Raw genomic sequence first — 229,402 nt, 5'->3', positions numbered from 1 at the left:
ATGCCCCCGTGGGTTGGCAACTATGGGACGGACAGGCTCGGTTCCGTCGTTCGCTGGAACAGGTTGCCAACGATGTGCTCGACGCCGCCGGGGTGGACATCGATCCGCGGGCGTTCGTCGTGGCACTCCCCCTCAACGCTGAGGACGACGTGCTCGTGGAGCCGCAGCGCGGCCATTTCGACCGCGCCATCCTCAAGCAGGCCAGCACACTGGCCACGCGCCGCTTCAACAGGATCCTGCGGGAGAACGACCTCGACGACGACAGCGAGGCGCACCTCGCCGCCCTCGAATCACGCACCCGTCGCCGCGCCGTGGCCGACAAACTCGACTCCGCAGCCCGGGCCACCGGGCGGGTGCACTTCGTGGGGGTCGGCGTGAAGATCCTGGAGCACATGGTGTTCCCCGTCCTCGCTCTGCAGGCAGACCCGTGGCGTGAACTGCCCCAGCTCGCGGATGACGCAGCCGATGCGTTCCTCACCGCGCGGTCCTTCCAGGAGGCCGTCGTCACCATGGTGCTGGACGTGGCTTCACGCGAACTCGACCGCCAGTCGCCCGGGCTCGTGGTGCGCGCGGACACCGAGGCGGTCCTGCGCGCCGCGGCGGATTCCTTCGTGTCCGCGGTGGTGGCACGGACCGGCCAGGACCACGCGTTCGGCGCCATGCAGGCCTTCGACGCGGTGGCCGCCACCCGCTATGAGGGCCGCGCCGGCAAGGGCACCCTCGTCCTCGTGCCGGCGGACGACGAGACGGTCACCCGCATCATCACGCTGGAGCATCCGGTACCGATCGGCCGCACCAGGGGGCTGCGCAAGATCCTCGAACTGTCCGGCCCCGGGCTGCACCTGCTCTGCGACGGCCGGGAGGTCTACGGGCTGGGCACCGTCGACACCACAGAGCGCGACCACACGTTCGAGGTGCGCATCTCCGGCGACGGTTCCTGGGAACTCTGGGACAACGACGTGCCGTTCCTCCGCGTCGACAACGGCATCCCCGCCATGCCGCGCGACCTGCTGGACGAGGACGAGTTCGCCATCACCGTCGAGCGTGTCTTCCCCAACGTCTCCGCCCGCAACGCGCGGTTCCTCTGGCACGTGGCGGTCGCCTGTTCGCAGCAGGCCCACGGCACCATGCTCGTCGTGCACCCCGAGGCGGACAGGGAGGCGGCGCGCCTCCTCCCGCAGGCCTACGCCATCACGCCCACCCGCCTGTCGGAGCGGGCGCTGGAGGCCGCCACCAGCATCGACGGCGCCGTGTTGGTGTCGCCGGATGGGCGCTGTCACGCCGTCGGTGTCATCCTCGACGGTCTCGCCACCGGCACCGGAGACCCGGCGCGCGGGGCGCGGTTCAGCTCCGCCATCCGATACCTCGCCGGTGCTGGCAAGGGATCCATGGTGATCATCGTCTCCGAGGACGGCCGCATCGACCTGCTGCCCAAATCGAAGCGGCGGATGCGCAGGGCGACGGTGCAGCGCGCGGTGGACCGGCTCATCGCCGCCTCCGCCGAAGGAGAGGATCCCGAGGCGTTCACGCGGGCCGACCGTGCCGTCGAGAACATCGAGTTCTACCTCAGCCAGGAGCAGTGCGACGCGGTGAACGAGGCGCGCGAAACGGTGGAGTCGCGCGAATGGGGCGAGGCCAGGGTGCGGCGCCAGTACATCCCGATCGCGCCGGACCCGGCGATGGACGACTCGTACTTCGTGGACAGGGTGACCTCCGACGACAGCGAGTAGTGGACCTGCTCCCACGGGTGCCTACACTGTGCGGGTGAGGAAATGGTCGGTCGGTGCGCTCGGAGCTGCCATCGTCCTCGCCGGATGCACGCCGTTGTCGCCCGGCTTGATGCCCACCTCGGCGGCATCGCCGCACAGCTCATTGTCGCCGTCGGGCGCAAGCACTGAGCCGAGCCTCCCGCCCGTTCCCGAGCCTGAACTCCCCCAGCGGTTCCCCATCGACGGCCCGCTGGTGGACAGTGCCGAGCTCGTCGTCGACGAACTGCATGCGGTGGCCGCCGGCCTGCCCGTGCTGAAGCTCGACATCACGCGGGACCAGGCCACCCTTACCGCGCTGCGCCCGGACGGCTCGGTGGTCAGTTACCGCTGGACCGAGGACGAGATCACCGCGGTCGATTCCGACATCCAGTACCTCGAACAGGCGACGTTCGACCCTGCGGATTTCCCCCTGCAGTCGGCGGCGCGCATGTTCGACATCGCCGACCTCCGCGGCGTGCGCGGCGAACTCGTCCTGCAGATCGTGGAGTACCGCGAGGGGCAGGTGCTGATGACCATCACGTCGCGGCCCGAATCGACGACGGTGTTCTTCAGGGCCGACGGCACCGCCGTCGCCGAGCTGGGATACACCAGTGTCGCGGATCTGACCGCCGGCCTGGGCGAGGTCATCGGCGACGCGAGCGGGGCCTTCGCGGTCGGCTTCAACGACACGCGCGGCTACTGGGCTGACCTGCCGGATGAGCCCGGCGTCGTCCTGAACAGGAGCCGGTTGGCGGGGTTGCCCGTCTTCGAGACGCGGCGCGGGGAGACACCCGCCGTGGGCACGTTCGACCCGCAGCAGATCGACCCGGCCACGTTGGCGAAGGTGATCGCCCAGTTCCAGGCAGACCCGGCCCAGCAGTGCGACGTGCGCATCGACCGCAGCACTGAGCGCAGCGGCGCCGTCGTCCGGGTGGACTGCGGCGGCGAGATCCACTACACGGATCTCGAGGGTCGCGACATGACCAGGCTGATCGAGGGCTGAGGCTTTCCGGCCTGCGTTACTCGCCGAGGTCGTCGGTGCTGAAGGTGTCGCAGGTTGCCGGATCCCCGCTCTCGAAGCCCTTCGCCACCCAGTACTGGCGCATCTTCGAGGAACCGTGTGTCCAGCTCTCGGGTACCACCCGGCCGCCCTGCTGCTGCTGGATGTGGTCGTCACCGACGGCGCGGGCCGCGTCGACGATGCGGTTCAGGTCGTCCTGGGTCACGGCCTCGATTGGCGACTCCGGGTCCTGCGTCGTGTTCTTGAAGAAGACGCCGGCGTAGCAGTCTGCCTGCAACTCCAGGCGCACCGCACCGGAACGCGGGCCGGTGTCGTTGCCGCCCGCGCGGGCCTTCTCCATGTCCCCGGTGAGGTTCGAGATGTGGTGCCCGTATTCGTGGCCGACGATGTACAGCTCAGCGGCGTCGCTGCGGGTGGTGCCCAACTGCTCGAGCAGGCTGCCCATGAACTCGTCGTCGATGTAGATGGCCTTGTCGCCGGGGCAGTAGAAGGGCCCCATCTGCGACGAGCCGGTGCCGCACGCCGTGGCGATCTGGCCGCTGTAGAGGTTGAGCGCCGAGATGGGCTCGAAGCCGGATTCGAATGCGCTGGACCAGTGCCGCTCCAACGCGACGTCGTAGGCGTCCCAGCGGCAGTCGCGGTCCTGTTCGATGTCTGCCGCGGTGCGGCATTGGCTCTGTTCCTGGCCCTCGCCCTGCGGCGCGACCCCGCCGCCACCGCCGAGGACGTCGCCGATGTTCCCGCCGAAGAGCAGCGTCAGCACCAGGAGGATGAGGCCGCCGATGCCGCCCACCGCGATGGGCCCACCGCGGCGTCCGCCGCCCACGCCGCCGCCGCCGCGCCTCCGCACACGGGAGCCACTGATGTCGGTGCCAGAGCGATAATCCATGACCAGCCTCCGTCGGAACTGCTTCCCGGCCGCCCCGGAAATGCTAGCCAAAACAATAACCCCATTCCAGCTCAGCGGGGCTGCGGTGGCAAAGGCCGGCGGATGGGCGGCCGACTAGACTGTCGCAATGCGCGTCATCGGTGTCACCAGTCCCCTGCGGGCGCCCGTGGCCGACTTCCCGGTGGAGCACGGTGCGCATCCCCGTGTGACGATGTTCGATCACGGCTATGTACCCCTGCGGCCGCTCGCCGCCGCCATCCAGGACGGCGACATCGTCTTCACCTGGCTGGTTCGCGAAGTGCACGAGTCGGACCACCGCCCGGTTGAGCGGCACACCGTCTACGTCAATTCGCCGACGGAGACCCCTGCCCGGTACCAGCGCATCGGCGCCTACGCCCTGGTGCTGTCGGACCGCGGCATCCTCGGCACGGTGAATTCCCCGGCCACCCCCGCGCCCGGTACGTGGTCGCTCCCTGGGGGCGGCGTCGACCCGGGAGAGTCGCCGTCGGAGGCCGTGCTGCGCGAGGTGTTCGAGGAGACCGGCCAGGAGATCGTCATCGACCGGGTCCTGACGCTCGAATCAGAGCACTGGGTGGGCCGCTCCATGAGCGGGCGGCTCGAGGACTTCCACGCCCTGAGGGTCGTCTACGGGGCGACATGCAAAGCACCCAGCGAGCCGGTCGTCCACGACATCGGTGGATCGACCCTGAAGGCCGGCTGGGTGCCTACGCGCGCGTGGCGCTCGCTGCACTGGACGAACAGCTCGCGGACGCTACTGAGTCAGTACGCCCGCAAGCTGTCCTCCGTCAGTCCCTGAAGTAGCTCATGATGCGCAGGAGCTCGACGTACAGCCACACCATGGTGACCGTGATGCCGAGAGCCGCGCGCCACGATTCCTGAGCGGGCGCCTGGGCAGCGATACCGCGTTCGACGGAGTCGAAGTCCGTCACGAGGTTCAGCACGGCCAGCACGACGGCCAGGATCGAGATCCCGATCGCCAGCCAGCCGGCGCCGGAACCGATGCCGCGGATGGCGGTGTCGACGCCGAACAGCGCGAGGCCGAAGTTGACGAGCAGGACACCCAGCAGGGCGACCGTGCCGATGGAGACCATCTTGCGGAACTTCGGGGTGACGCGGATGTTGAAGAACTTGTACGCCGCCAGAGTGGCGGCCGCGGTGACGAAGGTGGCCAGCACGGCCTGCACCACGATGCCCGGATACAGGTACTCGAAGAACTTCGAGAACGCACCCACGAAGATGCCCTCGACCGCGGCGTAGAACAGCACACCGCCGACGGGGAGCTTGCGGCGGCCGGCCACGAACAGGATGGTGACCAGGCCCACGATCCCCGAGCCGATGACGGCGGGCAGCATCAGGCTCATGGGCAGCAGGATGAACGTAGCGACGGCGACGATGGCCACGGTGCCGAGCGTGATGGCGGTCTTGGCGAGCACGTCGTCCAGCGTCATCACGCCGCCGAGGCGCGGATCGGTCTGCTGGGGCTGGTTGAACTGGTTCTGCTCGAACTGCTGCTGCGGTGGCAGGTAGCCCTGCCACTGGCCCTGGGGCTGGCTCTGCGGCTGCGCATATCCCTGGGGCTGGCCGTAGCCGGTGTAGCCGCGCTGCTGCGTGCCCAGATTCTTCGTGAACGAGTCGGGCCTGCCGATGATCGGGTTAGCCATGTGCTTCTCTTTCTTGTCGTGGTCCCCTACGGGATCGTCGCTCTCCATGGTACGTGGTCTTCCCACCCGCCCCGTGGGTTTCCACGCCGGACGCCCGGGTGCACCCGATACCTGCCACGATCGGATCATGAGCACCCCGCAGAAGGCGACCCTGACGTTCCTCGGCGCGGCCGGCACCGTGACCGGCTCCAAGTACCTCATCACGCTCGATGACCGGCGCATCCTCGTGGACGCAGGCATGTTCCAGGGCGACAAGAAGTGGCGGCTGAAGAACCGCGACGAGTTCCCGGTGGACCCGGCCTCCCTCTCCGATGTGCTGCTGACGCACGCCCACACCGACCATGTCGCCTACCTGCCCGCTCTGGTCAAGCACGGTTTCCGCGGGCCGATCTGGGCCACCGAGGCCACGATCCGCCTAGCCGAGATCGTGCTGCGTGATTCCGGGAAGCACCAGGAGCAGTCGGTCACCGACGCGGTGCGCGGCGGTTGGTCCAAGCACGAGAATCCCGAGGCGATCTACACGACCGAGGACGTGGAGAGGGCCCTCCCGCTGTTCCGGTCGGTCGAGTTCGACACGAACGTCGACATCGACGGCGTCTGGGTGCGTTGGACCAGGGCCGGGCACATCCTCGGTTCCGCCTCGGTCCACGTGGAGCTCGGCAACCGCTCGGTGCTGTTCTCCGGCGACCTCGGCCGCCACGACCACCCCATCCTCAAGGACCGCGACACTCCCCCCGGCGCCGACATCGTGGTGGTGGAATCCACCTACGGCGACCGTGAGCACCCAGAACCCGACGTCCCGCACGAGGACTTCGCTGCCGCCATCCGCCGCACCATTGAGCGGGGCGGTCAGGTGGTGGTCCCCGCCTTCGCGATCGACCGGACGGAGACGGTGCTGCACGCGCTGGTGCAGATGCGCCGCGAGGGCCGCATCCCCGAGGTGCCTGTCGTCGTCGACGGCCCCATGTCGTTGCGCGCACTCGCTGTCTACAGCGACACGTCGCTGGACGAACTGCGCGAGGACGTGACGGTCGCCGATTTCACGGACCTGGACCTCACCGCCACCCGCGGCTCGCGCGATTCGAAGGCGCTGAACAAGCGCACCGACCCCATGATCATCATCTCGAGCTCGGGTATGGCCGAGGGCGGCCGAGTGCTGTACCACCTGCAGCGGTTGCTGCCGGACGCCCGCAACACGGTCGTGCTCACGGGCTTCCAGGCCGAGGGCACCCGCGGCCGTGCACTCGAGGACGGCGCCCGTCAGGTGAAGATCAACGGCAGGTACGTCCGGGTGAACGCCGAGATCGTGCGCGACCGCGAGTTCTCCGTGCACGGCGACGCGTCGGACCTGCTCGACTGGCTGAAGGCCCTGGACAAGGAACCGGAAGAGGTTTTCGTCACGCACGGTGAGCCCCAGGTGGCCGCACAGTTCGCGGACCGGATCTCCGACGAGCTCGGCTGGGTCGCCGTCGCCCCGAAGTTCGGCGAGGTCGTCGCGCTCCTGGGCGACGAAGCCGCCGACTAGTGCCCCCGACGGGACTCGAACCCGTACTGAAGCGGGTTTAAGCCGCCTGCCTCTGCCAATTGGGCTACGAGGGCCACGCCAAAGTCTAGCGACGATGAGCCAGAGACCCACGGCACCCGACGGAGACCTGCGCGCCCGATAGACTGGGGGTTCGCACAAGGGGAGGGGCCCGCTTTGACCGCGTTTCTGATCATCGGAGGCGTCGGTATCGCATTGGTCCTGCTTTCCCTGCTCGTCGGTGACGTGATCGACGGCCTGTTCGACCTCGACGTCCTCGGCGGGGACCTCTTCTCCGTCTCCTCCATCTCCGCCTTCATCGGCGCGTTCGGGTTCGGCGGTGCGCTGGGCCTGGGCCTCGTCGACAACGTGGTGTTCGCCGTCGTCACCGGCCTGGTGATCGGCGCGCTGGCCGCCTGGGGCGCCATGCGGCTGACCCGTGCGCTGAAGAGCGGCGAGGATGCGGCCAGCTTCCGGTCTGACTCGATGATCGGCTACTCAGGCCGCGTCATCACGGCCATCCCCCAGGGCGGTTACGGCGAGATCCACATCAGCGTGGGCGGGCAGGTGCGCAAGATCGCCGCGAAGTCAGAGCTCCCCGTCGCCGCCGGCGATGAAGTGTGGGTCTCGGCCATCCTCTCCCCCACCGCCGTGGAGGTCACGCCCACCTCCGCCCCCGGCGAACTCACTCCCTAGCCTGCAGCCAAAGACCGAACGAAAGGCATCCATGCCCGGCTTAAGTCCCGTAGTCACCGCAATCCTCGGCCTCATCATCCTTCTCGTGCTGATCGGCCTGCTGATCGCCAGCAGGTACAAGGTGGCCAAGCCGAACGAAGCCTTCATCATCACCGGCCGCAAGGGCAGGGAGGTCCGCAATCCCGAGACCGGTCTCGTGTCGACGGACCTGAGCGGCCAGAAGGTCGTCATGGGCGGTGGCGTGTTCGTCGTCCCGTTCATCCAGCGCCTGCACACGCTCGACCTGTCGTCGCGCCGCATCATGATCACCATCCGCAACGCCGTCTCCGGCCAGGGCATCAAGCTCAACGTCGACGGTGTGGCGATCGTCAAGGTGGGCGGCAACGAGGACTCGATCCGGGCCTCCGCGCAGCGTTTCCTCGGGCAGCAGGACGAGATCGAGACCTTCACCCAGGAGACCCTCGCGGGCTCGCTCCGTTCGATCGTCGGCTCGCTGACGGTGGAGCAGATCATCCGTGACCGCGCTGCGTTCGCGCAGCGGGTCACAGACGAGTCCGAGTCGTCGCTGACGGGGCAGGGCCTCGTGCTCGACACCTTCCAGATCCAGGACATCTCCGACGACGGCACCTACCTGTCGGACCTCGGACGCCCGGAGTCGGCCAAGCTGGGCCGGCTCGCCGCCGTCGCCGAGGCCGAGGCCCGACGTGAGGCCGAGCAGGCGCAGATCGCCGCGGAGCAGGAGATCGCCATCTCCCAGCGGGCACTCGTGCTGAAGAAAGCCGAGATCCAGTCGGAGACCGACGCCGCCAGGGCCACCGCCGCGTCCGCCGGCCCCCTCGCCCAGGCAGACCGTGACCAGGCGGTCCTCCTCGAGCAGGAGAAGGTCGCCGTCGCGCAGGCCGCGCTGAAGGAACGCCAACTGGACACCGAGGTGCGTCGCCCGGCAGATGCCGAGCGGTACCGCGTCGAGACCGCTGCAGAGGCACAGCGCAACGCCGCCATTTTCCAGGCCGAGGCCCAGAAGGCCGCGGCCATCGCCCAGGCAGAGGCCGAAGCGGAGCGCCAGCGCCTCACCGGTGTCGGCGAGAAGTCCCGCCGAGTGGCCGAGGCCGACGCCGTCCGCGCTGAAGGCGAGGCGAAGGCCGCCGCGGTGCTGGCCGTCGGCCAGGCTGAGGCCGAGGCGATGGACAAGCGTGCCGAGGCGTTCGCGCACTACAACGAGGCCGCCGTCCTGCAGATGCTGATCGAGGTGCTGCCCCAGATGGCCGAGAAGGTGGCCGCCCCGCTGGGCAACATCGACAAGCTCACGGTTGTGTCCACCGACGGCGCTTCGGTGCTGCCCCGCCAGGTCACGGAGAACGTCATGCAGACCATGCAGATGGTCAAGGACACCACCGGCTACGACCTGACGGCCGTGCTCGACCGGATGGCCGGCAAGGCCAACGGCGCGCTCCAGGGCACCGCCACCCCGGCCGAGTAACGCCCAACGCACGAGAGCCGGTGTGCGGAGACTTCCGCACACCGGCTCTCTGTGTGCCGTCAGCCGAGCAGCGACTCGACGATCGCCGCGGCCGGCGCAGCGCGCACGCCGTCGGTGTTCATCCCGCACCACAGGGGCGTGAAGTCCGTGCGGCCCTGAGCCTCTGCTGCTGCGCGCAGCGGGGCCAGGGGCCCGGCCGCCAGCGGGAACGGAGGAACCGCCTCGGGGAATTCGCCCAACTCCAGCACGAGCCGGTTGGGGATCCCCCGCGCAGGCCGGCCGGTGAGCGCCGTGGTGATCACGGTGTCATGCGGACGCAGGATGGCGTCGCGGTGCATCGGCGACGCGGTGGTCTCATCGGCCAGCAGGAACGCGGTCCCTGCCTGGACCGACACCGCCCCAGCGGCGAGCGCCGCCTGCACGTCGGCGGCCGTCGTGATGCCGCCGGCCGCGATGACCGGGCAGGTGACCGAGCCACGAACCGCGCGCACCAGCTCCAGGGTGGGGAGGTGCAGCGACAGGTCGTCCGACAGGAAGTTGCCCCGGTGCCCGCCTGCCTCGATGCCCTGGGCGATCACCGCGTCCGCCCCGTGTTCCACGAGCCAGCGCGCCTCATCGACGGTGGTCGCGGTGCTCACGACCACCGCGCCCCAGGCCTTCACCCGGCGCAGCAGGCCCTCGTGGGGCAGGCCGAAGTGGAAACTCACGATGGGCGGCGCGAAGGGCTCGATGGCGTCGCAGATGTGTGCGTTGAACGGCCGGCGGGGGGCCCCGCCGCCGCTCTCGGCCACCCCGTACTCCTCGCGGTAGGGGGCGAGTGCAGCGAGCCAGGCGTCCTCCCTGACCGGATCCGGCTGGGGCGCGTGGTGAGCGAAGAAGTTGACGCTGTAGGGCACGTCGGCGCCCTCCAGCACGGTCAGTTCGGCGGCCAGCTCGTCGTCGCTCAGCATGGCCGCAGGCAATGAGCCCAGCGCACCGGTGCGTCCGACCGCCAACGCCAGGGCACTCCCCTGCACACCCGCCATGGGCGCCTGCACGATGGGGAGGGTGGGCAGCATCACTGCTCCAACAGACCCAGCGCGATGCCGTCGAGGATGTCGGTCTCGCTCACCAACACGCTCCCGCCGGGGACGCGGCTGGAGATTTCGTCGAGGATCAGGCCGCCCGCGCCGATCACCGCTGCGCGCAGCGGATGCATGCAGGGTTCTTCGGCCGTCACCGCAGCCGGCTGAGTGAGCCAGTGGTTGAGGATGGCTTCGATGTCGCCCCGGGCCAGGACCGTTTCGTGCACCGACTCGCGGTGATAGGTCTCCAGCCCGAGCTTGGCCGCCGCGAAACTGGTGACCGTACCGGCGACACCCACGGCAGCAGCGAGCGACCCGAAATCCACGCCCGCTCCGTCGAGTTGCTCCGCGATGAACGTCCGCGCCGCCCGGCTCTCCGCCGCCGAAGGCGGGTCGCCGGGCAGGAAACGCTCCTTCAGGCGCACCGCACCCATGTTGACGCTGACGGCGGACAGGATGGCCGGCCCCTCCCCCACCACGATCAGTTCCGTGGAGCCGCCGCCGATGTCGAACACCAACGACGGTGTCTGCACGTTCACGCCGCTGAGCACGCCCAACGTGGAGAGCTGTGCCTCCTCGGATCCCGAGATGACGTCCACCCCCACGCCCAGCCTGTCGCGCACGTTCGCCTCGAACACCGCACGGTTGCTCACGTCACGCGCGGCCGAGGTGGCCACGAACCGGACGCGGTCCGCGCCGGCGCCGGCGATGATCGCGGCGAACTCCTCGAATATCCGGTTGGCGCGTTGGAGCGCATCCGGGTGGAACTCCCCCGTGGCGTCGACGCCCTGGCCGAGCCTCGCGAGCCGAACCTCGCGGGCTAGTTCGGTGAGCGCGCCGTCGGCTCCCCTCCGGAGGATCAGCAGCCGGATGGAGTTGGTGCCGCAGTCCACCGCGGCGACGGTCGTCACTCGCCCTCCAGGCAGGGGGCGCGCCAGAAGTCGCCGAGCGCCGCCACGGCCTCGTCGCCGAGGGGGTTGACGCCGGGACCCTTGGCCAACGAGTGCCCGACGAGCACGTGCAGGCACTTCACGCGGGTGGGCATGCCGCCGGCGCTGATCCCCTCGATCTCCTCGACGTGGCCCAGCGTCTCGCGGTCTGCCAGGTAGGACTCATGCGCGCGCTGGTAGGCGAGGGCGAGTTCCTCGTCGGACGCCAGCCGCTCAGTCATCTCCGCCATCAGCCCCGAGGCCTCGAGAGTGGAGGTGGCCGACGTGGCCCGCGGGCAGGTCAGGTAATAGGTGGTGGGGAACGGCGTGCCGTTGGGCAGCCGCGGTTCGGTCTTGACGACGCCCGGCTTGCCGCAGGGGCAGCGCCACGCCACCTCGGCGACACCGCGGGGCTCGCGTCCGAGTTGCGCCTCCACGATGGCGAGGTCTTCCTGCGTCGGCCCGCTCATGCCTACTCCTCCTCCGCCGGGGTGTCCGTGAGCTTCACGGACGTCCACATCTTCTCGTACCACTCGCCCTGCAACTCGGGCTCCTGCTCCGTCATGGTGGCCCCTTCGAGCGGGTTGCCGTCGGCGTCGATGACGCGGTAGCCCACCTCGCCCGGCATCACCCAGCCCAGCCGGACCCGGGCGATGGAGCGAACGTATTCGGGATCTTCCCAGCGCTCCAGCTGGTCCTCCATGTCCGCGATCCTGTCGCGTTCCGCGGCGATCTCCGCCCGGACTGCGGCCAGTTCCTGCGCCTGCGCGAAGTAGACGCGCAGCGAATGGGCGAGCACCAGGCCGATCCCGGCGATGACGACGAGGAGGACGGCGAGCCGCCAGGTGGCGGTCATGGCCCGGCTGGCGCGCGGTTGCGCCGCGGGCCGTGCGCTCATCGCCCTCGACACCTCCTGCTCGGGAAGCGGCTCGACGTGGGGCTTGCGGCTGCGTTCACCCGGGCGCGCCGACGTGCGCGACCTCGGGGTGCCGCGGCCGGGGCCGGGATTGGCCTGCCTGGAACGGGGTGATTGAGCCACCCGCCCAGTCTGCCGTATGTCCTTGCGGGCACCGGAATCGACTCGCGTGTGCCCCAAAGACAAACGGCCCCGGAGTAGCAGCGCTACTCCGGGGCCCTTGTGTCACTTCAGGTGATCAGCCCTGGAAACGGGGGAACGCCGAGCGACCGGCGTAGACAGCGGCCTCGTCGAGGTCCTCCTCGATGCGCAGCAGCTGGTTGTACTTGGCGACGCGGTCCGTACGAGCCGGGGCGCCGGACTTGATCTGGCCACAGCCCAGCGCAACGGCGAGGTCTGCGATGGTGGTGTCCTCGGTCTCACCGGAACGGTGCGACATCATGGTGCGGAAGCCGTTGCGATGGGCCAGGTCCACAGCGTCGATGGTCTCCGACAGCGAGCCGATCTGGTTGACCTTCACCAGCAGCGCGTTGGCGGTGTCGGTGTCGATGCCGCGCTGGAGGCGGGTGACGTTGGTGACGAACAGGTCGTCGCCGACGAGCTGGACCTTGCTGCCCAGACGCTCGGTCATGAGCTTCCAGCCGTCCCAGTCCTCTTCGTTCAGCGGATCCTCGATGGAGACCATCGGGTAGGCGTCGACGAGTTCGGCGTAGTAGTCCACCATCTGCTCGGCGGTCTTCTTCTCACCCTCGAAGACGTACGAACCGTCCTCGAAGAACTCCGAGGCGGCCACGTCGAGCGCGAGCGCGATGTCGGAACCGGGCTCGAAGCCGGCCTTGCGGATGGCGTCGACGATCAGGTCGAGCGCGGCGCGGTTGGAATCGAGGTTGGGAGCGAAGCCACCCTCGTCGCCGAGGCCGGTGTTGAGCCCGCGCTCCTTGAGGACAGCCTTGAGCGAGTGGTAGACGGCGGCGCCCATTTCGACGGCCTCCGCGAACGACTCTGCGCCGATGGGGGCGATCATGAACTCCTGGATGTCGACGTTGGAGTCTGCGTGCGACCCACCGTTGAGGATGTTCATCATGGGAACGGGGAGGATGTGGGCGTTGGGGCCACCGACGTACTTGTACAGCGGCAGGCCGGACTCCTCAGCGGCGGCGTGTGCCACGGCGAGAGAGACGCCGAGGATGGCGTTGGCACCCAGCTTGGCCTTGTTGTCCGTGCCGTCGAGCTCCAGCATCGCCATGTCGACGATGCGCTGCTCCGTGGCGTCGAGGCCGAGGATCTCCTCGCCGATGACCTCGGTGGCGTTCTTCACGGCCGTGAGGACGCCCTTGCCGCCGTAGCGGCCCTTGTCGCCGTCGCGAAGCTCAACGGCTTCGAAGGCGCCGGTGGAGGCACCCGACGGGACAGCGGCGCGACCCTGCGCGCCCGACTCGAGCTCGACCTCGACCTCGATCGTCGGGTTGCCGCGGGAGTCGAGAATCTCGCGTGCCTGGATGAATTCGATGGATGCCATTTAAGGTCCCTTTCAAAAAGTCGTCTCTCGGGCCCAAGCCTAGCTGTAACTGGTTCGGTCTCCCGCGCCGGGGCAGCCGGGATTCAGGCCCTATTGATGGGTGGTGGGTTCAGTGGCCCGGATCTGGGCTTCGAGGCTGCGGAGCGCCTGCCGGGCAGCGGCGTCCGCGTCGATCCCGTTGGCCTGGGCTCGCGCGATGAGCGCGAGGATCTCCCGCCCTACGGTGGCCTCGTCGATGGGTTCGGAAGGCAGTTCGATATCCACTGCGTGCGAACGTGTCCGCGAGACCACTTTGTGGGCCCGGCCGATCACGCTCAGCGATTCGGCGATGCCGTCGAGGGCGGAGGTGCGGCCCTTCTCGGCACGCTTGCGTTCCTCCCAGTTCTGCCACATGTCCTGCGGGATCTCCGCATCGCCGAACACGTGGGGGTGGCGGCTGATGAGCTTGTCCGAGATGCCCCGGGCCACGTCGTCGAGCGTGAAGCGGCCCTCGTCCGTGGCGATCTGGGCGTGGAAGTACACCTGCAGGAGGAGGTCGCCGAGTTCCTCCACCAGTTCGGTGTCTGACCCGGCCTCAACCGCGTCCACCACCTCACAGGCCTCTTCGATGAGGTGGTTGAGCAGCGAGCGGTGGGTCTGTTCGGCGTCCCACGGGCATTTCACCCGTAGTTCCGCCATCACCTGGCGCAGTCGCTCCAGCTCTGAGGTCACTGGATCGCGACGACCGGTTCCGACAGCGAGCCCGACGTGTTGAGCAGCTGCTGCGTCCAGGGCTCCCACTTGCCGTAGCGGGGGTTGAGCTGCACGTCGAGGTTGTTGGCGGCCTCCTCGACGAACTGCGGCTCGAGCTGGCCGAGCATGGTGGTCTTGACGTTGGCGAGGGCCAGGGGCTTGCAGTCCTCCACCGAGAAGAGCTGCTCCGAACCCTGCGCGCTCTGCGCACCTGCGGCGCGGAGGTCCTCCTCGGAGATCTCAGCACCGAAGGAGTCGAACAGGCCGCCCAGCAGCAGCGTGCCGACGACACCCTGGCGACGCAGCTGGTCCGGCGCCACCTGCAGGGCCTCGGCGCAACCGTCGACGATCTGGGTGACTTCGCTCTCCGTGTACCGGTTGCCGTCCACGACCAGCGCGGTGCCGGCGGTGGGGCTGCAACCAGCCAGGAGACCGACGGCGGCGACAGCGGCGACGGCGGGCGCGAGACGCGTGAACTTCATCTGGGTCCTCTCGAACTACGGGGGTGCACAGGCACCTCGCTCAGCCTACCGCAGGCCCACCCGCGGTCCCGAAGCCGACCGGCCCTGGGCCTCGAGGCTCAGGCGAACAGTTGGGTCAGCAACGTGGTGACCCAGGTGAGGTGGTCGCCATCCGGTTTCGGCACGAGGATCTGTTCGTTGGACGACTTGATCACCGAGCCCGGGTACAGGCGGTTGAGGCGCAGCTGCTTCGATTCCGGCAGCGACAACGGCGAGAGGCGGATCACCTTGCCCTGCGGCACGATCTCCTGGATCCCGTGCTCCCGGGCGAGGTTGCGCAGCGCCGCCACCCCGAGCAACTGCTCGACGGGGGACGGCAGTTCGCCGTAGCGGTCGAGCAGTTCGGCGCGCACGGCATCGATGTCTGCCGCCGTGCGGATCTCGGCGATCTGCTTGTACATCTCCAGCCGCAGCCGCTCCGAGGTGATGTAGTCGTCCGGGAGGTGCGCGTCGACGGGGATCTCCACCCGCATCGTCGGCTCCGGCTCCGTGTCGACGCCGCGCCAGTTGGCCACGGCCTCGCCGACCATGCGCAGGTACATGTCGAACCCGACGCCTTCGATGTGGCCGGACTGGTCCTCGCCCAGGAGGTTGCCGGCACCGCGGAGTTCGAGGTCGCGCATGGCGATGGCCATGCCGGAGCCCAACTCGGTGTTGGCGGCCATGGTGGCGAGCCGTTCGTGGGAGGCCTCCGTGAGCGTCTTGTCCGCCGGGTAGAGGAAGTAGGCGTACCCGCGTTCCCTGGAGCGCCCGACGCGGCCGCGCAGCTGATGCAGCTGCGACAGGCCCATCTTGTCGGCGCTGTCGATGATGAGGGTGTTGGCGCTCTGGATGTTCAGGCCCGATTCGACGATCGTGGTGCAGACCAGCACATCCGCGCGCCGCTCCCAGAAGTCCTGCATCACCGCTTCGAGCCGGTGCTCGTTCATCTGACCGTGCGCCGTCGCGATCCGCGCCTCGGGGATCAGTTCCCGCAGGTGCGCGGCGGTCTTCTCGATGGTGCCGACGCGGTTGTGCACGAAGAACACCTGACCCTCGCGCGCCAGCTCGCGGCGGATGGCAGCCTTGACCTGCCCGTCGTCGTACGGGCCGGCGAACGTGAGCACCGGGTGGCGCTCCTCCGGCGGGGTGGCGATGACGCTCATCTCCCGGATGCCGGTGATGGCGATCTCGAGCGTGCGCGGGATGGGCGTGGCCGACATGGACAACACGTCGACGTTGACCCGCATGGACTTGAGGCGCTCCTTGTGTTCGACGCCGAAGCGCTGCTCCTCGTCGATCACCACCAGGCCGAGGTCCTTGAACTGGATCTCCTTGCCGAGGAGCCGGTGCGTGCCGATCACCACGTCGATGCGGCCGGCGGCCAGGCCGTCGACGACCTTCTTGGCCTCCGCGTCGCTCTGGAAGCGTGACAGCTGGGCCAGCTGCACGGGGAAACCGGCGAAGCGGGACGCGAACGTCTGGTAGTGCTGGGTGACCAGCAGCGTGGTGGGCACCAGGACGGCCACCTGCTTGCCGTCCTGGACAGCCTTGAATGCGGCGCGCACGGCGATCTCCGTCTTGCCGAAGCCGACGTCGCCACAGATGAGGCGGTCCATGGGCACGAGCTGCTCCATGTCGTGCTTGACCTCGGTGATGGCGGAGAGTTGATCGTGGGTCTCGACGTAGCTGAAGGCATCCTCCAACTCGCGCTGCCAGGTGGTGTCGGGGCCGAACGCGTGGCCCTTGGTGGCCTGGCGGGCGGCGTAGAGCTTGATGAGCTCGGCGGAGATCTCGCGCACCGCCTTGCGGGCCTTGGCCTTGCGCTTGGTCCAATCGGCGCCGCCCATCTTGTCGAGCGTGGGGGCCTCGGCGCCGACGTAGCGGCTCAGCTGGTCGAGCTGGTCCATCGGCACGAACAGCCGGTCTCCCGGGTGGCCGCGCTTGCTGGCGGCGTATTCGATGACGAGGTAGTCGCGGGTGTTGCCCTGCACGGTGCGCTGCAGCAGTTCCACGAACCGGCCGACGCCGTGCTGCTCGTGCACGACGGGGTCGCCGGCCTTGAGTTCGAGCGGCTGGATGGTGGGCTTGCGGCGCTGGGGAAGCTTGCGTTCCGACCTGTCCAGCTCGACCTGGCCGGTCAGTTCGCCGGCGGTGATGACCTCCAGCTTCGGCCCCTCGGCGCGCCAGCCGTGCCGCTGCGGCGAGAGCACGATGGTGACCCGGCCGGCCGCCGGAGCCTCAGCCAGGTCGTCGATCGAGGCGGCGATCCCCGCATCGCCCAACAGCTCAACCAGGCGGGTGGCCAGGCCCTGGCCCTCCACGGTGAGCACGACCTTCCAACCGTCGGCCAGGCGTGTCCTGATGTGGGTGACGGCGGCGTCGGTGTCGCCGCGGAAACCCTCGCCGGCGGTGATGTCGAGCGAACGGGAGTGCACCGAGGCGGCTTCGGGGACGGCGGGGCCGTCCTCTTCGGCGCCGGGGGCGGCCATGAAGGGCGACAGCGACCACCAGCGGTGGCCGGACTCCAGCGCATGCTGGCGGACGTCGCCCAGTGCCCAGTAGGCGGAGGCACCGAGGTCGATGGGCGAGCTGCCCCCGCCGGCGGCGGCCGCCCAGGAGGCCTCGAGGAACTCCTGGCTGGTGGCGACGAGTTCGGCGGCGCGGGTGCGGATCAGCTCCGGCGACGCGGCCAGGATCAGCGAGCCCTTCGGCAGCACGTCGACGAGCAGTTCCAGACCTTCGACGAGCACCGGGATGAGCGCCTCCATGCCCTCCGCGGCCTGGCCCTCGCCGATGCGGGTGAGCATGTCGGCCAGTTCAGGGTGTGCGGCGGCGAGCCTCTTGGCGCGGTTGCGCACCGTCGTCGTCAGGAGCAGTTCACGGCAGGGCGGCGCGACGACGACGGTGGCGGTGTCGCCGGTGGAGCGCTGGTCCGCGACGGTGAAGTAGCGGATCTCGTCGACCTCGTCGCCGAAGAAGTCGACGCGCACAGGGTGGTCAGCAGTGGGCGGGAAGATGTCGACGATGCCGCCGCGGACGGCGAACTCGCCACGTCGCTCCACCATGTCGACGCGGTTGTAGGCCGCACCGGCGAGATCGGCCAGCAGCGTGCCCAGTTCGTAGGTCTCCCCCACGGCGATCCGCACCGGCGCCATGTCCGCCAAGCCCTGAACCTGCGGCTGCAGGACGGAACGCACCGGGGCGACGACGACCTTGGGTGCGGGTTCCTCGTCGTGCCCGGCGAGGCGGCGGAGCACTGCGAGCCGGCGGCCGACAGTGTCTGCACGGGGCGACAGCCGCTCGTGCGGCAGCGTCTCCCAGGCGGGGTAGTACTCGACGGCATCTTCACCCAGGTGGCCCGCGAGCTCGCTGGTGAGCTGCTCGGCCTCGCGATAGGTGGAGGTGATGAGCAGCACGGTCCGGCCACTCTCCTCCGCGATGGCGGAGGTCAGGAACGGGAAGAACGATCCGACGGTGGTGACGTCGAGCGTGGTCACTCCGGAGCGTCGGGCGTCGGCGAGCGTGTACTGGAATCCCTCGGATGCCTCGAGAGCCTGGAGGAGGCCTGGATACTTCACGGTGTCAATCCTTCCACGCCACCCGGCCCCGGCCGACGACGGTAGGCCTGCGTTACGAGTTGAACTTGTTCTGGGTGACGACGAGGCCCTCGCGCACGAGCGACTCCACGACGTCGGCGGCCACCGCCGCATCGACCAGCATCTCGTCGAGTTCCTTCGGCTTCAGCTTGGCCAGCACGTAATCCGCGGCGGACTGGCGGCCGGGCGGACGCCCGATCCCCACCCGCACCCGGTAGAAGTCGCCGGTGCCGAGGTGCTGACGCATCGACTTGAGGCCGTTGTGGCCGTTGTCGCCGCCGCCCAGCTTCACGCGCAGACGGCCGGCGTCCAGGTCGAGCTCGTCGTGGATCGCGATGATGTGACCCGGCTCGATCTTGTGGAACGTGGCGATGGACCTGACGGCCACGCCGGACAGGTTCATGTACGTGGTGGGGCGGACCAGGACCAGCCTGACCGGTTCCGGACCGCGCAGGCTCACCGTCGCGATCTCGGCCTTCTGGCGCGAATTCAGCGAAAAGGATGAGCCGTAGCGGTCTGCGAGATCCGCTACGGCCCAGAAACCGACGTTGTGCCGGGTGATCTCGTAGGCCGGGCCCGGGTTCCCGAGCCCGACCACGAGAAAGGTGGAACTGGTCACTCCGCGGAGTCGTCGCCCTCAGCGGCCTCTTCGCCGGCGGCCTCTTCAGACTCGGACTCGACGGACGGCGCGTTGACGGACAGGACGAGCGCGTCGGGATCGCCGGTCGCTTCGACGCCCTCAGGCAGCTTCACGTCGGAGACCAGGATCTGGTCCCCGATGACGAGGCCGTCCAGCGACACCTCGAGCTCCGTGGGGATGTCGGTGGCCGGGGCGAGGACGGTCAGCGTGGTGAGGTCCTGGTTGATCAGCGTGCCGCGCTCCGCGTCGCCGACGAGGACCAGCAGCACCTCGACCTCGACCTTCTCGCCGGCCTTCACCAGCAGGAGGTCCACGTGGTCGATCAGGGGACGGATCGGGTCGCGCTGGATCTGCTTGACTAGCGCGAGCGAGGGCTTCTTGTCGCCGTCGATCGAGATCTCGAGCAGTGCGTTGGAGGTACGCAGCGCGAGGAAGGTCTCCTGCGCGGGCAGCGCCAGGTGGACGGGATCCATGCCGTGGCCGTAGAGGACGGCGGGGGTGCCACCCTCGCGGCGGAGGCGGCGGGCAGCGCCCTTGCCGAACTCGGTGCGGGTGGTGGCGGACAGTTGGGCGTCAGCAGCCATGGGGTGAACTCCTCAAGCTCTCAGGTGAATGGTGCGCATGCAGGCGCCGAGCGAGAAGCGAGCTAGTCGATGACGGACCCGCATGAGTCCCTCGCCAGGCAACCCGGCAAGCCTACCTCACCCCTGGAGTCCTCAAGAAATCATCTGGCTCAGGCGCGAGTGTGAACCGATTCACGCGCAACCATTGACCTCCGACAAGGACTTTTGATAAGGTTGTGTGTAGATCGATCTACACCGTGCTCGACGACGAGTACGGATCCCTTGCACACTGCATAGGAGCAACCAGATGCAAGTCAATCGACGCGGCGTGGGCGCCCTCACGGCAACCCTCGCCCTTCTCTCCTTCTCCCTCGCCCCCGCGGGCCAGTGGGCCGCCTCCGCCGATGAGGCCTCCCCAGCCGACTGCGCGTGGATGGACACCTCGCTGTCCGCCGAAGAGCGCGCCCAGTTGCTGCTCGACGCGAGCACCCAACGTCAGAAGTACCGCTGGCTCAACGAGCATGCGGCCAATTCGCCAGAACAGACCACGTTCAGCGGCGGAGTGACCTACCCCGCCCAAGTGCCGTGCACGCCACGGGTGGTCTATGCCAACGGCGCCGAAGGTGTGCACTCCAAGGCTGGCACCACGGCATGGCCTGCCCCCATCGCCATCGCGGCCACCTTCAACGAGGCCCTCAATGAGACGAAGGCCGCGATGCAGGGCAGCGAGGCCTTCGACAGCGGCAACGCGGTGATCCTCGGGCCCGGCGTCGCGAGCGGGCGCACCCCACTCTCGGGACGCACCCCCGAGTACTTCGGCGAGGACCCGGTACTCAGCGGCGTGATGGGAGCAGCGGCCGTGCGCGGCCTCGAGGACGGCAATCCCGGCAAGGGCGTGATCTCCAACCCGAAGCACTTCGTGGCCAACGAACAGGAGCTCGACCGGCAGTCCAGTTCCTCCAACGTCGACGAGCGCACACTCCAGGAGCTCTACGTACTCCCCTACGAGATCGCGGTGCGCGAGAGCGACCCCGACAGCGCGATGTGCTCGTACAACCAGATCAACGGCGTCTGGGCCTGCGAAAACCCGATCATGAACGAGGACCTCAAGGACCGCATCGGGTTCAAGGGCTACGTCATGAGCGACTTCGGCGCCGTCCACTCCACCGCTGACGCGCTCAACGCCGGCCTGGACCAGGAACTCAACCGCCCGATCTGGTTCACGCCGGCACGCCTCGACGAGGCGCTGGCTGCCGGTGACATCGACCAGGAGGCCATCGACGCGGCCGCCTTCCGGGTGGTGCGGGCGTACCTCAACGTCGGCCTGTTCGACAACCCCGTACCCCAGCCGCCCATCATGGGCGTCTCCACGGCCGAGCACAAGGCCGTGGCACGGGAACTGGCCGAGCAGAGCACGGTGCTGCTCAGGAACGAGGGCGGCACGCTGCCCCTCAACGGTGCGCCGACCGTCGCCATCATCGGCCCCACGGCGTCCATCACCCCCACCGGTGGCATCAGCGCCAAGACCGCCTGCGCGGCCAACGGCTTCCGCGGCAACGCGGTGCTGAACTGTGACGCACTCGTGGACCCGCTCACCGCGATCACCGAGCGCGTGACGGCCGACGGCGGCACGGTCGTGTTCGACAACGGTGCCGACCTCACCCAGGCGGCCGAAGCAGCAGCCTCAGCCGACGTCGCCGTCGTCTTCGGGCACCTCGGCATGGGCGAGTTCGCCGATATCACCGACCTCAACCTGGACCATGGCGGCGACGCCCTCATCCAGGCGGTGGCCGGCGCAGCCGACCGCACGGTCGTGGTGCTGAACTCGGGAACCGCAGTGGTCATGCCGTGGCTCGAGGACGTCGACGCGGTGCTGCAGGCCTGGTACGGCGGCGAGCAGTTCGGGCCCGCTCTGGCCGGCATCCTGTTCGGCGACGTGAATCCCTCAGGCAAGCTCCCGATGAGCTTCCCCAGGTCGCTGGCCGACATCCCCACCTCGACGCCCGAGCAGTACCCCGGCATCTTCGCCGACGGAACGACGGAGCGCACCGTGACCGGCGAGATCCGTCAGGTCAACTACACCGAGGGGCTCAAAGTGGGCTACCGCTGGTATGAATCCGAGGGCATCGATCCGCTCTTCGCATTCGGGCACGGCCTCTCCTACACGTCGTTCGAGTACTCGAAGGTGAACGTGACACCGAAGAACAGCGATGGCTCCAAGGCCCTCCGTGTGAGCTTCCGGTTGACCAACACCGGCGACGTGGCGGGAACCGAGGTGGCTCAGGTCTACGTCGAACTGCCTTCGGCGGCCGACCTACCGTCCAAGCGGCTGGTGGGCTGGGAGCGGGTCACCCTGCAGCCCGGCGAGCACCGCAACGTGACCGTGGAGCTCACACCCGAGCAACTGCGCGAGCGCCACCTGCTCGATGTGTGGGACACCGCCACAGGCGGGTGGGTCACGCCGAAGGGCACGGTTTCGTTCGTCGTCGGTGGGGCTTCGGACTCGGTGTCGGCGGCAGCGTCGCTGACTCTGCGCTGACCGTTTCTGAATCGTTATAAAGAAAGTCCACGAGAGCGGTGGACAGCGTTCGTGGATCGGTCTACAGTTCTTAGTAGACCGATCCACGAACTCGACGAAGAGGCAGGGACACAGTGGCTCTCAACTCAGTGACCATCGCAGACGTTGCGAAACACGCCGGCGTTTCCCGCGCCGCCGTGTCCAAGGTCATCCGCGAGGCCTATGGCGTCAGCGACGGGATGCGCACCAAGGTCCAGGCCGCAATCGACGAGTTGGGCTACCGCCCGAGCGTCACCGCGCGGGCCATGCGTGGGCGCAGCTACACCATCGGCATCGAGGTGCCCACCACGGTCAACGCCTTCCTCGACGACGTGATCGAGGGCGCCAGCTCGGCGCTCTCGGGCACGCCCTACAAGATCGTCATCGCCCCCGCCGGCCCGGATTACAGCTTCGGGCCGGAGGCCATCCAGGTACTGGCCGACCGACAGGTCGACGGCATCCTGGCGGTCTCCCCCGCCGTTGACCCCGAATGGCTCGAGAACCTCGGGAGCCACATCCCGCTGATCCTCCTGGGCCGGCACGACGAGTCGGTGAACTACGACACGATCGTCGACGACGACGTGCTGGGCACCCGGCTGGTCATGGAACACCTCCACGCGCTCGGGCACCGCGACATCGCGCACCTGACGATCGAACCGGCCGCCGAGAAGCACATGCTCCACGCGCCGCACGCGATCCGGGCCGCGACCTACCGCGAGTGGATGACCGGGGCCGGGCTCGCCGAGCACGCCCGCGTCATCCACATCGCACCCACCGAAGGGGCGGCACACGACCGCACCCTGGAACTGCTCGACGACCGGCCACGCCCCACCGCCATCTACGCCGGCCACGACGAGTTGGCGATGGGCGTACTGAGCGCCGCCGCCGAACGGGGGCTGGGCCCGGCGGATCTCTCCGTCGTCGGCTACGACGACACCCGGATCGCCGCCCACCCGCTCATCTCCCTGACCAGCGTCTACCAGGCGGGCGCCGACATCGGCGCGCTCGCCATGCGCCTGATCCTCGAGCGGCTCGAGGGCCGCACCGACGCCAGGCACGAAGTCATCATTCCCGAACTGCGGACCCGCGGATCCTCCACGGCACCCGTCAGCCCCTGACCACCCCACCATGAGGTCCCCCGCCCCGGGGGACCGCGACCGGAAGGAACAACGAAGTGTCCTCATCCCTGAAAGGCCACAAGGCCCTCGTCGCCGGCATCGTCGGCGCCCTGTCTCTGACCGCCTGCTCTGCCGGCTCGCTCGGCAGCAGCGACTCCACCACGTCCACAGAGGCGGGCGCCGAGGCAGTCGAGATCACCATGCTGATCGACAACTCCGAGCACACCACCGCAACCGGCCAGGCCATGGCGGACGCCTTCAATGAGTCACAGGACGAAGTCGTCGTGACCGTCGAGACCCGCCCCGAGGGCGCGGAGGCCGACAACCTGGTGAAGACCCGCCTCGCCACCGGCGAGATGACCGACATCTTCCAATACAACTCGGGCTCGCTCCTGGCCGCCCTGGACCCGGCGAGCAACATGGTGCCGCTGACCGGTGAGTCCTTCTTGGACAACGTTGATGAAACGTTCAAAACGGCCGTGACGTTCGACGACGAGACCTACGGTGTCCCCTTCGGCCAGGCCATGGCCGGCGGCATCCTCTACAACAAGAAGGTCTACGCCGACCTCGGCCTCGAGATCCCGAAGACCTGGGACGATTTCATGGCCAACAACGCCGCGATCAAGGAAGCCGGCATCGATCCGGTCCTCCAGTCCTACGGCGAAACCTGGACCTCCCAGCTCTTCGTCCTCGCTGATTTCCACAACGTGAGCGCCGAGCAGCCCGACTGGGCCGAGAAGTACACGGCCAATGAAGCCAAGTACACGCAGGAGCCCGCCCTGAAGAGCTTCCAGCGCCTCCAGGAGGTCTTCGAGGCCGGCTACTTCAACAAGGACTTCGCTTCCATCCAGATGCCCCAGGCCCTGCAGTACCTCGTGGACGGCAAGGGCGCCCACTACCCGATGCTCACGTTCGCCGTGCCCGGCTACGTGGAACTGGCCGAAGATGCCGCCGACAACATCGGCTTCTTCGCCCAGCCCGGCGACGACGAGGAGAACTACGGCCTGACCGTCTGGACCCCGGCCGCGCTGGTCATCCCCACCACCACCGAGGGCGAGAAGCTCGAGGCAGCCAAGAAGTTCCTCGCCTACGTGGCCACCCCTGAGGCCTCCGAGGCGCAGAGCGCCGCCGTCGACCCGACCGGCCCGTACATGGTCAAGGGCAGCGAACTCCCCGACGGGCTCCCGGCCGCCGTCCAGGACCTCCAGTCCTACTTCGACGAGGGCAACACCAGCCCGGCACTGGAGTTCCTGTCGCCCATCAAGGGTCCGAACCTGGAGAAGATCACCGTTGAGGTGGGCTCCGGTATCGCCACCGCCGAAGAGGGCGCAGCCCGCTACGACGAGGACGTGAAGAAGCAGGCCCAGCAGCTCGGCCTCGAAGGCTGGTGACCTGAGGCGTGGTGGGGGCTCAGGCCCCCACCACCCTTCACGGCGCAGCGGCGGCGCCCCACCTCGATCTCTCACAAGGAATCCCCGATGACTTCCACCACCAGCGCGCCAACCGTGCCTCCGATCCCCGACGAAACAACAGCCTCGCGACCGGGTCGTCGAGTGCGACACATGGACAAGACGTATCCCATGTGGTTCTACCTGCCCGGCGGCCTCATCTTTTTCGTGCTGTTCATCATTCCCACGGTCGTGTCGTTCTACTTCGCGTTCACGCGGTGGACGCTGTTCGACTCCTTCTTCGTGGGGTTCGAGAACTTCGTGATGTTCTTCCAGGAGCCGGGCCTCATCGGCTCGCTCTGGAACACCCTCACCTACGGTTTCGTCACTTCAGTCGCCAAGGTCGTGCTCGGCATGGGGCTGGCCGTGTTGTTGTCGGCCCCCATCATCGCCCGCGGCTATCTACGCTCCGTGACGTTCTTCCCTGTGCTGCTCAGCTCCGTCGGAGTCGGCCTCACCTTCCAGATCCTCCTGGACCCGTTCAACGGCCTGCTGAACTCCGTGATCAGCGGGGTCACCGGTGCCGACGGCCCCGGCTGGCTGACCAACCCGGATCTGGCGCTGCTCAGCGTAGCCGGCATCGACGTGTGGAAGGGCCTCGGCCTGGCCACCCTGATCTACATCGCCGGTATCGCCGCCATCCCCACCGAGTACTTCGAGGCCGCCCGCGTCGACGGCGCCAGCTCCTGGCAGGTGTTCCGCAGGATCATCCTGCCGCTGTCCTTCCCAGCCACGTCCACCGTCATCCTGCTGTCACTCATCGGTGGGCTGCGCTCGTTCGACCTCATCTGGACGACGACACAGGGCGGACCGGGCTTCGCCTCCGACGTCATCGCGTCGGTCATCTACAAGCAGTACCAGGCGGGCTTCTACGGGCTGTCCACCGCCGGCAACGTGATCCTCTTCATCGTCGTCACCGCCATCATCTATCCCCTGTCCCGCTGGATGAACTCGAAGGAGACAGACCTGTGAACGCCATGCGCTCATCCACCAGGTGGATCATCGGCATCGTCGGCATCGTCGTCACCACCGTGGTGTTCCTCGTCCCGCTCGCCTTCGTTTTCACGACTGCCTCGAAGTCGCCCCAGGAGGCCGCACGCCTCCAGTTCTCGTGGCCGGAGCAGTTCCAGCTGTGGAGCAACATCGTCGAGGTCTTCCAGGCCCGCGACTACATGCTCATCATCGCCTTCATCAACTCGGCGATCCTCACCGTGGCCAGCGTCACACTGATGGTGCTCTTCGGCTCGATGATCGCCTACGTGCTGTCGCGCCGCGCCAGCAGGTGGAACGGCCTCATCAACGGCCTGGTGCTCTCCGGACTCATCATCCCGCCTGCCGTCGTACCCACCATCTGGGTGATGCAGAGCCTCGGCATCTTCAAGACGCTGCACGGGCTCATCCTGATCGAGGTGGCCTTCGGCCTGTCCTTCACAGTGCTGATGATGCGCGCCTTCGTCTCCACCATCCCCAAGGAGATCGACGAAGCCGCCGTGGTGGACGGCGCCGGTCCGGTGCGGCTGTTCTTCCGCGTCATCCTGCCGCTGCTCAAGCCCGTGATCGTCACGATCATCGTCGTCCAGTCGATCTTCGTGTTCAACGACTTCCAGAACCCGCTCTACTTCCTCCCGGGTGATGCCAACGCGACAGTGCAGCTCACACTGTTCAACTTCCGCAGCCAGTTCGTCACCAGCTACAACCTGCTGTTCACCAACATCCTCGTGATCACCATCCCCATGCTCATCCTCTATGTCCTCTTCCAGCGCCAGATCGTGGCCGGCATGACCGCCGGCGCCGTCAAGGGCTGAGACTCACACGCCTGAAAGGTGCACCATGTCGCACACGGCTGACGCCCCCCGTCTCGACTACGGACTCGACGGCGGCGCGGTCCCCATGCCCCGTCCGCGGGTGTCGTGGATCTCCCGCAGTGACCAGCCGGCCTGGCGACAACTGCGCGCCGAACTGGCGCTGACGCTGGCAGGGGCCGACGAGCAGGTGGCCCCCATCGAGGGGGACCGGTCCGTCTTCGTGGACTGGCCGTTCGCGGATCTCCACCCCCGGGGGCGGGGCGAGCTCCGGGTCCGCACCGAGGGCCCCGACGGTTGGTCCGGCTGGAGCGATCCGGCCACGTTCACTGCCTCCTTCCTGGGCGACGGGGAATGGCGGGCCGATTTCGTGGGTCTGGCTGACCCCACCGTCGAGTCCCAGGTCGCGCACTTCAGGCGAGAATTCGAGGTCCGACCTGGCCTGAGACGGGCCACGTGGTACGCCACGGCACACGGCGTCTACCAGACGTGGGTCAACGGTGCCGCGGTCGACGACCAGCACATGAAGCCGGGCTGGACTCCCTACCAGTACCGGCTGGTGCACGAGACCACGGACGTCACGAACCAACTGAATGAGGGTCCCAACGCGATCGGGGTTGTCCTGGCAGGCGGCTGGTACACCGAGCATTACGGCTTCCAGGGGCAGGCCCGGCCGTTCTACGGCACCCAGCCGTCCGTCGCGGGCCAACTGCTCCTCGAATACGCCGATGGCACCCGGGAGTGGGTCGCCACCGATGCCGATTGGCGAGCGACCGGCAATGGGCCATGGACCGGGGCCGGGCTTTACAAGGGCGAGACCTTTGATGCGCGCCGGCTCCAGGACGGCTGGGACAGAGCGCACTTCGACGACGCCGCCTGGGCCCCCGTCAAGATCCGCCCTGCCGGACCTGTGCCCGGACCCCGCACCTCGCCGTCGGTCCGCGTGACCCAGACGGTACCGGTGCAGCAGGTCCTCATCTCGCCGTCGGGCCGGACGCTGCTGGACTTCGGGCAGAACCTCGTGGGTCGGCTTCGGATCCGGGTGTCCGGCACCTCGGGCGACACCGTCACCCTGCGGCACGCCGAGGTACTGGAGGACGGCGAACTGGGCACCCGCCCACTGCGAGTGGCCACGGCCACCGACACCTTCACGCTCCGCGGCGACGGCGAGGAGAGGTGGGCTCCCCTGTTCACCTTCCATGGCTTCCGGTACGCCGAGGTGGATGGCTGGCCGGGGGCCTTCGACCCCAGTGACGTGGTGGCCGAGGTGATCGGTTCAGACATGCGCCGCACCGGCTGGTTCGAGTCTTCTGACGAGCTCGTCAACCGCCTCCACGAGAACGTGGTGTGGAGCATGCGCGGGAACTTCCTCTACCTGCCCACGGACTGCCCCCAGCGCGACGAACGATTGGGCTGGACCGGCGACATCCAGATCTTCGGGCCCACCGCGAGCTTCCTCTACGACTCCGACGCATTCCTGGCCTCCTGGCTCGTGGACCTCGCACTGGAGCAGGAGCACGCCGACGGCAGCGTCGCCTTCACCGTCCCGGACGTACTTGACTCGGGCAGCGTCCCGACCGCTGCGTGGGGCGACGCCGCCACCGTCCTGCCCTGGCTGCTGCACGAGCGCTTCGGCGACACCGCCACGTTGGAGCGCCAGTACCCCTCCATGAAGGGCTGGACCGACCACATCCTCGCCCTGGCCGGTGAGCGCCATCTGTGGGAGGGCATGTACCAGTGGGGCGACTGGGTGGACCCGGACGCCCCGGCCGATGACCCGGCCAAGGCCAAGACGGACCCCGATCTCGTGGCCAGCGCCTTCCTCTTCCGCTCCTCCACGCTGACGGCGCGGGCCGCCGAGCAGCTCGGTTTCGAGAAGGAGGCAGCCCACTACCGCGCCGCCGCCGGACGCGTCCGCGAGGCGTGGCTGCGCGAATACGTCACCCCGGCAGGTCGCATCGTCTCCGACGCCCAGACGGCCTACGCACTTGCCCTCGAGTTCGGGCTGGCCACGCCCCCACTGGTCGATGGCTTCGGCAGGCGGCTCGCCGAACTCGTGCGCCGCGACGGCTACCGGATCAGCACCGGCTTCGTCGGGACCCCGCTGGTCACCCACGCGCTGACCAGCACCGGCCACACTGCGGCCGCCGCCCGGATGCTCCTGCAGACAGAGTGCCCCTCGTGGCTCTACTCGGTCACCATGGGAGCCACGACGGTGTGGGAGCGCTGGGACTCGATGCTGGAGGACGGCTCCATCAACCCGGGCGAGATGACCTCGTTCAACCATTACGCGCTGGGATCCGTGGCCGATTGGCTGCACCGCGTGGTGGCCGGGCTCAGCCCCGGGGAACCGGCGTACCGGACGGTCCGGGTGGCACCCGTGCCCATCCCCGGTCTCGACCACGCTGCGGCCCGCTTCGACGGTCCCTACGGCGAGATCAAGGTGGGCTGGCGCCGGCAGGAGGGAAAGGTTGTCGTCGAGGCCGTCATTCCCGCGAACTCACGCGCCAGCGTGGAACTTCCGGGCCGTGCCGCGTTCACGGTGGGTTCGGGCACCCACACCTGGACGATCGAGGATCCCGAGGTCACGCCCGGGGCGCAGTGCGTCACCATGGACACACCGCTGTCCGCCGTCATCGACGACCGCCCTGCCTATGACGCCGTGGTGGCGGCGTTCGACGCCGTCGACCCCGCGGTCGGCAAAGACTTCCGCCGACGCACCCGCTGGGTGGCCAACCAGCCCCTGGCCAGCACCACCCGGTTGGTGTCCACGAAGGTGATCACAGCCCTCGAATCCAAGCTGGACGAGCTCAACGCCACACGGCAAGGGCGCTGACGATGACAGGTTCACCGTGGCTCAGTCCCGATCTCGCGCTCGAGGACCGCGTCTCCGCGTTGCTCGCTGATCTTGCGCCCGCCGACTTCGAGGCGGTCGCCCTCGGCGACTTCACTGCCCTGACGTCCCGCGGCATCCCAGAGCCCCACTACGTCGACGCGGGCACAGGGTTGCGCGGCGTCGACTCCGCCACCGCCTTCCCCGCCGGCATCGCCCTCGCCGCGAGCTTCGACGAGGAGCTTGCGGAGGAGTACGGCGCGGCGGTCGGCGAAGAGGCCCGGCGGGCCGGGTTCACCGTCCTCCTCGGCCCGACGGTGGACCTGGCCCGCGACCCGGTCGGCGGTCGCATCGGCGAGGCGCTCGGCGAGGATCCCCACCTCACCGGGGTCCTGGGCGCCGCCCACGTCCGGGGCGTGCAGAGCCGCCACGTCGTGGCACAGGTGAAGCACTATGTCGCCTACAACGGCGAGAAGCGCCGCACCGGCCACGGGCTGGAGCCGGAGCGGGGCGATTCGGTGAACGTCAAGGTCTCCCGGGCGGAACTCCACGATGTCTATCTGAGGCCGTTCGAGGCCGCCATCCGCGCGGGCGCCTGGTCGATGATGGGCTCCTACAACCGTCTGGGCGGCGAATACGTCTGCGAGTCGAGGGAGTTGCTCGACCTCCCGAGGGAGATGTGGGGCTGGAAGGGGTTCTACTGCCCGGACTTCATCTTCGCGGTCAGGGACCCACAGAAGGCTCTCGAGGCGGGACTCGATCTGGGTGCCCTGGGTGGCGGCGGCGGCCGCACCCCCGAGATGGTCGCCGCAGCGGACCCGGGATTGCTCAGCCGCGCCGTGGCCAACGTCGTTCGCGCCATGATCGGGGTGGGGCTGGTCGACCATCCGCTTCCCCCGGCGGGAGAGCCCTCATCTGAAGACCACCGTGACCTCGCCTTCCGCGCGGCGGTGGGGGGCTCGGTGCTGCTGCGCAACGATGGCCTGTTGCCCCTGGCCGCCGAACAGTCGGTCGCCCTCATCGGGCCCTGCCACGACGACGCAGTTCACGTGGTCGGTGGTGCGGCGTCCGTCTCGCTGACCCGGTCCCGGATCACTTCGCCTCGAGACGCCATCGCTTCCCGTGCCGCGCGGGTGTCGCTGGCCACGGGCTCGGTGGGCGATGTGCCCCTGCCCCCGGTACCCGCCTCCGCGTTCACCCTTCCCGACGGTTCTCGCCCGGGTGTCGAGGTGGAGTTCACCGACGGCAGCGCCACGTGGACGGACGTACTCCCCCAGATCGACCACACGCTCGACCCCGCCGATCCCGGGCGAGCATGGCCACGCGCCTGGCGGACCCTCCTGACACCCTCGACCTCAGGTGCCCACCGGTTGAGCCTCACCCTCGGCGGGGCCGCGCGCGTCCGGCTGGACGGCGTCGAGATCATGGCCGGTGGTCGCGAGGTGGAGCAGTTCATCAGCGGCCCGCACTACCCCATGCAGACTGTGGTTGATCTCCGGGCAGGAGTCCCCGTCGTGCTGGAGATCGACTTCACACCGGGCCCGGCCATCACCATCCCGCCCATGGGCCTCGGCCCCACTCTGCGGCTCGGATGGCAAGAACCCGGGGACAGGTTGGACGAGGCCGCCCGAATCGCGGCGGAGGCCGATGTCGCCGTCGTGTTCGTGACCATGGCCACGGGCGAAGGCATGGACCGCGACTCCCTCGCCATCCCCGGCGACCAGAATGAACTCGTGCGCCGGGTGGCCGCCGCCAACCCACGCACGGTGGTGGTCCTCAACACTCCGGGCGCCGTCGAGGTCGACTGGGCCGACGAAGTGGCCGCCATCCTCCAGGTCTGGTACCCGGGAGAACGCTATGGCGAGGCGCTGGCCGCGATGCTCTTCGGCGACGCAGAGCCGGGCGGAAGACTCCCGCTCACGTTCCCTTGGCGCAGGGCGGACCTGCCGGGCCACACGCCGCCGGGGCTCATGCCCGAGACCGTGGACTACGACGAGGACGGTGGTATCGGCTACCGCTCCCCCGGCATCCTGAGCCGCGGGGCACGCTTCCCGTTCGGCTTCGGGCTGGGCTACGCCGCGACGGAAGCCCGGGTCAGCTCGGGCCAACTCCCCGACGGCTCAGTGCACCTCGACATCACCGTGACCAACCTCGGCACACGGGACACCGCCCACGTCGCCCAGGTGTACGCCCGGTTCGACGGCGAGGCCGCGAGGGAGCTCGTGGCCTTCCGGCGCATCCCGGTGCACGCGGGGTCGACGGCGCAGGCCCGCATCACTGTGCACCCCACGGACCTCGCGCGCTGGAGTGACGGCGCTGGCCGCCGGATCCCGGTGCCGGGCTCCCACACGCTCCATGTCGCGGCGCATTCCGCGGACGAGGGAATCCCTGTCACCGTCACGCTCCCGTCAGCCAGCTGCTGACCCCCCCCCCACTCCCGGCGCAGCCGGGAATCGTGTCCCCGAGCCGTTGACGGGCGGGCACGGCGTTGGACCCCCTACAGTGGGAGTTCCACGTCTCGGAAGGATGTTGTGAGCAAGCAGCGCCGACTCAGCATGCGGGACGTCGCCGACTTGGCGAAGGTCTCGCTGGGCACGGTGTCCAATGTGGTCAACAACCCCGACAAGGTGTTGCCGGACACAAGGCGACGCGTCGAGGACGCCATCCGCGAACTCGGCTGGATACCCAACCAGATGGCGCGGGAACTTCGTGCCGGGCGCAGTCAGACCATCGGATTAGCCGTGATGGACGTCACCAACCCGTTCTTCGCAGACCTGTTGCGCGCGGCTCAGTCCCGCTTGGAGAGCGAGGGGTACTACTCCACCATCGGCGACGCCGACAACCGCACGGACCGCGAGAAGGCACTGCTGCGCTCCTTCCGTGACCAGCGGGTGGGCGGAGTGATCCTCGGCCCGATCGAGAGTATCCCCACCGAGGTCGCCGAACTGCGCCGCGCAGGGATCCCCACCGTGCTGGTGGACCGGGTCAACGGCGGTGAACACTGCACAGCCGGCGTCGACGATGTCGAGGGAGGGGCGATCGCGGGCCGACATCTCATCGGGCAGGGGCACCGCAGGCTGGCCTTCGTGGGCGGGCCGGGCATGCTCACCCAGGTGCGACGCCGGCACGAGGGCATCAGCGGGGCCGCCGCCGACGCCGGGGCCGAACTCCTGGTCATCCCGACGCCCGAGTTCAGCTTCGCAGCGGGCCGCGACGCGGCGGACAATCTCGCCGACATTCCTGCGGAGCGACGACCCACCGGCGTGTTCTGCGCCAACGACGTGCTCGCCGTCGGCCTCCTCCAGGGCCTCGTGGCACGCCAACTTCGGGTGCCGGACGACGTGGCGATCATCGGATACGACGACATCGAGTTCGCAGCGGCAGCAGCCGTACCACTGTCCTCAGTGGCCCAACCGAGGCGTGAACTCGGCCGGGCCGCGGCAGACCTGCTGCTGGAAGAGATCGGCGACCGCAAAGCCGGCCGCAGCCACGAGCACCGCGAGATGGTCTTCACACCCACGCTCGTGGTCCGCGCGTCGAGCGCCGTTCCGCGCTGAGCCCGCTCTTCACAGAATTTCTTGACCTTGTCCCGCGCAGATCGTATCCTGTGAGTACATTCGTTGAAACGATTCAACACACCGCAAGGAGGCGGCTATGTTCGAAGAAGGCATCAGCGCGCAATTGGCAGCGCAGGCCATCGAGGTTCCGTCGTGGGCCTACGGTAACTCAGGCACCCGGTTCCGGGTGTTCGGCACCCCCGGGACCCCGCGCAACGTCCACGAGAAGCTGGCCGACGCGGCGCAGGTACAGAAGTACACCGGCCTCGCGCCCAAGGTCTCCCTCCACTACCCCTGGGACAAGGTCGACGACTGGAAGGGCCTGCTGGAGTACGCCGAGGACCTCGGTGTCGGCATCGGCACCATCAACTCCAACACCTTCCAGGACGACGAGTACAAGTTCGGCAGCCTCGCGCACCACGACGCGGGCGTCCGTCGTCGCGCCATCGAGCACCACCTCGACTGCATCGAGGTGATGAACCAGACCGGCTCCCAGGACCTCAAGATCTGGCTGGCCGACGGGACCAACTACCCAGGCCAGGGCGACCTGCGCCGCCGCCAGGACTGGCTGGCCGATTCCCTCGCGGAGATCTACCGGCACATCGGCGAGAACCAGCGCCTCGTGCTGGAGTACAAGTTCTTCGAGCCGTCGTTCTACCACACCGACGTGCCGGACTGGGGCACCTCGTACGCCCACGTCTCCGCCCTCGGTGAGCGCGCCTTCGTTTGCCTCGACACCGGCCACCACGCCCCGGGCACCAATATCGAGTTCATCGTCGCCCAGTTGTTGCGCCTCGGGAAGCTGGGGTCGTTCGACTTCAACTCACGCTTCTACGCCGACGACGACCTCATCGTCGGAGCCGCGGACCCGTTCCAGCTCTTCCGCATCCTGTGGGAGGTCAAGCGGGGCGGCGGATTCGACGCCGAGAACGGCGTGGTCTTCATGCTCGACCAGTGCCACAACATCGAGGACAAGGTGCCGGGACAGATCCGCTCCGTGCTCAACGTGCAGGAGATGACCGCCCGCACCCTGCTGGTCGACACCGACGCTCTCGAGGCGGCCCAGGAGGCGGGCGACGTGCTGGGCGCGAACGCCGTGCTCATGGACGCGTTCTACACCGACGTGCGGCCTGCGCTGGCGCAATGGCGGGAGAGCCGGGACCTCCCGGCCGACCCCATGAAGGCGTTCGCCGACAGCGGCTACCTCGCCAAGATCGCCGAGGAGCGCGTCGGCGGTGCCCAGTCGAGCTGGGGAGCCTGACCCCATGAATGCGGTCATCTCGGTCGACCTGGGCGCCACCAGTGGACGGGTCGTACTGACACGTTTCGACGGCGCGCGCGCCGAACTGACCGAGGTGCACCGCTTCTCCACTGCCGCCCACAGCATCGACTCCGGGCTCCGGCTCGACGTCGTGGCCCTGTTCGATGAGATCCAGACCGGCATCGGCCTGGCGATGGCGGCGGCCCACGGGGACGTGGCCGCCGTCGGCATCGACTGTTGGGCCGTCGACTACGGCCTCTTGAATGAGGAGGGGCTGCTCGACCTCCCGTACAACTACCGCGACGAGCGCACCGCTGAAGGCCGCGCCGTGGTGGAGGCGGTCATTCCGCACCGGGAGTTGTACTCCCGCACCGGGCTGCAGGACGTGGTGTTCAACACCATCAACCAGTTCGGGCACGACCTCTCAACTGGCCGGCTCGAGCGGGCCACCGGCTTCCTGATGCTGCCCGATCTGCTGGGCTTCTGGCTGACCGGGCGGGCGGTCGCCGAGCGAACCAACGCTTCCAGCACCGCGCTGCTCGATCCGCGCACCGGCCGGTGGGACTGGGCGGTGATCGACCGGCTGGGACTGCCGCGCCGCATCTTCCCGGAGCTGGTCGAGCCCGGCACCGTGCTTGGTGACATCATCACAGGTCCCGCCGCCGGCATCCCGCTCGTCGCGGTGGGTTCGCACGACACTGCCTCCGCCGTCGTGGGCGCCCCGCTAGAGGACGACGGCGACGTGTTCATCTCGTCCGGCACCTGGTCCCTGGTCGGCATGGAATTGTCGGCGCCGGTGTTGACCGAGGAGTCACGGCTGGCGAACTTCACCAACGAGGGCGGGGTCGACGGCACCGTCAGATACCTCAAGAACGTGATGGGCCTCTGGGTCATCTCCGAGGCGATCCGCCACTGGGACTCGCAGGGGCACCGCCACTCCCCCGCCGCCCTGGCGCAGGCCGCCCGCCGCGTCACGGACGCGCCCGTGTTCGACGTCAACCACCCCTCACTTCTCCCGCCTGGCAACATGCCGGCCCGGGTCAAGGCGCTCCTGGGAGGCGACGAACGTCTCGACGACCCCGCCTTCTTCACCCGCTCCGTCCTCGAATCGCTGGCCGCCGCCTACGCCGACACGATCGCGGAACTGGCGCACCTGACCGGCCGCCGGCCGCGCCGCGTCGTCATCGTCGGCGGTGGCTCTGCAAACACCCTCCTGAACCAACTGACCGCGGACCGCACGGGGCTGCCCGTACTTGCCGGGCCCGTCGAGGCGACCGCCATCGGCAACTCGCTCATCCAGGCCCGCGCCGTCGGCCTGCTCCACGGCTCCCTCTCCGAACTGCGAAAGATCTCGATGATGTCCACCGACCTGACCTCCTACCAACCCTCCCCCGAGCGGCCCGTCGGCCTGTTGCGTGAGATCGTGACGCTGTCCAACGAGTTCGGCGCCGACCCGGCCTTCACCCGGGCGGGCGGCGGCAACTCGTCGGTGAAGTCCGGCGGCGTGCTCTGGATCAAGCCCAGCGGTGTCTCCATGGCCACGCTCAGCACCGACGACCTGGTGCCGCTCGCCGTCGACGTCCTCAACAGCGCCCTCGCAAGCCCGGATCCGGACCCCGCGCTCGGCGACCCGGTCAACCACCTGGCCACCCTGGCGAGGCTCGACGACGGGCCCCGCCGGCCGTCGGTGGAGATCCTCTTCCACGCCCTCATCGACGACACGTTCGTGCTGCACACCCACCCGCTGCTCATCAACGCGGTGACCTGCAACGCCGACGGCGAGGAGCTGACCCGCCGGCTGTTCGGCGATCAGGTCCTCTGGGTGCCCTACGTCGACCCCGGCCTGCCGCTGGCCAGGGAGATCGCCGCACGCCGCGCCGCCTACACGGAGCGCACCGGCCGGCCCGCCCCCACCACCACGTTCCTCATGAACCACGGCCTCATCGTCTCCGGCGACGACCCGGACCAGGTGCGCAGCGAGAGTCACCGCGTCATGCGACGGGTGCAGCAGGCCGTCGACGCCGCCACCGGCGGCCTGCCGGCGGTCGCCGAGGCGTTCCGCACCGCTCTGGGCGTCGAGTTCACGGCTCTGGACAGCGGCGAGGTTGCCGTCGGCTTCCCGTCCACCGAAGCCGGGGCGAGGTTCCTGCACGAGGGCCCGCTGATCCCGGACCAGATCGTGTACTCCGGCTCCTTCCCCCTGGTGTTGGCCGAGGGCGACGACGCCGAGGCCGCCGTGCGCCGGCACCGCGAGCAGCATGGTGTCGCCCCGGTCATCGCGGTGGTCCCCGGCCTGGGCGTGATCGCCGTCGGTGCCGACCAGAAGCAGGCGCAGACAGCGTTGGAGGTGTACGTCGACGCGTTGACTGTCGGACGGGCGGCCACCGCCCTGGGCCGGGTGCGGGCCCTCGACGAGCGTGAACGCCGGTTCATCGAGAACTGGGAGGCAGAGGCCTACCGCAAGCAGGTCGCCACCGAGTAGCTACATCCGCCACTCTGTGGAGGTTCGTCAGTCGGCGGCCAGTAGATGGTCCATGGAGCCAAGTGCACCAGAGGTGGCAGCCAGAGCCAGCGCCGAAAGACTGATGCCATCGCGCAGGTGACCACTGACGACCAGTGCGGGCAGGCCAGCGACGGGAAACCAGCGCGCCTCCAGAACTTCACCATCGGGTGTCGACCAGGGCCCATTGCTCAGAGTGACCGCCACTACCGCCACCTCGTTGGCCAACAGCCCAGAATCCGGGTAGACGGATCCCAGCGAACGACCCGACTCCGTCGGAAGACCGGTCTCCTCGGTGAACTCGCGACGAGCGGCCGCCACCATGTCTTCATCAGTCCTTTCGGCGATGCCGCGAGGTAACTCCCAGAGCGTGACGCCCGGTATGGGCCTGATATGCCGCACCAGCAGCACCTCCGTGGCTGCTGCCCGCCGGATCGCCAAGGCGACCGCTCCAGCGGCCTCCTGCTGCCCCTGGATGACCCGATACAGACGGTAGCGGTGCCCTGCATCTTCCCGCAGCTGGGAGTCGACTCTCAGATCCCGATCAATGGCAGACCACTCGTTGTGCCATAGCAGCGGGTGTTCGTCCGTCATGTGTGGATCCTGTCGATGAGCGTGATGTTGAGAGTTGCCGTCAGCGCGCTGGGACGCAGCCGGATGATGTTGCCGATCTCGTCCCACGGCAGGCCCGCCAGAGCCCCGACCATGGCGCTCCCGACAAGCACCGCAACTTGTTCCGTTCGACTGAGGTCCACCACACCGGGCACCACCGCGAGGAAGGCAACCAGCAGCGCGACCAGGGTGAGGGCGCCGACGCGCACGGCGTTGCGGACGATACGGGGCCGGCGGCGCGGAACGCTCGAGACCGCCTCCCTGGTAGCTAGGGCAAGATCCATCATTGCTGAGGAGTCTCGTGCCCGGATGCGGGAAAGCACCCCCGAAGAGGTTCGAGTCAGTTGCCTGTAGACACCCGGGTCGATCTGGCGAAGGTGGTCCAGGATCTCCCCGTCGATGCGCATTGCGCCGCTGAGCTCAGCGCCAGCCGACCGCGCAGGAATGGCGTCACGGATTCGCTGCCACAGGTCCCGGTCAGGCTTTTCGAGGCCGTAAGCACGGCGCAGCGGGTCCGCGCCCTTACCTCCTGCATCAGCTGCTTCCGCGAAGGCCACCAGCATGGCACCGTCACGTCTAGCGATCGCCCGGTAATAGCCTCTCGACCACAGCTCCAATGCAAACCGCATCTCGCGGGCTTCCGAATGGGTGAAGTCGCGGGGTCGACCCCCACCGCCCTCTCCCGATCCACCCCACCTCTCCAGCGCACGGGAGGCCAGCTCATCGAGCGCCACCTTGCGCACCTGCGTCTCCAGACCTGAGACGTCGCGCGCAAGGGGAACAAGATCTTCTTCGGGGAAGCCCAGCGACCTCAGCTCCTCGCGGTGCCCCTCCAGGATGGGGATGCCACCCCGCCACACTCCAACGGTCAGTCTGTCTCGCAGAAGAGCGTCCGCCCATTCATCCTGGGCCTTGGCGATGAGATGCATCATCTCTCTGAGAACTTCGGTCATGGGATGCAGTCGGTCCCGGAAGCCAGTGCCCGGAAACCAGTGGGGACCAGCCGGTGGGAGCAGCCACGCATTGCCCTCCTTCGACCCGCATACGGCCATCATCGCTGAGGATGATGCCTGAAACTCGGCGGAGCGGACATGCCCGAGCTGAATATCCAAGAAGGCCTCGACTGCCCTACGTACCCGCGCAGCTTGTGCGGCACCGATGGCCATCCCGGAGTTGAGCAGGTCGAGCGCTGAGAGGTCGAAACCCTCGGGTGCGCTACCCGTCAGTCTTATGGGAAGTGACGCGCCCTGTTGAAGACCGAGTTCAGCTCCGATGCGGTCCGGCCCGAGGGCCAGGAAGAAGATGCCGTCGAAAAGTTGGTTCCGGTCGAGTTGAAGATCCTCACCGAGCAGCACTGCAGTGCGAAGCATGGCCAACAGCTGATCGGTTGCCTCCGCAGAGCCACGCTCGCGCCAGAGACGCGCTTGGGCGACCGAGTCGAAGTTTGTCACTATGACCTTGCCGCGACCCTGATTCGCACCATCCCCCATGCCGCAATGCTACTGCCCAGAGGCACCTCAGTCGGCGGCCAGCGCCTCCGTCGGGGACGCGCCGGCCGCCTTCTGACCGGGCAGCAGCGAGGCCAGGACGGCCGCCACCAGACAGACGGCGATGAGCCCGGCGGTGTACAGCGCGTCGATCGAGAAGTGCAGCTGGACGTTCTCGCCCGGCATCATCAGGAGCGTCGACGACACCCCCAACCAGCCGAAGAACATGCCGGCCACGAGCCCGATGAGCACCCCCACCCCGACGAGGGCGAGGGCCTCCACCAGCAGCATCCAGCGCAGGCCGGAGCGCTGCATGCCGAGGGCGCGGAGCAGCGCGGACTCGCGCTGCCGCTCGATCACCGACAGGCCCAGCGTGTTGCTGACGCCCACCAGGGCGATGATCATCGCCACGCCCAACAGGCCCGTCAGCACGATCAGCATGACGTCGAGCACCTGGTTGAGCACCAGGATCGCGCCAGCTCCGGACGCGCCGAAGAAGGCGTCGGGCACCGTCTCCAGGACCTTGATCACCTGGTTGATGGCCTGCAGGTCGCCGCGGTCCTTCAAGGTGATCCAGATCTCGCGCTCCACGGGGTCGCCGGCCAGTTGCTCCAGCGTGGCCGTGCTCACCGAGGCCTGGTAATACTCGAGGCCGGCGCCCGTAACCACCTTCAGCGTCACGTCGCCGTTGGCACCGGGCAGGGTCACCGTGTCCTGGCCCTGGGCGAGCAGGCTCCCCTCCGAGACGACCACCTCGCCGTCCTGCGGATGGGCGTCCTCGGCGATGCGCTTGCCGAGTTCCCGCAGCAGGCCGTTGCGATCGAAGGCCACCACGTCGTTGTCCAACTGTTTCGCCGGCAGGGTCCGCACACCCGCGACACCCTCCATGCCCTCGAGCCGTTCGATGAGGTCGGCCGGCACCTCATCGTCGGCGAACGAGACGGTGAAGTCGACGGGGTACGTGGCGTGGATGGATTCCGTGCCGGAGGTGCGGGCCGTCGCCAGCGCCACCTGCAGCGTCACGATGAGCCCGACGGCGAGCATCAGCGCGGTGGCCGTCGCCGCGGCGCGCTTGGGGTTGCGGGCGGCGTTGGTGAAGGCGAGTCTGGCCGTCGGACCCGTCCTGCCGAAGACGGCGCCCAGCAGCTTCAGCAGCGGCGGGACGAAGAACGGGGCCGCCGCGAGCACCGCGACCGTCAGGAACGCGCCTGCACCCACGGCCCACAACACGCTCCATTCGGTGTTGATGCGGCTCATCACGACGAGGAAGACGCCGATGGCCGCGGTGAGGGCCACGAGGATGGTCCGGATGAGGCCGGCCCGCCGTGCCTGGGCTTCGGTCGGCACAGCCTGCAGCGCCTCGAGCGGTTTCACCCTCGACGCCACGATGGCGGGCGCGATGGCCGAGATCATGGTGGCGGCGACGCCTGCGAGCAGCGCGATGAGCAACTCGCCCCAGCGCACGTCGAGGCCCCAGTAGAGCGAACCCGTGATGGAGCCGCCGATCAGGGCCACGCCGAAGCCGAGCGCGATGCCCAGGACCGAGCCGACGACACCCAGCAGCAACGACTCCACGACGATGCGTCCCATCACCTGACCCGGCGAGGCGCCCACGGCCCGCAGCAGGCCTACCTGCCGACGGCGCTGCGCCACGAGGATGGCGAAGGTGTTGGCGATGGTGATCATGCCCACGAGCAGCGCGACGACGCCGAAGGTCTGCAGCAGGTACGTGAAGATGTCGAACTGGTTCGTGAGGTCGTCGAGCTGCGTCTGCCGCTCGGCGTCCGCCGTCCGCACGGTGATGTCGGGGTCCAGGGAGGCCGCGGCCTCGGAGACGCCGTCGAAGGCGTCGGCGGCGGAGGCCCGGTCGTCGAGGACCAGTGCGTAATCGGTGCTCACGTACTCCGGGCCGAACTGCAGGTAGCCGACGGTGGACCACAGGGAGGCGGGGTCGTCGGTCGCGCCGACGATGGTGAAGGCGGTGGCGGAATCGTGGTCCGGCGAGACCGAGTCACCGATGTCGGCGCCCAGCGAATCGAGGCCGGCGCGCGACAGCACGATCTCCTGCTCAGAGGTGGGCCACCTGCCGTCGACCAGTTCAGACCACTGGAGGTCTGCCGGCGGCACGCTGTACAGCATGCTCACCTCTGACCTGTCGCCGAAGTTGAGGATGGTGGACTGGCCGAACGGCACCTCGTGGACGGCGCGCACCTCGTCGACCCCCTCGAGGGTGTCGACGAGCTCGGGCAGTTCGAGGCCCAGCGTCGTGACGAAGAGGTCCGCGTTGGCCAGCGGCATGGTGGTGGACTTACCCAGCGCCGTCTGCTCGGAGTTGACGAAGACGGAGATGGCCGCGATGAAGCCCACGCTGATGGCGATGGCGATGAGGGTGGCCACGAACCGGCCGGGATGAAGCCTCAGTTCAGAGACGGCTTGACGCCACATCAGGCCACCGCCTGCTGCAGGAAGGAGCTGACGCCCTCGGCGGTGGGCTGGGCGATGTCGGCGACGATGCGGCCGTCGAGCAGCATCAGCGCCCGGTCGGCGTACGAGGCGGCGCGCGCATCATGGGTGACCATGATGATGGTCTGCCCGTGCTCCTGCGAGCAGAGCTGCAGGTATTCGAGCAGCGCGGTACCGGTCTTCAGGTCCAGTGCGCCGGTGGGTTCATCGGCGAAGATCACCTCGGGGCGGGTCACCATGGCGCGCGCGATGGCGACGCGCTGCTGCTGGCCGCCGGAGAGCTGCGATGGGCGGTGGGTGAGGCGGTCGCCGAGGCCCAACGACGCGACGACCTGCTGGAAGAACGGGCGGTCCACCCTCTTGCCGGCCAGTTCGAGCGGCAGCAGGATGTTCTGCTCGGCGGTGAGGGTGGGCAGGAGGTTGAAGCTCTGGAAGACGAAGCCCACCTTGTCGCGACGGATGCGCGTCACGCTCTTCTCCGGCAGCCGCGCCAGGTCGTCGGTGCCGACGAACACCGAGCCGGACGTCGGACGGTCGAGGCCCGCCATGCAGTGCATGAGGGTGGACTTGCCGGAGCCGGACGGACCCATGATGGCGGTGAAGGAACCGGGCTCGATGCTCACCGAGACGTCGTTGACCGCGACGACTTGCCGGTCGTCGGAACCGTAGACCTTCGTGAGGTGGTGGGCGCCGCACGCAGGATGCGAGGCGCGCTGGGATTGCGTCATGGGGTGTCCTTCCAGAGGTTTCGCCGACCAACCTATTGAGGCCGCCGCACCCGGGGAATCCACCCCGTCCCGCCTCGCACGTCGCAGGTATGAGGCCCCGGTCAGACCAGGGTCGTGGAAGACCCCGAGGCAGCCGAGGGTGCGCGGTGGGCGTGTAACAATCTTTCGTGTTTTCGTGAGAGATGGAGTCTATTTCGTCCCGTCCGGGCCCATAGTGCTAACTCAAGGACGGTTCACCCGGCCTGGATGAAAACGGGATAGGGTCAATCAACGGCCGAAAGGACAGGTAATGCCAGAAAGAAACACGCAGCGATCCTGCGTTGGCTCGCCTCCAGTGGCGCGACAGACATCAGCCTGAGCTGCCAGGAGTCGTCGTTATCCGGCTCCGTGGTTCTGGACCGCTGCCTGACGGAAGTTCCTTTCGCCTGGCTGGTGGAGTTGGCCGTTCACTGTCGCCTCCACCTCGCAGTCGATCACTGTGACCATTCAGCGGAGGCCGCCAAGCGGTTCGCCAACCTGGCCGTGCTCACCCACCGCATCCGGCTCGACGGAGGCCCCGGCGCCGGCGCGCAGGTCTTCTACACCGCGCCCCCCGTCACGGACCCCGATGACCTGACCGGCAGGCGCCCCAGCCGTCCTGGCACCTCGCGGCACCTACGCCGAGCGGCTCGCCGTGGCGCTGGCGTCACTCCCGGAGCCGTCGCCCCTCACTCTGAGCCGCTGAACCGGGACGTACCCTTCACAACGCAACGGGAGGACCTCAGGCCTGGCCACCGAAGAGCGATGTGACGGAGCCGTCGAGGAACACCGCGTCGATCGCCTTGGCGATCAGCGGGGCGATGGACAACACGGTGAGGTTCGCGATGGGCTCCGGGGTGCGGAGGGGCAGCGTGTTGGTCACGATGATCTCGTCGATGCCGGAGGCGTTGAGGCGCTGGGCGGCGGGGCCGGAGAACACGGCGTGCGTGGCCGCCGCGATGACCTGCTTGGCACCGCGTTCCTTCAGCGCCTGGGCAGCTTGTGCGATGGTGCCGGCGGTGTCGATCATGTCGTCCACGAGGAGGCAGATCTTGCCTTCCACGTCGCCGACGACCTCGTGCACGGCGACGGTGTTGGCCTTGTTGGGGTCGCGGCGCTTGTGGATGATAGCCAGCGAGCAACCGAGGTAGTCGGTCCACAGGTCAGCCAGGCGGACGCGGCCGGCGTCGGGAGACACGATGGCCATCTCGGAGGTGTCGTACTTCTCCTGGACGTACTCGCTGAGCACGGGCAGACCCCAGAGGTGGTCCACCGGGCCGTCGAAGAAGCCCTGGATCTGGGCGGCGTGCAGGTCCACCGACATGATGCGGTCCGCGCCGGCGGCCTTGTACAGGTCTGCCACGAGGCGCGCGGAGATGGGCTCGCGGCCCAGGTGCTTCTTGTCCTGGCGGGCGTAGGGGTAGAACGGGGCCACCACGGTGATGCGCTTGGCCGAGGCCCGCTTGAGCGCGTCCACCATGATGAGCTGCTCCATGATCCACTCGTTGACCGGAGCGGTGTGCGACTGGATGACGAACGCGTCGCAGCCACGGACGGACTCTTCGAACCGGACGTAGATCTCGGAGTTGGCGTAGGTCAGAGCGCGGGTTGGCACCAGCGGGCAGCCCATCAGGTTCGCCACCTCCTCAGCGAGCTCGGGGTAGGCGCGCCCGCTGAACAGCATCAGGTGCTTGTCGTTCTTGGCGATCTGGTGGGACATGTGGCTCAGGCCTTCTTTTCTCGGGACTCGATCACTGCCGGATGGATGGTGCCGTCGCTTTCAGCCGCTGCTGCGGCCTGCTTGGAATCCGGACGACCGCGGGTCATCCAGCCCTCGACGTTGCGTTGCCTCCCCCGGGCCACGCCCAACGCGCCCGCAGGCACGTCGTCCGTGATCGTAGACCCAGCGGCCACCAGCGCGCCAGCGCCGACGTCGACGGGTGCCACCAGGACGGAGTTCGATCCGACGAAGGCGGCCTTGCCGACGTGGGTGGTGGACTTGTGGACGCCGTCGTAGTTGGCGAAGATCGTGCCGGCCCCGATGTTGGCCCCTTCGTCGACGATGGCGTCGCCCACGTAGGACAGGTGCGGGATCTTGGTCCCGGCCCCGATCTGCGCGTTCTTGGTCTCGACGAAGCTGCCGATCTTGCCGTCGTCGCCCAGGATCGTGCCGGGCCGGAGGTAGGCGAAGGGCCCCACGGTGGCGCCCTCACCGATCACGGCGAACGATCCGTGCGTGCGGATCACTTCCGCGCCGGGGCCCACCTCGACGTCCATCAGGCTGCTGTCGGGGCCGATGATGGCGCCCTCGCCGATGGTGGTGGCACCCATCAGGATGACGCCGGGGTGGAGCAGCACGTCGGGCGCGAGGTCCACGTCGACGTCGATGAAGGTGGACGCCGGGTCGATCATGGTGACGCCCTTGAGCATCCACGAGTCCCGGATGCGGCGCTGCATCTCCTGGTTGATGCGGGCCAGCTGGATGCGGTCGTTGACGCCCTCGGTCTGCCAGACGTCGTCGACGAGGTGGGCGCCGACCCGCTGCGACCGCTCGTGACAGAACTTCACGACGTCCGTGAGGTAGCGCTCGCCCTGGTTGTTGTCGGTCTTGAGCGATGCCAGGCCCTCGCGGAGGCTGGCCGCGTCGAAGACGTAGATACCGGAGTTGATCTCCGTGATGGCGCGCTGTTCCTCCGTGGCGTCGCGGTCCTCGACGATGCCGGTGACCTCGTCGTCCTCGCGGATGATGCGTCCGTAGCCCGTGGGATCCTCGACGCGCGAGGTCATGACGGTGACGGCGTTGCGGCGGCCACGGTGGACAGCGACGAGTTGCCGCAGCGTGTCGCCGGCCAGCATCGGCACGTCAGCGTAGGTGACGACGACGTCGCCCTTGATGTCGCCGAGGCCGGCGAGCCCGCACTCCACGGCATGCCCGGTGCCGAGCTGTTCCTCCTGAACGGCGGTGGTGAGCTGCTCGGACAGCTGCTCCAGATGGGCCACCACCTCTTCGCGCTGATGCCCGACGACCACGACGAGTCGCTCCGGGTCCAGCGCGGCCGCGGCCGACACCGCGAAGCTCAGCATGGGTTTGCCGGCCACTTCGTGGAGGAGTTTGGAGGTCTTGGACTTCATCCGCGTCCCGCCACCCGCGGCGAGCACGATGACCGCCGCGACCTGCGCGAGCTCGTTGTCAGTGTTGGACACCAGAATTTCCCTTCGACGACGGCCAGGGGGCTCACCCCAGAAACTACCAGCCCGGACGCATGGCACGACACGAAACGACGGGCGCTCCGCGGTGATCTACAGAGCCCTCGATCGGGTATGGACGCTCAGGACGCCACGATGGCGGCTGCCGTCGTCGTGCCGTTGACCGTCCAGTCACTCGCCACTCCGGAATCGCGAGATCGCCCACATTGTGAGGCTGCAGAGAGGAAAAAGGGACGGGGTGACAGGGGTGGGCCGGGATGATGATGGGGTGACAGCCACCGTTCCAGCCAGACCTGACACTGCGAGGAGCAGTGGCCTCACCGCCGCCCACGTCAGGGAACAGCAACATCTCATCGCCACGCACTTCAGCGTCATCGAGGGTTGGCTCGAACTGCTGGCTGACAGAGAGATCGACGCCGCCCTGCGGCAACGTGCGGCCCAGGTGGTGAGAGGCCGCACGGTCCAGCTGAGGCTCGAATTGGAGGCGCTGCTGCACCGACTGGATGGCGGCTGCTAGCGCTGAGCCTCCATCGCCGCGGGAAGCGCGACGACGAACTGGGCGCCGGCCCCGTCGGTGCGGTTGCCGCCGGTCACCCGGCCGCCCATGGCCTCCACCAACGTGGACACGACGTGCAGCCCCAGTCCGTTGCCACCCGAGCTCCTACCCTTCGCAAACGCCGCGAACAGTTCGACCCCCTCCGGGATGGGGGCGCCGTCGTTGCGCACCACGATCTCCACAGTGCGGCCGGGAAGCGACCGCGTGAGGACCTCCACTGAGCCGCCTTCTCCTGCGTGGTGGACCGAGTTCTCCACTAGGTGCCGCACGATGGTGTCGAGGCCCTCGGCCGAGGCGGTCGCCACCACCCCCGACGTGGGCGACACCTCCAGGCGGCGGCCCTCCGCCAGGCCACGGTAGTCGGCAGCCACTGCGGCGGCGACGATGGCCACGTCCACCGGGCCCACTTCCATGACGTCGGCCTGAGCGAGGAAGGCCGATTCGTTCATCAGGCCCTTGACTTGGGCCACCAGAGACGTGGCGTTGCGGCGGATCGCCCCGATCGCCTCGTCGCGGACAGTCGGCGGCAGGTCGTCGAACGTCTTCTCGAGGATGCCGGACCACCCCTCCACCACGGACAGATGGGTGCGCAGGGTGTGTTCCACCCGGGCCAGGTAGTCGGCATGGCGTGCGGTGCGGCGCACGCGGGCCTCTGCGGCCCGGTGGGCTCCCGTGATGTCGACGGCGCTGCCGCGTACCCGCAGGCTGCCATCCCGAGGGTCGGTCGCCGTGGCGACCCGCCCGCGGAGACGCTTGAGTTCACCGTCGGCGCAGCGGAGGTCGAACTCCACGTCCGCCTCCACGCCGCCGGCGAGCGCGGATTCGATGGCGGTGATCACCCGTTGCCGTTGGGCCTCGACGATCGGGTCGGTCAACTCCTCCATCGTGGTGGTTTGGCCCGTGACCGGCAGCCGGTAGATGCGACGCAGCTCGTCGGACCATTCGAAGCGGCCGATCCGAGGGTGGTAGGTCCAACTGCCGGCGTTGGCGAGCCGCTGGGCCTCGGCCAGCTCTTGGCGGCTGTACTCGAGGTTGTCCAGGACAGTCTGCTGGCGCGTGACGTCACGGAGAATCACGGTGACGTGGCGGGCGTCCCCTCGGCTCCACACCGCCATGGAGTATTCGCCTGGGAACGTCGTGCCGTCGCGGTGAAGCAGGCGCACCCGGTGGGTGCGGGACGCCGCCTCTCGCAGTTCCCTGCCGTCGACGTCCCCGAGCCAGCGCTCGACGACGGCCCAATACATCTCCGGCATGAACAGCCGGTAGCTCTGGCCGAGCGCCTCGTGCTCCCCATAGCCGAACATGTCCACGGCGGCCCCGTTCCAGGCGATCACGGTCCCGAAGCGGTCAACGGTGGCGAAGGCGTCAGTAACAGACTCTTTGATCGCCTCGAACATCGCGCGTTCGTCACGCAGGTGGGCACGAACCGCCACCTCGGCATCGATGTCGCGGCAGGACACCGCCCACAGTGCCTGTCCCGAGGCCTGCGAACCGGCCAGGTTGAAACGCACATCCATCCAACGGTAGCTGCCATCGGCGCATCGGACGCGGGCTTCCGTGCGTTGCGGACCCGCCGCGCGCGGGGCTCTCGCCGACCACACCATGGCTGCGTCGTCGGGGTGCATCAGGTACTGCGGACTCGACCCGAGCAGTTGCTCCGACCGCCAGCCCAGGATCGCTTCGACCGAGGGCGAGACCCATTCCAACGCCCATTCCGTGGTGCACAACACCACGTCGGAGGCATTCTCGGCGAGCAGCCGGTAGCGTTCCCTGGCTTCGTCCGCGGCGACAGAGGCGAGGTGCCGTGCGGTGACATCCGCCCAGCTGATGCTGACGAGGTCGCCCGAGGCCCTGGTGGCACGCACGTCGAAGTAGGCGACGCTGCCCAGCATCTCGCTGGCGTATTCCTGCTCCACCAACACGGTTGGCTCGCCCGTCCGCGAGGTTGTGACGAGATGCCCGAAGATGCCGGCGTCCCGGAGACCGGGGAGAATCTCGAGCAGGCCGACGCCGAGCACGTCCTCGCGCGCCACCCCCCAGGCGTCGAGAGCTGTCTGGTTGACCAGGAGCACCACGAAGTCGGCGATGCTGTCGTCTGCGTCACGCACGGGTTCGGCGAGCACATGCAGGTCGATGAGCCCGTCGAGGGCGGCGGTGAGGAGGCTCTCGGTGGTGCTCACCTCCGGCTACTCCTCGTCCGGATGCTGGCCGCGGGCAGCCAGGGCCGAGGACAAGGCCGCGGACAGGGTCATGGGGTCGAACGGTTTCGCGATCCTGACCGCATACCCGGTTTCCGGAACTCTATTGGCCGATGGGCCGTCGGCCCACGCGCTCAGGAGCACCACCGGGCGCGGAGCGGCAGCCGCCCGCACGGTCTCGGACGTGCCGTCGCCCAACTGGCCGTCGGTCAGCACGATGTCTATCTCCCCGTCCGATTCCAGGACCGCCAAAGCGGCTGCAACTGAGTCCGCCGTCAGCACACGCCAGGATTCGTCGAGCCCGAGGGCGAACGCGATCAATGATCGAACGTCTGCGTCGTCCTCGACGACAAGGACGGTTGGCGACATCGCTTCTCCTCAGCTGGTCAGGCGGTAGCCCACCCCTCTGACCGCGTGGGCTACGCGTGGTCCGCCGGCGTCGATGATGCGCTGGCGCAGCCGGGACAGATGAACGTCGAGGTGGTGGTCGGTACCGTACCACTCGCCCCACACGCGCCCGACGAGTTGGTCGCGTGTCACCACGCGTCGAGGATCCTCCACCAGCGGCACCAGCAGGTCGAACTGGATACGCGTCAGATCCACGAGGGTGCCGTTGACCATGACGGTGCGTGCGACCAAGTCCAGGGCGATGCCGTTGGCGACCAGCTCGGTGGGGTCCGACGAGCGGGACGCGCCGTGGACGCGGCGCAGGATCGCCGCGATGCGTGCCAGCAGCAGCCGGTGATTGACGGGCTTGGTGACGTAGTCGTCGGCACCTGACGAGAAGCCGACGATCTGGTCGACAGCGTCGCTGTGCGTGGTGAGGAAGACCACCGGTACGTCGCTGTCCCGACGGATCCGGCGACATACCTCGAGTCCGTCGATGGAGTGCGGGCCGAGCGCGATGTCGAGCAGCACCAGATCCGGCGCCGAGGCGTGGAACCGCTCGAGGGCGCGGTCACCGTCCGACGCGGCAACAGTGCGGTAGCCGGAGTTGGTGAGACTCACCATCATGAGCTCCCGCAGATCCGGGTCGTCCTCAACGACGAGAATGAGCGGCTGGGTCACGAAGCCACCTCACAGCTGAGCAGAGCTGCGATCCGGTGTGCCCGGCGGCTCAGTTCAGAGGCCTCGCCCGGTAAGTCGCCGAGGAGCTCCCGCACTGCCTCGCCGGCTGTCGGAAGTCCGAAGGAATCGAGTTTCCCGGCGAGCCGGTGCAGCAGCGCGGGAAGTTCGTCCGCTTTGGCGGCGCGCAGTTCACTGATCGCTGTGGTGGCGACGCGCTCACGACGCTCCGCGACGAATTGATCGATGTCGGCGGTCTCACCGCCACTGAACGACGCCCTCACGGTCGCTCCCCCTCTCCCCACCGCGATTATGGCAGTAGTGGGAGGCGATTGACACTCGGGCTACGGGTGAGCGGGGTCTCCTCCGGAGCGGGCGCTGCGGTCGGTGCGGCCGGGTAGGAGAAGGAGGAGAGACAGCGCGGCCAGCCCCAGTGCGAGGAGCACCTGCGAGGTGGCTGCGGGCAGCGTCGGCAACGGCAGGCCGTGGGTGGGGAGGGCCGCCACGAACACCGGAACGGTGGGCGAGGTCACGCGCAGCGTCCACGCATCGGGGGCCGGATTGTTGTCGCCCTGCGTGGTGACGATGGGTCCCTCTCCGCCGTGCTCAACGGTGAGGATCCGGTGGATGAACAGGTTGCTGCTGCCCGGCTGCGGCAACACGATGATCTGACCCGCGGCCAGTTCGGCGGCCGGACGGTCCTGGACGATGACATGGTCGCCAACAGAGAAGGCGGGCGCCATGCTGTTCGAGAGCACCCGGGTGAGGTGGTAGTTGCCCATGTTCGTGACGACGGCCAGCGCCACGCAGCAGAGGACCACTGCCGTGACCATGGACCAGCCAACGACGGCTCGGAGCCGACGGCACCGGCCGGCACGGACGGCAGCAGGTTGGGCGACTGCGTGATCGGTCATCTGTCGAGCGCCTTTCGGTCAGCTGTTGGTGGTGGTGGCGTCGCGAACCTGGCCTCGCGAGACGGCCACCTGCAGGGTGGACCGGAACTGGTTCGGGTTGGCCGAGTGCAGAACGCGGAGACTGATCCGCGCTCCTGCGGCCATGACAACCCTCGCGTCGATGATCCCTCCCGCGCTCATCCCGAGGTGCACCACCTCACCGGAGCAGGTGACGGTGGCCGGGTTCCAGTCCGCGCCTACGCAGGCGTCGAAGGTGAGCTGTGGGCTCGGGTTGTTTCCGCCGGACAGCGCCACCGAGTCGAGCAGCAGGCTCGCTCCGGACACCTCGACGGTGCCGACGTTGACCAGGTCGACGAACGAGTAGCGGAAGCCTTTGAGATTGGTCCAGATGAGGATCAGGGGGGAGCCCGTGGGCGCAGCGCCCCGCCCCACCGCCGCTACGCCCCAAGCCGCAGCGGTGGTGGTCGTCCCCACCCGGGCCTCCGCGCGGCTGGACGCGGAGGCTGCGGGCAGGACGGCGACGAGGATGGCCAGAACGAGCGTGGCCGCAGCCAGACTGCGCCTCATGGCTTACTCCTCATCCTCTTCCGGTGAGTGGTCAGCGGTGGGTGGTGCCAGCGGTGGCCTGGGTCTCGCTGAAGGTGTAGGTCAGTGCCACCTCGCCGCCCTGGACACTGCCCGCTGGCAGCTGCCCGTTGACCGTGGTCTCGCTCTGTTCCGGCAGGGTGACTCCAACCTGGAGATGCGCGACGCCTCCCACTGCCAGCCCGGTGGTCCCAACGAAGGAGTTGGCCGCGGTCAGAGCGGACAGCGGCGCGGCGGCCACCTCGGTCTTCGTCGTCCCGGCGCAGGTACCGTCGGTGGCGTTCCAGGCGACCGAGCACGACGTGATGGAGACGCGCACGGCCTTGCTGGTGGTTCCGTCCGAGATGAGCGACGCGGTGCCGGTGGCGGTGACCCCAAGGCTCAGGCCCGTGGACGCGAGCGAGCCGTCATTGGTCAGGTCGACGTAGCGGTTGGCCACGTCGCCGGGAGCCAGGTTCTCGATGTTGGCGGCGAAGCCGACCGAATCCGCACCCGCGCCCAGCCTGAGGCTGAGGGTGCCCGACGCGGCTTCCTGGGGCACGACGTTTTCGGCAGTGGCGTTCAGGGTGGCGTAGATACCGTTGGCGCCGACGGCGAGCGCGGAGGCGCCGATCAGGACGGCGGCGGTGATCCGGAGAGAGGTCTTGAGCTTCTTGCGTTCCACGGTGGTCTCCTCGAGCTGTTATGCGAAAGCTGTCTGCCCGAAGTGGCGGGCACATGCCCAGCTAACGGCTCGAAGATTGCTGCGATGACTACCGCGCATTGCCGCACCGGCTCAGGTTCCTCACGTTTTCGTGAGGCAGGAGGTCATCTCTCCTGATGCGCGGGGCCGCGGTACTCCCTGACCAGCTCGTGCACCCCGTCGAGTACCTCGACGGGACGGAAGGGCCGGATCTTCAGGCTCTCCCGGGTCTCGATTCCCGTCAGCACCAGCACCGTGTGCAGCCCGGCTTCCATGCCGGCGACGATGTCGGTGTCCATCCGGTCGCCGATCATGCCCGTCTCCTCCGAGTGGGCGCCGATCTTGTTCAGCGCCGACCGGAACATCATGGGGTTCGGCTTGCCGACGACATAAGGTTTCAGGCCGGTGGCCTCGGTCATCAGGGCCGCGATGGCGCCGGTGGCCGGAATGATGCCATCCGGGCTCGGGCCCGTGGCGTCGGGATTGGTGACGACGAACCGGGCACCTGCCGCGATCAGCCGGATGGCGGTGGTCACCTGCTCGAACGAGTAGGTGCGCGTCTCCCCCACGATCACGAAATCCGGGTTTCGGTCCGTCATGATGAAGCCGCGCTCGTGCAGTGCCGTGATGATGCCTGCTTCGCCGATGACGTAGGCGGAGCCGCCGGGCTTCTGCTGGGACACGAAATCGGCCGTAGCCAGCGCCGACGTCCACAGCCGCTCCTCCGGAACGTCCAGGCCGGAGGCACGGAGGCGGGCCGCGAGGTCGCGGGGCGTGAAGATCGAGTTGTTGGTGAGGACGAGGAACTCGGTGCCGTCGGCCTTCCACTGCTCGATGAGTTCGATGGCTCCGGGCAGCGCGACGTTCTCGTGCACCAGCACGCCGTCCATGTCCGTCAGCCAGCTCTTGATGTCTTTACGCCCTCGCATATCTGAACCCTAGCGAAGCGCGACGACTGGCCGCGTGGATCATGGTCAGCGCAGTTTCCCAGGCATGAAAACTATTGACATGGCTCACGCCTCAGATGAGGCTGGCCCTTATGCGACCGGCCACGTCGGCCGGCTCTGCGTCCAAAGGGGATCTCATGAAGTTCCGCAGCGTCGCTCTAGCCTCAGCCACCCTCCTCGCACTGGTACCCGCCGGCATGTCCCAGGCGGCACCGCCCGACCCAGGCCCCACTGTCCTGCAGGACGGGCTCATCACACCACTCCACCTCGCCGTGGGCCCAGGCGGCACTGTGGCCATCTCACAGTCGTTCGCCGGGATGCTGACAACTGTCCGCAAGGGTGAGTCCACCACCGTGTACTCCTCCCCCGGATGGGAGGTGGGCGGTGCGGACTATCGCGGCAGCACCTTGTACTTCCTGGAGAGCGTGGGCGCAGGCCCATTCGACCCGAGCCCCATGGTGGGCACCCTGAAGGCCATCGACGCGGCGGGCAATGTGACCACCATCACGGACCAGATCGCGCAGTATGAGATGGACAACAACCTCGATGCGGACGTTCAATACGGCTTGTCCCCTGCCGACGCTGTGGCAAGTCCCGACTGTGTCGCCGAGCTGGGAGAAGTCGGATTCCCCGCCAGCTACACCGGCGCCGACGTCGAAGTGGACTCCCACGCCTACTCGCTCGCAGTGCGCGGCAACACCGCCTACGTGGCAGACGCCGGCGCGAATGCCGTCCTGGCCATCAACCTGAAGACCGGCAGCATCAGCACCGTGGCAGTCCTTCCCCCACAACCCGCGGAGATCACGGCCGAAGCGGCGGAGACGCTGGGAGTGCCGTCCTGCGCCGGCCTCGAGTACGCCTTCGAAGCGGTGCCGACCGATCTTGAGTTCGGGCCCGACGGCATGCTGTACGTCGGCCTGCTTCCCGGTGGACCTGAAGACCCGAGCCTCGGCGCCCGCGGCTCGGTGCATCGCATTGACGTCGCCAGTGGCCACCACGAGCTCTACGTCGACGGCCTCATGACCCCCACAGGTCTGGCTTTCGACGGCGACGGCAACCTGTACATCGCGTCCCTGTTCGGCGAGGGCATCTACCAGGTCGATGCCGATACCCGGGCGGTGAGCCTCTACGAGGCGCTCCCGATGGCGGTTGACGTTGAAGTCAAGGGATCGACGCTCTACGCCACCACCAAGGCCCTCTTCGACCCTCCGCAGGGCGAACTGATTTCGATGCGTTTGCGTTGATCGGCGGTTGCGTTGGTCACCGTCATCGTCGACGGAAGGAGAGGCCGGTTCCCACTGGGGGCCGGCCTCTCGGCCGGGCGGCGACTCGTACTGGCGCGGTGCCGCTTGGCGCGGAACCATTCCCGCCGTCCGCGTGCCAGATAGTCGCGCTGCGTTCGAGGAGTTCATCCAGACTGTAGTTGTTTCCGTCTGCCTCGGGTGTGCAGGGTGATGCCTTGGCGGAGGCCACGAGTTCGCGCAGCAGGTGTCTTCGGTGTTGCCTGGGTTTTCGGGCCGGGTCGACATGCCGGGGTGGGGCGAACCATGGCATCCCGGTGACCGGATCCAGGTGGACCTGCCACTGCGATTCGGCTGACTGTTGCGGATCTGGCTCCACCAGCCGGTGGTGGTGCGGACACAACAGCACCGCGTTGTTGATCGACGACTCGCCGCCTGCCCACCAGGGGACGATGTGGTGCGCCTCACACGAAGCTGGGCTGGCGGTGCAGTGGGGGAACGCGCAGCCCCCGTCACGGAGAACAAGGGCGGCGCGGATGGCGGGGGTGAACAGCCGATGCTCGCGGCCGACGTCGAGGGGCTGGGAGCTGGTGCCGAGCACCATCGGGATCACGCCCGCGTCGCACGCCATCCTGCGGGCCTCGCCAGCCGTGATGCTGTCGACGTCGAGGCCGGGCAACCCGACCGTCCCGAGGCCGGAGGCCAGGGTGTCGAGGTGCATGGTGATGTGGACCCGCGGCCGGTCTCCGCCATGGGCCGGAAGCTCGCCGGACGCGGCCGCGGCCTGGACCAGCAGCACCAGGGCGTCGGCGCGGCGTACATCCGGCCCGGGCGTCTCGCCCGCATCCGCGTAGGAGGAGGCCGACGGCAGCAACGCCTCCAGCTGCGCCGCCAGCAAGGCGGCATCCGCCACGGGCAGCAGGCCGGTGATCCGGATCGAGCCGTGGTAGTCCGGCGAAAGGCGCAGGAACCTTCCCCTGCGAGCGGCCCGCTCTTCGGCCGCCAGGCGTTTCGCTTCGTCGGCGTCCGCCAGGTCAGGATCGATCACCTCGGCCAGCCGCGACGCCAACTCCCGCAACTCGGCGGGCCCCAGGGTGTCGACGTGTTCAAGGACCGACTTCTGGCACTCCACCAGGTCTGCGCGGGTCAGCCTGCCGGGCAACTTCCGCAGCCCCGAGACGATCGCCTCGGCCTGCGCCAGCGAAATGACCCCGTCGTTCAACGCCGCCGCGATCAGGGGAAAGCGTTCCCCCAGATCCATGGCCAGTTTCAGCGACGCGGTGGACTGCGCCGTGGTGGTGCGCACCGACTGCCTCGCCCCGTCCACCGTCGCGTCGTCGGCGGCGAGCCGGGCCTCATGGAGCAGGTGCAGTTCCAGGCCGGCCAACTGCGCCTTCGCCTGTGCCACCTGATCGACCAGGCTCAACCGCCTGGTTGAAGACACCGCGGGGTCAGCACTCAGGGCGGCAGCGGCGTGCCAGAGCGCTGCGATGCCCTGCTGCACCAGATCCCCCACGTCGCTCATGTGAGCTATTATATACGAGCATAGGGTCAATATTGGACGTTTAGTCAGGAGCTCTCGCACTATCCACGCCGGTCCGGCCGCCGCCGAACCGCCGTGGGCCGCACGTCCACAGCCGTGAGCCATTGCTCCCGGCATGCCGGGATGCCTACGATGCGCGCATGAGCGCCATGGCGGAGTCCTTCAACAGGTCGAGGTTCGGCAGGTGGGTCAACAGCCCCAGCGGCCGCGCTTTCAGGGTGGTCGCCGGCGCTGCCTCCCTGGCCGCCGGCCTCGCGGGCCGCGGAAGTGCGCTCGGCCTGGCTTCGATCGCCTGGAGCGCCCTCCCTCTCACCGCCGGGCTCTTGGACATCTGCTACATCAGCGCCGCCGTCGGCGGGCCCCTGCGCGGCAGCCAGTGCCGCGCAGCCTCGGCACCCGCAAGGTGAGACTCTCAGGCAGCTGATTCGGCAGACGTCGCCGCGGCAGGCGCGAGCGTCCGGCGACGGAGCACCGACCCGGCCAGGGACACGGACATCGGCCGGGCCACCATGGTGAAGAGGAAGGCGATGGGCCACGCGATAACGAAATCAGTCGGCCATGTGGCCAGCCATTCAAGCGAAGGGCCCATGAAGATGAGGCTCATGACGCCGGACATCGCGGCGGCCATTGTGAAGGTCATGAAGATCTGGGTGAGAAGTGCGTGTTTCTTGGTCATGGTGGTTCCTTGGCTGGGGCGGCGACGCACGGCTGCAGACAGCGGTTCCGCGGACTGTCACGTCGGGTGGGCGCCATGGGTTCGCGCTTGTCCGGCGCGACTGCATCTCAAGGATCCTGAGAGCTGGAATAACCACACCAGCTTGAAATCTTCTTGGCCTGCGGGAGCTTAGCGGACGTTCGCACACGTTCGTGAGCCGAACGCTGTGGTCGAGTCCCATGGCGTGGTGTTTTTCTAGGCGGCAAGGGGTAGGTGGCTCAGCGTCTTGTAGGCCGGCTCGGGATCTGGCGAGGCCGCGCTGGCGTGCCCGGCATCAGCGGCCGGCCCCGCCCCATGGGGAACACTGGAACCATGTCGATCCACAGTGACCATCCGTTCCTGCCACCGCGAGACCGGCGCGACCCGGTTCGCAGGCTCCGCGGCCTGATGCCCTCCCCGGTCACGATCTGGACCAGCGCCGAAGGCACCACCCGCGACGGATGGACCATCTCGTCGGTACTGGTGGCCGACGGGGAGCCCGCTGAACTGGTGGCGCTCGTGGACGAGGACAGCGACTGGTGGGATCTGTTCCGAACGACTGAGCTGGCCACTGTCAACGTGCTGCGCCAGGGGCAGGGCTGGCTCTCCGACGTGTTCGCCCGGGTGGCACCGTCACCTGGCGGGCCCTTCCGCACCGGAGAGTGGAGCGACGACGCCCACGGCCCCCGCCTGGTCCACGCTGCGGCCTGGGCCGGCGTGCGACTCGTCGACGCGGACCCGGGGCATGCCGGGTGGGGGCTGCTCGTGCGGGCTGTGGTGGAATCCCTCGAGCTGCCTGAGTCCGAGTTGGAGGCCCTCGAGCATCGCCGGGGCCGCTACCTGTGAGAACGCTCGGACCCGCCTCGTCGGAGCCAGCGGGGATTTTGCCTTGTCAAGCTCCTTTGCGGCTCCCCGGGCAGGAGTCGAACCTGCTTCGCTAATCCTGATTCAAAGTCAGGCGGGCCCTACCGAAAGACCAACCGGGGATCAACCTCGTCTGAGGCTCCCGAGAGTCTATCAAGGCGACAGCCCCGTTATCCACAGGAGCCAAAGCCATCGAAAATCGGCTGGCGCACCGGCCACAGTGGAGGGGAGACTTGTTCCTGCCACGAAGGAGAATCCAGATGGACAAGGTGCGTTGCTTCGGCGCCGATGACCCGTTGTATCAGGCCTACCACGACGACGAGTGGGGCCGCCCTCTCGAACATTCCGACGACGAACGCGAGCTGCTCGAACGGGTCTGCCTCGAAGGCTTCCAGGCCGGCCTGAGCTGGCTGACGGTCCTGCGCAAGCGGGACACCTTCCGTGAGGCGTTCGCGGGCTTCGATCCCGCCGTCGTCGCTGAATTCACCGAGGACGACGTGGAGGAGCTCATGGCCAACCCGGGCATCATCCGTAACCGTCTGAAGATCCTCGCCACCATCGGCAACGCCCGGGCGCTCAACAAGATGCACGAGGACGGCGAACGCCTGGCGGACCTGATCGCGGAGTACGCGCCGGAGCCGCGGGAGCGGGCACCCCTGACGGGGTTCGACGTGCCGGCCAGCACCGACGAGTCGGTGGCGCTGAGCAAGGAATTGCGCCGGCGCGGATTCCGCTTCGTCGGCCCCACCACGATGTACGCACTCATGCAGGCGATCGGGCACGTGGATGACCACATCAAGGGGTGCTGGCTCGCCCGGGCGTGATCCATCCCGCGACTCCGGCGCCCGCTCGGACGCAGCGCGTTGTCGCCCGCAGATATCTGATGGTTGGCGCCCGTCTGAGCGATGGGCCAGACTGGAGGGGTGACCACTCCCGCTGCGCCCAACCGTGCCCGCCGCTCGCGGACGCGCATGACGGCGGTCCAACGCAGGGAGCAGTTGATCGAGATCTCCCGCGAACTGTTCGCCGAACGCGGCTACGAGGGAACCGCGGTCGAGGAGATCGCGGCCAGGGCCGGTGTGTCCAAGCCGGTGGTCTATGAACACTTCGGCGGCAAGGAAGGCGCCTACGCCGTCGTCGTGGACCGCGAGACCCAGACGCTCCACAACGCCATCCGCAACGCCCTCACCACCCCCGGCGCAAGGTCACGCGAGTTGCTCGAGCGAGGCGCGATGGCACTGCTGGACTACATCGAGAACCGGCCCGACGGTTTCCGCATCCTGTCGCGCGACCCGTCGTCGGTCCACACCGCCGGCCAGACCGGCGGCTCGTTCGCGTCGATCCTCAGCGACATCGCGGTGCAGGTGGAAGACATCCTCGCGTCGGAGTTCAGCCGCACCGGCCACGACCCCCAGTTCGCCGGCCTCTACGCACAGGCCCTCGTCGGGCTGGTGGCGCAGACGGGTCAACAGTGGCTGGACAGCCGTGAGCCGTCCCGCGAGATCGTGGCCCGGCATCTGATCAACCTGGCCTGGAACGGGATGGCGCACCTCAAACCGGACCCGAAGCTGATCATGGAGACCATCGACAAGCGACGCGACAAGATTGCAGTGGAGGACGGGCCTCAGGAAGAACCCAGGAGCAGGCGCCGCAAGTAGTTGGCCAGCCGGTCCTGGTCGGCCTGGTTCCACTGCTCCAGCAGGTCCGCCTCGAGTTCGATCAGCGTGGCCATCGCCGCGTCCACCAGCGTCAGCCCGTACTCCGTCAGCGACACCAGCACGCCCCGGCCGTCGTGGGGATCAGGCTCGCGGGTCACCGCTCCCCTACTCACCAGCCGGTCCACGCGGTTGGTCATCGTGCCCGACGTGACGTGGGTCTCCTTGAGGAGTTGCCCCGGCGTCATCTGGTAGGGGCTGCCGGCGCGGCGGAGCGCCGCGAGCACGTCGAACTCCCAGCCCTCGATCTCGTGGCGGGCGAACGCCGCCTTGCGCTGGACCGCCAAGGTGCCGGCGAGGCGGTCGATCCGGGACCACACCTGCAGCGGAGCGAGTTGCAGATCCGGGCGCACCCGTTCCCAGGCGGCGACGACGCCGTCGACCTCGTCACTCACGGCATCACCTGCGCTCCGGAGACCGGGCCGTAGGCACGCCGGACGGCACGGACGCCGCTGAACACGGCCAACGCCTCGGCGATCTCGTGGCTGTGGGCCTCCGACCCTGCCAGGAAGGCGCACGTGGGGCCCGAACCGCTGACGATCGCGCCGAGCGCGCCCGCGTCGCGGCCCAACCGCAGCGTGTGGGCGAGGGTGGGCTGCAGCGCGATGGCAGCCTCCTCCAGGTCATTGGACAGCGCGGCCCCCACCGCGGGGAGGTCGCCGGCGCGGAGCGCCTCCACCAGGTCGTGCGGGATGTCTGTTGCGTTCGGCGTGCTGACCCGGTCGAACTCCCTGAACACGGCGGGGGTCGACAGGCCGGTGTGCGACAGCGCGAACGTCCAGTGATAGGTGCCCTCGGTCATCAGGGGGGCCAGCTGTTCGCCGCGGCCGGTGCCGATCGCGGTGCCTCCAAGCAGCAGGAACGGCACGTCGGAACCCAGTTCCGCGGCCAGCGCGTGGAGCTCCTCTCGGGAGAGCCCCAACTCCCACAACGCGGAACACGCCACGAGCACAGCGGCGGCGTCGGCTGAACCGCCGGCCATGCCCCCCGCGACAGGGATCCGCTTGCGGATGATCAACGAGACGCCCACGTCGTCACGCCCGACGTGCCGGGCCAGCAGCTTCGCGGCCCGGATGGCGAGGTTCGTGTCGTCCACGGGCAGGAATGCGGCGCCTTCACCGTGGAAGGCGAGGCTGAACTGACCGGCTCCGGCTTCTTCAGCCGCGACCTCGTCGCCCAGCGACACGGCCTGAAAAACGGTTGCCAACCGGTGATAGCCCTGGGCGTCGGTCCCACCGACCCTCAGAGCGAGATTCACCTTCGCAGGCACGCGCACCCGCACCGTGTTACTCACGGCATGAACCTACCCCAGAAGTCGCTCGGCGATGCGCGCAAATGCCTCGATGTCAAGCATTTCCCCGCGCAGCTGCGGGTCGAGCCCGGCGGCCTCGATCGCGGCGGACGCCGCCGACGAGGAGCCGGCCATCCCGGAGAGCGCGGCCCGCAACATCTTGCGACGCTGGGCGAAGGCCGCGTCGACCACCTCGAACACCTGCGCGCGGGTCGCCGTCGTCTCCGGAGCGGGGCGGCGCCTGATCCGCACCAGCCCCGAGTCGACATTGGGCACCGGCCAGAAGACCTTCGGCGGCACCGTGCCCACCCGCGCGGTCTCGGCGTACCAGGCAGCCTTGGCGCTGGGCACGCCGTAGACCTTGGAGCCGGGTGGCGCCACCAGCCGGTCCGCCACCTCCAACTGCACCATGACCAGGCCACGCGTCCAGTCCGGGAACAACTCGAACATCCGCAGCAACACGGGCACCGACACGTTGTAGGGCAGGTTCGCCACCAGCGCGGTGGGCGCCAGCGGCAACTGCTCCACCTGGAGGGCGTCGGCCTCGACGACATGCAGCCGCCCGGCCGCGTCACCGCCCATCCGCTCGCGAACGGTCTGCTCCAGCCGCCGCGCGAGCCGCTGCTCGATCTCCACGGCGACGACGGCGGCGCCGCGCTCCAGGAGGCCCAACGTCAGCGAACCCAGGCCGGGCCCGATCTCCAGCACCACGTCGTCGGCCTGCACCTCGGCGATGTCGACGATGCGGCGCACCGTGTTGGGGTCGATCACGAAGTTCTGGCCGCGCTGCTTGGTGGGGCGCAGGTCCAGTTCCGCAGCGATCTTGCGGACCGACGACGGGTCCAGCAGCCCGGTCTCAGGCATCTCCCCACCTCCCGCCGTATGCGGCGAACGTGTTGGCGGTCAACTGGTCACAGAACTCCGCGAGGTCCACCTCGAGCAGCTCGGCCAGGAACCGGACGGTGTGCGGCAGCAGGTAGGGCGCGTTGGCCTTGCCACGCTGCGGCTTGGGTGTGAGGTAGGGGGCATCGGTCTCCACCAGGATCCGGTCGGCCGGCGTGGCGAGCGCGGCTTCGCGCAGCGACTCCGCCGAGCCGAACGTGACCACACCGGGGAAGGACAGCCAGGCGCCCCTCTCCAGGCACCGGGCAGCGAAATCTGCGTCACCGGAGAAGCAGTGCATCACGAACCGCTCCGGCACGCCCTCGTCGTCCAGCACCCGCAGGATGTCGTCGTGGGCGTCACGGTCGTGGATCATCAGCGTCTTGCCCAGACGCTCGGCCCACTGGATGTGGCGCCGAAAGGCGACTTCCTGCACCCGGCGACCCTCAGCCTCCCGCGTGCGGAAGTAGTCCAGCCCCGTCTCCCCCACGGCCACGACACCCGGATGCGCACACAACTCCTCGATGACCGCCAGGTCTCCGTCCAGCCGCGACTCCCCGTGCTTCAGGAACGTACGGGCAGCGTCGTTGGGGTGCAGCGCCACCGCGGCGCGCACCTGCGGGTCTGCCTCCACCAGGGCGACGGCGGCCCGGGCACTCGGCACGTCGCAGCCGACCTCGATCACCCTCGTCACCCCGACCCCGGCGGCCAGACGAAGGTTGTCCGCAACCTTCAGGCCTGAGTACTCATCCGTCGAGGTGAGGTGCGTGTGGTTGTCGATCACCGCGCGCGGCAACGACTCCGGCAGCGGGGGCAGCCCCAGTTCGTCGATGACGCTCATCACTTCTCCTTGTCGGCCAGAGCGGCCGCGTACAACGCCTTGCGGCTGGTGCCGGTGATCTTGGCGACATCGGCCACCGCCGCAGACAGTTTCGCACCACCGGCCATGGCCTGCCGAACCAGCGCCAGCGCATCGTCGGCCGAGGTCTCCTGCGGCACGGCGCCACCGATGACGACGGTGACCTCACCGCGCACCTCACCGGCGGCCCATTGCGCCAGCTCCGAGAGCGGCCCCCTGATGATCTCCTCGTACGGCTTGGTGAGTTCGCGGCAGATCGCACCGCGCCGCCCCTCGCCCAACTCAGTGGCGGCGTCGGTCAGGAACTCCTGGAGCCGGTGCGGGGCCTCGAAGAAGACCATCGTCCGTTCCTCCGTGGCGAGGGCGGCCAACCGCCGCCGGCGCTCACCCGCCTTGCGCGGTAGGAACCCCTCGAAACAGAACCGGTCCACCTTCAGCCCGGAGACCGCCAGCGCGGTCAGCACCGCCGACGGACCGGGCACTGCCGTCACGCGCAGGCCCTCGTCGATGCAGGCGGTCACGACGCGGTACCCCGGGTCGCTCACCGAGGGCATGCCCGCGTCGGTCACGAGCACCACGCGCTGCCCGGAGCCCACCGCCTCCACCAGTTCGCGCGTGCGGCTGGCCTCGTTGCCCTCGAAGTAGCTCACCACCCGCGCCTTCGGCGTGATGCCGAGGCGCCTGGCCAACGTCAGGAAACGGCGGGTGTCCTCCGCGGCGATGAGATCTGCCGCGGTCAGAGCGTCGCGCAACTTCTGACTGGCGTCGTCGGACGAACCGATCGGTGTGGCTGCCAGGATCAGTGTTCCATCGCTCGGGTCATGCATGGGTAGAGCCTATGATGCCTGTGTGCAAACGACCTTGACGGCGCTCGACGACGGCAAACTCCGTGACCGGACCGTCGGCTGGATCGTGACGATCTCCATCACCCTCATGGCCTTCGCGCTGCGGTTCTACAACATCGGCTTCCCCCACAAGGTGCTGTTCGACGAGACCTACTACGCCAAGGACGGCTGGGCCATCATGCAGTCCGGCTACGAGCGCAACTGGGCCGACGGCGCCAACGACCTCCTCCTCAAGGGCGACCTCAGCGGCATGGAGGACACGGCCGCGTTCGTCGTCCACCCTCCGCTGGGCAAGATCCTGATCGGCCTCGGCGAGACCATGTTCGGGATGAACCCGTTCGGCTGGCGGTTCATGGCGCTCATCTTCGGCACGCTGCTGGTGTTCCTCACCATCCGGCTCGCCCGCCGGGTGTCGCGCTCCACGCTCATCGGCGCGGTCGCCGGCCTGCTGCTGACGTTCGACGGCCTCGCCTTTGTGATGAGCCGGCTGGCGCTGCTGGATATCTTCCAGGCCACCCTCGCCGTCGCGGCCATCGCCGCCCTGGTGGCGGACCGCGACTGGTTCCGACACCGCCTCGCGCACCACCTGAGGAAGAACAACCTCGACGACCTGGGCGGCCAGTTCGGTCCGCTCATGCTCCTTCGCCCCTGGCGCATCGCCGCGGGCGTCCTGTTCGGCCTCTCCTGCGCGGTGAAGTGGAACTCCATCTACGTGCTCGCCGTCTTCGGGATCGTGACCGTGGTCTGGGATCTCGGGGCCAGGCAGCTGGCCGGCGCCCGTCACCGGAAGTGGCTCTCACTCGTGATCGACGCCCCCGCCGCGTTCGTTCAGCTCGTCGTCGTGGCGGTGCCCGTGTACATCGCGACCTGGTGGGGCTGGCTCAGCACCTCTGGGGGCTACAGCCGTGACTGGGGAGAGGGCAATCCGGACCACCCCCTCGTGAAACTCTTCGGCAAGGCCCTCGGCTCGCTCATGTGGTACCACCACCAGGCCTACGAGTTCCACACCAGCGACAAGATGATGACGGAGACGACGCACACGTACCAGTCGCATCCGGCCAGCTGGATCCTCATGCTGCGCCCCATCGGCATCGAGGCCGAGAACGACATCCAGCCCGGCACCCAGGGCTGCGAGGCGGTGGGCGACACGTGCATGCGGATCATCTCCGGCATGGGCACCCCGGTCCTGTGGTGGGCCGCGGCCCTCGCACTGCTGGCGGGTCTCTACTGGTGGATCATCAAGCGCGACTGGCGCTTCGCGGTGCCGGTGCTCGCGCTGGGCGCGGCCTGGCTGCCCTGGTTCCAGTACGCGGACCGGCCCATCTTCTTCTTCTACGCGATCATGATGATCCCGTTCAGCTCCATCGCCCTGGCGATGGCGATCGGCAAGATCCTCGGGCCACCGGAGCATCCGAAGAGGCGGGTGCGGGCCATCGTCGCGGGGCTGATCGTCGCGCTGGTGATCGTCAACTTCGCCTACCTCTATCCGGTGCTCACTGCCGAACTGGTCAGCAGGAGCAGTTGGTGGGCGCGGATGTGGCTGGGCAACACCTGGGTCTGACCGACCGGTCACAAGCCCCGCACCAGCCTGAGCACTGACCGATCTTGTTCCCGTCGCACGGGACCCCGATGAATAATCGCGCCGCGGCCGTGGGCTCGACCACGAACGGGCTGTGTTCACCTCGGCCGGGCGCCAGTGGAAGACCGAGTGCGACACCGCGGCCACCGGCCGCGGGGCGTGCCGGTCTTACACCTGGACGACGGTCTACGCCGCAACGGCGAAGCCCGCCGGCGGCTACACCTTCAGCCAGAGCAACGACTGGGTCTTCAACAACATCGTGATGTTCAAGACCTCCTAGTCAGCACTGCTGGAAGCCCCGGACTCGCCTAGTCCGAGGCTTCTTCACGTCGGTCAGAGGCTGCGCAGCATCCGCGACCCGAGGGCGCGGATCTTGCTGATGGGTGGCAGCGCGTTGTCGCTGCGCTGGTGCCCGGCCAGCAACCTGGCCAGGTAGTGGCCGCTCGCCGTCCCGTTCATCAGTTCGCCGCGACCGTTGCCGCGCGCATAGAACCCGCCCGGGATGGCGGAGGCTCCGACGACGGGGCGACCGTGGTCGCTGGGGTCGATCGCCAAGCGGCTGTGCTCGATCTCAGTGGCGTCGAGGTGTTCGACGGCCCACGCCCCGAGCGCCTCCGCGGCCTGCTCCACCCCGCCGAGGGCTGTCTTCTGGCCCAGCAGCAGCGCGGTGTCGCCAGTGGGGCGCACCATCCACACCTCGGGGCGGGCGTACAGCGACACCTCGGTGAGCGGCGCGGCCGGGCGGCACCGCACGACGGGCACCCACTCGGCGGGGCCGATCCGCGCCACCCTGCCCCACGGGCTGACGCCGAGGGTGTCGATCACGGCCATGCCGGTGACGTGCCCCACGTCGTGCAGCCACGCCATGTTGTTGCGGAAGTAGATCCGCGTGGCGCCCTCGCGCCGCGTCAGGTGCGTCACGGTGACGCCGTGGACGACGTTGGCGCCCGCCCGCACGGCTGCCGCGCGGAGTTCGGCCGCATAAGCGAAGGGGTCGACGACCAGCGCCTGCGTCATGAGGCTGATCGAGTCCGGCGCGACCAGCACCTCGGCCTCGCCGCCCTCCCTGCGATACAGCTCTGCGAGCTGCAGCGTCTCCGCCTCGTCGCCGCCAGGCAGCGACCGGTCGCGGAGCATCATGGGTTGCGCGTCCGGGTAGACCTCCCTGATCTGCGCGAGGCCTGCGATGTTGCGGCGGGTGTGTTCACGCGCGGCCGCCAGGCCGTAGAAGTGGGCCATGGTGGCGACGGTGGAGGCGTGGCCGATGGCGGCGACACCGTGGCCGGTGGCTGCGCTGACCCCCTCGCCGTTCGGGTCGAGCACCACCACGCCGAAGCCCTCGGACGCGAGTAGCCGTGCGACGGTGAGACCTGCCACCGTCGCGCCGAGGACCACCACGTCATGCGCCATGACCCCACAGTATCCATCGCCGCGCGCGGCACCGGGACGCACACGCAACATGGCCGCCCATTAGGACACCCGGAGATGCCACCCGAGGGGCGCTCCGAGTAACATCACGCCGACGAAAGGAAGCGACCGCATGTGGAAGCTGCACAATAACGGAGTCCTCCTCCCCGACGCGGTGGTCAAGCCCACCGAACGCCTGGGCTGGGGACGCACCATCGGGCTGGGCGCCCAGCACGTCGTGGCCATGTTCGGCGCCACCTTCGTATTCCCCCTGTTGATGGGCCTCAACCCGCAGCTCGCGGTGATGATGTCGGGCATCGCCACCCTGCTGTTCCTGTTCGTGGTCAAGCACCGCGTGCCGAGCTACCTCGGCTCGTCGGCCTCCTTCGTCGGGGTCGCCACGGCCATCTACGCGGCGGGCGGCAACCCCGCGACGCTGACCGGCGCGCTGTTCGTCGTCGGCCTCCTGCTGTTCATGGCTGGCCTCATCATCCACTTCGCCGGCGCCCGCGTGATCCACAAGGCGCTGCCGCCCGTGGTGACCGGCGCCGTCGTCATGCTGATCGGCTTCAACCTCGCACCGGTGGTCGCCGGCGTGTACTGGCCCGTCGACCCCTGGCTGGCCTTCGTGGTCATGCTCATCGTCGTGGGGCTGTCCATCGGCCTGCGTGGCTTCTGGGGCCGCATCGCCATCTTCCTGTCGCTGGTCATCGGCTATGTGGTCAGCTGGCTGGCCGACCTCGCGTTCGGTCCGCTGCAGAAGGAGGGCGCCGACGGCACGGTCGCCGAACAGCTCCGCGTCGACTGGAGCGCCGTCAAGGAGGCCGACTGGTTCGGTCTGCCCCCGGTGACGGACCTGGCCCACTGGGAGTTCGGCTCCACCGCCAACGTGGTGGGCCTGCACCTGCCGCAGTTCTCGCTGGGCGCGATCATCATCGCCATCCCCGTCGTCATCGCCCTGATCGCGGAGAACACCGGCCACGTGAAGGCCGTCGCGGAGATGACCAAGGAGGATCTCGATCCGCTCATGGGCCGGGCCATCGCGGCCGACGGCGCCGCGTCGATGCTCGCCACCGCCGTGGGCGCGGGCCCCACCACCACCTACGCGGAGAACATCGGCGTCATGGCCGCCTCGCGCGTCTATTCGACGGCGGCCTACGTCGTCGCCGCCATCGTGGCCATCCTGTTCGGCTTCTCCCCCATCTTCGGGGCCGTGATCTCCGCCACGCCGTCGGCCGTCCTCGGCGGCATCACCGTCGTGCTGTACGGCATGATCGGCCTGCTCGGCGCGAAGATCTGGAAAGAGAACAACGTCGACTTCGGCAACCCCCTCAACCTGATCCCCGCCGCGGCCGGCATCATCATCGGCGTGGGCGACGTGAAGGTGCCCCTCGGAGGCGACTTCGAGCTGGGCGGCATCGCGCTGGGCACCATCGTGACCATCGGCATCTACCACCTGACCCGCGCCATCGCGCCGCGCAAGATGCGCGACGAGGCCGACGGCGCCACGCTGCAGTACGACACCCCCGGGATGTACACCGCTGACGAGCACTGAGCACTCCTGAGGCGTCCCCGGGTCGAGGCAACGGTCAGTCGGCGCGGAGCGACTACCGTGGTGCGCGTGAGAGAACTTGAGGTGAGCTTCCGCGAGGCCATGGCTCGCGTTCCGGCCCCGGTGACCGTCATCACCACCACCGTCGACGGCACCCCCACCGGCACCACGGTCTCGGCGTTCGCCTCCCTCTCCGTGGATCCGCCCATGGTCTTCTTCGCCCTGGACAACAGGGGCGGGATGATCGAACGCATCCGCGCCGCCGGGCGGGTGGGTGTCAACGTGCTGGCCGGGGACCAGGCCGACGTGGGCGTGCGCTTCGCGCGCAGGGGAGCCGCCGACCGGTTCGCCGACCTCAGCTGGCGCGAGGACCATGGCCTCCCCTGCCTCGACGGGGCGGTGTCGTGGCTGCGCTGCGACCACCTGCAGTTCGTGCCGGGCGGTGACCACACCGTCGTGCTGGCGTCCGTGACTCACGCCGAGACGTTCGGTGATTCGAGTCTCGGCTACCACCTGCGCGAGTTCAAGGACGTGCGACCGCGCCAAGCCGGCGGGTCGCACTGATCAGACGGGGAAAGCAATGCTAAAGAACTCTTGCTAAAGCCTTCTTTAGCATCTACTCTCGTGGCATGACCTGCGACGAGCATGACAGCACCACGGACCCGACGCGCATCCGCGCGCTCGCCCACCCCATCCGGTTGGCGTTGCTGGACTACCTCAGCGGAGTCGTCTCCGCCACCGCCACGCAGTGCGCCGAGGTGATCGGCGAGTCCGTGGCGAGCTGCTCCTTCCACCTGCGGACCCTGGCCAAGCACGGCTACATCACGCGGGCCGAATCAGGCGACGCCAAGAGCCGCCCCTGGCAGGTCGCCGCCCGCCGCCAGCGCCAGATGTTCTCGGCCGAGGAGCCCGAGTCGCTGCCGGCGGTCCTCGCGCTCGGCACCGCCGTCGTCACGCAGGAGGCCAGGCGCCTCACCGCCTTCCTGGAGGCTGCGCCGGGCCTGCCGACGGAGGCGATCGACCGGACGCTGGTCTCGCACACCTCGCTCTGGGTCACCCACGACGAGCACGAGGAGCTCATGGACGCCGTCCTCGCCCTCTTCGAGCGGTACCGGGACCGCAACGCCGACGAGTCGCTGCGGCCCGAGGGCGCGCTCCGGAACACGGTGTTCATGGCGAGCACCCCGGAACTGTCCAACTTCGACACCGACAGGCAGGGGGCCGCGCAATGAGCATCGGCACAGAAGAGTTCGGCACCACCCGCGAGGCGCTGCGGATTCCCGCCTACCGCAAGCTGGTGGCGGCCTGGTCCATCGGCAACCTCGGCGACTCCGCGCTCTTCCTCACCATCGGCATCTGGGTCAAGGTGCTGACCGGCTCAGATGTCTTTGCGGCGACGGTGTTCATCGTCCTCGGCGTGCCCGCGCTGTTCGCCCCCGCCCTGGGACTGCTGGCCGACACGTTCTCGCGCAAACGGATCCTGGTGATCAGCAACATCGTGATCGCGCTGGCCGTGCTCAGCCTGCTGCCCGTCACCGACGCGACGCACCTGTGGTTGATCTACGCGGTCACCTTCGTCTACTCGCTGGCCACCTACGTCAATGCCGCGGCGCAGGGCGGGCTGCTGCGGGACACCCTCCCGGATCACCTGCTGGCGGCCGCCAACGGGCTGTTCGGGAGCATCGACCAGGGACTGCGGATCATCGCGCCCCTGGCCGCCGCCGGCGCCTTCGCGCTGTGGGGCATCAGGCCCGTGCTCGTGGTCACCGCCGTGGCCTTCCTGACCTACGCGCTGCTGCTGGCCAACCTCCGGATCACGGAGACCCGCAATGAGATCTCCAGTGAGAAGCACTGGTTCCACACGTCTCTCGAGGGGTTCGGGGCGCTGCACTCCCGCCCCCGGCTCTGGCGCTTCACCCTCGCCCTGGCGATGGCGGTCTTCGCGGCCGGCGCCATCAACGCCTTGATCTTCCCCATCCTCGACACCGGTCTGGGGCTGCGGGCGGAGATGTTGTCGGTGTTCATCTCGGTGCAGGGTGTGTTCGCTGTCGTCTCCGGGCTCAACGCCGCCCGGCTGTTGAAGAAGTGGGGCTACGACCGGCTGATGATGGTCGGCCTGACCCTGTTCGTGGCGTCCTTCGCGGCGCTGACGGTGCAGCATGTCGTGGTGCTGGTGTTCGCGATCGCGCTGCTCGGGATGTCCATGCCGTTGATGATCGTGGCCACCGTCACGCTCCGGCAGCTCGAACTGCCGCTCAACCTGCAGGGCCGCAGCGGCGCGGCGATGAACATGATGTTCAATGTGCCCCAGGTGCTCACGTCCGCCGTCGTTGCCGCCCTGATCGGCGTCGTGGCGTACCCATGGCTGATCGGGGCGGCGACGGTGGTCGCGACGTTGGGCTTCATCCCCTTGGCGCAGCAGGCCAGGTTGTCGCGGCGGGCGGCCGCAGAACTGCCCACGGCAGCCGCCCCGACAGCGGTTGGACGCCAGCCTGCTGACTACCCCAGTGCGTAGACATCCGGGACGCCACCGCTCGCGCTGACACGCAGCTCCGCTCCCTGCGGCTCGACGGCGATCGCGAAGACCCCGGCCTCTGAGGAGACCTCGAGCACAGGGCCGTCGACGATGATCCGTAGCGGTCCCCTCACCGGGAAGGTGTCGCTCGACGACGGGGTCGTCGCCGTGGCCTCATGCGCGGAACGGCTCAGGGAGGCGACCTCGCGCCCCCCCGAGCTGATCGTGAGGGTGCCCGCTTCCCCAGCCCATTCGACGTCAGCGGCCAGCGCCGGAACAACGCCGTCCTCCGCCAACCGCGTCCGGTGGGCTGCGACGTCAGGGTGGGGCAGCGCGACAAGGCGACCCTCCGATGTGGACAGGCGATAGGGCACGCTGTGCGCCCCCTGCCACCCATCACCGCCGACGCCGCGCAGCCAGAAGGTCAGCCCGGGCCGACCGTCGGCGTCGGTGAACAGGGACGGTGCGTACAGGCTGGGCCCCCAGGTGAGGCGGTCCCACGCGTGGACCTCGAAGCGGCCGTCGGCGAAAGTCCCGCTGGCATAGGCGGCGTAGTGCAGCACGTCCGCATCCCAGATGGACGACACCATAAACGAGCGGCCGTCGAGGTCGAAGACCTGCGGGCACTCCCACAGCGACCCCATCCAGACGGGTTCCACTTCGGAGGTGTGTCGCTGCAGGGCGATCCCGTCGTAGCGCCAGGAGCTCAGGTCCGGAGAGGTGTAGGTCAACGCCATCGCCGTGCCGTCGCGGCCGGCTGCTCCGACGAACATGCGCCAGCCGTCTCCCTCCGGCCGGATGAACGGGTCGCGGTAGGCGATGAGGTCGAGCTCGTCGGGCGCCTGCACAACCACGCGCCCCTTGTTCCAGTTCGCCCAGTTGCCGTCGCTGGGATGGGCCACGCGGATCCGGCCGATGCCGAAGTCGGGGGTGGAGACGGCGGTGAAGAACGCGTGGGCGGACTCCCCCGCCTCAACGATGGTCCCGGTCCAGATGCCGTCGTCACCGTCGCCCGGCGCGATGGCGACCTGGTGCTCGCGCAGCGTCAACAGGTCAGGGCCTGACGCGTGGCCCCAATGGCAGTTCGGGCCCCAGACCGTCTGGCCGGGCACGTACTGGAAGAACGTGTCATAGCCTCCGTTGCGCGCCGTGATGCCGTGGGGGTCGTTCATCCAGCCAGAGGCAGGGGTGAAGTGGAAGCTGGGTCGCATGATCTCTCTTCTGGAATAGGAGCGAGGAGGTCCGGCCGCGAGTCTGCGGGTACGGCCGGGCCTCCTCGCGGTCAATGGGTCTGGCCGTTGGGCCGTGCGACCGAGGCGCGGTGGATCACTGGTCCACGCAGCAACGCGCTCGAGGTGCCGCCGGTCACACCGTCGACCAGGTTGAACAGTTGTTCCGCCGCCCACACGCCCATGTCATAGTGCGGCAACTCGATGGTGGTCAGGCCGGGGTAGATCCCGTCAGCGACGTACTCCTGATTGTCGAAACCGACGATGGAAACGTCGCCAGGGATGGTGAGCCCCAGCTCGGCGGCCGCGCGGTAGGCGCCCATGGCGAGCCGGTCGTTGAAGCAGAAGATTCCCGTCGGGCGATCGTCACCGGAGAGCAGTTCCATGGCTGCGGCGTAACCACCGGCAGGGTCGGTCTCCGCCGTGACGACGGTGAGCTGGTCGTCGGAGAGCCCTTCCTCGGCCATCCGGGCCCGGAAGCCGGCGAGCCGGCCGGAGGACGCGGGGATGTCGTCGATGTTGTTGATGAAGCCCAGCCGACGGTGTCCGGCCTCAATGAGGATGCCCGCCCCATCGCGCCCACCGGACACCTCATCGGGAGCCACCCAGGGCACGCCGGGCGTGGTGCATTCGGCGTTCAGGAGAACGGTCGGCACGGCAGCCAGTTGCGGTGGCAGTTCCAACTCGCGGTGGAACATCGACGCGTAGAGGATGCCGTCCACCTGGCGGCGCAGGAGCTCCTCGATCTCGCGGTCCTCGACGTCGCGCTGGTAGCCGGTGGAGACTACGAACAGCACCGCGTCGCGCGACAGCGCCACCTCCTGGGCGCCGAGCACGAGCTTCCCCGCGAACGGGGTGGTGACGATCTCGTCGCCGATCAGACCGATCGTGTTGGACCGTTGGGTACGCAACGACTGGGCCAGCCCGTTCGGGACGTACCCCAGCCTGGCTGAGACCTCCAGGATCCGCTGGCGGGTCACCGGGTTCACCCGCAGGCCCGGCACGTCGTTCAGGACGTGGGAGACCGTCGTGATCGACACCCCGGCCTCAGCTGCGACCTGCTTGATGGTGACTCTCTTCTGCCTCAACGTGAAGACCTTTCATCGGGCGTGACCGGCGAGGGCGACGGCGCGAGGGTCGGCGTCGGCCGGAAGGCGTTGGCTGTGAGGTCGATAAGCACCTCGGAGTCCGAGCCGGAATCGAGGACCGTGTTGCGCGAGGAGTCGCCGTCGACCCGCACCGTCGTCACCTTGAGCCTAGAGGTGGCGCCGGTGCCGAGCAGCGCCCCGACCTGCGCTTCGAAGCAGGAGTCGCTGGAGGTGGCATCCACGTTCCGGGCGATGCAGTGGTTGGTGGCGACGAAGTTGTCGCTGCCAGTTGCCAGCCGGATGATGACGGGGGCCGCACCGCTCGGGCGCACCTGCCGGGCATCGACCACCTCGGAGAAGTGGTTGCCCGTGACCGTGTTGCCGGATCCCTCGATGCGCACCAACCCGTAGGTATCCTCCAGGCCGTTGTCCACGTCCAGGAACGGGGTCCACGGTTCGTGGTCGCGGAGAAGGTGGTTCGCGGCCACGAGGTTCTCCGAGCTGTCGCCGAGCAGGCGGACCATCCCGGGGTAGAAGGAGTGCAGCCGGTTGCCCGTCAGGCTGGAACGCGTGACGCCCTGGAAGTGGACGCTGCTCGCTCCCCGGGGGAACACATTGTTGGTGGCAACCAGGAGCCCACCGTGGTTCTCGGCGTAGATCGAATGGCCCTGGGGTCCGGCGCCGACGAGGTTGTCGGTGATCTTCGACGCCTGTCCCCAGCCGCACAACTCGATGCCGTTGCCGCACTCGGCGACGAAGTTGTCGTGCACGCTGAGGGCGTCCGCCCTGCAGATCGTCAGGCCGTGCTCGAGATAGACCAGACCCATACCGGTGACGCGGAACGAGTCGTTGGCGTCCTCCACGTAGATGCCCGTCTTTCCGTTCACATAAGAGTTCTCCTGCTGACCGTCGGGCCCCTCCCCCGTGAAATGCAAACCGTCGATGCAGAACCCCACGAACTCGACGGAGCTGATCCTGGGGCTGCCGCTCCGCGCTACATAGAACGCCGCGCCCCGCGATTGCTCCGCACCGGGTTCGACGTCGATGTCGTTGATGACACGACTGCCACCGGGCCACAGTTCGTGGAGGTTCGGCCACTCCGCGGAGGGCACGTTGAACCGGATGCTCGACGAGGAGAAGCCGTGCCCGGAGCCCTCGACGCGGAGGAAGCTGACGTCGATGACGACCTGGGTGCGCAGCCGGTAGTCGCCCGGCGGGATGTAGATGACGGCTCCGGGCTTTCCACCGAAGTCGGCGGCTCCTGACTGTCGGGCCTTGACGTCGGCGAGGATGCTGTTGATCACCTCGCCGATGTCTTCGCGCGGGTCGCCATGGTGCCAGGCCGTGACGTCGTATCTGTTCATGTTGCTGCTCTCCATTCAGATCCGGGTCAGCCCTTGACGGCACCGAGCGTGAGGCCGGCGACGATGTGGCGCTGGAGGAAGAGGGTCAGGATGATCACGGGTACGGAGTAGACCGCCGCGAGAGCGGTCATCCCGCCCCAGTCGAGCCCGAATTGGCTCTGGAAGTTCGCGATGACCACCGGAGTGGTCTGGGCACGGACCGACGTCAGGAGGAGCGAGAAGAGGAACTCGTTCCACGAGGCGAGGAAGGCGAAGATCGCAGTGACCGCGAGGCCGCCGGAGACCACCGGCAGCACCACACTGATCATGGCCTGGAGCCTGTTGCACCCGTCCATCTGCGCGGCCTCGCTCAGGTCGTCGGGCACCGCCTCGAAGAAGCTCGCCATCAGCCAGATCGACAGTGGCAACGAGATGGTGGTGTGGGCGAGCGCGAGGCCGAACGACGTGTCGGTCAGCCCGATGGTGCGCATCACCTGGACGAGCGGGGCGCCGACTGCGATCGTCGGCACCATGCGGGTGACCAGCGCGGCGAGGATGAAGACGCGCCCGGAGGGGGTACGGAAGCGGGTGATGGCGTACGCCGCCGGGACCGCGAGCACCAGGCTCAGTGCGGTGGAGACGAGCGCGGTGACGACGCTGTTGGTGAGGGCCGCCGCCACCCCCTGCCTGGTGAGGGCAGAGACGTAGTTCTCGAGCGTCCACATCGACGGCATCACCCTCGGGGGGACGGCGATGGCCTCGAGCGGCCTCTTGAACGACGTGAGCAGCAGGTACAAGAACGGGAAGCCGTACAGCACCAGCGTCAGGGCGAGACCCGCCCAGAGGAGGATCCGGCTGCGGCCTCGGGTTTCGAGCGGATTCATCGGGCACCTGCTCCCGGTCGCCAGATGAGGAGGACCGCCACGATGGACACGGCGAGCATGCCCAGCAGGTAGACAGTGCCCATGGCGCTCGCCAGCCCAGGGTCGCCGAACCTGGTCATGGTGCGGTAGATGAGCAGGCTCAAGGTGGTGGTGCTCCCCTGTGGGCCGCCGTCGGTCTGGATGAGGATCACGTCGAACGCGCGGGCGGCGTCGATGCCACGCACGATCAGCGCCACCGCGATCACCGGCCGCAGCAGCGGGATGATGATGCTGAACAGCAGACGCAGGTAGCGGGCACCGTCCAGGCGGGCAGCTTCAATGACCTCGCCAGAGATGTTCTGCAGCCCGGCGAAGAGCACGAGCGTGATGAACGATGTCGTCAGCCAGATGTCGGGGATGGCGACGGAGAACAGCGCGAGGTTCGGGTTGCTCAGCCACTGCACCTGGTCGGGCGTCGACAGGATGCCGGCCTGAAACAGGAGTTCGTTGATGATGCCGAAGTTGTCGATGAGCAGGAAGCGCCAGAGGAGGCCGGCGACCACAGGGGCGATCATCAACGGGTACATGAAGAAGGTGCGAAACACCGTGGAGCGGCTCCCCAGTGCGGAGAACAGCAGTGCGACGGCGAGGCCGAAGACGAACTCCAGCGTCACGACGAACAGGGTGTAGAGCACGGTCCGGACGGACGCCGCGATGAAGGCGTCGGAGGCGAACGCGGCGACGTAGTTGTCGAAGCCGACAAAAGTTCGGGCCGCACCGGCGAACGGCGAGATCTCGAAGAAGCTGTCATAGACGAAACGGACGAGCGGCCAGAGGACGAAAGCGGCGAGGAAGGCCGCCGCAGGGAGCATGAGCAACATGGCGAACCTACGGTCGCCCCGTTCGCGCCGCCCGATTCTGGGGCGCATTCCGGGCGACGCCGGGGCGGCTGTGGCCACCCCGGCGACGCTCTGGGGGGTTGTGGAGTGCACGGAACCGGCCTCTACTTGATGATGGATTCGATCTGCGACTTGGCGTCCGAGAGCAGCTGAGCTGTGTCGGCGCCGGGTTCAACGGCCTTCTGGAGCGTGGGGATGAGGACGGAGTCCACGATCTCCTGCCAGTTCTCCGTCTTCGGCCGAGGGAGCGTCTGCGGCGCCTCGAGCGTGGTCACCAGAGCGGGATAGTTCTCGAAACCCTCTTCGCCGGCCTTGCTCTCGAACGCTGCCTTGCTGGCCACCAGCCCGAGCGACGTGTCGGCGGCGAGTTCGTTGTGCTCGAAGGCGAAGGCGATGAAGTCCTTGGCCGCGTCCTGGTTCTTCCCGCTGGCCGGGACCGACAGGTACCACGCGCCGGGGACACCAGCCACCCCGCCCGGGCCGCCGATCATGGGGGCGACACCGATGGAGTCCTTGATGGGCGAGTCGTCGGGCGTCTGCCGGTAGGCGTGGCCCCAGAACCGCATCATGGCGAGGTTGCCCTGGTAGAAGAGGTTCTGCGCGCCGGCCCAGTCGAGCTGCGCCGCACCCGATGGGGCGAACGGCAGCAGACTGACGTAGAAGTCCAGCGCCTCCTTGTGGGTGGCGTTGTCGATGGTGATCTCGCCGGATTCGGGATCGAGGACCATGTGCTCTTCCCCCGCCTGCGAAACGGTCGCCAGCCATTCGGTCTCGACTGCGCCCTTCACGTCCGTACCGTAGAGGTCGACGGCGCCGTCGCCGTCGGTGTCACGCGTGAAGAATTCCGCCACATCGCGGTACTCCTCCCATGTGGTGGGTGCCGCGAGCTCGTAGCCGTACTTCTCTTCGAACTGCGCCTTGTTGTCGGCGTCCTCGAAGAGGTCGGTGCGGTAGAAGAGCACCTCGGAGTTGGTCCACACCGGCATGCCGACGAAGTGGTCGCCCACCTTGGCTTCGCTGACGAGTCCGTCGAACAGGTCGCCCTGGACCTCGTCGGTGAAGAGGTCGTCCAGCGGGGCGAGGCCTGGCCCGAATGAGGTGAGCCAGATCGCGTCGAGCGCGGCGACGTCGAACGAGGTGGCACCGGACTGCAACTCCGAGGAGATGCGGTCGTAGAGACCTGCGTAAGGCAGTTCGACGAGCGTGACCTCGGTGCCCGTTTCAGAGGTGTACAGATCTGCGATGGGCTCCAGCTCCGCCTTGCCGCCGCCTTCGACGACGACGGTGAGCGTGGTGCCCTCGGCACCCTCGGCGCCGTCAGCGCCGTCGCTGGGGGCGGGGGTTCCGCCGGCACCGCATCCGCTGAGGACCAGTGCTGTGGCAGTGACTGCTGCAACTGCGACTCCGACGCGCTTGGTACGCCTCGTCGCTCGGGGGTGAAGCGTCTTCACTTCGACTCCATTTCGGTTGTGGTGGGGGTGCAGACCCTTGTGCCAAGACGTTTTGCCAAAACGTCTTGGCATGACAGTAGATGGCGTCCCAACCCACGTCAAGCCCTTTCGAGAAAGTCAGAGATAACGATTTGGCAGCGGTCCGGAAGATGCACCTGTCGCAGGGCTGAGACCCGCGAGGGGGCCGCGTCGATCACCGCGCCTGCTTCCGCCCCGCTGAAGGTTCAGTGACTGGTCGCTACCGTCCGGAAGCCCGCGTTGCCCATGGACGAGTCCGGGGTGTTCTGGGAGCGTGCCGATTTACGGTACCTGTTGCAGTAGCTGTCGTGACATAGGTAACTGCCACCGCGCATGACTCGCTGCGTGCCCTGCGGTGGCCCATGCGGGTCGCGACGACGGTCGTGTTGGTAGGTCTCCGGATGGAACCAGTCCGCGCACCACTCCCACACGTTGCCGATCATCTGGTGGAGCCCGAACCCGTTGGGTTCGAAGTGCCCTGCCGGTGCGGTGGTGAGGAAGCCGTCCTCGCACGTGTTGTCGACGGGGAACGCACCCTGGAAGATGTTGGCCCGCCAGCCCCTGTCGTCGACCGCGGCATCACCCCAGGGGTACTTCCGGCGGGCAAGACCTCCGCGTGCGGCGTACTCCCACTCGGCCTCCGTCGGGAGCCGTCGGCCGGCCCAGGTGCAGTACGCCATGGAGTCGTGCCAGCTGACATGCACGACCGGGTGGTCGAGAAGGTCCGCGATGTCCGTCAGGGCACCGCCGGGGTGGCGCCAGTCGGCGCCGCGGACCCCCCGCCACCACGGCAGGCCGGCCGGTGAACCCATCAGGTCTGCCTCCGGGGCCTGGACCGCGAGGTGGAAGACAGCGGAGAAGCCGAAACGCTCGGCATCCGTGACGTACCCGGTGTCGGCCACGAAGGCGGCGAACGCCTCGTTGGTCACCGTCGTCACGTCCATGCTGAAGCCCTGAACCTCGACATCGCGGAGGGGCACCTCACCGTCGTGCGGGTTGCGGTCCCCCAACGAGTCGCCCATGTGAAGGGGGTGCAAGGCGAGAACCGCTACTCCGCGATCCGCAGCACAGTTGTGGTGGACATGTCGGAGATCGACACCGAGAAGCAGACGGCGCTGGTGGAGCGTGCGGTGAAGGCAGTCGACCGACTGTGCTCCGTCGGCCGCACGATCAAGCAGAGCGCCACGGCGGAAGTCGAACTACTCGCCGACCAGAGTTGAGTCTCCAGAAATAGGAGGGAGATTTCTACCACATCGGCGCTACAGAGGGCGATGTGGCAGATAGCTCCCTGCGAATTTCGAGCATCGTCCCGGAGAAGCAGAATGCCCCGCCGGAGCGGGGCATGTGTCTGGTGGAGCTAGGGGGATTCGAACCCCCGGCCTTCTCATTGCGAACGAGACGCGCTACCAACTGCGCCATAGCCCCAGAGCATCGACAACTTTAGCACCGCGTCGGGAATCGCTCCAAGTTGGGGTGCCCACGGGGCTCTCGCCCGTGACCAGCGTCACTCGCCGACCGCGCGGGGGCGGAACTCGGCGATGCTCGCCGCGCCGCCCGACGCCGTGATGGTGGCCTCGCCCTCCTCGACCGGGGCCGCGGGGTTGTCCGCCGTCGGCACCAGGGGCGAGGTGGCCGCAACGGGCGCGGACAGGTCGATGGTTCGCACGGTGCGCGGAAGCAGCGGCTGCGACACGTAGGTGGCCGGCGTCACGGGAATGGGATCCCACAACGCACCCATCGTGGTGGGCATGGTGAGCTCGATGGAGATCTCGGTGCTCTCCGATTCCGGCTGGCCGATGTCGATGGTGGTGGTGTCCTCGTGCTCGTCGAAGCCGCCGTTGACGGCCGCTGCCCGACGGTCGAGGCTGCGGTGCATCGCGACGACGGTGAGCCGGGCCACGCACAGGAACGCGACCAACAGTCCCCCGGGCACTGAGAGCGTCCACCACGCGACGATGTTCGACGCGGCCAGCACTGTGAGGATGACCAGTGCGCCGAGGAGCACGACGACGACGGTGAGGCGTCGCCGGGCGGCCTGGCGCGCGATGAGGCGGAGTTCGTTCAACTCGGCCCGCCGGGTGAAGGGGGTGGACACCGAGGCGAGGTTCTCGTCCTCGACGAAATCCTCCACGTCCCGGCGCAGGATACGCATGGAGTCTGCGAATCGCTCAGTGGGGTCGCCCTCGAGCTCGAGGTCAGAGGGCCGCTGCGCGCTCACCCAGGGAAGAGCGAACGCAAGGCCGGCGCAGACGACAACAGCGATGATGATCCCGGCGAGCATGCCCATACGTTAACAACATCCCCGTAATTCGACCGCTCGGCCGCGGCGCGTCGCGATATTGATTCTAACGAGATTGCGCGGCTCCAGCGTGCTCGTCAAGAACGGGCAGTTCGCCCGCGAGTCCGGTTGGGCGTTCAACAACCTGACGGACCTGGCGTACATCACGCGCCAGGCGTGGAAGGGTGTCTCTTCATGTTCGCGCCTGTACGCGGCGCAGGCTGCAGACGACCGCCGGGGCTCAGTCCTCTTCGTCGAACAACCACACCTTGACGGCCTGGCCGGCCTTCACCGACTCGAGCGACTCGTCGAGCAGGATCAGGGCGTTCGACTCCGTCAGCTCCCCCAGTGCGTGGGGCAGCGAGACCTGTTCGACGTAGCGGATGCTGCCGTCGAGCTGCACCCGGCCCCGCAGGAGGTGCATGGTGCCGTGCATGGACCGCAGCATGGTGCGGGTGATGGCGCGGAAGGCCCGGTGTTCGGTGCGCGCGCCCATCAGGCGGCGGATCAGCGGCCGCGCGAAGACGTGGAACGACACATAGGCGCTCACCGGGTTGCCAGGCAGCATCAGCATGGGCACCCGCTCGTTGTCCTCGCCGATCAGGCCGAACGTCTGGGTGCGGCCCGGCGACATGGCCACGTCGACGGAATCCACCAGGCCGAGATCGTTCATGACATCGACGACGGCCTCGTAGTCCTCGCGGCGCCCACCGGTCGTCGAGATGACCAGATCTGCCCGGATGAGCTGGTCCGTGATGGCGTTGCGGAGCGCTTCGGGGTCATTGGAGTGCACGGCCACGCGGAACACCGTGGCTCCGGCGGCGCGGGCCGCGGCGGAGATCATGTAGGAGTTGGCGTCCGTCGCGTCACCGTGCGACATGGTGGCGCCTGGGTCCACGAGATGCTCGCCAGAGCTGACGACCACGACGCGCGGCCGGGGCCGCACCATCACCTTGTCGATGCCGGCCCCCGCCAGGAGGCCCATGGCGCGGTCGTCGAGGACCTCGCCCTCGCTGAGGAGGCGGGTGCCGACGCTCAGATGCTCGCCGGCGGCGCGTACGTACTCACCCTCCGTGACCTTCTCGATGAGGTGCGCACGGTTGTCCTCCAGCGTGGCGAAGGTCGCGGGCAGCACAGCGTTGGCGCCGCGCGGCAGCACGTCACCGGCGGCCACCACAACAGCCGCGCCCTCGGGCAACCGCTCGACGGTGGCCTCGGCGATCTGCAGGGGCTCGGCCAGGTGTCCCTGGTCGTCGACGAGATCCGCCGCGCGCACCGCGTACCCGGCCACCTTGGCGGTGGAGTTGGGCGGCACGTTGATCATCGAGTCGATGTCCTCGCACATCACCTGATCCCAGGCTTCCAGCAACGGGGTACCGAACGGCTCGAGCGGCTCCACGAGGCCGAGCAGATAGGCGGTGTGGTCTGCGACGCTGCGCAGCCCTGAGGCGTTCAGGGCAGGGGCCTCCGGGAGCCGCGGCTCTTCGGGGATCTCCTCGACGACGGGGTCCTCTTTCTTGCGTCCAAACCAGGCCATGGCCCTTACGATATGCCAATGCCCGAACAGCTCCGGAAGGACGCGCTGCGCCAGGACGTGTCGGCCGCCCGGAGGGCTGTCCCGGAGGCGGGCTGGCGCCGCGCGGACGCGGAGCTGGCCCGGCACGTGCTCGCCGCCGTCGCGGAGTTGCCGGTGGGGACGGCGGCTGTCTACGTGTCGCGGCCCGGTGAACCTGGCACACGAGCGATCATCGACGGGCTGCTGGCGCTGGGCTGGAGCGTGCTGGTGCCGCGGCTCACCCACTCACCCGACTGGGCGGTCTTCCCCGGCTGGGACGCGCTGGTTCCCGGCTGGGGAGCCATCCCGCACCCGCCAGGCCCGGGGCTGGGCGCGGAGGCCATCGCTGAGGCTGACCTCGTGCTCCTCCCCTGCCTCGCCGTCGGGCGCGACGGATCGCGGCTCGGGACGGGCGGGGGCTGGTACGACCGGGCGCTGAGCCGACGACGCCCGAACGTCCTGCTGGTGGCGCTCGCGAGGTCCGAGGAGGTCGTCGACAGCGTGCCAGTGCTCCCCCACGACGTGTCCATGGATGGCTACGCCACTGAGCTCGGTTGGGTCATCGTTGACCGCTGAACTATCATGGCGGGCGGTTGTCTCTACGGAGGAAGTCAATGCCCACCTATCAGTACCGCTGCACCAACTGTGGCACCGACCTCGAGGTCGTGCAGAAGTTCACCGACGACGCGCTCTCCGTATGCCCCGAGTGCGAAGGCAGCCTGCGCAAGGTGTTCAGCGCCGTCGGCGTCGTGTTCAAGGGCTCCGGCTTCTACAAGACGGACAACCGCAGCTCCTCGAAGCCTGCAGCCAAGGCGGCGGAGCCCGCGAAGACCGAGGCCAAGCCGGCCGCCAAGGTCGAGGCCAAGTCCGCCTGACGCGCACTCACACCTGTGGATAACGGTGGATCGATGGTCCAACCGGCCACAGTGGAGGCATGAAGCGCCTCCTCGATCTCATCGCCCAACGGGTGTCCTGGCACCGCCGCGCGGTGGGCGCAGTACTCGCCGCGGCGGCCGTCCTGATGTTGGGCAATTCCCTCGCGCCTGCGGAGGGGCCCACTGAGCCCGCCGTCGTGATCTCGGCGGACCTGCCGGCGGGCCACGTGCTGACGGCCTCGGACGTGAGCCTCGCCCATCTGCCATCGCATTCCGTGCCCGACGGCGCCCTCACTGAGGCCGACGCCCTGGTGGGCCGCAGCACCGCAGTCTCCCTGGGCGGGGGCACCGTCCTCCAGCCCGGCATGTTGGCCGCCAGCCACAACACCGAGCCTGGTCGGGCCCTGGTCCCCATCGTCCTGCGCGACGACAACCTCCGCTCACTGCTGAACCCCGGTGACCGGATCTCCCTGATCGCCACGGGCTACGACGAGGTGGAGATCCTCACCACCGACGCACGGGTGGCCGTGTTGGCCACCCCGCCCTCCGGAGGCTCACCGTTGGCCACTGCCACAGCCGCTTCCGGGCCGATGATTCTCGTGGACGTACCCACGTCCGAGGCCCCCATGGTGGCCGCGCTGGGGCAGGACGGCGGCCTGCGCATCGTGCTGGGTGGCGCGCCCGGGTGAGGCCATCGCTGTTGTGGGTGCACCGGTACCTCGCTAGAGTCATCCCGGACCACGGTCCGACGACGCGACAGTCGCGCGTCGTGACAGACCCCGCTCCGGCGGTAATACAGAAAGTCTGAAGAGCTATGAAGGGCTTCAAAGAATTCCTGATGCGTGGCAACCTCATCGAGTTGGCCATCGCCTTTGTCATCGGCGCCGCGTTCGCCACCGTCGTCGAGTCGTTCACCGCGATGTTCATGGACGTGCTGGGCCTCCTGGGCGGCACGCCCGATTTCTCGAACTTCAAGCCGGGCGGCGTGTCCGTCGGCGCCTTCCTGACCGCCCTGCTGGCGTTCGTCATCATCGCCGCGGTGGTCTACTTCGGCGTGGTGCTGCCCTACACGAAGGCCAAGGAGCGCTTCGACCGCTCGTCCGCAGAGGCGCCCACCCTCACCAAGTCCGAGGAACTGCTGGAGGAGATCCGCGACGCCATCCGCGCCCGCACCCTCTGATCTCGAGGAACACGAAGGGGCACCTCCCACGGGAGGCGCCCCTTTTCATGTCCCGTCAAGCTCACCAGTGCGGCGGACGGTCCTGGACGAGGCGTTGTTCGTCGCGGTTCAGGGGCCGCTCCGCAGGCCGGCTCGCGACCAGACCGGTGAGACCCAACTGCTGGCGGGCGGTGGCCAGCGCCGCGTCGAAGCGAGAGAAGCCCACCTCGCGGCGCACGTCCAGCGGCACCGGGAACGGCCAGACGCGCTCCGCCGCCTGGGCCTCGTGACGAAGCTCGGACAGCCGCTCAGGGGTGAAACCGAGCCCGGTCAACTCGTCGGCCAGCGTACCGACGGACCCGACGGGGAGTTCCTCCCCCGTCAGCGCCAGGGCGAGGGCACGCGCGAGCGGGTCAGCCGTCAAGCCGGGCACCGTCCGCGACCGTGCGGCTGTCGCCCGGATCCGCCAGGGTGACGTCGCCCGTGACGACGACGCCGGAGCCGAAGGTGTAGTCGCCCTCCACCCGGAACGACCTCGCTTTGCGCAGCGACGGCGCCGACGGGATGCGCTCGGCGAACTTCTGCACCGTCTTGTAGTAGCGCGAGTCCAGGTTGATCTCCGGCGAGGCATCCGTGCAGGCGATGAGCTTGCCCTCGTCGGTCAGGTTGTAGACGTCCGAGCGGAGCAACAGCAGTTCGTTGGTGGTCTTGACCGGGAGGAAGCGGTCGCGGCCGACGCAGATGGCGGTGGCGCCCTCGAACACCTCGATCGCGGCGCCCATGGCGGACTCCACCTGGATGACCGGTGTGGACGACGAATCCGTCGGGTCCACCGTCTTCTCGTTGCGGATGAGGGGCAGCCCGAGCACCGATCCGCGCTCGACGAGGGTGTTCTTCAGGACCTGCAGGTCGAACCAGAGGTTGTTGGTGTGGAAGAACGGATGACGGTGCTCGTCGGTGAAGAAGTCCATCTCCTCCGGCGCGGTCTGCGCGGTGTCGCGCAGGATCAGCTGCCCGTCGGCCTTGCGGACGGCGAGGTGGCCGCCCTTCTTGTCGTTGATGGTTCGGCGGCACAGCTCTGCGGCGTAGGGGGCGCCGGACTTGGCGAACCAGCCGGCGATGGTGGCGTTCGGGGCCGCGCCCAGGTTGTCGCCGTTGGAGACGCAGGCGTAGCGGAAGCCGGCCGCGAGCAGCGCGTCGAGCACGCCGGAGCCCTCCAGCGCCGGGTACAGGTCGCCGTGGCCGGGCGGGCACCATTCGAGCGACGGGTCTGCGGGCCATGACACCGGCGTGAGGTCCTCGGCGCGGAGCTTCGGCTCCTGGTTCTGCACGAAGCTCAGCGGCAGTTCCTCGACGGGGAGTTCGGGGTAGCGGCTCAGGTGCATCAGCGTGTCGTCGTCGGTGCGGAACGAGTTCATCAGGAGCAGCGGGAGGCGCGCGTCGTAGCGCTCGCGAGCGGCGAGCACCTGGCGGACGATGAGGTCCAGGAAGTTGAGCCCGTCGCGCACGGGGAGGAGGGTCTTGGCCTTGTCGAGGCCCATGGAGGTGCCGAGGCCACCGTTGAGCTTGATGATGACCGTCTTGCCGATGGCGTCGCGGGCCTCGGCGTCGGTGATGTCCACGTCCGCCAGCATCGGCGGGTCGAGCAGTGGCTCGATCGTGTCCTCTCGGATGACACCGGTCTCACCGGATTCGAGCAGATGGTAGAAGCGCGTGAACACCTCAATGGCCGGAGTGGGTACCCCGGCATCCATCATCTTCTGGCGTGCTGCCTGCAGGCCGGCTTCGGACACGACGATTCCCTTCCTAGGTAACGCATCGATCCTAACCGGCGACCTCGGATTGCTCACCTTCAGGTGCCCCCCGTGGGGCCAGATCGCGCAGTGGAACCGGTCACACCGACCTGCCAGACGCCTCACAGGATGTGCACAGAAAGCTCCGGTTTGGTTGTATACACCGACGAACAGAACGGACACCACCATGTCGCTGCTCCCCTACGAGGCCACCTTCCCCGCCTTGGGCACCCGCGCCACCCTGCTGACCTCGAACCCCGAGACGCTCCTGCCGGCCGTTGAGGTGGTGCGTGCGGAACTCGACGTCTTCGGCGACATGGACGCGCTCGGCGGCCATCCCATCCTTGACGATCACCTGGGCGCGATGCTGCACGGCACGGACCCGCTGGAGCCGGTGTCGGCCGACGCCGAACGCGACGCCCGCTCACGCACCGCGCGCCGGTTGGCTGATCTGTTGTCGGAGGAGTTCCCGGGTGGCTTCCTCGTGGACCTGGGCGGCGTCCCCGCTGTCGCCGGCGAGTCGCTGGCCGACGACACCGAGCTCTCGGCAGCCTGAAAGCGTGGAGTTCGGATGCGTCTTCAGTCCGTGACCTCGACGATGCCGTGGGCGCCGCGCTCCGCGTCGACCATGATGTGGCTGACCACCGGGTAGTGCCCCGCCTCGTTGAAGGTGATCTCCACGAAACCGCCCTCGGCCGGCTGGAGCGCCAACGCCTGGGCCCCGCCTCCGGTGTTGCCGAAGGCGTCCTCGCCGTCGCGCAGCAGGTAGCCACCCTCGCGGTAGACGGTGTCGAACTGGCCGCCCACGATGTGGAAGCTCGACGCCCGGTTGGGCCCGGCGTCGACCACGAAGAAGCGCACCTTCTCCCCCACCTTCGCCTCGAACTGCCGCTGGTCGTACTGGTTGGCGATGCCGTTGAACACCACCCGGTCCGGCTGCTCGGCGAGCACGCGGTCCGGGTTGATCTCGGTGGCCTCGTCTGCGGTGGCGGCGTCGTCGGCGAAGACCTCCGACTGGACCACCACGTACTCACGGTCCACCGCGGGCCAGCCCTCCTCCGGCTCGATGATCACGGCGCCGTGCATGCCGGCGGCGATGTGCGCGCTCATGGGCATGGTGGAGCAGTGGTAGAGCCAGGCTCCCGCCCGCTCCGCCGTGAAGCGGTACACGAGGCTCTCGCCGGGCGCGATGGTCCGCATCGGCGCATCGGGCGCGACCGCGCCGGCGTGGAAATCGATCGAGTGGCCCATCGTGCCGTCGTTGATGAGGGTGATCTCGAAGGTGTCGCCCACCGTGCCCCGCAGGGTGGGGCCGACGCTCTGCCCGTTGAATGTCCACCTGCGCTGCCACAGCCCGGGGGCCACCTCGAGGGGTTCCTCCGTGACGCGGAACTCGTAGCGGCGGACGGTTTCGTCTGTCAGCTCTGGTGCGACGGGGTCGACGATGTGGCCCAACTCGGCCTCGGGATTGCCCGCGGCGGGTTGGTGAACGGCGTGCCCGCCTCCGGAAGTGGAGGCCGGCTCGGGTGCAGTGTCGCCGACGACGACGTCGAACGTCATCCCCATCTGCCGGTGGCCGACGACGGTGCACCAACCTTCGATGCTCTGCCCGACCACGCCCAGGTCCAGCTCCGCCCTCTCCCCGGCGGCGAGCCTTGGGCTGCGGACGTCGCCCACCATGAGGTCGTGCACGTTGGTGTCGTCCAGGTTGGTGAGCTCGATGATGACCCGGTCGCCCGGGTCCACCTGGATGCTGGCGGGTTCGAAGCGCATGTCGTGCGCGGTGACCGCCACGCGGACGGTCTCGCCGGTGGGCGCCACCGCCTGCGTCGTGGTGCCCGGGGTGACGATGCCGGCCGCTCCGGGGTCCATTCCGAACCCGAGCGAGACCACGACGGCCAGCGCGGCGACGCCGGCCACCAGGCCGCTGCCGGTCAGCGCGTTGGGCCGCTCTGCGGGCAGCGAGGGTTCGAGGCCGGCCATGGCGGCCCTCTTCTCCTTCACCGACGCCCGGATGCCCAGCACCATCAGCGGGATGAACAGCGCCAACGCCACCAGCACGGCGCTGGAGACCGTCACCTTCACCCAGCTGGGCAGCGGCATCAGGAACAGCAGCAGGCCGCCGTTGATGACGACCAGCCGGGCGGTGGCCCAGCGGTCGAAGTAGGCAGCGCCCGCCCGCACCACGCGCGGGCCGCCGCCGAGCACCGACGGCAGGAGGTAGCTCAGCGCACCGGTGACCAGTTGCAGGAGGAAGCCCACCACCCAGATGCCGGCGAGCAGCGGGTAGTCCGTGGCGAGCGCGATGTCGTCGGCGCGCCAGACGTGCACGGCCGTGGCGACCAGCGCGACGCACGCCCAGACGCAGGCAGCCAGGATCGACGCGGAGGCGAACTCGCGCGGGGGCCGCTTCCTGGTGGGGGCCACGAGGCAGCGACCGAACCACAGGAGCCCCACGGCGTATCCCGCGATGCCGACGGCGGCGACGGGCCGCAGCCCCGTCAGCGAGCCGGCGATGATCACAGCCAGACCGCCCAGCAGGATGGGCAGCGTCTGACGGGCGAGGCGCTCCGCGCGGTCGTCCATCCGGGTGCGCAGCACCGTCGGCCAGAAGGTGACGAGGGTGCCCACCAGCGTCAAACCCACCCAGCCCAGGATCATCGTCATGGTGTGGGCGACGAGGAGGTTGGCGTGCCAGCGGTCGCCCAGGCCCCAGGCGAGCGCAGCGCCGAAGCCGGCTCCTACCGGCACGCAGAGCGCGGCCACCACGTAGTAGCGGATGCTGATGCGGAAGCGCCCGGGAAGCGCGCGCTTCAGGTCGCGGATGAGGGTCCAGGCGTGCCACAGCACCGCCGTCGACACGGCCACCGCGCCGATGAGCACCAGCCACCACTGCGTGGTCGGCACCCCGACGAACACCGCCAGCGCGCCCACGGCCAGGAGGCCCAACCGAACGTCGGCGACCTTCCTGGCTTTGTCGTCCGGCCGGGTCTTGAGCAGGGCTGCGGTGAAGTGGGCGCTCCACACCATGACCGAGTGGGTGATGGCGCCGAGCCCGACGAGGTGCACCATCAGCCAGGTGGATTCGGGCACCCAGCGATGCACCAGCGCGATGACGACGGCGCCGACCAGCCAGACCAGCAGGGTGAAGTCGCGCAGCGACCGGCGCCCCCTCATGAACGCACCACCGACACCACGACGGTCACGGCGAAGATCAGGAGTGCCAGCACGGTGAGGATGCCTCCGGTTCGGTAGAGGGGTTGGATGCCCGCCAGCCCCCCGCTGAGGCGCAGGACCATGCCCACGTTGAGCACGACGAGCGGGGCCCACATGGACGAACGATACGGGAGCGGCCGCCCGATGACGGCCGGGAAGATGATGGGGGCGTGCGCCATGATCATGGCCAGCCCGAAGCCCAGGAAGACCCCGTGGATGACGGCGTCGTAGGTGCCGCTGGAGGTGGGCTGGCCGACGACGAGCCACACGACGCCGGCGACGGCGAGCCACAGGTTGCCGGCCAGCAGCGAGGCGGCGTTGAACCGCCGGAGCCCGGTGCTGCGCACGAAGCGGCGGCCCACGTCGTCGCGGAACAGCCACAGCGCGGTGAGCAGGCAGCCGAGGCCGACGATCCGGGCACCGGTGTCGGGGAAGACCAGGCTGAGGGCGGCGCCACCGCCGATCAGCGTGCCGAGGGCGAGCAGGGTGGGGATGGCGCGGCGGCCCATGGTGAGCTGGGCAAGTTCGGCGCGCTCTGAAGCGATGGTGATGATGAGGAAGGCGGCGAGCAGCGGCAGCAACGGGGCGATCTCCGCCACCAGCCACAGGCCTGTGAAGAGCGCGACGAACAGCGCGCCGAAGGCCTGTGCGGCCACCAGCGAGAGCGGGGCGCGCAGCCACAGCGCGATGGTGAGCGCGAGGAAGGCCAGGCCGCCGTCGAAGAGGAGGAGTTTGCCCAACCCGATGGGGGCGCCGACGAGCAGGGTGACCGACCCCAGGCCGAAGAGCGCGGGGGCGAGATAGGCCCACGCCTGCCGCAGCGCCTGCGCCCGCTCCAGGGAGATGAGGGTCCCCATGAAGCCGAGCACCATGACCGGGCCGTGGAGGTCTGCCAGCCGGTCTGAATCAACGGGCGCCCAGACGCCGAGCCGCAACAGCCCGGCGTTGAGCCCCGCCAACAGCGAAAAACCGGCGAGGGCGACCATCGCCACCCGCCAGTTCTTCGTGCGCTGACCGATGTCCCGTGTGGCCCGGGACGTCCGGTCAGCTGTACCCGAGGTTGTCACGATCAGGAGCGCGCGAGCTTGAGCTTCCAGGCGTCGGGGCCCTGCTGCACGTAGCTGACGGCGACGTCCTGCCCGTGACGCTGCTGGATCTGGGCGATGAGCGGGATCGGATCGTGCGGTGCGACGAGCACGAAAGCGGTGCCGGGCTGCAACGAGTCGACGACGCCGTGGATGGCGGCGTGGCGGATGGCGTGCGGGATGGTGCGGGCGTCGAGCTCCGGGAGGGCTTGGTCGTGGCCGCCGCAACCGCAGCTGGACTTGGGGCTGAGCGAGATATCTTGCATGCCGGAGATATTACTACCAAGGTTTGGGATTAATCTCCGGGGTGCCCCTCCATGGGCAGCGATCAGACCAACCTTAAAAAAACATTGAACAAGGTGCATCCACGGACCGGTCCCAGGCGGACTAAGGGGGCAGTAGCGCGAAAGCCGCGCTGCGCCGGCCTCAGGGCCCGGACCGAAAGGACCCATCATGCGAGCACGAATCTTCGCCGCGGCGCTGCCGCTGGCACTGGCCTGCGCGGTTGCCCCGAACATGGCAGCCGCAGACGAGCACGAAGCAACCGTCCACATCCTCCACGGCGTGCCCGGCCTCACGGTGGACGTCTACGCCAACGGCAACTCCCTCCTGACCAACTTCGCGCCCGGCACCCTCACCGACGCCGTGCAGTTGCCGGCCGGTTCCTACGACCTCAAGGTCACCGCCGCCGGTGCCGGTGCCGACGGGGAGGCCGCCATCGAGGCCAACGACGTCACCGTTCCCGGGGGCGCCAACATCACCGTCGTAGCCCACCTCGACGCCGACGGCAAGCCCATCCTCACGCCCTTCGTCAACGACGTCTCCGCCACCGCCGCCGGAGAAGGACGCCTCACCGTCCGCCACACCGCAGCGGCACCTGCCGTCGACGTGCGCGCCAACGGCACCGTGGCCTTCAGCAACCTCGCCAACCCTGACGAGATGAAGGCCGACCTCGCGGCCGGCACCGTGTCTGCCGACGTGGTGCTCACCGGCACCGACACCGTGGCGATCGGCCCGGCGGATGTGAACATCGCTGAGGGCGCCAACACCATCGTCTACGCCTGGGGCAGTGCGGCCGACGCCAACCTGGGGCTCGCCGTCCAGGTGATCGACGGTCTCCACAGCGCCCCCGGCGGCGTTCCCGGCGGCACCGGTGGACAGGCCGCCGCTGCGGACGCCGCCAACTCCGCCGCCCTCCTCGCCGTGGCAGCACTCCTGGCGGCGGGCACCGGTGTGGTGCTGGTGCGCAGGCGCGCCCTGGTCAACTGACCGTCATGAGCCCTGACCGACGGCGCCCCGCCTTCGGAGTCGCAGCGGTGATCGCCCTCACGGCGATCACCGCCTGCGGCGGGCCGGTCGCCCAGGAGGCACCGCCCTCCACCGCGCCGGCCCTCGCGACCTCGTCCCCGGCCCCGGCCCCGACCCCAGCCGTTTCACGGGAAGCGCCCAACACGTCTCCCCCGCAGTCCCCCGCCCCGCCGACCTCAGCCCCCACGCCTGCCTCCACGCCGGCTGATCAGGTCGGCACAAGTTCGGCAGGACTCGCGGCTGCCACCACCCGGCCGTCACCCACCCGGATGATGATCCCCTCCCTGAAGATCGACATGCCGCTCTCACCTCAGGGCGTCGACGACATCGGCCTGATGGCCCTGCCGCCCGATCCCGCAGAGGCCGGCTGGTACCGCTTCGGTCCGGCCCCCGGCGACGCTCAGGGCGCCACCGTGATCGCGGCCCACGTCGACTCGAAGGAACTGGGCATCGGACCACTGGCGGACCTTCGCAGGCTGGCCCCCGGTGAGGTCATCGTCGTGCTCGACGCAGCAGGCGTTGAGCATGCCTACCGCGTGGAGTCGGTTGACTCCGTGCCGCGCGCCGAACTCGACCTTGCGCAACTGTTCGCCCGCACCGGGGCGCACCACCTCAACCTGGTCACGTGCGGAGGCCCCTATCTCCGTGACCGTGGCGGGTACCAGAACAACGTGATCGCCCGCGCCGTTCCCGTTTCTTGACCTAGGCTCTCTGTGTGGACTCCGATGACGTTGCGATGCTCAGCCGGGATGTCGCCGCGGGCTCACGAGAGGCCTTCGCGGCGATGTACGACCGGTGGGCGCCGCTGATCCACGGCTTCGTCCGGCGGAAGGTGGCACCCCCGGATGCAGATGCCGAAGACGTCACCCAGCAGGTCTTCGCCTCCGCCTGGTCGAGCAGGTCAGCGCTGGTTCCCGGTGAGACGGCATTGCCCGCCTGGTTGCTGGTGATCGCCCGACGGCGGGTGGCGGACCATTGGGAATCCCGCGCCCGCCACAACCGCCGGGTGGACGAGGCCCGCCGCTACAGCAGCACGGAGGACACCACAGAGCAGCCCGCCGACGACCGCCTCCTCGTCACCGCAGTACTGGACGCCATGGGCGATCCGAAGCGGAAAGTGTTGCAGTTGGCCTTCTACGATGGCCTGACGCACGCGGAGATCGCCGACAGGTTGCAGATGCCCGTCGGCACCGTGAAGAGCCACATCCGACGGGGCTTGTTGATCGTGAAGGACGCCTGGAAGGAGAGCCAATCGTGACGACCCACCTCGAGAACGACCAGTTGCTCTCCCTGGCGCTAGCCGAGGATGCAACAAGGGATCAGTACGCGGCCCACCTTGCGTCGTGCCCCCGCTGCACCTCGGCCGTGGCGGATCTCCGTCTGGGCGCGCAGCTGGTCAGGGACGCGCAGGGTTCGCCCAGCTTGGCAGCGACACCGCCCCCACGGCTGCGGGCGCGCGTCCTCGAGGCCTCCGACGCACCGGCTTCCGCCGGCACCACCACGTCCGGCCTGCGTTCCCGGTCATGGCCCTGGGTACTGGCGGCTGCCGCCTGCCTCCTGGTCGGCGTCGGCCTCGGCACACTGCTCGAGCTCCCGTCACGGGACGCGGCCCCGGTGACCGTGGCCTCCGCAGAACTCGCCCCCCTCGCCGACGACGCCACGCCTGCCGCCGCCCGCCTGGTCGACGGCGGCGACGGTCTGGTCCTTGTGGTGGAGGCACCGGTGTTCGACGCGAAGAAAGCCGACTACTTCGAGGTCTGGCTGATCAACGAAGACCTCCAGCGCATGGTGTCGGTGGGCATCCTGGAGCCCGACGGAGAGCAGCGCTTCCCTGTGACGCAGCGACTGTTGGACGAGGGCTACACCATCGTCGACATCTCCCGCGAGCTGTTCGACGACGCCCCCACGCACTCCGGCGACTCCCTGGTGCGCGGCGAACTGACCGACTGATCTTCCTTCGGTCCCCATTTTTGTCAGACCCCCTCTCTAGCGTCAATGACGTACACATCAATCGTCATTGGGGGAACCAACATGACACAGCAGCATCCAGCCGGCTGGTACACCCAGCCGGACGGCTCGTCCCGGTACTGGGACGGGACGCAGTGGGCAGACCCGGCGGCGCAGGCCACCCAGACCACGGCCGCAGCGCGGCGGCCCTGGTACACGAAGAAGCGCATCATCATCCCGGTGGTCGCGCTCATCGGCCTCATCGCCATCCTGCCCAAGGGCGGCGACGACACCGAGCAGGCCGCGCCCCTGGCCAGCGCCAGCGCCACGGCGGAGGCCACGTCTGCCGCACCGGCGGAGGAGACCACCGCGGAGCCGCTCCAGGAAACCACCCCGGTGGCAGCCACCACGGAGGCAGCAGCACCTGAGACCACAGCGGAAGCCGCCCCGGAGACGACGGCGGCGGTGCCCGTGGCAGAAGAGCCCGTGGTGGAGGAACCGGCGGATCCGGGCCTCAGCGTCACTCAGGGCCAGGCGGTCGTCAGCGCCGAGAACTACATCAGCTTCGCCCCGTTCTCGCGCACCGGGTTGATCGGCCAGCTCGAGTACGAGGGCTTCTCCACTGCGGACGCGGAGTTCGCCGCTGACGCGATCGGCGCGGACTGGATGGAGCAGGCGGCGCTGAAGGCCGAGTCGTACCTCGAGTTCACCGCCTTCTCGGAGTCGGGTCTGGTGGACCAGCTCGAGTACGAGGGCTTCTCGTCCGAGGAGGCCCTCTACGGGGTGGCCAACGTCACCGTCGACTGGATGGAGCAGGCGGCGCTGAAGGCGAAGTCGTACCTGGAGATGGGCGGATTCTCGCGCTCCGGCCTGGTGGACCAGTTGCTCTACGAGGGATTCTCGCAGGCACAGGCCGAGCACGGGGCGGATTCAGTCGGGCTCTGAGCCCGCTGCGCTGGGGGGAAGACCGGCCGGGACTGCGCTGGGGGGAGCGCAGTTCCGGCCTCCGCTGCTACTAGTGGATGCCACTCCCCGGTGACACAGTGGTCTGGTGACCACTTCATGGGTTCCGGTGCCCGAGGGAAGGCTCGCCGTGACTGCCGAGGGATCGGGAGAGGCGGTCCTCGTCGTGCAGACCGCGCTGTCCGTGGACGAGACGACATCGTTCTCGCGCCACGAACTGCTCCGTGAGCATTTCCGGGTGATCACCTTCAACCGACGTGACTACGGGTCGAGCACCACCACCGCTACAGCCCCCGCCATGATTGAATCCGACGCGCTGGACTGCCTCGCCGTCCTCGAAGACCTGGACGCGGTGCCCGCCCACGTCATCGGCGTGAGCTACTCGGCGGCAGTGGCGTTGCACCTCGCTTCGCTGGCGCCGGCGGCCGTCCGCTCGGTCGTGGCCATCGAGCCGCCACCCCGGCATGCACCATCCGCCACGGACTTCGTCACGGCGAGCCGCAGGCTGATGGACGTGTACGAGCACGAGGGTGCCGCCGCCGCGCTGGAGGCGTTCATGGTCATGCTCGTCGGGCCGGAGTGGCGACGCCGCCAGGAGGCACTGGCGCCGGGGTCGGTTGAACGGATCGAGCGCGACGCCGCGGCGTTCTTCGGCCGCGACATCCCGGCCCTCCTGACCTGGCGCTACGGGCCGGACGAGGCCGTTTCCCTGGGTGCCCCGGTGTTGTACGTCGGCGGGACCGACAGCGGGCCGATGTTCCGCCACACCAAGGCCTGGGTCCGGGAACTCTTCCCTGACGTGCAGACGGTCAGCATCTCGGGGGCGGGGCACGATCTAGTGCTCACGCACCCGACGGAGCTGGCCATCGCGGTGTCGCGCTTCCTGCAGAAGAACCGCAGGCCAGGGGCCTGACGGAAGCTGGCCGGAGCAAGTGGCCCCGCGCGTTCTCGACGCCAGGCGCAACGAAAGATGCGACTTCATTGGCGACCCCGGTTGGATTCGAACCAACGACACCCGCTTTAGGAGAGCGGTCAGCCCCTCGGGTTTGGCAAGGGTGGATACCCGTCAAACGGCTTTGGCTAGGTGGAATACGTCGCTGCCGGCCTTGCGTATATCGGCTGATGTTGCGGACTTCGGGACTTCTTGCGGACTATTTGCGGACTAGATGAGGACAGGGAGGCCCGGCTCAGAGGCCGCGGTGCGGTCGCCTTGCCGCTCCGCACGAGTGAGCATGAGCCGGGCTCGAGCGGTGGTCCAGGTGCGGCCCTTACGCACGCTGGGCGAAGAAGGCGGGCAGCTCGCGGGCGACGTCGGCGAGGATGCCCTCAGCCGTGCCGGCCGCCGTGGTGATCTGGATGGCACCTGCCGCGAGGTTGACGTGGGTCACCTGGCCCGAGCTGCCTCCACTGGCGCCACCCGACGTGGTGCGCGCTCCCCCTCGCACGTCGACGGACATCGGTTCGAAGGCGGTGGAGGACACCTCACGGGTGAGCCCCGTGAGAGACCGCTTCACGTTGCCGTACTGGGACTCTAGGCCGGAGATGAAGCCCTCGATGATCAGGGAGCCGGCGTCGCGCAGGATGGTCTTGTCCCGGGACGCTGGGCCCTTCCACGACGGCAGTAGGTCTGTGAGGTTGCCGAGGGTCTCGCGGACCTTGTTGAAGCCGTCCTTGATGGAGCCAACGAACCCGTCGATGAGGTCGCGGCCGGCGTTAGCCAAGATGGAACCGAGGTTCCCCAGCGCGCCCCTGATACGGTCGGGAAGGCCGCGGAACCAGTCCAGCAGTTCCTCACCCTTTCGCTCAACGGCGGACCTGATGGCTTCCCACGCGTCACCAACCTTCTTCTTCACAGCGTCCCAGGCGGCTTCCCACTTGTCCCGGAGAGTCTCCACGACGTTGGTGACCACGTCCCTGACCGCGTTGACGGCGGTTTCGACGATGCCCTCGATCCACTCCCACGTCCTGGATGCGATGTCGCGGACCTCTGACCAGACGGTGCTCCAGTCGCCCTGGAGCGCTGCGGTGATGATGCGGATGACGCTCTCGATGTTCTGCAGGGCCGTCTCGACGGTGGATTTGATGATGTCCCATGCCGCCTTCAGGACGGTGACGATGGTGTTCCACACGATTCCCCAGTACGTCTGGACGGCTTCGATCACCACGCTGATGCCAGACATGACCGGTTCGCCGATGACGTCCCAGATCTCCTTGACCTTGCCCCAGGCGACTTCCCACGCGTCAGACAACTTCTGGGCCACCACGGCGATAAGCTCGCCGGCTGCGTCGAAGATGGGGGCTACGTACTCCAGGTACCAGTCGGCCGAGGCTTCCGCAGCGGCCATGATCGCGTCCCACGCCGCCTGGAGCAAGGGGACGACCGTCGTGTTGAACCACTCGGCCGTGGCCTCTGCAGCGGCCATGATCGCGTCCCAGGCGGCTTGGAGCACTGGCACCACAGTGGTGGTGAACCACTCCGAGACGGCGGCCGCGGTGTCCTTGATGAACGTCCAGACGGTCTCCCAGACCTGCTTGCCGGTTTCGGTCTGGGTGAAGAACCACACGAGGCCGGCGACGAGGGCGGCGATGGCCCCCACAATCAGACCCACCGGGTTCGCCGCCATGACCGCATTGAGGGCGCCAAACACCCCCGTGAAGGTCTTGATAATGCCCACGATTTTGTCGAAGGCCATGAGGCCACCAACAAAGGCCCCCACCACGATCGTGGCAGCTGCGATCTTGTCCCTGTGCTCATCGAGCCAGCCGGCGAAGTCCTCGAAGGCAGGAATGATGGTGCCGACGATGTAGTCCCCCACTGCCTCGAGCGCGGGGCGAAACTCCGTGTCCCAGCGGTCCTTGAGATCGGAGATCACTGGGGCTAGCCGGTCTCTCATCTCGGCGATCCAGGCCTGCACCACGGGGATGGCGTTCTTGATGGCGGGGATGACCTTGTCCGTCATCCAGCCGGCCAGCGCGGCACCGGCCTTCTCTGCGTAGGGGGCTGCTTGGTCCAACAGCCCCGTGATGCCGCCCATCCCCTCCTTGAACAGCGGGAAGATCCCGGTCAGGAAGGACTCACCGGCTCGAGAGAGCGCGGCCATCATGTTGTTGAAGGCGCCGCGGGTGGTGTTGCCCATAGCCTCGCCCGCGGGGCCGACTGTGGTTTCGAGGACCCCGGCGAAGGTCTCGGCGTCCACCTTGCCGCTGGAGACCATTTTGCGCAGCTCGTCGGCGCTGACGCCGTAGTGCTCCGCGAGCTTGGACCAAATCGGGATTCCGCGGTCTGCGAGCTGGTTGAGCTCCTCCGTGCCGACCTTGCCGGCGGTCCAGACCTTCTGGAAGATGGAGCCCATTTCGCCCATGCCGGTCTTGGCCATGGCCGCGGTGTTGGTGACCAGCTTGAGTTGCCGCTCGAGGTCCTCCCCGGGCTTCACGCCTGCGGCGACTGCCTGCCCGGCGAGGGTGGCGGCATCGCCCAGGCCGAACGCGGTCCCCTTCACCGACGCCAGCGCGTTCTGCATGATGCCGTCGATCTTGGCGGTGTCGTGGCCGAGGGCACCGAGCTGGGCGCGGGCGTCCTCGATGTTGAGGGCACGCTCGAAGCCGCCCTTGAGGCCGAGCGCGGCGATGCCGGCACCGAAGGCAGCGGTCCACTTGATGCCGGATTTCAGGAACCCGGTGACCTTCTGGCCCGCGTTCTTGAAGCCGTCGCCGAGCTTGGTCAGGCCAGACTCGTCGCTGAGCTTCCGCATCGCGGAGCTGAACTGCTTGGTGTCGGCGAGGATGGAGACGTTGATGGTCTGTCCAGCCACTGCTCAGGTCACCTCCTCTTCCGGTTCGTCTCGTTCCATTCGGCGATCAGGGCCTCTCGCTCGCCCCACGTCAACGCCCAGTACTCGGCTGGTCGGATCTGTAGGTGGACGGCGAACTTGGCCATCTCCTGCAGCCGAGCGCGCCTCAGCTCTTGGGCGTCGTCGACTTGGAACGGGTCTTCGGGGCGTCGTCCAAAGGGATCTGCTCGGCCTCCTGCTCACCGAAGCCGAGGATGCCCTGGGCCTCGTCGAAGGTGAGGTTCTGGGCGGCGTTCCACGAGAAGTTGGCGTCCTCGCGGCGCTTGGCGACGAAGGCCAGAGCGGCCAGCGCCAGGCCCTTGGGTGCGTCGTCGTTGCCGATGGCAGAGATCGGCTGACCGGAGAGTTCTTCGATCTTGGCCACTTCGCCCAACGTCAACCGATTGATGTCAATCATGGTGTACCTCTTCTGTGATCTTGTGGGTTTCGATGTAGAGCAGAACGTCGGCCAGGTCGGCCGCGTTCTTTTCGATGTAGCCGACCATGGTGTTGTGCTTCGCGCAGAGGATGGCTCGCACCTTCCCTGTTTCGTGGTCGTGATCGGTCGACCAGTTGTGATTGCCATGCTCAGAGCAACCGAAGAAGCACTTGCGCCCCTGGGCCTCGAACATGGCCTCCCACTCGTCGAGTGAGATGCCGTATTTCATTCGGAGGTTGCGGTCACGCCAGTCCTGGCGCGTGAAGCCTGCATAGACAGCGCGGGCGCTCTCACGGTTGGCATCCCGGTAACGACCCCTGTAGGTAGCCGTGCGGCACTCCATGCTGCAGAACTTCTGAGCGTTGCTCCGGCGCTCGTAGTGTCGTGCGCAGCCCTGGCACGTGCTCACTGCGGCTCCCTCTGTCACTTCAATCCCTGCTTGCGCAGCAGCTCGCCGATTCCCTCGTCGAGGGCTGCGAATGTCTGGGCCCGGGTTGATTGGACCGCGTTGGCCAGGAACGGTTTGGCGGCGATGTTGCGGGCGGGCCAGCCGTAGTGCTGGACCCCCGCGTAGGGGACGGACGCCCGTCCTGCTCGGATGACGGCCTTGGTCTTGCCCCGGCCGGCTCGGATGGTGCCGGCGAGCGCCCCGGACAGGGTGGGTGCGTCGGGGCGTGCTGTGCTGACGACGATGAGGCCGATGGCGTGCATCAGGTCACGCATGGATTCGGCCGCCACGCCCGAGGCCTCCAGGGCCCGGAACGTCTTGGCGAGCCCGGTGATGCTGATGCGCACCCCGTCGGCCTTGAAGTTGATGTCAGCGACAGCCATGGAGGATCAGACGCCGGTGTCCATGGTGGGGCCGGTCTCGACGTCCAGGCGGACCTCGAAGGTGAACGTATTGGTACGGCCTGCCTCGCCACCGATGGACGGCTTGGGGCCGATCCGGCAGGTGCCCAGGAAGTGCGGCTCGTCGGCCGTCGCGGTCACGTTGCCGTGCGGGGCGTAGGTGAACGGGACGATCTCGCCAGTGTTCTCCCACAGGTAGCGCCAGAAGGAGCCGGTAGCGGTCGACTGGATGGCCGACAGGGTGAAGAACCACTGGCGGGCTTCGCCCTCGTTGGCTGCGTCCTCGAAGGTGACGACGTCGCTTTCGCGTTCCTCGTTCTCGAGGACGACGCTGGTGTGGTCGGCCCAGTAGTCAGTGCCGGGGGTTCCGAAGGTGAGGGCCAGCTTGGTGCCCCGGATGCGGGTAGATCCCATGGTGTTTCTCCTTTAGGTGGTTGTGACCCGGTAGGGCCCTTGGACGATGCGCAGGCGAGTGGTGAAGACGTGCTCAACTGAGCGACCAGCCGCGCCACCCAGCGGCGCTGGGCCGGGTACCTCGACGATGCCGGTGAAGTGCGGCATCTCTGGCGAGGCGTAGGGGTTCCCATGTGGGGCGTAGGCGAAGGGGACGGACTTGTCCCGGTTGTCCCACAGGAAGCTCCAGAACGAACCAGGATCGGTGGATTGGACAGCCTCGACTTCGAACCACCAGCTGTTCAGCCTGGGGTCGTTGTAGCGGCGGTCGTTCTCGTCGGCCTCGGGGATCATGATCACGCTGGTGGCGTCAGCCCAGTAGTCGACGCCGTCGACCAGCAGGGAGAGTCCGGTGCCCTTGAGCCTGACCGAGCCCATCAATCAGCCCTCCCGTCGTCGACGTGCACGCCGGAGTGCAGCACGTCGATGGTGGTGGACAGGAAGTGGGTGTTGCCGTGGGCCAGCATGGTGGGCTGGTCGACCCGCTCGACGGCGATGCCCCGGTTGTCGAGGGCCACGAGCGCGGCCGTGACGTGCTCGTCCAGGGCGCTGGTGGCCACCTCGTTCGGTCCCTGGGCGGCGACCAGCACCACGGTGAACCGGATGTTGAACGAGCCGTAGGTGTCGCCGGCCTCGACGTAGGGAGAGCCGGCCGCCAGCATCACCAGCGGTGGGCTGATGCGCTCCGGCAGGTGATCCTCCACGGGAAGTCCAGCATCGCCCAGTGCCGTCTTGATCGACGCCCGGAGGCTACGCATCGTGTTCATGCGAAGCCCCCGGGCAGGAACCGGTCAAGGATCGGATAGGCGCCCAACATCGGATCGCGGGCGAGTCGGACCGGTGAGGGCCCATCGATCGTGGCGAACTGGGTGATCCCACCCGGGGCTTGGCGGCGGTGGAACAGTTCCGCGGCGACCTCCAGAGTTGCCCGGGAAACCGCGTCGTGGGGAACCTCAGCCGTGCCGATGTAGGCGTCCACCAGCGCGGTCGCCTGATTCCAGCACTCGACGACGAACGAGTCGTCGGGGCTGGAGTTGACGTAGGCGGCGAGGCTGGTGGCGTCCATGGCTTATCAGGGGAGGGTCGGGGCGATCTTGACCAGGCCGGGGCGGACCTGGACGTAGGAGGAGGCGTAGCCGTAGACCGAGAACGCCTTCGACAGGTTGACGATGTTCTCGTCCTGCAGGCGGAACGGGGCGCCGGGGGCTTCCTGGGTGCGGATCGCCTGCGAGTCGTAGGCGAGCTGGGCACCGGCCGGGGCGTTGGGCCAGAGGCTGACCTTGAGGCCAGCGATGTTACCCTCGAGCGAGGTGACCGTGACGGTGCCGACCTTGTCCTCCGGTGCCTGGGTGATCTGCAGGATGCGGTCGGTGGCCGGGACTGCCAGCAGGTCGAGGAACGCATCCTTGGCGACCAGGAGGCCGCTGAGGTTCGCGTCGTTGTCCTCGAAGTGCTCCACCAGTTCGATGAGGCCGGCGACCACGCCGTCCTGGGTGGAGAAGTCGGCCGTCACGCTGTCCAGCGCGGTGGCGGTGGCGTCGTTGTAGGCGGCCGTGAGGGTGGCGCGGGTGAGGGCTTCCACGGCGCGGGCGTACTTGAGGTACAGGGCGCGGAAGGTGAAGTCCAGCACGCCCACCGAGGTGCGCTCGATGCTCTGGCGGGTCAGCTCGGTCCAGCCACCCAGGGTCTTGACCGGGGCGGTGGCGGTGCCGATCTCCAGCTTGCCGTAGACCAGGTCGGCACCTTCGGCCGTCTGGACGTCAACGTCGGTGGTGTCGGCCTTCAGCACGCCGTACTCCACGTTGTTGCCCTCGGCCGGGAGGTCCTTGGTGTGGCGGAAGAGCTTGGTGATGCGCTGCTTCTCGGCGCCGAGGTTGATGACGTCACCAACCCAGCCATCCTTGGCCACGAAGTCACCGGAGACGGCGCCGGCATAGGCGCGCTTGGCTCGGTCGTCGTCGGAGGCCAGGGCCTTGACGTACTCGCCGAACGAGCGGAACAGGTCACCCTGCGGCTCGGGTGCGGCGGTGGCTTCGGTGATGGCGAGCTTGAGTTCGCGCTCCATCTCCTCCATGTTGTTGCGGACCTCGTCCAGGTCCGCCCGGGTGAGCATGTCGCCCATGGGTGTTTCTCCTTCGGTTCGGGCCTCTCGGACCTGGGTGATTGCCGCGCCGGAGTAGGCCGGCAGCGGGACGATCGAGACCTCGCGGACTCGGATCTTGGTTCGGGTTCTGGTGATGGAACCGTCGTCGTGGGTTTCGTCGGTGTGCTCGATCGGCGTGAAGCCGATGGACAGGCGGTCAACGACGCCGTCGCGCAGCAGCGTGTAGGCCTCGTCACCTCGCGGGGTCCGCGACAAGACCCCAGTGATCTCCCACCCCTCGTCGGTGTCGTGCGAGGCGGTGATCCGGCCAACCGGCTCCTCATGGCGCCACCAGACCTTCGCGTCGTCAGAGTCGACGACAGCGCCGCGGGCGATGCGCTCCTCGTAGAGGCCGGCGATGTTGGCCACGGTGTCCCACGGGACGGCGATGCCGGTGAACTCGCGCTTGCCGCTGTCGTCGGGTTCGGCGAGGCGGACTTCGAACTCGCGTAGCTCCAACTGGTCGGTCATGCAGGCTCCTTGGGTGCGGACGACGAGGACGAGGAGCCCGGGCGGGAAAGGACGGCCGCCTTGAGCTCCTCGTCGGACAGGGGGTCACGGTCCTCGATCTGGCGGACCTCGTTGACGGTCAGGAACCCGGTCTCCAGCGCGATGCGGTGCGCCTCGTAGCGCTCCTTCGTGGCGGGTCGCAGGATCGCGTTGACATTGAAACGGGCCTTCTGGCCTCGGGGAAGCAGCGCGGTGACGGCTTCCTCGATCTCGCGCAGGTACGACATGAGCGTCCAGCGCACGAACGACAGGTCAGCGGCCTGACCCGACATGTAGGTCATGGAGCCGCCCTGGACCACTGCATGCATCAGGTGGGCCGGGATGCCGAACAGGCGGGCGATGTCAGTGACGGAGAACTGGCGGGTCTCCAAGAACTGCGAGTCCTTTGGTGACAGCAGCAGCGGGTGGTAGGCCATCCCCTGCCCCAGCACGACGGGCTCGCGGCCATTGACGGAGCTGACCCAGCGTTCCTTCATGCCCTTGGCCTGATCCGCGGTGATGTGCTGGTCCGAGGACAGAACGCCGTTGGGGACCGTGCCGGTGTCGAACCATTCGGTGGCGTAGTCGCGCTGGTCGACGGCGCCGCGCAGGTCCGCAGAGCACGCCTGGATCGGGCCCAGGCCGCGGTTGAGGCCGGGAACCCGCATCAGCTGCAGGTGGCGCACCCGCCACGGCTTCAGGTCGCGGCCGCGGTGGGAAAAGGAGCCGTCATCGTGGACGTGCACCTCGTGCGGATTGAGCACCACCAGTGCCGAAGGCGCGTCTGCTGCGCTGTCGCGCTCCACCCGCCAGAAAGCGTTGCCCGTGGCCGCCAGGGAAGTCGCCGTCAGCTCGAGGAAGGCCGAGGAGGTCATCTTGACGTCTGGCTGGCGCACCCAAGCCGGCGGGGTGATCTGGGTCTTGTTCCGCTCCACGTCGATGGTCAGCTGCGAAACGGCCGAGGAGATGATCTGAATGGCCCGATAGACCGGGATCAGGCTCAGCGCTTGGTCTTGTGAGATCTGTAGCCGGTCCACGCGAGGCGGTGGGGTGATGCCCGACGGGGACGGCTCGGTGACCGGAGCCTCACTCCGCTGCTCAGTTGGTTGGTCACCCAGTCTCTCGGCTGCCTCCGCATCGGGGAGCCCTAGAAGCTTTGACCACCAATCCAAGGCAGGCCTATCGCTCGTGGGGAACTAGTACCTTAATGATAACGATTCTGATTCTCAGTGTCAATAGAGGGCTGGTTCTTGGGCTTGTTCCACCTCAGCAGCCAAGACAGCCAGCGCGGTGGCCACCACGGCGTCGATCTCCACCGAGGAGTCCTTCCGGCTGATCCGGTAGCCCTCCCCCACGTTCTTGCGGACGGTGCGCGGCATCTGCACCGACAGCAGCGGGTCCCCACGGTGCCGTAGGCGGTCCTGGGCGAGCTTGGAGTGCAGCAGGGCGGAGGCGTTCATCAGGTCGCCCTGGGAGGCGATCTTGACCGGCAGGCCGCGCTTCTTCAGCTCGAGGCCGAGGTCGCGCAGTTGGTAGCCGTCGACGGAGTAGGTCAGCGGGGACCACTTGGCAAGCCGGACGCAGATGTCCGCGAGACCCTCGATGGTGGGTTGGGGAACGGAGGCCACGACCTGGGTCCAGATCGTCTCCTCGACCCGGCCCGCCACCGAGATGGTCGCGTGCCCCCACTCCGGCGTCCTGTCGATCGCGAACACCGGCCGGACTTCGCGAGGGAAACTCTCGCCCTCGCCCCAGGCTGCAGCCGCCCACGCCCCGGCTCCAATGAAGGTGGCCGACGACGACACGAACCTGTTGAGGCGATACCTGATGACGTCGGTCTCGGGCATGGAGCGCACATCGCCAACGACCGTGGCAACGTCGATACGGCCCGCTGCAAGGGCCGGCGAAGCTGCCTTGAGGTATTCGCCCAGCTCGGCATCGTCGGACGGCACACGGGCCTCTGGGGCCTCCCAGATCCAGTGCCCGAACGTGGCGCCACCCTCCCCCGTCTCGGCGAGCTTGTAGAGGTGCTGCAGCAGCTCGGAGTGCTCGTCGCCGGCCGTCGTGATGCCTGCCACCAGACAGTCGTAGCGGCCGCCCGTGCCGTTGACCAGATCAGACCAGAGGCTCTGCCGGATGAGGTGGACCTCGTCGACGAGGCCCAGATCGATCGGGAGGCCCTGGAGCGCTGCGCTCTTGGTCGCCTTGATCTCGTAGCGGCCGCCGTCCTTGGCTCTGATCCCGCGGGTGTCGGTAAGGGCCTCGAACTGGACCGCCAACGACGGGTTGCGCTGGATCACCCTCATGGTCCGGTCGTAGACCAGGCGGGCCTGCTCAGCGCTGGAGGCGATGCCGACGACGTAGGGGCTGACCTTCCACAGCAGGAACAGCAAACCGAGCGCCGCGGCGATCTCCGTCTTGCCGTTCTGTCTGGCCAGCGAGACAAGCGCCTGCCTCCACCGGAGACGGCCCGTGGCCGGGTTGATCTCGGTGACGTGCTCGAGCAGGGACTCCTGCCAGTCCTCCAGGACGTAGCCGCGGGCCTGGCGCCACGCGATCCGGAAGACCGCCCGGTAGCGGGCGAACACCGAGGGGAAGTCGGGCGTCAGCGGTGGCGAGTATCGCGTCGGTGGCCACGGAGCAACCCTCACGCCGCCTCAGCTTCCGCCAGAGCCGCTGCCAGCGGGTCGACATGCTCCGCAGTGGGTCGCTCCTTCGACAGCGCCCGAAACGCCAAACCGAACTGTCCCAGCAGCGCGGGGGCGAGGTCGCCGGCGTCGAGCTGGGCGGCCATGGCCCGCAGCGCGACAACAGCCGGTGCGTGCTGGGGCCCGAGCCACGGCGAGGCCGTCTCGAAGTCGGCCACCGCAGAGGTGAAGCTCATCTCAGCCATCTCGGCTCCAATCTGGTTGAATCCTGAATATTTCGGGGCCGTTCGTGAAGAGAAGAGGTGGGGCGGGGTGATCGTGTCCCGGCTCGAAAAAACGGCTCGCGTCTCCGGCCATTCCGTTGGCTCGGTCGTACTCGCGGTGGCATTCGCGACAACGGGCGGTGTAGTCCAGGACATAGGGAGACCAGCGCGCCTGCTTCACTCGCTCCTTAGTGCCCTTCCGGTTGAGTGCGACAACGGGACCAGTCTGCTCCCAGCGCGATCCTCCGTTGTATGACCAGTCTTCGGCTCTTCTTCCGCACTCACAGACGTAGTCGCTTGGCTTCCCGCGCCAGTACCGAACTCGGGCGTGGGCTCCTCGGTAGCTGCATGGCTCAGTCGACGGCATGCGCACGATGTGCAGCGGAGGGAGCTTGGCCCGTACAGCCCTTGCGGCGGCCTTCTCTGGATTCCCTTCGACCCACCTTCGGGTGTAGCAGGCGGGGCAGAGGCCCTTGGCGTGGGCGGGGGCTCCACACGAGCACGGGGGCATCCGTAGGGCACGGTCGCTCTCGTAGTGCGGAGGGCAGAGGCCACGGGCCTTGATCCTGTCGTCCAGGCATCCTTCGATCTTGCACATCAGAGTCGCTCCAGCCACTCGGGGGCGCAGTAGGCGGTGCGCACCACGACGCGGGCACCCTTGATGCTGTTGCAGGGCGTGCAGCAGGCGATCAGGTTCGATTGCTCGTCGGTTCCGCCGTTCGCCTTCGCGATGATGTGGTCAACGGTCGTCGCCGGCGCTCCGCAGTAGCCGCAGGTGTGACTGTCTCGCGCCAACACTCGCGCTCTGGTCGCCTGCCACGCGCTGCCCTTGGACGAGTGCTTACTCATCGCCTCGTCCTTCGTCGCGAGCCTCGAGCCACAGTCGGTAGTGGATGGTGCACATCTTCCGGCCGAACTGGGGGCTGTCGCAGCCGTCGACGGTGCAGGGGGCGGCGGTGGCCTTCTTGTGCTTGCGGTAGTGGGGGCGGCACCGGCGCATGGTATAGGTGGGCTTGGTGCACCCCTCCTCTGTGCAGGTGTCGGGGTTGGTCTTCCGCACCCCCGGTTTCGGGCCTGGCTTGAGCCGCTCCGTCTCCACGTAGGGCTCCAGCCATTCAGGGTTCTGCCCGGTGGTGTATGCCTGCACGTGTTTGCTGCAGAGGCCACGCCTTGAGTGTCCGTCCAGGCAGCCGGGGACGTTGCAGCCCAGGCCCGCATCGCCGCCCATGAGTGTCTTCTGTTTGCGGTAGTGCGAGTCGCAGAGCCCCCAGGCAACGACGGGGCCGCTGCACAGGTTCGTCAGGCAGGCCGACCCGCTGGTGGTGTAGATCCCTTCGCGGCGGTCGTCTCGTTCGATCTGGCGGGCTGCGGTCTGGATCTCCTCGAGGCGGATGAGGATCTCGGGAGGGTTCTCCGCCATGAGGTCAGTGCCGTGGAGGGGGTGGCGGGTGACGGGCCGGTACCCGTCGGCCACGCTGGCGTCGAGGGCGTCAGTCGACATGATGCCCCTCGAATAGGCCTGGCGCGCCGCGGCGCCGGAGGGGTGTTCGCTCCTGCCGACGATATCGCTGAAGTGGTATCGGGCCCTCATGTTTAGGCCTACGTGGAGGTACTTGGCGAACTGGAGGTGGGGTGAGTGCAGCCAGGGGTCAGGGAGGAACTCGTTGGCCATCTCCATGGCTTCCACGATCAGCCAGTCTTCGAGGTCGGCCCTCAGCTCAGAGTCGCGGCGCACGTCGTACAGCTTGGAGCCCTGCTTGGAGAACACGATCTCGCAGACCCGCAGGATGATCTCGCCCCACGCTTCCTTCCACTGGTGCCAATGGAAGTCCTCCCACGGTTCCGGCATTGGCAGGGCATACCAGCAGGGCACGACCCACTTGTTGGCTGCCTCATCGGCTGGATAGGCGACCCAGCGTGCTGGCTGGTTCGTCAGGCGGCTTCTGGCTCCGTGGCGGCTCATGCAACTCTCCGGTCTGCGTTGATCTTGTTCCATATGACTCTGGGATGGCTTCCCGACTCCCACATCCCAGCGGCGGTGGAAGGCTCCCAGCCGTCGAGGCCGAACCAGTTGTCCAGCCACTCCTCGAGGAGTTCGATGTCGTCCTGCAGGTCTTCCCACGTGTAGCCCTGCAGGCAGGGCGGGCCGGCGCCGCCGAGGTCCCAGAGGCTCTGATCCCCGACCTTCGCGGACGAAGCTTGCTTCGGACCCGACGGTCGAGCGGAATCGACCCGATTCGAAGAATCGGATGCATGCAATGCATCTGATGAAGAAGCGGATTTGATGTATTGATCTGATGGGGGTACTCCCACTGACCCCTTCAAAGTGCTCAAATTGACCCCTTCCTCACCCCTTGGGTGCTCAAATTGACCCCTTCGGGATTCGCTGGCGGTCGCGATGTCCACAAGTTCCTGTTCCTCAAGGGGGTCTCCCACTGACCCCTTCTCTTCAAGGGGGTCTCTGGTTGACCCCTTGCCGTTGAGGGGCAGAAGAGCCTTCGGAATCGCCAGTTCGTACTCGTCCGCCAGGCCCTTCGCGACGTGGTTTCCGCCCTTGCGGGTCAGCTTCAGCCAGCCGACCTCCGTGGCCATCGCGAGGGCGCCGCGAGCGGTGTTCCTCGTCACGCCAGCATCCGAGGCGATCCGGACGAGCCCTGGGTGCGCCCCTCGCCCCTTGGCGTCGGTGTACGTGAACATGTTCACCATCACCCGGTACTCGCCGTGGGACATTGCCATGCCGCGCAGCAGCTTGAGCCAGACGTGCTTGTTGATCTTGTCGGGCAGCGCCATCTTTCACCTCCTCGGTGACCGCCCGTGCCCCCGCATGCCGAGGCACACGAGGGCACGGATCTGGTAGTCGTTCACGCCGCCTTGGCCCGCCGGTCGACGCGCATCAGGCTGCGCAGGTACTCGTCGACGGGGCTCTCGGCGCACTTTTCGCAGACGCCGCGGGGCAGGCCGGCGCCGCCGTCCACCCAGCAGCCCACGGCGTGGAACTTCAGCCGGCCACTGCGCTGGTAGCGGTGAGACGGCTGGTAACCGTGGGGAGACGTCACGATGTCCGCCTCCCCCTCCAGAGGCCCTTGTCGTACGCATGACGGCGCTCGGCGCACTTCCTGCAGACGCCCGGCTTGAGACCGGGCCCTCCATTGACCGCGCATCCGACCGCGTGGGAGATCAGGCGACCTTTGTCCCGCTCGGGCGGCTGGTAACCGAGTGGCGCCCTCACGCTGCCTTCTCCTTCCCGACCCAGACGCGGCACACGCCACCCGAGCGCGAAGGCCGGCGGGACTCCCGGTAGCCCACGGGCGTGATGAGGCCCTCGTCCTTGGCGACGCGGAACAGAGATCCCCAGCGGTTCGGGTGGTCGGGGTCAGGGACGCCCATTTCGGTGAGGTCATAGGCGTCGAACGGCGTCTCCGTCTGGGCGAGCCACTCCAGCGCACGGCGAGCGCTGTCGTACCACCAGGAGTCCGCGGCGGGATCAGCGACCGACGACGACCCGGAGGGTGTCACTGAGGGCACCACGCCTCCCAGCGCCTCGCGGACCTGGCGGACGAGATCCCAGTGCAGTCGGACCTCGCAGCTACGAAGGTAGATCTCGGGCCCGTAGCCTGGGTGGGGGATGAACACCCTCATCACGTCGTGGCCAGCTTCGGCCAGTCCCTCGAGTACGAGCCTGCGTAAAGAGCTCAGCAGCAGCGGGTCGGGGTCGCCGTACTTGATGGAGATGTCGACCATCCTGGCTGGCCCATGGTCTGCCTTGCACCATGAGGCGTGCGCTACCTCTTGGTTGCGGATGGGGCTCAGCTCCCCCCTCGGGTCGGTCGAAGTCATGCCGTCACCAGCCTCTCGGCCGAGGCCGTGCCGGGAGTGCCGGCGCACCTGCCGCAGACGACCAGCTCACCTTCCTCGACGCACCTGCACGGCGCGTCCTTGCACTCCCAGATCCTTGGGCAGTCGCAGCGATCCCAGTTCTCGCAGCATTCCGGGCGGTAGTGCTGTTCGTTGCCGCAGTCGGCGCAGTAGTTGACGATCACGACGTGGCCCCCAACTGCTCGCCGGCGTGGATGAGCGCCTTGCCCATGGCCAGCGCCTCGGCCGGCGTCAGCTCCTCGCCGGAGCGCATCATCTCAGCGAAGACGAACGGGCGGCGTTCGTTGGTCGGATCGTGGTCCTCGAAGCCGTACTCGACGACCCAGCGGCCCTCCTCGCGTCCACCCAGGGCCGTGTGCACGGTGCCCTCGCCGGTGTCGCTGTCGATCTCGCACCAGTCGGGGCACTCCCCCGGCACCCACTTCACCGGCTCCGCGGTGACTTGCGACCGCGAGTGCACGACCGCCTCCATGCTGGCGCCGAACCGCTCGATCACCGAGTCGATGACTTGGGCCCTCTGCCTCTGTGTCAGCCACTCCGGCAGCCGGAGGGTGAGCCTGTCGAGCTCGTCCTCGGCGCGGCGCAGCTCGCTGGGTGTCGCCGGAGCAGCCTGCTGGGTAGACTTGCTGGAGAGATCTGCCGTCAAGTAGCTCTCCGGGCCCTCAGCGAGCTGCAACTCGTTGGGGGTCATCTTGGTTTCGGTGGTGGTCACTTGAGTCCCTCCTTCAATGTGGTGGTGATCCGTCCATCCGGCAGGCTGCGGGAGGACTCGTAGTCGTAGATGGCCTCGTTGAACGCGGCCTCAAAGGCTTCCTCAGGTGTCTGGCACTCCGGGCAGTTGCCTCCAGCCAGGACGCCCCTGCGCCACACGAGGTTCCAGTCTCCGTGCCCCCGATACCTCTTCCCGCACTTGATGCACTTCATCCGCTTGAGGGCCTCGTCGAGGCTCATTTCCGGCTTCATGGCGGTGTCCTTTCTGCCCCGGCCGGTCAGGCCGATGCCTTCTCGTACTGTTCGTTCAGCCACTTCTCGACGTCGGAGCGCTTGTAGACGACTCGCCCCTCGAGCGAGAACGAGCGCGGCCCTCGATCTCCGATGTGTCTCCAGAAGCGAATCGTGCTCTCCTTGATGACTCCCCCAGTCATCTCCGCCACCTGCTTGGTTGTGAGCAACTGATCATCCATTTCCCATCCCTCACTTCACTTGTTTCACCAGTTTCTATGCACTGGGGTTTCTAGTGACTCCATAGTAACCACACTTTCCTGTAGACGTCAACAGGGATTTCCAGTTAGAGTTGTCCTTGTGAGAGATGAGCAGACCAGGAACGAGATGATCGGCCGCACGGTCGCGGCATGGCGAGGCGACATGTCGCAGAAGGCTCTTGCCGACGAGATGCGGGCGCTCGGCCACAAGTGGAGCCAATCAACGGTCTGGAGTGTGGAGTCGGGCTCAAGGCCGCTGAAGCTGGTCGAAGCTGTCGATCTGGCTAGGACATTGCGAGAGGATGGCGCCGGCTTCTTCGCCGTAGCATGGCTGGCCGACCCCACGGGCCGGCACCGCATGGTCGCGCTGCGCGACGCGCAAAAGGCGCGAGAGAAGGCCGAGGACGCCATTCTGGACTACTTGAAGAAGCGCTACCTGGCGGCGGGCTGGGTGGAGAGCTTCCTCGACAACCGCGAGCAACATCGCTACGGAATGAGCCCGGCCGTCCTCTTCGAGGTCGCGGAGATACTCTCGGACCGCGGCGACATTTCCGCGCTCGGGGAACGCGCCCTCGAGCAATGGCACCGAGTACACCTCCTAGACGAAGACCCTGAGGACGACTCGGTCCTTCAGCGAGAGATCTCCGACTTGATCAGAGACCGTCTGGAACTCGTCAAGACCGTGTGGGAGCGCTGGACTAAGGAAGTCATCGAGGCCTTCCCAAGGAAGGAGCCTCATGGCGAACATCCAGAAGAGACCTGACGGGAAGTGGCGGGCCCGGTACCGGGACGCCGCGAAGAAGGAGCACTCCCGGCACTTCACCCGGAAGATCGACGCGCAGAAGTGGCTCGATGAGGTCACCACGTCGAAGCTGACGGGAGCCTACGTCGACCCGCGCCGGTCGAAGGAGACGGTCGGCTCAATGGCCGCCACCTGGCTGGCCTCCAACCCTGACTGGACGGCCTCCACGCGGTCGAGGAACACGGGCATCGCGGAGAACTACATCAAGCCGCGCTGGGAGAACATGGCCCTGCGGGACGTGACCCATGAGGACATCCAAGAGTGGGTTGGGTCTATCGATCGCGCCGGCGGGACCGTGCGGAAGATCGCCGGCGTGCTGTCGTCGATCCTTGATCTCGCAGTGATCTCGAGGCGGCTGGCGGTCAACCCGGCGGCGTCGGTGAAGCTGCCCAAGCAGGACTTGAAGCCGCGCCAGTACCTCAGCGCCGCCCAGGTCGAGAGGATGGCCGCGGCCGCGGGACAGGGCCGTGACGTCGTGCTGGTGTTGGCCTACACAGGTCTGCGGTTCGGTGAGCTGGCGGCGCTGAAGGTGCGCTCCGTCGACCAGCTGCGGCGCCGGTTCATGATCGAGGAGTCCGTCACCGACGTCGACGGGGAGCTCCACTGGGGCACTCCGAAGGACCACCAGCGGCGCAGTGTCCCCTACCCGAAGTTCCTCGCCGAGGACATCGCGGCACGGATGAAGGGCAAGAAGCCAGACGACCTGCTCTTCCCGACGAACCGCGGTGCCGTCATGCGGGTGGTCAACGCCCGCCGGGACTGGTTCGACAGGGCCGCGGTCAAAGCTGGCGTAAAGGTCACTCCGCACGAGCTGAGGCACACGGCCGCCTCGCTGGCGGTGAAGGCCGGGGCCAGTGTCCTGGCGCTGCAGCGGATGCTGGGCCACGACAAGCCGAGCACGACGCTCGATGTGTACGCGGACCTGTTCGACGAGGATCTCGACGACGTGGCAGAGCGACTGGCGACGGTCCGCGCTTCAGGAGTTGCGGACTATTTGCGGACTAAGCCGGAACTGGTCGACGGGAAGCGACTGCAAGAAGCCCTCTAACTGCGGCTTGACTAGCGCTTTTGCTGGCGACCCCGGTTAGATTCGAACTAACGACACCCGCTTTAGGAGAGCGGTGCTCTATCCCCTGAGCTACGGGGCCAACCAGGTCAGGATACCGGCCGGAGAGCCGCCCCGCACAACGGGCGCGGCGGCGCTCCGGACTGTCGTTCAGCGAAGCGATCCGTAGGTGGCCTTGGCCTTCTCCAACGCCGAGACGTACCCGGAGCGCTCATAGACGTCGGCGGCCGCTTCCTTCGGCACGCTCAGCAGCCCGCGCGCCTGGTGCAGCGTCAGGTCGCGGTCCTCCAACCAGGCGGCCAGTTCGTCGACGAGCACGTCGGCGTAGGCGGGGCCGCGTCGGATCAGCGATGAGGTGGTCATCACGACGTCGGCTCCAGCCAGGATGTACTTGATGACATCCTCCGGCCGGTCCACGCCCGTGGTGGCGGCCAGCGACGCCGCGATCTTGCCGCGGAGCACCGCAATCCAGGTGCGCGGCAGGCGGGCCTCCACCGGGGAACTCAGCGAGACACCGGATTCGACGGTGACCCGGTCCACGTCGATGTCCGGCTGCAGGAAGCGGTTGAACAGCACCACGCCGTCCGCGCCGGCGTCCACCAGTCGCAGCACCATGTTGCCCACCGACGAGAAGTACGGGCTGATCTTCACGGCCACGGGCACGTCGACGGTGCTCTTCACCGCCGCGATGATCTCGAGGTGCCGCTCCTCCACCGCAGCGCCGGTCATCGTGATGTCACCGGGCACGAAGTAGATGTTCAGCTCGATCGCCGAGGCACCGGCGTCGGCCAGGCGGCGGGCCTGCTGGGTCCAGCCGCCCATCGACGCGCCGTTCAGCGAGGCGATCAGCGGCACGTCGATCGCCTTGGCGCCCTGCTCGACCAGCTTCAGGTATGCGTGGCTGGCGTCCTTCTGCGAGGCGGGCACCGTCGGGAAATAGCTGAGCGCCTCGGGGAAGGAATTGTCGTACATCTCCTCCAGCGCGGCGGCGGCCTCGGCCTCACGGCGGAGCTGTTCCTCGAAGAGCGAGTACATCACGACGGCTCCGACGCCGCCGTCGGCCAGCGCCTTGATGCCGGCCACCGACTGCGACAGTGGCCCGGCCGAGGCGACGACCGGGTTGCGCAGGGAGAGGCCCAGGTAGGTGGTGGTCAGGTCGGTCATGAGTCTCTCCTCGGGTCTGCAGCGAAGGAATCAGCGCCGCGGGCGGCGAGCTGTTCGTATTCACCCCACCGGCGGTCGATCTGTTCCTGTGCCAGGGAGAGCAACCGATCGGCCTCCTCCGGGTCTGCGGCCCGCAGCACGCGGTAGCGCAGCTCGACCGACTGGTACTCGGCCAGCGACAGCCGCGGGCGCGGGGAGTCGAGCAGGAAGGGGTTGCCGCCGGCGTCGCGGATGACGGGGTTGTAGCGCATCAGCGGCCAGTGACCGGAGTTGACCGCCTTGTACTGCTGGTCCAGGCCCTTGCGCATGTCGAAGCCCTGGGCGATGCAGTGGCTGTAGGCGATGATCAGGCTGGGGCCGTCGTAGGCCTCCGCCTCGCGGAACGCCTTGAGCGTCTGCTGCGGGTCCGCGCCCATGGCGACGCGCGCCACGTACACAGACCCGTAGGCCGAGGCCTGCAGCGCGAGGTCCTTCTTGTTGGTGGTCTTGCCGCCGGAGGCGAACTTCGCGACGGCGCCCATCGGCGTCGACTTCGAGGCCTGGCCGCCGGTGTTGGAGTACACCTCGGTGTCCAGCACGAGGATGTTGACGTTGCGGCCGGAGGCCAGCACGTGGTCCAGGCCACCGGAGCCGATGTCGTAGGCCCAGCCGTCGCCGCCGACGATCCACACGGAGCGCCGCACCAGGTGGTCTGCCACCGAGCGGAGGTCCTCCGCGGCGGTGCCGGTGAGGTCGGTCAGCCTCGGGAGGAGCAGCTTGACCCGCTCCATCTGCGCCGCGATCTCGGAGCCCTGCCGCTGCCTCGCACCCAGGATGGCGTCGACGAGGTCGTCGTCGCCGATCTGCCCCTTCAGCTCCAGGAGGCGACGGCGGGCCAGGTCCTCGTGGAGGTCTGCGGCCAGCCGCATCCCCAGGCCGAACTCGGCGTTGTCCTCGAACAGCGAGTTGGACCAGGCCGGGCCGCGACCTTCGGCGTTCTTCGCCCACGGCGTGGTGGGAAGGTTGCCGCCGTAGATGGACGAGCACCCCGTCGCGTTGGCGATGGTGGCGCGGTCGCCGAACAGCTGGCTGAGCAGCTTCAGGTACGGGGTCTCGCCGCAGCCCGAGCAGGCTCCGGAGAACTCGAACAACGGCTCCAGTAACTGGGTGCCGCGCACGGTGCCGAAGTCGACGTTGACGCGCTTGTTGACCGGGAGTTCCTCGAAGAACTCGACGGCCTCGATGTCCTTGCTGCGGTCCAGCTTCGGCACGAGGTTGATGGCACGGCGGTTCAGCTGACCGATGGGCTTGACGGGACACGCCTCCACACAGAGGCCGCAGCCGGTGCAGTCCTCGACGTAGACCTGCAGCGTGTAACTCGTCGACGGGAGGCCGGCGGCGTTCAGGGGTGCGCTGAGGAAGCCGTCGGGCGCGCCGTCGAGCATCTCGGTCGGGTAGGACTTGGCACGCAGCACGGCGTGCGGACAGACGAAGGCGCAGTTGCCGCACTGGATGCAGGCCTCCTCGTCCCACTCGGCGACGATCTCGGAGATGTTGCGCTTCTCGAACTTCGTCGTGCCGGAGGGGTACGTGCCGTCGACGGGCATCGCCGAGACGGGCAGGTCGTCGCCGCGGCCCTGCAGCATCGTCGCGGTGACGGTGCGGACGAACTCGGGCGCATCCGACGGCACCGGCGGGATGAAACCCCGACCGGAAGTGGCGTCGACGGGGATGTCGAGCTGGAAGAGGTCCGCGAGCGCGGAATCGACCGCCTCGTGGTTCTTCCGGACGACCTCGGCCGACTTGCGGGCGTAGGTCTTGGAGATGGCGTCCTTGATCTTGCGGATCGCCAGTTCCCTGTCGAGCACGCCGGAGATGGCGAAGAAACAGGTCTGCAGGATGGTGTTGGTGCGGCTGCCCAGGCCCGCCGCGCGCGCCACCTTGCCGGCGTCGATCACGTAGACCTTGAGGCCCAGTTGGATGATCTTCTCCTGCATGGGCTGCGGCAGGTGGTGCCACGTCTCGCGCGGGCCGTACGGGGAGTTCAGCAGCAGCGTGGAGCCGGGCCGCGCGAACTCCAGCACGTCGACGCGCTCCAGGATGGACCAGTGGTGACAGCCGATGAAGCCTGCCTGGCTGACCAGGTACGGCGCCTTGATCGGATTGGGGCCGAACCGGAGGTGCGAGACGGTGCGCGAGCCGGACTTCTTCGAGTCGTAGACGAAGTAGCCCTGCGCGAACAGGTCCTCGGAAGAGCCGAGGATCTTGATGGTGTTCTTGTTGGCGCCGACGGTGCCGTCGGAGCCCAGCCCGTAGAACACGGCGCGCAGGGTCTCGGGGTCCTCGAGGTCCAGCGTCGGGTCGTAGTCGAGCGACAGGTGCGTCACGTCGTCGTTGATGCCGACGGTGAACCGGGGCCGCGGGTGCTCGGAGCCCAGCTCGTCGAAGATCGCCTGCACCATCGCGGGCGTGAACTCCTTCGACGACAGGCCGTAGCGACCACCGATCATCTGGGGCAGCGAGGCCCGCCGACCGTTGGCGACCGCCTCGCCCAGCACGGAACTGACGTCGAGGAACAGCGGCTCGCCTGAGGCGCCGGGCTCCTTGGTGCGGTCCAGCACCGCGAGGCGCCGCACGCTCTCGGGCAGGGCGGCGAGCAGGGCCTCCGTCGGGAACGGGCGGTACAGGCGCATCTGGATGACCCCGACGCGCCCGCCGTCGGCATTGAGCCTGTCCACCACCGGGGTGACGGCCTCGATGCCCGAGCCCATGATGATGACGACCCGCTCCGCGTCCTCGGCGCCGTGGTACTCGACGAGGCCGTAGCTGCGGCCGGTGAGCGCCTCGAACTGGTACATGGCGTCGGTCAGGACGCCGGGCACCCACTCGTAGAACGCGTTGGACGTCTCGCGTGACTGGAAGTAGGTGTCCGGGTTCTGCGCGGTGCCGCGGATGAACGGGTTGGCGGGGCTGAGGGCGCGGCCGCGGTGCTCGAGCACCAGGTCGCGCGGGATGAAGGCGCGCAGCTGGTCGTCGGTGAGGCGCGTCATGGTGTTGAGCTCGTGCGAGGTGCGGAACCCGTCGAAGAAGTGCACGAACGGCAGGCGCGTGCGCAGCGTGGCGTGGTGCGCGATGGCGGCCATGTCGTGGGCCTCCTGCACCGACGCGGAGCTGAGCAGACACACGCCCGTCTGCCGCACGGCCATGACGTCCTGGTGGTCGCCGAAGATGGACAGGCCCTGCGTCGCGAGGGAGCGCGCGGCGACGTGGAACACCGTCGAGGTCAGCTCACCCGCGATGCGGTACATGTTGGGGATCATCAGCAGGAGGCCCTGCGACGCGGTGAACGTCGTCGACAACGCACCACCCTGCAACGCGCCGTGCATCGCCCCGGCGGCGCCGCCCTCGGACTGCATCTCGATGACGGTGGGCACCTGCCCGTAGATGTTGGGGCGGTGGTGCGCCATCCACTCGTCGGCGAGTTCCGCCATGGTGGAGCTGGGCGTGATGGGGTAGATCGAGCACAGTTCGCTCACCCGGTAGGCGACGTCAGCCGCTGCCTCGTTGCCGTCGATGATGGCCTGCAGGCTGCTCATCGTCCTCCCTCCGGAATCATCTCGATGGCGTGCACCGGACACTGCTCGTAGCAGGTGGCACAGCCCGTACATTTTTCGTAGTCAAAGCGGTACCGGTTGCCCTTGCCCAGCTTGATGACGGCGTCCTCCGGGCAGGCGCCGAAGCAGCCGTCGCACTCGAAGCAGTTACCGCAACTGAGGCACCGGCGCGCCTCGAAATTCGCCTCCTCGTCGGTGAGGCCGGAGACGATCTCGGCGAAGTCGCCGATGCGGTCCTCCCCCTCCGTCTCCTGGTGCTGCCGACGGCCGTGGTCGCCGAAGTACCACACGTTCATCTGGTCGAGGGTGACGACGGGGTGCTTCAGCGGCGTGACCCATTCCTCGGTGTTGAGGTAGGCGTCGATTCGCTTGGCCGCCTTCTTGCCGTGGCCGGTGCCGATGGTGACGGTCCGGTCCGACGGCACGGCGTCGCCGCCGGCGAAGATGCCGGGCACCGCGGTCATCAGCGAATGCGGATCGACGTCGACCACGTCGTCGTTGAAGCTCATGCCGGGGATGGCGCGGAGGAAGTCGGTGTCGGCGCGCTGGCCGAGCGCGAGGATGACGGTGTCGGCGGTGAGCGTCTCGTACCTGCCGGTGCCGCGGGCCCTGCCCTCCTCGTCGATCTCCATGACCTCGACGGTGAGGTCCTCGTCGTGCATCTCCTTGATGGTGCGCAGCCAGTTCATCTTGACGCCCTCTGTCTGGGCGCCCTCGAGTTCCTCGGCGTGGGCGGGCATCTGTTCCTCGGTGCGCCGGTAGACGACGACCGACTCCTCCGCGCCGAGCCGCCGGGCGACCCGGGCTGCGTCCATGGCCGTGTTGCCGCCGCCGTAGACGGCGACCCGGCGGCCGATGACCGGCCGCTCGCCCGAGGCGACGTCGCGCAGGAAGCTCACCGCGTCGACCACCCGTGTGGCGTCTGCCGAGGGGATGTCGACGCGCTTGGAGATGTGGGCGCCGACGGCGACGAACACCGCGTCGAACCGACCCTGCTCCTGCATGGCCAGGAGGTCCTTGATGGGGGTGTTCTGCCGGAAGACGATGCCCATCTCGCGGAGGCGGTCGATCTCGGCGTCCAGCACGTCGCGCGGGAGGCGGTACTCGGGGATGCCGTAGCGCATCATGCCGCCGGGGAGGTCACCGGCGTCGAAGATCTCCACGGCATGGCCGAGGCGGGCGAGGTGGTACGCGGCGGAGAGGCCGGAGGGGCCTGCGCCCACCACCATCACGCGGCGGCCGGAGGCGCGGCGGACCTTGGGGAACTGCCAGCCCTTCTCGATCGCGAGGTCGCCCAGGTAGCGCTCCACGGAGTGGATGCTGACGGCGGAGTCGAGCTCCTGACGGTTGCAGGCGGTCTCGCACGGGTGGTAGCAGACGCGCCCGTGGACGGCGGGGAACGGGTTGTCGGCCACCAGTTGCCGCCAGGCCGCCTCGGCTTCGCCGGCCTTGATGAGCCTCAGCCATTCCTGGATGTTTTCACCCGCCGGGCACCCCGCGTTGCACGGCGGGAGCATGTCCAGGTAGATGGGACGGCGCGAGCGCACCGCCGCCACCCGTCCCTGGCTAGCACTGAGATCCGGTTGGACCGTCATGTCCTTGCGATCGGAGGTCATCGTCGTCCCTTTCGGTTACTACTACTGGCCATAGTAGGCGGCGGGGGTATGGGCCTCCGGAGGGGGTGTCCCCAAACGTTGGGCCGCGATGTGCCGTGAGCAATTGGATGGGGCCACGGGCGCGACACGCCGACCACCAGCGTTACGGAACCGGTGACTCTACGTGCTCACGCACGACGACGGCGGACCGCCCCCGGAGTGGGGACGGGCCGCCGTTGATTGGTGGTCTGCGGGTTACTTCTTCTGCTGATCGGCGAGCGCGGCCTCGATGTCGAGGTCGCGGATCTGCTCGATCACGGAGTCGAGCTGCTTGCCGCTGAGCATGCCGGCCTGGCGGAACACCAGCTGGCCGGACTTGAAGCCCATCAACGTGGGGATGGACTGGATCTCCAGCGCAGCCGCAAGGTCGCGCGCGTCCTCGGTGTCGACCTTCGCGAACACGACGTCGTCGTGCCGCACGGAGGCGTCATCGTAGATCGGCGCAAAACGCTTACACGGTCCGCACCAGTCCGCCCAGAAGTCGACCAGCACGATCTCGTTGTCCTTGACCGTGCTCTCGAAGTCAACAGCAGTCAGGTCAGTGGTCGCCATGGGTGACACCTTTCGTCGTCGTTTCCACGTAGTGCAACGCGGTGGGATTACGGGATATTCCGCCCGACACTTCGACCATACCCCGGCTCGCTGCCACTTCCTATGGACCGAAAGGGTTCCCAGCGCGGCAAGGAGTTACTTGATCGCGATGATGCGGCGCATCGGCAGCGGCACCTGGACAGGGCCGATCCGGAGCCGCTGGCGGAGGAAATCGAGCGTGGCGGCGGTGCGGCTGGCGTCCACGGGGGCGCGAAGCCCGGCGAGGAAGCGCTCCGCGTCCTCCTCGCTGGCCAGTTCGTAGTAGTACTTCGCCCGCTTGTCCTCGGCCTTCGTGAGGCCCACCTCACCCAGGGCACGCTTGGCCTTGAACTCGGTGACGCCCGGGAGGTGCGGGGTGGTGCGCAGGTAGCCGCCCAGACGGCTGACGATCTTCAGGTCCTCGATGTTCGCGGGACGCAGCGACGGCGTGAGTGCGGCGAACACACCACCCGGCCTCAGCACACGGGCGGCCTCCGCCAGGAACCGTGGACGGTCCGCCACGACGGAGATGCCGATCGAGCTGACCACCGCGTCGAAGCTGTTGTCGGCGAACGGCAGGTAGGAGGCGTGCGCCTGCACCAGCGGGCCGCGGCCGCGGCGCTGCGCCTCGCGCAGCTCCGCCTCTGACCGGTCGAGGCCGATGACGGTGCGGCCCGGCCGCTGCAGCCGCTCGATCATCGCCCCGGCGCCGCAGGCCAGGTCGAGCACGGTCACGGCAGACGACGACACCGCCCGCGCCAGCCACTCGTAGGGGGTGCGGTCGCCGCCGTAGGTACGGGACAGCACCTCCTCCATGGCGCCGGGCTTGCGGGTGCCGAACCACCTCAGCACGCCGTCGAGGTCGCTCACTCGGGGCTCACGAACAGCAGTTCCGCAGTGTGCACGGGCACGTCGACGGCGGCCTCACCGACGGTGATGTGCACCATGTCGCCGATCCTCACCGCCTCGAAGGGGGTGTCAGGGCCGAAGCCGGTGCGCGCCAGGAGCCCCAGCGAGTGCGCGTCGGCCTGGAGGTTCTCGCTCATGCGTTGCAGCACGAACCGCTGCGGTTCCTCGGTCACCATGTCGGTGAGCGGGTCCGCGCCTTCGCGGAACGGTTGGTGGTGCACGTCGATGCCGAGTTCGTGCAGCCCGGGAATGGGGTTGCCGTAGGGCGAGTGGGTGGGGGAATCGAGGATCGCGACCAGGCGCTTCTCCACGTCCAGGGAGATGACGTGCTCCCAACGGCAGGCCTCGTCGTGCACCTTCTCCCACTCGAGGCCGATGACCTCCGTGAGCAGGCATTCAGCGAGGCGGTGCTTGCGCATGACGTCGCGCGCGAGCTTGGCGCCGGTGCGCGTCAGCTTGATGGTGCGGTCCTCGTCGACGACGAGGAGTCCGTCTCGTTCCATCCGCCCCACGGTCTGCGAGACGGTGGGACCGGACTGGTGGAGTCTCTCAGCGATGCGGGCCCGAAGCGGCGGGATCCCCTCTTCGAGCAGCTCATACACCGTGCGGAGATACATCTCCGTGGTGTCGATCAGGTCACTCATCGCCACCCCCTTTCCCCGGCCATCCTAGCCCCGGCGTGGTTGCGGGAAGCCTGGCGCCGCGGCTTGGGCCCCTCAACCGGCCTGGGAGGCGACGATCCACTCGCCGCGGCGCAGCACGCCCCTCAGCACGCCGTCGTCGTCCACGAGGCACACGTCCGCGAACTTCCCGGGCGCGAGTTCGCCGACGTCCGGCACGCCGTGCCACTTCGCTGGGGTGGTCGACGCCATGAGCGCCGCGTCGGGGATCGAGACGCCGACCTCCTGCACGACGAACTCGAAGGCGCGGGCCATGGTCAGGGTGGAGCCGGCGATGGCGCCCTGGCTGCCATCGGTGGTCACGAGGCGGGCTGTGCCGTCCTTGACCGCCACCTCGAGCTCACCGAGGAGGTAGTTGCCGTCGCCGATGCCGGTGGCGCTCATGGCGTCGGTCACCAGCGCGACGCGGCCGGGTCCGGCGGCGTCGATGGACATGGCGGCGATCACCGGGGCGTGGTGGATGCCGTCGCAGATCAGCTCCACCATCACGCGCTCGTCGGAGAGCAGCACCGGCACGGGGCCGGGCTCGCGGTGGTGGATGGAGCGCATGGCGGAGAACAGGTGGGTGGCGATGTCGGCGCCCCACTCGATGGATTCCGCGGTGGTCACGTCATCGGCATCCGAGTGGCCGAAGGCGACATGGACCCCGGCCTCCACGAAGCGGCGGGTGGCTTCCTCGCCGTGGTCGCGTTCGACGGCGAGCGTGATCATCTTCAGGGCGTCGCCGCCGGCGGCGATGAGGCGCTCGACGGATTCCGGATCAGGGTCGCGCAGCAGCGCGGGGTCGTGGGCGCCCTTCTTGGCCTCGGCCAGGAACGGCCCCTCCAGGTGGATGCCGCCCAGTTCGCCGGCCTCCACCAGTTCCTTCAGGACGGCCAACTGCGCCTCGAGCTTCTCGATGGGTTCGGTCACCGTCGAGGCGAACACCGTGGTGGAGCCCTGCTTGCGGTGGTAGTCGACGGCCCGCAGGTTGGCCTCTCGGTCGGGGTTGCCGAAGGCGACACCGACGGCCCCGTGGCAGTGCGAGTCGACGAATCCCGGGACTGCCCAGAGGGCGCCCTCTCCCCCGCCACCGGATTCGACGGAGACGATGCGGTCACCGTCGACGGTGAGGACCGCGTCGTCGACGACGCCTTCGGGAGTGACTGCGTGGGCAACCTTGATCTGCGTAACGGCCATGGTTCCATCCAACACCACTCGTTTCGCGGCCCTGAACATGGATCCCCGAAATGTGCAGGTCGGGTGAGATGAGAAGATTGCCCCCATGATGATCCCCGACGATCTGCTCCCGCTCGACGGCCGGTTCGGCTCCGGCCCGGCGAAGGTTCGCCCCGAGGCCCTCGACTACCTGGGCCTGCGCTCCGACATCATGGGCACCTCGCATCGTCAGGCCCCGGTCCGCGAACTGGTCGCCACCATTCAGGCGGGCCTGGCCGAGCTGTACCGCCTGCCCGACGGCTACGAGGTGGTGCTCGGCAACGGCGGCTCCACCCTGTTCTGGGACATGGCCGTCTTCTCGCTGATCGAGCAGCGCTCGGCCCACGGCGTCTTCGGCGAGTTCACCCGCAAGTTCGCCCGCGCCGCGTCGCGCGCCCCGCACCTGGACGACCCGGCGATCTTCGAGGCCCCCGTGGGCGGCGTCGCGCTGCCCGAGAGCCGCGACTCGGATGTCCACGCCTGGGCGCAGAACGAGACTTCAACCGGCGCGGCGGCCCCCGTCGTGCGCCGTGGCGACCCGGATTCCATCGTGCTGATCGACGCCACCTCGGCCGCCGGCGGCATCGACGCCGACATCTCGGAGACGGACGTCTACTACTTCGCCCCGCAGAAGAACTTCTCCTCCGACGGCGGGCTCTGGCTCGCGTTCGCCTCACCCGCTGCCGTCGAGCGGGCGGAGCGGATCAAGGCCGGGGGGCGCTACATCCCCGAAATCCTGGATTTCAGCACCGCGGTCAGCAACTCGCGGAAGAACCAGACGCTCAACACCCCCGCGCTGGCCACGCTGCTGCTGCTCGAGGACCAGATCCAATGGATGCTGGACCTCGGCGGGATGGCGGAGGTCGCGGCGCGCTGCCGCCGCTCCAGCCAGACGCTGTATGACTGGGCCGAAGCGCGCAGCTTCGCGTCGCCGTTCGTGACGGACCCGGCGCACCGCTCCCCCGTCGTCGCAACGATCGACCTGGACGAGAGCGTCAACGCAGCCACGGTCATCGCAGCGCTGCGCGACAACGGCATCCGCGACGTGGATCCGTACCGGGCGCTGAACCGCAACCAGCTGCGCGTCGGCTGCTATGCGTCGGTTGACCCCGACGACGTGGAGGCGCTCACCGCGTGCCTCGACTACGTGATCGAGCGGTTGTAAGTCAGTTGCGCCAGAGGTAGGTGACGACGCCGGCGGCGAGCGCCACGGCCGCGGCCAGCGCCAACGCCGTGATGGTGCCGGCCCTCGCCGGGCCCTCTTCAGCGGCGGGTTCGGGGGCGGCGGGTTCCGCGCTCCCCGTGGCAGTCGGCGCCGTCGTGGACGGCTCTGCCGACGGCGACTCCGCCACCTGCGGCGCCACGGTGGTCGTCACGTCCTCACCGGGCACCTCGCTGACGCGCACGGCGGGGTTGCCGCCGACGAAGAGTTCGTCGTCGGCGCCCCTCGCGATGGATTCGCCCTCCGGGGCCCCGACGATCGTGTCGGTGACGAGCGGTTCCCACCGCAGGGCGTCGATGTACTCGATGCCGGTGGTGGTGCGCAGCGCCATGGTGGAGCCGTCGCTGAGGAAGACGCCGTCGGTCACGCCCTCAGGCGCGTCCTGAACCCGCACGAGGGTGTTCATGTTCTCGCGGCTGATGTCGCCGCGCACGCGGTAGATGCCCGGGGCGTCGCCGGCCGTGACGATGTAGATGTTGCCGCGGCCGGAGATCAGCATCGCCTGCGCGTCCTGCGGTTCGTCCTCATACTGGAAGTCGTAGGCGTGGTACGTGGTGCGCCCGCCGTCGGTGGAGCCGAGGCGGTAAACGACGATGGTGTCGCGGGTGCTCCTGGGGTCTCCGATGTCGCCGACCCAGAGCCTGTCGCCGGACCAGGACAGTGCCTGCACCGAGACGAGGTCTGCGGTGAACGTGACTTCCTTCTCGCCCGTGGCGTCGACCAGCGTTCCCTGGTCCGCGTCTGCGCCGGCGAGCCAGAGTTCCTCGTTGCTGGGGTCGTAGGCCATGCCCACCAGCGGGGCTGCGTTCTCGGGGATGGTGACGTCCTCTGCGGATGCCGGCAGCACGGCCGTGGCGAGCGCCAGGCCGCCGGCCAGCGAGGCTGCTGCGCTACGGACGAGGATGTTCATCAGACCGCCCAGCATAGGGCGTCACCGGTGATCACAGCTGGCCGCCCCACACGGCGCTGGCGACAGCAAGCAACACGAGGGCCACCAGGACCCCCGTGACTATCAGGCGACGACTTCTCGGATTCACTGCGTTGATACTACGCGCGGGATAACGTGGAAGCATGCACCGGCTCGTCGTCTACGCGATCTCGATCGATGAGGTGCGCGACATCTTCCGCGCTCCGGCGCCTCTGGCCGAGCGCCTGCGCGCGGTCGCCGCCGAGCGTTTCGCGGCCCCCCAGCCGTCGCGTCGGCACTGGTTCGGGCCCCTGATGCGGCGTGATCCGGCCAACGAGGTCGACCCGTCGCTGCCGCAGCGCACGGATGTCGACGCGCTGCTCACCGGCGCCTACATTCCGCCGGACCGCATGGCCCCCAGCTGGCACCTGTTCCAGGCCTGGCTCGACGAGTTGTCGGCCGCCCGTCGCGACATCCCGTGGGACGCGGAGACCTTCGACAGGGTTGAATGGGACCTCGCCCGCGGCGGCCTGAACAGCGACTACTCGCTGCGTTCGTTGGCGGACCGCCAGTTGGCCGTGCCGCTGCGGCCGCTCCCCGGCCAGGTGGTGGGCTACGCGAAGCGGGTGCACGCCGTCGAGGCCCTGGAGGACTACCGACGCGTGCTGACCAACCCGGAACTCAGCGACGAGGCGCGCTCCTGGCTGCAGCCCGTCGTCGCGGTGCTCGAGGCTGTGGCCTCGGACGAGCGGCTGGATGTCGCCGTCGTGGGCACCGACTCGTAGCCGCACCCGAAGGGCCCCGGACCCACCCGCACTGATCCCCCAACGACCACCGGCAGCCGCCAGCTCACAGCAGGAGATGGGAGGGGCCCGACGGGTTAGGTGGGCGTTGTCGGAGTCCCGACGCCAACACCCCGCCGAAAAAACCCACGCGCGTCGGGACCCCGGCATGGGCGGGAGGGCCCCTCCCATCACCTGCGGAACCGGCCGCAAGCAACCACCGCCGGCCACCCCCACCAACGGCAACAGTCAGCTCACAGCAGGAGATGGGAGGGGCCCGACGGGTTAGGTGGGCGTTGTCGGAGTCCCGACGCCAACACCCCGCCGACAAAACCCACGCGCGTCGGGACTACGGCATGGGCGGGAGGGCCCCTCCCATCACCTGCGGAACCGGCCGCAAGTGACCACCGCCGGCCACCCCCAACCAACGGCAACAGCCAGCCCACAGCAGGAGATGGGAGGGGCCCGACGGGTTAGGTGGGCGTTGTCGGAGTCCCGACGCCAACACCCCGCCGACAAAACCCACGCGCGTCGGGACCCCGGCATGGGCGGGAGGGCCCCTCCCATCACCTGCGGAACCGGCCGCAGGGCCCAACGGCCGAGCCCGTCAGCTGGCGTCGATCACCAGGACGAGGTCGCCGCCCTCGAGCTGGGTGGCGCCCGGCAGCACGACGCGACGGACGGTACCGCTCACCGGGGCGTTGATGGAGGCCTCCATCTTCATCGCCTCGATCGTGGCCACCGGCGCCCCCGCCTCAACGACGTCGCCCTCACCCACCGACGGCGTCACTACGCCGCTGAAGGGTGCGGCCACGTGGCCCTTGTTCGAGGTGTCCGCCTTCTCAGCCGCCGCGACCTCCGACTTGATCGAGAGGTCACGCACCCGCACCGGCCGGATCTGGCCGTTCAGCAGCGTCATGACGGTGCGCTTGCCGCGCTTGTCGGGCTCGGAGATGGCCTCCAGACCGGCCAGCAGCGTGACGCCCTTCTCCAGCGTGATGGCGTATTCCTTGCCGCGTTCCATGCCGTAGAGGTATGGGACGGTGGGCAGCACGGAGATGTCGCCGAAGTCTTCGCGGGCCTGGATGAACGCCTTCGTGGGGCCGGGGAACAGCAGCCGGTTGAGCGTCTCCTGACGCTCACGCCCCTCGTTCTCCAGCAGCGCCAGGTCTTCCTCGGACACCTCGGTGACGCGGACGGGGACCTTGCGACCCCCCAGCGCCTTGGTGCGGAACGGCTCAGGCCAGCCGCCGGCGGGTTCGCCGAGTTCGCCGCCGAGGAAGCCGATCACGGAATCCGGGATGTCGAAGTTCTGCGGGTCCTCTTCGAACGCCTTCGGGTCTGCACCGACGGCGACGAGGTGCAGCGCGAGGTCGCCCACCACCTTCGACGACGGGGTCACCTTGATGGGCCGGCCGAGGATCTTGTCTGCAGCCTCGTACATGTTCTCGATCTGCTCGAACTTCTCGCCGAGGCCGAGCGCGATGGCCTGCTGGCGCAGGTTCGACAGTTGACCACCCGGGATCTCGTGCGAGTAGACGCGGCCGGTGGGCGCGGGAAGGCCGGACTCGAACGGCTTGTACAGGTTGCGCACGGCCTCCCAGTAGGGCTCGAGGTTCAGCACGGCCTGCGCGTCGAGTTCGGTCTGGCGCTCCGTCTGGTCCAGCGCCATCAGAAGAGCCGACATCGGCGGCTGCGAGGTGGTGGAGCTGAGCGCCGAGTTCGCCACGTCGACGGCGTCGACCCCCGCGTCGATGGCCGCCATGAGGGTGGCCATCTGGCCGCCCGTGGTGTCATGGGTGTGCAGGTGCACGGGCTGGTCGAAACGTTCCCGGAGCGCGGTGACCAGGCGGCGGGCCGCCTCTGGGCGCAGCAGCCCGGCCATGTCCTTGATGGCCAGGATGTGCGCACCTGCGTCGACGATCTTCTCCGCCAGGCGGAGGTAGTAGTCGAGCGTGTAGATCTTCTCGTTGGGGTCCAGCAGGTTCGAGGTGTAGCACAGCGCCACCTCGGCCACCGAGTTGGTGGTGTGCACCGCTTCGATCGCGGGGCGCATCTGCTCCACGTCGTTGAGCGCGTCGAAGATGCGGAAGATGTCGATGCCGGTGGCGGCTGCCTCGGCGACGAAGGCCTGCGTCACCTCCGTGGGGTACGGCGTGTAGCCGACGGTGTTGCGGCCGCGCAGCAACATCTGCAGGTTCTGGTTCGGCATTGCTTCACGCAGCGTGGCGAGCCGCTCCCACGGGTCTTCGCCCAGGAAGCGCAGCGCCACGTCGTAGGTGGCTCCGCCCCAGCATTCGACGGAGAACATCTCCGGCAGCAGGCGGGCCTGCGTCGGGGCGATGCGCAGCAGGTCACGCGTGCGGACGCGGGTGGCCAGCAGCGACTGGTGCGCGTCGCGGTAGGTGGTGTCCGTGACCCGCACGGGCACCGCGTCGCGCAGTTCCTTGGCGAACCCGGCGGCGCCGAGCGCCAGCAAGCGCTGACGGGAGCCGTCTGGGACTCCCCCGTTGAGGTCCACCTTCGGCAGCTTGTCGCCCGGGTCCAGCGTGGTGGGCGCGTCGCCGTGCGGCTTGTTGACCGTGACCTCGGCGATGTGGCGCAGCAGTTTGGTGGCCCGGTCTGCCGGGGTGCGGGCGTTGAGCAGGTAGGGGCGCTCGTCGATGAAGTTGGTGGTGACCGGCCCCGCCAGGAAGTCGGCGTCCTCCAGCACTGCGCGCAGGAACGGGATGTTGGTGGCCACGCCGCGGACACGGAACTCGGCCAGGGCGCGCTGGGCGCGGGCGATGGCCATCTTCAGGTCGCGGCCGCGGGCGGTCAGCTTGACCAGCAGCGAGTCGAAGTGGGGGCTGATCTCGACGCCGGTGCCGGTGGTGCCGCCGTCGAGGCGGATACCTGCGCCGGAGGCCGAGCGGTACGCGGTGATCAGGCCGGTGTCCGGGCGGAAGGAGTTGAGCGGGTCCTCCGTCGTGATGCGGCACTGGAGGGCGGCGCCGCGGATCTGCAGCTCGTCCTGACGGATGCCGATCTGCTCGAGCGTCTCGCCGTTGGCGATGCGCATCTGCGCCTGCACCAGGTCCACGTCGGTGATCTCTTCGGTGACGGTGTGCTCCACCTGGATGCGCGGGTTCATCTCGATGAACACGTGCTCACCGGCGCGGGGCCCGTCGGTCTCGACGAGGAACTCGACGGTGCCGGCGCAGAAGTAGTTGATGGATTCGGCGAACTTCACGGCGTCGCGGCACAGCGCCTGGCGCAGTTCCTCAGAGATGAACGGCGCCGGGGCCATCTCGATGACCTTCTGGTGGCGGCGCTGGATGGAGCAGTCCCGCTCGAAGAGGTGGACGATGTTGCCCTCGCCGTCCGCGAGGATCTGCACCTCGATGTGACGGGGGGCGGCGACCGCCTGCTCGATGTAGACGGTGGGGTCACCGAACGCGGCCTCGGCCTCGCGCATGGCGGCGGCCACCTCGTCGGCGATCTTGCTGGGGTCGTCGACGCGGCGCATACCGCGGCCACCGCCGCCGGCCACGGCCTTCACGAACACGGGGAAGCCGATCTCGTCGGCCGCCTTCTTGAGCACCTCGACGTCTGTGGACGGAGGGCAGGAGTTGAGGACCGGCACGCCGGCTTTCTTGGCGGCCTCGATGGCGCGCACCTTGTTGCCGGCCATGGCGAGCACGTCGGACGAGGGCCCGATGAAGGTGATCCCGTTCGCCTCGCAGGCCTTGGCGAAGTCAGGGCTCTCCGACATGAAGCCGTAGCCGGGGTAGATCGCGTCGGAGCCGGATTCCTTGGCCGCCCGGATGATCTCGTCGATGCTCAGGTAGGCGCGGACCGGGTGGCCCTCCTCCCCGATGAGGTACGACTCCGACGCCTTCACGCGGTGATCGGCGTTGCGGTCCTCGTAGGGGAACACTGCGACGGTGCGGTAGCCGAGTTCGTAGGCTGCACGGAAGGCGCGCACTGCGATCTCGCCGCGGTTGGCGACCAATACCTTTTGGAACATGGGCGTCAGCCTAACGGCTAGCCCGCCCGCACCGGAATGCCTTCCATGGCCGCGACCACCACCGGCTCGTCCCTGATCACGTGGGGAACCGACACCCAGTCGCCCGCTGAGACGGTGACTTCACCGTCGGCGCCGAGCCACCTGAGTCGCGCTCCGGCGAGCTCGTGGGGGATGTGGAGTTCGCCGGGCGACGGGTCCAGCAGCGCGTAGATCGTGTCCGCTTTTTGCGTGTAGCGAACATCCCCGTCGCCGAAACGCACCCAGGGGCGGGTGCCGTAGATGGCGTCGCCGTAGCTCCGCAGCCAGCCGCCGAGGGCCGCCATCGACGCCGCCTGCAGCTCAGGGATGGTGCCGTCCGCGCGGGGGCCGACGTTGATGAGGAGGTTGCCGTTCTTGGCCACCACGTCGACGAGCAGTCTGATGAGGTCAGCACCGCTGAGCGTGTGCTCCGAGCCCTCGGCCTGGTTGTAGCCGAACGAGAACCCGAGGCCGCGGGTGGCTTCCCAGGGGACCTCGACGGTGTGGTTGATCTCCATGTATTCGCGGGTGATGAAGCCGTGATAGGGCACCCCCCAGCGGTCGTTGACAACGCCGTCGGGCACCTGGTCCAGGTACCGCTTGAGTAGCGCGGCGACGGCGTATTCCTCATGCCCCTTGCCCCCGTCGGGCCATTCGATGTCGTTCCAGAGCACGTCCGGCGCGAACCGCTCCACGAGCTCGTCGAGCTGGGCGGCGGCGTAGCGGGAGAACAGTTCGTCGTGGCGGCGGAAGCGGAACAGGTCGGTATCGGATTCGATGGGCGGGAAGTCTGAGACGTGCCAGTCCAGCGCCCCGGAGTAGTAGAGCCCGAATCGGGCGCCGGCGCGGCGGGTGGCGTCGTGCAGTTCGGCGATCAGGTCGCGGCGGGGGCCTCGCTGCACGGCGTTGAAACCGGTCGTGCCCGTGCCCCAGAGGCAGAAGCCCTCGTGATGCTTGGAGGTGGGGATGATGTAGCGGGCGCCGGCGTCGACGAGGCGGCCGACGAAGTCGTCGGCGTCGAACTGGTCGGCGCGCCAGTGGTCCGCCAGGTCCTCGTAGCTGGTGCCAGTGCCGTAGACCGCCTGGTGGTGGAGCCAGGTGGGGCTGCCGGCGATGCGCACCGTGTTGCCGTACCACTCCGCGTACTGGTGGTGGGTGTAGGCGTCCTCGACGGGCACTCCCCCGGGCCCGTGGGCAGTTGCCCAGGCGGGCACCGAGTAGAGGCCCCAGTGGATGAAGAAGCCCAGCTTCGCGTCGCGGTACCAGTCCGGCACGTGTCCGGTCTCGGGATATGCGGGTGGGTTATCGCCGAACTCCGGCCCGGTGCGGATCTCAAAACGAAGCATCAGTTCCTCCTGTGGATCCGCGGCGTCCAACGTCGGACGGCTCCGGCTCCAGGTAACCGATCTTAACGGCGCCGCTGCGGGTCAGCAGCAGAAGACCCGCTGGTTCACGACGTCGGAGTACAGCACGAGCGACTCCCTGGACACCACGTGCACCACCTCGGCGATGGCCGGGTCCGCGTTGGGCACGATAGAGAGGATCTCGTTGGGTTGCGTCGTCAGCTTCTCGTGGTTGAACACGTAGCCGGGCCGCCCGTCGAAGATGGCGGCGTAGAACGTCTCCCCCTCGACGATGTCCTGGAAGAAGTGGCTGCCGTAGCTGAGGTCGGGATGGAAATCCGCGTCCGGGTAGGTGTACTCGATGAGCGCGTCTGCCGCGGCGATCTCCGAGAACGAGACCGGCACCCCCAGCGACGGCGTGGTGGTCCCCCACCGGCCGGGGCCGATGGCCATCACGCCCTTCCCCTTCAGCGCCCGAGTCGCCTGGCCGACCAGCCGGGCCACCGCGTAGCGGTCCTGGTGTCCCAGGCTGAGGTAGCGCTTGGGGCGCACGTAGACGACGGCTCCGATCGGGAGCCGCACGTTGCCGCCCATGAACGTGCCGTTCGAGCTGAACAGGCAGTCCGCGGTGTCGGCCACTTCCGGCATCAGCACCGCCTTGCCCAGGCCGCGGGTCTGGAGCGGACGGCACTGCACGAGGTTGAAGCGGTAGTCGCCGTCCGGGCGGAAGTTGAGGGTGAACTCGATGTCCACCGGGTAGTCGTAGGCCTCTGCCAGGGAGGCGAGCACCCCCCGCATCAAGGTGCCGAAGTCCGTGGTGGTGAGGAGCCCCTGCAGGTCACAGATCATCTGTGGTTGCGTTGCGGAGCGGCCCAGTTCCTGCAGGCGCCGCAGAGCCCCCCGGTCCGGGGTGAGGAACAGCGACCAGTCGGCCCCGACCCGCCCGTCGGGGTCTCCGGCCGCGCCACTGAGCATGTCGAGCAGTGGCTCGGTCACCAGTTCGTTGGCACTCAGGGAGACCACGTCGACGTAGCGCTGGGAATAGCGTCGCTCCATCCCTTCCTCGACGATGGGCCGGCGGCTGGGCACGTCGAGGGTGACGATCCGGGCGTAGTCCTCGTGGGTGCGGTCCACGGCCCGGGTGCCCAGGCCGAACACGACGCGCAACATCCCGGCCTCGAGGTCGATCCCCGGTTCCCAGACGTAGAGGTTCGACGAGTTGCCCACCCCGCCGGCGTGGGGGAAGAAGAGGTCGCCGTGGTGGTCTCCGGAGACACGCTGCACCAGGACGGCCATCTGCTCGTCGAGGTGCGAGAGGCCACGGTCGCGGCGGTACTCGAGCGCTTCGGCGCTCATGACGCTGGCATACACCGCGCGCACCGCATCCTCGAAGCGCCGGTACCGGTCTTCCGGCGAGCCCTGGCCCGCGCAGAAGACCGACTCGTACTTGCCGGCGAAGGCGTTTCCGAAGTTGTCCTCCAGCAGCGAGGAACTGCGCACGATGATCGGCGACTGCCCGAAGTACTCCAGCATCCGCATGAAGTGGTCCCGCACCGACGGCGGGAAGCGGCCGGTGGGGAGCTTCTGGTGGAGTTCCGCACCGGCGCTGAAGTAGCCCTCGGGGGTCTTCTGCTGCATCCACAGCCGCCACCACCCGTTGGCGACCACGTAGGTGTACCAGAGGTCCGCGCCCAGGAAGAAGGAGTCGTGGGCCTCCATCTTCGCCCGGAACTGGGGTTGCCGCGCCAGGATCGCCCTGGCCACGAGCATGCCCAGCGCCTTGCCGCCGATGGCGCCGGTGCCGATCTCCCGGGAGGCGGTGGCCACCAGGTCGTCGAGGGTGAGGTAGTCCTCGGCCAACTCGACCATCCGGCCCTCGCCGCCGACGAGCATCCGGAGCAGCAGGCTCTTCGCGCCGGCCACCTCGCCCTCGTCCCCGGAGCGCAACGCGTTGCGGCCCGTCTGCACGAGCGACTGCCAGTGGTCCGGTGGGTCGAAGGTGTCGCTCATCCGGGCGAAGAGCCGGGCGGAGGCCTCCGACGACGTGATGGGCCGCGCCTCGTCGCCCTGCAGCGCGTGGGGGAAGAACATCGTGGGCGAGTGGCGCCCGAAGACCTTGAGGGGGTGCACGTACAGCTCGTCGTCGACGCCGTAGAGATCCAGCAGCAGCTGGGTGGTGGAGCGGATGGCGGCGACCGTGGCGTAGGTGTGCTCGCCGCGCACCAGCGGAAAGTAGGCCACGGTGTCCAACTCGTAGAGGAAGGGGCAGGTGACCTGGAAGAAGTTGGCCACGGCCAGGTCCGAGTGCCACCCGCTCAGGAGATCCGTGAGGCAGTCGAAGACGTAGAACGCGAGCCTGCCCCGCTCAGCGGCCATGGTGTGCACCGCCGTGGCGAACGCCTCGAAACCGCCTCCGGGCTCGATCTCGACCACCTCGACGGCGGGATCGTCCACCACGGGCGCGTGGGCGCCGTAGCGCACATAAGTGATGCGGCGTCCGTCGGCGAGGGCCTGCCGCACGAAGGGCTCCACGACGCGGCGGTAGTCGTCGAGGGAATCGACCTGCCACACCACGTTGTCGCCGAGGCGCAGCGAGTCCACGATCCGGTCCAGCCCCGCCGTCCCGGTACTGACCAGGTTGAAGTTCTCCGCCATCGTCCCTCCTCGTCGCTCTCCTCCAGAGTGCCTCATCGGGCGGGACGACGATGGGCCGGGCGGAATACCGCCCGGCCCGTTGTGGTCCGGCAGATCAGCCGATGAGCCAGCCGATCAGCGCGCCCTGGATGAAGTAGATGACGAACAGCGCCGCCACCACGTACATCAGGGGGTGGATCTTCCTGGCCTCACCCTTGACCAGCTTGATGAACACGTGCGCCACCATGCCGGCGCCGATACCCACCGTGATGGAGTAGGCGAACGGCATCAGGATGATCGTCAGGAAGGCGGGGATACCCACCTCGGGGCGCGTCCAGTCGACGTCCACGACCTGCGAGATCATCAGGAAGCCGACGAACACCAGCACGGGGGCGGCGGCCTCGGACGGCACCAGGTTGATCAGCGGGGCGAGGAAGATCGCCGCGATGAACGCGAGGCCGGTGACGACCGACGCGAGGCCCGTGCGGGCACCTTCACCCACGCCCGCGGTCGACTCGACGTAGCAGGTGTTCGACGACACCGAGCCAAGGCCACCGGCCATGGCGCCGACGGAGTCGACGAGCAGGATCTCGGTGGTGCGCGGCGGCATGCCGTCCTTGTCGAGCAGGCCACCCTCAGAACCCACGGCCACGACGGTGCCCATGGTGTCGAAGAAGTCGGCCAGCAGCAGCGAGAACACCAGCACCAGGAGCGCGACGAAGTTGGCCAGCGAGAACTCGCCGTCCGGGAAGAACGCGCCGAACATGTCGATGCGGCCGATGAGGCCCAGATCGGGCAGCGTGAAGTTCTGCAGCGCCGGGACGTTGAGCGCCCAACCGTAGGCGTTGCTGCCGTCGGGCGACTGGGCGCCGACCTTCGTGACGGCCTCGATGATGATGCCCAGCACGGTGGCGCTGACGATGGAGATCAGCATGGCGCCCTTGACCTTCAGCACGTACAGGGCGATCAGGATCAGCATTCCGAAGAAGAACACGCCGATGGGCCAGCCCTGCAGGGTGCCGCCGACACCGAGCTCGACGGGCGTGCCCGCTCCCCGGCGGACCACGCCGGCGTTGACGAGGCCGACGAAGGCGATGAACAGACCGATACCCACCGAGATGGCGGTGCGCAGCGTCTTCGGGATGGCCTTGAACACGGCCGTCCGGAACCCGGTCAGCACCAGGATGAAGATGAGGATGCCCTCCCACACCACGAGGCCCATGGCCTGGGGCCAGGTCATCTGCGGCGCGAGCACGTAGGCCACCAGGGCGTTGAGGCCGAGGCCGGCGGCGAGACCCATCGGGAAGCGCCCGATCAGGCCCATCGCCAGGGTCAGCAGTCCCGCGATGAGCGCGGTGGCCGCTGCCACCATGCCGATCGACGCGCCGACGGCGGCCTCATCGACGATGGTCCGGGCGGCGTCGCTGTACATGGGCGCGCCTGAGATCAGGTTGCCGTTCTTGTCTGCAGCTGTACCGATGATGAGGGGGTTCAGCGCAATGATGTAGGCCATTGCGAAGAACGTGACGAGGCCACCGCGGATCTCTCGCCCGACGGACGAGCGGCGCTTGGTGATCTCGAAGAAACGATCGAGGCCGGACGCGGTGCCGCGCGCGGTCTCTGGGTGCAGCTTTGCTGCCTTGGGGGAGTTCGTAACCACGGACGACCATCCTATTGCCTCCGCACCGCGAACGCTCACCAGGTGCGCGTCCACGATGCGCGACCCGCGTCAGGCCTGGGTCCATTTCCCCTCCTGGCCTAAGCTGGCCGAAGTCAGAAAGGGCGTTCTATGAATCGTGTGAAGGCATCCCTCCTCGCAGGACCCGCCGTGCTGGCGCTGCTGCTCTCCGGGTGCACCGGAGGCGCCGGTGGCGCCCCCTCACCCGTCGGGCAGGGCACCGGAGAAGCCAACGCCGACGTCCCTGCCGGTCAGGCCCTTCCCACGGAGATCACCACCGCAGCCCCCCAGGGCGGTGCCGCCGTGCGCCTCGGCGACACCGAAGAGGCCATCACCAAGGTGGGCTGCACCCAGGTCAACGACAACTGGTCCATGAGCGGGAGCAACGAGGGTGGCGCGAAGGTCGCCGTCACCACCACCGGCGACAAGCAGACGGTGGTGAGCGCCAGCGTCGTGTTCGATGACGGCAAGCTCGTCGACATGGACACCGCACGGGACCTGGGCAGCGCCACCATCACCTGGGACGGCGACTGGTTCACCGTCGTGGGCAGCGGCCCGTTCTACGACCTGATGGACCCGGCCGTCACCGGCCAGGACCCGGTCAACTTCGTCGTCAAGGCCAGCTGCCCGGCCTGAGCCCCACCGGCAGGCAACACAAAGCCCGCGGGCCCGACCAGCGTCGGACCCGCGGGCTTACCAGTCTCAGTCGAAGAGGCTCTCCTCGACATTCACCGTGTCGAACGCGGGAGCCGGCAGTTCCTTGGGGCGCTGCTCGGCCACGACGTCGGAGTGCCCGCCACAGCCGTGGTCCAGCGACACGACGTGTCCGTCGGACGGCGAATATTCGTTGGTGCAGGCGCCGAAGATGACGCCCAGCGAGCCACGGAGGGGCACGAAGTAGGCGCACGTGGCGCAGTTGGCGGGGGCCTCGCGCGACATCTCGTTGTGCGGGCCGGCCTCACCGCGGCACCAGCGCTCGACGGCCTCGTCGCGACCGACGCGGCTCAGCACCCGCTGGCGACCGAGGCCCAGTTCGGCGACGGTGGTGCGCAGCTGAACCCATTCCGACGGGTCCGCGTCAGCCGGCAGGTCTGTGGCGGCGAAGCCGGGCTCCAGACGCGGGTCGTTGTCCGGCGTGGCCATGAGCATGCCCGGCGAGATGTCGCCGGCGCCGATCCGTTCCTCCCACGGCACCCAGTCAGGCGCGAGGAGTGCGGCCGGCTGCGGCAGCAGCACGACCTCGTTGACCGTGACCACCTTGGAACGCGAGGCGCGCACCAGCGTCACGGCCCAACGCCAGTCGGCGTAGCCCGTCAGGAGGCACTCGAAGGAGTGGGTGACGATGCGGTCGCCCTCTTCAGCGACGACACCCAGGTGGGCGCCGACTGCCTCGTCGCCGCCCTCTTCGACGGCGGCTTCGCGGGCGAGGTCGACGGCCTCGGCGGTGACGGCATCCAGCTTGAAGGGTTTTGCCATTTACAGCTCCAGTTCGTCGGCGACGCGGCGCAGCAGCGAAGCGACCTTGGAGGCATGCTTGCTGTCTGGGTGGCGTTGATGGCGGTAGTCGTTGCCGATGGTGTCGAGCATCTTGATCAGGTCCTCGACGATGATCGTCAACTGTTCGGGGTTCTTGCGCTGGGCCTTGGACAGCGACGGCGGGGTCTCCAGCACGTGGAGGCTGAGCGCCTGCTCGCCCCGGCGGCCCTCGATCACGCCGAACTCGACGCGCTGCCCGGGCTTGAGGGAGGTGACCCCGTCGGGGAGCGCGTTGGAGCGCACGTAGACATCGCCACCGCCGTCTTTGGTGATGAACCCAAAGCCCTTCTCAGCGTCGAAGAATCGCACTTTACCGGTTGGCACGTCGCCCCCACTTCTCAGAGAAAATCCAGTGACGGCACAGTCTAGTCGTTTGGGCAGCTGGCTGCCCAAGCGACGGGGGCCGGGCGGGTCAGGCCTTGCCCGTGAGCTGCTGCTTCAGCGCGTACTCGGCCTTGAACTGCGCAGCGTATTCGAGCTTGGAGGCGGCGGCCTCGTCGACGATCACGATGCAGTTCGGGTGGAACTGCAGGATGGAGGCCGGCATCACGTTGGCGACGGGCCCCTCGACCATGGCTGCGACGGCGTCCGCCTTGTGCTCACCGGTGGCCACCAGGACGGCGACGCGGGAGTCCATGATGGTGCCGAGACCCTGCGTCATGCAGTGCGTGGGGACCTCGTCGATGGAGTTGAAGAAGCGCGCGTTGTCCTCGCGGGTCTGTGCGGTGAGGATCTCGACGTGGGTGCGCGAGGAGAAGGACGAGAAGGGCTCGTTGAAGCCGATGTGCCCGTTGGAGCCGATGCCAAGGATCTGCACGTCGACGCCGCCGGCGGCCTCGATGGCCTCGTCGTATTCGTCAGCGGCGGCCTCCAGATCGTCAGCGAAACCGTTGGGCACGCGCACGCGGTCCGGATCCATCCCGAGCGGCTCGACGACGGTGCGGTGGATCACGTTGCGGTAGCTCTCCGGGTGCGCCGGGTCGATGCCCACGTACTCGTCGAGAGCGAAGCCGAGGCCGTGCGAGAAATCGATGATGCCCTCGGTGGAGCGGCGCGACAGCTCGGCGTACAGCGACAGCGGGGAGCTGCCCGTGGCGAGGCCCAGGACCGGAGTTGCGATGCCCTCCAGGTTCTCGATCACCTTGTCCGCGGCCACCTGACCCACCTGGTCAGCGTTCTCGACGATGATAACTTGCATGGTTTTTCCCGAATCTTCACGAATCTGATTGCCGAAATGTCCGGCTTTGCATCCCGCCACCTTATTGTGCGCAACGTGACCTGAGCATATCCTGCTCATTTACCCCGTGAAGTGAACAGGAAATGTGCGCACCAAGGTACCTGGAACAGGTTTGTCCGTACGTTTGCCCCACATGACCTTCCGACCCTGTTGCCGCAGGGCCATTACGATGGATCCATGGCGACGTGGAAGGACGGCGCGGCCTACGCGCCCGTGGAGAGACCGGACGGGTTCGCGACCCCGGTGGTCGGCCCCCTCTCGTCCGGCGAGCCGTACCGGGCGCAGACCCCGGGCCCGGTCGGCCACCCCACCGGCTTCGACCCGCTACCGCCGCAGCAGCCGCTTCACCTCATCGGCGACCGCCCCTCGAGCGTGCGTGACCCGAGGGATGCGTTCACGGTGTACAGCTCGCTCATGACGGCAGATCCGGGCGTCCCCCCGGCAGGCCCGCGCAACCCGCTCTCGCCGTTCCCGACGACGGCTCAGTCCGCGCTCGACACGGCACCCCCGCCTCCCACCGGGCAGCCGCTCGACCCGCCCGGGCCGGCGACGGCCTACCCGCCGCCCACAGTTCCCTCCGTACCCACCGGTCCGTGGGCTCCCCCGCCGTCGGTGGCGCTCCCGCCCGTGGTCGGCACCCCCGTGCCGGTGACGGAGAGCCACCGGGCCCTGGCCAGGGTCGCCTCCGTGCTCTGCTTCGTGGGGTTCCTGGTCAGCAACACGTCAGCGTTCATGCTGCTGGCGGCCGGCGTGATCGGCCTCCGCACCAAGCCGCTGACCAAGGCTCTGGGCTACGTCGCCACCAGCGTCGGCGCGTCAGGGCTGCTGGTGCAGTGGTACCTCGCCGGGCAGCCGTCGCCCATGTTCACCACGCTGTGGGGCTTCATCGCGCTGGGGTGCAGCATCGGCTTCATGCTGTCTTCGCTCAGGGGACGCTGAGTCCCTTCAGTTCCCTGCCGGCACCGTGGATTCCTCGACCTCGCCGAGGTCGAGCGCCTCACCGTCGTGCACCGCGAGCAGCGGCAGTTCCGCCGGCCAGACGGCGCCAGGCAGCGCACTGAGCGGGAACCACCGCGTCTCGACCCGCCGCCTCGCCTCCGCCTCGCTCAAGGCCGCATGCACCGGGTCGAACAGTGGCACGTGCAGCCGGTAGTAGGTCTCGTGCTGGATGAGGACGCGGTCCGAGTAGCCGTGCGTGACGGTACGGGTGGCAACAGGCGGGCCCAGCTCCTCGGGGTCGACGGTGAGCCCGGTCTCCTCGAACAACTCGCGCGCGGCCGCCTGGCGGGGCGACTCGCCGTCGTCGATGCCGCCACCGGGCGTCTGCCAGAACCTGGAGCCGGGAATGCCCGGGTCCGTGTCGCCCTGCAGGAGGACCTGCGGCTGCGCCCCTTCCGGTGCTGACAGCACGATCACCCGGGCGCCGCTGCGACGGTTGATGCGGCGTTCAGTGGGGCTTGCGGACATGAGCCACCTCGGTGTCGATGAGGTCGCGCCAGCTCTCCACCAGTTCGGTGTCGACATAGGCCTTGAAGGAGCCGCCCGGGCGCGCCGGTGACCCGATGTGGAAGGCGCGCACGCCCGCCCGGACCAGCCACGGCACGTGCTCAGGCTTGAGGCCGCCCCCGGCCATGATGAGGCGGGCCACCTCCTCGTCCGCCTTCGCGCGGCGGATGAGGTCGTCAAGGCCCTGCTCGACGCCGCGCACGGAACCGGCTGTCAGCACGTGTGTGAGGCCCGGCAGGGTGCGCACGTCCTGCCAGGCCTTGGCCGCATCGAGGCAGTGGTCGATGGCGCGGTGGAACGTCCAGGGCAGCGAGCCGTCGCCGACGAGCTCCGAGACCACCTCGCGGTCCACCCGGTTCGCGCCGTTCAGGAAGCCGAGCACCACCCCGTCGGCCCCGGCGTCGCGGTAGGCGGAGATCAGTCCCTTGAGCCGTGTGGCTTCTCCCCCGTCCGTGCCGAAGCCCGGCCTCAGGCGGACCATCGGACGGAGATGGATGGTGGTGGCGCGGCGCACCTTGTCGACAGTGCGGGGCTCCGGGGAGAGGCCGTCGTCGTCCATGGTGCCGACAAGTTCCACGCGGTCTGCGCCGCCGGCTTCGGCGCGCTCGGCGTCGGCGGCGTGCAGTGCGATGACCTCCAGCAGGCTCATGTTCACAGCTTGCCAGGTTTGCACGCCTGTTAGCGATAACATGACCGCGTGCCCGTACCCGTGTTGACCACGCCCACACCCAACGATGCTGAGGGCTGGTTCGATTTCCTCGTCGCGCAGCAGGCCGCGACCTACGCCGGAACCGTGCCTACCGATTTCGACGAGCGCCAGCGCGCCTACCGCGACGAGTGGGTGCCCGGACTGGAGGCGCGTTTCGCCAACCCCGGTTCCGCCCGCGCGCTCGTCGCCAGGGTGGGCGGCCAGATCGCCGGCATCGCCTCGATCACGGATGCGCCGGCCAGGTGGGAGGTGGAGAACGACCTCCTGCCCGCCCCTGCCAACCGCCAGCTCGACCGGTTGTACGTCTCCTCTGACTTCCATGGCACCGGCCTGGCCGACGCCCTGTTCAGCAACGTGGACGACGGCCGCCCGATGTACCTGTGGCTGATCAATGGCAACGAGCGCGCCCGGCGCTTCTACGCGCGGCGGGGCTTCGTCGACCTGGACGAGCAGTTCGTGGCCGGCCCCAGCTGGGGCGGCGTCGCGATGCACCGCATGCTCCGCAGCATGTCTCGCTGACCCCCACAACGCAGTGACGCCGGCCGAGCAGTGCTCGACCGGCGTCAGTGCCTATCCGGGGATCAGCGGAACATCACGATGTTGTTGAACACCCATTCGTTGTTCTGGCCGAAGATCCAGCCGCCACCCTTCTCCGCCTCGACCGCCGTGTAGACGGTCACCCTGGCGTAGGACCGGCAGCCGTTCCCGCCCGTCTGGGCGGTGTCACACTCGGTGCGCCAGCTGCGGCCGTCCGTCGCCGTCCACTCGTTGGTGGCCGCGAGAGGGTTGCCCTGCCACTGCTGCCGGGTCATGTACGGCAGGTAGGTCAGGTTGTTGAACACCCATCCGGTCTTCCGCACGAACTTCCCGTCCTGGATCATCACGACGGTGGCCCAGATCTCGGTGCGGCACCGTTCGGTCTGCGAGTACTTCTCGCAGGTGGTGTTCCAGTCGCGCCCGTTGAGGCCCTTGTGCAGCCCCGGCAGGGTGTACGGGGCGCTGCGCACGAAGGCCGGCGGGCCGGGAGGCGTCGTCGGGGGCTTCGTGGTGGGCGGCGCCGACACCGGCGGGGTGGGCTTCGTCGGCGGGGTGCTGGGTGCCTGCTCCTGGTCCTGCACGAGGACGACGACCGAACGGGCCGGGATCGTCAGCGTGCCGGTGGACGAGGTCCAGGAGGTGGTGCCCAGCGTGGCGTCGGCGTCAGGTCCGTCGGTGAGGACGGGCGAGAGCGCCATTTCCACGCCGGCCATGCCGTCGACCTGTTCCGAGAGTGCCTCCGGGGTGGCGTTGAACGCCACGAGGAGCCCGTCGACCGCACCGTCCACGTCCGTGCCGACGGTGTCGTCGATGCGCATCAGGATGAGGCCCGGCGTCTGGTCGGCGCCCGCGTTGGGGAACGTGACCTTCTGCGCGATGTCCTCAGCCGTGCCCAGCGTGAGAAGCGGGTAGGTGGAGCGCAACTTCAGCAGCTCGAGCGCACGGGCGCGCGAGGTGGCGATGTCGCCTGGGGACGGCGTGTTCGCCGGGTCCTCCAGGAGCGGCCGCATCGCGTCCCACTTCGCACCGTTCTTCTCCTCCGGAGGCAGGCCCACGCCGAAGTTGTTCGACTGCATGGACCAGTCGAGCGCATTGAAGTGGTCGCCGGAGTTGTAGGAGTCGCGGTCCATGGACTTCGAGCGCAACAGGTCTGTGCCCGCATGCCAGAACGACGGGGACTGGCCGAGCGCGACGGTGGCCAACGAGAGCGTATTCATGCGCACCCGCGTGTCCATCGTCGAGTCCGTGGGCAGCTTCCAGACGCCCAGGTCGAACAGTGTCTCGTTGTCGTGGGCGTCCACGTAGTTGACCGACTCGGACGGCTGCGTGGCGTAGCCGGCCGGCTGGCCGTTGTAGTCCAGTTCGCTGCCCTTCTGGACGGTGCCCGCAGACGTCTCGAACGAGAAGTCGGCCAGGTTGCCGGCCATGCCGAGGCGGATGAGGTCCTGGCGGTGCCTCAGGTCCGCCCGCTGCTCGTCGGCGCTCCGGGTGCTCACACCGTTCGGGTCGGTGAGGAGGCCGGTGCCGAAGCCTTGGAACTCGGACTTGTTCTCGTCGAAGGGCCCACCACCGTGGACGGCGTCGCGCAGCCGGTCGTTGAACGCCCCGATGCCGGTGCCGTCCAACTGCCCCTGCGTGGCCTGGTGGAAGCGGGCGTTGCCCGCCACCTCGCCGAAGTCCCAACCTTCGCCGTAGAGGTACATGCTGCTGCCGTCGACACCGTCGGTTTCGACCGTGAGTTCATCGAGAGCGGTGCGGACGGCCTCCATGTTGGCGCGGGAGTGGTGGCCCATGAGGTCGAAGCGGAAACCGTCGACGTGGTAGTCGCGGGCCCACGTGACCACGGAGTCGACCATCAACTGCTCGGCCATGGCGTGTTCGGTTGCCACGTTTTCGCAGCAGGTGGACTTTTCGACGCTGCCCGTCAGGCTGAGCCGGTGGTAGTACCCCGGCACCACCTGGTCGAGCACCGACTTGTCGGCCTGCCCAGACTGCGCGGTGTGGTTGTAGACCTCGTCCAGCACGACCTGGAGGCCCATGCCGTGCAGGCCACCCACCATCTCGCGGAAGGCGGAGGTCCGCTTCCCGCCGATCTGGTTCGCGTCGGAGGCGTAGGAGCCCTCCGGCGTCGAGTAGTGGAACGGGTCGTAGCCCCAGTTGAACGCGTCCTGGTCTGCCACGGAAGTCACGGCGGCCTGCTGCTCCGTCGAGGCCGGGCCGGCGTCGGGGACGACCGGTTCGACCTGCTGGGTGCGGTCCTCCTCGATGGTGGCGATATCGAAGCTGGGCAGGAGGTGGACGGTGTTCATGCCGGCCTCGGCCAGTTCGGTGAGGGCGGCCACGCCGTCGCTGTCCTCCAACGCGAACGCCTCGTAGGTGCCGCGCAGCTCCTCAGGGACGGTTTCGTCCGTGATGGAGAAGTCGCGGATGTGCAGCTCGTAGATCGTGCGGTCGACGAACTGGTCGATCACCGGCGCCTCGTTGCCCGTCCAGATCTCCGGCGCCCAGGCCGGGTCGTCGAGGTCGACGAGCACCGAGTGGGTGGAGTTGAGGGTGAGGCCGATGGAGTACGGATCCGTGACCACGTTGCGCTCGATGCGGTCCAGTGACGGGACGAAGACGCCCACGTCGAACTGGTACGCACGGTTCTTCCAGCCTGCTTCCCCGGTGAGCGTCCAGGTGCCGTCGGCCTGCTCGGCCATCGGCACGCGGGTGGGTTCGCCGGAGCCGGTGGAGTCGGCGAAGAGGAGCAGGTCGACGTCGGTGGCCGTCGGCGCCCAGAGGCTGAGCGACGCCACGCCTGCGGCGAACGTCACGCCGAGTTCGCCGGTGCGGGCGTCGGAGGCGTACAGGTCGTCGAGCACGCCCGGGATCTGCAGCCCGGTGAATGCCTCGGGCAGCCCGTCGGCGTTGCGCTGGATGACGGCGAGGTCGCCCTTCAGTGCTTCCTCGACGGCGGCGCGGTCGGCGTCGAGCTTCAGCGCGAGGAAGCCGCGCAGGTGGCCGCGGACCTCGAGTTGAGCCGCGGTGAGGCCGGCAGCGTCGTTGGTGAGGTCGCCGAGCTTGACCGCGGGCGTCCCGGTGCTGCTGGTGACGACCCCGTCGACGAGCGCCAGCCCGCCGTCCGCGTCGGTCCAGAGTTCCCAGGTGCGGGTGGCCGGGTCACCAGCGGCGACGGTCGCCGGCCAGGCGACGGTCTGCTGGTCGATCCAGTGGCCGAGCAGCTGATCGGTGCCGGCCAGCGGCGGATCCTCGACGGTGATCTCGAGCAGGTGGCTGTCGATGTTGTAGGCGAACGACACAAGCTTGTTCGCCGCCGTGGTGAAGGAGTAGTTCCCGGCGTTGGGAACGCCGCCGACCCCGTAGTTCTCGTCCCACGACTGACCGTGGGCGACCTTCACCTCGTAGCTGCCGGCCGGGAGGGAGGTGGTGGACCAGGTGTAGTTGCCGTCTCCCGTCGGGAACATGAGCGTCGCGAGGCACTCAGGCTGCCAGTCCCCCGGACACCCCGCTGCGGCGTTGAAGCTGCCGGGGAGGGTGACGATGGGGCTCTGGGCGGTGTTGAAGAACAGGTGCGTCACGGGGTCGTAGAAGAACGTCACCTCGGTTGCTTCGGTCAGCGTGTACAGCGAGTTACCCCCGCCCGGCACGCCGCCCACGCCGTAGTTGACGTCCCAGGAGCCGCCCACCGCGACCTTGTACTCGTAGCTGCCGGCCGGCAGCGAGAACGTGCCCGTGTAGAGCCCGCTCACCGGATCCAGCGTGAGCAGCGCCTCTGCGCAGTCGGGCTTCCAATCTCCGGAGCAGCCCATCGCAGCGTTGTGGTTGCCGGGGACGGTGACGGCGGTGGACCAGTCGATCTCACCGGCGTCGGGGGCGGCCTCGCCCAGGTCGGTGCCGACGACGACTGTGGTCGAGGCGGCGACCCGCGCGCCGCTGGCGTCGGTGCTCACCGCCCGCACCTCGAGGACGGTGCCGGGAAGATGCGCACCGAAGTCGCCGAAGACGCGCGGCTGGTCGGTCTCAGCGGTGCCGAGCGGGGTGTAGCTGCTGGAGCCGGCCACGCGGTAGGCGAAGGAGGTCTCCGCCCAGCGGTCGTCGGCGATGTCTGCCATGAGCGGCACCAGGCCGTCGGTGGGAGCGCCGGAGGTGACGGCGATCTGCTGGGCGTCGCCAGCGGGCGCGACCGGGGCACCGGCCTTGTAGACGACGGCGCTCAGCGCTGGAACGGTCAGGGTGACCGAGCCGTCGACGTTGGTCACGCCCGTGGTGGCGCCGTAGAGCGGCGCGTAGGTGGCGCCGGGCGTCAGGGTGGCGAAGTCGACGGTCTGGGGCGTCGTGGCGTTGTTGACGGCCACAAGGTACTCGACCTTCTCGGTGCGGTCGACGCGGGCGGCGGCGTAGACGCCGGCGCCGGATTCGGCGTAGAGCTCCGTCTGCGCACCGGTGGAGAGCGCCGGGTGCGCGAGGCGCAGTGCGGCCAAACCCGCGATGTCGTCGTAGAGCACTCCGTCGGTACCGAAATGGGCCCCACTGCCGGCGGACGAACCGTCGATCAGGGAGTTGTCGAGGTAGCTGGGCACCTGCGAGGCGAACATCGACTCGCGGGCGTCCTTGTCTCCGCCGTCGCCCACGAAGCCCTGCTCGTCGCCGTAGTAGACCACCGGCTGGCCGCGCGTCAGGAACATCAGTTCGTGCGCCAGTTCGGATCTCTGCTGCCGGTCCGCGGAGTCACCCAGGAGGAAGCCGACGCGGCCCATGTCGTGGTTGCCGAGGAAGGTGGGGAGGCTGGACGACGACGAGGTCGCGGTCGTGTAGTAGTCGTCGGCCGAGAAGAGGCCGGACAGGCCCTGCGCCGTGAATCCCTTGGCGTAGCCCAGGGCGCTGGACTGGTAGGCGAAGTCCAGCACGGAGTTCATGTCGGAGTTGCGGACGTACGGCGACAGCAGGCGCGCGTCGGCGTCGTAGACCTCGCCGAACATGAAGAAGTCGTCCTTGGCATGGTCCTGGATGGACTTGGTGAACTCCTGCCAGAAGACGAAGTCGACGTGCTTGGCGGTGTCGATGCGGAAGCCGTCGATGCCGAGGTCGGTCCAGGCCTTGTAGATGGCGGTCATGCCGTCGACGACGATCTGGTTCTCGGTCATGAGGTCGTCGAGGTCGCCGAAGTCCATGTAGCGGGCAGGTTCACCGGCCGGCCAGGCGGGGTCGAAACCGCGGTTGTGGTAAAGCGTCGGGTCATTGAGCCACGCCGGGAACTTCGCGTCCTCCATGCCCGCCGGGATCTCCGGGTCGTAGGGGAACGAGCGCTCGTCGGGGTGCATCAGCGGCATGGCCGCGGTGCCCGGTGCGTAGGCGGCGGGGTCGAACTCCGCCCCGTTGATGTCCTTGTACGGGCTGGCCGCCTTGGTGACGTAGGGCGGGTTGGTGCCCTCGTGGCCGGCGTAGTGGATCACGTCGGCGGTGTGGTTGGCGATGATGTCGAAGTACACCTTGATGCCCCGGGCGTGCGCTTCGTCGATGAAGGCGTCCAGTTCGGCGTTGGTGCCGAAGTGCGGGTCGATCTGCGTGAAGTCGGTGATCCAGTACCCGTGGTAGCCGGCCGACGCGTCAGCGCCGACGCCCTGCACCGGACGGTTCACGAACGACGGCGTGAGCCAGATGGCGCTCATCCCGAGGCCGTCGATGTAATCCAGCCTGTCGCGGAGGCCCTGGATGTCGCCGCCGTTGAAGAACGCCTTGTCGGTGGGGTCGAAGCCGGTCACCAGGCGGTCGGTGCCGCTGCAGTCGACGGGGAGCACGCCGTCGGCGGCGGGCCCGGTGGCGATGCAGGCGTCGTTGCCGGTGTCGCCGTTCTCGAAACGGTCCGTCATGACGAAGTAGAAGTTGTTGCCGGCGCCCGGGTCACGGAAAGGCGCAGCGACGAGCGCCGCGTCGGACTCCTGGTAGCCGTCCGGCAGGTCGGCGATGCCGAGGGAGACCTTGTTGGAGCCGTCCTCGAAGCTCACCGTGACCGCCGTGTCCGCAGCGAGGCGCAGGGGGTAGTTGCCCCCGTCGAGGCCGTAGGCCTCATCCCACGCGTTGTTGATCGCGATCTTGAATTCGTAGTTGCCTGCGGGGACAGTGAAATCACCCGTCCAGAGGCCGTCGCCGTCGGCATCGGTGAGGCCGGTGACGGCACAACCTGGGTCCCAGTCGCCCGCGCACCCGAGTTCTGACTGGAGATCGCCCACCAGTGTCACGGCTGTCGTGGCGGCGGCCGCAGGGGCGGGCGGCGAAATTGCTGTGACAACGCCTGATGTGCAGACCAGGGCTGTGAGAGCGAAACCCGAGAGCAATCGGGAAGACGCTGAACGCGACATCGTGACTCCTTCGTCATTGCACGTTTGATCGTTCAAGTCCGCCCATCATGGCATTAGTCTCGAGGCAGATCAATACCCCTAGGGTTGGGAAATCCCTCCCCCACAGCCCCTGACCAGTCCCCGGGAACGCAGAAGGGCGGCCCCACCGAAGTGGGGCCGCCCTCTGGGTCTCAGGCGATCAGAAGCCGCCCATGCCGCCCATCTCGTCCATGCCGGGAGCGCCCGCGGGGGCCTTCTCCGGCTTGTCCGCGATGACTGCCTCGGTGGTGAGGAACAGCGCGGCGATCGACGCGGCGTTCTGCAGCGCCGAGCGGGTGACCTTGGCCGGGTCGATGATGCCGGCCTCGACCATGTTCTGGTACTCGCCGGTGGCGGCGTTGAGGCCCTCGCCCGCGGGGAGCGAGCCGACCTTCTCCGCCACGACGCCGCCCTCGAGGCCGGCGTTGAAGGCGATCTGCTTCAGCGGAGCCGAAGCAGCGGCGAACACGATCTGGGCGCCGATGGCCTCGTCGCCCGTCAGGCCCTCGACCGAAGCGAGCTTCGAGGCCTGCAGCAGCGCGACGCCACCGCCGGGGACGATGCCCTCTTCGACCGCAGCCTTCGCGTTGCGGACAGCGTCCTCAATGCGGTGCTTGCGCTCCTTCAACTCGACCTCGGTGGCCGCGCCGACCTTGATGACGGCGACGCCGCCGGCCAGCTTGGCCAGACGCTCCTGGAGCTTCTCACGGTCGTACTCGGAATCCGAGTTCTCGATCTCGCGACGGATCTGGGCCACCCGGCCTTCGATCTGCTCGGAGTCGCCGGCGCCTTCGATGATGGTGCACTCGTCCTTGGTGACGAGCACGGAGCGCGCCTGGCCGAGGAGGTCCAGGGAGACGGTGTCGAGCGACAGGCCGACCTCCTCGGAGACGACCTGGGCACCGGTCAGGATGGCGATGTCGGTCAGCATGGCCTTGCGGCGGTCGCCGAAGCCGGGCGCCTTGACGGCGATCGACTTGAACGTGCCGCGGATCTTGTTGACGATGAGGCCGGCCAGGGCCTCACCCTCGACGTCCTCGGCGATGACGAGCAGCGGCTTGCCGGACTGCATGACCTTCTCCAGCACGGGCAGGAGGTCCTTCAGCGACGAGATCTTGGAGTTGGCCAGCAGGATGTACGGGTCATCCAGCGTGGCTTCCATGCGCTCGGCGTCCGTGACGAAGTAGGGCGAGATGTAGCCCTTGTCGAAGCGCATGCCCTCGGTCATCTCGAGGTCGAGGCCGAACGTGTTCGACTCCTCGACGGTGATGACGCCTTCCTTGCCGACCTTGTCCATCGCCTCGGCGATGATCTCGCCGACGGTGGGGTCAGCAGCGGAGATCGACGCGGTGGCGGCGATCTGCTCCTTGGTCTCAACGTCGATGGCGAGTTCGCCGAGCTTCTCTACGATCGCCGCGACGGCGGTCTCGATGCCCTTCTTCAGGCCAACGGGGTTCGCGCCGGCCGACACGTTGCGCAGGCCCTCACGGACCATCGCCTGTGCCAGCACGGTGGCGGTGGTGGTGCCGTCGCCGGCGACGTCGTCGGTCTTCTTGGCGACCTCCTTGACGAGTTCGGCGCCGATCCGCTCGAAGGGATCCTCGAGCTCGATCTCCTTGGCGATGGACACACCATCGTTGGTGATCGTGGGGGCGCCCCACTTCTTCTCCAGGACGACGTTGCGGCCCTTGGGGCCGAGGGTGACCTTGACGGCGTCCGCAAGGGTGTTCATGCCGCGCTCAAGGTCGCGTCGTGCGGCCTCATTGAATTCAATCAGCTTTGCCATGGTGTTCGGGAGTCCTCCCGTCGATGGGGCGGCTAGCCCCGGGTGTCTTCAGATGTCAGGTTGAACTGCTGGTGCCCGCGACGGACGGCCCTTCCGGGCCTCACCGCAATTCGGTAGCACTCAAACGTGAGAGTGCTAACCCCATTATTAGCACTCTCCCCAAGGGAGTGCAAAGCTTCTGGGGCATCGGCTCACTAGAGTGAGCCCATGGACACGCCGCGGACCCTCAGGAACGTCGCCAACGCGCTCAATCTGTCCACCCCACTGGGGCTGGTCCTGGGCCTTGCCGGCCGTGGCCGGCCCCGCCGTCAGGGCCACCTGATCGTGTTCGAGCAGGTGAAGCTGCCGCTGGTCAACGCCAGCGCGATGACGGTGGGCGACGTCGTGCTGGTTCCCGGCAGGACGGTGGGCGAGGTCGAGGGGCGGATCCCTGACCTGCTCGCCCATGAGGAGGCGCATGCGTGGCAGTACGCCTACTGCCTGGGGTTGCCGTTCATCCCGCTCTACGTGATTGCGGTGGCCTGGTCCATGCTCCGCTCCGGGGACAGGGCCACGGCCAATCACTTCGAGGTACAGGCGGACCTGCTCAAGGGCGGCTACCGCGTGGGCACAAAACGCCCGCTGCGTGAGGGCCTGGCGGCGCTGAGGTTCCGTAGGTGACGGATCAGGCGTGGAGGCGGCGCGCCGAGCGCGCAGCCTGACGCTGGCTCCGCATGCGGCGCAGACGCTTCACGAGCAGCGGCCGGTAGGCCAGCGCGCGCGGGGTGTCGATCAGGGCGTTGAGTTGCTGGTAGTAGCGGGCCGACGACAGGGAGAAGCTCTCCATGATCGCCTGTTCCTTCGGCACCGCGGACGTGAACCAGCTGTCCTCAAAGTCGAGGATGGCGGCTTCGCGTTCGGTCAGGTCGACCGGCGTGTGCATGAGGGCCTCAGACATGACGGTCAGTTTAGCTGCAAACGACACCTGTGTCATTCAACTGCGGCAACACTGGTCCCAGTCCGAAGGTAGAGTCGCCTCTGCCCGCACACCACGTCCCTAGGAGCCGATCCCCGATGCGCCGACTCACCGGCCATGTCCAGCACTTCGCCTGGGGCAGCCACACGGCCATCCCGGGGATCCTCCGCCGCGAGCCCGACGACCGGCCATGGGCCGAGTACTGGCTGGGCACTCATCCGGGGGGCCACGCCTTCCTCGACGACGGGATGGCGTTGGCAACCCACGTCCAGGAGAACCCGGAGGTGGTGGGCGCCGCCGCCCGCGCCGAGTTCGGCGACAGGCTCCCCTATCTCATGAAGATCCTTGCCGCCTCCACCCCGCTGAGTCTGCAGGCGCATCCCTCGCGGCAGCAGGCCGAAGTCGGCTACGCCCGCGAATCGCTGTTGGGACTCCACCCGTCGGAGCCCACCCGGTCCTTCAAGGACGACTGGCCCAAGCCCGAGGCGATCGTCGCACTCACCCCGTTCGAGGGCCTCCTCGGCTTCCGCGACCCGCTGGAGACGGCCGGCCTGTTCGAGGCCCTCGGTGTCGCCGACGAACTGGCCTCCGTCATCGGCCCGCTGCGCGACCGCGCCGCCGCCCCTGCCCTGCAGGAGGTCTTCCTGGACGTCCTCTCGCTCGACGAGCGGCGGCACCTGGTCGATGTGGTGCTCGCGGCAGCCGTGAACCTCCTCGAGGCCCCGGGCGCGCTGGGCGAGTTCGCCCGCACCGCCGTCGAACTCGACGAGCACTTCCCCGGTGACCCCGGCATCCTCGCCGCGCTCCTGATGAACCGCTTCACACTGCAACCCGGCGAGGCCGTGGCGCTGGAGCCCGGCATCATGCACGCCTACCTCCGCGGCGTGGGCGTGGAGATCATGGCCAGTTCGGACAACGTGATGCGCGGCGGCCTCACCCAGAAGCACATCGACGTGGACGGCCTGCTGCAGGTGGTCCGCTTCGAGCCCCTGCAGCCCACCGTCCTCGTCGCCGAGGGCGCGGACGGCGTCTACGTCTACCCCACGTCGTTCCCGGAGTTCGAGCTGTGGCTGGTGTCCCCCGTCGACGGTTCCCACCTCCCGGTACCGCGCTCAGACTGCGGTCGCATCGCGCTGGTCACGGCGGGCCGGTTCGTGCTCCAGGGCGACGATGGCGACATGCACCTGGAATCGGGCGACAGCGCCTTCCTCGCCGCAGACGAGGACGTCACGGTGCACGGTGAGGGCCAGATGTTCGTGGCCGCATCGGGCGCCTGATTCGGAATTCCGCGCCCCGGCTTGGCACAATAGGGCCCACGCCTCCTTAGCTCAGCGGCCAGAGCGCTCGCCTTGTAAGCGAGTGGTCGAGGGTTCGACTCCCTCAGGAGGCTCTGATTCAATTGCGCGCATGACCCCTGAGCCCAGCAAGTGGACCCGCATGATCCAAGCGGATCCCGATCACTCCCGCCGTTACATCCAGCGCTTCCGGACCATGGCGGCGCAGGGCAACGACCTCGACGGCGAGGCCCGCACCGTCGACGCCATGGCGCAGCGAGGCTCCCGCATCCTCGACGCGGGCTGCGGCCCCGGCCGGGTGGGCGGCAGGCTTCACGAGCTCGGCCACACCGTCGTAGGGATCGACGTCGACCCGGCACTGATCGAGGCCGCCGGGCAGGACCACCCCGGCCCGACGTGGGTCGTCGGGGACCTGGCGGAGATGGACCTCCCGGCGCAGGGCATCGAAGCCAACTTCGACGTGATCGTCTCGGCCGGCAACGTGATGGGCTTCCTGGCCCCCTCCACCCGGGTTGACGTGCTGCACCGCTTCGCGACCCACCTGGCAGAAGATGGACGCGCCGTCATCGGCTTCGGCGCCGGCCGCGGCTACGACTTCCGCGACTTCCTCGCCGACTGCGCGCAGGCCGGGCTCGAACTCCAGATCCCGCTCTCGACGTGGGACCTCCGCCCCTTCACGGAGGACTCCACGTTCATCGTCGCCATCTGCGGCAAGGCGTGAGAAAGGGGCCGACCGTGGGGTCGGCCCCTTCCAGGGATCTCAATCAGCCGAGCGGGGCATCACAGTGCCCGGGTTCCACTCCTTAGCCGGTTCTCAAGCGCCTTCACCCGAATTGGGCTTGGCACGACGCCGCTGGGCGAGCACACTCGTGAAAATCACAAAGACGATGAGCCCGAGCGCCACCCACATCCCTATCCGGGCGTAGAGCTCCAGGACGTCGACGATGGGAGCGCCGAAGCGCCACCCCAGCCAGAAGTACAGGACCAGCCACAGCGTGGAGGCGATGTAGTCGTAGACGAGGAACCGCCGCAGGCTCATGTTGGTGGCGCCGGACAGGACGAACACCACCTGCATCAGTGGCAGGGGGATCGGGAAATAGGCCACCAGGAAACCGAGGGGGCCCAACTTCTCCGCCCATCGCTCAGCCCGCGCGTAGTTCCTCTGGGCGCGCTTGGACTGACCGGCCCACACCTCGATGATGCCCCGGCCCCAGAGCTTGCCCGCCCACCAGTAGACCCAGTCGAATTTGAGGCTGAAGATCGAGGCGACCAGGAGCACGACGGGCCAGTGCGGCATGTCGCCCTGCGAGCCCAAGGCACCGCTGACTGCGACGGCGGTCCGACCGCCGGTCAGCATGGCCAGCCAGTCCGGTGCGGCGGTGATCAGCCACGCCCTGGTTGGCAGCAGGACGAGCGAGAACAGACCGATGAAGCCGAACCAGCCCAGGCACCAGTAGTCGGCCCGCCCCGGCTCCTTGCGCCATGGCATGCCCTGGTCCTGCCACCACTGCTCGGTTCGGGGCTCTTCCGAGGACTTCGGCTCGTCGATCACGGGGTGAAGCCTACGTGAAACGCCCCCACCGTGCCCCGCCGTGGACGCCGCTGTGTTTGATCGATCCAGCCGCTGATCGTGACCAGTTTGTTACGACCAACAAGCGAACCCCGCTGTTGGCGATCAGTCCGGAAGGTGTAAAGTCCGGCTCAGGAAAACCTAAATACTTAGGGTTCCAATCCACAACGGATCGTCGGGCACGTACCTGCCCGTGGAAAGGACAAGTGGCATGGCCACCGTTAGTTACCGGGATGCCTCCCGTGTTTACCCCGGATCGGACCGCGCAGCGGTCAACAAGCTGAACCTCGAGATCGAGGACGGCGAATTCATGGTCCTCGTCGGCCCTTCGGGCTGTGGCAAGTCGACCTCCCTGCGGATGCTCGCCGGCCTCGAAGAGGTCAACTCGGGCTCCATCTTCATCGGCGACCGTGACGTCACGGACCTCCCGCCCAAGGACCGCGACATCGCGATGGTCTTCCAGAACTACGCCCTGTACCCCCACATGACCGTGGCGGACAACATGGGCTTCGCTCTGAAGATGCAGAACGTCCCCAAGGAGGAGCGCCAGAAGCGCGTCCAGGAGGCCGCTCACCTGCTGGGCCTGGAAGACTTCCTCTCCCGCAAGCCGAAGGCCCTCTCGGGTGGCCAGCGTCAGCGCGTCGCCATGGGCCGCGCCATCGTGCGTAACCCGCAGGTCTTCCTCATGGACGAGCCGCTGTCGAACCTCGACGCCAAGCTGCGCGTGCAGACCCGCACCCAGATCGCCGCTCTCCAGCAGCGCCTGGGCGTCACCACCGTCTACGTCACCCACGACCAGATCGAGGCCATGACGATGGGTGACCGCGTTGCGGTCATGAAGGACGGCATCCTGCAGCAGGTCGATTCCCCGCTGGCGCTGTACGACAACCCGAAGAACCTCTTCGTGGCAGGCTTCATCGGCTCCCCCGCCATGAACCTGATCTCCGGCAGGCGCGTCGAAGACGGCGTCCAGGTCGGCGACTACATCGTGCGCATCCCGCGTGAGGTCCTGGCCCGCGCTGAGGGCGAAGAAACCCTCACGGTCGGCATCCGCCCGGAGGCCTTCAGCGTCGCTCAGGAGGGCATCGGTCTCGACGTCGCGGTGGTCGAGGAGCTCGGCGCCGACTCCTACCTGTATGGCACCCTGGCCGGGCTCTCCGACGACGAGATCGTCAACGCCCAGCAGTTCGTCGCCCGCGTCGGTGCCCGCACCGCCCCGGAGAAGGGCCAGACCGTGCGCCTCACCGCACCGGCTGACCAGCTCCACGTGTTCAGCGACCGCACCGAAGAGCGCATCTCCTGATCGCTCGATCATTCGTGGAAGGGCCCCGGCGTCGCCGGGGCCCTTTCCCGTTCCTGGGATCCTCACCTGACAGCGAACTACCGCGGGCAGCGAGCAGCGCAGCAGCCCCGTCGGGATATCTTGGGGGACAGTTTGCAGAAAGGCCGAGTGGAATGACCAACTTCTCCCGCTGGACCGAGGCGGTGCGCACCGGCCTGGGCGTCGACCCCACCTACGGCGCCGTCGTCCCACCGCTCTACCTGTCGTCGAACTACGCGTTCGAGGAGTTGGGCCGGGCCCGCGAATACGACTACTCCCGCTCCGGCAACCCCACCAGGGACCTGCTCAACGACGCCATCAACACGCTCGAGGGCGGCGCAGGTGCCACGACGGTGGCCACCGGGCTGGCCGGCGTCACGTTGATCGCCGAGGCGTTCGTACCGACGGGGGGCAGGGTCGTCGTCCAGCATGACGCGTACGGCGGCACCTGGCGCCTGTTCACCTTCCTCGCCTCGCAGGGCCGGCTGGACGTGACCTTCGTCGACTTCAACGACGACGACGCGTTCGCCGCCGCGCTCGACGGCGGTGTGGCCATGGTCTGGATCGAGACCCCGTCCAACCCGCTGCTGCGCATCACCGACATCCGCCGCACCGCGGACCTCGCGCACGCCGCCGGCGCCCTGGTGGCCGTGGACAACACGTTCCTCTCCCCCCTCCTGCAGCGCCCGCTCGAGCACGGCGCGGATCTGGTGCTGCACTCCACCACCAAGTTCATCAACGGCCATTCCGACGTGGTGGGCGGCGCCGTCGTCGCGGCCACCCCGGAGCACCACGAGAAGCTGCGCCAGTGGGCCAACGCGCTGGGCCTCACCTCCAGCGCATTCGACGCCTTCCTCACCCTCCGCGGGCTCCGCACCCTCGACGCCCGCCTCCGGATCCACGGCGAGAACGCAGCGGCCCTCGTCGACGCCATCCAGGACCACCCGGCCGTCGGCACCCTCTACTGGCCCGGCCTGCCGGCGCACCCGGGCCACGCGGTGGCCAAGGCGCAGCAGTCCGGCTTCGGTTCGCTCATCAGCGTCGAGCTGGCGGGCGGCCGGGCCGCCGTCGAACGGTTCCTCGACGGGCTGGAGATCTTCCACCTGGCGGAGTCGCTCGGCGGCGTGGAATCCCTCATCTGCCACCCCGCATCCATGACCCACGCCGGCATGACCGACGAGGCGAGGGCAACGGCCGGCATCTCCGACGGGCTGCTGCGGATCAGCGTGGGCGTGGAGGGCCGCGACGACCTGGTGGCCGTCGCCACCCGCGCGCTCGACAGGGCGACATGATCAGCCTCACGCTGGCGCTGGCCCTCCGCGACGCGGGGCTGGCCTGGGTGCCCAGCCCCGGGGACCGGTTCGCCGTGACGCGCACGGAGATGATCGACGACGTCTTCTACCTGGCGGACATGGTCATCGAGGCCCGCCCCCTGGAGACCGGCACTCTGTTCGCGTTCAACGGCACCACCGAGTGGGCCCTGGATTCGGTGCCCCAGTCGGCGACGGTGTGGCTGCCGGACGAGAACCAGTTGCGGATGGCGCTGGACGACACGTTCGTCACCCTGCGCAGGGAGGGCCGTGATTTCGTCGTCGAGTTGGCCGATGGCAGCACCCACCGCGACCCGGACGCCGAGAACGCGTACGCGGCCGCGTTGCTCGCAACCCTGGCGTAGACCCTCCACGTCGGAGGTCCCGCGAGGATCAGGCGAACTGCATCGAGGGACCGACCCAGTAGGCTGGGCGTGTGCCCAGATTCCTCGCTGCCAGGCCCGACGCCGACCTGCTGCGGCTCCCGTGGCAGGTGCCGCTGACCGATTGGCCGGCCCAACACCTCGTCGCGCTGCCGCGCGGTATCTCCCGGCACGTGGTGCGGTTCCTCCAGGTGGGCGACGAGATCTTCGCCGCGAAGGAGATCCTCGAAGAGGTGGCGGTGCAGGAGTACCGCCTGCTCACCGAGCTGAAGCGGCTGAAGGTGCCGTCGGTGGACCCGGTGGGCGTGGTCCTCGGCCGGGTGGACCCCAACGGCGACCCTCTGGACCCCATCCTCCTGACGCGCCACCTCCCGTTCTCCCTGCCGTACCGTTCGCTCTTCTACCACGGCGTCAAGCACGAGACCGTCAACCGGCTGCTCGATGCGATGGTGGTCCTGTTCGCCCGCCTGCACCTCACCGGCTTCTACTGGGGCGACGTGTCGCTGTCGAACATCCTCTTCCGGCGCGACGCGGGCGAGTTCGCCGCCTACCTGGTGGACGCCGAGACGGGCGAGCTGCACGACCAGCTCACGGACGGCCAGCGCGCCCACGACCTGCAGATCGCGCGCACCAACCTCTTCGGCGAGTTCCTCGACCTGGAAGCGGGCGGCATCCTCGACCCCTCGCTGGACCCGGAGTGGCTCGTGAAGACCATCGAGGACCGCTACCACCAGCTCTGGGCGGAGCTGACGGGCGTCGAGGAGTTCGACGAGTCCGAGCTGTACCGCCTCGAGGGGCGCGTCCGCCGCCTGAACGCCCTGGGGTTCGATGTGGCGGAGATCGACGTCGACGCCTCCGCGGACGGCGGCACCATCCGGATGCGGCCGAAGGTGGTGGAGGCGGGCCACCACACCCGTCGGCTGATGCGCCTCACCGGCCTCGACGCCGAGGAGCACCAGGCGCGCCGGCTCCTCAACGACATGGACACCTTCCGCGCCAAGAAGGCCCCGAACATGGCCGAGTCCGTGGCCGCGCACAAGTGGCTCGTCGAGGTGTTCGAGCCGGCCATCAACCGGATCCCTGCAGATCTCCGGAGCAAGCGCGACGCCGCCCAGTTCTTCCACGAGGTGCTCGACTACCGCTGGTACCAGTCGCAGCGGGAGAACCGCGAGGTGCCGACGGCGGACGCAGCTTCCGGCTACATCCACGAGATCCTCACCACCCTGCCCGACGAGCAGCTCGGTGACCTTCAGATGGTGGGCGGTGAACTGGCCAACAAGTACGACCCGTCCCACGGCTTCGTCGACGAGAATGAGGAGAAGCCGTACGATCCGTGGGAGGACAGCGCGAACGCTCCAGACCTGGAGTTGGCCGCCACGTTCGACATCAACGCCCTGCGGGCGAAGGCTGCCAAGAAGAAGCAGACGTAGCGGCGCCGCTGTTCAGGCTTCCGCTCCCAGCGACGACCTATCGCGCCTCGGTACGCAGCATCTTCAGCCTGGAGGTGACGCGGTCACCAGCCGAAACCATGCCGGACAGCCGGACGCGATCGAACTGCTTCCCCGTGACCCGCTCCACGGAGTCGTGCTCCGTCTCCTCGGCCGCTCCGCGGTCAGGCTGCGTCGTCGCGTCCTTTGACAGCACCGCATTACGACGGGTGACCGCCTTGTCCCACATGTCCTGGATCTGATCTGCGGCGGCGTCGCGATCGGTGACGGTGAGGTTCGGTTCGAAGAGGACGGTGCTCATGGCCACTTGGATTGCGTTGCCGGCAGCCTCAACATCCTCGGGTGAGGTGGCCTTCGCCAGTTGGGAGAGCGCCCTTTCAGCGAGGCCGGCAATCGCGGTCAGCTCGCGCCAGCGCTTGGGTCGCGACGGTGTCACCTGCACGTCGAGCACCAGATAGTTGAAGCCCCGGGCCGGAACCCAGTCATCGCCATCTTGCATCATGAGCCGTGAACCATCGATCGCGAGACGGTCGAGCGAGCCTTCCTCTGTCGCCCAGTCCGTCACCACCACGTAGCCTGCACGCAGCGCGTCGGCCTGGATAGACATCTGCAGCGCAATGAGCCCGACCGTCTCATCGGTGCCGAGAAGCTTGTCAACACCGTTCGCGATCTTGGTGGCGATCGGCGCAGCAGCCGTGAGTTGAGGGACCTGCGTCAGGGACGCCAGGTCGCCGAGAAATTCGGTGGCAAGGTCGAGCAGGCCTTCCCCCGGGGCTGCCATCAGACCGACGACGATACTGATCGCGTCGGAGTTCATCGGGAGGTCCCCCGTGAGCGCCACGTTCTCATGAATGAGGTGCGCGAAGTCGCCGTTGTTGAGGGAGGTGAAGCTGGATGGCCCGAGGGTGGCGGACACGGGGATGCGTTCGTCCTGGCTTGGCCAGGTCACCACCGACTGCAGTACGGGGCGGCGCTGACCAAGTCGCTGGCGGTCGAACCGGAGGCCCAGGTCTGCGCAGCTGACCGATAGGTAGAAGCGCCCTTCGTCCTCGGATCCGTAGGTGCTGTCATCCTGCGCGACCCATCCGTGCACGACGGTTCGTGACTCGCGCTGCCACAGGTCGCCGATCTTGTCCAGGAATCCCATGTCGTCCCCCAACCGAAAAACAAGAATGTACCTTTTCCTGTATCCCGTTGGCGATGGTTCGTCGGCATTGATCGGATCGGGGCTCTGTTGCTCGGTTCATTGCCCAGCCCCGAGGCGCGGAGCCTGCTGCCCGGCGGTATCGTTCGGCGCACACCCCGGCGTCGGGGTAACGATCTTGGGAGGACCCAACTATGTTCAAGACCGTCCGGGTGGCCCTCGCGGCGCTCGTCGCCGTGACCGGCGCCGTCGTGCTGGCCCCGAACGCTTCGGCTGAGCCCGTCGTCGACGTCTACTCCACCCCCGGTGTGCATGAAGTCAACGGCCGCCAGTGGCGCACCGGCTGCGAGCCCTACTCCGTCACCCAGCGCTGTCGCACCGAGATCATGGCCACCGTCGTGTCCTGGGACGGCGCCAAGTTCGTGCAGAAGAACGGCTGGGTGTTCAACAACCTGACCTACCTGCCTGCACCGGTGGCGACGTGGAAGGGCAACCCTCTCGCCACGCACAACATGAACGGGTTCGTCAGCGGCGGCCGCAACTGGCGCACCGAATGCAACACGGCCACCACCGGCCAGGGCGGGTGCCGCTCCTACATCCAGGCTGACGTGATCGCCAAGACCGTGAGCGGCTTCCAGTGGCAGACGCAGTGGGTCTTCAACTCGATGGTCCGCTTCAGCACCACCGCCCCGGCGCCCACCGACCCCCAGGAGATCCCGATCTCGGCGAGCGATGCGCCCGCGATCGCCGGCTGGGAGAAGACGGCGGTCGACGGCATGATCTTCTACGACAAGGACTCGGGCACGCGCTACGCGCTGGTGATGGCCGTGGCTGTCGGAGAAGTTGAGGGCGGCGAGTCCTACTTCATCGGCGACATGACCAACCTCGAGAAGGTCGGCACCGCCACGTGCGGCACCATCTCTGATGTCGATGAGGAGAGTGGCGAGGCCTTCACGATGGAGGCCTGCGTGCTGACCACGCCGAAGTACGGCGTCGTCCTGGTGATCGCCGAGAGCGCCATCAAGGCTGAACTCCACGAGGTCACGGCCGCGTTGGACGCCAAGCTTCCCTGATCCTCGCAGCACCCACGACGGGCCCCCGAGCTTCCCGCCCGGGGCCCGTCGCGGCTGGCGCCCGACGCCGCTCGTCAGGACCTGCGGGCGTGCAGGTGCTCGATGATGCCCGCGTGGCTGCGACCGCTGTCGACGATCTGGACCCCGCTCATGCGCTCCAGCTTCGGCAGCGGCCGCCGCGTCCAGTATTCGCCGTTGGTGCGTTTGGTCACGGCCTCCAGCGCCCACTGGAGGGCGTGCAGAACGGGGTTGGTCGACACGATGTGGTCTGCAAGCAGGATCCGGCCGTTGGGGCGGACCACCCGGACCAACTCCGCGAGGGCACGGTCGTCGTCGCCCACCCCGCACATGGCGAACGTGGACACGACGGTGTCGAAGGTGCCGTCGGCGAACGGGAGGTCCTGGGCGTCGCCCTCCACGAGCGTGACTTCGCGGCCGGTTCGCGCTGCACGGGCGCGGGCCTCGTCGAGCATGGAGGCGCTGATGTCGAGGCCGGTGATGGTGATGTCGTCGGGGTAGTGCGGGAGGTTGAGCCCGGTGCCGATGGCGACCTCGAGGGTCTCACCCACGGCACGCTCGCCCACCCAGCGGCGGCTGGCGGCCATGAAACGACCCTCCAGCGGCGCGACCATCTGGTCGTAGCGCGCGGCCGTGGTGTCCCAGAGTCGCCGTTGGCGGTCTTCAGGCGTGGTCATGGACCCCAGTGTTCCACGCGGCCCGAACCCGGCGGGGTGTCGGCCGTCCGTCAGCAGCCGTCGGGGCCGCAGGCGTCGCCCGCCTCGCCTTCGATGGTGATGAGGCTGGGGGTCTGTTCCGACGCCACGGTCTGCAGCACCTGGGCGAACACCTCTGCCGGCTGCGCACCGGAGACGCCGTACTTGTTCTCGAAGACGAAGAACGGCACGCCCTGCACCCCGATCTGACGCGCCGCCATGATGTCGTCCTCGACGGCGCGGTCCAGCTCGGCGGAGTCGACGGCGGCGCGGGCCTCCGACTGGTCCAGTCCGGCTTCGGCCCCGAGCCGCGTCAGCACCTCGACGTCGCTGATGTCCTCGCCGTCGATGAAGTGCGCCGCCAGGAGGGCTTCCTTGAGGGTGTCGGTGCGGTGGTCGCCGTCGGCCCGGTCCGCGGCCTTGGCGGCCTGCAGCAGGCGGTGCGCCTTGCGCGAGTTGGCCACGACGAGGCCGTCGAAGTCGTACTCGAGGCCCTCCCCCGCGGCGTTGCCCTTGACGTGCTGAAGCATCTGCTCCACCTGGGGACGTGCGATGCCCTTCATCTCGACGAGGTAGTCGACCTCGGAGCGGTGGTCGTGCTCGGGCAGGCTGGGATCCAGTTGGTAGGAGCGCCAGGTCACGTTGACCTGGTCCTGCTGCGGGAACTCCGCAAGGGCCTTCTCGAAGCGGCGCTTGCCGATGTAGCACCACGGGCAGGCGATGTCGGACCAGATCTGAACGTCGATACTCACATTTTCAACCATACAGGACGCCGGGTTGACCGCTACGCGTGTCCGCAGACTCAGAGGTCCAGCTGCGCGTCGCGCACCAGCAGGGCGAGCTGCACCCGATTCTCCAGGCCCAGCTTCAGCAGCGCGCGCGACACATGCGCCTTGATGGTGGCCAGGCTCAGGTACAGCGACTGCGCGATGACGGTGTTCGAGTCGCCTCGCGCCACCGCGCGGGCCACTTCGAGCTCCCGCTCCGTGAGGAGTTCCAGCTGGGCGCGAGCCCCATCCCGCTGCCCTCCCCCGCCGGTGGCCACCGCGTGCATCAGCCGCGCCGTGACCGACGGCGACAACACCGGCTGGCCGGCCGCCGCTTCGAGGATGCCGGCGACGAGGCGGTCCGGCGGGGTCGTCTTCAGGAGGTATCCGCTGGCACCGGCCCTCAGCGCCTGCGCGACCGAGTCGTCGCCGTCGAAGGTGGTGAGCACCACGACGTGCGGACCCTCGCTGTCACCCCGCGCGGACCTGATCTGGGCCGTGGCGGCGACACCGTCCAGCACCGGCATCCGGATGTCCATCAACACCACCTGGGGAGCCAGCTCGGCCACCCGGCGCAGCGCCTCCCGGCCGTCCGCGGCCTCCCCGACGACGAGCACCTCTTCCGCGCCGCCCAGGATCGCTTTGAGCCCCGCCCGCACCAGCGGCTCGTCGTCGACCAGCAGTACCTTAACCGGTTCCATCATCCACTCCATGGCAGGTGGGCGCGCACCACGAAGAAGCCGTCCTCGGATGCGTGTACCAATGTTCCGCCCGCCAGCGCCACGCGTTCCGCGAGGCCGAGCAGCCCCATGCCGGTGCCGTCGACCTGGGCGACTGCGCCGGCTGCGGGCAGCGGGTTGGTCACCACAATATCGAGGCTCACGCCCTCCGTGCCGCCCACCTGGAGAGTGACGGGCAGGCCGTTTGCGTGCTTGCGGGCGTTGGTGAGGCATTCCTGGATGACCCGGTAGGCGGTGCGGCTCGTGGCGGCGGGCAAACCGTCGAAGTCCGGCATGGCCCCCACCGCGGCGACCCTCGTGCCGGCGCGCTGCGCGTCCTCGATGAGCAACGGCAACAGGTCCAGGGTGGGCTGCGGCGGGGCGGTGGCCGTCAGTTCGCCACCCCGCAGCACGCCCAGCACGTCGCGCAGTTCGGCGACGGCGTGGTCCGCGTTGTCACGGATCACGCCCGCATGTTCGGCCACCTGCGAAGGCTCGAGGTCCGAACGGAAGGCCAGCACGTTGGCGTGCACCCCGATCAGCGAGATCCGGTGGGCCAACACGTCGTGCATCTCCTGCGCGATCCGGGCGCGCTCCGCCGTGCGCGCCTGGGTCTCGCGCAGGGTCTGCTCGCGCTCCAGGGTGGCGGCCCGTTCCCGGAGGGAGGCGACCAACTCCCGTCTGGCGCCCCGGTACGCTCCCCAGGCCCACGCGGCACCGAAGATGACCAGCGACACGACGACGGACATGATCTGGTCCGCCAGGCTCCCGGCGGCGGGCCAGAAGATGTGGTTGACCGCCACTCCCGCGGCCAGCACGGGGCCGGTAACCGCCAGGTCCGTCCATCGTCTCCTTGACGCGATGGACACCAGGCAGACGGCCGCCGCAGGCATCCCGAAGCTCGTCACGGCGAGCGCTGCCGACGCGAACACCGCCACGGGCAGGGGCCACCGTCGGCGGAGGAGAAGCGCACCCAGCACCAGCAGGCCGGTGAGCAGGTCGATCGCGAGCCACACCTCGCTGACGGGCTGCGCCAGGACGGTGACCTGACCGGTGATGTCCAGTGCGGGCCGGCTGGGTGCCTCGCTCGCTTCGAGCCTGATGCCGAACATCACCATCCCCAGGAGCAGGGCCACGCTGAACCGCCAGACCTCGCCCCACAGGTGCGCCAACCGTCGGGCGCCGGGGTGGTGGCGGAGGGTGGACGGGCTCATGCGGCCAGTCTAGGGAGCGGCCCGGCCCGGGGTCGTCCGGCCGAAGTAGGGAGCCGGGCCCTACCAAAGGTGCAGGCGGGAACGGTCCCTTCGCCCTCCCCACTCGAGCCGTCCGGCCGATTCGGCCACGCCGCACCGACCGCGAGGCTGGAGCCATGATCACCGTCTCGAATCTCACGAAGAAGTACTCCTCCACCACCGTCGTCGACGACATCTGTTTCCGCGCCGAAGCCGGCCGAGTCACCGGCTTCCTGGGCGGCAACGGTGCCGGCAAGTCCACCACCATGCGCATGATCTGCGGGATGACCGCCCCGACGTCTGGCTCGGCCCTCGTGTTGGGGGAGCGGTTCCGCGACCTGGTCAACCCGGGCCGCCGGATCGGCGTCCTCCTCGACGCGGGGGCCCAGCACATGGGCCGCACCGGGCGCGAGGCGCTCACCCTCAGCGCGCTGCAGATGGGCCTGCCCCGACGCCGGGTGGACGAGGTGCTGGACCTCGTCCAGCTGGACAGGAAGGCAGCCGGCAAGCGGGTGGGCGCCTACTCCCTGGGCATGCGCCAGCGCCTGGGCATCGCCAACGCGTTGCTCGGCTCCCCCAGCGTGCTCATGCTCGACGAGCCGTCGAACGGCCTGGACCCCTCCGGCATCCGCTGGATGCGCACCCTCCTGCGTAGCTTCGCCGACGACGGCGGCACGGTGCTGCTCAGTTCGCACCTGCTGCACGAGGTCGAGCTCATCGCCGACGACGTGGTGGTCATCGCCGCGGGGCGCATCCTGGCCCGCGGCGACGTGGCCGAGTTCACCGCCGCCGGCTCCCGAAGCCTCGAAGACGTCTTCTTCTCCCTCACCACCGACGCGTCCGCAGCCTGAACCCCAGAGAAAGCGAACTCCCATGACCACCATGCACCTCCCTGTCTCCACCCCCGCCTCCGTCGCCGCCCTGCCGGAGACCCGGACCGCCGGCTTCGCCCACCTCCTCCTGGTCGAGGGGCGCAAGCTGGTCGACACCCGGGCCGGCCGGTGGCTGCTGGCCATCGCGGTGCTCGTGAGCGTGGGCGCCACGGCGCTGGGCGTCGCCTTCTTCCCGCCCGGGGACGTGGGCGACCTGTTCCTCCTCGCCTTCTTCCCCCTGGGACTGATCGTGCCGGTGGTGGCTATCCTCGCGGCAACAGCCGAGTGGTCACAGCGCACGGGACTCACCACCTTCGCGCTCGAGCCGCGCAGGGGCCGCGTCGTCGCCGCCAAGCTCATCGTGTCGCAGGTGACCGGCCTGGCGATCACCGTCGTGTCCACGGGGCTGACCTACGGCGCTGCCGGCATCGGCGCCCTGACCGGCCAGAGCTGGGACGGCTGGGGCCTGAACACCGGCATGCTGGGCGGCGCCACCCTCACCCTCATCCTCGTCATGTTCCAGGCCAGCGCGTTCGGCCTCGTCCTGTTGAACACCCCGGCCGCCGTCGTGCTCTTCTTCGTGGTGCCGCAGCTGTGGACCACCGCCGTCACCTTCGTCCCGTGGCTCAACGAGCGCGCCTCCTGGATCGACCTCAACACCGCCACCGAGCCGCTGATGTCGTCGCTGGACCTGTCCGCGCACCAGTGGGCGCAGGTTTCCTCGGCCACCGCCCTGTGGGTCCTGCTGCCCCTCACGATCGGCACGTGGCGCTTCCTGCGGGCCGAGGTGAAGTGACGCTTCGGCGCTGCGCCCCCGTCGACAGTGCGTCGACGGGGGCTCTGACCGGTAAACTGCCCTCTTGTGACGTTGAAGCTGTATGACACCGCCTCACGAACCGTGCGCGAGTTCGTGCCCCTCGTCGACGGCAAAGTGTCGATCTACCACTGCGGGCTGACCGTCCAGGCCTCCCCGCACCTGGGCCACATCCGCAAGGAGGTCAACTTCGACGTCCTGCGCCGCTGGCTGGAGCACACGGGCTACCAGGTGACCGTCGTGGCCAACGTCACCGACATCGACGACAAGATCCTCACCAAGTCCGCCGAGGAGGGCGTCGAGTGGTGGGCGCACGCGTACCACTTCGAGCGCGAACTGCACGACGCTTACGCCTCGCTCGGCTGCAAGCCCCCCACCTACGAGCCGCGCGCCACGGGCCACATCCCGGAGATGGTCGAGCTCATCGCCGAACTCATCGGCAAGGGCCACGCCTACCCGGCGGCTGACAGCTCCGGTGACGTCTACTTCGACGTCAAGAGCTGGCCCCGCTACGGCGAGCTCTCGGGCCAGAAGGTCGACCAGATGGAGGCCGCCGCCGACGCGGACCCGCGTGGCAAGCGCGACCCGCGAGACTTCGCACTCTGGAAGGGCCACAAGGCCGATGAGCCGCTCACCGCGAGTTGGCCGTCGCCGTGGGGCCGTGGTCGCCCCGGCTGGCACATCGAGTGCTCGGCCATGGCGGGCAAATACCTGGGCGACACCTTCGACATCCACGGCGGCGGCATCGACCTGCGCTTCCCGCACCACGAGAACGAACTGGCCCAGTCGGCCGCCGCGGGGCGCGGCTTCGCGCGCTTCTGGCTGCACAACGCCTGGGTCTCCATGGCCGGCGAGAAGATGAGCAAGTCGCTGGGCAACACCGCGCTGGTCTCCGAGGTCACCAAGGCGTACGACCCCCGCGCCGTGCGCTACTTCCTGCTCTCGCCGCACTACCGCTCCACCATCGAGTTCTCCCCGGCCGACGACGAGACCCGCGGCTCCCTGGCCGAGGCGGAGAAGGCGATCGAACGCATCGACTCCTTCGTCGAACGCTCCCGCGCCTTCCTTCCCGAGGAGGGGTTCGTCGCCTACGCGCCGATGAACGCCGCCGGGTACGAGGCCTTCACGACGGCGATGGACGACGACCTGGGCACCCCCGCCGCCACCGCCGCGCTCTTCGACTCCATCCGCGCCGGCAACCAGGCCATCGCCGCCGGGGACACGGAGAACGCCAGGCTCTACGCCCTCGTCGTGGACAACATGCTGAACGTCTTCGGCATCCATCCCGACGCCCCGGAGTGGGCAGGCCAGGGCACCGACGCAGACCTCACCCCGGTCGTCGACGGCCTGGTGGCCGCTCTCCTCGAACAGCGGGCCAAGGCCCGGGCCGAGAAGGACTGGGCAGCCGCCGACAGCATCCGTGACACGCTGAGCAGCGTCGGCCTCACCATTGAAGACACCCCGTCCGGGCCCACGTGGCACCTCGACAACTGACGAAAGAAGCTCATGGCAGGCAACTCCTCGCGCCGCGGCGCGACCAGCAAAGGCAAGAACAAGGCCGCCGGCTCCGGTGGCCGCATCCGCCGATCCCTCGAAGGCCGCGGCCCCACGCCGAAGGCCGAGGAACGCACGTACCACAAGGCGTACAAGGCCAAGCAGGCCGCGCAGCGACGCACCCCGACGAAGACCACGCGCCAGAAGCCGGTGGGCGCTGACTGGGTAGTGGGACGCAACCCCGTCTATGAGGCGCTGCTCGCAGGCATGCCCGTGAAGCAGGCCTTCGTGGCTGAGGGCTCGGAGCGCGACGACCGCCTCCGCGACATCCTGAAGTTCGCGGCGGACCGTGGCCTGCCCATGCTGCAGGTCACCCGCGCAGAGCTGGACCGTGTCACCGGCGGTGGCCTCGTGCACCAGGGCGTCGCCCTGCAGCTGCCGGCTTACGAGTACGCGGACCCGCAGGACCTCATCGCCGATGCGTTCGAGGCGGACGGCATCATCGTGGCTCTCGACGGCATCACGGATCCCCGCAACCTGGGCGCCATCGTGCGTTCGGCGGCGGCGTTCGGCGCCGTCGGGGTGGTCATCCCGTCGCGGCGTTCCGCGTCGATGACCGCCGCCGCGTGGAAGACGTCCGCGGGTGCCGCGGCACGCCTGCCCATCGCGATGGCCACCAATCTCAACCGCACGCTCGAGCAGGCGACGAAGGCCGGCTTCACCATCCTCGGCCTCGCGGGCGAGGGCGAGGTGCCGATCAGCGGCGCCGCCGGCCTCGACGGGCCGCTGGTGATCGTCGTGGGCTCCGAGGACGAGGGGCTCGCGCGCCTGGTGCGAGACCACTGCGACCAGTTGGTGTCGATCCCGATCGCCAGCGAGGTGGAGTCGCTCAACGCCTCCGTGGCCGCGTCCGTCGCGCTCTACGAGGTCTCGCAGCAGCGCGCCGGCATCACTGAGGCTGTTCCCGGGCAGTGAACTGCACCCCGAACTGCAGCGGGGACGGGGTCGCGGTGAACTGCGCCGCGACCGTCACTCCCCCGGTGTAGAGCGCCTGCAGGGTGCCCTTCGGCTGGAACCGCATGGTGCCGCCTGTGTACGGTCCGGCCAACTGCCAGATGAGGTCCACCGTCGTGGACATCTCGATGTCGTCTGCCGCCACGGTCTCCGGCGCGACCACCTTGTGGTTGACGCCCTCGCTGTCCTCCAACGTGAAGGACTCCGGGCCGCTGAAGCTGTAGGTGAAGCGGGTGTCGGTGAGGCTGGGTTCGAACGTGAGCCGCAGCCTGAGCCACTGCATGCCGGCTGTTGCCCACCCCAGGCCGGGCAGCCACGGCGTCAGGACGCTCGCTGTCGGGTTCGGCGCCAGCGCCACCGCCAACTGCGCCTCGTCCTGCTCGATCTGCAGCGACGGGTCCGGCACGCTGACGATGTTGTGCACGAAGATCTGCCGCTCCGGCTCCACCGTGATGAGATGCCGCTCCCGGAAACCCGTGGTGTCGGCCCACGCCTCGTCCTCGACGGGGGCGCCGGTGAGCAGGTCGAGCGACACGGTGCGCATCTGGTCCGTCACGTCGAGGAACACCGGCGACCCCTCGGGGATGCACAGCATGATGAGCGTCCAGTCGATGTCGTATTCGCCGTCGTCGTTGATGGTGTGCCGCACGAACGGCGCCCCGAGGTCGAACGCGACGTCGCCCACCCTTAGCCGGTGCGCGAGGTCCGCCCCCGGGTCGGGTTGGAACGACGGGACCCCCGCCGCCAGCGTGAAGGCCAGGATCTGGTGGCCCTCCGGCGCCCGCAGCGGAGTGCGGCGCCGCACCTGCATGGCGGTCTGCTGACCGAGCTCGGTGCCCAGGAACACCTGCTCGAGCCGCGCGTCGAAGTGCGGCGTCGAGATGCGTTGGCCCACGGTGCGGGCCTCCTCGATGGACTTCACGCCGTTGTCGCTGGTCTGGATGAAGAAGTCAGGCCGAAGTTCGACGGTGGGATCAACGGACTCCACGGCCTCCGGCGTGCCCTCCACCCACTCGATGGGCTCGAACGAACAGCCGCTCAACCCCACGAGCGCAAAAAGCCCCAGCGCACCACGCCTGTTCACCGACACAGGGTGAAGGGTAACGGATGGGCCGTTCAGGACCTCGGGCACTAGAGTGGGCAGCACGCACCCCTGAATCCAAGGAGAACTGTGAGCGATCTCGAATCGATCTCGTCGGCCTACCGGACCCTGCTGGGCATGATCGAGGAGGTGGAGCCCCGCATCGCTCAGGCGACGCGCCAGGAGCTCACCGACCAGCGCGCGTCGCTGAAGCTCATCGCGTCCGAGAACTACGCCAGCCTTCCCGTGCTCGCCACCATGGGCACCTGGATGAGCGACAAGTACGCAGAGGGCACCGTCGGGCACCGCTTCTACGCCGGTTGCCAGAACGTCGACACCGTCGAATCCGTCGCCGCCGAGCACGCGCGTGAGCTCTTCGGGGCCGAGTACGCCTACGTGCAGCCCCACTCCGGCATCGACGCCAACCTCACCGCCTACTGGGCCATCCTCGCGCACAAGATCGAGTCCCCCGCGCTGGAGGAGTTCGGCGTGAAGGGCGTCGCGGAGCTGAGCGAGGCGGATTGGGAGACCCTGCGCCGCCGCTTCGGTGACCAGCGCCTGCTGGGCATGTCGCTCGACGCCGGCGGCCACCTCACCCACGGCTTCCGCCCGAACGTGTCCGGCAAGATGTTCCACCAGCGTTCCTACGGCACCGACGCCGAGACCGGCCTGCTCGACTACGAGGCCCTGCGCGCGCAGGCCAAGGAGTTCAAGCCGCTCGTGCTCGTGGCCGGTTACTCCGCCTACCCGCGTCGCATCAACTTCGCGAAGATGCGCGACATCGCCGACGAGGTGGGCGCCGTCCTCATGGTCGACATGGCCCACTTCGCCGGCCTGGTGGCCGGCAAGGTGTTCACCGGCGAGGAGGACCCGGTCCCCTACGCCGACGTCGTGACCACCACCACGCACAAGTCGCTGCGCGGCCCGCGCGGCGGCATGGTGCTGGCGACGGCGGAGTACGCCCCGTCGGTGGACCGCGGCTGCCCGCTGGTGCTCGGCGGCCCGCTGTCGCACGTCATGGCGGCGAAGGCCGTGGCGCTCGCCGAGGCCCGCACCGCTGAGTTCCAGACCTACGCGCAGGCCGTGGCGGACAACGCCAAGGCGCTGGCCGAAGGCCTCATGAAGCGCGGCGGCAAGCTGGTCACGGACGGCACGGACAACCACATCGTGCTGCTCGACACCACCGCCTTCGGCCTCACCGGCCGTCAGGGCGAGGCCGCGCTGCTCGACGCGGGCATCGTCACCAACCGCAACTCGGTGCCCAACGACCCGAACGGCGCCTGGTACACCTCCGGCGTGCGCCTCGGCACCCCGGCCCTCACCTCGCGCGGCTTCACCGCCTCGGACATGGACGCCGTCGCGGACATGATCACCGGCGTGCTGAAGGCCACCAAGCCGACCACCACCTCGGCCGGTGCCCCCAGCAAGGCGAAGTACGCACTCGACGATGCGGCGCGCGACAACTCGCTCGCCGAAGCCGAGCGGCTGCTCAACCTGCACCCGCTCTACCCGGGCTTCGAGATCTGATTGTTCAGTCTCTGACCTGAACAGAAAGAGGGGCCGCGATGCAACAGCATCGCGGCCCCTCTTCCGTTTCGGGAGTTCACTGTGCCCTTCCTCAGAGGAGGGGGCGGACCGCCTCCATGATGGGCTGGAGGTCTGCCGGCGCGGCGTCCAGGCTGGTGACGTGGACGGTGCCGTGGTTGGCGCTGTCGAAGACGCAGGCCGACATACCGGACTGCACGCCGCAGTAGGCCGTGCCCGCCTCCACCTCCGTGACGTCCTCCATGATCGACGCGTAATCCGCCGCGCCCTGGTGCGGGGCGGTGGCGTTGACCGTGACACTCTCGAAGGTGTCCTCGGCCAGGGAGCCCCGGCTGTAGATGGCCTGGTCGAAGGAGAGTTCCGTGTCGAGGACGAACTCGCCGATCTCCGCGGGGAGGAGCGCCTTGTCGATGGGGAGTTCCTCGAAGAGGTCGTCCGGGACGTCCTCGACGGAATCCGACGCAGTGGGCGACGCCAAGGGAGTGTCAGAGGTCTGTGCCGCGGGCTCCGAGGTGGCGACAGCCGACGTGGACGCCGGGGTCTCGGTGGGGGTGACGCTCCCGGCGCCGGTGCAGGCCGCACCTAGCCACAGCATCACCAGCGCGCTCACCGTCAGCGCGAGGCGCCTGCCTGCATACGTCATTGCCTTCTCCTTCGTCGGACCGTCGGCAAGATTACCTACCGCCGGGCTCACGCGAGGAGGGCCACCGCGACGGCCGCGACCCCTTCGCCGCGACCCGTCAGCCCCAACCCGTCGGTGGTGGTGGCGGTCACGGTCACGGCGGCACCCAGCGCCTCCGTCAGCGCGGCCTGGGACTCGGCGCGCCGAGCGGCGAAACGAGGCCGGTTGCCGATGATCTGCACGGAGACGTTGCCGATCTCGAACCCTGCGGCGCGCACCCGGCGTGCGGTCTCCGCCAGGAAGGCGACACCGCTGGCCCCGGCCCACTCCGGCTCGGACGTGCCGTAATTGGAGCCCATGTCGCCCAGCCCTGCGGCGCCGAACAGCGCATCACACGCGGCGTGCGCGGCCACGTCACCGTCGGAGTGCCCGGCCAGCCCGGCCGGCTCATCCGGGAAGTGGAGGCCGCCCACCCACAGGGGCACCCCCTCCTCGAGCCGATGCACATCAGTACCAATGCCGACGCGCATCAGTGGTCCTTCCGGTTCTGCAGGATGGCCGCAGCCACGATGAGGTCTGTGGGTTCGGTGATCTTGAGCGCGTCGCGGTGGCCCGCCACGAGGGAGACGTGCATGCCGGCGAACTCGCACACCGTCGCGTCGTCCGTCACTTCAACGCCCTCGGCGGCGACGGCGGCGTGCGCGTGACGCAGGGCGCCCAGGCGCGCACCCTGGGGAGTCTGGACGGCGCGGAGCCTGGCCCGGTTCACGACGACAGAGGTGTCCTCGTCCACGCGACGCACCGAATCGACGACGGGCACCACCGGGATGGCCGCTTCAGCGCCGCGGGCCACGGCGTCTGCCACGGACCGCACCACAGCGGGCGGCACCAGCGCCCGGGCCGCATCGTGCACCAGGACGACGGCGTCAGCAGGCGCTTCCAGGGCGGCGAGGCCGTGGGCCACCGACTCCTGACGCGACGCGCCCCCCTGCACACATTGCACCGGAACGGGCACGCCGTCGAGTTGCTGGTCGAACTCCGCTTCGAAGCCGGCCGGGATGGCGACGACGACGGCGGTGACCCCACCGTCGACCAACGCATCCACAGAGCGGCGAGCGAGGGAGACGCCCTCGAGTTCAACGAGGGCCTTCGGCACGGGCGCACCCAGCCGGGAACCACTACCGGCCGCCACCACAACGGCGACGACCGGTACTTGAGTGTTTGACACGAAGGTTGTCTGAATCAGGAAGCGAGCACTTCGTCGAGAAGCGTCTCGGCCTTCTCCTCATCACAATCTTCTGCGAGCGCGAGCTCAGCGAGCAGGATGGAGCGGGCCTTCGCCAGCATCCTCTTCTCGCCTGCGGAGAGCCCCTTGTCGCGGTCACGGCGCCACAGGTCGCGGACGACCTCAGACACCTTGATCACGTTGCCGGAGTGCAGCTTCTCCATGTTCGCCTTGAAGCGACGCGACCAGTTGGCCGGTTCCTCGGTGTGTTCTGCGCGGAGCACATCGAACACCCGCTCAAGGCCTTCCTGATCGACCACGTCGCGCACGCCGACGAGATCGAGGTTGTCGGACGGGACACGAATCACGAGATCGTTTTGGCCGAGCACACGAAGAACGAGGAACAGTTTGTCCTCGCCCTTGATCGTCCGGTTTTCGATGTCCTCGATGACAGCCGTTCCATGGTTTGGGTAGACGACCGTCTCACCGATCGAAAAAGTCATATCTTGAAGACCACCTTTCCACAGACAATTCTAGCAGGCTCCCTATACACCCGGGGCCTCTGCCCGTAACGGACGGGGTCCGCAAACGCGGAGAGAGGGTCGCACCTGGTGCGGAGACTGGTTACTATGTGCTCACGCATGCCCCTGACCGGAGGACCCATGACCAAGCCCGTGCGCCGTTTCGCGGCCATCACCGTCGCCGCAGCACTCGCCTTTTCGATGAGCGCCTGCACCCGCGCTGGCTGGGTCCCGGATTCCCCGCCGGCCGCAGGCGTGCAGGCCGAGGACAACGGCTACAAGATCCGCAACATCGTCATCGTGGCGGACGACGCGGGTGAGGCGGTGCTGCTCGGCGGCATCCACTCCCGCGACGAGGCCGCGGAGGTGACCGGCATCACGGTGGCCGCCGAGGAGGGCTTCGAGCAGTACGGGGAGCCCGTGGATCTCGGTTTCACCGCGTCGATCCCGCGTGGCAACTCCGTCTACCTCGACGGTTCGGAGACGGCCTTCTCCAACCCGGACCTGGCACTCGGTCGGCTGGCAGAGGTGACGGTCACCTTCGACGGCGGCACCAGCCTGAAGGTCCACACGCCGGTCATGAGCTCCGAGCACGAGGACTTCTCCGAGGCGTTCTCCAACGCTGGCTGACCTCCCCTCGGACCGCGGCACTGCTGGATATGATGCCGCACTTGGCATCAAAGTCAGCAGCGAGCGAAGCGCCTCTGGGTGTGCGGTGCTGGACTCAGGTCCACTGGCGGCTACAAACCCAGCACCCGCGTCAGCCCTCGTACTTGTAGCCCAGGCCGCGCACCGTGATCAGACGCCGCGGTTCGGACGGGTCCTTCTCGATCTTCGAGCGCAGGCGCTTGATGTGCACGTCGAGGGTCTTGGTGTCGCCGACGTAGTCGCTGCCCCAGATCCGGTCGATCAGCTGGCCGCGGGTCATCACCCGGCCCGCGTTGCGCACCAGCAGTTCGAGGAGCTCGAACTCGCGCAGCGCGAACCGCACGTCCTCGCCGTCGACGGTGACCTGGTGGCGCTCGACGTCGATGCGGACGCCCTCCACCTCCACCACCTCGGGCAGCAGCACCTGGTCCATGCCGCGGCGCAGCACCGCACGGATGCGGGCCACCAGCTCGCGGTGGCTGAACGGCTTGGTGACGTAGTCGTCGGCACCCAGTTCGAGGCCCACCACCTTGTCCACCTCGGAGTCGCGGGCGGTGACCATCACGATCGCGACGTTGCCGCGGGAGCGCAGTTGGCGGCAGACCTCGACGCCCGGGATGCCCGGCATCATGAGGTCGAGGAGCACGAGGTCGGCCCCGTTCTTGTCATACTCGGCCAGTCCCTCCGCGCCATCGGCCGCGGTCACGACGTCGAAGCCTTCCTTCCTCAGCATGAAGCTGGTGGCGTCGCGGTACGAGTCCTCGTCCTCGATGATCAGGATGCGGGTCACAGCGCAAATTCCTCCTCCGCCAGGGCGGTGTCTAGTGGATCAGGCCCGAGATAGGCCGGAAGTCTCAAGGTGAAGGTGGATCCCTGCCCGAGCCTGGACCAGACACGGATGGACCCCCCGTGGGCCAGGGCGATGTGGCGAACGATACTGAGGCCCAGCCCGGTGCCGCCAGCGTCCCGCGAGCGGCCGTAGTCCACGCGGTAGAAGCGCTCGAAGATGCGCTCCTGCTCCTCCGCGCTGATGCCGATGCCGTTGTCGGAGACCTTGATGTCGACGAACCGGTCCCCCTCCGCGGTGACCTGCAGGATGCTCAGCGTAACCCGGGCCTGCTCGTGGGAGTAGTTGATGGCGTTCTGCACCAGGTTGCTAACTGCGTCTGCCAGCTGCCACCTGTCGCCGACGACGTAGGTGTGCGCCGTGCGCGCGACGATGAGGCTGACCCCGCGCTTCTCCGCGCGGGCCCGGGAGCGGCTCACCGCCTCTGTAACCACCTCGTGCACGTCGACGATCTCGCGGCTGAGCATGGGGTCTTCCGACTGGAGGCGTGACAGGTCGATGATCTGGTTGACCAGCTGCGCCAGCCGCGACGACTCATGCTGCAGGCGACCGGCGAACCGCTGCACGGCGTCCGGGTCGTCGCTGGCCGCCTCCACGGCCTCCGCCAGCACGCTGAGCGCACCGATGGGTGTCTTGAGTTCGTGCGAGATGTTGGCCACGAAGTCGCGGCGCACGGCCTCGACGCGGCGCTGCGTCGACTCGTCGTCGGCGATCACGAGCACCAGGTCGTCGCCCATGGGCGCGACGCGCGCCTCCAGCTCGAGGGCCTCGGCGCCGGGGTGCACCTCCCGCCGGATGGGGCCGCGGTACATGGTGCCGCTGGCGCGGACCTCCCGGACCTTCTCCAGCAGAGCGGCGAATCCCACGCGGCTCCCCCGCGCGAGGTTGAGCACGATGCCAGGCTCGTTGACGTGCAGGATCTCGTCATGGGGCCCCACCAGCATGGCGCCGGAACGGAGCAGGTCCATCACGATGCGCAGCTCCTCGCTGGCCTCGACGCGGCCCTGGGCCTCCAGCAGCCGGCGACGCGCAAGGCCCCGGCGGATCAGCAGGACGAACGTCACCACCACCAGGGCCAGGAAGGCCCCAATGAGGCCTGCGACCGCGGGATGCATGTGCCACATCATATGGGGCGCAGCGCGATTGGCCAGGTCATCAGACAACCCGGAACGGGCCGATCCGAGACGTGGTACCGATCCTTCACCTGCCGTTCACCGTTCATTCACCGAGATGACACGTCCAGCTAGGTAGACGCCCTAGCCTCGGGCAGGAAGGGTGTCCAGCTAGACTCGGGGCAACCGTGACAAAGGAGTACCGCAGAATGCGTACCAGCTACCATGAGGAACTTAATTCCGTCCTGGACAGCCTCGTTCATATGGCAGATCTCGTCGAGGTCGCCATCATCGAGAGTTCCGAGGCGCTGCTCACGGCAGACCTGGGCCGCGCGGAAGCCGTCATCACCAATGACGCGCAACTGGACAAGATGCACGAGGAGCTCGAGTTCCAGTGCCTGAGCCTGCTCGCGCTCCAGGCGCCCGTCGCCGGCGAGCTTCGCACCATCGTGTCGGCCATCCGCGTCGTGTTCGAACTCGCCCGCATGGGGGATCTGGCCGCGCACATCGCCAAGATCGCCCGCCTGCGTTACCCGGCCCACGCCGTCCCGGAGCGTTTTGAGCCGAACTTCCGCGAGATGGCGAAGATCGCCGAAGAGGTCATCGACGTGGCCCGCTTGTCGCTGGCGGAGCGCGACGCCAAGGGCGCCCAGACGCTGGCCACCATCGACTCCCGCATGGACGACCTGCGTCGCGACCACTTCACCGAGATCTTCAAGGAAGGCTCGGAGATCAGCGTCGAGGGCGCCGTGGACGTTGCGCTGCTCGGCCGCTACTTCGAGCGCTTCTCGGACCACGCCGTCGCCGTGGGTCGCCGCGTGATCTACATCATCACCGGGGAGATCCCCGAGGGTGAAGAGTGGCCCAACGCCTGACCCGGCTGAGCACGGCAGGGGTGTCGCCGCTAATGTTGGGCGTATGACTGCGAAGCTGATCCTGCTCCGTCACGGCGAGAGCGAATGGAACGCGAAGAACCTGTTCACCGGCTGGGTGGACGTCGACATCAATGAAAAGGGCATTGCGGAGGGCAAGAAGGCCGCCGAACTGCTCAAGCAGGAGGGGCTCCTCCCGGATATTCTGCACACCTCCCTGTTGCGCCGCGCCATCCACACCGCCTACCTGGCGCTGGATGGTTGCGACCGCCACTGGATCCCGGTCAAGCGCAACTGGCGCCTGAACGAGCGCCACTACGGCGCTCTGCAGGGCAAGGACAAGGCGCAGACGCTGGAGCAGTACGGCGAGGAGCAGTTCATGCTGTGGCGCCGTAGCTACGACACGCCGCCGCCGCCCATCGACGTCGACGACGAGTTCAGCCAGCACCACGACCCGCGCTACTCGGACATCCCGGAGGCTGACCGTCCCCGCACCGAGTGCCTCAAGGACGTCGTGGCCCGGCTGCTGCCCTACTGGGAAGCGCACATCGTGCCGGACCTGGCCGAGGGCAAGACGGTGCTGATCACCGCTCACGGCAACTCGCTGCGCGCGCTGGTCAAGCACCTCGACGGCATCTCCGACGAGGACATCGCCGGCCTGAACATCCCCACCGGTATCCCGCTCTACTACGAACTGGACGAGGACTTCAAGCCTGTCACCCCCGGCGGCCGGTACCTCGACCCCGAGGCCGCCAAGGCGTCCATCGAGGCTGTCAAGAACCAGGGCAAGAAGTAATCACCACTCCGCATCTCACTCGCAGGCCCCACGTGTTCGTGGGGCCTGCGTTGCTCTGCCTGCTTCTGCTGAGCGGCTGCTTCCCCGGCCCGTCCATCGATTCGCCGGGGGTGGAGACCGCGCAGGTGACGACGGCGGAGGTGGAGACGCCCCCCGCGTCCCAGCCCGGCACCCCGGTGGTCACTGAGGAAGCGGAGGCCCCGGATCCCGACACCATCAGCGCCAGCCCGACGGAAGGGCCTTCGGCGGACGCCGTCGTGGGCGACCTCGTGCCGGTGGCGGGCGTTATCGACGGCGACACCATCGACGTGCTGATCGACGGCGAGCGGACCCGCATCCGCGTCATCGGGATCGACACCCCGGAACGCGGCGACTGCGGCTATCAGGAAGCGGCGAGCGCCATGCAGTCGCTGGTGCAGTCGCGCGATGTGCACATCGAATTCGATCCCACCCAGGGCGACACAGACCGCTACAACCGGTTGCTGCGCCACGTCTTCACGGCCGACGGCGTCAATGTCGCCGAAGAGATCATCGCGCGCGGTCTGGGCCGCGAGTACACGTATGCCGCCCCCTATGCCTATGTCGCGGACCACCTGGCTGCCCAGGCAGACGCCTGGGAACAGGGCCTCGGCGTGTGGGGCGAGACCTGCGACGCGGGGCCACCCTCCGTCGAAACCCCCGCCGAACCCGTCGCGCCGGCGCAGCCGCCCGCGGGCGTCTCCTCGCAGGACTGCCTGATCAAGGGCAACATCAACCGCGAGGGAGAACACATCTACCACCAGCCGGGGCAACAGCACTACGACGACACGAAGATCAACGAGTCCTACGGCGAGCGTTGGTTCTGCACCCCCGAAGACGCTGAGGCCGCCGGTTGGCGCGCCGCGAGACGCTGACCCCCTCGTCGCACCCCCCGCCACTGGGAATACAGTGACAGGCATGAAGACTGCTCTCGTCACCGGTGCCAGCTCGGGCATTGGAGCCGCCACCGCCCGCCAACTCGCCGCCGCGGGCTACCGCGTCATCTGCGCCGCACGCCGTGAAGACCGCATCGTCGCGCTGGCCCAGGAGATCGGCGGCTCCGCCGTGGTGTGCGACATCACCTCGGACGACGACGTGACCCGCCTCGCTGCGGCCGTCGGCGACCGGCTCGACGTGCTGGTCAACAACGCGGGCGGCGCCCTGGGACTGGAACCCGTCGCCGAAGCCGACCTGGACAGGTGGGCGACGATGATCGCGACCAACACCATCGGCACCGCCCGCGTCACCAAGGCCCTGCTGCCGGCGCTGGTGGCCGCCGAAGGCGTGATCGTGTTCGTGACGTCCCTGGCTGCAGACGCCGGCTACGAGGGAGGCGCGGGCTACTGCGCCGCGAAGGCCGGCGAGCGCGCCGTCGTCGAGTCGCTGCGGCTGGAACTGTTCGACCAGCCCGTGCGAATCACCGAGATCGCCCCCGGCATGGTGCAGACCGAGGAGTTCGCGCTCACCCGCTTCGACGGCGACCGTGAGCGGGCGGACAAGGTGTACGCCGGCGTCGCGGAGCCGCTGACAGCCGACGACGTGGCGGACGTGATCGTGTTCATGGCCACCAGGCCGTCGCACGTGAACATCGACCGCCTTGCGATCCGCCCGCGGGCCCAGGCCGCGTCGCACAAGGTGCACCGCACCGCCTGAGCAATTCGTTCCGAGGTCCAGACTCAGTGCTGGGTTTGGCGCCGTCCTCAGGCATAAACCCAGCAGTGTGCGGAGCGGATGTGGCCTGACGACGGCTTCCTGGCGGTCCCGGGCCCCGTCAAGGCGATTTACCCAAACGCTCAGCCGCACTGCGGCTTTCTGCGGTCTACCGGTCCTGGGGCTCCTCCGGGCCCAGTTGCTCCTTCGGATCCGGAGTGCCCTCGAGTGGGCGGCGGCGCATGAGCTTGCCGAGCCAGCCGGTGCCGTCGACGCGGGCCACCTCGCCGTCGGGAAGCTCCACGGTGGCACGCGCAGTGCCCTCCTCCACCTCGCGGCGGGCGGTGCGGCGGCGCACCAGGGCGCGGAAGAACGCGGCGTGCTGCTCGCCCTCGAAGGCGACGGTGTGCCCGTCGTCGGTGGCCCAGCGGATGTCCTCAGCACCCCGGTCTCCGGTGCGCAGGTCGATCAGGTCTCCCAGGTAGCGCATCACCACGGCGATGGAAGCCGCCACCGGAACTGCGAGGAAGGCGCCGATGATGCCGCCCCAGACGCCGCCCAGCAGCACTGCGAGGAGCACGATGACCGGGTGGAGCTGCATGACCCGGGACTGGAGCACGGGCTGGAGGACGTTGCCCTCCAACTGCTGCACCGCGAGGATCAGGATGAGGGTGAACAGGGCGGTGTAGATGCCGCCGGATACGAGCGCGACGAGTACTGCGAGCACGCCGGCCGTGATGGCACCGACCATCGGGATGAAGCCCGCCATGAACGTGATCACGGCCAGGGGGAACGCCAACGGCACCCCGAGCACCAGGAGGCCCAGACCGATGAAGACCGCGTCGACGAAGCTGACGATGGCCTGCGTGCGGACGTAGCCGGACAGGGTGGTCCACAGCCGGGTGAGCAGTTCCGTGGCGTGGAACCCGGCCTTGCGGCCCACGACGCGACGGGTGAAGGCCAGGAACCCGTGGCCGTCCTTGAGGAAGAAGAACGTCAGCACGAGCGTCAGCAGCAGCGTGACGATGGCACTGCCGATGGAGCCGCCCACGTTGAGCGCCTGCCCCACCAACTCGCCGCTCCTGCCCTGGACCCAGTTGAGGCCCTGGTCGATCCAGCTGTTGAGCTGCTCGTCGCGGATGTTGAGGGGCGGGCCGGCGGCCCAGTCCTGCAGCTGCCGGACCCCCTTGATGGCTTGGCCGGACAGGGTGGACCACTGCGACGCGATGCTGGGGGCGATCAACCAGATGAGCCCGGCGAGGGCGCCGAAGCCGCCGAGCAGTGAGATGGCGGCGCCGGCGACGTACGGCACCCCGCGGCCCTTCAGCCAGGCGGTGACGGGCCACAGGACCGAGGCGAACAGGAGCGCGAGCACGACGGGGAGAATGCCGTCCCAGAACCGGGCGGCCAGCCAGCCGATGACGAACAGTGCGGCGGCCATGAGGATCAGGCGGCCGGCCCAGCCCGCGACCCAGCGGCCCCCCTCACCGATGACGTCGGCCCGGTCGACGGGCGCGGAGGGGTCAGGCGATGGCAGCGCGACGAGGGTCTCCTCGTCGAACGGCAACCCCTCAACCGGCCTGGGGTTTGTCGGTTCGCCAGTTCTGTCGTCGCTCACGCGATCTCCTCATCTCGATCTGGGGCAACCTTATCCAAGCCCACAATGCACGACGGGCGCCCCACCCGAAGGTGGGGCGCCCGTCGCTGCGTCGGCTAGAACTCGATGAGGGCCTGGCCGCCCTGCACCGCGTCGCCCGGGGCGACGAGGATGCTGGCGACCTTGCCGGCCGTGGGGGCCGTGATCTCGGTCTCCATCTTCATGGCCTCGAGCACCAGCAGCACCTGGCCGGATTCGATCTCGTCGCCTTCAGCGACGAGGATTCGTGCGACGGACCCCGCCAGGGGCGCGACGACAGCGTTGGAGCTGACAGCGCTGACCGAGGCCTTCGTCGGGATGGGGTTGGAGCCTGCGTTGACGCCGATCACGATCGGCCCCAGACCGGGACGCTCCTCCTCCTCGATCTCGACATCGATTTCGTACTCCGTCTGGTTGACGGTCACCTTGAGCTTCATTGTGGTGTCTCCTTAACGGACGTGCGGGACGGAGCGGTCATGGACGCGGGTTCGGGTGGCGGCGGCCCAACGGGTCTGCGAGCCGTACCGGATGGCGCGCACCCGGGCGCGGTGCCCGAAGTACGCCGCCACCGCGGCACCGATGGCGATGAGGTCCGCCTCGGGGATCTCCTTGGCGGACTGCAGCTCGGAGACCTGCGCCTCCAGCCCCGCGATTCTGTCCGTGAGTTGCGCGACGAGGTCGCGCAACTCCTGCATCTGGGTGTCTTCCATGTCGACTCCGATCACGCAGGGCCGAGGCCGTGCTTCTTGGCCGGGCGGATCTCGCGCTTGCCGATGAGCAGCTCGAGCGCCATGGCGATCTCGCGGCGGGTGTCTGCGGGATCGATGATGTCGTCGACGAGGCCACGGCTGGCCGCCATGTAGGGCGTCGAGAACGTCTCGCGGTACTCCTCCACCAGTTCGGCGCGGCGCGCGTCCTGGTCTTCGGCTGCGGCGATCTCACGACGGAACACGACGTTGGCCGCGCCCTCCGCACCCATCACCGCGATCTCTGCGGTGGGCCAGGCGAACACCTTGTCGGCCCCGAGGTCCTTGGAACACATGGCCAGGTACGCGCCGCCGTACGCCTTGCGCAGCACCACGGTGATCTTCGGGACGGTGGCCGCGGAGTAGGCGTAGAGCATCTTCGCGCCGTGGCGGATGATGCCGTTGTGCTCCTGGGCGACACCGGGGAGGAAGCCCGGCACGTCGACCAGGTTCACCACGGGGATGTTGAAGGCGTTGCAGAAGCGGACGAACTTGCTGGCCTTGTCAGAGGAGTCGATGTCGAGGACACCGGACATGACGCTGGGCTGGTTGGCGATGATGCCGATGGTGCGGCCCACGATGCGGCCGAAGCCCACCACGATGTTCCGCGCCCAGCCGGCCTGCACCTCGAGGAAGTCGGCGTGGTCGACGATCTCGTGGATGATCTCCCGCACGTCGTAGCCCTTGTTGGACTCGACCGGGATGATGCCCCGCAGCTTCTCGTTGGGCTCCACCACGTCGTCGGGGTTGACGACGGGGGCGTCTTCGGTGTTGTTCTGCGGCAGGAAGCTCAGCAGCTTCTGGGCGATCAGGATGGCCTGCTCGTCGTCGTCCGCGACGAAGTGCACGACGCCGGAACGACCCATGTGGGCGTCGGCGCCGCCCAGGTCGTCCTGCGTGACCTCTTCGCCGGTGACCTGCTTGATCACGCCCGGGCCCGTGATGAACATGTGGGCCTTGCGGGTCTGGATGATGAAATCCGTCAACGCCGGGGAGTAGGCGGCGCCACCGGCGCAGGGGCCGGCGATGATCGAGATCTGCGGCACCGCGCCCGAGAGGAGCACGTTGGCGTAGAAGACCTTGCCGTAGCCGGACAGCGAATCGATGCCCTCCTGCACGCGCGCGCCACCCGAGTCGTTGATGAAGACGAACGGGGTGCCGGTGCGAAGCGAGGCGTTGAGGGCCTCGGTCACCTTGATCGAGTGGGCCTCGCCCGCGGAGCCACCCATGACGGTGAAGTCCTGCGAGGCGATGTGGACCGGGCGGCCCATGACGTAGCCGGAACCGGTGACGACGCCCTCGGCGGGCATGTCCGCCTTGTCCATGCCGAAGGTGGTGGTGCGGTTCTTGCGGAACGCCCCCGTCTCCTGGAAGGAGCCCTCGTCGAGCATGGCGGCGACGCGCTCACGGGCGGTCAGCTTGCCCTTGTCGCGCTGCTTCTGGAGTTTGTCCTCGCCGCCGCCCGTCTGCACGTGCGCGCGGCGTTCGGCGAGCTGCGCGAGGCGCTCCTCCATCGTGTGCTGCTTTGCCATGAATGTTCTCCTTAGGCCGGCTCGACGGCAACGCTGTGCGAGCGGCCGGCAATGGTGACGTTGTACTTGACGGGGCCGGTGATGCCGGGGCGCTCAGCGCCGGCCTTCTGGGCGGCCGCTTCGGACTTGAGCTGGGCGTGGGTCTTGCCGACGCTCTTGGGGCCTTCGTCGCGCGACTTGAGGAACTTCGGCGCCACACCCGGGAACATCGCGTTGGTGAGGACGTCCTCCTCGGAGCCGTCGTAGCCGTCGAGGTTCGAGGCGGCCTTGACCAGTTCGTCCCATTCGGGCTTCAAGTGGTCTGCCGGGCGGTCCGTGATGACCTCCTTCTTGGCCTGCGCCTGCGCCAGTGCGACGACCTCGGGGTTGCGCTCGCCGAGGCATTCGCCGTAGTAGCCGAGCATCAGGTCCGCGAATTCACCGGTGAGCACCTTGTAGCGGCCCATCAGCACGTTGAACACGGCCTGCGTGCCCACGATCTGCGACGACGGGGTGACCAGCGGCGGCTGGCCCGCGTCGGCCTTGACCCGGGGCACTTCCTCCATGACCTCGCGGATGCGGTCGCCCGCGCCCTGCGCCTTGAGCTGCGACTCCATGTTGGAGAGCATGCCGCCGGGGATCTGGGAGGAGAAGATGTCGGTGTCGACCAGGGTGGCCGACTCGAATTCCTTGTACTTGGGGCGCACCGTGGCGAAGTGGTCACGGATGCGCAGGAGGCGCTCCATGTCGAGGCCGGTTTCGTAGCCGGTGCCCTCGAGCATCGCCACGAGCGACTCCGTGGGGTTGTGTCCGGGGCCCAGCGACATCGACGAGATCGCGGTGTCCACGACGTCGGCGCCAGCCTCGATGGCCTTCATCAGCGACACGAGCGTCACGCCGGTGGTGGAGTGGCAGTGCACGTTGATCTGGACGTCGCCGTAGGTGTCCTTGATGCCCTTGACGATGTCGTAGGCCTGCTGCGGCTGCAGGAGCGCGGCCATGTCCTTCAGGGCGATGGACTCGGCGCCCATGTCCAGGAGCTGGCCGGCCAGGCGGATGTAGCCCTCAACCGTGTGGACGGGAGAGACGGTGTAGCAGATGGTGCCCTGCGCGTGCTTGCCGACGTTCTTGACGGCCTGCATCGCCTTGGCCATGTTGCGGGGGTCGTTGAGGGCGTCGAACACGCGGAACACGTCCATGCCGTTCTCGGCGGACTTCTCCACGAACTTGTCGACGACCATGTCCTCGTAGTGGCGGTACCCCAGGAGGTTCTGGCCGCGCAGCAGCATCTGCAGCTGGGAGTTGGGCATCAGCTCGCGGAAGGTCCGCAGCCGCTTCCAGGGGTCTTCGTTCAGGAAGCGGATGCACGCGTCGAACGTCGCTCCGCCCCAGCATTCAACCGACCAGTAGCCTGCCTGATCGATGTCTTCGCACGCATCCACCATGTCTTCCATGGCCATGCGAGTCGCCATCAAACTCTGATGTGCGTCGCGGAGCACGAGCTCCGTCACGCCGATCTTTCGCGCTGTCATGGCAACTATCCAATCATGGCCGCCGCGCGCTCCATGAGGCACCCCCGAGAAAGCCGGGTGCCGGGGGAAAGTAGTCTGTTGTGTCGTCCGTTCGCGGACGCTCCGGGTACGCGGAGACAGCAAACGGGACCACCCGCGAGGGATGGTCCCGTTTGGTTCAGGGCCGTGTGGCCGGACCGTCGTCAGTGACGACGGTCGTCGGTGACGGAATCCTTGAAGTCCTCAACCTTGTCGGCGACGGTGCCTGAGGCATCGCCCACCTTCTCGTCGACCTTGTGGCCGACTTCCGAGACGTTTGCCTCGATGCGGTCCTTCTGACCACTACGGCGGAGTTCTTCGTTGTCGGTTGCGTCGCCGATGCCTTCCTTGGCCTTACCGACGGTTTCCTTCATCTTGTCGCCGAGTCCCATAGGCTGCCTCCTAGCGGTCGGTGGATAGGACTTCCCAATGTACCCGCAGGGTTGGGGTCAACCAAGGGTTTCGTAAAATCCCCGCCATAGGGGTGGGATCTGCGCACTCGACCTCAGGGGAGGACGTCGCCCAGACGGGCGAAAGTGAGGCCCCGGTCAAGCAGCTCGGGGATCGCCCGACGGATGCCTTCTGCGGTGCCGGAGCCCGGTCTGTTGAAGTGACCGAGGCAGATGGATCCCGCCCGGGCCTGCAGGGTGGCGGCTCTCACCTGCGACGCCGAGAAGGTGGCGCCGGCGTCGGTGTTGACATCGAAGTTGATGCACTGAAGCCCCAGGGTCTGGGCGATGGCCACCGCCACGTCGTCGTAGTGCGCCGTGCCTGAGCGGAAGAAGCGGGGCGCCTCGCCCAGGAGGCCGGTGAGCAGTTCCTGGGCCCCCATCACCTCGTCGTACACCTCGGCGACCGACCCGGTGCCGGGGATGCCGTAGGCCTCCTCCCCCTCGACCGACAAGGGCAGGTGGCGGGTGCCGTGGTTGGCCAGCTCGAACAGCGGCTCGGCGATGAGGTCGCGGACCGTGCCGGGGTTCGCCTCCACCCAGCGGGCGTTGACGAAGAGGGTGGCCGGTGTGCCGGTGTCAGAGAGCGCGGCCAGCAGGTCCTCGTCGACGCCGGAGCCGTGACGGCCGCCGCAGGCGTCGAACGTGAGGACGACCGGTGCCTGTTCGTGGCGGAGCACCACGCCGTCGACCTCCAGTCCCCACTGGGTGGGGCTCTGGCCCTGGAAGCGGGCCACGATGTCGCCGCGGCCGGGGCGGCTCGGGGTCGGCGACGGCGAGGGTGCTGGAGTCGTTGGCGCGGTGTGCGCGGGGGTGGCGGCCGGCTCCGCCGGCGTCGGCCGGAGGCTGGGCGACGGCTGCGGCGCGGGCGGGGCTACAGGGGGTCGCGCAGGGTTCATGATGGGAGCGCAGCCGACGACGGCGAGCGCACCCAACGAGAGCGCGGCCCGTCGTCGGATGGTCATGGCAGTCATCCTCGCAGAGCCGCACCACCTTCCCGTTACGGCGCCCACAGCGCCCGGCTCTCCCAGGCACCCGACGACGGATCGTGCCGCGGATCGTGCCGACTGTGCATCGGCCCCGACGCCCTGCCCCGCCCTCGTGGTCGACTGTGGGACGACCCTTCCCGGGCCGTCCGCACCGGATCCGGGGGACGCGAATCAATGGAGATACCCATGACCCAGGAACTCACGACGCTTGAGAAGGCCGCCCTGCTGAGCGGCAAGAACGTCTGGCAGTCACGCGACCTGCCCAGGCACGGCGTCCCGTCGTTCTTCATGGCGGACGGCCCGCACGGCGTCCGCAAGCAGGTGGGCTCCGGCGACCACCTCGGCCTCAACGCCTCCGAACCGGCCACCTGCTTCCCCACCTCGGCGACGGTGGCCTGCAGCTGGGACGTCGACTTGGCCGAGGAGGTGGGGCACGCGCTCGGGCGCGAGGCCGCCGCGCTGGGCGTCAACGTCCTGCTGGGCCCCGGCCTCAACCTGAAGCGCAGCCCCCTGGGCGGGCGCAACTTCGAGTACTTCTCCGAGGACCCCTACCTCAGCGGCAAGCTGGCCGCCGGCTACGTGCGGGGCATCCAGGCCGAAGGTGTCGCGGCCACTCCCAAGCATTTCGCGGTCAACAGCCAGGAACTGCGCCGGATGGCGTCAGATTCCGTCGTCGACGAGCGCACGCTGCGCGAGGTGTACCTCACCGCCTTCGAGATCGTGGTCCGCGAGGCCGCGCCGCGTGCACTGATGAGCTCCTACAACCTCGTCAACGGCACGTATGCCCATGAGAACCGCCACCTGCTCACGGACATCCTGCGCGGTGAATGGGGCTTCGACGGCGTGGTGATCAGCGACTGGGGCGGCAGCAACGACCCCGTCGCCGCCGTCGCCGCCGGCGCCAACCTGGAGATGCCGGCCCCGGGGCTGGATTCGGTGCGCCAACTGGTCGAGGCCGTCCGCGACGGGCGCCTGTCCGAGGCCGACCTCACAGCCCGGGCCGCCGAAGTCGTCAGGCTCGCCCTCGCCGGTGCCGACGCCGAGCGCCCCACCGTCGACCACGACGCCCACCATGCACTCGCCCGCCGCGCCGCGGAGGAGTCGATGGTGCTGGTGCGCAACGAGGATGACATCCTCCCCCTCTCCCCCGGCACCCGCGTGGCGCTCATCGGCGACATGGCTGACACGCCGCGCTACCAGGGGGCCGGCTCGTCCCAGGTCAACCCCACCCGGCTGAGCTCCGCCCGCGAGGCCATCGCCGACAGCGGCCTGGAGCTCACCGCGTTCGCGCAGGGCTACCGTCGCCACTCCGGCATCGACGGCGACCTCGAGGCGCAGGCGGTATCCGCCGCGCGCGCCGCCGACGTGGCGCTGGTCTACCTGGGCCTCGACGAGATCAGCGAATCCGAGGGCGTCGATCGCCGCCACATCGACCTCCCTGACGCCCAGCTTTCCCTGCTGCGCGCCGTGGCCGCCGTCAACCGGAATGTGGTGGTGGTGCTCAGCGCGGGCTCCGTCGTGGACCTGGCGTGGGCGGAACAGACCCGGGCCGTGCTGCACGGCTACCTGTCCGGGCAGGCCGGCGCCGAGGCGGCCCTGCGGGTGCTGACCGGCGAGGTATCGCCGTCGGGCAAGCTCGCGGAGACCTACCCGGTGTCGCTGGTGGAGACCCCCACGTTCGGGCGCTTCCCCGCCGAGGGCCGCGCGAGCGTCTACCGCGAGGGTCTGTTCGTCGGCTACCGCCACGCCGAGGCAGCCGGGCGCTCGGTCCGCTACCCGTTCGGCCACGGGCTGAGCTACACCGACTTCACCTACTCGGATCTCCACCTCACCGAGGCCGGCGCCGAATTCACGATCACCAACACCGGCCCGGTGGCCGGCGCGGAGATCGCCCAGCTCTACGTCTCGACGCCCGCCAGCGCCGTCGTCCGGCCGGTCAAGGAACTCAAGGGCTTCGTGAAGGTGCACCTCGCCGCGGGCGACTCCGCCAGCGTGACGATCCCCTTCGACCGCTACACCTGGCGCCACTTCGACGCCACCTCCGGCGTCTGGGAGACCGAGGGCGGGCTGCGCCGCGTCCTCGTGGGCGCCAGCTCCGCCGACCTGCGGCTGAGCGGGGAGCTGCAGGTCCCGGGAGTCGACGTCGACCCGACCGTGGCGCCTGAGACCGTGCGCAGGGCAATGCTGCGCGGCCTCGCCGACGACGAGTTCAGCGACCTGTTCGGCATCACCGTGCCCAGGGACGCCACCTCCGGCGCGCTGGACCGCAACGACCCGCTCGGCGACCTCAGCCGCGCCCGCAGCCCCCTGGGCCGGTTGGCGCACTGGATCCTCGTCACCCTGCGCCGTCGAAGCGAGGCCAAGGGCGAGCCGGACCTCAACATCCAGTTCCTGTACAACATGCCGTTCCGGGCCATCGCGAAGATGTCCAACGGCATGGTCAGCGACGAGATGGTCGACGGCATCGTCGCGCTCGTGAACGGCCACCACTTCCGTGGGCTGCGCACCATCGTCAGCGGCTTCTTCCGCAACCGGCGCCTGGGCAGGGACCTGTCCCGCCAGCTCAACGCACACTGAAATCACCAAGGAGCAGACCCGCCCATGTTCACCAAGATCCGCACCGCGTGGGGCCGTTACAGCGAGCGCCACCCGGAACTGTCGAAGTTCCTGATGTTCTTCATCCTCAGCAACGGGGTCACCGTGCTGCAGATCATCGTCATGCCGCTGTTCCGCGCCATCTTCGCGCGCACCTCACTGATCGACACCAACTTCCAGGTGTGGCCGGTGGGCGCCAACGTTGACGGCTCCCAGTACTTCATCTTCGACTACGCCGCCGGCGCCCTGCCCGACGGAGGGGGCGGCCTGGCCTACTTCCTCGCCGTCCAACTCGCCATCGGCATCGCGCAGATCATCAACTTCTTCGCACAGCGCAACATCACGTTCAAGTCGAACACCAGCATCTGGCGGGCCGCGTTCTGGTACCTGGTGGCCTACGTCGTCATCACCGTCGTGGCGGCGGCCGCACAGGGCTTCTACAAGGCGCCGATCTACACCTTCCTGATCAACACCCTCGGCTGGGGACAAACCGGCGAGACCGTCGCAGACGTCGTCACGATGATCATCAACGCGGCCATCTCGTTCTGGGTGTTCTACCCCATCTTCAAGCTCATCTTCCGTCAGGAGCCCGTGCCCGCCGAAGACGTCGCTGAGCAGACGGTCTGAGGACCGGACATGACGACCCTGACCCTGGCCGTGCCGAGCTACAACTCGGCCGCCTACCTCCACCGCTGCCTCGACTCCCTGATGCCGCTCGACGACGACCTCGAGGTCATCGTCGTCAACGACGGCTCCAGCGACGACACCTCGGCCATCGCGCACCGCTACGCGGAGGCGCACCCCGGGCAGGTGCGCGTGGTGGACAAGGCCAATGGCGGCCACGGGTCGGCGGTCAACGCCGGCCTGGACGCCGCCACGGGGCGCTACTTCCGGGTGGTGGACAGCGACGACTGGCTCGACCGCGAGGCGCTCACGGCGCTGCTCGGCGTGCTGCGCGGCCAGGACCGGCTGGACCTCGTCGTGACGAACTTCGTCTACGAGAAGGAGGGCCGCACGCACCGGCACGCCATGCGCTACCGCTCCACCCTCCCCACGGGGCGCGAGTTCGGTTGGGACGAGGTGGGCCGGTTCCGCGCCGACCAGGGGATGCTGATGCACGCGCTGACCTACCGCACGGCGGTGCTGCGCAACTCCGGCATGCGCCTGCCGGAGCACACCTTCTACGTCGACAACCTCTACGCCTTCGTGCCCCTGCCCTACGTGCAGCGGCTGTTCTACCTGGACGTGGACCTGTACCGGTACCACATCGGCCGCGCCGACCAGTCGGTCAACGAGGCCGTCATGCTGAAGCGCCTGGACCAGCAGCTGCGCGTCAACCGCCTGATGATCGGCGCGCTACCGTCGCCCGGTTCGACGCCGGATGCCCTGCACCGCTACCAGGTGCACTACCTGGGGCTGGTGTGCGCCGTCTCCTCGATCATGCTGATCCGCGCCGGAGGGCCGGAGCAGTTGCAGCAGAAGCGCGAGTTGTGGCGCGACCTTCGCGCCGCCCACGCGCCGGCGCACAGGCAGCTACGACGCAGCGGCATGGGCCAGCTGGTCAACCTGCCCGGCCGCACCGGACGCAGCGTCTCGGTGCTTGCCTACCGCGTGGCGCAGTCGGTCGTCGGGTTCAACTGAGCGGGAGTAGCACCGTCAGGGTGAACCAGTTCTCGCGGCCGACGAAGGTGGCCTCGCCGCCGTACTTCTCGGCCGCCTGCTTGATGCTCTTCACTCCCAGGCCGTGCGTGCCCCCCACCTTCCGGGTGGCGAGTTCGCCCTCCTCGTAGCGCAGCTCGCCGTCGAAGTAGTTCTCGAACTTCAGCACGACGAAGCGGGCCTGGTTGAACACGGCCACCCGGATCAGTCGCTGCTCCGGCTCGGGCAGGCGCATCACGGATTCGATGGCGTTGTCCAGCGCGTTGCCGCAGATGCTGGCCAGGTCCATCACGTCGACGAACCCCAGGGCGCCGCCGTCAGCCACGGCCGTGAAGTTGATGCCCCTGGATCGGCAGTAGCGGGCCTTGGACGTCAGCACGGTGTCCAGCACCGGGTTGCCGGTGTCGAACGCGGCGCCGAACTCGTTGAGCGACTCCTCCAGGGCATCGAGGTGCTTGCCCCGCTGCTCCGGATCCCGCTCGGACCGGATCACGGCGAGGTGGTGCTTGAGGTCGTGGGAGGCGCGGCTGACCTGTTCGATGTCGCGCTTGGCCGCCAGGTACTGGTCGTGCTGGGTGCGCAGGATGGCGTCCATGGCAGCCACCTCCAGGTCTGCACGCTGCTTGCGCAGCTGCTCGTGCTGGGCGTACAGCGCGATGTAGCCGGCCAGATCCACCAGCGTGCGGATGTAGAAAACCTCCAGGGAGATCTCGCCGCTGAACGGCGTGTTGGGGGTCACGAAGCTGAGGTTGCTCAGGCCGAATGTGCCCACCGCCATGGCGATGGCGATCGCCAGCATCCGCGGCTCGACGGCCGGCGCCATCCCGTCGAAATGCCGCCGCTCCAGCACGTGCGCGACCCCGAAGGCGGCCGCATACAGCGCCAGCAGCACGAGCGTGGGGAACAGTGCGGTGATTCCTGGCTCGGGGTGGAAGTAGAAGGCGTGGATCTGCCACTCCAGCGACGCGACCAGCTCCGCCAGCACGAACGCCCGGGCGGTCACGTAGCCGGCGTCGCGGGCGTTGACCGTGGTGGCGATACCGACGAAGGCAAGCATGCACGCGGCCGCCAGCCCCATCCCGAGCGTCCACAGGTACTGCGGCAGCGTGCCGGCGAACAGCTGCACGCCGACCAGTAGCCCCAGGCCCCCGGCCAGGGCGGCCACCGTGCCGGCCACGCCCCACCGTCGGGGCAGGACGAGGATGTAGACGACGCAGGCGAGCCACTCCGCCAACCCCGTGAATTCCCGCGGGATGTTGGGCAAGATCTCGGTCACGCGGGGTTCCCGCCGAAGTAGGCGGACAGGGCCTCCAGGAACGGCTTCTTCCGCGCGCGGCTGACCGGCAGGGAGACACCGCCGGTGTGCTTGGATTCGCTGCCGCTGAACCCCTCCACATGGCGCAGGTTCACCAGCAGGAAGCTGTTGGAGCGGTAGAAGCCGCGCGGCTCGAGTTGGGTGGCCATCTCCTTGAGCGTGCCGATCATCGACAGCTTCTCATCCACCATGTGGAAGACGAGCCGGTGCTTGATGCTCTCGATGTAGATGACGTCAGCCAGGTCCACGCGCAGCATCTCGCCGCCGACGCCGAGCATGATGTGCTCGTCGCGGGCCTTGTCGAGACGCTCCAGCGACCTCTTCAACTCCTGCGAGAACGCGAAGTACGGAACGGGCTTCAACAGGTAGCTCAGGGCGTCCACCTCGTAGCCCTTGATGGCGAACTGCGCCATGTTCGTGACGAAGATCAGGATGACGCCCGGGTCCACCTCGCGGATCAGGCGGGCGGTGGCGAAGCCGTCCAGGTTGTCCATCTGGACGTCGAGGAAGATGATGTCGAACCGGGGGCGGTAGGAGGCGGTCAGTTCCGAACCGTCGGCGAACTCCTCCACCTTGAACTGGACGCCGCTTTCGAACTCGTACTGGGCCAGATAGCCCTGCAGGAGGTGGCGGCTCTCCGGCTGGTCGTCAACGACGCCGATGGTGATCATCAGTCCCTCCTCGCTCGCACTCACATTACCAATCTGGCCCCTGTCCACGCTGGTAGCCTTACCCGGGAGCCGCAGCCGGGAGGGAACATGGATCTGTTGGTCGTAGGGTCCGGGCTCTTCGGGCTGACCATCGCGGAGAGGGCCGCCACCGAACTGGGCCTTCAGGTGACGGTCGTGGAGTCCCGCAACCACATCGGGGGCAACGCCTGGAGCACGGTCGACGAGGCCACGGGCATCGAGGAACACCGCTACGGCGCGCACATCTTCCACACCTCCAACGACAACGTGTGGGGCTACGTCAACCGGTTCACCCGGTTCACTCCCTACGAGCACCGGGTCTACGCCCGTCACCGCGGCGAGGTGTTCCCGCTGCCCATCAACCTGGGCACCATCAACCAGTTCTTCCGTCGCGGCATGAGCCCCGACGAGGCTCGCGGTCTCATCGCGGAGCAGGCAGCTGAGCTGGGCGGGCGCGAACCGGGCAACCTTGAGGAGAAGGCGATCTCACTGATCGGCCGGCCCCTGTACGAGGCGTTCATCCGCGGCTACACGGCCAAGCAGTGGCAGACGGACCCGCGCGAACTCGCGTCGAGCATCATCACCCGGCTCCCGGTGCGCTTCACCTACGACAACCGCTACTTCAACGACACCTACCAGGGCATGCCCCGCGACGGCTACGCCGCCTGGCTGCAGCGCATGGCGGACCATCCCCGCATAGACGTCCGGTTGGGCGTGGATTTCCTGGAGCCCGGGCACGAATTCAGCCGCGGCTCCGCCGTCGGCCAGGTGCCCGTGGTCTACACCGGCCCGCTGGATCGCTACTTCGGGCACCGCTACGGGGCCCTCGGCTGGCGGACGGTGGATTTCGACCGTCGCGTGCTCGACGTCGATGACCATCAGGGCACCGCAGTCATCAACGAGTGCGACGAGGACGTCCCCTACACGCGCACGCTGGAGTTCAAACACTTCCACCCCGAGCGCACCCACCGTTCCGGCACCGTCGTGGTGCGGGAGTTCTCCCGCTTCGCGCAGGCGGCAGACGAGCCGTTCTACCCCGTCAACACCTCCGAGGACCGGGCCGTCCTGGAGCAGTACCGGCAGGCCGCCTCGGACGAACCACGCGTGCTGTTCGGCGGGCGGCTGGGCACCTACCAGTACCTCGACATGCACATGGCGATCGGCTCGGCGCTCAGCCGCTTCGACAGCGTCGTGCGCGCCTGGTTCTGACGCCGGACACACAGCTGCGGGGCCCGCTCGGAAGCGGGCCCCGCAGTTGTCGTCAACCGTCGGTGTGGGTCAGGCTGCGCTGACCTCACCGGAGTGCCTGCGCACCCGGCGCCACACCAGGAACGCGCCCAGCAGGACCAGGGCGCCCAGCACGGCGGTGACCGCGTACTGGATGTAGACCCAGGTGGGGGGCGTGTAGTCCACCGTCGCGCCCGGGGCCAGCCCGTTCATCGCGTTGGAGTTGGCCACCGTGAACAGGATGTTGTGGGTGGCGTTGCGGATGTCCGTGACGGCCTTCGCCGACGTCGTGTCCACGAAGGACTTCGAAGGCTGGAACGTCAGCGTCAGGTCCGTGCCCGCGCTGATGCTCTGGTTGGGGTTCATGTACGGGTACAGGTTGAAGTCCGAGATCGCGAAGCCCTGGAAGCCCCATTCGTTCCGCAGCACGTTGGTCATCAGCGCCTCGGAGCCGCCGGCCCACGTGGAGCCGATGCGGTTGAAGGAGCTCATGATGCCCGCCGCGCCGATGGTGGTGTCGGTGCGGGTGCCATCGGCACCCGAAATGTAGGACACGTCCATCGAGATGTTCTTGACGGCCATCTCGAAGGGCTTCAGGTACAGCTCGCGGATCGTCTGCTCGGTCGCCCACGTGGCGATGCCGTTGTTGACGCGGTTGGTCTCCTGCTCATTGAGCGCGAAGTGCTTGAGCATCGTGTAGACGCCCTTCTCGGCGACACCGTTGGCCACAGAGGTCAGCAGCGCACCCGACAGCAGCGGATCTTCCGAGTAGTACTCGAAGTTGCGGCCGCCGAACGGCGAGCGGTGCAGGTTGGCCGCCGGGGCGTACCAGCCGTTGATGCCCTTGTGGAGCGCCTCGTTGCCGAGCATGCGGCCCATCTCGGTGCCCAGGTCGACGTCCCACGTCTGCGCGATGAGGAACTGCGACGGGTAGGCAACGCCGTTGATGGACGAGTTGATGAACGACGAGAAGCCCGCGGGGCCGTCCGGCTCCAGGGTCTGCGGCTTGGCGATCGAGCCGATGCCTGCGGTCTGGTAGGCGCCGTTGAGCAGCAGGTCGGACATCTCGGAGACCGTCAGCGAATCCAGCAGTTCGGCCCACTGGGGATCATCCTTGGCCAGGCCGCGCATGTCGATAAGGGTCAGGTCCGACCCCTTGCCGGTGGCAGGCTTGTCGCCGTCGAACTCGTCGGCCGCAGCCTCGTGGTCCCACGGTGCGAAGCCGGCGACGATGGCGTCGCCCGCCACGTACTGATCCTCCGACGGGGCGGTCGGGAAGGTGCCCGCGAAGTCGGCGCGCGACATCGAGACGACCTTGCCGTCCTGGGGCGCGGCCGCGAATTGCTCGGAGACGCCGTCGAACTGGTTGGTGACCTCGGTGAGATCGGTGGAGCGGTGGTTGTCGCCGGAGTACACCACGGTCTCGTCCACGGTGTAGGCGATCGGCTCCACGCCGTCGGCGAGGGTGTGCGAGTCCGTTCGCAGGCTGATCTCGTAGTCGCCGGCCTCCAGGACGTAGGCGCGGTTCTCCAGGTGGTCGTAGGACGCCATGTCCTCGACCGCGAACTCGAGCGTGAGGGTCTCTGAGGCGCCCGGTTCGATCATGTCCGTCTTGGCGAAGGCCCCCAGGACCACCTCTGCCTTCTCGATGCCGCCCGGCGTGTAGGGCGCCGAGTAGTACAGCTCGACGACGTCGCGGCCGGCGACGGCACCGGTGTTGGTGACCTCCACCTCCACCGAGATGGCGCCGTCCACGGCACCCGCCTCGGAGGACACGACGCGCCAGGCGAAGTCGGTGTAGCTGAGGCCGTGGCCGAACGGGTAGACCACCGCGTCGTCGTAGTCGATGAAGCCCTCAGCGGCCGCCGTCTCGTAGTAGCGGTAGCCGATGTAGATGCCCTCCGCGTAGTTCACGAACGGGGCGTCGGAGGTCAGCGTCGCGTTGGAGGTGGCGCGCTCCACGGCCGAGACCGGGAAGGAGGCTTCGATGTTGTTGTAGATGAAGTCGCCGAAGTTCGCGTAGGTGGGGTCCTTCGTGAAGTCGGCGGCCCAGACGTCGGCGGTGCGGCCCGAGGGGTTCACGTCGCCGGCGAGGATACCGCCGAGCGCAGAGAATCCGCTGGCGCCGGGCGAGCCGGCCAGCAGGATGGCGTCGACCCCGGCGTCGTCCTGGAGATCGCCCAGTTCCATGGTGGTGGAGGCGTTGACGACGACCACCACGGTGTCGAACGACGACTTCGCGAGCTCGATGAGGTCGCGCTCGTCCTGGTTCAGTTCCAGCTGGTGCTGACCATCGACGGCGTTCTCGTCCCAGCCGGCCATGTCACGGGTGAGGTCGCCGCCCTCGCCGCCGGGGCGGCCGATGAAGACGATGCCCGCATCCGCGAAGTCCTGGAACGAGCCCTGGAGGGCCTCGTACTGTGCGACGGGGAGCTCACCGATGGTGTAGCTGGAGGCCTCGGGGTTGTCCATCTCGATGTGGCCCCGACGGTTCTCGGCGGCGAACGCCTCGATGGCCGTGTAGACCTCTTCGTTGATCTCGAACCCGGCGCCCTCGAGCCCGCCGCGGGCGGTCACCGCGGAGCGGGTCTCGACGGAGCCGGAGCCGGCGCCGCCGAAGACGGGGTCCGCGGCCGCGCGGCCCAACATGGTGACCCGCCGGGCCGAGGCGAGCGGCAGGGCCGCGCCGTCGTTCTTGGCCAGCACGATGCCGCCGGCGGCGATCTCCTCGACGAGTTCCTTGGCCGCCGCGTCGACATCATCGATGGTGGCGAAATCGGCCGTGTAGTACTCGGTGTCCCACCCCTCGGATTCCTCCGAGTTGGTGAAGGTGTAGGTACCAGAACCGAGCTGGGAGGCGACCCAGCCGCCACCGACCACGAGCGCCACATTGGCGGCGATGATCAGGGCGGTCACCGTCACGAGGACGGGGACCCAGATCCACAGGAACCTCTTGTTCGGCATTGGCGCCTTCCGGCGATCAGAGACCTTCTTCGGTCTGGCGTTCACTACTTGTCTCCTTCGAGCACAGGTTCAATGATGAGGTGTGGGGGCGGTTACTCGGAAACTTCGGAGATTTCGCCGTCCTGGTCGATCTGCCAGGTCTTGTCGTCGGCGGCGGAATCGGCTTCGATGGTGAACTTGCCGTCCTTGATCTCGATGGTCCCCTGCACGCGGGAGGTCTTCTCCGAGTAGGTGTAGGGCATCACGAGGAGGCCGTACTTCACGGTGGGGGCGTCGACGTCGCTGGCCAGCATGACCTGGTTCCAGTCGTCGTCCTTGAGTGCTTCGAGCACGGTCTGGCGGGCGTTCTCCAGGTCTTCGGCCACGTCCACCTCGCTGGCGGCGGGCGCGCTAACGGCGGGGGCGGCGGCGTCGTCCCCGGCGGAGCAGGCGGTGACGCCCAGGGCGCCGGTCAGCGCGAACAGGAGGCCGAGTCCGGTGGTCAGAATCTTGTTGGTCTTCACTTCTTGTTCCTTATCGTCTGTGGCTCCGGGCGGGTCCCGGTGCCGGGAACGGGTGGCGGGCCGAAGTGGATCGGCCCGCCACCCGGGCGGTGTGGTTGGTCAGCCGGCGATGGGGCCGGCGTAGTTCAGGCCGAAGCCGTAGTCGTAGACGTTGCCGTTGGCGTCTGTGTAGGGCGTCACGTCCTTGGCGACGTCCTCGAACTGCTTCTCGACGGTGTCCATGTCCGCGGGGAACTGGATGGGCAGGCGGCCCTTGGGCTCGTACAGGCCCAGGGAGACCTCGATCAGCGCCTGGTCGCTCGTGCCGAAGCCGACGACGATGGCATCGGATTTCGCCTCGAACTCCGCCGGGATGACCGGGTTGGCCGCCTTGAGGACGGTCACGACGGGGATGTCCTTGCCGCTGGCTTCGACGGCCGCGACGGCCCGCTCGAACGAATCCAGGTCGGCCTCGTTGGAGATGCGCGAGGTGTTGCCGAAGTAGGAGCGGTTCTGCTTGGTGCCGTCCTCGAGAAGGTCGCCCGAGATCGACACCTTGCGGACGTTCTCGCCGTCGGCGGTGTAGGGACGGTACTGCAAGGACAGCGGGTACCACTCGCCGGTCGCGGCGTCGAAGCCCGAGTTGCCGAACACGGCGCCGGCCACGGGGCTGTCCATGCCGACGAGCACGAGGTCGACATCGCTCAGGTCTGGCGCGGTGTAGCCGACGACCTTTCCGTCAGCATCCTTCTCCACCTCGTCGGTGACGACCTTGGAGAAGTACTTGGCAGCGACGTCGAGGTCCATGGTCGGGCCCTCGGTGTAGGCCGGTTCGCCGAAGATGCTCGCCGTGCCGACGTCGTAGGACTGGGGGATGTACACGGTCTTGTCGGACCACTGTGCTGCCTCGGCCGCGGCGATGGTGCCGTCGTCGTTCTTCAGCATGACCACCGAATCGAGTTGGGCGGCGTAGCCGGCCTCCACCTTGTCCTCGCTCGCCAGGGTCTCGGCCGACTGCTCGGGGTCGAGGAAGGCGCTCTCGTAGAGGCCGGGGTTGAAGAACATGGTGAGGATGCGGGCGCCGGACTCCTGGAAGCGGGTCTCCGCGTCCACGTCGAGTTCGCCGGCCTCGTGCTTGGTCTGCCACAGCTCGGCCGCCTCGAGGAGGAAGGTGGCGTCGTTCACGCCGCCGAACATGTCGTGGCCGGTGCCCAGCACCTCGACGTATCGCTCCGCCGGGCTGAGCTCCTCCGCGCCCCACGCGGTGCCGATGAAGGCGCCCTCGTCCTTGGCCCCCGTCATGACTCCCCAGTCGGTGACGATGACGCCCTGGTAGGAGTTGTCCTCCCGAAGGATCGCCATGCGGCTGGCGTCGTACGCCGTGCCCATGCGGTCCTCGAACAGTGGCTCGCCGTCGGCGTCCAGCGCGATCGAGTAGGCCGTCATGACTGCTGCGGAGTCGAGCGCACCCTGGAAGACCGAGACGTGCTCGGCCAGGTTGTCGCCCGGGTAGACGCCGTACTTGCCGGCGTCGGTGTGGGCCTCGCGGCCACCCTCGCCCGGCCCGTCGCCGGCGAAGTGCTTGATCATGGCGTTGACGGATTCCGTCCCCCAAGCGTCTTCGCCCCCGGTGCCCTGGAAGCCGTCGACGTAGGCGGCGGCCAGTTCGGCCGCCTGGGCTGCGTCCTCACCGAAGGTGCCGCCGACGCGCAGCCAGCGGGGTTCGGTGGCGAGGTCGATCTGGGGGCTCAGCGCGGTGGAGATGCCCAGCGCACGGTATTCAGCAGAGGCCATCTCGCCGAAGTTCTGGGTGTGCTCCGCGTTGAACGTTGCCGCCAGGCCCAAGTTGGAGGGCCAGCGGGAGATGTCGGCGCCATCGGCGTTGTAGCCGCCGGAGCCGGCGGTCGACCGCGGGTCGGAAGCGAAGTTGACCGGCACGTAGGGGGTGTCCTCCGTGGACAGGGTCTCGACGAACGCCTGCATCTCGTTGACCCACGGCACGGTGACCTTGGCGTCGCTGCCGGCCGCGTTGAGGACGGCGCGCAGGTTGGACTCGGACAGGTAGGTCTTCTGCGCGTCGGTGAGGCCGTCCGCAGGGGTGCGCTCGTGCGAGCTGAACAGCATGAGGCCGGCGATCTGCTCGATCGACATCTGGCCGGCGAGGTCGGCGGCGCGCTCGGTGGCTTCGACCCGCCAGTCCTCCCACACGTCGAGTTCGCCGTTGGCGTTCATGTCCTTGAACGCGTACGTGGCGCCGTCGATCTCCTCCTCGAGCAGCGTGACGCCGCTCTCGGCGCCGTAGGACAGTGTGGGGCCGTCCCCGGGGTTGTCGACGACCATGAAGGTCGTGGTGCCGTCGGTGACCTCACGCTCGGTGTAGTCGCCGGTGGTGGTGGTCTCGCTGACCGATTGCGCAGCCGAAGGAGATGGGGACTCGGTCCCCTGCTGCGCCGGGGCTGCGGTGCAACCCGAAAGAGCCATGGCCGCCACGCCGGCGAAAGCCAGGACACGCACGGCGGAGCGCTTCATCGGATGGCCCCCTGCACCCTCACGCTGAAGTACCTTCATCTAATTCTCCTCGTCGAGTGGGACGCGGCCGGGTGGCCGCGTGATACCGCGAGCAACTCAATCAGCCGTCCGGAGAGGCGCTCGCCGCCTGAGCACAACCTGTCGGTCTGTGCGCACAATCGGCCGGGAGGGGGCGCATAAACGCGCCGGAGCGGCAGCCGTCAGGCTGCCGCTCCGGGTGTCGTCGGTGCGGGGTGGATCAGGTGAACTGGACGATGTTGTTGAAGAGCCACTTGTCGACAACCCGGTAGGTGGTGGCGCCGGCCGACACCGGTTCAGCCACCTTCGCCATCGCGTACGCGCGGCAACCGTTACGACCCGAGGTGGCGGTGTCGCACTCGACGCGCCACTTCCGGCCGTCCGTCGCCGTCCACTCGCCCTTGTAGCCGACGGTGCCGTTGCCGCCCACCGGGTTGCCCTTCCAGAGGGAACGCGGCGACGGCTTGTAGGTCAGGTTGTTGAACGCCCAGCCGTCGAGCCGGTTGAACATGCCCGCCTGGTACAGGATCTGGGTGGCCCAGATCTCCGTGCGGCACCGCTCCGTGGCGGAGTACGCCTCGCAGGAGGTCTTCCACTTTCGGCCGTTGAGGTCCCACGTGCCGGGGGTGGTGTAGACGTTGAACAGCTTGCTGTCCATGGCGAGCTTCCAGTCCATGAACTGCTGCGGCGTGCCGACAGGGGTGAGGCCGGTCTCGGCGTGGGTGACGTTGACCACCCGCATCTCGTAGCGACCGGAGACCAGCCCCACGGGCAGCTGGCCGCGGAGCTTCGTGATGCCGGCGCCGGCGCCTTGGACTGGCCCGTTGACGTCGAGCGGGACCCACTTCGTGCCCTGCTTGAGCTGCACGCTGTAGCGCCCCGAGCTCGACGCGTTGTACAGCAGGCGCGTGAACGCACCGTCCTTCGTGGGGGCTGCCTCGAAGCCGCGGTCGCGGGGCCGCTTGCTCACCAGGGAGACGCGGTCCATTCCTGCGTACCGGTCTGCCGAGTTGAGCACCATTCCCCGTACGGGCCGCCAGTCGCTGGGCTGCACCGCGATCGTCGCCTGGGAGGTGTACTCGCCAGGCAGCGCGCGCGTCTTGAGGCTGGCCCGCGCGACGCCGACGGTGTCGGTCGCCTTGACCTTCTTGGGGGTGACCATGACCGGGTCCGAGAGGGGGGCGAACATCACCCGGTTGTCGGCGTCGCGCACCTCGTAGACGATCGCGCTCAGCGAGACGGTCACGTTGGGGACGCCGCGCACCGAAACGTGCAGCGTGACGCCCTCCTCCGGGCTGGTGGTGAGGAATTGGGAGTCCACCGCGATGGAGCAGGTGGAGCCGTCGGTGGGGACGCCTCCGCACAGCTTGATGGTCTCCTCCCCCGCCGTCGCCTGCGCTGCCGGGGAGCTGAAAGCGAGACCAGTCACGGCCAGGGCCGCGGCGATGACCGCTCCCAGCCAGGTTTTCGTGGACTTCATGGGCATCCTGTCTGCGGCACTCATCAGCTGAACTGGACGATGTTGTTGAAGAGCCACTTGTCCACCACGCGGTAGGTGGCGGCACCCGGCGACACCGGCTCGGCCACCTTCGCCATCGCGTACGCGCGGCAACCGTTACGACCCGAGGTGGCGGTGTCGCACTCGACGCGCCACTTCCGGCCGTCCGTCGCCGTCCACTCGCCCTTGTAGCCGACGGTGCCGTTGCCGCCCACCGGGTTGCCCTTCCACAGCGCACGCGGCGACGGCTTGTACGTCAGGTTGTTGAACGCCCAGCCGTCGAGCCGGTTGAACGTGCCCGCCTGGTACAGGATCTGGGTGGCCCAGATCTCCGTGCGGCACCGCTCCGTGGCGGAGTACGCCTCGCAGGAGGTCTTCCACTTGCGGCCGTTGTAGTCCCACACACCGGGGGTGGTGTAGACGTTGAAGCCGGGATCTGTGGGTTTCGGAGGAGTGGCGTTCAGGGTCCACGTGAAGTACGCAAACTCGGCGTCGGGGGTCAGGTCCGTGAGGTTCCTGGTGATGTTGACGATCCGGGTGCGGTACTTGCCGGTGGGCAGGTCCGCGGGCACCTTGGCCTGGATGGACGCGGTGCCGAGGTCGCCGACGGTGGCCGGGCCACGGTTGTCGATGGTGACCCACTTGCCGCTGCGCAGCATCTGGACCGAGTAGCGCTGGCCAGGGATGGCGGCGTCGACCCGACGGTGGAAGATGTCGGTGAAGGTCTCCTCGTGGAAGCCGATGTCGCGGCCGCGGGCCGACAACACCTGCGTGATGCTCACCTTCGTGGCGTCGGTGGCGCCGCTGTCTGCGGGCACCAGGCCCAGGGTGGGGGTCCAGTCGGCGGTCTGGACGATGACCTCACCGCCGTTGTAGCCGGCGGGGATCTGGCCGATCGTGACCTCCACGCGCACCTGGCCGTAACCGTCGCCCGACGGGCCGGTGGGGGTGGCGGAGACACTGTTGGAGATGGCGACCGCGGCGAGCTTGCCGTCCGCCGTCCGCTTGGCGGCGTAGGCCCGCACCTGTACGGCGCGGTTCTTCTGGCCCAGCACGTTGACGCGCATGGGTGCGCCTTCACGATAGGCGCCGGCGCCGTAGGCGATCGGGGTGGAGATGCCGCAGCGCGTCGCGTAGCAGAGCACCTCGCTCATCGGGCTGAGTGGGAGCGCAAGCGCGTACGACCCGGCCCTCGCGCCGTCGAGCGCCGAGACCCCCGCTACCGGCTGGGTCGAGCCGTCGGCCTGAGCCTGCGGCGCGTAGACGGCTGCGCCCCCCAGGGCCAGCACCGCGGCTGCTGCGGCGCTGAGAAACTTCTTCACCATGGATCTTCCCTCTCGTTAGCGGATCCGAGGGCATTCTGTCTGGGTCCGGGGTCACCTGGGGCGCCCTGTCCAGACTGTCCACAGGCCGACGCCCGGCTTTCGCCGTTTCACCCTCTAGGCTTCTTCGCATGACCAATCAGATCGCCGAACAGCACTCCGCTCTCGCCGGCAAGCTCGCCGCCATTGCGGCCAACGTCACCGACTGGGACGCACCCACCCCCGTGCAGGAATGGCGCGCCCGCGACGTGCTGGCCCACCTCATGGGCTGGCTCCCCGGCATGCTCAACGGCGCCGGAGTGGAACTGCCCACCGTGGAGGTCGGGGACGACGTGCTCGCCGCATGGTGGAAGCACACCGCCAACGTGCAGAACCTCGTGGAGGACGACGAGCAGGTGGCCCGCATCATCGACGTCGGCCAGGGCGACCAGACGCTCGGCCAGGTGCTCGAGCAGTTCTACCTCGCAGACCTGTTCATGCACCGCTGGGACCTGGCGAAGGCCTCCGGCCAGGACGCCGAATGGGAGCCCGAGGTGGCCGCCGGGATGGTCGAGGGCATGGCGCCCATCGCCGAGGCGCTGGGCGCTTCGGGCGAGTTCGGCACCCCCGTCGTGCTGGACGAGTCACACACCCCTGAGGAGCGTCTCGCGGCGCTGATCGGGCGCGATCCGAACTGGGCGCCCATCGTTCACTGAGCCCGCGGCAGGCCAGGGTTCTTTTCGAGTGCGGAGGGCCGCCACCTGGGTTGCCGCTCCACAAGGCTCGTCATTGGTGTTGTGCCAGCCGTAACGGAGCGTGCGGCTGTCGTCGTCCACGATGTTGGCGTTGTCGCGGCGCATGTCGCGGGACCAGTTACCGTGGTCACGCTTACCGTCCAGTTCGAGGATGAGGCGGTATTCCTCGTACCTGCTGTCGACGCGGCCCGCCTCGCGCTGGACCTGCCTGTCAGGCAGCGGCAATCCGTGGGCCTGCAGCACCTTCCGGTGGAACTGCCACTCGAGGGCCGACTCGATGCCCCTCCCAGCGGCCGTCGACAATTCCTCCAGCACAGCCCTGTGCCGGACGGCCCTCCGCTTCCCGACCGTCGCCAGGACGCGCCCCGGTGTCGTCTTCTTCTGCGCGAAGGCACGAGCCACGGCCGAGACGGCCTCGTTCTCGTCTGCTTCGTCAGCGATGTCCAGCAGCGTCTCTTCGACGCTGGTGCGCCGCGGGGTGAGACGCCCGCGACGGCTGGACCTCCGGAACCGCACGCTCCACTCGCCGACGGCGAACCCCAGGTGCTCGCGCGGCGCCCAGATGGTCACGTCCGAGGGCTCGTCGCGGACCACGCCGTGCAGGAATCCGGCCGCCCGGCTACCGACCGCCGCGTCAGCGCCGCCCCGGAGAACGCCCGCCCAGGCCGCGCCGAGGAACGACGGCGGGTCGAGCAGGTACAGACCTTGGGCGATGCGGTGCCAGTCTCGCGCCATGCGCGAGATCACATCCTGGCTGAGCCCACCGTCGGTCAGTTGCGCGGTGGTGAGTACGCCCGATTGGTCGTCAGCGAGGCGCCGGAGGGGTGGGGGTAGAGACTGTCGGGGTCGCATACGCCCACCTTGAGCGCGCCGTCGGAGCAACGGCCAGCGTTTCGAGCGAACGGACAACACCCGACCGGGAACGGACAACACCTCAGCGTCCTCAGACAACACCGCTCACCGAGAGAGACCCTCGTCAAGTGCGGAGTTCCTGGGCGTGTATGCCCAGGAACTCCGCAGTCCAAAATGCGGTTAGCCGCTCAGCCCAGCCAGCCACCGGTGGATTCGCTCCACCTGGTACCCGCCGCCGCCCTCGTGGCCGTTGAACGGGTAGACCTCGATGGATTTGTCGCCCGCGTAGTGGTGGTAGGCGGCGTACACCGTCGACGGCGGGGTGATCTGGTCCATCAGCGCCACCGAGAACAGCCCAGGCGACTCCGCCCGCGCGGCCATCGACATCATGTCGAAGTACGACAGCGTGCGCATCACCTGCTCGGCCCGCTGCGGGTAGGCCGCCAGGTAGTCGGCGACCTCCTTGTACGGGTAGGCGTCGGTCAGCCCGATGGCCCGGCGGAAGTGCGACATGAACGGCACGTCGGCCGCGCACCCGGCGATCCGCACGCCCCGGTGCCGAGCCAGCCCGGCCACCGCCAGCGCCATGGCGCCGCCCTGGCTGCCGCCGGTGATGAACAACCGGTCGGCATCCACCCGCTCGTGGCCGGCGGCGGCCTCGGCCAACCGCACGGCGTCGACGAACAGGCGACGGTAGTAGTAGCCCTCCGGATCCAGGACGCCGGCGGTCATGAAGCCGGGCACGCTGCCCGACGTCCGCAGCCCCGGGTCCTCGCTGCCCGGCTTGGGGCTGCCGTTGCGCCATCCCTGACCGCGCGCGTCGATCACGAACTGCGCGTACCCTCCGACGGCGAAGTGGATGTTCTCGAACGGCATGCCGCGGCCCATGGAGTACCCGGTGTACTGCACTACGGCGGGCAGCGGCCCCTCGATGCCCCGGGGCAGCGCGAGCCACCCGTAGACGCGGTGGCCGTCGAATCCGAGCCAGCTCACCTCGAACGCGTCCAGCACCGCGAGGTGCGTCTCGACGGGTTCGCAGGTGAAGTCGAGCGGGCCGGAGCCGTGCTCCTCGAAGGTGCGGGCCCAGAACTGGTCGAAATCGGCGGGCTCGTCGAGTGCCGGCGCGTAGGTGGCCAGCTCGGCGGGAGTGAGGTCGAAGAATGCCATGGGATCAGCCTAGGGAGATCGACGGGACCAGCACACGGCCCTCGCCCACTTCGCGCACCGCGCCTGTGAGGGTGAAGGCGCCGACGAGCGGCGTGTCCTCGCTGCTCGCACCCACCTTGACCTCCATGGCGCCGGGCTCGACGATGCGGGTCTTGGCCAGCCCCGTGAAGCTCATCAGATCCGCGTGCAGGCCGAACGTGACCGTCCGCGACTCCCCCGCCTCCAGCGGGACCTTCGCATAGGCGACCAACTGCTTCAGGGGGCGCACCACCTGGCCGGTGAGGTCCGAGAGGTACACCTGGACGACCTCGGCGCCCGCCCTGTCGCCGGTGTTGGCGACGGTGGCGGTGACGGTGAGTTCGCCGTCGACGGGCACCTCGCTGGCGGAGAGCTGGAGATCGGAGATCTCGAAGGACGTGTAGGAGCTGCCGTGGGCGAACGGGAACAGCGGCCGCGGGTCCAGGTTGGACACGCCATCGGAGAACCACCCCAGCGGGGGCGCGATGTAGGTGCCGGGCTGGCCGCCCGGATGGTTCGGGATGCCGACGGGCAGCTTGCCGGTGGGATTCACGCGGCCGGACAGCACCCCTGCCATCGCCATGCCGCCCTCGGCGCCGGGCATGAAGGCCTGGACGATGGCGGCCGCCCGGTCCGCGAACGCGCCGAGCGAGTAGGGGCGACCCGAGACCACCAGCAGCACCGTCGGGGTGCCGGTGGCGAGGACGGCCTCGACGAGGTCGGCCTGGGCGCCGGGGAGGCGGAGGTCGACGGCGTCGCAGCCCTCGCCGGAGGTGCCGTGGCCGAACATGCCGGCCTTGTCGCCGACCGCCACGACGGCGACCTCGGCGTTCCTGGCCGCCTCCACCGCCGCCGCGATCCCGGAGGTGTCGGGCTCGAGGATGGGCACACCCTTCTCGACGGCGACCTCAGCCCCCGCGAACTCCGCGCGCAGGGCGTCGGCCAACGACAGCATGTCCAGTCCCATCTCCATGTCGGGATGGCGCTGCATGACGTGGTTCGGGAAGGAGTAGCAGCCGAGGAAGGTCAGCGCGTCGTCGGCGGTGGGGCCGACCAACGCGATGCTCTTCGCCTGGAGCGGCAGCAGGTTCTGGTCGTTGGCGAGCAGCACGATGGATTCTTCCGCCACGCGGCGGGCGATGTCGCGGTTGCGCCGGCTGTCGAGGTCGACGGCAGCGCCGGCCGTGGCCGGGTCCCAGCCCTCGTCGAGCAGACCCAGCTGGATCTTCTGGCGCAACACGCGGCGGGCGGCCTGGCGGATGTCCGATTCGGTGAGGATGCCGCGCTCGACGGCTTCCTCGAGGTGCCCGAACGCGCCGGTCTCGGGCAGTTCCACGTCCATGCCCGCGTGCAGGCTGAGCGCGCCGGCCTCGGTCAGGTCGTCGACGACGCGGTGCATCGCCTTGAGGAAGCTCACGGACCAGTAGTCGGACACGACGGTGCCCTCGAAGCCCCAGCGTTCGCGCAGCACGTGCGTCAGCAGGTGGCGGCTGGCGGCGGCGGGCACCCCGTCGAGGTCCGAGTAGGAGTTCATCACGCTGGCCACCTTGCCCTCGCGGACCGCCATCTCGAACGGGGGCAGCAGGATGTCCTCGATCTCACGCGTGCCGATGCTGACCGGCGCGTGGTTGCGGCCGGCGCGGGAGGCGGAGTAGCCCACGAAGTGCTTGAGCGTGGCGAGGACGCCCGCGCCCTGCAAACCCTTCACGTAGGCGGTGCCGACGGTGCCCACCAGCATGGGGTCTTCGCCGATGGTCTCCTCGACGCGGCCCCAGCGGTAGTCGCGCACCACGTCGAGCAGCGGCGACAGGCCCTGGTGGACCCCGAGCGCGGCCATGTCCTGCCCGATGGCCGAGGCCATCTCCTCGATGAGCGCCGGGTCGAACGTCGCGCCCCATGCGATGGCCGCGGGGTAGACGGTGGCGCGCCACGCGGTGAGCCCGGTCAGGCACTCCTCGTGCGCGATGGCGGGGATGTCGAAGCGGGAGTGCTCGACGACCCGGCTCTGGAAGCTGGCCAGGTTCCCCACCCCCTCCTCCACTGAGACGGGCGCGCTGCCGAACACGCGGGTGAGGTGGCCCAGGCCGTCGCGGCTGACCTCCTCGAACTCGCCGCTCGACATCACAGACTCCATGGGGGCGACCTCGCCGCCGCCCTCCGCGCGCTCCTTCGGGCGCGGCCAGAAGGCGCCGAGCTGGCCGGCCATCTCGGCGAGCGTCATCTCGTCGAGCAGGGCGTCCACCCGCTCGTCAAGGGGGTGTTCGGTGTTGGCCCAGGGATTCATGTGCTGCTCCATCGTCATCGAGTGAGTGGGTCGGTTACGAAAACGTTACCGAAAACGTTTGACATCGTGCACTTAGCTTGCCAGGATTAGTCTCACGGCACAACTAAATGCCATCAAAGTCAATGCTGACTGGGAGGAACCACACATGAAGAAGGCCCTCATCGGAACCGCGATCGCGGCTCTCCTGCTGAGCGCGTGCGGCGGGGCAACTGAGCCCGGCGAGACCACAGCGCCCAGCGATGCGGCAAGCTCAGCTGCCGGCGGCGAACCCGTCACCCTGAGCTTCTGGCACAACTCCACCACAGGCCCCGGTAAGGCCTACTGGGAGGACACCACCGCGGCATTCACCGCGGAGAACCCCAACGTCACCTTCGAGATCCAGGTGATCCAGAACGAAGACATGGACGGACGCCTGCAGACGGCGCTCAACTCCGGCGACGCGCCCGACATCTTCATGGCGCGTGGCGGCGGCAAGCTGGCCGACATGGTCGAGGCCCAGCAGATCATGGACATCACCGACGCCATCTCCGACGAGACCAAGGAGGCTTACGGCGACGCGATCGTCAACACCTTCAACGTGGACGGCAAGATCTACGGCCTCCCCACCTCGCTCCTGCCCGGCGGCATCTACTATTCGAAGGACCTCTTCGAGGCGGCCGGCATCGAGGGCACGCCCGAGAACATGGACGAGCTGAACGACGCCGTCGCCAAGCTCAAGGAATCGGGCGTCGAGCCCATCGCACTGGGCGGCAAGGACGCCTGGCCGGCAGCTCACTGGTACTACTTCTTCGTGCTGCGCCAGTGCAGCGAGGACACCATCAACAAGGCCGCAGAGCTCGACTTCTCCGACCAGTGCTGGCTCGACGCGGGCAAGGAACTGCAGAAGTTCGCCGACACCGAGCCGTTCAACCAGGGCTTCCTCACCACCTCCGCCCAGCAGGGCGCGGGTAGCTCCGCCGGCCTCGTCGCCAACCACCTGGCCGGTATGGAACTGATGGGCGCCTGGAACCCCGGCGTCATCGCCTCCCTCACCCCCGACGAGAAGCCGCTGCCTGACCTCGGCTGGTTCCCCTTCCCGGCCGTCGAGGGCGGCGAAGGCGACCCGACGGCGATGATGGGCGGCGCCGACGGCTACGCCTGCCACATCGATTCCCCCGCCGAGTGCGCCGACTTCCTGAACTTCTACGCCAGCAAGGCGAACCAGGAGGCGTACGCCACGGCGTTCAACACCCTCCCCGCCAACGGCGACGCGGCAGACGCGGTGGAGGACCCCGCGCTGAAGGACATCCTCGGCGCCTACTCCAACGCGGCCTACATGACGGTCTGGCTCGACACCCTGCTGGGCCAGAACGTGGGCAACGCGCTCAACGCCGGCGTCGTCAACATGCTCGCCGGCCAGGGCACGCCTGAGGACATCGTGTCCGCAGTCGAGTCCGCCGCCGCCAAGGGCTGACACGGAGGCCGGTCGTGACTGTCACCACCACCACTACTGCTCGGGTCGGCGCCTCCACGGCGCCGGCCCGGGCCGGCCGGCCGCGCCGAGCACGGGCTGACTGGCTCAAGCGCGCGGAGATCTTGCTCCTCGCGGGCCCTGCGATCGTGATGTTCGTAGGCTTCGTCATCTTCCCCGTGTTCATGGCGGCCTACTACGGCTTCTTCCGCTGGCGCGGCTTCGGCCCGCCTACCGAGTTCATCGGGCTGCAGAATTACGTCACCATCTTCACCGACGGTCTCTTCCTCTCCGCGGTGCAGCACAACGGTTTCATCGTCATTGCGTCCCTCGTCATGCAGGGGCCGATCGCGATCGGATTCGCCCTCCTCCTCAACCAACAGGTCCGGGGCCGCTCCCTCATCCGGGTGCTGATCTTCGTCCCCTACGTCATCGCCGAAGTCATCGTCGGCACCGGGTGGTCCCTGATGCTGCAGAGCACCGGCGCCCTCAACGACTTCCTCGGCAAGATCGGCCTGGACGTGCTCCAGCAGGACTGGATCGCGAACCCGAAGATCGCCATCTGGACCCTGATGGTCATCATCTCCTGGAAGTACATCGGCTTCGCGGTGATCCTCATGCTCGCGGGTATGCAGGGCATCCCCGATGAGCTGTACGAGGCGGCCGCCGTCGACGGTGCGTCCTACTGGCAGATCCAGCGCGCCATCACGCTGCCGCTGCTGGGCCCCACCATCCGCATCTGGGCGTTCCTGTCGATCATCGGCTCCCTGCAGCTGTTCGACCTCGTCTACATCATCTGGGGTCAGTACGTGGCAGACACCGCCGGCACCTCGACGATGGCCACCTACATGGTCCGCGAGGGCCGCCTCGCCGGTAACTACGGCTACGGCAACGCCGTCGCCGTCGTCATCTTCCTGATCTCGCTGGTCATCGCTCTGACCTATCAGCGCTTCGTGCTGCGCCGCGACACCGAGGGCGCCCTCACGGAGAAGCCCGGAAAGGACAAGAACTGATGTCCCAGGCCGCCCTCACCCAACGTAGCCGGGCCGCTCGCCGCCCCTATGGGGGCAAGAAGCAGAGCAAATCCAGCGTCCCCTGGGGTAGCCCCAGCCTCTACCTGCTCGCCACGGTGCTGATCGCGCTGTGCATCGGGCCGGTGCTGTACATCATCCTCGGCGGCTTCCGCAGCAACTCGCAGATCACGACGGACCCGTCCGGCCTGCCGAGTCCCTGGGTCCTCGAGAACTACACCGACGTGCTGACCTCCAGCACCTTCTGGATCCAGTTCGGCAACTCGACGATCTCCGCCACCCTGACGACGGTGGGCTGCGTCGCGCTGGCCCTGGCAGCGAGCTACGTCATCGCGCGCTACCAGTTCCGGGGCCGCAACGCCCTGTTCTCGCTGTTCGCCGCAGGGCTGATGTTCCCGCTGACGGTCGCCATCACGCCCCTGTACATCCTGATCCGGACCCTGGGGCTCACCGACAGCCTGGCCGGCATCATCCTGCCGCAGATCGCGTTCGCGCTGCCGGTCACCGTGATCATCCTGGTGCCGTTCCTGCGTGCCATCCCCAAGGAGATCGAAGAGGCAGCGATGATCGACGGCTCCGGCCGCGTCGGCTTCTTCTTCCGGATGGTGTTGCCGCTGTCGCTGCCGGGCGTCATCACGACGGGCATCCTGGCGTTCATCGGCGCCTGGAACAACTACATGCTGCCGCTGTTCATCCTGAGTTCCCCGGAGAAGTACACTCTCCCCCTGGGCGTCCAGGCGTTCGCGTCGCAGCACTCGGTGAACACCGCCGCGGTGTTGGCGTTCACGTCGCTGTCCATGCTCCCCGCACTGCTGTTCTTCAGCATCTTCGAGCGTCGGATCGTGGGCGGCCTCAGCGGCGCCGTCAAGGGCTGATGAGGCTGACATGCATGCGTACGGACTGTGGAGGGAGGGTTCATGCGTCGAGTGACGATCACTGATGTCGCCCGCGCCGCGGGCGTGTCGGTATCGACGATCTCGAAGGTCATGAACGGGCGCGACGGCATCGCCGCAGACACCCAGCAGCGCGTGCAGCAGGTCATCGATGAGCTCGGCTATGTCGGCAACATCGGGGCCCAGTCGCTGCGCGCCCGCCGCACGGGGGTCGTCGGGGTGCTGGTGAGCCAGTTCGAGCCCTACTCCGCCGAGATCCTCAAGGGCGTCGGCGCCGCCGCCGAGGGCACCGATCTGGAGATCATGGCCTGGGCCGGCGCCTCCCACAACCCGCACGCCCCCACCGGCTGGGAGCAGAAGCTGCTGGGCCGCCTGGCCGGCAGCCTGATCGACGGCGCCATCATCGTGACGCCCAGCGTCGAGGCGACCTCCGGGAACTTCCCGGTGGTGGCCGTGGACCCGCAGCGGCTGGACCTCACCCGGCCCGCCGTCTCGGTCAACGACGAGGGCGGCACGCGCTCCGCCGTCAACCACCTGCTGGGGCTGGGGCACCGCCGGATCGGCTACCTGGGTGGCCGCGACGACCTGGCCTCCGCCGTCTCACGCGAGGCCGGCCTGCGCAAGGCCCTGGCAGCTGCCAAGGTGCCCCTCGACGAGCGGCACGTGCTGTCCGGCGACTACACCGCCGTCGGCGCTGCCGAACCCGCCGCCCGGCTGCTCGACGACCCTGACCGCCCGACGGCGATCGTCGCGGCCAACGACGTGTCGGCGCTGCAGGTGATCGCCGCGGCCCACGCTCGCGGCCTGAGGGTCCCCGAAGACCTGTCCGTGGTGGGCTTCGACGACGTGCCTGAGGCGGCTAGGCAGGGTCTGACCACCGTCGCCCAGCCGTTGCAGGCGATCGGCGCGATGGCGTTGAGCATGCTGCTCGACCTGCTGGCCGGGCGCGAGATGACTGACCCGCACCGTCAGTTGCCGACGCAGCTCATCCTGCGGGGCACCACCGCCGTGGTCGCCTCCTGACACGGGGCTGTGTGGTCGGCTGCTGGACCGCATGATCCCGCTCGACGTGTCGGGCCTGGCACGGCCAACACCCGTGAGCTTGGTGGGCGGACTGCCGACCACTGCTGGCTTTGATGCCGTCCTTGGACACAAAGCCAGCACTGGCGTCGACCGCTCGGCCTCAGTGCTGGGTTTGGCGCCATACACGGGCTCAAACTCAGCGGTGAAACCCGGCGGCGAACTGAGGTCGCTTGGCGGGCCGGGGGCGGCGCCCGCCTCCGCGTTTGCTGCCGCTTTCAGTGCGACCGGGATTCGGCCGCAACTCCCCCGCCCCTCCGAAGCCGCCGGGGCTGGGGCACTCGGGGGGGGACGTGAGCTCGTCTCGGGTCACGCGCTGAGAGCCGAGGCCCCGTCACCTGCGCTGGGCAGGGCAGCAACCGCATGATCCACGCTGGGCCTGAACCCGGCAGGCGACTGCAGGTCACTGCTGGCTTTGATGCCGTCCATGGACACAAACCCAGCACTGGCGTCGACCGCTCGGCCTCAGTGCTGAGTTTGGCGCCATAGACGGACTCAAACTCAGCGGTGAAACCCGACGGCGAACTGAGGTCGCCTGGCGGGCCGGGGCAGCACCCACCTGCGCGTTTGCTGCCTCGTTCAGCGCAACCCGATTCGGCCGCAACTTGCCCACCCGACGCAGGCCGTCAGGGGCTGAAGAGCCCGGGCGGACATGAGCTCGTCCCGGGTCAGGCGCTGGCGGCCGAGGCGCCGTCACCTGCGCTGGGCAAGGCAGCAACCGCATGATCCCCGCTGGGCCTGAACCCGGCAGGCGACTTGCGCCCGCCAGCGGTCAGGCCCTGCAAGCCGAGGCTGCCGTCACCTGCTCTGGCCAAAGCAGCAATCGCGCGATCCCCGCTCAGACTGAGCCCGGCAGGCGACTGCAGGTCACTGCTGGCTTTGATGCCGTCCATGGACACAAACCCAGCACTGGCGTCGACCGCTCGGCCTCAGTGCTGGGTTTGGCGCCATAGACGGGCTCAAACTCAGCGGTGAAACCCGACGGCGAACTGAGGTCGCCTGGCGGGCTCAGGCCACACAGGGTGTTGTCCAACCCGCGCCAAGTGTTGTCCCGGAGGACCTTCGTGTTGTCAGTTGCCCCTGAGGTGTTGTCCGTTGCCGCCAGCCCCTCCCCATCGCACCCACGCGAGCACAGACTGGCGCCGTGCGACATCGACAACATCTCTCTTCATCCCTCGAGAAGCTGGCCGCAGACCAGGCCGGGGTGCTCAGCACGCGGCAACTCCTCGACGGCGGGCTGAGCCGCAAGGTCATCTCACGCATGGCGCAGGGCTGGCGGCCGGTGGCTCAAGGGCTGTACCTCCTCGGGGCGCCGTCGTTCACAGCGGCCGCCTGGGCGGGAATCCTCCGTGGGGGGAAGGAGGCGGCGGTCGGCGGCCGCGCGGCGGGCCACGTGTACGACATCGTCCGCGAGGCTCCTACCGACGTGACCATCTGGGTCCCCACCGACCATCAGGACTTCACCCTCGACGAGTGGCGCATCACCTTCCGCAGAGGCGAGCGCAGGCGCCTGTACACGCTGCCGCGGACGTCGGTGGAGGAGGCGCTGCTCGACATCGCCGACACTGGGGACGAGAACGAAACCGTCAGCGCAGTGGCCAGGGCACTGGCGAAGGACAAGACGACGACCCAGCGGATCAGCGAGGCGGTCGACGGCCGGTCGCGCGTCGGGCACCGTGCTGTCCTGGCCCAGCTCTGCACCGAAGCAGCGAATGGCATCGAGAGCGCGCTGGAGTGGCGGTTCCACACCAACGTCCTGATCCCTCATGGCCTCCCCATCCCGGAGCGCCAGGTGCGCCGCGAGGCCGGACGTGTGGATGGGATCTACCGCGACTACAAGCTCATCCTCGAACTCGACGGGCTGGCCGACCATCAGGACGCCACGCGCGACATGGACCGGGACAACCTCAATGTCGTGCAGGACGACAGCCGGACCCTGCGCTACGGCTGGACCGGCGCGAATCAGGAAGCATGCGCCGCCGCCCGCCAGATGGCGACCGTCCTGGGGAGGGGCGGCTGGCCGGATCAGCTCCGAAGCGCACTGTGCTGCCGGACATCCTGAGCCCACCAGTGCTGGATGTGGCGCCAAGCGCCTGCCTTGCGACGACCGATTGTGCCGCCGAGGCGTCCGATCATGCAGCGGCTCTCCGTCCTGCACCCCACGAGGCCGGGTAATGATCATGTCCGCCACGACCTCCACGACGAGGCCCACGGCGGATGCGTTGGACAAATCCCAGCCCCAGACGAAGGAGTCTCGGAATGATGCAACCCCTCACACGACGTGCCCTGCTCGGTTCGGCCGCAGCAATCCCGGCAGTGGCCACCCTCCCGCAGGTGGCCTCGGCGTCCACCTCGGTGGGCTTCGACCTGAACGCCACAGTGCTCGACGGCGGCGAGCAGGTGACGTCGCTGACCATCCGGGCCGGCGTGCTCGGACAGTTCGACCCCTCGAGCCTGACCCTCGAGACCTTCTCGGTGCTTGCCCGGGCGGAGAGCCCGCTCCCCGCCTCCTCGAACCAACTCACCCTCGGCACCTACGACGTCCACCGCGACGTGACTGCGGCCCGCGTCGACAACCGGGGCAACATCACCCTCGAACTGGCAACCGCCGAGGGCGTTCCAGGGGGCGCCACCCTGGGTTACACCGTCCCGGCCGGGCGCAACGTCGAATTCAACCTCACCTACACGATCACGCAGAACGCCCCGCTCCGGCTGCGCAACCAGCGCCAGGTGACGATCGCCCGATTCGTCCAAGGTGAACTGACGAACCCCGAGGTGGACGCCTTCAGCTACGGGACCTCCATCTCCGGGCTGAACTACCGCCTGTTCAGCCCCAGGAACAACGGCCACGGCAAGGGCGGCAAGCACCCGCTGATCGTCTGGCTGCACGGAGGCGGCGAAGGCGGCATGGGCGCGCGCCAGACGAACGAGGCACAACTGCGCGGCAACCGTGGCGCAGTCGGTTTCGTCACGCCGGAGGCGCAGCAGATCTTCGGGGGCGCGTACGTCGTCGCCCCGCAGTCGCCCAGCGCGTGGATGACCGACGGCGACGGTTTCGCGCCGAAGATCGCCGCGCTCGTCGACGAGCTGCTCGCGTCGAACCACAAGATCGACCCGCAACGGGTGCACGTCTTGGGCTGCAGCAACGGCGGCTACATGTCGCTCAAGATGGCGGTCGAGTACCCGGAGAAGTTCGCCTCCGTCGTCCCCATCTGTCCCGGTGCGACCCCCAACTTCTTCACGGACGCCGAGTTGCAGAGCGTCGGCTCGACCCCGACGTGGCTGGTGCACTCGAAGGACGACACCGTCCTGCCCTGGGAGCCCAACAGCGGGCGGGCGGCGGCGCTGATCGACGACGCCATCGTCACGCTGTACGACACGGTGACGTGGCAGGGCCACCAGTTCATGGGGCACTGGTCGTGGATCTACGTCGCCCGCAACGACCCCCAGCACAACGGTCAGCACATCTGGCAGTGGATGGCCCAGCAGCACCGCTGACCTCCACACACCGGCCCGGGACGAGGGCCCGGCGGCTGACGGGTGTCAGCGCCGGGCCCTCCTGCGGGTTGAGCTCTGGAAGCCGAGGTTGCCTCCGCCTGCGCTGGGCAAGGCAGCCAGCGCGTCAGGCCGCAGCGCCTGAGTCCGGCAGGCGGCTTTCGGCTCACTGCTGAGTTTGGTGCCGTCCTTGGGCACGAACTCAGCACTGAGTGCAGGCGCTCGACTCCAGTGCTGAGTTTCGCTCCATAGACGGGCTCAAACCCAGCAGTGAATTGCGACGGAGTGCTGGGGTCGCCTGCCGAGTCTGGGGTGCGCCGGCCTCCGCGGTTGCTGCCTTGTCCAGCCTCACCCGGCACTCCCGAAGCCTCAGCGCAGCGTCAGGTCCTCAGGCTGGGCGTCGGCGAGGTCGAAGTCCACGGCGACCCCGTCGGCCACAGCCCGGTAGCGCCCCTTCCACCCCTCGACGGCGACCCGACCCTCGGCGTCCGTCCGCAGCGTGGCCGGCGGCGTCCACCACTCCTCCTTCACCAGGCGACGCAGCGCGTGGTAGGCCGGCTTCGGGGTGCCGTCGAGCCGCACCAGCCCGGCGGGGGCGCCGAGCCAGGCGTCGACGTCGGAGATCCGCCAGTACGTGGCCGACACGACGCTGGGGTGCTGCCACAGCAGCCGCAGGTGCGCCTCGAGCTCCTCGGCCTGGCGGGCCTCGTCGCCGCCAGCACGCCGTCGCAATTCACTGCTGAGGTTGGCTCCGTCCATGGCACTAGACCCAGCACTGAAACATCGCGCCCAGCTCAAGTGCTGGATTCATGCCCAAAGACGGCACCAAACCCAGTAGCAATCCGAGAGCCGCCTGCCCTGACCAGCCCCCACGAGCTCACGCGCCAGCTGCCCAGCGCAGGCGGCGACGACCTCAGCTTCATCCAACAGAACGCAATCGCGGTCCGCCGGGCTTGACCCGACGGACCGCGACGACGAACTCACCCAGCCCTAGCTGCTCAGCATGACCTGACCGCCGGTGACCGGGATGGCCTGGCCCGTTTCGTAGGCCTGCTCGACGATGTAGTACACCGCGCGCATCACGTCGGCGCCGTACGTGCCGCGACGCAGCGGCACCTTGGCCTCGTAGAAGTCGCGGACCTCCTGGACGGTGGTCGCGCCAGGTACCTTGCCGGAGCGCAGGTACTGCACGAACAGGCCCCGGTCCGGGTCCGACCACAGCGGGCCGTCGTAGAAGTTGCCCGGGCAGATCGCGTTGACCTTGACGCCGTGCTCCACCATCTCCAACGCGAACGACTGCACCAGCCCGATGCCGCCGAACTTCGAGCCCGCGTAGGCGCCGTTCTTGTTCGAGCCGACGAGGCCGGACTTGGAGTTGATCTGGATGATGTCGGTGGTCCACTCGGGCGCGGTGAGGTGCTGGGCCGCGAGCAGGCGACCCAGGTGCTTGGTGACGAGGAAGAACGCCGTGTAGTTGATGTCGGTGGTGAAGGCGAAGTCCTTCAACTCCTGCTCCAACACCGGGCCGGCGCGCACGACGCCGGCGTTGGAGACGACCAGGTCGAGACCACCGGTGCGCCGGGCGATCTCCTCAGCCATCGCGGCGACGGAGTCCTCGTCGCCGACGTTGACCTTGATGGCCGCGGTGCGGTCCGTGCCCAGCTCCTGGGAGAGGGCGGTGGCGCCGTCGATGTTGAGGTCGGCGATGTAGACGAACGCGCCGGAGTCGACGAGGCCGTGCACGATCTCAGCGCCGAAGCCCTGCGCGCCGCCGGTCACGACGGCGACCTTGCCGGCCACCACCTCGGAGCGGAACGCCGCGGAACGCGCCTCGGCCGATTTCGCGTCGGGCAGGACGGAGACGTCGCCGAGGGTCTCGACGGCGAACGAGTAGCTCTCCCCCGCCACCTCGACGGCGAGCTGAGCGGGGAGGGGGAGTTCGGCGCCCTGGAGTGCGTCGGGCAGCTCGTCGATCGAGGCCGCCTGAAGGCTGACGGGCCCGGCGGGCTCTGCCGGGTCGCTCAGCGTGAGGACGACGGGGACGCCGTGCCGGGCGAGGTACGCGCCCCGCACCATCGGGGCGATAGTGGTGATGGTCATGGGTTTCTCCTTAACGGTTCCTGAGCCGGGCGGCTGGCTCAGGGGATGAGCCGCGCCGCGGCTTCGGCGACGGACAGGCCGTCCTGGACCATTTCCCGGCCGACTGCGGAGTAGCGGGCAACGCGCTCCTTCAGCGGCAGCCCGGCGAAGGGCGAGTTTTCGGCGAACAGGCCGAGCGAACGGTCGTGCTCGGCGAGCCGCTCATGGGCGACCATCGCCCACGTCGCGTCGTTCAGGTGGTCCAGCTCCGGGCGCTGCAGCTCGGGGCAGTTGAACACCTGACGCGGCGTGTTGATGTCCACACCGCTCACCTCGAGCAGGCCGTTGCGGTCCGCCAGGTCAGCGATGCGCGCCATCTGCGCGGATGTGTTGCGCGGCGGCATGTACGTGATGGCCGGCATCCCGATCTCGCCGAGGAACTCGACGAGTTCGTCGAGGAAGTCGTCCTCGAACTTCTCCGCCTTCTTGTCCCCCGTCGGCGACGCCGTGACGTCACCCAGGTACGCGTAGCACGGGATGGCCCCGATCGACTTGGCGAAGGCGATCACCTCAGCCATCGTCGGGCATTCGCCGCCGTCCTCGAACCGCCCGGGGATGACGTAGATCTGGTCGAGGAACTCGGCCTTCATCACGCCCAGGAGGTCGAAGGTGAGGTGCGGGTTGTCGACGTCGGCCAGCTGCGCCTTGACCTTGTCGGACAGGCTCAGCCCCAGCTGCGCCAGCCCGTCGACCAGCGACTCGCCGCGCCCGAAGTGCGCGATCAGCTTGTCCGCCATCGCGGCCAGGAGGTGACGCTCGGTGACCGTGCCACCGAGCAGGAACTGCGAGCGCCCGACGATGTCGGTCTCCACATCGATCAACGGGGCGCCGAGCTTCTCCAGGATCGCGTTGGCGTTCTCCACCATGGTGGCGGTGCGCTTCAGCCGCGCCTCGCGGATGGGCTTGAGGAACTCCGCGGCCGCGTCGCGCGACGACGCGGGGATGCCCTGCACCGTCATGTAGACGATGCCGGCGGTGTCCGGGTTGTTGAGCTTCCGGTCGTGGAACGGGGCGCGACCCGCCGCCACGTCGTCGGCGGAGTGCACGTAGACGCGGCACTCGAAGCCGGTGACCGAGCCGAGCCCGACGGCCTCAGCGGCCGCCGTCATCTCCGCGGCGCCGGCGGCCGAATCGTGGTCCACGGAGCCGACGACGGTCAGCCCGGCCTCGCGGGCCCGCAACGCCGCCATGGCGGGCGTGTACGGGCTGAAGCTGTAGATGGTGTGGACGTGGTTGTTGGATTCCGTCACGAAGGGCGGGAAATCCGGGTTGGTTGCGAGGTGCTCCCGCAGCGCGTCGAGTCGCTCGACCGGGGTGGCACTGGGGTCGTTGATCGTGGTGGTCATGCTTCTCCTTTTCACTGCATCGCTGCGCACTTCGCAGACTTCGGCCGAACGTCGCAGACCTCCGTCGGACGTCGCAGACCTCGGCCGACGTCGCAGCCAGAGGACTGTCTGCGACCCCGCAGGCCGTCTGCGACGTCACGCCCAGGTCTGCGACGTCACGGGCGGTCTGCGAGATGGTGGGCCGGGCGACACCGAAGCGACGCCCGGCCCACCGTCGTCAGAGGCCCAGCTTCGCCCGGCGGACGATTTCGCCGTCGGTCTGGTTCGACTCGGGCGTGTGGCCCTTCAGCGGGAGCATCCGCTCGTGGATGGCGTCGACGATCCACTCAGGCTGCGGGAAGAACAACTTCTCCAGCTCAGCGGCGGGCGTGATGATGTTGCGCGAACCCACCACGGTGACCGGAGCGTCGAGGCTGTCGAACGCCAGGGTCTGCACCCGGGAGGCGACATCGTGGAGGAACGAGCCACGATCCACGGCGTCCGACGACAGCAGCAGGCGGCCGGTCTTCTTCACCGACTCCAACACCACCGTCAGATCCAGCGGGGCGATGAAGCGCAGGTCGATGACCTCAGCGGACACCCCGTACTCGGACTCCAGCGTCTCAGCTGCCTCCATCGCGCGGTACAGCGTGGGGCCGAGCGTCGCGATGGTCACATCGGTGCCTTCGCGGCGGACGACGGGCTGACCCTCTTCCACCTCGTAGTACTCCACCGGCACGCCGTCCTCGACGAACTGCTCAGCCACGTCGTACAGCAGCTGCGACTCGAAGAACACCACCGGATCAGTGCCGCGCAGCGCCAGGTTCATCATGCCCTTGGCGTCGAACGGGGTGGAGGGGTAATAGACCTTCAGGCCGGGCATGTGCGCCACGAGCGCGGACCAGTCCTGCGAGTGCTGGGCGCCGTACTTGGAGCCCACGGACACGCGCATCACCAGCGGCATCTTGAGCAGGCCGCCGGACATGGACTGCCACTTGGGCGCCTGGTTGAAGATCTCGTCGCCCGCGCGGCCGAGGAAGTCGCAGTACATCAGTTCGACGATGGCGCGGCCGCCCGAGAGCGCGTAGCCGACACCGGCGCCGATGATGGCGGCCTCGGAGATGGGCGAGTTGAACAGGCGGTGGTGCGGCAGCAGTTCGGTGAGGCCGCGGTAGACGGCGAACGCGCCGCCCCAGTCGCGGTTCTCCTCGCCCCAGCCGGCGAGCGTCGGGTCCGTGGCGAAACCGTGCGCGACGGCCTCGAACAGCGCGTCGCGGTAGTTGTAGGCCTTGGCCTTGGAGACCGTCTTGCCGGAGGCGTCCTTGTAGAAGCGGCTCTTGGCGAGCAGCGACTTGGCGCGGGCGTTCTCCGCCAGCGGCTGGAGGAGTTCCGGCTCGCGGGTGGTGTCCAGCGAGGGCTCGTTGCCGTCGGAGTACATGACCGATTCGATGAACGCGGTGTCGACGCGGGGGCTGGAGCCGTCGTCCTTCGTGGCGATGGCGATGATCTTGGTCAGGCGCTCGTCGAACGTGGCCTGGATCCCGTCCACCTCGTCCTGGGTGAGGACCTTGTTGTCGACGAGGTACTTGGCGTAGTTCGTGAGGCCGTCGTGGGCCTGCCACAGCTCCACCTCTTCGGGCGTGCGGTAGGACGAGGCGTCCGACGGCGAGTGGCCGGAGAAGCGGTAGGTGATGGTGTCGGTGAGCACCGGGCCGTGGCCGTTCTCCAGGATCTCGCGCTTGCGGGCGACCGCATCGGCGACGGCGAGCGGGTTCAGGCCGTCGACGCGCTCGGCGTGCATGGCCTCGGGGTTCACGCCCATGCCCACGCGGGCGAGGATGTCGTAGCCCATGGTCTCGCCGGCGGTCTGGCCGCCCATGCCGTAGAAGTTGTTGAAGAAGTTGAACCAGATGGGCGGGTTGCCGTCGACGCCGTCCTTCCACAGGGTGCGGTACTGGTCCATGGCGGACATCATCATGGCTTCCCACACCGGGCCACAGCCCATGGAGGCGTCGCCGATGTTGGCGATCACGATGCCGTTCTGCCGGTTGATGCGCTTGAACAGCGCGGAACCGGTGGCGATGTCTGCGGAGCCGCCGACGATGGCGTTGTTCGGCATGGAGCCGAACGGCGCGAAGAAGGCGTGCATGGAGCCGCCGAGGCCGCGGTTGAAGCCGGCGGAGCGGGCGAAGGTCTCAGCGACGGTGCCGTAGAGGATGAAGTTCTCGGCCAGGTCTGCGAGGTTTTCGAAGCCCACCTTCTCGGCGAACCCGAGGGTCTCGCCGTCGAGGAACTGCTTCATGATGTTCTCGAGCTGGTCTTCGGGCAGCTTGCGGGCCGCGGAGTAGCACTTGGCGAGGATCTCGCCGTGCGAGCGGTGCGAGCCGAAGACGTAGTCGTCGGGGTTCAGCTGCGAGGCCTGGCCCACGACGGCGGATTCCTGGCCGATGGACAGGTGCGCGGGGCCGCGGTGGTTGTACTCGACACCGTTCCAGGAGCCGGTCTTCTTGATGGAATCCAGCATGGTCTCGAACTGCCGCACGGCGATCATGTCGTGGAGGATGTCGACGAGGCCCTGCTTGCCGTACTTGGCGAGTTCCGCGTCGAAATCCGGCTTGTACTGGTTGACGGGAACCTTCGGTGATTCGATGTACGACGCCGAACGTACGTTGCTCGGGTCGACGATGAGTGACTTGGTCATGGGTGTGTATCTCCTGGTGTCAGATCTTCGCGGCCCAAGCCGCTTCTCGGATCAGTTCGCTGACGGTTGGGTGGGGGAAGACGACCTGGCGCAGGTCGGTGATGCTGAGTTCGGTCTCGAGCACGACGGAGGCGCCCCAGACCATTTCGGAGGCGTAGCTGCCGAGCACGTGGACGCCGAGCACGGTGAGGCTGTCGGCGTCGTAGACGAGCTTGCAGGCGCCGGGTGCCTTGACGCCCTCTTCGGCGACGAAGCGGCCGGACAGGTAGGCCGGGACCGTTACCTTGCCCACCGTGTAGCCGGCCGCTGCGGCCTGCTTCTCGGTGAGGCCGATGCCTGCCGCCTCAGGGGCCGAATACACGGCCCACGGGATGGTGTTCCAGCGCATGATCTCGCCGCGGCGGTGCGCCTCGGGGTCGAGGATGTTGGCGACGGCGATCTCACCCATGCGGTAGGCCGCGTGGGCCAGCAGCGAGCGGCCGGTGACGTCACCCACGGCCCACACGTTGGGCAGGTTGGTGCGCATCCGGTCGTCGACGACAATGCCCTTGCCGGAGAACTCCAGGCCCGAGTTCTCCGCGCCCCAGCCCTGCACGAGGGGGCGCCTGCCAACGGCCATCAGCACGACGTCGGCCTCGACGGATTCCTCCGCGCCGGCCAACGTCACGTACTTGACGGTGCCGCCGTCGATGGCGGTGACCTTGCATTCGAGCTTGAACTTCACGTCGGCGAGGCCCTTGCGCAGCTGCGCGGCGAGCTCGTCGTCCATGAACGGCACGATCTCCGGCAGCATCTCCACGACGGTGACCTCGGAGCCCAGCATGGCGAACAGGCTGGCGAACTCGAGGCCGATCACGCCGCCGCCGATGACGGCGAGGCGCGCCGGGATCTCCTCGATGGCGAGCATGCCGGTGGAGTCCACCACCTTCGGGTTGTCCTTGGCGCCGGGGATGGGCGGCATGACGGGGACCGAGCCGGTGGCGAGGATCACGTGCTTGCCGGTGTACTGCGTGCCGTCGACGGTGACCTTGCCCGGGCCGTCGAACGTGCCGTGGCCCTTGACGACGGTGACGCCGGCCTTCTTCTCGGCCTGACCGACGCCGCCCACGAGGGTGTCGACGGTCTGCTTCTTCCACTTCTGCATGGTGGGCCAGTCCACCGAGATGTCGCCGGCGTTGACGCCCAGCTTCGCGCCGTGCTTGGCGTGGGCGTAGGTCTTGGCCGCGTTGAGGAGCGCCTTGGTGGGGATGCAGCCCACGTTCAGGCAGGTGCCGCCCAGCGCGTCGGCCTCCACCAGGAGGACCTTCTTCTTCGCGTGGCCGAGGCGCTCGGCGGCGATGTAGCCGCCGGGGCCGCCGCCCAGCACGATGACGTCGAATTCGTTCATTCCGCTCTTCCCTCTCAGCCCAGGACCGTGATGTCGATGTTTTCGATGTAGCGCACGAGGTCCTGCAGGAAGCGGGCCGCGTCGGCGCCGTCGATCACGCGGTGGTCCGCGGTGAGCGAGAAGCCGATGCGCTGTTCCGCCCCGACGGTGCCGTCGTCATTGATGACGGCCCTGGGGAAGATGGCGTCGACGCCCAGGATGGCCACCTGCGGGACGTTCAGCAGCGGGGTGAAGCTCTCGATGCCGAAGCCGCCCAGGTTGGAGACCGTGAACGTGGCGCCGGCGAGCAGATCGGGGTTGATCTTGCCGTCGATGGCCTGGAACGCGAGGTCCTTGCTGGTGGTGGAGAACTCGCGCAGGCTCATCTGCGACGCGTTGCGCACCGTGGGCACGAGGAGGCCGCGCGGGGTGTCCACCGCCATGCCCAGGTGCACGTTCTGATACGTGGTGAAGACGCCGTCCTCGAGGTGGCCGTTGTGGTTGGTGTTCTTGGCCGCGGCCTTGACGGCGGCGAAGCCGACGAGGTCGCCGATGGTGACCTTGTTGAGGCCCAGTTCCTCGGGCGAGCCCTTGAGCTTCTTGCGCAGGGACAGCAGGCCGGCGGCCTTCGCCGTCGACGTGTAGGTGAGCTGTGCGGAGCTGGCCAGCGAGTGCATCATGCGCTCGGCGATGACCTTGCGGATGCCCTTCACCGGGGTGGCGGTGGAGGGGCCGGGGTACTCGCGGGCGCCGGACGTGAGGAACGGCGCGGCCTGCGGGGCTTCTGCCGCAGTTTCCTTGCCGAGGTCCGCGGTGGCGACGCGGCCGCCGAGGCCGGTGCCCTGGCCGGGGAGCGCACCCGCGCGGGCTGCGGCGAGCGTGGTGCCGCCGGCCGCGAGGACGGCCTGCACGTCGCGCTCGATCACGCGGCCGCCGGGGCCGGAGCCCTGCGGGACGGCGTTGATGTCGATGTTGCTGGAACTGGCGAGGTTGCGAGCCCGGGGGCTCGTCCCGGCGTTTCCTGAGCCAGCCGCCTGCGGCTGGTCGGAGGACGCGGGAGCCGACGTGGCAGGTTCATCCGCAGGCGCCTCGACAGGCGCAGCAGCCGACTCAGCTTCCTCAGCTTCGCCGTCCTTGCCCTTCCAGCCGGCGGCGTCGAGCGCGGGCTGGGGGTCTTCCCCCGCCGCGCCGACGACCACCAGCGGCTCCTTGACGGGGACGTCGTCGCCCTCGTCCCAGAGGATGGCCAGGACGGTGCCGGCCTCGGTGGACGGTACCTCCATGGAGGCCTTGTCTGTCTCGACCTCACACAGCACGCCGTCGACAGCGACCTCGTCGCCGACCTTGACCTGCCAGGAAATGATCAAGCACGACTCGACGCTGTTGCCGAGTTGCGGCATGACTACAACGGTTGCCATTGCGGTTTCCTTCTTTGTTAGACGACGCACACCTGGGTGTGCTCTTGCAGCGCTTCCAACGCCCCGTCGGGCAGGCCGGAATCCGTGATGATCCCGGTGATGCCGCGCAGGGGCAGAAAACTGACGAACCCGGCCTGGCCGAACTTCGTGGAATCGGCCACGAGCCAGGTCTCTTCGGCGCGGTCGCGCATGGTGGAGGCCACCTGTGCGCCCTCGACGAACCGGGTGGTGAGGCCGCGCTCCGGGGAGAACCCGTCGGTGCCGAGGAACGCGATGCGGGCGTTGAACTCTCCGATTGCCCGTTCCGCGAGCGGGCCGACGAACGACTCGGACTCGCGACGGAAGACGCCCCCGGTGAGGATGACGTTGACGTTGGCGTTGATGCGCGCGTTGTTGAAGACGAGCGCCGAGTTGGTGACCACCTGGACGCCGCGTCGGGCACTGAGGTTGCGCACCACCATGGCGCACGTGGTGCCGGCCTCGATCATGACGGCGTCGTCGTCGCGGATCATGGCGGCCGCGGCCGCGGCGATGCGCGTCTTGGTCTCGACGTTGAGTTGTTCGCGTTGGAGGATCGATTTGAGCGTGGTGGGCCTGGCGCCGCCGCGTGTGCGCACGAGCATCCCCTGCTGCTCCAGCGCCCGGAGGTCGCCTCGGATGGTGACTTCCGACACCCCCAGATCCGCCGCGAGAGAGGACACCGTGAGCGCGCCGTCATCGCTGAGGCGCGACATGATCTCGCTCTCGCGGCCTGCGCGTTCGACGGTCACTGTCGATCACATCGCTTTCGTTGGGGTTACGAATCGCTTTCGATACCGCCACTATACGCGCCCTTTCGAGCCTTCGCATCAGGGGGGTCACCGATCGTCCAGAACACCTTTTCGCCCATTGACCTGGCCACCTCTCCAGCGGTGGGTCTCGGCGCGATCTCGGGCTCCGCCGCTACCGCCTGCACCCATCAGGTGACGTTGACTGTGGCAAACGCTCCGTGTCCTTTCCCATTCAGCCGACCAGCGGCCAGATCAACCACAACGACACCAGCACCACTCCCACCCCGGCAGCCAACCCGGGCGACGGCGCCCGGTAGCTCCGCCCGGTGCCGGGCGACTGGAAGATCATCAACCTCACCCGCTCAGCCGCCTGCTCCGCGGTGAGGTCCTCCCCCGGCGCCACCACGTCGACGCCCAGGTTGATGAGTTCGTCCGGCCGCTCGAACCGCACCGCCACGGAGTGATCCACCGGCACCACGACGGTGGCCCGGTCCCGCCCGTACACCTCGTCCAGGAACGCCCCGTGCGTCCGCAGCCCCGCCGGGGCGGCCGAGATGCGGCCCTCCGACCACTGGGTCGCCGACCACGGCGCCGACGCGGCCATCAGCACCAGGAACACCACCGGCCACTCCACGGGCTCGCCCCAGAGGAACAGCGCCAACGCCAGGACGGCCACCAGCCCCGCACCGCACGCCAACGCCCAGCGCAGCCACCCGGCGTTGCGGTGCGCCCAGACGGGCAGCGCCCTCATGGTGCGGTCGACGGCCCGATGCTTTACCGACGGCACTCCCGCCTCGACGACGGCGCGGCGATCCGTGATGGGCCGCCCGGCCGCGACCTCCGCGAACCAGACCTCGCCGCTCTCGCGCAGCAGGGCGACGGTGGAGCCCTGCGCCCACCTGCCCACGAGGATGAACGGCTCGCCGTTGGCGGCGCTCTGCGGCCCGAGGAAGGCCTCAAGGTTGGCCCGCTCCTCGGCCGTGAACTCGTCGTCGAACTCGTCGGCCTCCTGCTCCCGGATGAACTGTGCGATCTCGAACGCGCCGACCGGCAGTTCTGGGCCATCGTCGTCGTCGGACGCGGGCCCATCATCCGTGGGGTGTGTCGAAGGACGGTCCTCTTCCACGTCCTCTTCCCCCAAGTCCAGCTCCCGCAACCCGGTGAGGTTGATCAGCCGCAGCGTGCGCACGGTGTCATCCACCGGCAGCGCGAGCGCATCGAACTCCTCGAGCCACAGCAGCCGCACCGTCGCAGAAGGCCCGCCCCGCTCCAGCAGTGCGCGACGCCGCGACCGACGCGTGCCCAAACGCAGGCCGATGGCCGCGCCCAGCAGCGGCGCGACGGCGGTGATCCCCAGCACGAACGCCGGGTTCCCCTGCCCCTGGCCCACCGGCGTGGCCCTGTCGCCGTCGATCAGCACCTCGATGGCCTCGCCCGGCTGGGGCTCGTCCTGCTCCTCGTCGGTGTAGAACCGCTCGAACGTGAACTCCCGCCCGCCAACCCCCACCACCATCTCGTAGGGGTCCTCGATCAACTCCACGACGGTGCCCGACGCCAGCTCGGCCCGGGCCTCGAAGGCCGCGACGTCGCTGAGCATGAAGTAGTGCACGCCCAACCCGATCAGCGTGAGCAGCGCGAACGCCCCGGCGACGAGGGCGCCGACCTTGGCGTCGATCCGCGCGTCGTCGGCCGCCCAGGAGCCCTCCCACTGCGTCCCGTTGGCCGGCACGACGTGCGGGCCGTGGGGCGTGCTGCGGGAGTCGCGCCAGAGGAACCAGACGAGCCCCGCGACGGCGAACACGGCGGCCGCCCAGCCGAGGCCCCGCACGTCATCGTGCACCGGCGCGGCCTCGAACAGGACGCCGAGCAGAGCCCCGAAGGCGAACGTCAGCCGCGGAGCCCAGTGAAGCGTGATCACGGTGCCGAGCCAGGCCGGGAACAGCCCCATCAGCACGTAACCGGTGGAGCCGAGCGGCTGGCGCACCACGTCGTCGCCCAACTGCATGGCGCCCAGCGCGAGGCCGCAGAGGATGGCGAGCACGAACCAGCCCGCCCACCAGGCCCACAGGTAGGTGCGGCTGCGGCGCAAGTCCTGGGCGAAGAGTCGGTGCATCGGCACAGGATAGGAGACTGAGCCCGTCTCCTGCGCAGAGCCGCTGAGAGCGTCTGCAGGACGGGCGCAGAAAGGCGCCTCCCTTGACGCCGCCCTTCTGGTTGGGTGGCCTGTCCTCAGTAGTCGGCGCGTCCGCCTGACAGATCAAAGACAAAGCCGGTGGTGAAGGAACACTCCTCAGACGCCATGAACTCGAGGACGTTGGCCGCATCATCGGTGGTGCCGAAACGCCCCATGGGGACGAGAGACCGTTGCACATTGCGACGAGCTTCGGACATCTCCGCGATCATCGGCGTCTCTATCGAAGCAGGAGCCAAAGCATTCACCAGCAACCCAGTGGCCGCATACTCCTTTGCCAGCGCCTTCACCAGACCGATGACCCCGGCCTTGCTTGCGCTGTAGGCAGCCATCTGGGGATTGCCTTCCTTGCCCGCGATGGAGGCGATGTGGACCAACCGCGGAGCATGACCCGCTAGGAGGAGCGGAATCGCAACCTGCGAGACAATGAAGGCACCGCGCAGGTTGACGCCCACCACCCTGTCGAAGTGTTCCAACGGGTAGTCCTCGCTCGGTGCGACCGGGCCCAGAATGCCCGCGCAGTTGATCACTGCGTCGACACGCCCAAATTGGTCTGAGGCACTCTGGAACAGTTGGCGGACCGAGGCGGGATCAGTGACGTCGACCTCAACGACCGTGCCCCCAGAGTCATCCGTCACGGCGGACATGTCGCCTCGAAGGACATGAGCCCCCCGATGCTCGAGGCGGTCAGCTATGGCCTTGCCAACTCCTCTCGCCGCTCCTGTGACGACCACGCGCCGGCTGTGCCACGAAGACACCATCAGGACCGCCCTTCTCTCACCCAAGTGCGTGCGACTTCAATCCGGTGGCTCAGCGACGCGAGGTCTCCGAGATCGGATGGAGGAAGTTGTGCTCCGCCCTCCTTCAGAAGGCCCACGTCCTTCAACAAAAGCTCATAGTGGAAGTTCGTGAAGTTGTCGCTCATCCAACTCTGTCCTGACGACTCCCCGACGATGTCCAGCAGAGTCGGCAACGACACGCCCTGGCTGCGGGCCAGGTCCAGCATGTTCACCAAGGTCGCCGCGTTGAACGCGCCGATGCAGTTGTTCAGAAGCTTGTACGTGGCTGGCTGGCCGTATTCTTCACAGAAGTAAACGCGGTTCGAGATGTCCGCAAGCAGCGCTTCGTCCTCGGGCTCCAGCGCCGGTCCGGCGTGGAGCACCGTGAGTGTCCCGTCAACGCAGGCCTGTGGACCTCCCGAAACAGGTACCTCATGCAGCGCCCATCCGGAAGGTACGACTGCGCCACCGGCAGGAGCCTCCTGAATGCCGAGCGTCGAGAAGACGAAAACCGAGATGTTTCGGCCGGCGATGTGACGAGTCAGTTCCTCCAGCGCCGCACGAACGTGCTCGCCGAGCCGGACCGCGATGGCGACCGTGTGGATGTCATTCCACGGGACAGAGTCGAAATCGACCCATGCGGTTGCCCCGCTCTCCTCCTGCCATGCGGCTGCCCGGCGTTCGTCCCTCTCCAGGCCGACGACCTGTCGCCCGACCGCGACCCAACGGGACGCGATCCCCGCCCCCATGGCCCCTAGTCCGATCATGCAAATCATGCTGGTAACCACCCTCCGTTGACGTCGAGCACCGCTCCGGTGCAGTAGGCAGCGTCCGGCCCCATAAGGAAGTCGACCGCAGCGGCCACGTCCTCAGGGCGTCCAGCACGTCCCCAGGGAACCTGTCGCAGAACTCTCGACCGCTCGTCGTCGGAGATCGTGCGCGTCATGTCTGTCGCGATGAACCCCGGGGCCACTCCGTTGACGCGTACGCGACGCGACGCGAACTCGCGGGCCATCGTGGTCTGCAGATTGTGCAGCGCCGCCTTCGATGCACCGTAGTGGGAGGCGGACGAGATCAGGGGTGGAAACTGGGCTGTCCGAAGGCCCCCCGAGGCCATGCGTGTGGTGATTGAGAGGATGTTCACGATGGACGCAGAGCCGTCATCCGGCATTCGTCGGAACGCCAGCTTGCTCAACAGGAACGGCGCCAACGCATTCACCGCCATCACGCGCATGAAATCCTCGGCGGAGATCTCGCCGATCTCCAGTTTTCCGTCGGGATGCTTCGGCGAGATGCCCAACCCGTTGACCACACCTACCAAAGTCCCTCGGGCGACCGCATGGTCCACGAGGGCGGCGTTGGTATCCTCTGATGTCAGGTCGCCGCCGAAGAAACTGTGACGTTCCCCCAGCCCTTCAGCAGTCATTTTGGCCTGTGACGTGTTGGCATCGGCAACTACTAGGGTGAATCCGCGGTCTGCAAGTCGACGGCAGATCACCGAACCGATGCTGCCAGCGCCTCCCGTAACGATGATCACACGCGAATCAGCTGCAGACTCGTTCTCAGCTACAGAATGCCCCGTCATGGCATGGTGTCCCCACCGTTGGGCGAGAACGTCTGGCCCGTGTAGAAGGCGCCGCGCTCTCCCAGGAGGAACAGCACCGTCCCGGTAACGTCCTGTTCGCTCGAAAAGCGTCCTAGAGGGATGCGCGCCTTCTGGATGGCCAGATGTTCCTCCGGCATCTTCTTCACGCGCTCGGTCAGTACGACGATCGGAGCTACGCAGTTGACCGTGATGTTGGACCGCGCCAATTCGGTTGCAAGCGCACGGGTGAGGCCGACCACGCCCGCCTTCGCTGCGGAGTAGTGGACGTCATAGTCGGCCCCGCGGATGCCGAAGATCGACGACGTGTTGACGATCCTGGCATCGCCGGCCGTCATATGGGGAACCACCGCCCGACATAGGTAGAAGGCCGACGTGAGGTTGGCGTCGATGATGAACCGCCAGTCGTCATCGGTGATCTGGCCCAGGGGTTGCAGCTTGTTCGTGCCCGCAAGATTGACGAGGCCGAATATCTCTCCCCGATCCGCTACGGCTCGGTCTACGGCATCCGCCACCTGGTCGCTGTCCGTGACATCGCACGCAACCCGGGACACGCTTGGGAACTCCGACGCCAGCTCGTCGAGACGTTCACCGCTCATGTCCATGGCCGTGACGGCGAAGCCTTCGTCCACGAGGTCACGAACCATCCATCGGCCGATGCCACCTGCGGCACCAGTGACGACAACATGTTTGGCTGTCATCACACCCCCAGGTACTTGTCGAGGATGATCGGATCGGTCATCTCGGCAATGGAGCCGTGCGCCACGATGCCTCCCTTTTCGATGATGTAGGCATCAGTGCCCAGCCTGCTCGCGAACAACGCGTTCTGCTCAGACAGGAGGATCGCGAGACCCCCCTGCAACAGGTCCGTCAACCATTCGCGCATCTGGTCGACCACGACGGGCGCGACCCCTTGCGTCGGCTCGTCCAGAAGGATGAGCTTCGGTTGGGTCAACAGAGCCATGCCCAGTTTGAGCATCTGCCGCTCCCCACCCGAAAGGACGCCCGCCCGTCGGTTGATCAGCTGCTTGAGCTTGGGGAAGAACTCAAATACGCGGTCGCGATTCCAGTCCCCGGCCGGATGCGCGCCGGCAGCGAGCGCCAGGTTCTGCATGACCGTGAGCTTCGCGAAGATCGACGAATCGCTGGCCACGTAGGCGAGGCCGCGCTTGGATCGTTGGTGCGACGCCAGGCCTGTGATGTTCTGGCCATCCCACTGGATCTCTCCCGAGCGGGCCGCCAGTTCCCCGATGATCGTACGAAGCGTAGTGGTCTTCCCGGCACCGTTTCGGCCAAGGAGCACCGTGCAACTGCCGCTGGGGACCGTGAGGGTGACGTCATGGAGAGCTTGGCTCTCACCGTAATAGGCGTCTACGTTCCGCAACTCGAGCATCATGCATCAACTCCCAGATAAACTTCGCGGACCTGCTTGTTCCCGGCGATCTCGCTCGGGAGCCCCTCGACGAGGACCTTTCCCTGGTGCATGACAGTCACCACGTCGCTCACTCGGAAGACGGTGGGGACGTCATGTTCGCAGAACAGGACAGTGACGCCCGCCCGATCCACCAGGTCGCGGATCAGGTCGATGATCTTGTCCGTCTCGCTTCTCGCCATTCCCGCCGTCGGCTCGTCCAGCAGGATGATGGTGGGATCGGCTGCCAGTGCCAGCGCGATCTCCAATGCTCGCTGGTCCCCGTGTGACAGGTTCTTGGCAAAAGCATTTCGGTTGCCCGTCAGTCCCGTCATCTCGAGGACCTCGTCCACCCGGTCGCGGACTTCCGGCGTGGAGTACGGGATCATCCGGTTCGAGTGTTTCTTCGCCACGTTCACAGCCAGATCGATTGACTCGATCACCGTGAACTCCGGAAAAATGTTCGTGATCTGGAATGCCCGGCTCATACCGCGCCGCGCGATCTGGTGCAGTTTCTGCCCGGTCAGATCCTGGCCTTCCAAGACCACCGATCCGTCAGTCGGCTTGATGAGGCCGCTGATGAGGTTGAAGAGTGTCGACTTCCCCGCGCCATTGGGGCCGATGACGGAATGTACGGAACCCCTCCGCACGTCGAGGTCTACGCCGTCCACGGCGCGGAACCCCTGGAAGGAGACCGCCAGCCCACGCACTCGGAGGGCGACGTCGGCGGTCGGTGCGCCATTCGGTGTCTCAAGCATCATTTCACCTGTGCTTCCGTCTTGATAGCGCCCTCGGCGTCATCAGCGTCGCCGTGAGCCGCAACTTTGTCCTTGCTCGTACGACGGGCCGTCAGGTCACCCCAGAGGCCCGCCAAACCGCCAGGTGCAAAGAGCACGAAGAGCAGAATGATCGAACCGAAGAAGAGCTGCCAGTGATCGGTGTAGGTGACGAGCAGTTGGCGACCCACAAGGAACACGGCTGCGCCGATCGCGGGGCCTATGAAGGAGTTCATGCCGCCGATCAGCGCCATGAACAGCGGCAGGCCCGCCGTCTGCCAGTCGAGGAGGGTCGGATAGGCAGCCTGCTGACCGATCGTGAACAGCACTCCCGCGATACCCGAGAACAGCCCCGAGATCGTGAACGCGAGCAACTCCTGCCGATACACCGAGATACCAAGTGCCCGCGCTCGCTGCGCGTTGTCCTTGATGGCGCGGAGCGTCTGTCCATAGGGCGAGAAGGAGATGACCCACAAGATGCCCAGACAGAGCGCCACGGTGATGACAGTCACCGTGAAGGCGGTCCCAGGGTCGGCCAGCCACTTCGGGACCATGCCGCCGAACAGCCCGGTGTCTCCGCCCGTCAAGTCATAGAACTGACGAGACAAAGAGAAGAAGAGCTGTGTGAAGGCGAGGGTGAGGAGCCCGAAGTAGAACTTCCGGGTGCGGAGGGCGCCTAGACCAATCAGTAAGGCCAACAGGCCGGGCACTAACGCTCCGAGCAGGACCACCAGGGCGAATGGCAGCTCACTGTCCCTACCCAGGATCGCGACGGTGTAGGCCCCTGTGCCGAAGAAGACGGCTTGGCCGAACGACAGCAAGCCTGTCCATCCCAGCAGCAGGTTGGTTGCGGTGGCGAAGAGCATGTACACCACTGCGAGCTGCAGCAGAAGCACGACGTTCGCCTTGAAGAACGGCGCGGCAATCAGGAGCGCTACGGCCGTCATGCCAATGATGACGAGGTGGGAGTAGGGCAAGCTGCGGCGCTTGGGAGATTTTCTTGTGAAGAGCATGTGATCACCGCTCCGGAGTTCCGAATAGGCCCCAGGGCCGAACCCCGAGCGCCACGATCATGATGATGTACACGAGGCTTGAGGAAAGGTCGGGGGCGAAGAGAAGTACGATGCCTTCAAGAAGGCCGATGAGAAGCGCGATGACAGCGGCGCCGTAGATCGAGCCCAACCCGCCCACGACCGCTACAACGAACGCCTCGATGAGGATCGCATTGTCCAAGCCGGGGGCCACGGCGCCGGTTGGCGCATAGATGGCGCCGCCCAGCCCCGCCAGTGCCCCGCCGAGGCCGAAGATGAGAGTGTTGAGAAGGGGAACGTTGTAGCCGATCGCCTGAAGCGTCGAAGGGTTCTCACTGCCAGCACGGATCATCCATCCGAGCCGGGTCTTTGTGAGGAGGGCCCACAGCACCACGCCGACCACCACAGCGGTGAGGATCACGAGGGACCGGTAGGCCGGGA

General features: G+C 68.2%; 211 protein-coding genes and 5 tRNA genes (2 of these 216 running past the window's edge). 77 read left to right on the top strand and 139 right to left on the bottom strand.

The genetic code is table 11. The features are described 5' to 3' along the window. Both J7D54_RS03260 and J7D54_RS03255 read left to right on the top strand, forming a co-directional pair. Positions 1-1,730, top strand: partial view of a DNA integrity scanning protein DisA nucleotide-binding domain protein gene (locus J7D54_RS03260; protein WP_209455199.1) — the 3' portion only. 79 nt of this gene lie to the left of the window's left edge; the window shows 1,730 of its 1,809 coding nt (coding positions 80-1,809); its start codon lies beyond the left edge, outside the window; the stop codon is at positions 1,728-1,730. Positions 1,731-1,764: 34 nt separating this feature from the next. Then, positions 1,765-2,751 carry a hypothetical protein gene (locus tag J7D54_RS03255; protein WP_182762163.1) on the top strand — a complete coding sequence of 329 codons (987 nt, stop codon included), beginning with the start codon at positions 1,765-1,767 and terminating at the stop codon, positions 2,749-2,751. 16 nt (positions 2,752-2,767) lie between these two features. Here J7D54_RS03255 and J7D54_RS03250 read toward each other — a convergent pair whose 3' ends face one another. Beyond that, positions 2,768-3,658 (bottom strand): neutral zinc metallopeptidase, encoded by an 891-nt coding sequence (locus tag J7D54_RS03250; protein ID WP_182762165.1) that lies wholly within the window; start codon positions 3,656-3,658, stop codon positions 2,768-2,770. Between the two features lie 127 nt (positions 3,659-3,785). Between J7D54_RS03250 and J7D54_RS03245 the strand changes: the two genes are divergently transcribed. After that, positions 3,786-4,475, top strand: coding sequence for an NUDIX hydrolase (locus tag J7D54_RS03245; protein WP_182762167.1), 690 nt, complete (start codon positions 3,786-3,788; stop codon positions 4,473-4,475). Here the strand turns inward: J7D54_RS03245 and J7D54_RS03240 are convergent. Further along, a complete protein-coding gene (locus J7D54_RS03240) occupies positions 4,465-5,340 on the bottom strand; it encodes a Bax inhibitor-1/YccA family protein (protein WP_182762169.1) in 876 nt (291 codons plus the stop codon). The genes J7D54_RS03245 and J7D54_RS03240 overlap by 11 nt on opposite strands. 127 nt (positions 5,341-5,467) lie before the next feature. Here J7D54_RS03240 and J7D54_RS03235 point away from each other — a divergent pair, with 127 nt between their 5' ends. Continuing rightward, entirely contained in the window at positions 5,468-6,865 is a 1,398-nt protein-coding gene (locus J7D54_RS03235) for an MBL fold metallo-hydrolase RNA specificity domain-containing protein (RefSeq protein WP_182762171.1), read from the top strand. Here the strand turns inward: J7D54_RS03235 and J7D54_RS03230 are convergent. Then, positions 6,866-6,939: transfer RNA gene (locus J7D54_RS03230), tRNA-Leu, on the bottom strand. 100 nt (positions 6,940-7,039) lie between these two features. On the opposite strand from J7D54_RS03230, the gene J7D54_RS03225 reads away from it, so the two are divergent. Further along, entirely contained in the window at positions 7,040-7,558 is a 519-nt protein-coding gene (locus J7D54_RS03225) for a hypothetical protein (RefSeq protein ID WP_182762173.1), read from the top strand. Between the two features lie 31 nt (positions 7,559-7,589). Beyond that, positions 7,590-9,038: a flotillin family protein gene (locus J7D54_RS03220; RefSeq protein ID WP_182762174.1), complete on the top strand. Its 1,449-nt coding sequence runs from the start codon at positions 7,590-7,592 to the stop codon at positions 9,036-9,038. 59 nt (positions 9,039-9,097) lie between these two features. Here J7D54_RS03220 and J7D54_RS03215 read toward each other — a convergent pair whose 3' ends face one another. The 10 genes from J7D54_RS03215 to J7D54_RS03170 form a co-directional block, all read right to left on the bottom strand. Beyond that, complete coding sequence (locus tag J7D54_RS03215; protein ID WP_182762183.1) at positions 9,098-10,096, bottom strand: nitronate monooxygenase family protein; 999 nt, start codon at positions 10,094-10,096, stop codon at positions 9,098-9,100. After that, positions 10,096-11,013 (bottom strand): exopolyphosphatase, encoded by a 918-nt coding sequence (locus tag J7D54_RS03210; RefSeq protein ID WP_182762186.1) that lies wholly within the window; start codon positions 11,011-11,013, stop codon positions 10,096-10,098. Before J7D54_RS03210 ends, J7D54_RS03215 begins: the two co-directional genes overlap by 1 nt. After that, positions 11,010-11,501 (bottom strand): DUF501 domain-containing protein, encoded by a 492-nt coding sequence (locus tag J7D54_RS03205; RefSeq protein ID WP_182762187.1) that lies wholly within the window; start codon positions 11,499-11,501, stop codon positions 11,010-11,012. Before J7D54_RS03205 ends, J7D54_RS03210 begins: the two co-directional genes overlap by 4 nt. Positions 11,502-11,503: 2 nt before the next feature. After that, positions 11,504-12,070: a septum formation initiator family protein gene (locus J7D54_RS03200; protein ID WP_158069043.1), complete on the bottom strand. Its 567-nt coding sequence runs from the start codon at positions 12,068-12,070 to the stop codon at positions 11,504-11,506. Positions 12,071-12,185: 115 nt separating this feature from the next. Continuing rightward, positions 12,186-13,466, bottom strand: a complete 1,281-nt coding sequence (eno, locus tag J7D54_RS03195; protein ID WP_076059980.1) for a phosphopyruvate hydratase — start codon at positions 13,464-13,466, stop codon at positions 12,186-12,188. A gap of 90 nt (positions 13,467-13,556) precedes the next feature. Then, positions 13,557-14,144 carry a MazG family protein gene (locus J7D54_RS03190; protein ID WP_076060194.1) on the bottom strand — a complete coding sequence of 196 codons (588 nt, stop codon included), beginning with the start codon at positions 14,142-14,144 and terminating at the stop codon, positions 13,557-13,559. A 29-nt stretch (positions 14,145-14,173) separates the two neighbouring features. Further along, entirely contained in the window at positions 14,174-14,680 is a 507-nt protein-coding gene (locus J7D54_RS03185) for a hypothetical protein (protein ID WP_182762189.1), read from the bottom strand. Between the two features lie 98 nt (positions 14,681-14,778). Then, on the bottom strand, positions 14,779-18,279 hold the full coding sequence (mfd, locus tag J7D54_RS03180) for a transcription-repair coupling factor (protein WP_245244101.1): 3,501 nt from the start codon (positions 18,277-18,279) through the stop codon (positions 14,779-14,781). Between the two features lie 52 nt (positions 18,280-18,331). After that, complete coding sequence (gene pth, locus J7D54_RS03175; protein ID WP_182762192.1) at positions 18,332-18,916, bottom strand: aminoacyl-tRNA hydrolase; 585 nt, start codon at positions 18,914-18,916, stop codon at positions 18,332-18,334. Then, entirely contained in the window at positions 18,913-19,521 is a 609-nt protein-coding gene (locus tag J7D54_RS03170; protein ID WP_182762193.1) for a 50S ribosomal protein L25/general stress protein Ctc, read from the bottom strand. Before J7D54_RS03170 ends, pth begins: the two co-directional genes overlap by 4 nt. A 286-nt stretch (positions 19,522-19,807) precedes the next feature. Between J7D54_RS03170 and J7D54_RS03165 the strand changes: the two genes are divergently transcribed. The 10 genes from J7D54_RS03165 (at position 19,808) to J7D54_RS03120 (ending at position 36,558) form a co-directional block, all read left to right on the top strand. After that, positions 19,808-22,039, top strand: a complete 2,232-nt coding sequence (locus J7D54_RS03165) for a glycoside hydrolase family 3 C-terminal domain-containing protein (protein WP_209455198.1) — start codon at positions 19,808-19,810, stop codon at positions 22,037-22,039. Positions 22,040-22,152: 113 nt separating this feature from the next. Then, positions 22,153-23,175 carry a LacI family DNA-binding transcriptional regulator gene (locus tag J7D54_RS03160; RefSeq protein ID WP_182762195.1) on the top strand — a complete coding sequence of 341 codons (1,023 nt, stop codon included), beginning with the start codon at positions 22,153-22,155 and terminating at the stop codon, positions 23,173-23,175. 56 nt (positions 23,176-23,231) lie between these two features. Then, positions 23,232-24,566, top strand: a complete 1,335-nt coding sequence (locus J7D54_RS03155) for an ABC transporter substrate-binding protein (protein ID WP_245244099.1) — start codon at positions 23,232-23,234, stop codon at positions 24,564-24,566. A gap of 171 nt (positions 24,567-24,737) precedes the next feature. Continuing rightward, entirely contained in the window at positions 24,738-25,595 is an 858-nt protein-coding gene (locus tag J7D54_RS03150) for a carbohydrate ABC transporter permease (protein ID WP_209455197.1), read from the top strand. Between the two features lie 5 nt (positions 25,596-25,600). Then, the gene (locus tag J7D54_RS03145) at positions 25,601-26,428 is read left to right on the top strand and encodes a carbohydrate ABC transporter permease (RefSeq protein WP_182763321.1); all 828 of its coding nucleotides are present in this window, start codon (positions 25,601-25,603) and stop codon (positions 26,426-26,428) included. Positions 26,429-26,453: 25 nt separating this feature from the next. After that, positions 26,454-29,261: an alpha-L-rhamnosidase gene (locus J7D54_RS03140; RefSeq protein ID WP_182762200.1), complete on the top strand. Its 2,808-nt coding sequence runs from the start codon at positions 26,454-26,456 to the stop codon at positions 29,259-29,261. Between the two features lie 2 nt (positions 29,262-29,263). Then, the gene (locus J7D54_RS03135) at positions 29,264-31,681 is read left to right on the top strand and encodes a glycoside hydrolase family 3 C-terminal domain-containing protein (RefSeq protein WP_182762202.1); all 2,418 of its coding nucleotides are present in this window, start codon (positions 29,264-29,266) and stop codon (positions 31,679-31,681) included. A 108-nt stretch (positions 31,682-31,789) separates the two neighbouring features. Beyond that, positions 31,790-32,815 carry a LacI family DNA-binding transcriptional regulator gene (locus J7D54_RS03130; protein ID WP_245244097.1) on the top strand — a complete coding sequence of 342 codons (1,026 nt, stop codon included), beginning with the start codon at positions 31,790-31,792 and terminating at the stop codon, positions 32,813-32,815. A 97-nt stretch (positions 32,816-32,912) separates the two neighbouring features. Continuing rightward, complete coding sequence (rhaI, locus tag J7D54_RS03125) at positions 32,913-34,076, top strand: L-rhamnose isomerase (protein ID WP_182762203.1); 1,164 nt, start codon at positions 32,913-32,915, stop codon at positions 34,074-34,076. 4 nt (positions 34,077-34,080) lie between these two features. After that, on the top strand, positions 34,081-36,558 hold the full coding sequence (locus J7D54_RS03120; protein ID WP_182762205.1) for an FGGY-family carbohydrate kinase: 2,478 nt from the start codon (positions 34,081-34,083) through the stop codon (positions 36,556-36,558). A 27-nt stretch (positions 36,559-36,585) separates the two neighbouring features. On the opposite strand, the gene J7D54_RS03115 is transcribed toward J7D54_RS03120, so the two are convergent. The 6 genes from J7D54_RS03115 to glmU all read right to left on the bottom strand — a co-directional run bounded on the left by J7D54_RS03115 (position 36,586) and on the right by glmU (position 45,088). After that, a complete protein-coding gene (locus tag J7D54_RS03115) occupies positions 36,586-37,170 on the bottom strand; it encodes an NUDIX hydrolase (protein ID WP_182762208.1) in 585 nt (194 codons plus the stop codon). Further along, positions 37,167-38,678: a hypothetical protein gene (locus J7D54_RS03110; RefSeq protein WP_182762210.1), complete on the bottom strand. Its 1,512-nt coding sequence runs from the start codon at positions 38,676-38,678 to the stop codon at positions 37,167-37,169. The genes J7D54_RS03115 and J7D54_RS03110 overlap by 4 nt, the downstream gene beginning before the upstream one ends. A 27-nt stretch (positions 38,679-38,705) precedes the next feature. Next, positions 38,706-41,120 carry an ABC transporter permease gene (locus tag J7D54_RS03105; protein WP_182762212.1) on the bottom strand — a complete coding sequence of 805 codons (2,415 nt, stop codon included), beginning with the start codon at positions 41,118-41,120 and terminating at the stop codon, positions 38,706-38,708. Then, complete coding sequence (locus J7D54_RS03100) at positions 41,120-41,866, bottom strand: ABC transporter ATP-binding protein (RefSeq protein ID WP_182762213.1); 747 nt, start codon at positions 41,864-41,866, stop codon at positions 41,120-41,122. Before J7D54_RS03100 ends, J7D54_RS03105 begins: the two co-directional genes overlap by 1 nt. Before the next feature lie 760 nt (positions 41,867-42,626). Further along, positions 42,627-43,604, bottom strand: a complete 978-nt coding sequence (locus J7D54_RS03095; protein WP_076060027.1) for a ribose-phosphate diphosphokinase — start codon at positions 43,602-43,604, stop codon at positions 42,627-42,629. A gap of 5 nt (positions 43,605-43,609) precedes the next feature. Then, the gene (gene glmU / locus J7D54_RS03090; protein ID WP_182762215.1) at positions 43,610-45,088 is read right to left on the bottom strand and encodes a bifunctional UDP-N-acetylglucosamine diphosphorylase/glucosamine-1-phosphate N-acetyltransferase GlmU; all 1,479 of its coding nucleotides are present in this window, start codon (positions 45,086-45,088) and stop codon (positions 43,610-43,612) included. 271 nt (positions 45,089-45,359) lie between these two features. On the opposite strand from glmU, the gene J7D54_RS03085 reads away from it, so the two are divergent. Further along, positions 45,360-45,608, top strand: coding sequence for a hypothetical protein (locus J7D54_RS03085; RefSeq protein WP_182762216.1), 249 nt, complete (start codon positions 45,360-45,362; stop codon positions 45,606-45,608). On the opposite strand, the gene J7D54_RS03080 is transcribed toward J7D54_RS03085, so the two are convergent. The 8 genes from J7D54_RS03080 to J7D54_RS03045 form a co-directional block, all read right to left on the bottom strand. After that, positions 45,605-47,827, bottom strand: coding sequence for a PAS domain S-box protein (locus tag J7D54_RS03080; protein WP_182762218.1), 2,223 nt, complete (start codon positions 47,825-47,827; stop codon positions 45,605-45,607). The genes J7D54_RS03085 and J7D54_RS03080 overlap by 4 nt on opposite strands. 6 nt (positions 47,828-47,833) lie before the next feature. Further along, positions 47,834-48,214 (bottom strand): response regulator, encoded by a 381-nt coding sequence (locus tag J7D54_RS03075; RefSeq protein ID WP_182762220.1) that lies wholly within the window; start codon positions 48,212-48,214, stop codon positions 47,834-47,836. A 9-nt stretch (positions 48,215-48,223) separates the two neighbouring features. Next, positions 48,224-48,913 carry a response regulator transcription factor gene (locus J7D54_RS03070; RefSeq protein WP_182762222.1) on the bottom strand — a complete coding sequence of 230 codons (690 nt, stop codon included), beginning with the start codon at positions 48,911-48,913 and terminating at the stop codon, positions 48,224-48,226. After that, a complete protein-coding gene (locus tag J7D54_RS03065; protein WP_182762224.1) occupies positions 48,910-49,194 on the bottom strand; it encodes a hypothetical protein in 285 nt (94 codons plus the stop codon). The genes J7D54_RS03070 and J7D54_RS03065 overlap by 4 nt, the downstream gene beginning before the upstream one ends. 60 nt (positions 49,195-49,254) lie before the next feature. After that, positions 49,255-49,824 (bottom strand): signal peptidase I, encoded by a 570-nt coding sequence (locus tag J7D54_RS03060; protein WP_182762226.1) that lies wholly within the window; start codon positions 49,822-49,824, stop codon positions 49,255-49,257. 18 nt (positions 49,825-49,842) lie between these two features. Further along, the gene (locus tag J7D54_RS03055) at positions 49,843-50,391 is read right to left on the bottom strand and encodes a hypothetical protein (RefSeq protein WP_182762228.1); all 549 of its coding nucleotides are present in this window, start codon (positions 50,389-50,391) and stop codon (positions 49,843-49,845) included. Positions 50,392-50,422: 31 nt separating this feature from the next. Further along, a complete protein-coding gene (locus J7D54_RS03050) occupies positions 50,423-51,073 on the bottom strand; it encodes a TasA family protein (protein ID WP_182762230.1) in 651 nt (216 codons plus the stop codon). 143 nt (positions 51,074-51,216) lie between these two features. Further along, positions 51,217-52,020 (bottom strand): HAD-IIA family hydrolase, encoded by an 804-nt coding sequence (locus J7D54_RS03045; protein WP_182762232.1) that lies wholly within the window; start codon positions 52,018-52,020, stop codon positions 51,217-51,219. A gap of 155 nt (positions 52,021-52,175) precedes the next feature. On the opposite strand from J7D54_RS03045, the gene J7D54_RS03040 reads away from it, so the two are divergent. Next, entirely contained in the window at positions 52,176-53,282 is a 1,107-nt protein-coding gene (locus J7D54_RS03040) for a ScyD/ScyE family protein (protein ID WP_182762233.1), read from the top strand. A 22-nt stretch (positions 53,283-53,304) separates the two neighbouring features. Here J7D54_RS03040 and J7D54_RS03035 read toward each other — a convergent pair whose 3' ends face one another. Then, positions 53,305-54,804, bottom strand: coding sequence for an HNH endonuclease signature motif containing protein (locus J7D54_RS03035; protein ID WP_182762235.1), 1,500 nt, complete (start codon positions 54,802-54,804; stop codon positions 53,305-53,307). Positions 54,805-54,962: 158 nt separating this feature from the next. Between J7D54_RS03035 and J7D54_RS03030 the strand changes: the two genes are divergently transcribed. Continuing rightward, a complete protein-coding gene (locus tag J7D54_RS03030; protein WP_182762237.1) occupies positions 54,963-55,229 on the top strand; it encodes a hypothetical protein in 267 nt (88 codons plus the stop codon). 5 nt (positions 55,230-55,234) lie between these two features. Here J7D54_RS03030 and J7D54_RS03025 read toward each other — a convergent pair whose 3' ends face one another. Then, a complete protein-coding gene (locus J7D54_RS03025; protein WP_182762239.1) occupies positions 55,235-55,498 on the bottom strand; it encodes a DUF2798 domain-containing protein in 264 nt (87 codons plus the stop codon). A gap of 351 nt (positions 55,499-55,849) precedes the next feature. On the opposite strand from J7D54_RS03025, the gene J7D54_RS03020 reads away from it, so the two are divergent. Then, entirely contained in the window at positions 55,850-56,362 is a 513-nt protein-coding gene (locus J7D54_RS03020; RefSeq protein ID WP_182762241.1) for a flavin reductase family protein, read from the top strand. A 62-nt stretch (positions 56,363-56,424) separates the two neighbouring features. On the opposite strand, the gene J7D54_RS03015 is transcribed toward J7D54_RS03020, so the two are convergent. After that, positions 56,425-56,503 (bottom strand) — tRNA-Gln (locus J7D54_RS03015). Between the two features lie 137 nt (positions 56,504-56,640). On the opposite strand from J7D54_RS03015, the gene J7D54_RS03010 reads away from it, so the two are divergent. Both J7D54_RS03010 and J7D54_RS03005 read left to right on the top strand, forming a co-directional pair. After that, a complete protein-coding gene (locus J7D54_RS03010) occupies positions 56,641-57,204 on the top strand; it encodes a DNA-3-methyladenine glycosylase I (protein ID WP_182762243.1) in 564 nt (187 codons plus the stop codon). Between the two features lie 147 nt (positions 57,205-57,351). Next, positions 57,352-58,038, top strand: coding sequence for a TetR/AcrR family transcriptional regulator (locus J7D54_RS03005; protein ID WP_255433508.1), 687 nt, complete (start codon positions 57,352-57,354; stop codon positions 58,036-58,038). On the opposite strand, the gene J7D54_RS03000 is transcribed toward J7D54_RS03005, so the two are convergent. The 5 genes from J7D54_RS03000 to rsmI are packed head-to-tail and all read right to left on the bottom strand — an operon-like array spanning position 58,005 to position 61,954. Then, positions 58,005-58,490, bottom strand: coding sequence for a MarR family winged helix-turn-helix transcriptional regulator (locus J7D54_RS03000; protein ID WP_182762245.1), 486 nt, complete (start codon positions 58,488-58,490; stop codon positions 58,005-58,007). The two genes, J7D54_RS03005 and J7D54_RS03000, sit on opposite strands and share 34 nt — an antisense overlap. After that, on the bottom strand, positions 58,487-59,389 hold the full coding sequence (locus J7D54_RS02995; protein ID WP_182762247.1) for a 4-(cytidine 5'-diphospho)-2-C-methyl-D-erythritol kinase: 903 nt from the start codon (positions 59,387-59,389) through the stop codon (positions 58,487-58,489). Before J7D54_RS02995 ends, J7D54_RS03000 begins: the two co-directional genes overlap by 4 nt. Before the next feature lie 9 nt (positions 59,390-59,398). Next, positions 59,399-60,250, bottom strand: a complete 852-nt coding sequence (rsmA, locus tag J7D54_RS02990) for a 16S rRNA (adenine(1518)-N(6)/adenine(1519)-N(6))-dimethyltransferase RsmA (RefSeq protein ID WP_182762248.1) — start codon at positions 60,248-60,250, stop codon at positions 59,399-59,401. Continuing rightward, on the bottom strand, positions 60,243-61,109 hold the full coding sequence (locus tag J7D54_RS02985; RefSeq protein ID WP_182762250.1) for a TatD family hydrolase: 867 nt from the start codon (positions 61,107-61,109) through the stop codon (positions 60,243-60,245). The genes rsmA and J7D54_RS02985 overlap by 8 nt, the downstream gene beginning before the upstream one ends. Then, positions 61,109-61,954, bottom strand: coding sequence for a 16S rRNA (cytidine(1402)-2'-O)-methyltransferase (rsmI, locus tag J7D54_RS02980; RefSeq protein ID WP_182762252.1), 846 nt, complete (start codon positions 61,952-61,954; stop codon positions 61,109-61,111). Before rsmI ends, J7D54_RS02985 begins: the two co-directional genes overlap by 1 nt. A 22-nt stretch (positions 61,955-61,976) precedes the next feature. Between rsmI and J7D54_RS02975 the strand changes: the two genes are divergently transcribed. Together J7D54_RS02975 and J7D54_RS02970 are read left to right on the top strand one after the other, a co-directional pair. Then, positions 61,977-63,533 carry a dolichyl-phosphate-mannose--protein mannosyltransferase gene (locus J7D54_RS02975; RefSeq protein ID WP_245244093.1) on the top strand — a complete coding sequence of 519 codons (1,557 nt, stop codon included), beginning with the start codon at positions 61,977-61,979 and terminating at the stop codon, positions 63,531-63,533. Between the two features lie 112 nt (positions 63,534-63,645). After that, the gene (locus tag J7D54_RS02970) at positions 63,646-63,831 is read left to right on the top strand and encodes a hypothetical protein (protein WP_182762256.1); all 186 of its coding nucleotides are present in this window, start codon (positions 63,646-63,648) and stop codon (positions 63,829-63,831) included. 53 nt (positions 63,832-63,884) lie between these two features. Here J7D54_RS02970 and J7D54_RS02965 read toward each other — a convergent pair whose 3' ends face one another. After that, complete coding sequence (locus J7D54_RS02965) at positions 63,885-64,961, bottom strand: FAD-dependent oxidoreductase (protein ID WP_182762258.1); 1,077 nt, start codon at positions 64,959-64,961, stop codon at positions 63,885-63,887. Positions 64,962-65,091: 130 nt separating this feature from the next. Here J7D54_RS02965 and J7D54_RS02960 point away from each other — a divergent pair, with 130 nt between their 5' ends. From J7D54_RS02960 to J7D54_RS02945, 4 genes are all read left to right on the top strand, one after another. Continuing rightward, complete coding sequence (locus J7D54_RS02960; protein ID WP_182762261.1) at positions 65,092-66,513, top strand: uracil-xanthine permease family protein; 1,422 nt, start codon at positions 65,092-65,094, stop codon at positions 66,511-66,513. A gap of 66 nt (positions 66,514-66,579) precedes the next feature. Beyond that, a complete protein-coding gene (locus J7D54_RS02955) occupies positions 66,580-67,074 on the top strand; it encodes a flavin reductase family protein (RefSeq protein WP_182762263.1) in 495 nt (164 codons plus the stop codon). Between the two features lie 65 nt (positions 67,075-67,139). Next, positions 67,140-67,742: a helix-turn-helix domain-containing protein gene (locus J7D54_RS02950; RefSeq protein WP_182762265.1), complete on the top strand. Its 603-nt coding sequence runs from the start codon at positions 67,140-67,142 to the stop codon at positions 67,740-67,742. Then, positions 67,739-69,025, top strand: a complete 1,287-nt coding sequence (locus tag J7D54_RS02945) for an MFS transporter (protein ID WP_182762267.1) — start codon at positions 67,739-67,741, stop codon at positions 69,023-69,025. Before J7D54_RS02950 ends, J7D54_RS02945 begins: the two co-directional genes overlap by 4 nt. Here J7D54_RS02945 and J7D54_RS02940 read toward each other — a convergent pair. The 7 genes from J7D54_RS02940 to J7D54_RS02910 all read right to left on the bottom strand — a co-directional run bounded on the left by J7D54_RS02940 (position 69,010) and on the right by J7D54_RS02910 (position 76,938). Further along, positions 69,010-70,236 (bottom strand): glycoside hydrolase family 32 protein, encoded by a 1,227-nt coding sequence (locus J7D54_RS02940; protein WP_182762269.1) that lies wholly within the window; start codon positions 70,234-70,236, stop codon positions 69,010-69,012. The two genes, J7D54_RS02945 and J7D54_RS02940, sit on opposite strands and share 16 nt — an antisense overlap. 71 nt (positions 70,237-70,307) lie before the next feature. After that, positions 70,308-71,342, bottom strand: coding sequence for a LacI family DNA-binding transcriptional regulator (locus J7D54_RS02935; RefSeq protein ID WP_182762271.1), 1,035 nt, complete (start codon positions 71,340-71,342; stop codon positions 70,308-70,310). Then, positions 71,339-72,706, bottom strand: coding sequence for a NosD domain-containing protein (locus J7D54_RS02930; RefSeq protein ID WP_209455196.1), 1,368 nt, complete (start codon positions 72,704-72,706; stop codon positions 71,339-71,341). The genes J7D54_RS02935 and J7D54_RS02930 overlap by 4 nt, the downstream gene beginning before the upstream one ends. A 26-nt stretch (positions 72,707-72,732) precedes the next feature. Then, positions 72,733-73,569 carry a carbohydrate ABC transporter permease gene (locus J7D54_RS02925; protein WP_182762275.1) on the bottom strand — a complete coding sequence of 279 codons (837 nt, stop codon included), beginning with the start codon at positions 73,567-73,569 and terminating at the stop codon, positions 72,733-72,735. Continuing rightward, positions 73,566-74,429, bottom strand: a complete 864-nt coding sequence (locus J7D54_RS02920) for a carbohydrate ABC transporter permease (RefSeq protein WP_182762276.1) — start codon at positions 74,427-74,429, stop codon at positions 73,566-73,568. Before J7D54_RS02920 ends, J7D54_RS02925 begins: the two co-directional genes overlap by 4 nt. 122 nt (positions 74,430-74,551) lie before the next feature. Further along, a complete protein-coding gene (locus J7D54_RS02915; protein WP_209455195.1) occupies positions 74,552-75,898 on the bottom strand; it encodes an extracellular solute-binding protein in 1,347 nt (448 codons plus the stop codon). Between the two features lie 224 nt (positions 75,899-76,122). Beyond that, positions 76,123-76,938, bottom strand: a complete 816-nt coding sequence (locus J7D54_RS02910) for a formylglycine-generating enzyme family protein (protein WP_182762280.1) — start codon at positions 76,936-76,938, stop codon at positions 76,123-76,125. Here J7D54_RS02910 and J7D54_RS02905 point away from each other — a divergent pair, their 5' ends adjacent. Next, on the top strand, positions 76,939-77,136 hold the full coding sequence (locus J7D54_RS02905) for a hypothetical protein (RefSeq protein ID WP_182762282.1): 198 nt from the start codon (positions 76,939-76,941) through the stop codon (positions 77,134-77,136). It begins immediately after the preceding gene. 129 nt (positions 77,137-77,265) lie between these two features. Here J7D54_RS02905 and J7D54_RS02900 read toward each other — a convergent pair. From J7D54_RS02900 to glp, 3 genes are all read right to left on the bottom strand, one after another. Next, positions 77,266-77,341, bottom strand: a tRNA-Ala gene (locus J7D54_RS02900). A 79-nt stretch (positions 77,342-77,420) separates the two neighbouring features. After that, positions 77,421-78,197 carry a hypothetical protein gene (locus J7D54_RS02895; protein WP_182762283.1) on the bottom strand — a complete coding sequence of 259 codons (777 nt, stop codon included), beginning with the start codon at positions 78,195-78,197 and terminating at the stop codon, positions 77,421-77,423. Positions 78,198-78,435: 238 nt separating this feature from the next. Further along, entirely contained in the window at positions 78,436-79,731 is a 1,296-nt protein-coding gene (gene glp / locus J7D54_RS02890) for a gephyrin-like molybdotransferase Glp (protein WP_182762285.1), read from the bottom strand. An 18-nt stretch (positions 79,732-79,749) separates the two neighbouring features. On the opposite strand from glp, the gene J7D54_RS02885 reads away from it, so the two are divergent. The 4 genes from J7D54_RS02885 (at position 79,750) to mscL (ending at position 81,804) form a co-directional block, all read left to right on the top strand. Then, positions 79,750-80,325, top strand: coding sequence for a 5-formyltetrahydrofolate cyclo-ligase (locus J7D54_RS02885; RefSeq protein WP_182762288.1), 576 nt, complete (start codon positions 79,750-79,752; stop codon positions 80,323-80,325). A gap of 38 nt (positions 80,326-80,363) precedes the next feature. Continuing rightward, positions 80,364-80,624 (top strand): FmdB family zinc ribbon protein, encoded by a 261-nt coding sequence (locus J7D54_RS02880; protein ID WP_182762290.1) that lies wholly within the window; start codon positions 80,364-80,366, stop codon positions 80,622-80,624. A gap of 59 nt (positions 80,625-80,683) precedes the next feature. After that, on the top strand, positions 80,684-81,313 hold the full coding sequence (locus J7D54_RS02875; protein ID WP_182762291.1) for an SAF domain-containing protein: 630 nt from the start codon (positions 80,684-80,686) through the stop codon (positions 81,311-81,313). Positions 81,314-81,438: 125 nt separating this feature from the next. Next, entirely contained in the window at positions 81,439-81,804 is a 366-nt protein-coding gene (mscL, locus tag J7D54_RS02870) for a large conductance mechanosensitive channel protein MscL (RefSeq protein WP_182762293.1), read from the top strand. A 61-nt stretch (positions 81,805-81,865) separates the two neighbouring features. Here mscL and J7D54_RS02865 read toward each other — a convergent pair whose 3' ends face one another. Further along, positions 81,866-82,207, bottom strand: coding sequence for a hypothetical protein (locus J7D54_RS02865; protein WP_182762295.1), 342 nt, complete (start codon positions 82,205-82,207; stop codon positions 81,866-81,868). After that, positions 82,197-83,576 (bottom strand): UTP--glucose-1-phosphate uridylyltransferase, encoded by a 1,380-nt coding sequence (locus J7D54_RS02860; RefSeq protein WP_182762297.1) that lies wholly within the window; start codon positions 83,574-83,576, stop codon positions 82,197-82,199. The genes J7D54_RS02865 and J7D54_RS02860 overlap by 11 nt, the downstream gene beginning before the upstream one ends. 187 nt (positions 83,577-83,763) lie before the next feature. On the opposite strand from J7D54_RS02860, the gene J7D54_RS02855 reads away from it, so the two are divergent. Then, complete coding sequence (locus J7D54_RS02855) at positions 83,764-84,132, top strand: hypothetical protein (protein ID WP_182762299.1); 369 nt, start codon at positions 83,764-83,766, stop codon at positions 84,130-84,132. A gap of 23 nt (positions 84,133-84,155) precedes the next feature. Here J7D54_RS02855 and J7D54_RS02850 read toward each other — a convergent pair whose 3' ends face one another. The 3 genes from J7D54_RS02850 to J7D54_RS02840 all read right to left on the bottom strand — a co-directional run bounded on the left by J7D54_RS02850 (position 84,156) and on the right by J7D54_RS02840 (position 88,143). Beyond that, on the bottom strand, positions 84,156-86,753 hold the full coding sequence (locus tag J7D54_RS02850; RefSeq protein WP_182762300.1) for a multicopper oxidase domain-containing protein: 2,598 nt from the start codon (positions 86,751-86,753) through the stop codon (positions 84,156-84,158). After that, positions 86,750-87,778 carry a hypothetical protein gene (locus J7D54_RS02845; RefSeq protein WP_182763323.1) on the bottom strand — a complete coding sequence of 343 codons (1,029 nt, stop codon included), beginning with the start codon at positions 87,776-87,778 and terminating at the stop codon, positions 86,750-86,752. The genes J7D54_RS02850 and J7D54_RS02845 overlap by 4 nt, the downstream gene beginning before the upstream one ends. A gap of 83 nt (positions 87,779-87,861) precedes the next feature. Further along, positions 87,862-88,143 carry a DUF2249 domain-containing protein gene (locus tag J7D54_RS02840; RefSeq protein WP_182762302.1) on the bottom strand — a complete coding sequence of 94 codons (282 nt, stop codon included), beginning with the start codon at positions 88,141-88,143 and terminating at the stop codon, positions 87,862-87,864. Between the two features lie 187 nt (positions 88,144-88,330). Between J7D54_RS02840 and J7D54_RS02835 the strand changes: the two genes are divergently transcribed. The 6 genes from J7D54_RS02835 (at position 88,331) to J7D54_RS02810 (ending at position 93,008) form a co-directional block, all read left to right on the top strand. Next, positions 88,331-89,146 carry a DUF4397 domain-containing protein gene (locus tag J7D54_RS02835; protein ID WP_182762304.1) on the top strand — a complete coding sequence of 272 codons (816 nt, stop codon included), beginning with the start codon at positions 88,331-88,333 and terminating at the stop codon, positions 89,144-89,146. Between the two features lie 5 nt (positions 89,147-89,151). After that, entirely contained in the window at positions 89,152-89,886 is a 735-nt protein-coding gene (locus J7D54_RS02830; protein ID WP_182762306.1) for a class F sortase, read from the top strand. 14 nt (positions 89,887-89,900) lie between these two features. Beyond that, positions 89,901-90,443, top strand: coding sequence for an RNA polymerase sigma factor (locus J7D54_RS02825; RefSeq protein ID WP_182762308.1), 543 nt, complete (start codon positions 89,901-89,903; stop codon positions 90,441-90,443). Next, positions 90,440-91,135, top strand: coding sequence for an anti-sigma factor (locus J7D54_RS02820; RefSeq protein WP_182762310.1), 696 nt, complete (start codon positions 90,440-90,442; stop codon positions 91,133-91,135). Before J7D54_RS02825 ends, J7D54_RS02820 begins: the two co-directional genes overlap by 4 nt. 45 nt (positions 91,136-91,180) lie before the next feature. Beyond that, complete coding sequence (locus tag J7D54_RS02815; RefSeq protein WP_209455194.1) at positions 91,181-92,077, top strand: Ltp family lipoprotein; 897 nt, start codon at positions 91,181-91,183, stop codon at positions 92,075-92,077. 106 nt (positions 92,078-92,183) lie between these two features. Further along, entirely contained in the window at positions 92,184-93,008 is an 825-nt protein-coding gene (locus J7D54_RS02810; protein WP_182762312.1) for an alpha/beta fold hydrolase, read from the top strand. Positions 93,009-93,363: 355 nt separating this feature from the next. On the opposite strand, the gene J7D54_RS02805 is transcribed toward J7D54_RS02810, so the two are convergent. From J7D54_RS02805 to J7D54_RS02710, 20 genes are all read right to left on the bottom strand, one after another. Further along, positions 93,364-95,907, bottom strand: coding sequence for a tape measure protein (locus J7D54_RS02805; RefSeq protein ID WP_182762314.1), 2,544 nt, complete (start codon positions 95,905-95,907; stop codon positions 93,364-93,366). A gap of 145 nt (positions 95,908-96,052) precedes the next feature. After that, on the bottom strand, positions 96,053-96,343 hold the full coding sequence (locus tag J7D54_RS02800) for a hypothetical protein (protein ID WP_182762316.1): 291 nt from the start codon (positions 96,341-96,343) through the stop codon (positions 96,053-96,055). After that, positions 96,336-96,707, bottom strand: a complete 372-nt coding sequence (locus J7D54_RS02795) for an endonuclease domain-containing protein (RefSeq protein ID WP_182762318.1) — start codon at positions 96,705-96,707, stop codon at positions 96,336-96,338. The genes J7D54_RS02800 and J7D54_RS02795 overlap by 8 nt, the downstream gene beginning before the upstream one ends. 80 nt (positions 96,708-96,787) lie before the next feature. Continuing rightward, positions 96,788-97,195: a hypothetical protein gene (locus J7D54_RS02790; protein ID WP_182762320.1), complete on the bottom strand. Its 408-nt coding sequence runs from the start codon at positions 97,193-97,195 to the stop codon at positions 96,788-96,790. A 6-nt stretch (positions 97,196-97,201) separates the two neighbouring features. Continuing rightward, entirely contained in the window at positions 97,202-97,627 is a 426-nt protein-coding gene (locus J7D54_RS02785) for a hypothetical protein (protein ID WP_182762322.1), read from the bottom strand. A 12-nt stretch (positions 97,628-97,639) separates the two neighbouring features. Continuing rightward, positions 97,640-98,044, bottom strand: coding sequence for a hypothetical protein (locus tag J7D54_RS02780; protein WP_182762324.1), 405 nt, complete (start codon positions 98,042-98,044; stop codon positions 97,640-97,642). Further along, positions 98,044-98,433, bottom strand: coding sequence for a hypothetical protein (locus J7D54_RS02775; RefSeq protein WP_182762326.1), 390 nt, complete (start codon positions 98,431-98,433; stop codon positions 98,044-98,046). The genes J7D54_RS02780 and J7D54_RS02775 overlap by 1 nt, the downstream gene beginning before the upstream one ends. Next, entirely contained in the window at positions 98,430-98,732 is a 303-nt protein-coding gene (locus J7D54_RS02770; RefSeq protein WP_182762328.1) for a hypothetical protein, read from the bottom strand. Before J7D54_RS02770 ends, J7D54_RS02775 begins: the two co-directional genes overlap by 4 nt. 6 nt (positions 98,733-98,738) lie before the next feature. Next, on the bottom strand, positions 98,739-100,280 hold the full coding sequence (locus J7D54_RS02765) for an HK97 family phage prohead protease (RefSeq protein WP_182762329.1): 1,542 nt from the start codon (positions 100,278-100,280) through the stop codon (positions 98,739-98,741). After that, positions 100,277-101,335, bottom strand: a complete 1,059-nt coding sequence (locus J7D54_RS02760) for a phage portal protein (protein ID WP_182762331.1) — start codon at positions 101,333-101,335, stop codon at positions 100,277-100,279. Before J7D54_RS02760 ends, J7D54_RS02765 begins: the two co-directional genes overlap by 4 nt. A gap of 195 nt (positions 101,336-101,530) precedes the next feature. Then, positions 101,531-102,949: a terminase large subunit domain-containing protein gene (locus tag J7D54_RS02755; protein WP_182762333.1), complete on the bottom strand. Its 1,419-nt coding sequence runs from the start codon at positions 102,947-102,949 to the stop codon at positions 101,531-101,533. Then, entirely contained in the window at positions 102,946-103,191 is a 246-nt protein-coding gene (locus tag J7D54_RS02750) for a hypothetical protein (protein WP_182762335.1), read from the bottom strand. Before J7D54_RS02750 ends, J7D54_RS02755 begins: the two co-directional genes overlap by 4 nt. Positions 103,192-103,806: 615 nt before the next feature. Beyond that, positions 103,807-104,058: an HNH endonuclease gene (locus tag J7D54_RS02745; RefSeq protein ID WP_182762337.1), complete on the bottom strand. Its 252-nt coding sequence runs from the start codon at positions 104,056-104,058 to the stop codon at positions 103,807-103,809. Then, entirely contained in the window at positions 104,051-105,058 is a 1,008-nt protein-coding gene (locus J7D54_RS02740) for a hypothetical protein (RefSeq protein WP_182762339.1), read from the bottom strand. The genes J7D54_RS02745 and J7D54_RS02740 overlap by 8 nt, the downstream gene beginning before the upstream one ends. A gap of 110 nt (positions 105,059-105,168) precedes the next feature. Then, positions 105,169-105,999: a hypothetical protein gene (locus J7D54_RS02735; RefSeq protein WP_182762341.1), complete on the bottom strand. Its 831-nt coding sequence runs from the start codon at positions 105,997-105,999 to the stop codon at positions 105,169-105,171. A 71-nt stretch (positions 106,000-106,070) separates the two neighbouring features. Beyond that, the gene (locus tag J7D54_RS02730) at positions 106,071-106,265 is read right to left on the bottom strand and encodes a hypothetical protein (protein ID WP_182762343.1); all 195 of its coding nucleotides are present in this window, start codon (positions 106,263-106,265) and stop codon (positions 106,071-106,073) included. Between the two features lie 169 nt (positions 106,266-106,434). Then, entirely contained in the window at positions 106,435-107,046 is a 612-nt protein-coding gene (locus J7D54_RS02725; protein WP_182762346.1) for a hypothetical protein, read from the bottom strand. Between the two features lie 199 nt (positions 107,047-107,245). Next, positions 107,246-107,797, bottom strand: a complete 552-nt coding sequence (locus J7D54_RS02720; protein WP_182762347.1) for a hypothetical protein — start codon at positions 107,795-107,797, stop codon at positions 107,246-107,248. Next, on the bottom strand, positions 107,794-108,048 hold the full coding sequence (locus J7D54_RS02715) for a hypothetical protein (protein ID WP_182762349.1): 255 nt from the start codon (positions 108,046-108,048) through the stop codon (positions 107,794-107,796). The genes J7D54_RS02720 and J7D54_RS02715 overlap by 4 nt, the downstream gene beginning before the upstream one ends. 26 nt (positions 108,049-108,074) lie before the next feature. Then, positions 108,075-108,269, bottom strand: a complete 195-nt coding sequence (locus J7D54_RS02710; protein WP_182762351.1) for an AlpA family transcriptional regulator — start codon at positions 108,267-108,269, stop codon at positions 108,075-108,077. Positions 108,270-108,387: 118 nt separating this feature from the next. Between J7D54_RS02710 and J7D54_RS02705 the strand changes: the two genes are divergently transcribed. Together J7D54_RS02705 and J7D54_RS02700 are read left to right on the top strand one after the other, a co-directional pair. Beyond that, positions 108,388-109,050, top strand: coding sequence for a hypothetical protein (locus J7D54_RS02705; RefSeq protein WP_182762353.1), 663 nt, complete (start codon positions 108,388-108,390; stop codon positions 109,048-109,050). Then, on the top strand, positions 109,025-110,137 hold the full coding sequence (locus J7D54_RS02700) for a site-specific integrase (protein ID WP_182762355.1): 1,113 nt from the start codon (positions 109,025-109,027) through the stop codon (positions 110,135-110,137). The genes J7D54_RS02705 and J7D54_RS02700 overlap by 26 nt, the downstream gene beginning before the upstream one ends. 24 nt (positions 110,138-110,161) lie before the next feature. Here the strand turns inward: J7D54_RS02700 and J7D54_RS02695 are convergent. The 8 genes from J7D54_RS02695 to J7D54_RS02660 all read right to left on the bottom strand — a co-directional run bounded on the left by J7D54_RS02695 (position 110,162) and on the right by J7D54_RS02660 (position 119,905). Further along, positions 110,162-110,237 (bottom strand) — tRNA-Arg (locus tag J7D54_RS02695). A 68-nt stretch (positions 110,238-110,305) separates the two neighbouring features. Beyond that, complete coding sequence (locus J7D54_RS02690) at positions 110,306-111,319, bottom strand: dihydroorotate dehydrogenase-like protein (protein ID WP_182762357.1); 1,014 nt, start codon at positions 111,317-111,319, stop codon at positions 110,306-110,308. Then, positions 111,316-114,894, bottom strand: a complete 3,579-nt coding sequence (nifJ, locus tag J7D54_RS02685) for a pyruvate:ferredoxin (flavodoxin) oxidoreductase (RefSeq protein ID WP_182762359.1) — start codon at positions 114,892-114,894, stop codon at positions 111,316-111,318. The genes J7D54_RS02690 and nifJ overlap by 4 nt, the downstream gene beginning before the upstream one ends. Next, entirely contained in the window at positions 114,891-116,528 is a 1,638-nt protein-coding gene (locus J7D54_RS02680) for an NAD(P)-binding protein (protein WP_182762361.1), read from the bottom strand. Before J7D54_RS02680 ends, nifJ begins: the two co-directional genes overlap by 4 nt. A 234-nt stretch (positions 116,529-116,762) precedes the next feature. Beyond that, positions 116,763-117,119 carry a thioredoxin gene (trxA, locus tag J7D54_RS02675; protein WP_076063888.1) on the bottom strand — a complete coding sequence of 119 codons (357 nt, stop codon included), beginning with the start codon at positions 117,117-117,119 and terminating at the stop codon, positions 116,763-116,765. Positions 117,120-117,254: 135 nt separating this feature from the next. Continuing rightward, a complete protein-coding gene (locus tag J7D54_RS02670) occupies positions 117,255-118,007 on the bottom strand; it encodes a class I SAM-dependent methyltransferase (protein ID WP_182762363.1) in 753 nt (250 codons plus the stop codon). Further along, entirely contained in the window at positions 118,004-118,690 is a 687-nt protein-coding gene (locus J7D54_RS02665; RefSeq protein WP_182762365.1) for a metal-dependent transcriptional regulator, read from the bottom strand. The genes J7D54_RS02670 and J7D54_RS02665 overlap by 4 nt, the downstream gene beginning before the upstream one ends. Before the next feature lie 72 nt (positions 118,691-118,762). Beyond that, the gene (locus J7D54_RS02660) at positions 118,763-119,905 is read right to left on the bottom strand and encodes an N-acetylglucosamine-6-phosphate deacetylase (protein ID WP_245244090.1); all 1,143 of its coding nucleotides are present in this window, start codon (positions 119,903-119,905) and stop codon (positions 118,763-118,765) included. An 85-nt stretch (positions 119,906-119,990) separates the two neighbouring features. Here J7D54_RS02660 and serC point away from each other — a divergent pair, with 85 nt between their 5' ends. Then, positions 119,991-121,088, top strand: coding sequence for a phosphoserine transaminase (gene serC / locus J7D54_RS02655; RefSeq protein ID WP_182762366.1), 1,098 nt, complete (start codon positions 119,991-119,993; stop codon positions 121,086-121,088). Between the two features lies 1 nt (position 121,089). Here the strand turns inward: serC and J7D54_RS02650 are convergent, their stop codons facing one another. After that, complete coding sequence (locus J7D54_RS02650) at positions 121,090-122,055, bottom strand: hypothetical protein (RefSeq protein ID WP_182762368.1); 966 nt, start codon at positions 122,053-122,055, stop codon at positions 121,090-121,092. Between the two features lie 161 nt (positions 122,056-122,216). Here J7D54_RS02650 and J7D54_RS02645 point away from each other — a divergent pair, with 161 nt between their 5' ends. Next, positions 122,217-122,837: a hypothetical protein gene (locus tag J7D54_RS02645; RefSeq protein WP_182762370.1), complete on the top strand. Its 621-nt coding sequence runs from the start codon at positions 122,217-122,219 to the stop codon at positions 122,835-122,837. A gap of 604 nt (positions 122,838-123,441) precedes the next feature. Here J7D54_RS02645 and J7D54_RS02640 read toward each other — a convergent pair. The 4 genes from J7D54_RS02640 to J7D54_RS02625 all read right to left on the bottom strand — a co-directional run bounded on the left by J7D54_RS02640 (position 123,442) and on the right by J7D54_RS02625 (position 132,498). Next, complete coding sequence (locus J7D54_RS02640; RefSeq protein ID WP_182762372.1) at positions 123,442-126,843, bottom strand: pyruvate carboxylase; 3,402 nt, start codon at positions 126,841-126,843, stop codon at positions 123,442-123,444. A gap of 17 nt (positions 126,844-126,860) precedes the next feature. Beyond that, the gene (locus J7D54_RS02635; RefSeq protein ID WP_182762374.1) at positions 126,861-128,207 is read right to left on the bottom strand and encodes an alpha-L-fucosidase; all 1,347 of its coding nucleotides are present in this window, start codon (positions 128,205-128,207) and stop codon (positions 126,861-126,863) included. An 81-nt stretch (positions 128,208-128,288) separates the two neighbouring features. After that, positions 128,289-130,859 (bottom strand): PEP/pyruvate-binding domain-containing protein, encoded by a 2,571-nt coding sequence (locus tag J7D54_RS02630; protein ID WP_182762376.1) that lies wholly within the window; start codon positions 130,857-130,859, stop codon positions 128,289-128,291. A 94-nt stretch (positions 130,860-130,953) separates the two neighbouring features. Then, positions 130,954-132,498, bottom strand: a complete 1,545-nt coding sequence (locus J7D54_RS02625; protein WP_182762378.1) for an NCS2 family permease — start codon at positions 132,496-132,498, stop codon at positions 130,954-130,956. 138 nt (positions 132,499-132,636) lie between these two features. Between J7D54_RS02625 and J7D54_RS02620 the strand changes: the two genes are divergently transcribed. Beyond that, positions 132,637-133,152 carry a lipoprotein LpqH gene (locus J7D54_RS02620; protein ID WP_182762380.1) on the top strand — a complete coding sequence of 172 codons (516 nt, stop codon included), beginning with the start codon at positions 132,637-132,639 and terminating at the stop codon, positions 133,150-133,152. Positions 133,153-133,218: 66 nt separating this feature from the next. Here J7D54_RS02620 and J7D54_RS02615 read toward each other — a convergent pair whose 3' ends face one another. The 3 genes from J7D54_RS02615 to nagB all read right to left on the bottom strand — a co-directional run bounded on the left by J7D54_RS02615 (position 133,219) and on the right by nagB (position 135,250). After that, complete coding sequence (locus J7D54_RS02615) at positions 133,219-133,992, bottom strand: DUF3027 domain-containing protein (protein WP_182762382.1); 774 nt, start codon at positions 133,990-133,992, stop codon at positions 133,219-133,221. Then, entirely contained in the window at positions 133,993-134,376 is a 384-nt protein-coding gene (locus J7D54_RS02610) for a cold-shock protein (protein WP_076063845.1), read from the bottom strand. It lies immediately after the preceding gene. 88 nt (positions 134,377-134,464) lie between these two features. Then, the gene (nagB, locus tag J7D54_RS02605; RefSeq protein ID WP_182762384.1) at positions 134,465-135,250 is read right to left on the bottom strand and encodes a glucosamine-6-phosphate deaminase; all 786 of its coding nucleotides are present in this window, start codon (positions 135,248-135,250) and stop codon (positions 134,465-134,467) included. A gap of 216 nt (positions 135,251-135,466) precedes the next feature. Here nagB and J7D54_RS02600 point away from each other — a divergent pair, with 216 nt between their 5' ends. Further along, on the top strand, positions 135,467-136,228 hold the full coding sequence (locus J7D54_RS02600) for a hypothetical protein (protein WP_182762386.1): 762 nt from the start codon (positions 135,467-135,469) through the stop codon (positions 136,226-136,228). 6 nt (positions 136,229-136,234) lie between these two features. Here J7D54_RS02600 and J7D54_RS02595 read toward each other — a convergent pair whose 3' ends face one another. Both J7D54_RS02595 and J7D54_RS02590 read right to left on the bottom strand, forming a co-directional pair. After that, a complete protein-coding gene (locus J7D54_RS02595) occupies positions 136,235-136,756 on the bottom strand; it encodes an NUDIX hydrolase (protein WP_182762388.1) in 522 nt (173 codons plus the stop codon). After that, positions 136,737-137,444: a copper homeostasis protein CutC gene (locus tag J7D54_RS02590; RefSeq protein ID WP_182762390.1), complete on the bottom strand. Its 708-nt coding sequence runs from the start codon at positions 137,442-137,444 to the stop codon at positions 136,737-136,739. Before J7D54_RS02590 ends, J7D54_RS02595 begins: the two co-directional genes overlap by 20 nt. 48 nt (positions 137,445-137,492) lie before the next feature. Between J7D54_RS02590 and J7D54_RS02585 the strand changes: the two genes are divergently transcribed. Then, positions 137,493-138,023, top strand: a complete 531-nt coding sequence (locus tag J7D54_RS02585) for a GNAT family N-acetyltransferase (RefSeq protein ID WP_182762391.1) — start codon at positions 137,493-137,495, stop codon at positions 138,021-138,023. 62 nt (positions 138,024-138,085) lie between these two features. On the opposite strand, the gene pulA is transcribed toward J7D54_RS02585, so the two are convergent. Then, on the bottom strand, positions 138,086-144,283 hold the full coding sequence (pulA, locus tag J7D54_RS02580) for a pullulanase-type alpha-1,6-glucosidase (protein ID WP_245244088.1): 6,198 nt from the start codon (positions 144,281-144,283) through the stop codon (positions 138,086-138,088). Positions 144,284-144,581: 298 nt separating this feature from the next. Further along, complete coding sequence (gene groL / locus J7D54_RS02575) at positions 144,582-146,207, bottom strand: chaperonin GroEL (RefSeq protein ID WP_182762395.1); 1,626 nt, start codon at positions 146,205-146,207, stop codon at positions 144,582-144,584. A 207-nt stretch (positions 146,208-146,414) separates the two neighbouring features. Here groL and J7D54_RS02570 point away from each other — a divergent pair, with 207 nt between their 5' ends. Then, positions 146,415-146,867 (top strand): hypothetical protein, encoded by a 453-nt coding sequence (locus J7D54_RS02570; protein ID WP_182762397.1) that lies wholly within the window; start codon positions 146,415-146,417, stop codon positions 146,865-146,867. A 4-nt stretch (positions 146,868-146,871) separates the two neighbouring features. On the opposite strand, the gene J7D54_RS02565 is transcribed toward J7D54_RS02570, so the two are convergent. Next, positions 146,872-147,144 carry a DUF3263 domain-containing protein gene (locus J7D54_RS02565; RefSeq protein WP_182762399.1) on the bottom strand — a complete coding sequence of 91 codons (273 nt, stop codon included), beginning with the start codon at positions 147,142-147,144 and terminating at the stop codon, positions 146,872-146,874. Positions 147,145-147,260: 116 nt separating this feature from the next. Here J7D54_RS02565 and manA point away from each other — a divergent pair, with 116 nt between their 5' ends. The 3 genes from manA (at position 147,261) to J7D54_RS02550 (ending at position 149,178) form a co-directional block, all read left to right on the top strand. Then, positions 147,261-148,439, top strand: a complete 1,179-nt coding sequence (gene manA, locus J7D54_RS02560) for a mannose-6-phosphate isomerase, class I (RefSeq protein WP_182762401.1) — start codon at positions 147,261-147,263, stop codon at positions 148,437-148,439. A 40-nt stretch (positions 148,440-148,479) separates the two neighbouring features. Continuing rightward, positions 148,480-148,552: transfer RNA gene (locus tag J7D54_RS02555), tRNA-Thr, on the top strand. A 17-nt stretch (positions 148,553-148,569) separates the two neighbouring features. Continuing rightward, positions 148,570-149,178, top strand: coding sequence for a trans-aconitate 2-methyltransferase (locus J7D54_RS02550; protein ID WP_182762404.1), 609 nt, complete (start codon positions 148,570-148,572; stop codon positions 149,176-149,178). Between the two features lie 93 nt (positions 149,179-149,271). Here J7D54_RS02550 and J7D54_RS02545 read toward each other — a convergent pair whose 3' ends face one another. Further along, positions 149,272-150,009: a DedA family protein gene (locus tag J7D54_RS02545; RefSeq protein WP_209455193.1), complete on the bottom strand. Its 738-nt coding sequence runs from the start codon at positions 150,007-150,009 to the stop codon at positions 149,272-149,274. Positions 150,010-150,238: 229 nt separating this feature from the next. Here J7D54_RS02545 and J7D54_RS02540 point away from each other — a divergent pair, with 229 nt between their 5' ends. The 4 genes from J7D54_RS02540 (at position 150,239) to J7D54_RS02525 (ending at position 154,471) form a co-directional block, all read left to right on the top strand. Next, on the top strand, positions 150,239-151,330 hold the full coding sequence (locus J7D54_RS02540; RefSeq protein ID WP_182762405.1) for an ABC transporter ATP-binding protein: 1,092 nt from the start codon (positions 150,239-150,241) through the stop codon (positions 151,328-151,330). A gap of 152 nt (positions 151,331-151,482) precedes the next feature. Further along, entirely contained in the window at positions 151,483-152,640 is a 1,158-nt protein-coding gene (gene metB, locus J7D54_RS02535; protein WP_182762407.1) for a cystathionine gamma-synthase, read from the top strand. After that, positions 152,637-153,023 (top strand): pilus assembly protein CpaE, encoded by a 387-nt coding sequence (locus tag J7D54_RS02530; RefSeq protein ID WP_182762409.1) that lies wholly within the window; start codon positions 152,637-152,639, stop codon positions 153,021-153,023. Before metB ends, J7D54_RS02530 begins: the two co-directional genes overlap by 4 nt. Before the next feature lie 71 nt (positions 153,024-153,094). Further along, the gene (locus J7D54_RS02525) at positions 153,095-154,471 is read left to right on the top strand and encodes a DUF4032 domain-containing protein (protein ID WP_182762411.1); all 1,377 of its coding nucleotides are present in this window, start codon (positions 153,095-153,097) and stop codon (positions 154,469-154,471) included. A 37-nt stretch (positions 154,472-154,508) separates the two neighbouring features. Here the strand turns inward: J7D54_RS02525 and J7D54_RS02520 are convergent, their stop codons facing one another. Continuing rightward, positions 154,509-155,636, bottom strand: coding sequence for a hypothetical protein (locus J7D54_RS02520; protein ID WP_182762413.1), 1,128 nt, complete (start codon positions 155,634-155,636; stop codon positions 154,509-154,511). Positions 155,637-155,827: 191 nt separating this feature from the next. Between J7D54_RS02520 and J7D54_RS02515 the strand changes: the two genes are divergently transcribed. Then, positions 155,828-156,706: a hypothetical protein gene (locus tag J7D54_RS02515; protein WP_182762415.1), complete on the top strand. Its 879-nt coding sequence runs from the start codon at positions 155,828-155,830 to the stop codon at positions 156,704-156,706. A 74-nt stretch (positions 156,707-156,780) separates the two neighbouring features. On the opposite strand, the gene J7D54_RS02510 is transcribed toward J7D54_RS02515, so the two are convergent. Genes J7D54_RS02510 through J7D54_RS02495 form a run of 4 tightly spaced genes read right to left on the bottom strand, consistent with a single transcriptional unit; the run spans position 156,781 to position 160,119 of the window. Beyond that, entirely contained in the window at positions 156,781-157,401 is a 621-nt protein-coding gene (locus tag J7D54_RS02510) for a class I SAM-dependent methyltransferase (RefSeq protein WP_182762416.1), read from the bottom strand. Positions 157,402-157,451: 50 nt separating this feature from the next. After that, positions 157,452-158,171 carry a DsbA family protein gene (locus J7D54_RS02505; RefSeq protein ID WP_209455192.1) on the bottom strand — a complete coding sequence of 240 codons (720 nt, stop codon included), beginning with the start codon at positions 158,169-158,171 and terminating at the stop codon, positions 157,452-157,454. Between the two features lie 50 nt (positions 158,172-158,221). Next, entirely contained in the window at positions 158,222-158,890 is a 669-nt protein-coding gene (locus J7D54_RS02500; protein ID WP_245244086.1) for a response regulator transcription factor, read from the bottom strand. Continuing rightward, positions 158,887-160,119 (bottom strand): sensor histidine kinase, encoded by a 1,233-nt coding sequence (locus J7D54_RS02495; protein WP_182762423.1) that lies wholly within the window; start codon positions 160,117-160,119, stop codon positions 158,887-158,889. The genes J7D54_RS02500 and J7D54_RS02495 overlap by 4 nt, the downstream gene beginning before the upstream one ends. A gap of 155 nt (positions 160,120-160,274) precedes the next feature. Here J7D54_RS02495 and J7D54_RS02490 point away from each other — a divergent pair, with 155 nt between their 5' ends. The 4 genes from J7D54_RS02490 (at position 160,275) to rlmB (ending at position 164,292) form a co-directional block, all read left to right on the top strand. Continuing rightward, positions 160,275-160,988 (top strand): ABC transporter ATP-binding protein, encoded by a 714-nt coding sequence (locus J7D54_RS02490; RefSeq protein WP_182762425.1) that lies wholly within the window; start codon positions 160,275-160,277, stop codon positions 160,986-160,988. A 22-nt stretch (positions 160,989-161,010) separates the two neighbouring features. Further along, on the top strand, positions 161,011-161,805 hold the full coding sequence (locus J7D54_RS02485; protein WP_182762427.1) for an ABC transporter permease: 795 nt from the start codon (positions 161,011-161,013) through the stop codon (positions 161,803-161,805). Between the two features lie 66 nt (positions 161,806-161,871). Beyond that, on the top strand, positions 161,872-163,317 hold the full coding sequence (cysS, locus tag J7D54_RS02480) for a cysteine--tRNA ligase (RefSeq protein WP_182762429.1): 1,446 nt from the start codon (positions 161,872-161,874) through the stop codon (positions 163,315-163,317). Between the two features lie 12 nt (positions 163,318-163,329). Then, positions 163,330-164,292 (top strand): 23S rRNA (guanosine(2251)-2'-O)-methyltransferase RlmB, encoded by a 963-nt coding sequence (gene rlmB, locus J7D54_RS02475; protein WP_182762431.1) that lies wholly within the window; start codon positions 163,330-163,332, stop codon positions 164,290-164,292. Here rlmB and J7D54_RS02470 read toward each other — a convergent pair. After that, on the bottom strand, positions 164,267-165,415 hold the full coding sequence (locus tag J7D54_RS02470) for a hypothetical protein (RefSeq protein WP_182762433.1): 1,149 nt from the start codon (positions 165,413-165,415) through the stop codon (positions 164,267-164,269). The genes rlmB and J7D54_RS02470 overlap by 26 nt on opposite strands. Before the next feature lie 87 nt (positions 165,416-165,502). Here J7D54_RS02470 and J7D54_RS02465 point away from each other — a divergent pair, with 87 nt between their 5' ends. Beyond that, positions 165,503-166,939, top strand: coding sequence for a glycine hydroxymethyltransferase (locus tag J7D54_RS02465; RefSeq protein ID WP_182762435.1), 1,437 nt, complete (start codon positions 165,503-165,505; stop codon positions 166,937-166,939). 91 nt (positions 166,940-167,030) lie between these two features. Here J7D54_RS02465 and J7D54_RS02460 read toward each other — a convergent pair whose 3' ends face one another. The 4 genes from J7D54_RS02460 to J7D54_RS02445 are packed head-to-tail and all read right to left on the bottom strand — an operon-like array spanning position 167,031 to position 169,307. Further along, positions 167,031-167,600 (bottom strand): hypothetical protein, encoded by a 570-nt coding sequence (locus tag J7D54_RS02460; protein WP_182762437.1) that lies wholly within the window; start codon positions 167,598-167,600, stop codon positions 167,031-167,033. A gap of 47 nt (positions 167,601-167,647) precedes the next feature. Next, positions 167,648-168,109: a 2-C-methyl-D-erythritol 2,4-cyclodiphosphate synthase gene (gene ispF / locus J7D54_RS02455; protein ID WP_182762439.1), complete on the bottom strand. Its 462-nt coding sequence runs from the start codon at positions 168,107-168,109 to the stop codon at positions 167,648-167,650. Further along, positions 168,109-168,807: a 2-C-methyl-D-erythritol 4-phosphate cytidylyltransferase gene (ispD, locus tag J7D54_RS02450; protein WP_182762441.1), complete on the bottom strand. Its 699-nt coding sequence runs from the start codon at positions 168,805-168,807 to the stop codon at positions 168,109-168,111. Before ispD ends, ispF begins: the two co-directional genes overlap by 1 nt. A gap of 14 nt (positions 168,808-168,821) precedes the next feature. Beyond that, positions 168,822-169,307 (bottom strand): CarD family transcriptional regulator, encoded by a 486-nt coding sequence (locus J7D54_RS02445; protein ID WP_076063820.1) that lies wholly within the window; start codon positions 169,305-169,307, stop codon positions 168,822-168,824. Positions 169,308-169,466: 159 nt separating this feature from the next. Between J7D54_RS02445 and J7D54_RS02440 the strand changes: the two genes are divergently transcribed. Beyond that, entirely contained in the window at positions 169,467-169,955 is a 489-nt protein-coding gene (locus J7D54_RS02440; protein WP_182762443.1) for a hypothetical protein, read from the top strand. A 130-nt stretch (positions 169,956-170,085) separates the two neighbouring features. Here J7D54_RS02440 and J7D54_RS02435 read toward each other — a convergent pair whose 3' ends face one another. Both J7D54_RS02435 and J7D54_RS02430 read right to left on the bottom strand, forming a co-directional pair. Then, positions 170,086-170,763, bottom strand: a complete 678-nt coding sequence (locus tag J7D54_RS02435; RefSeq protein WP_182762445.1) for a response regulator transcription factor — start codon at positions 170,761-170,763, stop codon at positions 170,086-170,088. Next, the gene (locus tag J7D54_RS02430) at positions 170,760-171,935 is read right to left on the bottom strand and encodes a cell wall metabolism sensor histidine kinase WalK (RefSeq protein WP_182762446.1); all 1,176 of its coding nucleotides are present in this window, start codon (positions 171,933-171,935) and stop codon (positions 170,760-170,762) included. Before J7D54_RS02430 ends, J7D54_RS02435 begins: the two co-directional genes overlap by 4 nt. A 206-nt stretch (positions 171,936-172,141) precedes the next feature. Between J7D54_RS02430 and phoU the strand changes: the two genes are divergently transcribed. Genes phoU through J7D54_RS02410 form a run of 4 tightly spaced genes read left to right on the top strand, consistent with a single transcriptional unit; the run spans position 172,142 to position 175,271 of the window. Further along, positions 172,142-172,807, top strand: a complete 666-nt coding sequence (gene phoU, locus J7D54_RS02425) for a phosphate signaling complex protein PhoU (RefSeq protein ID WP_182762448.1) — start codon at positions 172,142-172,144, stop codon at positions 172,805-172,807. Between the two features lie 43 nt (positions 172,808-172,850). Further along, the gene (locus J7D54_RS02420) at positions 172,851-173,600 is read left to right on the top strand and encodes a phosphoglyceromutase (RefSeq protein ID WP_182762450.1); all 750 of its coding nucleotides are present in this window, start codon (positions 172,851-172,853) and stop codon (positions 173,598-173,600) included. Between the two features lie 50 nt (positions 173,601-173,650). Next, on the top strand, positions 173,651-174,493 hold the full coding sequence (locus tag J7D54_RS02415) for a thermonuclease family protein (protein ID WP_209455191.1): 843 nt from the start codon (positions 173,651-173,653) through the stop codon (positions 174,491-174,493). 43 nt (positions 174,494-174,536) lie between these two features. Then, a complete protein-coding gene (locus tag J7D54_RS02410) occupies positions 174,537-175,271 on the top strand; it encodes an SDR family NAD(P)-dependent oxidoreductase (protein ID WP_182762453.1) in 735 nt (244 codons plus the stop codon). A 166-nt stretch (positions 175,272-175,437) separates the two neighbouring features. Here J7D54_RS02410 and J7D54_RS02405 read toward each other — a convergent pair whose 3' ends face one another. The 7 genes from J7D54_RS02405 to J7D54_RS02375 form a co-directional block, all read right to left on the bottom strand. Further along, complete coding sequence (locus tag J7D54_RS02405; RefSeq protein ID WP_182762455.1) at positions 175,438-176,886, bottom strand: AI-2E family transporter; 1,449 nt, start codon at positions 176,884-176,886, stop codon at positions 175,438-175,440. A 95-nt stretch (positions 176,887-176,981) separates the two neighbouring features. After that, positions 176,982-177,341, bottom strand: coding sequence for a biotin/lipoyl-containing protein (locus J7D54_RS02400; protein ID WP_182762457.1), 360 nt, complete (start codon positions 177,339-177,341; stop codon positions 176,982-176,984). 12 nt (positions 177,342-177,353) lie between these two features. Continuing rightward, the gene (locus tag J7D54_RS02395) at positions 177,354-177,614 is read right to left on the bottom strand and encodes a hypothetical protein (RefSeq protein WP_076062734.1); all 261 of its coding nucleotides are present in this window, start codon (positions 177,612-177,614) and stop codon (positions 177,354-177,356) included. Positions 177,615-177,625: 11 nt separating this feature from the next. Then, a complete protein-coding gene (locus J7D54_RS02390; RefSeq protein WP_182762459.1) occupies positions 177,626-179,182 on the bottom strand; it encodes an acyl-CoA carboxylase subunit beta in 1,557 nt (518 codons plus the stop codon). Positions 179,183-179,193: 11 nt separating this feature from the next. Next, on the bottom strand, positions 179,194-180,693 hold the full coding sequence (locus J7D54_RS02385) for a methylmalonyl-CoA carboxytransferase subunit 5S (RefSeq protein WP_182762462.1): 1,500 nt from the start codon (positions 180,691-180,693) through the stop codon (positions 179,194-179,196). 182 nt (positions 180,694-180,875) lie between these two features. Next, a complete protein-coding gene (locus tag J7D54_RS02380; protein ID WP_182762464.1) occupies positions 180,876-181,103 on the bottom strand; it encodes a CsbD family protein in 228 nt (75 codons plus the stop codon). A gap of 113 nt (positions 181,104-181,216) precedes the next feature. After that, positions 181,217-182,125, bottom strand: coding sequence for a polysaccharide deacetylase family protein (locus J7D54_RS02375; protein WP_209455190.1), 909 nt, complete (start codon positions 182,123-182,125; stop codon positions 181,217-181,219). A 210-nt stretch (positions 182,126-182,335) separates the two neighbouring features. On the opposite strand from J7D54_RS02375, the gene J7D54_RS02370 reads away from it, so the two are divergent. The 3 genes from J7D54_RS02370 to J7D54_RS02360 are packed head-to-tail and all read left to right on the top strand — an operon-like array spanning position 182,336 to position 186,385. After that, entirely contained in the window at positions 182,336-184,726 is a 2,391-nt protein-coding gene (locus tag J7D54_RS02370) for a glycoside hydrolase family 3 C-terminal domain-containing protein (protein ID WP_182762469.1), read from the top strand. A 24-nt stretch (positions 184,727-184,750) separates the two neighbouring features. Next, entirely contained in the window at positions 184,751-185,371 is a 621-nt protein-coding gene (locus tag J7D54_RS02365; protein ID WP_182762471.1) for a hypothetical protein, read from the top strand. Positions 185,372-185,380: 9 nt separating this feature from the next. Continuing rightward, positions 185,381-186,385 (top strand): glycosyltransferase family 2 protein, encoded by a 1,005-nt coding sequence (locus tag J7D54_RS02360; protein ID WP_182762473.1) that lies wholly within the window; start codon positions 185,381-185,383, stop codon positions 186,383-186,385. On the opposite strand, the gene J7D54_RS02355 is transcribed toward J7D54_RS02360, so the two are convergent. Both J7D54_RS02355 and J7D54_RS02350 read right to left on the bottom strand, forming a co-directional pair. After that, a complete protein-coding gene (locus J7D54_RS02355; protein WP_182762475.1) occupies positions 186,378-187,679 on the bottom strand; it encodes an ATP-binding protein in 1,302 nt (433 codons plus the stop codon). The two genes, J7D54_RS02360 and J7D54_RS02355, sit on opposite strands and share 8 nt — an antisense overlap. After that, on the bottom strand, positions 187,676-188,389 hold the full coding sequence (locus tag J7D54_RS02350; RefSeq protein WP_182762477.1) for a LytTR family DNA-binding domain-containing protein: 714 nt from the start codon (positions 188,387-188,389) through the stop codon (positions 187,676-187,678). The genes J7D54_RS02355 and J7D54_RS02350 overlap by 4 nt, the downstream gene beginning before the upstream one ends. An 87-nt stretch (positions 188,390-188,476) precedes the next feature. On the opposite strand from J7D54_RS02350, the gene glf reads away from it, so the two are divergent. Then, positions 188,477-189,616: a UDP-galactopyranose mutase gene (gene glf, locus J7D54_RS02345; RefSeq protein ID WP_182762478.1), complete on the top strand. Its 1,140-nt coding sequence runs from the start codon at positions 188,477-188,479 to the stop codon at positions 189,614-189,616. 69 nt (positions 189,617-189,685) lie between these two features. Here glf and J7D54_RS02340 read toward each other — a convergent pair whose 3' ends face one another. The 5 genes from J7D54_RS02340 to J7D54_RS02320 form a co-directional block, all read right to left on the bottom strand. Next, the gene (locus tag J7D54_RS02340; protein WP_182762480.1) at positions 189,686-192,598 is read right to left on the bottom strand and encodes a glycoside hydrolase family 3 C-terminal domain-containing protein; all 2,913 of its coding nucleotides are present in this window, start codon (positions 192,596-192,598) and stop codon (positions 189,686-189,688) included. Between the two features lie 92 nt (positions 192,599-192,690). Continuing rightward, complete coding sequence (locus tag J7D54_RS02335; protein WP_182762481.1) at positions 192,691-193,101, bottom strand: hypothetical protein; 411 nt, start codon at positions 193,099-193,101, stop codon at positions 192,691-192,693. 99 nt (positions 193,102-193,200) lie between these two features. Further along, positions 193,201-195,648 (bottom strand): glycoside hydrolase family 3 N-terminal domain-containing protein, encoded by a 2,448-nt coding sequence (locus J7D54_RS02330; RefSeq protein ID WP_209455189.1) that lies wholly within the window; start codon positions 195,646-195,648, stop codon positions 193,201-193,203. 199 nt (positions 195,649-195,847) lie between these two features. Next, positions 195,848-197,107: a hypothetical protein gene (locus tag J7D54_RS02325; RefSeq protein WP_182762483.1), complete on the bottom strand. Its 1,260-nt coding sequence runs from the start codon at positions 197,105-197,107 to the stop codon at positions 195,848-195,850. A 23-nt stretch (positions 197,108-197,130) separates the two neighbouring features. After that, positions 197,131-198,450: a hypothetical protein gene (locus J7D54_RS02320; protein WP_182762485.1), complete on the bottom strand. Its 1,320-nt coding sequence runs from the start codon at positions 198,448-198,450 to the stop codon at positions 197,131-197,133. Positions 198,451-198,578: 128 nt separating this feature from the next. On the opposite strand from J7D54_RS02320, the gene J7D54_RS02315 reads away from it, so the two are divergent. Continuing rightward, positions 198,579-199,142: a maleylpyruvate isomerase N-terminal domain-containing protein gene (locus J7D54_RS02315; RefSeq protein WP_182762487.1), complete on the top strand. Its 564-nt coding sequence runs from the start codon at positions 198,579-198,581 to the stop codon at positions 199,140-199,142. Here the strand turns inward: J7D54_RS02315 and J7D54_RS02310 are convergent. From J7D54_RS02310 to J7D54_RS02300, 3 genes are all read right to left on the bottom strand, one after another. Beyond that, the gene (locus J7D54_RS02310; RefSeq protein ID WP_182762489.1) at positions 199,071-200,033 is read right to left on the bottom strand and encodes a type IV toxin-antitoxin system AbiEi family antitoxin domain-containing protein; all 963 of its coding nucleotides are present in this window, start codon (positions 200,031-200,033) and stop codon (positions 199,071-199,073) included. The genes J7D54_RS02315 and J7D54_RS02310 overlap by 72 nt on opposite strands. Positions 200,034-200,213: 180 nt before the next feature. Further along, positions 200,214-201,200: an acetylxylan esterase gene (locus tag J7D54_RS02305; protein ID WP_182762490.1), complete on the bottom strand. Its 987-nt coding sequence runs from the start codon at positions 201,198-201,200 to the stop codon at positions 200,214-200,216. A gap of 4 nt (positions 201,201-201,204) precedes the next feature. After that, positions 201,205-203,502, bottom strand: coding sequence for a glycoside hydrolase family 3 N-terminal domain-containing protein (locus J7D54_RS02300; protein WP_245244084.1), 2,298 nt, complete (start codon positions 203,500-203,502; stop codon positions 201,205-201,207). Between the two features lie 145 nt (positions 203,503-203,647). Between J7D54_RS02300 and J7D54_RS02295 the strand changes: the two genes are divergently transcribed. From J7D54_RS02295 to J7D54_RS02280, 4 genes are read left to right on the top strand one after another with little or no spacing between them, the layout of a single operon-like run. Continuing rightward, the gene (locus J7D54_RS02295) at positions 203,648-204,955 is read left to right on the top strand and encodes an ABC transporter substrate-binding protein (RefSeq protein ID WP_182762494.1); all 1,308 of its coding nucleotides are present in this window, start codon (positions 203,648-203,650) and stop codon (positions 204,953-204,955) included. Positions 204,956-204,969: 14 nt separating this feature from the next. Next, on the top strand, positions 204,970-205,965 hold the full coding sequence (locus tag J7D54_RS02290) for a carbohydrate ABC transporter permease (protein ID WP_209455187.1): 996 nt from the start codon (positions 204,970-204,972) through the stop codon (positions 205,963-205,965). Further along, positions 205,965-206,858, top strand: coding sequence for a carbohydrate ABC transporter permease (locus J7D54_RS02285; RefSeq protein ID WP_182762496.1), 894 nt, complete (start codon positions 205,965-205,967; stop codon positions 206,856-206,858). The genes J7D54_RS02290 and J7D54_RS02285 overlap by 1 nt, the downstream gene beginning before the upstream one ends. A 42-nt stretch (positions 206,859-206,900) precedes the next feature. Continuing rightward, entirely contained in the window at positions 206,901-207,899 is a 999-nt protein-coding gene (locus tag J7D54_RS02280) for a LacI family DNA-binding transcriptional regulator (RefSeq protein ID WP_182762498.1), read from the top strand. 725 nt (positions 207,900-208,624) lie between these two features. On the opposite strand, the gene J7D54_RS02275 is transcribed toward J7D54_RS02280, so the two are convergent. Next, on the bottom strand, positions 208,625-208,849 hold the full coding sequence (locus tag J7D54_RS02275; RefSeq protein WP_182762500.1) for a hypothetical protein: 225 nt from the start codon (positions 208,847-208,849) through the stop codon (positions 208,625-208,627). Between the two features lie 251 nt (positions 208,850-209,100). Between J7D54_RS02275 and J7D54_RS02270 the strand changes: the two genes are divergently transcribed. Both J7D54_RS02270 and J7D54_RS02265 read left to right on the top strand, forming a co-directional pair. Then, the gene (locus J7D54_RS02270) at positions 209,101-210,018 is read left to right on the top strand and encodes a type IV toxin-antitoxin system AbiEi family antitoxin domain-containing protein (protein ID WP_182762502.1); all 918 of its coding nucleotides are present in this window, start codon (positions 209,101-209,103) and stop codon (positions 210,016-210,018) included. Between the two features lie 197 nt (positions 210,019-210,215). Further along, the gene (locus tag J7D54_RS02265) at positions 210,216-211,454 is read left to right on the top strand and encodes a prolyl oligopeptidase family serine peptidase (protein ID WP_182762504.1); all 1,239 of its coding nucleotides are present in this window, start codon (positions 210,216-210,218) and stop codon (positions 211,452-211,454) included. A 366-nt stretch (positions 211,455-211,820) separates the two neighbouring features. Here the strand turns inward: J7D54_RS02265 and J7D54_RS02260 are convergent, their stop codons facing one another. The 16 genes from J7D54_RS02260 to J7D54_RS02185 all read right to left on the bottom strand — a co-directional run. Further along, complete coding sequence (locus J7D54_RS02260; protein WP_182762506.1) at positions 211,821-212,210, bottom strand: hypothetical protein; 390 nt, start codon at positions 212,208-212,210, stop codon at positions 211,821-211,823. 231 nt (positions 212,211-212,441) lie between these two features. Next, positions 212,442-213,551, bottom strand: coding sequence for an SDR family NAD(P)-dependent oxidoreductase (locus J7D54_RS02255; RefSeq protein ID WP_182762508.1), 1,110 nt, complete (start codon positions 213,549-213,551; stop codon positions 212,442-212,444). A 38-nt stretch (positions 213,552-213,589) separates the two neighbouring features. Then, positions 213,590-214,936: a PHP domain-containing protein gene (locus J7D54_RS02250; protein ID WP_182762510.1), complete on the bottom strand. Its 1,347-nt coding sequence runs from the start codon at positions 214,934-214,936 to the stop codon at positions 213,590-213,592. Between the two features lie 217 nt (positions 214,937-215,153). Beyond that, positions 215,154-217,616, bottom strand: a complete 2,463-nt coding sequence (locus tag J7D54_RS02245) for a thiamine pyrophosphate-dependent enzyme (protein ID WP_182762512.1) — start codon at positions 217,614-217,616, stop codon at positions 215,154-215,156. Between the two features lie 19 nt (positions 217,617-217,635). Further along, on the bottom strand, positions 217,636-219,003 hold the full coding sequence (lpdA, locus tag J7D54_RS02240) for a dihydrolipoyl dehydrogenase (protein WP_182762513.1): 1,368 nt from the start codon (positions 219,001-219,003) through the stop codon (positions 217,636-217,638). A 14-nt stretch (positions 219,004-219,017) separates the two neighbouring features. Further along, the gene (locus J7D54_RS02235; protein WP_182762515.1) at positions 219,018-220,400 is read right to left on the bottom strand and encodes a dihydrolipoamide acetyltransferase family protein; all 1,383 of its coding nucleotides are present in this window, start codon (positions 220,398-220,400) and stop codon (positions 219,018-219,020) included. Between the two features lie 17 nt (positions 220,401-220,417). Then, positions 220,418-221,170, bottom strand: a complete 753-nt coding sequence (locus J7D54_RS02230; RefSeq protein ID WP_245244082.1) for a DeoR/GlpR family DNA-binding transcription regulator — start codon at positions 221,168-221,170, stop codon at positions 220,418-220,420. 232 nt (positions 221,171-221,402) lie between these two features. Continuing rightward, positions 221,403-223,283: a hypothetical protein gene (locus tag J7D54_RS02225; protein WP_182762517.1), complete on the bottom strand. Its 1,881-nt coding sequence runs from the start codon at positions 223,281-223,283 to the stop codon at positions 221,403-221,405. A 116-nt stretch (positions 223,284-223,399) separates the two neighbouring features. Further along, entirely contained in the window at positions 223,400-224,122 is a 723-nt protein-coding gene (locus J7D54_RS02220) for an SDR family NAD(P)-dependent oxidoreductase (RefSeq protein WP_182762519.1), read from the bottom strand. After that, positions 224,122-224,916 (bottom strand): NAD(P)-binding domain-containing protein, encoded by a 795-nt coding sequence (locus J7D54_RS02215; RefSeq protein ID WP_182762521.1) that lies wholly within the window; start codon positions 224,914-224,916, stop codon positions 224,122-224,124. Before J7D54_RS02215 ends, J7D54_RS02220 begins: the two co-directional genes overlap by 1 nt. Further along, on the bottom strand, positions 224,913-225,677 hold the full coding sequence (locus J7D54_RS02210; RefSeq protein WP_182762524.1) for an SDR family NAD(P)-dependent oxidoreductase: 765 nt from the start codon (positions 225,675-225,677) through the stop codon (positions 224,913-224,915). Before J7D54_RS02210 ends, J7D54_RS02215 begins: the two co-directional genes overlap by 4 nt. Before the next feature lie 44 nt (positions 225,678-225,721). Then, complete coding sequence (locus J7D54_RS02205; protein WP_182762526.1) at positions 225,722-226,444, bottom strand: SDR family NAD(P)-dependent oxidoreductase; 723 nt, start codon at positions 226,442-226,444, stop codon at positions 225,722-225,724. Beyond that, entirely contained in the window at positions 226,444-227,139 is a 696-nt protein-coding gene (locus J7D54_RS02200) for an ABC transporter ATP-binding protein (protein ID WP_182762527.1), read from the bottom strand. The genes J7D54_RS02205 and J7D54_RS02200 overlap by 1 nt, the downstream gene beginning before the upstream one ends. Next, the gene (locus J7D54_RS02195; RefSeq protein WP_209455243.1) at positions 227,136-227,915 is read right to left on the bottom strand and encodes an ABC transporter ATP-binding protein; all 780 of its coding nucleotides are present in this window, start codon (positions 227,913-227,915) and stop codon (positions 227,136-227,138) included. Before J7D54_RS02195 ends, J7D54_RS02200 begins: the two co-directional genes overlap by 4 nt. Further along, positions 227,912-228,943: a branched-chain amino acid ABC transporter permease gene (locus J7D54_RS02190; protein WP_182762529.1), complete on the bottom strand. Its 1,032-nt coding sequence runs from the start codon at positions 228,941-228,943 to the stop codon at positions 227,912-227,914. The genes J7D54_RS02195 and J7D54_RS02190 overlap by 4 nt, the downstream gene beginning before the upstream one ends. A gap of 4 nt (positions 228,944-228,947) precedes the next feature. After that, positions 228,948-229,402: the 3' portion of a branched-chain amino acid ABC transporter permease gene (locus tag J7D54_RS02185; RefSeq protein ID WP_182762531.1), read on the bottom strand. 406 nt of this gene lie beyond the right edge of the window; 455 of the gene's 861 nt are visible here — the last part of the coding sequence; the start codon falls outside the window, past its right edge; the stop codon is at positions 228,948-228,950.

It is taken from the genome of Tessaracoccus sp. MC1865, assembly GCF_017815535.1.
Classification (GTDB): Bacteria; Actinomycetota; Actinomycetes; order Propionibacteriales; family Propionibacteriaceae; genus Arachnia.
This window is presented reverse-complemented; position numbering and strand designations above follow the sequence as displayed.

Coding starts and splice junctions, on each gene's coding strand:
- J7D54_RS02815 (WP_209455194.1), top strand. CDS start 91,181: ATGACGTACACATCAATCGTCATTGGGGGAACCAACATGACACAGCAG.
- J7D54_RS03190 (WP_076060194.1), bottom strand. CDS start 14,144: ATGGCGGAACTACGGGTGAAATGCCCGTGGGACGCCGAACAGACCCAC.
- J7D54_RS02735 (WP_182762341.1), bottom strand. CDS start 105,999: ATGGCGCTGCCCGACAAGATCAACAAGCACGTCTGGCTCAAGCTGCTG.
- J7D54_RS03055 (WP_182762228.1), bottom strand. CDS start 50,391: ATGAGGCGCAGTCTGGCTGCGGCCACGCTCGTTCTGGCCATCCTCGTC.
- J7D54_RS02725 (WP_182762346.1), bottom strand. CDS start 107,046: ATGACTTCGACCGACCCGAGGGGGGAGCTGAGCCCCATCCGCAACCAA.
- J7D54_RS02280 (WP_182762498.1), top strand. CDS start 206,901: ATGCGTCGAGTGACGATCACTGATGTCGCCCGCGCCGCGGGCGTGTCG.
- J7D54_RS02200 (WP_182762527.1), bottom strand. CDS start 227,139: ATGATGCTCGAGTTGCGGAACGTAGACGCCTATTACGGTGAGAGCCAA.
- J7D54_RS02515 (WP_182762415.1), top strand. CDS start 155,828: ATGTTCAAGACCGTCCGGGTGGCCCTCGCGGCGCTCGTCGCCGTGACC.
- J7D54_RS02490 (WP_182762425.1), top strand. CDS start 160,275: ATGATCACCGTCTCGAATCTCACGAAGAAGTACTCCTCCACCACCGTC.
- J7D54_RS02715 (WP_182762349.1), bottom strand. CDS start 108,048: ATGAAGCCGGAAATGAGCCTCGACGAGGCCCTCAAGCGGATGAAGTGC.
- J7D54_RS02315 (WP_182762487.1), top strand. CDS start 198,579: ATGACCAATCAGATCGCCGAACAGCACTCCGCTCTCGCCGGCAAGCTC.
- trxA (WP_076063888.1), bottom strand. CDS start 117,119: ATGGCGACCACTGACCTGACTGCTGTTGACTTCGAGAGCACGGTCAAG.
- J7D54_RS03245 (WP_182762167.1), top strand. CDS start 3,786: ATGCGCGTCATCGGTGTCACCAGTCCCCTGCGGGCGCCCGTGGCCGAC.
- J7D54_RS02710 (WP_182762351.1), bottom strand. CDS start 108,269: ATGGATGATCAGTTGCTCACAACCAAGCAGGTGGCGGAGATGACTGGG.
- J7D54_RS02245 (WP_182762512.1), bottom strand. CDS start 217,616: ATGACCAAGTCACTCATCGTCGACCCGAGCAACGTACGTTCGGCGTCG.
- J7D54_RS02680 (WP_182762361.1), bottom strand. CDS start 116,528: ATGACCTCCGATCGCAAGGACATGACGGTCCAACCGGATCTCAGTGCT.
- J7D54_RS02570 (WP_182762397.1), top strand. CDS start 146,415: ATGGACACGCCGCGGACCCTCAGGAACGTCGCCAACGCGCTCAATCTG.
- J7D54_RS02390 (WP_182762459.1), bottom strand. CDS start 179,182: ATGGCAAAGCAGCACACGATGGAGGAGCGCCTCGCGCAGCTCGCCGAA.
- metB (WP_182762407.1), top strand. CDS start 151,483: ATGACCAACTTCTCCCGCTGGACCGAGGCGGTGCGCACCGGCCTGGGC.
- J7D54_RS02880 (WP_182762290.1), top strand. CDS start 80,364: ATGCCCACCTATCAGTACCGCTGCACCAACTGTGGCACCGACCTCGAG.
- J7D54_RS03075 (WP_182762220.1), bottom strand. CDS start 48,214: ATGTCGCCAACCGTCCTTGTCGTCGAGGACGACGCAGACGTTCGATCA.
- J7D54_RS02660 (WP_245244090.1), bottom strand. CDS start 119,905: ATGGCCGTTACGCAGATCAAGGTTGCCCACGCAGTCACTCCCGAAGGC.
- J7D54_RS02920 (WP_182762276.1), bottom strand. CDS start 74,429: ATGTTGCTCATGCTCCCTGCGGCGGCCTTCCTCGCCGCTTTCGTCCTC.
- J7D54_RS03040 (WP_182762233.1), top strand. CDS start 52,176: ATGAAGTTCCGCAGCGTCGCTCTAGCCTCAGCCACCCTCCTCGCACTG.
- J7D54_RS02965 (WP_182762258.1), bottom strand. CDS start 64,961: ATGGCGCATGACGTGGTGGTCCTCGGCGCGACGGTGGCAGGTCTCACC.
- J7D54_RS02600 (WP_182762386.1), top strand. CDS start 135,467: ATGGCGACGTGGAAGGACGGCGCGGCCTACGCGCCCGTGGAGAGACCG.
- J7D54_RS02945 (WP_182762267.1), top strand. CDS start 67,739: ATGAGCATCGGCACAGAAGAGTTCGGCACCACCCGCGAGGCGCTGCGG.
- J7D54_RS02765 (WP_182762329.1), bottom strand. CDS start 100,280: ATGACCGACCAGTTGGAGCTACGCGAGTTCGAAGTCCGCCTCGCCGAA.
- J7D54_RS02855 (WP_182762299.1), top strand. CDS start 83,764: ATGTCGCTGCTCCCCTACGAGGCCACCTTCCCCGCCTTGGGCACCCGC.
- J7D54_RS02330 (WP_209455189.1), bottom strand. CDS start 195,648: ATGAAGGTACTTCAGCGTGAGGGTGCAGGGGGCCATCCGATGAAGCGC.
- J7D54_RS03215 (WP_182762183.1), bottom strand. CDS start 10,096: ATGCTGCCCACCCTCCCCATCGTGCAGGCGCCCATGGCGGGTGTGCAG.
- J7D54_RS02550 (WP_182762404.1), top strand. CDS start 148,570: ATGACCCCTGAGCCCAGCAAGTGGACCCGCATGATCCAAGCGGATCCC.
- J7D54_RS03115 (WP_182762208.1), bottom strand. CDS start 37,170: ATGACGGACGAACACCCGCTGCTATGGCACAACGAGTGGTCTGCCATT.
- ispF (WP_182762439.1), bottom strand. CDS start 168,109: ATGCGCGTCGGCATTGGTACTGATGTGCATCGGCTCGAGGAGGGGGTG.
- J7D54_RS02275 (WP_182762500.1), bottom strand. CDS start 208,849: ATGGACGGCATCAAAGCCAGCAGTGACCTGCAGTCGCCTGCCGGGCTC.
- J7D54_RS02225 (WP_182762517.1), bottom strand. CDS start 223,283: ATGCACCGACTCTTCGCCCAGGACTTGCGCCGCAGCCGCACCTACCTG.
- J7D54_RS02845 (WP_182763323.1), bottom strand. CDS start 87,778: ATGGTCGCCCTCGCCGGTTTTTCGCTGTTGGCGGGGCTCAACGCCGGG.
- J7D54_RS02930 (WP_209455196.1), bottom strand. CDS start 72,706: ATGAACAGATACGACGTCACGGCCTGGCACCATGGCGACCCGCGCGAA.
- J7D54_RS02750 (WP_182762335.1), bottom strand. CDS start 103,191: ATGGCTGAGATGAGCTTCACCTCTGCGGTGGCCGACTTCGAGACGGCC.
- J7D54_RS02370 (WP_182762469.1), top strand. CDS start 182,336: ATGACCCAGGAACTCACGACGCTTGAGAAGGCCGCCCTGCTGAGCGGC.
- J7D54_RS02340 (WP_182762480.1), bottom strand. CDS start 192,598: ATGCCGAACAAGAGGTTCCTGTGGATCTGGGTCCCCGTCCTCGTGACG.
- J7D54_RS02205 (WP_182762526.1), bottom strand. CDS start 226,444: ATGACAGCCAAACATGTTGTCGTCACTGGTGCCGCAGGTGGCATCGGC.
- J7D54_RS02640 (WP_182762372.1), bottom strand. CDS start 126,843: ATGTTCCAAAAGGTATTGGTCGCCAACCGCGGCGAGATCGCAGTGCGC.
- J7D54_RS03025 (WP_182762239.1), bottom strand. CDS start 55,498: ATGACCAAGAAACACGCACTTCTCACCCAGATCTTCATGACCTTCACA.
- J7D54_RS02375 (WP_209455190.1), bottom strand. CDS start 182,125: ATGACCATCCGACGACGGGCCGCGCTCTCGTTGGGTGCGCTCGCCGTC.
- J7D54_RS02530 (WP_182762409.1), top strand. CDS start 152,637: ATGATCAGCCTCACGCTGGCGCTGGCCCTCCGCGACGCGGGGCTGGCC.
- J7D54_RS02380 (WP_182762464.1), bottom strand. CDS start 181,103: ATGGGACTCGGCGACAAGATGAAGGAAACCGTCGGTAAGGCCAAGGAA.
- J7D54_RS03135 (WP_182762202.1), top strand. CDS start 29,264: ATGACAGGTTCACCGTGGCTCAGTCCCGATCTCGCGCTCGAGGACCGC.
- glf (WP_182762478.1), top strand. CDS start 188,477: ATGGATCTGTTGGTCGTAGGGTCCGGGCTCTTCGGGCTGACCATCGCG.
- J7D54_RS03235 (WP_182762171.1), top strand. CDS start 5,468: ATGAGCACCCCGCAGAAGGCGACCCTGACGTTCCTCGGCGCGGCCGGC.
- J7D54_RS02305 (WP_182762490.1), bottom strand. CDS start 201,200: ATGGCATTCTTCGACCTCACTCCCGCCGAGCTGGCCACCTACGCGCCG.
- J7D54_RS03110 (WP_182762210.1), bottom strand. CDS start 38,678: ATGGGGGATGGTGCGAATCAGGGTCGCGGCAAGGTCATAGTGACAAAC.
- J7D54_RS03010 (WP_182762243.1), top strand. CDS start 56,641: ATGGACAAGGTGCGTTGCTTCGGCGCCGATGACCCGTTGTATCAGGCC.
- J7D54_RS03240 (WP_182762169.1), bottom strand. CDS start 5,340: ATGGCTAACCCGATCATCGGCAGGCCCGACTCGTTCACGAAGAATCTG.
- J7D54_RS02495 (WP_182762423.1), bottom strand. CDS start 160,119: ATGAGCCCGTCCACCCTCCGCCACCACCCCGGCGCCCGACGGTTGGCG.
- rhaI (WP_182762203.1), top strand. CDS start 32,913: ATGTTCGAAGAAGGCATCAGCGCGCAATTGGCAGCGCAGGCCATCGAG.
- J7D54_RS02365 (WP_182762471.1), top strand. CDS start 184,751: ATGTTCACCAAGATCCGCACCGCGTGGGGCCGTTACAGCGAGCGCCAC.
- J7D54_RS02950 (WP_182762265.1), top strand. CDS start 67,140: ATGACCTGCGACGAGCATGACAGCACCACGGACCCGACGCGCATCCGC.
- J7D54_RS02440 (WP_182762443.1), top strand. CDS start 169,467: ATGACCAAGCCCGTGCGCCGTTTCGCGGCCATCACCGTCGCCGCAGCA.
- J7D54_RS03120 (WP_182762205.1), top strand. CDS start 34,081: ATGAATGCGGTCATCTCGGTCGACCTGGGCGCCACCAGTGGACGGGTC.
- J7D54_RS02690 (WP_182762357.1), bottom strand. CDS start 111,319: ATGACCGACCTGACCACCACCTACCTGGGCCTCTCCCTGCGCAACCCG.
- J7D54_RS02285 (WP_182762496.1), top strand. CDS start 205,965: ATGTCCCAGGCCGCCCTCACCCAACGTAGCCGGGCCGCTCGCCGCCCC.
- J7D54_RS02420 (WP_182762450.1), top strand. CDS start 172,851: ATGACTGCGAAGCTGATCCTGCTCCGTCACGGCGAGAGCGAATGGAAC.
- rsmA (WP_182762248.1), bottom strand. CDS start 60,250: ATGCCTGAGACCGGGCTGCTGGACCCGTCGTCGGTCCGCAAGATCGCT.
- J7D54_RS02875 (WP_182762291.1), top strand. CDS start 80,684: ATGAAGCGCCTCCTCGATCTCATCGCCCAACGGGTGTCCTGGCACCGC.
- J7D54_RS02500 (WP_245244086.1), bottom strand. CDS start 158,890: ATGATGGAACCGGTTAAGGTACTGCTGGTCGACGACGAGCCGCTGGTG.
- J7D54_RS02630 (WP_182762376.1), bottom strand. CDS start 130,859: ATGGCGGAGAACTTCAACCTGGTCAGTACCGGGACGGCGGGGCTGGAC.
- J7D54_RS02325 (WP_182762483.1), bottom strand. CDS start 197,107: ATGAAGTCCACGAAAACCTGGCTGGGAGCGGTCATCGCCGCGGCCCTG.
- J7D54_RS02770 (WP_182762328.1), bottom strand. CDS start 98,732: ATGGACGCCACCAGCCTCGCCGCCTACGTCAACTCCAGCCCCGACGAC.
- J7D54_RS02830 (WP_182762306.1), top strand. CDS start 89,152: ATGAGCCCTGACCGACGGCGCCCCGCCTTCGGAGTCGCAGCGGTGATC.
- J7D54_RS02635 (WP_182762374.1), bottom strand. CDS start 128,207: ATGCTTCGTTTTGAGATCCGCACCGGGCCGGAGTTCGGCGATAACCCA.
- J7D54_RS02395 (WP_076062734.1), bottom strand. CDS start 177,614: ATGGAAGACACCCAGATGCAGGAGTTGCGCGACCTCGTCGCGCAACTC.
- J7D54_RS02350 (WP_182762477.1), bottom strand. CDS start 188,389: ATGATCACCATCGGCGTCGTTGACGACCAGCCGGAGAGCCGCCACCTC.
- J7D54_RS02215 (WP_182762521.1), bottom strand. CDS start 224,916: ATGATTTGCATGATCGGACTAGGGGCCATGGGGGCGGGGATCGCGTCC.
- lpdA (WP_182762513.1), bottom strand. CDS start 219,003: ATGAACGAATTCGACGTCATCGTGCTGGGCGGCGGCCCCGGCGGCTAC.
- J7D54_RS03020 (WP_182762241.1), top strand. CDS start 55,850: ATGTCGATCCACAGTGACCATCCGTTCCTGCCACCGCGAGACCGGCGC.
- J7D54_RS03170 (WP_182762193.1), bottom strand. CDS start 19,521: ATGGCTGCTGACGCCCAACTGTCCGCCACCACCCGCACCGAGTTCGGC.
- J7D54_RS02780 (WP_182762324.1), bottom strand. CDS start 98,044: ATGGGCTCGGTCAGGCTCAAGGGCACCGGACTCTCCCTGCTGGTCGAC.
- J7D54_RS02925 (WP_182762275.1), bottom strand. CDS start 73,569: ATGAATCCGCTCGAAACCCGAGGCCGCAGCCGGATCCTCCTCTGGGCG.
- J7D54_RS03145 (WP_182763321.1), top strand. CDS start 25,601: ATGCGCTCATCCACCAGGTGGATCATCGGCATCGTCGGCATCGTCGTC.
- glp (WP_182762285.1), bottom strand. CDS start 79,731: ATGGCCTGGTTTGGACGCAAGAAAGAGGACCCCGTCGTCGAGGAGATC.
- J7D54_RS03035 (WP_182762235.1), bottom strand. CDS start 54,804: ATGAGCGACGTGGGGGATCTGGTGCAGCAGGGCATCGCAGCGCTCTGG.
- J7D54_RS02540 (WP_182762405.1), top strand. CDS start 150,239: ATGGCCACCGTTAGTTACCGGGATGCCTCCCGTGTTTACCCCGGATCG.
- J7D54_RS02895 (WP_182762283.1), bottom strand. CDS start 78,197: ATGCTCGCCGGGATCATCATCGCTGTTGTCGTCTGCGCCGGCCTTGCG.
- J7D54_RS02775 (WP_182762326.1), bottom strand. CDS start 98,433: ATGAACACGATGCGTAGCCTCCGGGCGTCGATCAAGACGGCACTGGGC.
- J7D54_RS02940 (WP_182762269.1), bottom strand. CDS start 70,236: ATGCGACCCAGCTTCCACTTCACCCCTGCCTCTGGCTGGATGAACGAC.
- J7D54_RS03030 (WP_182762237.1), top strand. CDS start 54,963: ATGAGCGCCATGGCGGAGTCCTTCAACAGGTCGAGGTTCGGCAGGTGG.
- nagB (WP_182762384.1), bottom strand. CDS start 135,250: ATGCAAGTTATCATCGTCGAGAACGCTGACCAGGTGGGTCAGGTGGCC.
- J7D54_RS02520 (WP_182762413.1), bottom strand. CDS start 155,636: ATGGGATTCCTGGACAAGATCGGCGACCTGTGGCAGCGCGAGTCACGA.
- J7D54_RS02220 (WP_182762519.1), bottom strand. CDS start 224,122: ATGGTGTCTTCGTGGCACAGCCGGCGCGTGGTCGTCACAGGAGCGGCG.
- J7D54_RS02785 (WP_182762322.1), bottom strand. CDS start 97,627: ATGGGATCTACCCGCATCCGGGGCACCAAGCTGGCCCTCACCTTCGGA.
- J7D54_RS02235 (WP_182762515.1), bottom strand. CDS start 220,400: ATGGCAACCGTTGTAGTCATGCCGCAACTCGGCAACAGCGTCGAGTCG.
- J7D54_RS02650 (WP_182762368.1), bottom strand. CDS start 122,055: ATGAACATCCTCGTCCGTAGCGCAGCAGCCTCGCTGGCCGGCGGCCTG.
- J7D54_RS02265 (WP_182762504.1), top strand. CDS start 210,216: ATGATGCAACCCCTCACACGACGTGCCCTGCTCGGTTCGGCCGCAGCA.
- J7D54_RS02745 (WP_182762337.1), bottom strand. CDS start 104,058: ATGAGTAAGCACTCGTCCAAGGGCAGCGCGTGGCAGGCGACCAGAGCG.
- J7D54_RS03045 (WP_182762232.1), bottom strand. CDS start 52,020: ATGCGAGGGCGTAAAGACATCAAGAGCTGGCTGACGGACATGGACGGC.
- J7D54_RS02910 (WP_182762280.1), bottom strand. CDS start 76,938: ATGGGCGACTCGTTGGGGGACCGCAACCCGCACGACGGTGAGGTGCCC.
- J7D54_RS03060 (WP_182762226.1), bottom strand. CDS start 49,824: ATGACCGATCACGCAGTCGCCCAACCTGCTGCCGTCCGTGCCGGCCGG.
- J7D54_RS02260 (WP_182762506.1), bottom strand. CDS start 212,210: ATGGACGGAGCCAACCTCAGCAGTGAATTGCGACGGCGTGCTGGCGGC.
- J7D54_RS02835 (WP_182762304.1), top strand. CDS start 88,331: ATGCGAGCACGAATCTTCGCCGCGGCGCTGCCGCTGGCACTGGCCTGC.
- J7D54_RS02885 (WP_182762288.1), top strand. CDS start 79,750: ATGCCCGAACAGCTCCGGAAGGACGCGCTGCGCCAGGACGTGTCGGCC.
- J7D54_RS03150 (WP_209455197.1), top strand. CDS start 24,738: ATGGACAAGACGTATCCCATGTGGTTCTACCTGCCCGGCGGCCTCATC.
- J7D54_RS02295 (WP_182762494.1), top strand. CDS start 203,648: ATGAAGAAGGCCCTCATCGGAACCGCGATCGCGGCTCTCCTGCTGAGC.
- J7D54_RS03140 (WP_182762200.1), top strand. CDS start 26,454: ATGTCGCACACGGCTGACGCCCCCCGTCTCGACTACGGACTCGACGGC.
- J7D54_RS02485 (WP_182762427.1), top strand. CDS start 161,011: ATGACCACCATGCACCTCCCTGTCTCCACCCCCGCCTCCGTCGCCGCC.
- J7D54_RS02985 (WP_182762250.1), bottom strand. CDS start 61,109: ATGAGCGTCATCGACGAACTGGGGCTGCCCCCGCTGCCGGAGTCGTTG.
- rlmB (WP_182762431.1), top strand. CDS start 163,330: ATGGCAGGCAACTCCTCGCGCCGCGGCGCGACCAGCAAAGGCAAGAAC.
- serC (WP_182762366.1), top strand. CDS start 119,991: ATGATGATCCCCGACGATCTGCTCCCGCTCGACGGCCGGTTCGGCTCC.
- J7D54_RS02300 (WP_245244084.1), bottom strand. CDS start 203,502: ATGAATCCCTGGGCCAACACCGAACACCCCCTTGACGAGCGGGTGGAC.
- J7D54_RS03005 (WP_255433508.1), top strand. CDS start 57,352: ATGACGGCGGTCCAACGCAGGGAGCAGTTGATCGAGATCTCCCGCGAA.
- J7D54_RS02645 (WP_182762370.1), top strand. CDS start 122,217: ATGCACCGGCTCGTCGTCTACGCGATCTCGATCGATGAGGTGCGCGAC.
- J7D54_RS02460 (WP_182762437.1), bottom strand. CDS start 167,600: ATGACGTATGCAGGCAGGCGCCTCGCGCTGACGGTGAGCGCGCTGGTG.
- J7D54_RS02410 (WP_182762453.1), top strand. CDS start 174,537: ATGAAGACTGCTCTCGTCACCGGTGCCAGCTCGGGCATTGGAGCCGCC.
- J7D54_RS02700 (WP_182762355.1), top strand. CDS start 109,025: ATGGCGAACATCCAGAAGAGACCTGACGGGAAGTGGCGGGCCCGGTAC.
- J7D54_RS02790 (WP_182762320.1), bottom strand. CDS start 97,195: ATGGCTGTCGCTGACATCAACTTCAAGGCCGACGGGGTGCGCATCAGC.
- rsmI (WP_182762252.1), bottom strand. CDS start 61,954: ATGCATGACCCGAGCGATGGAACACTGATCCTGGCAGCCACACCGATC.
- J7D54_RS03095 (WP_076060027.1), bottom strand. CDS start 43,604: ATGTCCCACCAGATCGCCAAGAACGACAAGCACCTGATGCTGTTCAGC.
- eno (WP_076059980.1), bottom strand. CDS start 13,466: ATGGCATCCATCGAATTCATCCAGGCACGCGAGATTCTCGACTCCCGC.
- J7D54_RS02310 (WP_182762489.1), bottom strand. CDS start 200,033: ATGCGACCCCGACAGTCTCTACCCCCACCCCTCCGGCGCCTCGCTGAC.
- J7D54_RS02195 (WP_209455243.1), bottom strand. CDS start 227,915: ATGATGCTTGAGACACCGAATGGCGCACCGACCGCCGACGTCGCCCTC.
- J7D54_RS02360 (WP_182762473.1), top strand. CDS start 185,381: ATGACGACCCTGACCCTGGCCGTGCCGAGCTACAACTCGGCCGCCTAC.
- J7D54_RS03165 (WP_209455198.1), top strand. CDS start 19,808: ATGCAAGTCAATCGACGCGGCGTGGGCGCCCTCACGGCAACCCTCGCC.
- J7D54_RS02250 (WP_182762510.1), bottom strand. CDS start 214,936: ATGACCACCACGATCAACGACCCCAGTGCCACCCCGGTCGAGCGACTC.
- J7D54_RS03185 (WP_182762189.1), bottom strand. CDS start 14,680: ATGAAGTTCACGCGTCTCGCGCCCGCCGTCGCCGCTGTCGCCGCCGTC.
- J7D54_RS02615 (WP_182762382.1), bottom strand. CDS start 133,992: ATGGCAAAACCCTTCAAGCTGGATGCCGTCACCGCCGAGGCCGTCGAC.
- J7D54_RS03220 (WP_182762174.1), top strand. CDS start 7,590: ATGCCCGGCTTAAGTCCCGTAGTCACCGCAATCCTCGGCCTCATCATC.
- J7D54_RS03250 (WP_182762165.1), bottom strand. CDS start 3,658: ATGGATTATCGCTCTGGCACCGACATCAGTGGCTCCCGTGTGCGGAGG.
- J7D54_RS02255 (WP_182762508.1), bottom strand. CDS start 213,551: ATGACCATCACCACTATCGCCCCGATGGTGCGGGGCGCGTACCTCGCC.
- J7D54_RS02320 (WP_182762485.1), bottom strand. CDS start 198,450: ATGGTGAAGAAGTTTCTCAGCGCCGCAGCAGCCGCGGTGCTGGCCCTG.
- J7D54_RS03205 (WP_182762187.1), bottom strand. CDS start 11,501: ATGAGCGGGCCGACGCAGGAAGACCTCGCCATCGTGGAGGCGCAACTC.
- J7D54_RS02595 (WP_182762388.1), bottom strand. CDS start 136,756: ATGTCCGCAAGCCCCACTGAACGCCGCATCAACCGTCGCAGCGGCGCC.
- J7D54_RS03105 (WP_182762212.1), bottom strand. CDS start 41,120: ATGTGGCGTCAAGCCGTCTCTGAACTGAGGCTTCATCCCGGCCGGTTC.
- groL (WP_182762395.1), bottom strand. CDS start 146,207: ATGGCAAAGCTGATTGAATTCAATGAGGCCGCACGACGCGACCTTGAG.
- J7D54_RS02385 (WP_182762462.1), bottom strand. CDS start 180,693: ATGACAGCGCGAAAGATCGGCGTGACGGAGCTCGTGCTCCGCGACGCA.
- J7D54_RS02510 (WP_182762416.1), bottom strand. CDS start 157,401: ATGACCACGCCTGAAGACCGCCAACGGCGACTCTGGGACACCACGGCC.
- nifJ (WP_182762359.1), bottom strand. CDS start 114,894: ATGAGCAGCCTGCAGGCCATCATCGACGGCAACGAGGCAGCGGCTGAC.
- J7D54_RS02430 (WP_182762446.1), bottom strand. CDS start 171,935: ATGCATCCCGCGGTCGCAGGCCTCATTGGGGCCTTCCTGGCCCTGGTG.
- manA (WP_182762401.1), top strand. CDS start 147,261: ATGCGCCGACTCACCGGCCATGTCCAGCACTTCGCCTGGGGCAGCCAC.
- J7D54_RS02565 (WP_182762399.1), bottom strand. CDS start 147,144: ATGTCTGAGGCCCTCATGCACACGCCGGTCGACCTGACCGAACGCGAA.
- J7D54_RS02190 (WP_182762529.1), bottom strand. CDS start 228,943: ATGCTCTTCACAAGAAAATCTCCCAAGCGCCGCAGCTTGCCCTACTCC.
- J7D54_RS03100 (WP_182762213.1), bottom strand. CDS start 41,866: ATGACGCAATCCCAGCGCGCCTCGCATCCTGCGTGCGGCGCCCACCAC.
- J7D54_RS02795 (WP_182762318.1), bottom strand. CDS start 96,707: ATGGAGTGCCGCACGGCTACCTACAGGGGTCGTTACCGGGATGCCAAC.
- mscL (WP_182762293.1), top strand. CDS start 81,439: ATGAAGGGCTTCAAAGAATTCCTGATGCGTGGCAACCTCATCGAGTTG.
- J7D54_RS02665 (WP_182762365.1), bottom strand. CDS start 118,690: ATGAGTGACCTGATCGACACCACGGAGATGTATCTCCGCACGGTGTAT.
- J7D54_RS02800 (WP_182762316.1), bottom strand. CDS start 96,343: ATGATTGACATCAATCGGTTGACGTTGGGCGAAGTGGCCAAGATCGAA.
- J7D54_RS02850 (WP_182762300.1), bottom strand. CDS start 86,753: ATGAGGGGGCGCCGGTCGCTGCGCGACTTCACCCTGCTGGTCTGGCTG.
- phoU (WP_182762448.1), top strand. CDS start 172,142: ATGCGTACCAGCTACCATGAGGAACTTAATTCCGTCCTGGACAGCCTC.
- J7D54_RS02960 (WP_182762261.1), top strand. CDS start 65,092: ATGTGGAAGCTGCACAATAACGGAGTCCTCCTCCCCGACGCGGTGGTC.
- J7D54_RS02400 (WP_182762457.1), bottom strand. CDS start 177,341: ATGAAGCTCAAGGTGACCGTCAACCAGACGGAGTACGAAATCGATGTC.
- J7D54_RS02590 (WP_182762390.1), bottom strand. CDS start 137,444: ATGAGCCTGCTGGAGGTCATCGCACTGCACGCCGCCGACGCCGAGCGC.
- J7D54_RS02840 (WP_182762302.1), bottom strand. CDS start 88,143: ATGCAAGATATCTCGCTCAGCCCCAAGTCCAGCTGCGGTTGCGGCGGC.
- J7D54_RS02445 (WP_076063820.1), bottom strand. CDS start 169,307: ATGACTTTTTCGATCGGTGAGACGGTCGTCTACCCAAACCATGGAACG.
- J7D54_RS02740 (WP_182762339.1), bottom strand. CDS start 105,058: ATGCCGGAACCGTGGGAGGACTTCCATTGGCACCAGTGGAAGGAAGCG.